The sequence below is a fragment of the Aeromonas sp. 604443 genome (assembly GCF_049170315.1).
Lineage (GTDB): Bacteria > Pseudomonadota > Gammaproteobacteria > Enterobacterales > Aeromonadaceae > Aeromonas > Aeromonas veronii_A.
Map to the genome: position 1 here is coordinate 115,343 of NZ_JAAKMI010000004.1, position 199,599 is coordinate 314,941.

The window sequence follows — 199,599 nt, forward strand, 5'->3', positions numbered from 1 at the left end:
CTCGCTATCGGCAAGACCGGCGCCAATCCGCCCCTTGGCACGATAGTGCAGCACCAGCCAGATGGGGGCCACCACCACCATGAAGACCACCATGGGAACCATCAATACGCCCAGCAGATCTTCCATCTGTTACTCCCCCTGTTTGCCTTCGCTTTTGCTGTCGCCCTGACCCAGCTTCTGGCGCATGGCTTCCAGCTCACGGCTTATCTGATCGTCCACTTCCAGCTCGGCAAACTGCTGCGCCAGCGCCTTGTCGGACTGACCCAGATCGGCGCGCGCTTCCATTTCGTCGATGCGACGCTCCATCCGCTCAAACTTGCTCACCACAGCCTGGCTCTCGCCACGGGCTACCTGGCTCTGCACATTGAGACGGCTGCTGGCCGCTTCGGTGCGAATGGCCATCGCCTTTTGACGGGCGCGGGCATCTTCCAGCTTGGCTTCGAGCTGGCGGATCTCCTCACCCAGCTTCTCGATACCGCTGTCGACCGCTTGCTGCTCGCGGTAGAGGGTCTCTGACAACTCGGTCTGTTTCTTCTTCTCGATAAGGGCGGCGCGGGCCAGATCTTCACGCCCTTTGGTCAGGGCCAGCTCGGCCTTGGCTTGCCACTCGTCGACCCGCTCCTGATGACGGGCGACCTGACGACCAATCTCTTTCTGGCTGGCGAGGAAGCGGGCCAGATTGGAACGTTCCTTGACCAGCTCGTCCTCCATCTCCTGGATGATCAGGCGCACCATTTTCTGGGGATCTTCTGCCTTGTCGAGCAGAGCCGTCAGGTTGGAATTGATGATGTCGGCCAGACGGGAAAAAATACTCATGATTGCACTCCTGTTATTGGCATGGCGTTGTTTCTCCATTGACAATGGCAACTTGTGTGCCAATCTGGAACAAAATTTAACTTGTTGATTTATATGGGGCAGAATAGCCGAATTGCAAGATGCCTCGCGCAAGAGATGATTAAAATCACCAACTTTTGGTAAGATTGACCAGCTTTTACAACTGACAGGGATCACTATGACCACGGCCACGGAAAGCCTGCTGGGGGAATCCAACGCATTTCTCGAGATCATTGAGCAGGCCTCACGGCTCGCCCCGCTGCGCAAACCCGTGCTGATCATCGGTGAGCGGGGGACGGGCAAGGAGCTGATCGCCCACCGCCTACATTATCTCTCGGCGCGCTGGGATCAAAGCTTTGTCACCATCAACTGCGCCACCCTGAGCGAGAGCCTGCTGGAGACCGAGCTGTTCGGTCACGAAGCGGGATCGTTTACCGGCGCCGCCAAGCGCCACCAAGGCCGCTTCGAGCGGGCCGATGGCGGCACCCTGTTCCTTGACGAGCTGGCCACCACCAGCGCCCGGGTGCAGGAGAAGCTGCTGCGAGTCATCGAGTATGGCGAGTTCGAGCGGGTGGGTGGGGCCAAGCCCCTCAAGGTGGATGTGCGACTGGTCTGCGCCACCAACGAGGATCTCCCTGCGCTGGCCGACAAGGGGCAGTTTCGCCACGATCTGCTCGACCGGCTCGCGTTTGATGTGATCACCCTCCCCCCCTTGCGGGAGCGGCGGGAAGATATCCTGATGCTGGCGGAGCACTTCGCCCACACCATGACCCGGGAGCTGGGCTATCCGCTGTTTGCCGGTTTCTCGCGCAAGGCAACCCAGCTGCTGCTGGATTACCACTGGCCGGGCAACGTGCGGGAGCTGAAGAACGTGGTGGAGCGAAGTATCTATCGTCAGGGCAATCCCCAGCTGCCGCTCTCGACCCTGGTGCTCAACCCGTTTGATTCCCCCTGGCGACCACAGGTCACGCAACCTGCGCAAGAGGCCCGAAGCGAGGTACAATCTGCATCCCCCCTCGCCTTACCGCTCGATCTCAAGCAGGCGGTGGCGGAGTACGAGATTAATTTACTCAAGCAAGCAATGCAGCAATCCCAGTATAATCAGCGCAAAGCCGCTCAACTGCTGGCCTTAAGCTATCACCAGTTCCGTGGCATGCTACGCAAATATCAGCTGCTGGATGGCGATAACGATGCAGAACAAGAGTGAAGGAGCGCGGTTGATGCCGACTCCAGCAACACGCCAGCCTTCGCGCTGGCACATTTGTATCAAAACGTGCGTACAAAACCCCTATAAGAACATGGTTCAACAATGAGAATGCTCACACCCTTGCTGCTGGGTATGCTGGTGCTGGTCACCGGCTGCCAGAAGCAACCCGAGGCCTCCAAAACCGGACTCATCTATTGTGCTGAGGGATCCCCCCTCTCCTTCAATCCCCATGTTTCCAACTCCGGGGTGACACTGGATGCCAGTGCCCGTCCGCTCTACGACCGCCTGCTGGAGGTGAACCCCAACACCCTGGCGCTGGAGCCGGCGCTCGCCACCAACTGGCATGTCAGCGAGGATGGCCTCACCTATACCCTGACCCTGCGCAAGGGGGTGACGTTTCACCATACCCCCTGGTTCAAGCCCACCCGCACTTTCAATGCCGATGACGTGGTCTTCACCTATGCCCGCCAGCTGGACGAGCAGCACCCCTATCATCAGGTTTCCGGCGGCGATTACCCCTACTTCTACAGCTTGGGGCAAGATCTGCTGATCAAGCGGGTGAGCAAGAAGGGGCCGCAGACGGTAGTGTTCGAGCTGAACCAGCCAAACGCCTCCTTCCTCGCCACCCTGGCCAGCGACTATGCGGTGATCCTCTCCGCCGAATACGCCGAGCAGATGTTGCAGGCGGGCACGCCAGCCCTGCTGGATAGCCGCCCCATCGGCACCGGGCCGTTCAGCTTCAAGGAGTATCGCCACAACGAGTTCATTCGCTATCTGCGCCACCCCGGCTACTGGGGCGGCGATGCCAAGATTGAACAGCTGGTCTACGACATCACCCCCAAATCCGCCAAACGGCTGGCCAAGCTGCTGACCGGCGAGTGCGACGTGATGAGCACCCCTTCCGCCAGCCAGCTCTCGGTGATCAAGCAAAATCCGGCGCTGAGCCTCTCGGTCCAGTCGGGGATGAACGTGGCCTTTTTGGCCCTCAATACCCGCAAGCCGCCATTCAACAACGTCAAGGTGCGTCAGGCCATTGCCAGCGCCATCAACATCGACAACCTGTTGCAGGCGGTCTATTTCGATACCGGCCTGCCCGCCAACAGCCTGCTGCCGACCCTCTCATGGGGGTACAACCCCAGCCTGCCCGAGCGCAAACCCGACCTGAAACGGGCGCGCCAGCTGCTCAAGGAGGCGGGTCTGGAGAAAGGGTTCGAGATGCAGGTGCTGGTACAGCCAGACGCCCGCCCCTACAACCCGGATGCGGTCAAGACCGCCCAGCTGATCCGCAGCGATCTGGCCAAGGTCGGGATCAAGCTCAAGATCGTGCAACGGGAGTGGCCGGTGATCGAAGGCCGCCTCACCAAGGGGCAGTACGACAGCCTGCTCTCCGGATGGATTGCCGACAACGCCGATCCGGACAACTTCTTCCGCCAGCTGCTGAGCTGCTCGGCAGTGGAGCGCGGCAACAACTACAGCCGCTGGTGTAGCCCGGCCTTCGATCAGCTGCTGGATGATGCGGTCACCACGCCCCAGCTCTCGTTCCGGCTGCGTAACTACTACTATGCCCAGACCCTGCTTAACGAACAGCTGCCGCTGATCCCGCTGGCACACGCCTTGCGTACCCAGGTCAGCCGCAGCGACATCGAGGGGCTGACGCTGATGCCCTTTGGCGGCACCTCCTTCAACCAGGCTCACAGGGAGTAAGCATGCTTCTATACACCTTGCGCCGCATCAACCTGCTGCTCATCACCCTGCTGGCGCTGACCTTTGTCGCCTATCTGCTGGACTATCGGCTGATCGGCAATCAGCTCAGCTTCTGGAGCGGCTATCCCGACTTCCTGCGCCGCATTTTCGCAGGTGACCTGGGGCTCTCCAGCGTCTCCGGGCTACCGGTGCTGGACGAGATCCGCCACTACTTCCCGGCGACCCTGATCCTCTGTCTGGCGGCGTTCGCCATCTCATTGCTGGTGGGCATTCCTCTCGGCACCCTGGCGGCCCTGTCCCAGGGCAAGACGCTGGATCTCTCCATCATGGCTGCCGGTCTTATCGGCTATGCGGTGCCGGTGTTCTGGCTGGCGCTGCTGGTGGTAATGCTCTTTTCGCTGGATCTCGGCTGGTTGCCAGCCTCCGGGCAGATCAGCCTGCTCTACGACGTGCCCCCCATCACGGGCATCGCGGTGATCGATGTGCTGCTCAGCAACGAACCCTGGCGGCAAGCGGCGCTGCACGATGCCCTGCGCCACCTCATTCTCCCATCACTGGTGCTGGCGGTGGTGCCCACCACCGAGGTGATCCGCCATGTGCGCAGCTCCCTCATCGACGTGATGAAGCAGAACTACATCAAGGCGGCGGCGAGCCGGGGCCTTTCCAAGGCGCAGATCGTCTGGCGCCATGGTCTGAAGAACGCCCTGCCGCCGGTACTGCCGCTGCTGGGTCTGCAACTGGGTAGCGTGCTCACCTCCGCCATGATCACCGAGGTGGTGTTCGAGTGGCACGGGATCGGCCGCTGGCTCATCAGCAGCATCGCCCTGCAGGATTACGCCGCCATTCGCGGCGCGACTCTGGTGGTGGCCAGTTTCGTGATCCTGACCAGCGTCAGCACCGAGTTGCTGACCACCCTTATCTATCCGGCACGGCGCAAAGAGTTGTATGCCAAACAAGATTGAACGCGCTCATGGCGTGACCAGGAGCCAGGTATCCTATGCAAGATAAATCGAACATCTATCCCGAGCTCAAGATCCTCTCGCCCCTTGAGCAGACGTGGGCCTCCTACAGCCGCAATCCGTTGGCGATGGCGGGGCTCTGGTGCTTTTTGCTGTTGCTGCTCATCACGCTGGTGGGGCCGCTGGTCGTCCCCTACGGCATCGATGAACAGCACACCGACAAGCTGCTGCTCGCCCCCTCGTGGGCGGCGACCGGCAACATCGACTACTTCCTCGGCACCGATGATTTGGGGCGCGACATGCTCTCCCGGCTGGTGGTGGGGGCACGTCTCACCTTCGGCTGTGCCCTTGTCGTGGTGGTGATCGCCATGGTGGTGGGCTCCGCCATCGGCATACTCGGCGGCATGAGCAAGGGGCTGAAATCGAGCGTGCTGCACCACCTGCTCGATACCCTGCTCTCCATCCCCTCCCTGCTGATGGCCATCATCATGGTTGCCATTCTGGGGCCGGGCCTTGGCAATACCCTGATCGCCATTACCCTGGCATTGATCCCCCCCTTTATCCGGGCCACCTACAACGCGGTGCATGCCGAGATGCAGAAGGAGTACATCATTGCCAGTCGGCTCGATGGCTCGCCCCCCTTCAGGATCATGCGGCTGGCTATTTTGCCCAATATCGTCGAGACCCTGGTGGCCCAGACCACCCGCACCTTGTCGGCGGCCATTCTCGATATCTCGGCGGTCGGGTTTCTCGGTCTCGGCGCCCAGTCTCCCCAACCTGAGTGGGGCACCATGCTGGCCGATTCGAGCGATCTTATCTATCTCGCACCCTGGACCGTCACTTTGCCGGGCATGGCTATCCTGTTCAGCGTGCTGGCCACCAACCTGGTTGGTGAAGGCATCCGCGAAGCACTCAAAGAGGGGAATGACTGATGCCGCTGCTCGATATTCGCAATCTCACCATCGAGATCGACACACCGCAAGGCAAGGTCAAGGCGGTGGACAAGGTGAGCCTGACCCTGACCGAGGGGGAGATCCGCGGTCTGGTGGGTGAATCCGGCTCAGGTAAAAGTCTGATCGCCAAGGTGATCGTCGGCATCGAGAAGGACAACTGGACGGTACGTGCCGACCGGATGCGCTTCAACGACATGGATCTGCTGAGCATGCCTCCCAAGGAGCGCCGTCGCATCATGGGTCGCGAGATCGCCATGATCTTCCAGGACCCCATCAGCTGTCTCGACCCCTCCGAGGAGATCGGCACCCAGCTGGAAGAGGCAATCCCGACCGATTCGTTCGAGGGGCAATTCTGGCAACGCTTCCAGTGGCGCAAGAAGAAGGCCATCGCCCTGCTGCACCGGGTCGGCGTCAAGGATCACCGCAAGGTGATGCGCGCCTATCCCCATGAGCTGTCGGATGGCATGTGCCAGAAGGTGATGATCGCCATGGCCATTGCCAACCAGCCGCGTCTGCTGGTAGCCGACGAGCCCACCAGCGCCATGGAGTCCACCACCCACTCCCAGATCCTGCGACTCCTGGACAAGATGAACAAGCTGGGCAATACCACCATCCTGATCATCAGTAACGACATCGCCGCCATCGCCAACCTGACCGATACCATCAACGTGATGTACTGCGGCCAGATGGTGGAAGTGGGCACCCGGGAGCAGATCCTTGAGACCCCGCATCACCCCTATACCGATGCCCTGCTCAAATCGATCCCCGACTTTGACAAGCTGGTGCGCCACAAGTCGCGCCTCGAGACCCTGCCCGGCGTCATCCCGCCACTGCAACACCTGCCCATCGGCTGCCGTCTGGGGCCGCGCTGCCCCTACGCCCAGAAGCAGTGCGTGCAGACTCCTTTGATGAACAAGATCAAGGGCCATCAGTTCAGCTGTCACTTCCCGCTGAACATGGAGGAGCCCAAAAAATGATGACCGTTAATGCCCCCATGAAGGAGCCCCGCTTGTGATCGAGCCATCCCTGTTGCAGGTCAGAGGCCTTAGCAAAACCTACCAGAACCGTACCGGTCTGTTTCGTCGTCAGGCAGTAGAGGCGATCAAGCCCCTCTCGTTCGATCTCGAAGTGGGCCAGACCCTCGCCATCGTCGGCGAAGCTGGCTCCGGCAAGAGTACCCTCGCCCGCATTCTAGCCGGCATGATCGAACCCACCAGCGGCGACATCGCCATCGACGGCCAACTGATGGTGCATGGCGATTACCAGACTCGCTGCAAACTGCTGCGGATGATTTTTCAGGATCCCAACACCTCGCTGAACCGCAAGATCCGGGTCGGCCAGATCCTGGAAACCCCGCTGCGTCTCAACACCGAGATGACCGAGGAGGAGCGCCGTGAGAAGGTGGTGCAAACCCTGCGCATGGTGGGGATGCTGCCGGACCACGCCCTGTTCTATCCGCAGATGCTCTCCTCCGGTCAGCAACAGCGGGTGGCGCTGGCACGCGCGCTGATCCTCAACCCCAAGATAGTGGTGGCCGATGAGGCGCTCTCCACCCTGGATATCTCGGTACGCTCCCAGATCATCAATCTGCTGCTGGATATGCAGGAGACCATGGGACTGAGTTATGTGCTGGTAGCCAACGATCTGGGCATCGTCAGCCATATCAGCGACGAGGTGCTGGTAATGCACGAAGGTCGGGTGGTGGAGCGCGGCAAGACTCTCAAGGTGTTTGCCGATCCCCAGCATGAGGTGACTCGCCGTCTCATCCAGAACTACAACAACGAATACCGCAAATAGAGAGGCGCTGGCCGCTCCCTTGCCGCTGTGTTTCGCCGAGCTCACTCGGCGAGATCAAAAAAGCCCACTGCATGCAGTGGGCTTTCTGTTACCGGCGTTGCTGCTTAGGCTTGCAGCAGCAGACGGTTGATACGGGAGACGAAGCTCGCCGGATCGTTCAGCCCGCCCTGCTCGGCCAGCTGGGCCTGTTCGTGCAGCAGGGTGACCCACTCACCGAACAGAGCCTCGTCTTCAATGGTGTCGAGTTTCTTCACCAGCGCATGGTCAGGGTTGAGCTCCAGAATGTACTTCTGCTCCGGTACCGGCTGGCCGGCCGCACGCATGAGCTTGATCATCTGGGTGCTCATACCGTAGGCGTCAGTGACGATGCAAGAGGGTGAATCGGTCAGACGGTGAGTGACACGCACCTCTTTCACTGCATCGCCCAGGCTCTTCTTGACCCGCTCCACCAGACCGGCGTTAGCTTTTTCGGCCTCTTCCTGCGCCTGCTTGGAGGCTTCATCTTCCAGATCGCCGAGATCCAGTTCGCCACGGGTGACGGAGATGAGCTGCTTGCCGTCGAACTCGGTCAGGTGGCTCATCAGCCACTCGTCCACTCGCTCCCACATCAGCAGCACTTCGACACCCTTCTTGCGGAAGATCTCGAGATGCGGGCTGTTCTTGGCAGCGGCATAGGAGTCGGCGGTGATGTAGTAAATCTTCTGCTGACCTTCCTTCATGCGGCCAACGTAATCCTCGAGAGAGACTGTCTGGGCTTCGCCCTCGCCAGCGGTGCTGGCAAAGCGCAGGAGCTTCGCGATCTCTTCGCGGTTGGCGTAATCCTCGGCCGGGCCCTCTTTGAGCACGTTACCGAACTCTTTCCAGAACTTGGCGTACTTCTCGGCATCGTCTTTCGCCAGCTTGGAGAGCATGGTCAGGACGCGCTTGGAGCAAGCCTTGCGCAGGGAGGCGGTCACCTTGTTGTCCTGCAGGATTTCACGGCTAACGTTGAGCGGCAGATCGTTGGAGTCCAGCACCCCTTTGACAAAGCGCAGGTAGGTCGGCATAAACTGCTCGGCGTCGTCCATGATAAAGACGCGCTGTACGTAGAGCTTCAGACCGTGCTTCTGCTCGCGGTTATAGAGGTCAAACGGTGCGCGGGCCGGTACGTAGAGCAGGCTGGTATACTCCTGCGCCCCTTCCACCCGGTTGTGACCCCACAGAAGCGGGTCTTCAAAGTCGTGGGCGACGTGCTTGTAGAACTCCTGATACTCCTCGTCCTTGATATCTTTCGGGTTACGGGTCCACAGTGCAGTCGCGCGGTTGACCTGCTCCCACTCGCCCGGGGTGCCGACGATGGTCTCACCATCCTCTTCCCGATCCGGGGTACCCTCTTTGTACATTTCCACCGGCACGCTGATGTGGTCGGAGTATTTGCTCACCACGGAGCGCAGACGCCAGTCGTCGAGGAACTCGTCCTCTTCGGCACGCAGGTGCAGGATAACATCGGTACCGCGACCCTCTTTGGTCACGTCAGCCACGGTGAAGGAGCCTTCCCCTTCCGATTCCCACTGTACGCCCTGCTCCGGCGCGGTGCCGGCGGCGCGGGAGACCACGGTCACCTTGTCGGCCACGATAAAGGCGGAGTAGAAACCGACCCCGAACTGACCGATCAGCTGGGAATCCTTACCCTGATCGCCGGAGAGGTTTTTGAAGAATTCGGCGGTGCCGGACTTGGCGATGGTACCCAGATGCTCGATCACCTGATCACGGGTCATACCGATCCCGTTATCGGAGATGGTCAGGGTACGCTTCTCTTTGTCCACCACCAGGCGCACACGCAACTGGCCGTCGTTTTCAAACAAAGAGGCATCGGAAAGCGCCTTGAAGCGCAGCTTGTCCGCCGCATCGGATGCGTTGGAGATCAGCTCGCGCAGGAATACTTCTTTGTTGGAGTAGAGGCTGTGAGCCATCAGGCTCAGCAGTTGTTTGACTTCAGTCTGAAAGCCGTGGGTTTCGGCATGAACACTTTGGGTCATGGACCAATCCTCAGAAACATCGGGTTGAACATATGCCCAACCTAGATGGGGACGGCCAATCAAATATCAAGGGGGCGAATGTGCAATCCTGCTCATTCGCCCCCTTTTTCCATTCAACTGCCGATTTTCTGATCAAGCCGCAATGATACAGCCCTATCCCGCCCCTTATTTGAGGCGCTGACGCCCCATCAGGGAGTGGGAGAGCGTGGTGCCATCCACCAGCTCCAGCTCTCCGCCCACCGGCACACCGTGGGCGATGCGGCTCACCTCTACCCCGGCAGCACGGGCCATATCAGCGATATACCAGGCGGTAGCATCCCCCTCGATGGTGGGATTAGTAGCGAGGATCAGCTCACTGATGTGCTCTTCCTTCAGACGGCGCTCGAGAATATCGAGCCCCAGCTCCTCCGGGCCGATGCCGTCCAGCGGCGACAGATGGCCCATCAGCACAAAGTAACGACCGGAAAACTGACCGGTCTGCTCGATGGCCGCCACGTCCGCCGGGCTCTCCACCACGCAGAGCAGGCCATTCTCTTCCCGCTTGGGATTGGCGCAGATATCGCAGCGGTCGTTCTCGGTAAAGGTGCGACAGTGGCTGCAGTGACCAATCTCGGTCAGGGCGCGAGAGAGCAGCTGGGCCAGACGCAAACCGCCGCTGCGCTCACGCTCGAGCAGGGTAAAAGCCATCCGCTGGGCAGACTTGGGCCCCACCCCCGGCAATACCTGCAGGGCTTTCATCATCTCATCGAGCAGGGGACTGAACTTCATAACACTCCTTACACGGGCCTGCCCCTCGCCACCACCAGGGCCACGACGGGTCAGCAAAACAGGATAACGCCAATGGCGCAGGACTATACCCGAGCCGGCCCATGACTGCCATTTGCTTTGCTGGCCAGCGCAAAAACGCGGCGCTTATACTTGGTCAAAGACAAACGGGTGGTGTAATAAAAGATCGCTCCCCTCATCAGGACAAGGAGGTTAAATGGAGACACAACATATAAAGCCTCTGGTCCGCCGAAACGGACTAACCCTGATCTGGGCCGGGGGGCTCATCACCAGCCTGATGCTATTACTACTCTGGTTGCTTGTGGAAGGCCCGGTGCTCCCGGCCTATATATTGTTGCTACTGAGTGGCATGATGATAACCTTGATAGGCTGGTTCAAGCTCAATGAGCCCCCGATCAGCCTATCCCTATGCCAGCACTCCCTCCACTATCACCACAAATATGGCGGCTGGGCACTGAAGTGGCACAACATCCAGCGTATCGATCAACCCAGAATCCATGTTGGTTGGGATCTCCAGCCCCTGCCCTATATCGGTTTCAAGATAAAACAGTATGACGAGTTTCTGACACTGATCACTCCCAGACTGGCCGTGCATCTGTTGACAGAGCAGCGCCCTGTGTTGCTGCATGCCCTGCATAATGAGCAGCTCCATGGGCAGCCAGTGCATACAAATGACCCCTTACAAGGCATCGACTGGCTGGAGGAGAGTCACTTTTGCTCCCCGCAAGGGCTGCACTACGATGGCGCATTGGCCATGCTGGCTCAACGGATGATTCGCATGCGCCACTTGCTCGGTTATGACCTGTTGATCCCGGTAGGCAGCCTGGATCGGGAACCGGATGATTTCCTCAAACTGCTGCGCCAATACAGGCAGGAGGCGATCGTCTCTCCACTACCTTCATCAGAGCCACACGCTCAATAACCCCCCTGCCAAGTGGTTGTCGCTACGTCCCAGGCACTGAACGGTGAGCTATCCAACGCGGTTGTAACACCCATTAGACGATTGCAGAGAGTGCTGATGAGAACTACCGATTCCCATAACACTAAATACTCATACCCTGAAGTAACCACCCTTCACCATGTGGTGCGGTGTTTATTTGAACAGTTAACTGCCATGGGTCATGGCAGTTAAAGAGGCTCATTTTTCGACATTGGATGCCAAAACGCTCAAGCGCTCTTGGCAACACGTTTTTATTTGTAATGGCTAACCAAAATCTAATTACCATACAAGTAACCCGAATTGCCGACGCACCTCCTACAGCGAATCATCACTTTTATTTAAGCCTTATTTTTTATACACTTAAATACATGTCGGGAGATTATTGGATGGCTTTTCCCTCAGATAACGAAGGATGTCGAGCCGAGTAAAACCAATCAGGAAGCAGAACACGTGTCCTCGAGAAGCAAACAAACCGTCAAGCTTGATGATGTCGCGGCCCTGGCCAAGGTGTCCCCCTCGACAGTCTCACTTTATGTACGTCATCCAGACAAGGTAAAAGCCAATACCGGCCATAAAATTCAGCGTGCCATTGATGAATTGGGTTATGTGCACAACAAAATTGCCAGTCAGTTTACTGCCGGGCGAAGCTCGGCAATGGCAATTATCGTTCCTTCCATTTCCAATATTACCTTTAGTACCTTTGTCCAGCAGATTGAACATATCGTGAGTGATGCAGGTTTTCAGCTCTATATCGCATCTCATGATCACTCAATGGAAAAAGAGGAGCAGCAGATCCGCTCCATTTTACAATGGTCTCCTGCCGCCATAACCCTCACTGGCGCGAAGCACAGTGATACTACGATTCGTATGCTGGAGCACAGTGCGGTGCCTGTGGTTCAAGCATGGCAAATCGGTGAAGCCAGTCCGTTTGTCGCGCAGGTCGGTATAGATCATTTTCAGGTGGGTTACGATGCCGCATCTTACCTGATACGCTCCGGCTGCCATAAAATTGCCTATTTCACGACCCGTTTTAACGATGACGTGCGTGCGCAGAGCCGCTACAGCGGCTTTTGCCAGGCACTTGAGACGGCGGGTATGGATCCCTTGTTGGTCGAAATCCCTTACAGCGACAATATTTACCCCGCCACACGCGAACTACTCATCAAGACACTGCTCAAAGAGCGCAAACTCGACGGCATTTTTGCATCAAACGATACCATTGGTACTGCATTGCTGATGGAGGCGATTGCACGCAATATCCCGGTACCAGAGCAACTATCTATCATCGGGTTTGGCGATTTTCCAGGCAGCGGCTATCTGGCCCCCGTGACCTTGTCCAGTATCAATATCAATATTCACTCTGTTGCCAGCCAAGCTTCATCTATGATGTTGCGGATGGCTCGCGATCCCGATTATAAAGGCGAGATCATTGATGCCGGATTTGACTTGATCCCCAGACAGAGTACCCGGTTTGTTTTGTGACCAAGCCAATATAGTCACACCATGAACCATCACAAAACCATGGCCTTGATAAATAGCCCATAAAGATAAATGCCCCCCATGTATCTACCAGAACACTATCCATTGCGTCAGATATTTTTAAGCAGGGCACCAGTCACTGCCAGCGCTACAAGATTTTGGTTAAGTAATATCGCTGATGAAACACCGGGCACTTTTCCAACGTCATCACGACGGAATAACCCCTCGCTTGGTAAAAAGGCTTTGCTTGAAAACTAAAAGTATCGAGCTGTGAAAAACGGCAGCCGCGCTCTAGGGCAGCCTGCTCCATTGCTGCCAATAACCGGCCTCCTACACCGCGCCCCCGCAGGCTACTGGCCACCCACAGATACTCGATATAGAGCCAGTTACCGTAGGTATGGCCACTGCATCCTCCGGCACGACGCATCTGCTCATCCTGATAGAAGATGGCAAGTGGGCGACGTATCTGTTCACCGACAAACTCACGATTGGTTTTGATCAGGTTGTCTCGTAAAAAATCGATGTCGTCCTGGCTGGGGTTTTGCACAACGTCAAGAGTGTCAATCATGCTGCTCTGCTCCTCTGGTGAAACATAATGGCCGTGAACATTGTCACGGCCATGGGTTATCTGGGTCGCATCCTCTATGGCGAACGCCGGTGCGATTTACGCCAGATCCTTTAGCTCGGCAAACAGCGAAGCCCAGGGACTTTTGGCACGATAGAACACCGGGGGCTGGCCAATCGGTGCAGGCAGAGTGACCCGCTGGCCCCCTGTAAAGCGCTGGCCGCTCCAGACATGCGTCCACTGCTCACCTGCAGGCAGGTAAGTTGTCCACTCACGCACATCCCCTTGGTGAACCGGTGCCACCAGCAACTCTGACCCATAGAGGTATTGATCCTGTATGACGTAGGTCTCGGGATCATGTTCAAAATGCAGCATCAGGGCACGTTGAACCGGATACCCTTTCTCGGCCGCTTCATCCACCAGGCTACGCAAGTAAGGAGTCAGGTGGCAATAAACTCGGGTCATCCGGGCAAAATGCGCCAACGTGCTGCCATCCTGGTCAAACTGGAAATTCTCATCAGGGCGGTTACCTTCGTGGGTACGCATGACTGGGGTAAAGGCAGCCATTTCAACCCAGCGGTCAAACAGCTCCTTGGTTCGACGGTTGCCAAACAGTGAGGTGTAGCCACCGATATCCGAGTGGTGATACGCGTTCCCCAACATACCGGAGGAGAGCGCCCCCGAGATCACCGTGACCAGACCGTCGTGACGGCTGAAATCGACACATTGATCGCCTGCCCACAGTAGCGGGCAGTATTGCTGCACCCCGGTGTAACCGGCTCGCATAAAGAAAAGGGCATCACCGGTTTGGCCGTTCATCGCGATCGCTTCTGCGTTGCACTGTGCCCACAGAGTCGGCCAGGCATTGTGCATCAGCTTGGCATCGACACCGTTGTGCAGGTAGATGTTATCGGTCGGCAGGTACTCGCCAAAGTCAGCCATCCACCCCTTGATCCCCATGTCCAGCATGTTTTTACGCAGCACGGTATCACGGAACCAGGCCATGGCGTCTGGATTGGTAAAGTCGACACAGCCGCAATAGAATTCGCCAAAGTCGACCAGCGCAACTTGACCATCCTTGTCCAGCGCCATATAGCCGAACTCTTTGGCGATTGGAAACAGCTTGCCATCTTCACACAGGTAGGGGTTGACGTAGGCCATGAACTCGATGCCCTGGTCATTGAGCGCCTTGATCCTGGCGGGCAGATTGGGGTAGCGATCCTGATGGTGCTGCCAATCCCAGTCCCAGAACAGGCGCTTGCCAAACGAGGTGACCCGCAAGCCGCACCAGTCTTCACTCCACAGACCCGAAACCTTGATACCATGGTCAAGGGCGTTTTCCAGACGACTGAAGGTATTGACCTCCCCCCCCTTCAGACCAAGGATCGCCCCCTTGTAAACCCACTCAGGCAACCTGGGCTGGCGGCCAAACCGGGCAGACAGTTTTTCGATAATGCCCAGATAGCTCTCTGCGGTGCGCAACTCGATGGCCTGCGGGATCGCCCACACTTGCAGCTCATGAAACCCTTCGTGACGAAAATCGAAATCGGCATAAGCGGTGGTGTCGATATGGCAGCTGTATTTACGAGAGGAGACAAACGTGGGTTGCGGATAGTTGGTGTGGTAGTAATCCCCACCGGCTTTGCCCATCACATCGGCTTTCCATTTGATCTCGCTGTGGGGATGGCGACCAACACCGGGCTCTGAGGTCCACAACGGAAAGTGACGGCCACGCAAATCAAAATAGGACATCTGCTCGCCACAACCCCAGACATGCTCTTTACGTTCGGCCGGCAATCTGACCCAAAAGCGGTTATATGCCTCGTTCAGTATGGTCGGATAAAGCATCACATCATCGCCATCACACACCACAGCCACCTGTAACAAAGCCGGGGTCAAGGCATTCGGGGCAAAAACAAACAGGTTGTTGTCAACCTGTTCGATATGAGTCAATGCGACGCGAGACTCGATATAGTCTTCGATATCAAAATTGCCGCGATAAATTTCCATTTTTTCCCGGCCCTTACCTATATAAAACGCCGGGGCATCCGCTTGATGAGAAAATAACAACTGCTGCTGGTGCTGAATCGTTAACGCCTGTGACGAAAATTCGAGTTGCATTGCATAAGCTCCTGTTTAGTCGGGCCATCCCCGCTTGCTCGCAAACACAATAATAGCGCTACGATTTCATTTCAATCGCGTAAAACCCAAACAGCGATCTCGATCACCAATCAACATCCGCCACATGAAAACGCTTGGCCCATTTGTAAACACCATTTTTAAGAGAATCCTTAACCACCAGCGCAATCTCTCGATCTGGATCCCACTTTTCAACAATCACCCTTGCGCCAACAATCGCATCGCTACGATTATTGGCAGGCCGGATGGGTTCCACACTATGGAGAATAAAATGGTTGTTCAGGCGCATATCGAAAGCAGACTGCCTTTTAGGGAAAAACTTGCCTATGGCGTCGGCGATTTTGGTTACAACTTTGTATTGAATATCACCACCCTCTATCTGCTTAAATTTCTGACCGATGTAGCAGGTATCAATGCGGCGTGGGCAGGCGTCATCTTTTTGGTGGCGAAAGTGTTCACCGGCTTCACCGACCTGGGCACCGGCATTTTCCTCGACACCCGCAAGAGCTTCGGACCTCGCGGCAAGTTTCGTCCGATGCTGCTCTGGACCATAGTGCCCCTGTTTGTCTGCAACATGTTGCTGTTTTGCAATTTTGAGCTCGACAGCGAGACCAAGACCACCCTGTTCATTGTCTGCTTCATGGCCTTTGGCCTGTTTTTTAGCCTGGGCAATGCCAGCTATGGCGCCATGGTGCCCTCTATGACCAAAAACGTTCAGGATCGCGCAGAGCTGGCAGCCTGGCGTCAGGGCGGAGCCAACACTGGCTTGTTGCTGGCCACCGTCGGTTTCATGCCCATCGCCATGTTGTTTGAATCCCAGGAGACCGGCTACATGGTGGCAGCCCTGGCCTACACCTCGGTCGGCTTGGCGGCGGTGCTCTTTTGCTACCTCAACGTCAAAGAACACCACACCATCATAGGTAATGACCCTGACCAGATAGTCGAGAAGCCCACCATCAAGGAGGGGCTCAAGGCGGTACTCAAGAACAACCAGTTGCTGGTGCTGGCAGTAGCCAACCTGCTGACCCTCTCCGCATTCAACGTCAAACTCACCGTGCAGGTCTTCTACGCCCAGTACATTCTGGGTGATGTCTCCATGGTCTCTTACATGAGCTTTGTCAGCATGGGGTGCATCTACCTCGGGGTGTTGTCTGTGCCTGCGCTGGTACGCCGCTTTGGCAAAAAACCTGTCTATCTGGCCGGATTGTGCCTGTGGATCTCCGGCGACATTGCCAACTACCTGTTCGGTGGCACCGTCATGAGTTACGTGCTGTTCACCTCGCTGGCGTTCTTTGGCACCTCTTTCGTCAACAGCCTTAACTGGGCGTTTGTCTCAGATACCGTTGAGTACGGTGAGTGGAAAACCGGTACCCGTACCGAAGGCTTGGTCTACTGCGGCATGACCTTCTTTAGAAAGTGTTCGCAAGCTATCGCAGGGTTCGTCCCCGGGTTTGCTCTGGCACTGGTTGGCTACATGCCCAATGTGGAGCAAACCGATGCCGCCAAAGCCGGGATCACCGGACTGATTTTCATCTACCCGGCAAGCCTGGCCATCGTAACGGCACTGGTGATGGCCCTCTTCTACACCCTCAACGAGCAGCGCTATCAAGAGATCATCGCCAGCCTTGGTGCCCGCCGTGTGGCGACCACCCAAAGCTGACTCTCATGCAACTGGCAGCGGCGTGCTGGCCACGCTGTTGCTCTCTTCAAGGATGTGATCCCATGACATATCGCAATGTGGCAAGTGACCGTCTGGCATGGCAGGAAAAGATGGCCTACGGAGTGGGTGATCTCGGCTATAACTTCCTGCTCAACTGCACAACTCTCTATTTGCTGATCTTCCTGACCGATGTGGCAGCCATTCCGGCAGCATGGGCCGGAGCAATCTTTCTGGTTTCGAAGTTCTTTACCGCCTGCACCGATCTGGTGACCGGCAGCGTGCTGGATAATCGTTCCGAGCTCGGCCCCAGAGGTAAATTTCGCCCCTTCCTGCTCTGGACCATAGTGCCACTGGCTCTTATCAACACCGCCCTGTTTACCAGCGTTGAGCTCCCGGTCATCGCTAAAACAGTACTGTTTACCCTGCTGTTCATGATGTTTGGTGCCTTTTACAGTTTTGGCAATGCCTCCTATGGCGCCATGGTCCCGGCCCTCACCAAGCGACTCCAGGACCGAGCCGAGCTCGCCGCCTGGCGCCAGGGCGGAGCCAATACCGGATTACTGCTCTGCTCGGTGGGGTTCATGCCGCTGGTATTGCTGTTTGACAAACCACAGGTCGGCTATAGCGTTGCGGTACTGATTTATTCGGTCATGGGGGCTGCAGCAGTACTCTTTTGCTACAGCAGAGTTCGTGAACGCCATGTGCTGCCATCGGTTGTCAACGAATCGGGGTTTTCGGCAGTACAAACCAACGCACGGGCCGTGCTGGCAAACCGTCCGCTGGGCATCCTGGCGCTGGCCAATCTGCTGACGCTAGCAGCGTTCAACACCAAGCTGATTGTTCAGGTTTTTTACGCCCAATATGTGATTGGCGACGTATCGATGATCGCCTACATGAGCTTCATCAGCATAGGGTGTATCTACCTGGGGGTATTGCTGGTCCCCTTTGCCGTGCACCGTTTTGGCAAACTGCCTGTCTATCTGGCCGGCATTGGCGTGTGGATATGCGGTGACCTGCTCAACTACCTCTACAGCGAGAGTGCTCTCGATTACATCCTCTTCACCTCCCTGGCCCTGTGGGGATCAGCTTTCGTCAACAGTCTCAACTGGGCGTTCATCTCTGACACCGTCGAGTATGGGGAATGGAAAACCGGCATCCGCACAGAAGGGCTGGTCTACTGCAGTCTGACCTTCTGCCGCAAATGTTCGGCCGCGCTTGCGGGCCTCATTCCCGGGCTGGTGCTGGCATGGTCAGACTATGTTCCCAACGCGACGCAAAGCACCGAGACCCAAAGCAGCATCGCCAATCTGATGTTTCTCTACCCGATCTGTGCCCTGATTTGCGCTGCTGCCTTGATGTTGCTGTTCTACCCGCTCACTGATGCTCGCTATCAACAGATCGTCCGGGAGCTGGCACAACGCCATGCCCTTGCTTCTCCCCGGAAACCCCATCACCGAATGAGTGAACAATCTACTCCATCGCCTGACACCCCCCCTCTTCGTGCGGGTCAGAATGGCTGAATTTAACATGCTGTTTTTATTGAATTAATCCTTAACCAAATCAGACAAAGAGAGCGCTATTCCTATGTCATTCAACAGTGAAAACCTGGCCAAGCTCGATATCTCGGCGCTGCGTAGCCAACGCTGGTATGCCCCCGACACCATCCGAGCCTTCGCCCATCGTCAACGCAGTCAGCAAAGTGGCTTGAACCGCGACGAATTCATGGGCAAGCCAGTGATCGGGATCATCAATACCTGGAGTGAAATGAGCCCCTGCCATAGCCACCTGCGTGAGCGCGCCGAGGCCGTCAAGCGAGCCGTCTGGGCCGCGGGAGGCTACCCCGTTGAATTGCCCGCGCTGTCGGTCGGGGAAGTATTGGTCAAGCCGACCACCATGCTCTATCGCAACTTTCTGGCGATGGAGGCAGAAGAGCTGCTGCGCCAGCATCCTATCGATGGGGCCGTGCTGCTCGGCGGTTGCGACAAATCCACGCCAGCCCTGCTGATGGGTGCCATTTCGATGGACTTGCCAGTGATCTTCTGCCCCGCCGGCCCCATGTCGAGCGGCAAATGGCGCGGTCATGTCACCGGTGCCGGTACCCATACCAAGAAGTTCTGGGATCAATTGCGCTTGGGGGCCATTACCCAGCATGACTGGATCGAGCTGGAGGGGGCGATGACTCGCTCCATCGGCACCTGCAATACCATGGGCACAGCATCCACCATGACCTCCATCGCCGATGCCATGGGCTTTATGTTGCCGGGGGCCAGCTCCATCCCCGCCGCTGACTCGCGACACGTCCAGATGGCAGCCCAATGCGGCCAAATCATCGTCGACATGGTGTGGCATGATCACAAACCTTCCCGCTGGCTGACCCGAGCCAACTTCCTCAATGGCGTAGTGGCCTACATGGCGCTCGGCGGCTCCACCAATGCCGCGATCCACATGATTGCGATGGCCAACCGGGCGGGCATCAACCTCACTCTGGAAGACATGGAGTCGGTGGCACGGGAAGTCCCTGTGCTGGCCAATCTGTTTCCCTCTGGTGATCAGTTGATGGAGGAGTTCTTCTTCGCCGGCGGTCTGATGGCCCAGCTGAAAAAGGTGGAGTCATTCCTCCACCTCGATGCGATCGGGGTCACCAATCGTCCCGTTGCACAGTGGATTGCCAACGCGACCTGTTATGACGACAACGTGATCCGCTCGCTAGATAACCCTGTGGTACCGCTCTCCCGTGGATGTGCATTGACAGTATTGCGCGGCAATCTGTGCCCCAACGGGGCTGTGATGAAATCATCTGCCGCCAAACCCGAACTGCGCCACCACAAGGGCCCTGCCATCGTCTTCGACAGCCATCAAGAGCTCTCGGATCGCATCGATGACCCCGCCCTGGAGGTAACCAAGGAATCAGTGATTATCCTGCGCAATGCCGGCCCGGTCGGCGCGCCGGGCATGCCGGAGTGGGGCAACCTGCCGATCCCGAAAAAGCTGCTGCAACAAGGCGTCACCGACATGGTGCGGATTAGCGATGCCCGCATGTCCGGTACTCACTATGGCACCTGTATCCTGCACGTTGCCCCTGAAGCGGCCATTGGTGGCCCACTGGCACTGGTACGTACCGGTGACCTCATCGAGCTCGATATCGCCAATGGCCGCCTCAACATGCTGGTCAGTGATGAAGAGCTGGCCGAGCGCCGCCGCACGCTCAAACCGGTACACAAAGTTTATGAACGCTCTTATGCCGCACTCTATCAACAACATGTGACCCAGGCCGATCAGGGCTGTGACTTCGATTTCCTCCAGGCTGGCAGCAAAGTGCCCGAGCCCCCGATTTTCTAAAGGAGCAAACAATGAATCCGTTCAAACTTGCGATTACTCAAGGTCCACGCCCACTGGGCACCTGGATGATGACTGGCAGCGATACGGTGGCGGAAGCCATGGCGACTGTCGGTTTCGATTTCTTGGTGCTGGACCAGGAACATGTGCCGGTCGATAGCCTGGATGCGATCCGTATCGATCGCGCCATTCGTGCCAGCAACCCGGCCACCACCCCACTCTACCGCCTGGCCTGGAACGACACTGTGTTGATCAAACGGGCGCTTGATGGCGGTGCAACGTCGCTGATGGTGCCGTTTGTCAACAGTGCAGCAGAAGCCCGCAAAGCGGTAGAGGCGGCCTACTACCCTCCCCTAGGCAAACGCGGCTTTGCCGCGGTGCATCGTGCGTCCGGTTACGGTGCCGAACCCGAATTCGTGCGTAAAGCCCGGGAAGAGCTCTGCCTTATCCTGCAAATTGAGACCCCTGACGCCATTGATGCCATGGAAGAGATGGCCATTGAAGGAGTGACCGGCTTCTTTATCGGCCCCGGCGATATGAGCGCAGCCATGGGCCATATTGGCAATCCCTCTCACCCCGAGGTGCAAGCCAAGATCCGTGAAGGGCTGGAGAAGTGCCAGCGCTTGGGATTGCCTTGCGGGATCGTCGGTGGCAACCCCGAGCTGGTGAACAAATATCAAGAGATGGGTTTTAGCTTTGTGGCGCTCGGCTCCGACATGAGTTACCTGCTGGCTCGCGCCCGTGAACAGCTCGCCGCGATCCGGGGGGAACGTCTGAGCATATCCGGTGGCGAGGTTTACTGATGAAGAGGCTTCACCGCCAAAGCGGCCCGCTTGATCTGGAGCTCATCCCCGAGCTTGGTGGCGCTATCGGCAAACTGACCTGGCATGGCAGGGAGATCTTGCGCTCCCTGCCCGATGGTCAGAACGTCACAGTCAACCAGGGGGGCTGTTTTCCCCTGGTACCTTACTCCAACCGTATTGCTCATGGACGGTTTCACTTCGCCGGATATGATTACGCCCTGCTGCGTAACTTTGGCGATCATCCCCACTCAATTCATGGCAACGGCTGGCAGCAGCCATGGCAAGAAGGGGATGCAGATGATGACTCTGTCGTGCTGACCCTGCACCATGACGCACAGGGAGCATCCGCGGCGCAATGGCCCTGGCCTTATCGGGCAACTCAGCGCTTCACCCTGCAAGAGAATGCGCTTCATATCATACTCACTTACCACAATCTGGCCGATCACGCTGTCCCGGCTGGGCTGGGCTTTCACCCCTATTTTCCCCGTGCGGCGCACGCCGAGATCCAGTTCGACGCAGGCGGTGTGGTACTCAACGACCACAAGTCCCTGCCCACTGGTCTCGCGCCACTACCGACCCAATGGAACTATCGCACTTGGCGCAAACCTGAACCCGCCAGTGTCGATAACTGCTTCCATCACTGGAGTGGCTGTGCACGGGTGCGCTGGCCAGATGAGAAGCTGATGGTGACCCTGAGCTCACCCGATGCGCCTCACGCCATCCTGTTTCTGCCGCCCGCCGATCGTGACTTCATCGCCATCGAGCCGGTTTCTCATATCAATGATGCCATCAACAACGGTGGCTTTGGTGACCCTGCGCTGGCCATGGCCACTGTGCCAGCCAATGGGCAGTTGCAGATCTCCATGCTGCTTGAGGTTTCTCACTATGCCTAATCCTGCTCTGCTACTTGCCGACTACCGCGGCCATCTGCCCGAGTGCCCGACCTGGAGCACTGATGAACAGGCGCTCTACTGGACCGATATTCTCGAGCGTTGCCTGCACCGCTATCACCCCGAAAGCGGCGCCATGACGACAATCCCCTTCCCCGAAGAAGTGGGCTGTTTTGCCCTGCGCGAACAGGGTGGCTTTATCGCAGCGATGCGCACCGGGATCTATCTGTGTGATCAACACGGGCAAATTGAGCGTAAAGTCGCCGATAACCCCAATAACCCAGCGCTGGCCCGTTTTAATGATGGCGGTACCGATCAGGCGGGTCGTTTCTATGCGGGCACTTACTGGAGCCCACGAGATTACAACGGCGCCCTGCTATGCCGGGTTGATGCCGAGCTGCAGATGTCGGTGATCCAGTGCGACATTCTGGGAGCCAATGGCTTGGCATTCAGCCCAGACATGCGCTGGATGTACACCACTGATACCCCCAACCGCCGCCTTTATCGCACTCCGTTGGCCCGCGACGGTTCACTCGGTCAACGGCAACTGCTGCGCGAGTTTGCAGCCCGCGCCGACGAAGGGCGCCCGGATGGGGCTGCAATCGATGTCGAAGGATGCTACTGGAGCGCCCTGTTTGATGGCCATCGTATCGCCCGCTTCTCTGCAGAGGGGGTATTGCTGGCCGAATATCCCTTGCCGGTACGTTGCCCCACCATGGTCTGTTTTGGTGGTGAAGACATGAAGACCCTCTTCATCACCACTACTCGCGAAAATATGGACGCCGCCGAACTGGCAGCACGTCCGCTCTCAGGTGCGCTGTTCAGCATGCGTGTTGACATCGCCGGTCTTGCTAAACCCACATTTAAGGAAAACAACAGATGAAAACTATTGGCTTTATCGGTCTTGGTCTGATGGGCGAAGCGATGTCAAAGAACATCGTCAAAAAATTTGATGGCAATGTGTTGGTATTCGATATCAATCAGGAGGCTGTCGCCCGGGTGGTCGATGCAGGCGCCATCGCCTCCCCTTCCATTGCCAGGTTGGCAGCCGATGCGGATGTGATCATCTCCATGGTACCGCGCTCCGAACACGTCAAAGCGGTCTATACCGAACTGCTGCCACACCTTGGCCCCGGCAAGATCACCATCGACATGTCCACCATTGACCCGGCAGTGTCAATCGCCTTATCCCGCCAGGTAGCAGAAACCGGTGCCGTGATGCTCGATGCGCCTGTGGTCAAATCCGTCCCTGCCGCCGTGGCTGCCGAGCTCGGGATCTACATAGGTGGCGACCTGTCCGCCTACAAAAAGGTCAAGCCATTGCTAGCCATGATGGGCAGCAACCAGATCCACCTGGGGGGCAACGGCCGTGGTTTGATCATGAAGGTGCTGCACAACACCTTGGTCGCCCAAATTCAGAACAGTGTCAACGAAATGCTGGCCACCGCCGATCATTTCGGCATCGATAAAGAGAGCTTCAACACCGCCGTCTCTTACGGTGGCGGCAGCAACTTCTATCTGACCAGCAAGATAGGTGCCCTGATCGCCGAGAACTACAACACTGTCTTCTCGCTGGAGAACATGGCCAAAGATATCGGCATTATGAAGAACCTCATGGGAGAAGAAGCGCTGACCCTGCCCGGAGTCGAATTGGTGAATAACATTTACCAGCAAGGCCTGAATAACGGTTTGGGCCGTGAGGATTTCTGTGCCACTTATAAGTTGGTAAAGCAAAACATTCAATAGCTGGCTGATAAAAACCATCGCATGAGGTAATTAATTTACCTCATGCCAATCGCTGTACGATTTAATATCAACTTACCATTGGCGAGTCAATCACTATGCGTATCCACCCCAAAATATGCTTAATCCCTCTTATATGCTGCAACGCAGCTTTCGCGGGCGGTTATTTTGAAAGCCGTGAGGCATTTAACTTTGCTACCGACCAACATGAGTTATTGTTGCGACTCGGCTATAACTGGGAATCTGGTGCGGGTATTATGGCCAGCAATGCGTATAATACCGATAAACTAGACAAGCTAAAGCACAGTTATAACGAAATTGAAGGGTGGTATCCGCTATTAAATTTAACCACCAAACTCTCGGTCAATGCCGGTGGTTTGGTTAACTCCTCTAGCTCTGGCTCTGGTGGCTCTGCGTATCTGGATGGAAAGTACAACTTTACCGATAACTTTTCCGTTATTGCACGATACCGTTACAATCATCAAAATTATCTAACTACGGATCTTGATGGTTATGGCGATAATAACGATACCAATGAATACGCACTGTATATTGTCAATAAAATAACGCCAGCTTTGACCCATACTTTTGAATCGCACTATTTTTCTCGCGTTAATAATTTCAACAGTGCTAATGGGAAAGATCATCACTGGGAGCTAACCAGTCAAACCCGCTATCGAATCAATCCACAATGGATGCCTTATCTGGAATTACAGTGGTACGATAGAAATATTGCCTATGATGCAGAGGCATACCGGATCCGTATTGGTGTTAAATACTTTTTCTAATGTTGCCAGATGAATTCAATCTATGACTCACGGAGAGCAGTTATGAACTATTCCCAGCAAGTACAATATCACTCTATTGCCGGCAAGGTCGCCGTTATCACAGGTGGCGCCAGTGGCATTGGCGAAGAGTTGGTGCGCGCCTTTGTCAGCCAAGGTGCCAAAGTCGCCTTCCTCGATTTTGATAAATCTGCAGGCGAAGCACTCGCGCATGAGCTCGACTGCCTGTTTCTGTTTTGCGATGTCACCGACCTGACTCTGCTCAAAGCGTGTTTTACGACCATTGAACAACAGCTGGGCAGTGTCGATATCCTGATCAACAACGCGGGCAGCGATGATCACCATAAAATTGAGGATCTGACCGAGGAGTATTTCGAAAACCGCATCAATATCAATCTGCGTCACCAGTTGTTTGCGATCCAAGCCGTGCTGCCAGGCATGGAGCAAAAAGGGAGCGGCAGCATCATCAATATGGGATCCATCAACTGGATGCGGGGCCGCCCCGGGAGAGTCTGCTACTCCCTGTCAAAAGCCGCCATCCATGGTTTTACCCGTACCCTAGCGCAGGAGTTGGGCGCAAGAGGCATTCGGGTTAACAGCCTGGTACCAGGCGCAATCCGTACCCCCAAACAGGATGCGATGTGGGCGCAACTCGACCCTGCCGCGGTGAACCAGTTTGTCGAACTGCAAGCACTCAAATTCCGTCTCGATGGCTCACATTGTGCTCGCATGGCACTCTTCCTCGGTTCTGAAGAGTCCAATGGCTGTACTGGCCAGGATTTCATTGTTGATGCAGGGCTTACTCTGAACTAGGGCTCTGTCCCAAGGCTGTCTGCTTGAAATGATGAGGTTTGAGCAATATCTGGCTGGCATGGCATTCAACCATGCCGGGCAATCCAGAAGAGGCAAATGCTGCAGATATTGCTTGTTTTTATAGATACGCGCTTGGCTAGATGGGAAAGGTCTCGATGCAAATGGGGAAAACGCCATTAATCCGAGCAAGAGTGGTCTCCATGACCCTCTCTTACATCTGAGGGTACCGGAAGAAGATCCCACCATCTTCAGAATGATGCGATCAACTGATATGCAAACCACCAACAGTTGAGATAGTCGGGGCGCATAATAAATCATGCATAAAGAAAAACCCCTGCTCTAAAGCAGGGGTTTACTGTTTGGCGGTGAGGGAGGGATTCGAACCCTCGATACGTTGCCGTATACACACTTTCCAGGCGTGCTCCTTCAGCCACTCGGACACCTCACCAAATTTTGGTCTGTGGTTTAACGTGTTCAGCCAACACGGTATTCGCTGCGCTGTTGCGCTGGAACGGGGCGTAATGTAAGGGATACGATGGCTTTTGGTCAATGCAATTTTTTACTTTTTGCGTTCGTTTGCTCAATATCCGAACCAAGTGACCAAAAATATGCCGTTTCGTATCCCTTTCAATCAATTTACTGCCGCTTCGTGCAAATGTTCACCTTTGAGCGCCTCTTCCAGCGAACCGTAGAATTCCAGCTTGCCGGGCTGCGGCCGCACCTTGGCACGGGCCAGGGTCTTGAGCGGTTGGAACTGCAACTCGGCCACCCGCAACTCGACCCCGGCTTTGGCCATCTGCTTGCCAAAGTGGAGGAAGGCAGACAGGCCGCCCGCATCGAGGATGGAAACCGCCTCCATCTGCAACACCAGCACCTGGTGCCCTTTCACTTGCGCTTCCAGCTCGGCAAAGACCCGTTCGGCCGCGGCAAAGAAGAGCGGGCCGTTGATCTTGTAGAGCAGGCCGTTGTCCGGCACCTCGTGGGCATAGCGCTTGTGCTCGGCCAAATCGTGCAGTTTGGTCATCTTGGCGATTTCACGCATAAAGAGCAGGGAGGCCAGGATCACCCCGAAGGTGATGGCGATGACCATGTCGAAAATGACGGTGAGTGACAGGCAGACCAGCAGCACCAGCACATCGGATTTGGGCGCGCGACGGATCAGCTCCACCACCTTGTGCGCTTCACTCATGTTCCAGGCCACGATGAGCAGCAAGGCAGCCATGGCCGAGAGCGGCAACCAGGAGAGCCAGGGGGCCAGCACCAGAATGGCGGCCAGCACCACCAGCGCATGGACGATCCCCGAGATGGGGGACGTAGCACCGGCACGCACGTTGGCGGCAGAGCGAGCGATAGCGGCGGTAGCGGTAATGCCGCCAAAGAAGGGGGCGAAGATGTTGCCAAGCCCCTGCCCCACCAGCTCGGCGTTGGAGCTGTGTTTGCGACCGGTCATGCCATCGAGCACCACGGCGCAGAGCAGCGACTCGATCGCCCCCAGCATTGCCATGGAGAAGGCGGCAGGCAGCAGCCGCTCAACAGCCGCCAGGTTCCATTCAACTGGCAAACCATCCGGTCCGGGCAAGGCCCAGGGCATCACCAGGGTCGGCGCGATGGGCGGGATCCCCATCCCCTGGGTGCCATCGGCCAGGGTATAGCTGAACTTGCTGCCGATAGTGGCCACATCCACCCCAAAGTAATGGAGGCCAAAACCCAGACCTACCCCGACCAGCACCGCGGGCAAGTGGCCGGGCACCGGCAGACGCAGGCGTGGCCAGAGCAGCAGCACGGCCAGTGTTGCGACCCCCACCAGGGTATCGCCCCACTGCCAGCTTGGCAGGGCGGCGGCCAGCGCTTCGACCTTGCCCAGATAGGTTTCCGGCATCTCAGGCACGCTTAGGCCAAAGAAGTCCTTGATCTGCAAGGTGGCGATCACGATGGCGATACCACCGGTAAAGCCCAGCGTCACTGACGGGGGAATGTACTCGATAAGGCGGCCAAGACGGGCCATCCCCATCGCCACCAGAAAGAGGCCGGAGATGAGCGTCGCCATCAACAGACCGCCAACCCCGAACTGCTGGGCGACCGGGTAGAGGATCACTACAAAGGCAGCGGTCGGGCCTGAGATGGAGTAACGGGAACCACCGGTCACGGCGATCACGATACCGGCAATGATGGCGGTATAGAGACCGTGTTGCGGCGGTACACCGCTGGCGATGGCCAGCGCCATGGCGAGCGGGATGGCGATGATGCCCACCGTCACACCGGCGATAAGATCACGGCCGAAGCGGGCCATGCTATAGGGTTCATCAATACAGGACTGGCGTAAGGCTATGGCGAGCTTCACGCTATTTAAAGAGGCTTGCTTGTGCATGTATATCGTAATACCAGAAGAGGGAGATAAAGGCCGGAGAGATCCGGCGCCCGATCATCATCAAGGGCCGGCAGGGCTGTCGACGCGGCGATGGTATCCTGCGTAACCTTACTCCAGACGGGCCATTTTTTCGATGGGCAGGATCAATGAAACGCGCACTCACCCATTATTTGGCCTATTTGCCGCCAAATCGCCGATCTTGGCTCCTGCTCTCCCCCTTTTTGCCACAAAGATCACCATTTGAGCCTCACTGTGTTACCAGCACGTTCGCGACATCATACTGGCATCATCAGGTTGATGCGAACCGAGCCAATAACCCCTTGGGCCGGTTGGGGGCAGTGATGGCAAGAGACTGATTGTGCTGAAAATAAACCGCAAAGCACAACTTTTGGGCAAACAATCCGAAAATCCGGTTTTCGGGAAATTCGCGGGTTGACACCCGCCGCCCTGGTCATTAATATTCGCCCCGTCTTAACGAGACAGGCAATTCCTCCTTAGTTCAGTCGGTAGAACGGCGGACTGTTAATCCGTATGTCACTGGTTCAAGTCCAGTAGGAGGAGCCACTTTTCCCTCGTAGTTCAGTCGGTAGAACGGCGGACTGTTAATCCGTATGTCACAGGTTCAAGTCCTGTCGAGGGAGCCAAATTCTAAAGCCCAGCCTTTTGGCTGGGCTTTTTCGTATCTGCCTCAGAAGAGTCTAGAGAAGCCTGGATTACTCATCCCCATACTGAGGGCTGTCACGTCCACAAACAGGTCAATACCACGCCACAACCGAGCATGCTCACGGAGTGCTTGCTGATAGGCCCAAGTAGCGATGGCAGTAGAACGCTCGGCATCGACGCTGACCAGAGGGGCCAGCTCGTCCGTGAGGTACGCCCCATGGGTCAGGATATTCTGCTCGTACCAAGCATCCCTGTGCTCGGGAGCGGCAAGAAAATCCCGTTTGCTCCGGTTACAGTTGGCGTGTGCCAGTACGAAGTTGTGGCCCAAATCGATTGGATAACGACGCCAGGGGATGAAATGGTCTACCTCACCACTCCCGTGTATCGCCTTGTTACAGTAAAAACAGGTTCCCCCCTGCAAGTCCCTCAATACCTCTCCTACTCGCCCCAGCGCCTGACGGCTTGAACCAAATAGAAAATTCTCCAACCCCACACTGGGGCCAATCAGTGGCTGATTACCCTTGATGTCGCAGATAAGCTGTAACCAATGCTGTCGGGAGAGGGAGACCACCAGATCGTAAAAGCGGTGGAGACAGTAGAGAATGCCGGGATTAAGGCAGATATGATCCGCGCCCCTTTGGTGCGGATAAAGGTGGCACTCCTCTCGCCCACCCAGGATCTGCAGACGCCACAAGGGTCCCTCAACAAGGATGCGCCGAACTCGGGCAAGAAGAGGCCGCCAGGCGTCGTGCCGACGCAGTGCAGTTACCGAGCGGACCCCCTCTGCACGCAGCCGGGACAACTCCGTCAGCATGATGGCCTGACGACCGCTGCTCTGTTTGAGCAAGGTAGCCGTTTCTCCCGTCGCCGAGTAGGGCAGACTGTGCTGCCAATAAAGCTCCACAAACTTGGTGGCCAGTTCGTCCAGCGTAATAGTGCGCGCCGCGGTCAGATCATGGGTCTCGGTACTGCGCTCAATCGCGATATCTGCAATCCCGTGGAGCAAGGCGCACTTGTAAGTGGCCACAAAATCGCCTTCGGTAAAGATGCGTTGCAGATAGGCAATAAAAGCGAGTTGTTGCTCAGGGGAGGCGTGCATGTTCACCCCCAAGGATCAGACTCTGCCAACTCAAGCCGCTACGCGCCAAGACATCCTCCTGTGGTCCTGACACATGGAGCAGTGTCATCCCCTCCTCCAATGCAAGCCGCTCCACCTCATCGACAGCTACCGGATACATGGCTCGCTCCCGCATCTCCTGCTCCGAGATAACCAGACGAAGACTCAGTACCAGATAACCATCTGGTGAGAGCAGCTCATGAAGACGTGCCAGCGCCAAGGGACGAGACTCCGGGGGTAGATGCATCCAGACAGCACTGAGCAAAATCAGATCAAAAGTACCGGTCACGCGAGAGAGAGCCGGCATAGCGTCATTGACCCAATCCACTGCAACATCCCGGGTATGGCACTGTCCCAGCGAAGCGAGTGCCTGACTGGGTTCGACAGCGACCACACTGTGGCCCTGATGGAGCCCGGCCAAAAACGCGGCATCCCGACCACTGCCAGCCCCTACATCGAGCAACCGGCGCGGCGCCGCCACGAGCCAAGGCTCCAGCAGAGTGAGCCAGTCGCAATGAACAGTGCGCGAAGATACCTGTTGGTAACGGGCCGCCAATTCGGTGGCGTGGCGCTGGTAGTAGTCGAGGGACACAGTGCGTTCCAATCGGAAAATAAAGGGAAATAGTCTCACAAGATCAGTGGGTTGACTATGACAAGGACGACACTTTACAGACATGAACGATTAAGGGAGCAGAGGCATTTACAAAAACGGGATGCCAGCCAAAAGAAGCGCGGCCAGAGGGCTCTGAATGATGCCACCGCTCAACATTTCGGGTAATATTCGTCCAACTCACTGATCTGTTAGCACTTATTATCGCCATGATAGGTCAACGCCAGATGGAGATGGCTATTGATGAACCCAGCTGATGTCGTGGCCCTGTTTGGGGATGACAAGATTCTTTCTTTTGACCTTGAGCTGACCAGGGATGAAAAGCTGCGCCATCTGGGTGCACTCCTGGCTGATCGTGAGCTCAATCTCAAAGGCCCGCAGGATCTTTCCATCAAGGCGTTAAATGCTCTGGCACAGGGGGCTGAGGTAATCCTTGGCCATAATATTCTCGATTTTGATCTCCCCTGGTTGGCCAAACAGGCTGTACGTCCCCAGTTGCTTCTCGAAAAGCCGGTAATAGATACCCTCTATCTATCTCCCCTTGCCTTTCCCAAAAACCCCTATCACCGCTTGGTCAAGGATTACAAACTGGTTCGGGATACCCTCAATGATCCGGTCGCGGATGCAAGGCTCGCATTGCAGATCTTCTCGGAACAGTTGATAGCCCTGCAAGCCTTACCCCTGTCCCAATTGCAGCTTTATCAATATCTGTTCGACCAGGGAGTCATGGCGCAATTTAACACTCAGGGTCTGTCACTGGTGTTTGCCAGACTGACAGGCCGCCCGCCAGTGCGGGTCTCGGAGCTACCCACTCTCATCAAGAGCATTGCCCATGAGAAAGCGTGCCCCAAACAGCTCAACCGGGTGATTGGTGATGCCCTGCGTCAACCCATGCTGTTGTTACCATTGGCTTATGCCTGCGCCTGGTTGCCCGTGTCCGGCGGGAACTCCGTGTTGCCCCCCTGGATTTGGCGCCGCTTCCCCCAGACCGCAGAAATCATTCACACAATTCGTGAACGTCACTGCGGTCATGCTGACTGCAGCTATTGTCAGGAGAACCACGATGCACGCCGCCATCTGCAGCGAATCTTCGAGCTCGACAACTTTCATGGTGTCCGGGATGATTAGACCACTACATTGCTTATTGGCGGGTGACCCGGATCTGCAGGGTCTGGCGCTCGCTCTGGCTGCCTCGCCCTCCCTGTAGTTGGGTGCCGAGCCTGCTCCCCTGATCTGCCGAGCTGGTCGAGAGCTCCCCCACCGTCAGCCACTGGCCTGGGGCCCCGCTCACCTCGGTGGCACTCTGCCCACGATTGATGGTGCCCTGATCCAGCCTCGCCTGTTCGCTGCTCAGCGCAATCTGCACCCGATCGCCAATCAAGGTGGCCGTGGCATAGAGGCCGTTCACCAACGGCATCATCCCCACCACGGCGCCCCCGTTCCATTGGTAGAAAGTCACCGGCTGATAGGAGCCCATCTGCAGCAGCACGGGACGGCCCGAAAGCCCGCGCACCTGCCAGCTGTCGTTTTGGCTGCGCTGGTACTGCTGGGAGTTGCCATCGAGCAACCACTGCCGCTTGACCTCGTCGCGACTGATTGAGCCTCCCAGTTGCTGACCGCTGGCGGCACCATCGACCCGCCACTCGATAAGCAGGCTTTGCGGTGGCTGGTTGATCTGCGCCAGCGTGGCTTCGGCCTCCTGCAGCTGGGCTGGCGTCCCGCTCAGCACCAGCTGATTACCCATGGCACTCACCCCAAGCTGGGGATAGATCTCCTTGAGGGTCTGCACCGCGGCCTGCGCCTCGAATACCGGGATCACTTTCACCTCGGCCCACAGCGATGGGCTCCAGAGTCCCATCATGCAGCCAAGCCACAGCAGCGCCCTGCAGCCAACCTTGCCCATCCGAACCATTACGCTCTCCTCGTTCTCTTTGCTCTTCTCGCTCTCTGTGCTCTTCTCTCTGCTTAAGGCGTAGACCTACGCCCGCAGCCAACAGCTCAGCCCTATTCCGCTCACTCGTCGATGATGAACCCGGCGGTTGCCAAAAAACAATCGGGAATGCAGCAACTCCGTGATTTCCCACGGTATGAGGCTCTCATTCCACGCCCGTTATCGCGTAAGATAGCGCCATCATAGTTGCCCAAGCGGAATCCATCATGTTGAAACAGTTGTTGTTACTCCCCCTCGCCCTGCTGCTGGGGGCCTGCTCCCTGACCCAGTACAATGTCAGCGAGGCCGAAATCAACCAGTACCTCAAAGATCAGGTCTCTTTTGAAAAACAGCTGGGGATCCCCGGCATCATGTCGAGCAAGATCCGTCTGGATGAGATGCAGAGCCGTATCGGCCGCAAACAAGCGGATCGCATCGAGCTGGATGCCGCTGGCGACCTGCAGGTGAGCAGCCCCCTTGGCAGCCAGCAGATGAAGATCCGCTTTGCCCTGAGTGCCCGCCCCGACTATGTGGCCGATCAGGGCGCCATCTATCTGCGCGACCTTGAACTGATCTCGGTCAAGACCGAGCCGGCCGATATCGGGGCCGCCCTCACCCCACTGCTGCCCACCTTCAATCAGTCGCTCTCCCTGTTCCTGTCGCAGACCCCGGTCTACCGCCTCGACAGCAGCCGCAAGAACGAAGCCAGGATCAAGGACAAGGTTGAAGCCCTCAAGGTAGAGCCGGGCCGTCTGGTCATCCCGTTCAAGCTGCTCTGATCACCGCCGCACTGGCACTTTCATCGCAATAAACAGATAACCGCCCTCTTCGACAACGCACATCCGGTTTAACGTGCAGCCGAATGGGGCGGTTTTTTACTTCTCAAGTCCCCTCCAACACAGCATAATGCAGACCATTCTCATTTAGATTCGTCATGAGAAGCGTCAATAATAAAACCAACCAATGGTGAGAAGGGACATGAGAAAAACCGTACTGGTTCAGGCGATCGCCTGCGCACTGATCAGCGGCGCCGCACACGCTGCCGTCAAGGTCGAAGACAAGACATTCAATACCGCCGCCAACATGCTGGCCTATACCGAATTCGAGCTCTCTGGCGAGCCGCTAGCCGAAGCACTGGGGCTGGATCTGGATGTGCTGGATGCCAACCGTGCCGATGAACCAACTCCGTTCGACTTCGCTGCCGGCATCGAATCCTACGAATACTCCGAAGAGGCGATGTACGCCCTCAACTACCAATCCGGCATGGGCCCACATCTGGTGAACGGGCCGCAAAACCTGGCCCGTGGTGGCACCATGGCCTCTCTGGGGCAACGGGTGCTGGCCATGGCCGATGCGGTCGGCTTCCCGGCCGATGAAGTGCCGCAAGGCATGTATCCCCTCTCCCTGCCCTACGCCTCCGCCAATCCAGAGTTTGCCCAGGCCGTCAACGCCACTCCGGTCAATGGCGATCAGATCACCATCAAGACCGCCAAAGGGACCGAGAAAACCGTCAAGACCCAGGTGCCCGCCTACTTCCGCGACTACAGCACCCTGCGCTGGAGCGGCAGCGACAACCTGCTGGTGCCCGCAGCGGTGGGCGGCATCCTGCTCAAAGAGGTGATGTGGTCCCAGGACTTCCTCGGCGGCATGCACGTAGCCGAAACCGATGAAGAGGTAGAAGCCGCCTCCGCCACCATGGATCAGGATGGCAAGCACAAGCTGGGCGTCTCTGCCGCCGATGGCTTCAATGGCATGATGCTGACCGAGCAGTCCATCGACAAGCTGGCCATCATGCAGAACCAGCTTGGCTTCGATGGCAAGCAACTGGGCGCCAGGATCACCCCGCAGTACGATCCGGCCAAGGGCGTTGTCTACTTCCCCCATCAGGTGAAAGTGACCGAAACCAGCAACAACGATGCCGGGGCCATCGGCAAGCTGGAGGTGGTGGATGGCTCCGCCCAGCTGCGCGATGCCTGGATGATGCTGTGGCCGCTCTCCGAGTTCTATGCTTTCAGCGATCAGCGCAGCGCCAACACCAACCAGAACCCAGCCTTCCACGCCGTGTTTGACGGCGCACCGTTTGCCGCCGCACCGGCTGCCAACAAGGCCAATGACCTGGGCAAAGCCGTTGCGGGCAGCGATGCCTTCTCGCTGGCGATCAATCTCTCAAACCTCACCTTCAAGAACCTGGCGGCCCTGCACTTTGATGCCAAGGCTGGCACCCTGGTCGACAGCTGGCAGGCAGGCAAACAGGGCAAGCACGTCACCACCTTTGACGCCGCTTACGCACTGGTCGCCCTGCAGATCTTCCAGCGCGCTCAGGACGCGCTGCCGGTCGGTTACGCCGCCGGTGACAATGGCGAGCTGAACCTCAAGACCAAGCAGGGTCAAGAGGCGCTCGACTTGATCCGCAAGCAGGCCGATTTCATCCTTGCCAACCTCAAGGGCAAAAATGGTCTGGTGCATGACGGCATAACCCTGGGTGGCAAGCTCGATGCCGGCTACTCCATCGATGCGCAGTTCGCCGCTATCCGCGGTCTGACGGCCGCCTTCCTCGCTACCTCCGATGCCAAGTACCGCACCGCCGCCCGCGAGCTGTTTGTCGCTGCCGACAAGGCCTACTTCAATGCCAAGGCGGGCACCTGGCTGGCGGGTAAACAGGGTGAATACACTCCCTGGACCCAGGCGGCCATCTCTGGCGCCCTGCGCTCTGCCATGCTGAACCTGCGCAACGAAGGTGCCGAGAAGGCGCCCGAGCTGGAGCTGGCCAAACTGACCGGTCAGTACGTCAGCTGGTTCCGTGGCACCGTCAATGGTGGCATGCAGATGGCCGAGTGGATCGGCGACTCCGGCGAGAACATCATCGAAGGTGCCGGCAGCGATACCGATGAAGATGGCGTACCGCAAGTGACCGCCGCCGGTGGCAAGCACGGCACCGCCATGGTGATGGCCGCCAAAGCGGTGGTTAGCGAATAATCTTCGCCATTCACCAGCATGAAAAAGGGAGCCAAATTGGCTCCCTTTGCATTACAGCGTCTGATACAATTTCAAGGGCTTTCCTCAAACCAGCTTGTCCAGCATCTCTTTGGTCACCAGCACAATTCCCTGTTCGGAGCGGTAGAAGCGGCGGCTATCCTCATCGGCGTTTTCACCCACCACCAACCCATCTGGCAGCACACATCCCTTGTCCACCACCACCCGGCGCAGACGGCAACCGGCGCCGATCTCGACCCCGGGGAAGATGATGGCCTGATCCAGGGTACAGAAAGAGTGCACCCGCACATTGGTAAAGAGCACCGAGTTGAGCACGAACGACCCGCTGACAATGGTCCCGCCCGCAAACATGGAGTTGATGGTCATGCCGTGCTGGCCATTGCGGTCCTGCACAAACTTGGCCGGAGGCGTCAGGGTCTGGCTGGTCCAGATAGGCCAGTTCTGATCGTAGATATCGAGCTCGGGCAGCACGGAGGCGAGATCCATGTTCGCTTCCCAGAACGAGTCCAGCGTACCCACGTCACGCCAGTAGGGCTTTTGCCCCTCGCGCGCGCCGACACAGGACATGTTGAAGGGGTGAGCAAATGCCAGCCCCTCCTCCACGATGCGGGGAATCACATCCATCCCGAAGTCGTGTTTGGAGTCCTGATTGTGAATGTCCTCCTCCAGCAGTTGGTAGAGGTACTCCGCCTCGAAGATATAGATCCCCATGGAGGCCAGCGAGCGATCTTCGCAACCCGGCATGGCGGGCGGATTGGCCGGTTTTTCGACGAAGGCGCGGATCTTGCGCTGCTCGTCAATATCCATGATGCCGAAAGCAGAGGCCTCGGCCCGCGGCACTTCGATGCAGGCTACCGTCACCTTGGCGCCAAGGCGCACATGGTCGAGCAGCATGGCGGCGTAATCCATCTTGTAGATGTGATCCCCTGCCAGCACCACCAGGTATTTGGGGCCATAGTCACGGATGATATCGACGTTCTGATAGATGGCATCGGCGGTACCGCGATACCAGTGCACCTCGTCCACCCGTTGCTGGGCAGGGAGCAGGTCGATGAATTCGTTCATCTGGTAACGCAGGAAGGACCAGCCCGATTGCAGGTGACGCAGCAGGCTGTGAGATTTGTATTGGGTGACTACACCAACCCGGCGGATCCCCGAGTTGATACAGTTGGAGAGCACAAAGTCGATGATCCGGAATTTGCCACCGAAATGGACGGCAGGCTTGGCTCGGTTGTCAGTCAACTGCTTTAGGCGACTGCCACGTCCACCTGCCAGCACCAGTGCCATACTCTGGTTCAACAATTGTCGTGCTTTGGCACTATTTTCTGGCTCTAACAACATGATTTACCTCTGCCTTGTTTGATCTGTTTTCAACTCATCTTCGCCTGTTTCGGTACCTGTGAAAGTGGTTTCACTCACATTTAACCGATTTCAATTGACCCTTTTCACCGAGTTGCGAGGAATAGCATGCTTTGCACCGCAAGCTTGGTTAAAATTCCCTCATAAAGCAGCCACTTCAAGGATAAAAAGATGGTTCACAAGCTTGGACGCCCCCTCTTCATGATCGCCACCATAGTGACCATACCCCTGCTGCTCCTGCAAGCAGTTTGGTTGGCCCTTCAGAGCACACCGCTCACTCTGACAGTTATTCTGGCCACCACACTGCTCGGCATGATCCTGTTGTTAATGCTGGCCATGCGCACCATGGACGGCATGGTCCAGCATCAGGAGCTCACCTGGGTCAAGGCCATCAGGAGCCGGGATCCCTCACTGCTTGATGAGCCCGCCTCCCGGGAAGTGCTGCAACAGCTGCTGGAGCAGTTCGAGAGTGCCGAACAGAGTGCCCATCGTCAGCTGACCGAACTGAGCAATCTGGCCACCACCGACGAGCTGACTCAACTACTCAACCGCCACGCCTTTCGCCGCGACATGACCGAGTTGCTGCAGCGGGATCAGGACACCCAGACCGCAAGTCTGGTGCTGATCCGCGCCACCGAGCTTGGCAAGATCAACGCCCAGCGCGGCTTCCAGTCTGGTGATGCCTACATCAAGGACATGGCGGCCCTTATCAAGCGGGTGGTGAGCCGCTTCCCGGGCAATCAGGTCTATCGCATTTCGGGGGCTGATTTCGCCGTGCTGGTGCAACCGGTGGCCAATATTCCCCCCCATCTGCTGGGACAGGATTTGAAAGTGGCTTTCGATCACTATCAGGCTCAACACGAGCTGGAGAGCACAGGTTACTCGGGGTTGACCAAGCTCAGCAGCGGCCAGAAAATCGAAGCCGTGCTGGCCAGGGCGGATTTGGCGCTGGCACGCGCCCAGACCGAAACCATCAATGGCTGGGCCATCCAGCAGGATGACAACGTCTCCGATCTGCAGGGACAGCATCACTGGCGCGAGGTGCTGACTGAAGTGCTGGCACAGGAGCGACTCAGCTTCACCTATCAGCCAATCCAGCCCCTGCACCGCAGCATGCTGGCCTACAACGAAATCTACACCCGTTTCAGCGGCAGCGATGGTACCGCCCTGCCCACCGACACCCTGTTTGCCATGGCCCAGCGGCTCGATATGGTGATGCGGCTGGAGCAACTGGTGATTGTTCATATAATGCGTCAATACCGGGCTTTTGGTGCCAATCAGAGTCGCTGGGGAGTCAATCTCTCCCCCAACCTGCTGCAAAACAGCGCCTTCCTGATCTGGCTTGACCGCCAGTTGCTCAAAGATCCCAATACCAGCGCCAATCTGGTGTTCGAGCTGGATGAAGAGCATCTGGAACGCAATCTGACCGGTGCCAAGCGGGTATTTGAACTGCTGCGCCGCAACGGCAGCCGCTCGGCGATCGCCAATTTCGGCAAGGGGATCGGCTCCTTTACCCTGTTTCGCGAGCTCAAGCCCGACTACATCAAGCTGGACCCTGCCCTTATTACCGGGCTGGAGCAGGATCAGACCAACCAGCAGTTTGTGCGGATGATCGTCGATGTATCACATCGGATGGGATGTCAGGTGATTGCTGAGGGGGTAGAACAGCTTGGCCAGAAACAGCTGCTGCAGGGGATGTACGTGGATGGCTTGCAGGGCTATCTGATCGCCCGGCCGCAACCGCTGCGACCGGATATCAGCCAGCTGGGGCTCTTTACTGAGGATGCTTCAGCTTCAACAGGGTCAGAATGATGTCATTGAGCTGGCGGTAACGCTCCAACTCCTTCTGATCGTAACGGGTCGCCAGTGTAGTAGGATTGTGGCGGTTTTTGAGGTAACGGTTGATCTGCAACCGGTTGAACCCCGCCACCTGATAGACCAGGCCAAGCAGGCTATTGAGCTCATCGTGCTCCAGACCGGCTCTGGCCAGATAGTCCCCATCGGCGGGACTCTCGGTCTGGTGGCTCCACTTGCCAATGCGACCACTCTCCTGCAGATAGCTGAGCCACTGCTCGATATAGAGCGGTTTGCACCCCGCCAACAGGTTGAAAAAGCCCACCGCATCGCAACGACAACCGCTCAGGAGCACGACCGCCAGCTGATCATCATCGCACTGGAAGGTCACTGGTCCGGCTTGCGCCCAATCCAGCGCCTGCACCCGAATGCTGGCCTTCTCACCCGCAGCTCCCGTTACGTCGAATACAAACATGGCGCTCCTCCCTTGGCAAAAGGTTGATGATGGACCATCCCCCTGACAGGTGCAAAGGCAAATCGGCTTTTAACTCATCAATCGGGCCATTCGACCATAAAAAAGACCGGCACCTTCGCGGATGCCGGTCTTTGTCCCGATGGCCTGTGCGTTCATGCCATCAATGGAGGCGCTTTCAGGCGTCCAGTTCAACCAGTGCCTTGGCCAGCTCGATGGGTTCGAGCTCCTGACCTTCCAGGTCGGCGTTCCAGTTCGGGCCAACCAGTACATCATCTTCATCCAGATCGTTGATCCAGATATCGAGAAACTCTTCCAGATCGATCACTTCCGGCTCGTAATCGGCCCACTCGTCAACACAGTGCAGACGAGCGTCCTCTTCGGCAGACCAGAGCGGCATCACGTCGGCATCTTCAAATTCGGCTGAGCGGCAGACAACCCAGTCTTCCCCATAGCGCAGTCCCCACACCTGACCCGACTCGCGGACTTGTTCGATAAACAGTTGGAAATTGGCGTCAAGATTGTCGTTAAGCATGCTCATGGGGTTCTCTCTTTCTTTCGGGTGCTGCGGCATTGTCGGGCGACAATACGATGGCCAAATGGTGTCGCAAAAGTGACATGGACTCAAGCATATTGGGGTTATTCCGGCAAAAAAGCCGGGATAACCCCCATTAGCCTGCAAAAACGCCTCCCGATGGAGGCGCCTTGCAGATTAGGAGATCAACGCTCCCAGTAAACCTCTTCCAGGCTGTCCTCTTTCTCCGGCAAACCGCGGGAGAGACGGGGACTGCTCTGGGCCAACACCTCGTAGCTGACGCGGTTGGCGTATTTGCACACCTGGGCCAGTGAGGAGTAAGTCAGGAACTCGGAGATGTGTTTGGCGGAGTTGGGCACATTCATCCGGTGATAGGAGTTGGCCACCATGTCGTGCAGCACGGCGGAAAGCGCGCCATCCCCTGCCCCGTTGGTGTTCTTGATCTTCTCCGGGCCACCCATGTACGGGGAGATGTGGGAGTAGATCCGGGTCGGTTTGCGGCACTTGGCGCGGGCCATCGGACGGCTGAACTCATACATGTTGAACTCGGGGATGACGCCCGGCAACAGGGTATGAGTGGTCTCGCGCTTGTAGTCCTCGTCGGTGTAGCTCGCCATGTAAAGACCGATGGGGCCTGCGGTACAGAGCACCATGTCGGCCCAATCGAGCGCCTTGTCGGCCGCACCGAGCGGATCTGCGATGCCGGTCAGGGCTTCACCTTCGTCTTCGTTCATCGCCAGCACAGTCACGTTCTCGGCAATGAAGTCGCGCCACCACTGGGGGTTTTCGTCGATGACGAAACGGGTGCCCAGGGTCAGCACCACGGGAATACCAGCCTCGCGGGCATAACGCACCGCGGTCATGGCCGCCTCTTTCATCGGATCACCATCGTCACCACGCACCAGATAGGCGGTGATCACCAGGGCAGATGCCCCTTTGATCACATCCTCCGGGATGTGCTGCACATCCAGCTGGTTCATCTTGCCGGCGTTGATGCCGAAGCTGCGCTCGCCGCACTCGGTGATGAAGGTGAAGCAACGACCGATGGGGCCATCCACCGGCTGCAGATAGTCCAGATTGACGCGGGAAGAGGTGTTGCACAGATAACGGTAGGCGTAGCAGCCGATGCGAATATCCTGACTCATCACACCCAGCAGGATGGAGTGGGAGTCGGCCAGTACCGAGTAGTTGTGTACCGTGTTGCCAATGGTGCCACCGGCAAACTCGCTCACTACCATGTTGTTGGCCTTGAGCTCGTCATAAATCCGTTCGGCTACATCGTCATTGATGACAACGGAGTGCCCCTTGCTCAGACCATAACGGGTCAGAAAGTCTTCATCCACATGGGCTTCAATATCAACCAGGGTCTGATCAATCCCGACCACGTAGGCTTTGCCCAGTTCGGTTAACAGGGGATTTTGCGGCACCAGGGGATCGCGTCTGTCGACAGGGAAGTAGTGTTTGGACTTGCGCTGACCGGGAAATTTCATGGCAATGTTCTGTGCTCTGGGGGAAAGAGGGGCGGGATTTTAACACAATCCGCCGCCCCGAAAAGTCGCCCTGTTTAAATAATGGAGTCAGTATAGACAAGGCTTGCAAGGAAAAACGTTTGCCTTTTCACCATAAAAAAACCACCCTGCCCGGGGTGGTTCCATAGCATGCAAAAGCGTCGGTTTTCAGGTGGCCGCCATGCCCTGCAACAGAGCCAGCAGCGAGAAGAGGCCGAGGGCGAGCCAGAACAGCAAGGTGCCCAGAAAACGGGGCACATTGGGGGCTTTGGGGATCTGGATGCCGATGGCATGCAGGAGGCGGCCAACCAACAGCATGGCGCCACCGGCATGCAGCCAGAGCGCACCGGCACCGGAGAGCTCGCACAGCGCCATCAGCAGCAGGGTCAGCGGCACATACTCGGCAAAATTACCGTGGGCCCGGATCGCCGCCAGCAGCTCGGGGGCCTCCCCCTGTCCTATCATCACCCCGAACTGGGCGCGGCGTTTGACCACCCAGAAGGAGAGCCCTAGAAACAGCAGCCCAAGCAGGCCTGCGTAGATCAGCGTGATATGTACCATGACTCGACTCCTTGTTTGACTGACTGTCGGTCACTCATGCCAATTCGCGGCAGATGAGCGAGACCATCATCCTGATGTGGGCCTGATCGCTGTTGAGGGCCGGAATATATTCAAACCGCTCGCCACCGGCCTCCATGAAGATCTCCCGATTCTGTACCTGAATTTCCTCAAGGGTTTCGAGGCAGTCGGCAGCAAAGGCAGGACAAATTACATCGAGCCGCTTGATGCCCGCTGCAGGCATACCGGCGATGGTCACGTCTGTGTAGGGCTTGAGCCACTCCTCCTTGCCAAAGCGGGACTGGAAGCTGGCCGTCCACTGCCCGGCCTCCAGCCCGAGCACCTCGGCCAGCAAGCTGGCGGTATGGCGACACTGGTGACCATAGGGGTCCCCTTCGTTCTCGTAGCGCTCGGGAATACCGTGGAACGACATCAGCAGGTGATCACCCTGACCGTGCTGCTCCCAGTGACGGCGCACGCTCATGGCCAGCGCCTGAATGTATTCGGGATGGGCGTGATAATCACGAATAAGCCGCACCACCGGCAGATTGCGTTCTCTCTTCATCGCCTTGCCCCAGGCATCGAAGACCGAGGCGGTGGTACTGACCGAATATTGCGGATAGAGCGGCAACAGGATCACCCGGTTGACCCCTTTGGCCTTGAGCGCCTGCCAGCCATCATTCACTGACGGGGAACCATAGGTCATCGCCAGCTCCACCGGCACCTCAACCCCCTCCCGCTTGAGCTCCTGCTCCAGTGCGGCGCGCTGCTGCTTGCTTATCACCATCAGCGGCGAGCCCTGCTCGGTCCAGACCTGCTGATAGAGCTTGGCCACTTTGGGCGAGCGCGTCGGCAAGATGATGAAGTGGAGCAGCGGGCACCAGAGGTAGCGGGGCAGGTCAACCACACGGGGATCGTGGAGGAACTGGCTGAGGAACGCTTTGACGGCAGCGGTGGTCGGTGCGGCTGGGGTACCCAGATTGACCAGCAATATTCCGGTTTTCGTGGTCACGTTAGCTTCCTGTCTATCTGTCATTATGCAAAAAGGGCCCGACAGGACCCTTCTCTTTATTTATCTGATGGCACGGGAAACAGTGCCGGCAGCAAAGATCAGCCCAGAATGGTGGCAAGCTGCTTGCTGACCAGATCAACCGGCTGGGTGCCGTCGATCTTGACGTAACGGGTGTGGCCCGCTTCCGCCTCTTTGCCGTAGAAACCGATCAGCGGCGCGGTCTGCTGATGATATACATCCAGACGCTTGCGTACTGTGGTCTCTTCGTCGTCGGCGCGGATCACCAGATCTTCACCGGTCACGTCATCCTTGCCTTCCACTTTCGGCGGATTGAACACCACGTGGTAGGTACGGCCGGAGCCGGAGTGAACGCGACGGCCGCTCATGCGCTTGACGATCTCTTCGTCCGGCACATCGAACTCCAGTACGAAATCAACCACGACACCGGCGTCCTTCATGGCTTGCGCCTGGGGAATGGTGCGCGGGAAACCGTCCAACAGGAAGCCTTTGGCGCAGTCCGGCTGAGCGATGCGCTCTTTGACCAGACCGATGATGATGTCGTCAGAGACCAGCTGACCTGCGTCCATCACAGCTTTGGCTTTCAGACCGAGCTCGGTGCCCGCTTTGATCGCCGCACGCAGCATGTCGCCGGTGGAGATCTGGGGAATACCGTGTTTTTCCATGATGAACTGAGCCTGGGTACCTTTGCCGGCGCCCGGAGCCCCCAACAGAACAATGCGCATACACGCTCCTATTGATTGGTTATTCAAATCTTGCGAAGGCAAAAAAGTACACGGTTTCGCCCGTTTCTACAAGGGTGAGCCACCTGAATGAGCACTTTATCACCACAATAACCGGCTGTTCGAACAGGATTTCATCGCAAGGGGAAGACGCAAAAATAGCCAGGGATTCAGCATAGAGCGCCAAAAGCAGGAAGGAGGTACGACAGAAAAAAAGATCCCGGCTCAGGGCCGGGAATTGCGCTCAAAAGTAACTACTTGTCGCTCGTAGTAGGAACAGGGCAATAGTAGTTTGCCCCCTGTGCGTCAACAACTGTCAGATGTGACAGGCAGGCCGCTATGAAACCGGAACTGGGGATCCGGCGAGCAGATTAGCTCGGCTTCCAGCTTGCCAAAGAAGGCCACCCGCTCGCTGATATCCTCCCCTGCGTACTGTTCGGCCAGGCTCAGGTAATCCTGATAGTGACGCGCTTCGGAGCGCAGCAAAGAGACATAGAAGCGGCTCAGCTCTTCGTCCAGATGGGGCGCCAGCTTGGCAAACCGCTCGCAGGAGCGGGCCTCGATATAGGCACCGATGATCATCTTGTCGACTATGGTGGCCGGTTCATGGGTGCGCACATGCTGCATCAACTGACGGGCATAGCGGGAGGCCGTCACCGGCCCGTATTCGATGCCGCGGGCCTGCATGATCTCCAGCACCTGCTCGAAGTGGTGCAGCTCCTCCTGAATGAGTCGCACCATGGGAAACAGCAGTGGATTGCGCTCCAGCTCGGCAAAGACGGTGCGATCAGACTCCCCCATGCTGCGTTTGCCCAGGATCTCGGCCTTCTCCGGAATGGCATCCAGCTCGCGATAGAACTCCAGCTTGGGCAGCAGATGGCGCTTGCCCTTGGGCAGGCAGTAGCGGCGCACCAGACTGTGGGCAGTGAGTGCGGCCTTGGTCTCGCAGTTGGCGTGATCGATGAGCAGGGTCGGCAAACGGGCCGGATCTCGCGCCATCTCCACCCACTCATCCGGGGTCTCGCACTGCAAAAACTGGCGCACTGGGGCTAGCAGATCATCCATCTGAACTCTCGTCTCTTAAAAGCGTATCGGTCATATATGTTGCCGCCTATGCTAGCGGATCCTGCTGGCCATGCCCATATCCGGCAAGATAAGCGGATGTTTTTCAAACAGATATCTCCTCCCCCTTCTGCCTGTGTGAGGCAAAAACGACAATGGGGGCAACAGGCCCCCATCTCGCTATCCCATCCGGCAAAACCGCAAACGTTTAACTTCCTTCGTTAAAAATTTCCAGATTGCTGGTGCCTTCCTGCCACTCACGCACCGCTTTGGTGTCATCGTTGCGCAGGGCATTGAGGTGATCCAGATAGGACTGATCCACGTCGGAGGTGACGTAGTGGCCATTGAACACCGAGGTCTCGAAGTGACGCAGATCCGGGTTGATCTCCCGTACGGCAGCTTCCAGATCTTCCAAATCCTGGAAAATCAGACCGTCAGCGCCAATCAGCTTGCACACCTCTTCCACTTCACGGCCGTGGGCGATCAGCTCGTTGGCGGTGGGCATATCGATGCCATAGACGTTGGGGAAGCGAATTTCCGGCGCCGCCGAGGCGAAGTAGACCTTGGCTGCCCCCGCTTCACGGGCCATCTGGATGATCTGCTCGGACGTGGTACCACGCACGATGGAATCATCCACCAGCAACACCTTCTTGCCCTTGAATTCGGAGCTGATGGCGTTGAGTTTGCGGCGCACTGACTTCTTGCGCTGGGTCTGGCCCGGCATGATGAAGGTACGGCCGATGTAGCGGTTCTTCACGAAGCCCTGACGGTATGGCAGATCCAGGGTGTGAGCGATCTCCAGCGCCACGTCACAGGAGGTTTCGGGGATGGGGATAACCACATCGACGTCGAGATCTTCCCACTCGCGGGCAATCTTCTGACCCAGCTTGCGACCCATGTTGAGGCGGGCGGCGTAGACCGAGACCTTGTCGATGCACGAATCGGGACGAGCGAAGTAGACATATTCGAAGATGCAGGAGCTCATCTGCGGGTTTTCCGCACACTGCTCGGAGAAGAGCTGGCCCTGCTCGGTGATGTAGATGGCTTCACCCGGCGCAATATCCCGCACCGTCTCGAAACCGATGGCGTCGAGCGCCACGCTCTCGGAGGCGAGCATGTACTCCACCTGGCCCTGCTCGTCCTGACGACGACCGAGGATCAGCGGGCGAATGCCGTTGGGATCGCGAAAACCGATGAGACCATGGCCAATCACCAGCGAGACCACCGCATAAGCACCGCGGATCTGCTGATGGGTTCTGCGCACCGCAGCGAAGATATCTTCGGGACGCAGGGCCATCTTGTCACAGCGATCCAGCTCGTGGGCCAGCACGTTCAGCAACACTTCCGAATCGGAGGTGGTGTTGATGTGACGACGGGCGACCTTGAACTGCTGCTCCTTGAGCTCCTTGGCGTTGGTGAGGTTGCCGTTATGGGCCAGCACCATGCCGTAGGGAGAGTTCACATAAAAAGGTTGGGCTTCAGCGGCACTTGAGCTGCCTGCGGTGGGATATCTGACATGACCTATGCCGATGTTCCCTTGCAAACGCTGCATGTGGCGCACTTCAAACACGTCCTTCACCAGGCCATTGGCCTTGCGTTGCCGGAAGTTTCCACTATCAATGGTCACGATCCCGGCGGCATCCTGTCCCCTGTGCTGCAACACCGTCAAGGCGTCGTAGAGGGCCTGATTGACGGGGGTGGTGCCAACTATACCGACAATACCACACATGTCTTTGCTACCTCGAAGTCACTATACCTGTTTAAGAAAACTGGATGAGTTCAACATGAACCCGAAAAACCACTGGATCACCGGCTTGAACTCCGGCACCAGCTTGGACGCCACCCACCAGTCGCTCTGGGAGAGGCTGGTGAAGGTATCCATGAAAAAAAGCAGGGCACTGACGATCAGCACCCCGCGAATTGCACCGAAGCAGACCCCCAGCACCCGATCGGTACCGGAGAGACCCGTCTTGTCCACCAACAGGCCCACCACATAGTTGACCACGCTGCCGAGGATCAGGGTCGCCACAAACAGGGCTGCGATGGCCAGACCGTTGCGAACCAGCGCATCGGAGAAGGAGGTGAAATAGACGGCGAGATCAGGATAGAAATGGCTGGCAATAAAGAAGGCGACGAACCAGGTGACAAGAGACATGGCCTCCTTGACGAAGCCGCGCACCAGACTGATGAGAGCAGAGAAACCGACGATGCCGATGATGGCGTAATCAATCCAGACCATAGAAAAAGATGTCCTGCGAAATTGCGGCGCAGTCTAACAAAAACGATTGCGCATTGCTTGATAAAAATGTGTTAACTGTTCAAAGCGGCGCCGAAAAGCTGCATTTTTTTCAGCACTAAAACGATTGTTCGGCGCCAGAATGCACAACGCCATGGCAATGCCATGGCGTTGTGGTCAGCTGCGTGAGCTTACCCGATGTGGGTCAGGCCACCCATGTAGGATTGCAGCGCGGCCGGAATGGCGATACGACCATCTGCCTGCTGGTAGTTCTCAAGCACAGCGACCAAGGTACGACCCACAGCCAGACCTGAGCCATTCAAGGTGTGAATGAGCTGCGGCTTGCCATCGACACGCACGCGAGCCTGCATGCGGCGCGCCTGGAAGTCGGTGCAGTTGGAGACAGAGGAGATCTCGCGGTAGGTGTTCTGGGCCGGCAGCCACACTTCCAGATCGTAGGTCTTGGCCGCGCAGAAGCCCATGTCACCGGTAGAGAGCGCCATCACGCGATACGGCAACTCCAGCAGTTGCAGCACCTTCTCGGCGTGACCCACCATCTCTTCCAGCGCTTCCCAGGATTTCTCCGGGTGAACCAGCTGTACCATCTCGACCTTGTCGAACTGGTGCATACGAATGAGACCACGGGTATCACGACCGTAGGAGCCCGCTTCGGAGCGGAAGCAGGGGCTGTGAGCGGTCATCTTGATCGGCAGCTCCTGCTCATCGAAGATCTCGTCGCGCGCCATGTTGGTAAGCGGCACTTCGGAAGTCGGGATCAGGGAGAACTTGCGCACCTTGCCCTCTTCTTCCCCTTCGCCGTCAATACCGGTATTGAACAGATCCTGGGAGAACTTCGGCAGCTGGCCGGTACCGTACAGGCTGTCCGGGTTGACCAGATAGGGCACGTAGCACTCGGTGTAACCGTGCTGCAGAGTGTGCAGATCCAGCATGAACTGGGCCAGGGCGCGGTGCAGACGGGCAATCTGGCCCTTCATCACCACGAAACGGGAACCGGAGAGCTTGACGCCGTTCTTGAAATCAACGCCCTTGGCCGCTTCGCCCAGATCGATGTGATCCCGTACCGGGAAGTCGAAGTGACGCGGGGTACCCCAACGGCGCACTTCCACGTTGTCGTTCTCGTCACGACCCACCGGGGTGGTTTCGCTCGGCAGGTTGGGGATGGCGTCGGCAATGGTTTTCAGCTCGGTCAGCAGCGCATCCAGCTCGACTTTGCTGGTTTCCAGCTCGTCATTGATCTTGGTCACCTCGGCCTTGAGCGGGCCAACATCTTCACCGCGACGGGCAGCCTCACCGATGGACTTGGAGCGGGCATTGCGCTCGGCCTGCAGCTCCTGGGTACGGGACTGCAGATCCTTGCGCTTCTCTTCCAGAGCATTGACAGCCGCTACGTCCAGAACGTAGCCACGTGTCGCCAGACGAGCGGCAGCTTCATCGATGTCGCTGCGCAGATATTTGGGATCCAGCATGGGTTACCTACTTTTTTAATAAGGGATCTGGGCCTGAGTCATCATGACGGGCTAAAAAACAGATCCGGAAGTTAACATCGGTTGGCCCCCGTCGCCTTGAGAGTCAGGCCTTCGAAATCAAGAAGATGGTATCAGGCCGAAACCAACGGGGTCAGAGGGGCAGTGTAGCAGACCGCCCCCCTGCCCGAACAGGGACTATTTGGGTCGTTTTTGCCGACTTGTGCGGTCAAACACCCCAATTATTCCGGTACTTGACCAATTTTCATTCTGCTGACAAACAAGCGGGGCTATCGGCCCCGTTTTTGCGAGCTCTGTCGATCCAGCTCGTGGAGATAATCGAGCTTCTGGCCGATCTGCTTTTCAAGGCCACGATCGGTAGGCTGATAGTACTGCTTGCCGGCAAGCTCGGGGGGGAAATACTCCTCCCCCGCAGCATAGGCGCCCGGCTCGTCATGGGCATAGCGATACTCGGCGCCATAGCCCAGATCGCTCATCAGCCGGGTCGGCGCATTGCGCAGGTGCACCGGCACCTCGAAGTCAGGGAGGTTTTTGGCATCATTGAGCGCTGCCTTCCAGGCGGTGTAGACCGCATTGCTCTTGGGGGCACAGGCGAGATAGACGATCGCCTGGGCGATAGCCCGCTCCCCTTCCGCCGGCCCGATCCGGTGGAAACAATCCCAGGCAGATAGAGCCACCTGCATGGCACGGGGATCGGCATTGCCCACATCTTCCGAGGCGATGGCCAGCAAGCGGCGGGCAATGTAGAGCGGATCGCAGCCGGCACTCACCATGCGGGCATACCAGTAGAGTGCCGCATCCGGTGCCGAGCCGCGGATAGATTTATGCACCGCCGAGATGAGGTCGTAGAAGTGATCCCCCCCCTTGTCGAAGCGGGCCACATGTTCCCCCGCTACGGCGGCAAGCAGCGCGCTGTCGATCACCCTCGCCCCTGTGCTGTCGGTTTCGGCCATGTCGGCCAACAGCTCCAAATAGTTGAGGGATTTACGCCCGTCCCCATCCACCGCCTTGGCCAGCGCCTCCTTCACCCCGGGGGCAAAGGTGAGCACCGGATCATTGAGACCACGGGGATCGGTCATCGCCTGATCGAGCATGGCGAGGATGTCGCTCTCCTCAAGTCGCTTGAGCAGATAGACCCGAGCACGGGAGAGCAGCGCGTTGTTGAGTTCGAACGAGGGGTTTTCGGTGGTGGCACCGATAAAGGTGATGGTGCCATCTTCGATATGAGGCAGGAACACATCCTGCTGACTCTTGTTGAAGCGGTGCACTTCATCCACGAAGAGGATGGTGCGCACCCCGCGCCAGCTGTTCTCTTTGGCCTTGTCGATGGCGGCGCGGATCTCCTTGATGCCTGAGGTCACTGCCGAGAGTCGCTCCACTTCCGCCTGACAGTAGTGAGCCACCAGCTCCGCCAGCGTGGTTTTACCGGTACCGGGTGGCCCCCACAGGATCATGGAGTGGCAGTGACCCGCCAGGATCGCTTTGCGCAGGGGCTTGTCAGCCCCCAGGATATGCTGCTGACCGATATACTGGTCGAGGTTTTGCGGCCGCATCCGGGCCGCCAGCGGACGAAAGTCCGAGGAGAAATCCAGCGACAGATTGCTCATCAGCGCTGATCATCCAGCTCGACCCCCTTCGGGATCTTGAAGACAAATTCGTTACCCTTGAGCACCGGCTTGCGGTTGAAGTTATTGAGGGTAAATTCGGTCCACTGCCCCTGCGCCTCTTTCACATCGAAGCGGCTGATGTTGTTGTCGCGATCGAAGGTTACACGGAAGGAGGCGATAAGCTCGCTCGGATCACGGCTGGTGACTGTGTAGACATCACCCTGCTGAGTCACGTCGTACTGCTTCCACAGTTTTTCGTCATTGCCGGTGATAAGCACGAAGGGGGTATTGAGCACCGCATCCTTCATTTTAAGGGCGGTGACCTGCTCGACGAAGGGATCATACACCCAGACATCCTTGCCATCAGCCACGATCAGGCTCTCGTCAGGCGCAGTGGTATGCCAATTGAAATGGTTTGGGCGCTGCACCAGCAGATCGCCGCTGGCGCGCTGCAGCTCCTTGCCCTTGCTGTCGTAGACAGTCTGGGAGAACTTGGCGGAGAAGAGGCTGACACTGGCCAGCTTCTGCTTGAGATCGCTGGCCGCGTCGGCCCACACCTGGCTGCTGGCAACCAGCAGCATGGATCCGATCAACAGCTGTTTTTTCATCATGCTTTTCATAACGACCATCTCGATAAAAGGCCACGCCCGTGAGGGGCATGGCCAGGATAACAGTAAAAGGGTGGGCCTTAGTCCCGCACCGGCGGCGGAGCCAGCACATCGCGCTGACCGTTGCCACCCGGGGCGCTCACAATGCCCTGATTTTCCATCTGCTCGATGAGACGAGCAGCCCGGTTGTAACCAATCTTGAACTTGCGCTGCACGCTGGAGGTCGAGCCACGGCGGGACTCCACCACGAAGGCAACCGCTTCGTCAAACAGGGGGTCGAGCTCTTCGTCGTCACTACCGCCATATTCGCCGCTGCCACCTTCACCACCAGATTCGCCCGAAAGAATCTCATCGATGTAGTTCGGCTCGCCGCGCAGTTTCCAGTCCGCCACCACCTTGTGTACCTCGTGGTCATCGACAAAGGCGCCGTGCACCCGGGTCGGGTTGGAAGTACCAGCCGGCATGTAGAGCATGTCACCCATGCCGAGCAGAGATTCGGCGCCGCCCTGATCGATGATGGTCCGGGAGTCAATCTTGCTCGACACCTGGAACGAAATCCGGGTCGGGATGTTGGCCTTGATAAGACCGGTAATGACATCCACCGACGGACGCTGGGTCGCCAGAATGAGGTGAATACCGGCGGCCCGTGCCTTCTGGGCGATACGGGCAATCAGCTCTTCCACCTTCTTGCCGACGATCATCATCATGTCGGCAAATTCGTCCACCACCACCACGATGTGGGGCAGTTTCTCCAGCTCCGGCGGCATCTGATCCATGGAGTCACCCGGGCGCCACAACGGATCCAGCAGGGGTTCCCCCTCCTCGATGGCAGCCAGCACCTTGTCGTTGTAGCCCTTGAGGTTGCGCACCCCGACTGCCGACATCAGCTTGTAACGGCGTTCCATCTCGCCCACACACCAGCGCAGGGCGTTGGCGGCATCCTTCATGTCGGTCACCACCTCGGTCAGCAGGTGCGGGATCCCTTCGTAGACCGAGAGTTCCAGCATCTTGGGGTCGATCATGATGAAGCGCAGATCATCGGGGGATGACTTGTAGAGCATCGAGATGATCATGGTGTTGACCCCCACCGACTTACCGGAACCTGTGGTACCGGCCACCAGCAGGTGCGGCATCTTGGCCAGGTTCACCACCACCGGCTCCCCTGCGATGTCCTGACCCAGGCCCATGGTGAGCGGGTTGCGGCTATCGCGGAACGCATCGCAGTCGAGGGTTTCGCGCAGGTAAACGGTCTGGCGCACCCGGTTGGGCAGCTCGATACCTACATAAGTCTTGCCGGGGATCACCTCAACCACTCGCACACTGCTGGCAGACAAGGAGCGGGCCAGATCGCGCGAGAGGTTGGTGATCTTGCTCGCCTTCATACCCGGCGCCAGATCCAGCTCGAAACGGGTAATGACCGGGCCCGGATAGACACCGACCACCTTGGCCTGCACGTTGTAGTCGGCAAGCTTGGCCTCCACCAGACGCCCCATGCGATCCAGCTCATCCTTGCTCATCATCTGGGTCTTGGCGGGTGGACGGTCGAGCAGCTCGATGCTAGGCAACGGCGGCATTGTTGACTGCGGACGACGCTTGGGCTTGGTCGGTGCAACGGCTACCGGCGCGGCAACCTCGTCGTCCCCTTCGGCCCAGGGCAGATCCAGATCGTCCTCATCATCGTCATCGGCCACAGCCAGTACCGGCTGGCGGCGACCATTGGCAGCCGCCACCGCACGTTTAGGCTTGGCAGCCGGAGCCGGCTCATCATCTTCATCATCAAACTGGGGATCGAACTCGAAGGTATCGTCGTCGAGTTCCGGCAGCCACTCTTCGGTGGCAGCCTTCTGATTTTTGGCCTTGGGCTTGCGCGTCCAGCTGGTGTGTGGCTCATCTTCCTCATCATCAAACGCGATGGCCCCTACCCCGCCTTCCAGCAAGGGATCCGGCCCCTCGTTGCGGGGTTGACGCCAGCCACCGGTCAGCCAGCGGCCGAGGGTGGTCGGGAAGTGGTAAACAGCGCTGACCGAACCGGTGCAGGCCGCGCCGATCTGCTCGACGATGGTGAGCCAGGACCAGCCGGTAAACAGGGTGATGCCGGTTGCCACGAAGCAGAGCAGCATCAGGTTGGCCCCGACGCCGCCAAACAGCGGCACCACTGCAGAAGCGATCACATCCCCCACCAGACCACCGGCGGAGAAGTTTTGCATATCGTTGAAGTTCATGCTGGCAATGGCCGACATACCGAGCACAGTCAGGATAAAGCCGATGATCCGCACCCCCAGGGTGAGGTAATCCACATCGAGCAGACGGCTCGGGCGCCAGAAGAGACTCCAGCCCAGCAGCACCACCAGCGGCGGCACCAGATAGGAGAAGGCACCAAAGGTAAACATGGTGATATCGGCGAGCCAGGCACCGGCACTACCGGCGAGGTTCTTCACCTCCCCTTGCCAGGAGGTCTGGGACCAGCCGGGATCAGCGGGATGATAGGACAACAGGGCAAGCAGAAGATAAGCAGCCATCAGGGTGATGGCGATCAAGACGGCTTCGAAGATCCGTTGTGTACCTGATAAAGGAGTAAACAGCTTTTTATCGGCCAAACTCCGGCTCCTTTCTGAAAACATGTAATGCAGGAAATAAGGGGGCCTAGTATCCCCGAAAAGCCCATCGATTGTCAGCCAGAGCCTGATGGGACGGGGCCATATTTGCAATTATCTTTACAAGAAGAAACGAGCGGACCGGCCGCTCGTTTCTGACTGTCATGGTGTCTCATATGGAAAAGATACCACGGCATAACCTGCTTTATCGGGTGCTGATCACCAGACGGCTGCTCTGCTTGACCTCTTCCATCACCACATAGGTGCGGGTGTCATTGACACCGGGCAGACGCAGCAGGGTTTCCCCCAACAGACGGCGGTAAGCCGACATGTCGCTGACTCGGGTCTTGAGCAGATAGTCGAAGTCACCGGAAACCAGATGACACTCCTGGATCTCTTCGAGTACCTGAACAGCCTTGTTGAACTGTTCAAACACATCAGGCGCCCCGCGATTGAGGGTTATCTCTACAAACACCAGCAGAGATGCGTCCAGATAATGAGGGTTCAGAATAGCGGCATATCCTTCGATATAACCTTGTCGCTCGAGGCGACGAACCCGTTCCAGACACGGTGTAGGACTCAGGCCAACTCGCTTGGACAACTCAACATTCGAAATCCTGCCATCCTTTTGCAGTTCATTAAGAATGTTGCGGTCAATCCTGTCCAAATCCTTTAGCCGACTCTTAGCTTCCATCATTTTATTCCATCCTTTGGCTATTTTTTGGTAAGAATCACCAGTCATTTTATAATTATGGTCACAAATCCTGTCAATACCTGAATATACTAGGCGCAAATGTTGGTTAACATTTTGGCAACATGAAACACCAATCTATAGACGAGGGATAGCATGATTATCGGTGTACCTAAAGAGATAAAAAACCATGAATACCGCGTAGGCATGGTTCCGGCCAGTGTACGTGAACTGACAGCACGAAACCATACTGTTTTCGTCCAAAGCGGTGCCGGAAACGGCATTGGCTTCAGCGATGCAGATTATATCGCTGTTGGAGCCGAAATTTTGGCCTCTGCAGCAGAGGTTTTCGCCAAAGCCGAGATGATCGTCAAGGTCAAGGAACCTCAGCCTGTCGAATGTGCCATGCTGCGTCCGGGTCAAACCCTGTTCACCTATCTGCATCTGGCGCCAGACTTGCCCCAGACCGAAGCCCTGCTGAAAAGCGGCGCCATCTGTATCGCCTATGAAACCGTCACCGACGGCCGTGGCGGCCTGCCCCTGCTGGCCCCCATGTCGGAAGTCGCAGGTCGCATGTCTATTCAGGCAGGTGCCCAGGCGCTGGAAAAATCGCGCGGTGGTAGCGGTGTGCTGCTCGGCGGCGTACCCGGTGTCGAACCGGCCAAGGTGGTGATCATCGGTGGCGGCGTGGTCGGCTCCAATGCAGCCCGCATGGCCATTGGCCTGCGCGCGGATGTGACCATCCTCGACAACAACGTCGATACCCTTCGCCGTCTCGATAACGAGTTCCAGGGAGCGGCCAAAGTGGTCTATTCCAACAGCGAGACCCTGGAACGCCATCTGCTGGCGGCCGATCTGGTCATCGGCGGTGTGCTGGTGCCGGGTGCCACTGCGCCAAAACTTGTCCGCCGTGACCACATTGCGCGCATGAAGCCGGGTTCTGCCATCGTCGATGTGGCCATCGATCAGGGCGGCTGTGTGGAAACCTCCCACGCCACCACCCACCAGGATCCGACCTATATCGTCGATGAGGTGGTGCACTACTGTGTCGCCAACATGCCAGGGGCGGTGGCCCGCACCTCGACCGTGGCGCTCAACAATGCCACCCTCCCCTTTATTATCAAGCTGGCCCAGCAAGGGTATCGTCAGGCACTGCTGAACGATCCCAACCTGCTGCACGGGCTCAACGTGATGGAGGGCAAGCTCACCTGCAAGGAAGTGGCCGTGGCGCATGGCCTTGCCTACACGGATCCCCTGACCCTGCTGAACTGATCTGCTCTGGCCTGCGCCAGTTGGAGATGAGTGAAAATCCGCCCGCGATGGGCGGTTTTTTTATCTCTTTTTCATGCCCGACCGGACTGCGCAGTGATGCAGGAAGCCGATTGAAACAATCGACTCACTGGCCTTTGACCCCGGATCACGAATTACCTACAATCGCGCAAAATCATCACGTCTCGGAAATCACATCATGAGCCAAGTCACTCACAGCAAATTGCTGATCCTGGGGTCAGGCCCGGCCGGTTACACCGCGGCCGTCTATGCCGCCCGCGCCAACCTCAATCCCCTGCTCATCACCGGCATGCAGCAAGGGGGTCAGCTGACCACCACCACCGAAGTGGAAAACTGGCCAGGTGATCCGGAAGGCCTGACCGGCCCGGCCCTGATGGAACGCATGAAAGAGCATGCGGAGAAGTTCGATACCCGCATCCTGTTTGATCACATCAACAGTGTCGAACTGACTCAGCGCCCGTTCCGCCTCAAAGGGGACAACGGCGAATACACCTGCGATGCCCTGATCATTGCGACCGGCGCCTCCGCCAAGTATCTGGGCCTGCCCTCCGAAGAGGCCTTCAAAGGGCGCGGCGTCTCTGCCTGTGCCACCTGTGACGGTTTCTTCTACCGCAATCAGGAAGTGGCGGTGATCGGCGGTGGCAACACCGCAGTTGAAGAAGCCTTGTATCTGGCCAACATCGCCAAGAAGGTGCACCTGATCCACCGCCGCGACGAATTCCGTGCCGAGAAGATCCTGATCAAGCGTCTGCACGACAAGGTTGCGAGCGGCAACATCGTGCTGCACACCCACCAGACCCTGGACGAAGTGCTGGGTGATCAGATGGGGGTCACCGGTGTGCGCCTGCGCAACACTCAGGACAACAGCACCAGCGAGCTACCGCTGATGGGCGTCTTCATCGCCATCGGCCACCAGCCCAATACCCAGATCTTCGATGACCAGCTTGAGATGCAAAACGGCTATCTGAAGGTACGTGGCGGCCTCGACGGTTTTGCCACCCAGACCAGCATTGAAGGAGTCTTCGCTGCCGGCGACGTGGCCGATCACAACTACCGTCAGGCGATCACCTCTGCCGGTACCGGCTGCATGGCAGCCCTCGATGCCGAACGCTACCTCGACGCGCAATAAACAAGCGCAGTTGTGATATAAGGCATACCAGTCGGTATGCCTTTTTTATTTAAAGGAGTCTAATGAAACAGAAGATATTGATTGTCGAAGATAGCCTGACCATCCGCCGTATGCTGACTCAGGCCATTGCCCAGCAGACAGGCCTCGAGATCGATGCCTTCGATACCCTCGAAGGCGCCCGTCACTGTCGGGGCGAGGAGTATGTGGTCGCGCTGGTGGACTTAACCTTGCCGGATGCGCCCCGTGGCGAAGCGGTCAACGAGCTGCTGGCTCGAGGTTTGCCGGTGGTGATCCTCACTGCCGACATCAGCGAGGATAAACGTGCCGCCTGGCTGGAAACCGGCGTGTTGGACTATGTGATGAAGGATTCCCGCCACTCGCTGCAATATGCAGTCAGTCTGGTGCACCGCCTCTATCTCAACCAGTCGATCGAAGTGCTGGTAGTCGACGACTCACGCACCTCCCGTCACCGCACCATGGCCCAGTTGCGCAAGCAGTTGTTGCAGGTGCATGAGGCCAGTCATGCCCGTGAAGCGATGGCGATGCTGGAGCAACACCCGGACATCCGGCTGGCACTGGTCGACTACTATATGCCGGATATCGATGGCATCAGTCTGGTGCGGATGCTGAGAGAGCGTTACAGCAAGCAGCAGCTCGCGATTATCGGGATCTCGGTCTCGGACAAGCGCGGTCTCTCTGCTCGCTACCTCAAGCAAGGCGCCAACGACTTTCTCAACCAGCCGTTCGAGCCGGAAGAGCTGCAGTGTCGGGTCAGCCACAATCTGGAAGCGCTCGAGCAGTTCAACAGCATTCAGGAGTCAGCCAATCGTGATTACCTGACCGGTCTCTACAACCGGCGCTACTGGTTCAACGAAGGGCAAAAATGGTTTGAAGAGCATCAGCGCCAACAGACGCCTCTTGCACTCTGTGTGCTCGATGTGGATCACTTCAAGCAGGTCAACGATCACTGGGGCCATGCCATCGGCGATCAACTGCTCTGCCATCTGACCCGGCTACTGACCCAGTTCTTCCCCGATGCCATGATCGCCCGGTTTGGCGGAGAGGAGTTTGCCATGATGGTGCCTCACTGTACCGTCCCCGTGTTGATCAAGCGTCTTGAAGGGCTGCGTCAGCAGCTGCGCCAGCAACCCTTGTCACCGGAAACCCCGCTCTTTGTTCGCGCCAGTTACGGCGTGATCAGCGTCGGGCGGATATCCATGGACGAGGCGCTGAGCGTAGCGGATCGGCTGCTCTATCAGGCAAAGAACACCGGTCGCGATAAGATAGTCTCTCAAGAGACAGCTATCTGAATCCTCAGGGCATCAGTCCCGTGTATTACCGCCCGACAGACTTTCCGACAGGAGAGTCTGCGGGTTCCTTCCCTGCCACAGTCTCCCCATCACCATGACTATCGAAAGTCAGTAAGTCTTGTCGACTCGCACCCCATCATCGAAGTAGAGAATGCGCACCTTGTCCCCATTGGCAAAGACCATGGCGGGATCATAATCCTGGATCACGTTGATAAGGGCATTTTGCTCGTTGCGGATCAGCAGCTCCACCAACTTGTTTTCCACCACGGTTCCCCCGGACTGGTATTGCTGCGCAGCCGCAGCACCTGCGAGCGCGCCGACGGCGGTGGCGATTTCACGGCCATGACCGCCACCAAACTGGTTCCCCAGCAGGCCGCCCAACACAGCCCCCCCCAGCGTCTTCCAGCCAGAGTGCTCTGACTCCAGGATCTGGCGCTGGGTAATATTGCGCACCGTTTCGACCTGACCAAACACCACCTGATTGACCGGCCGCGCGGTATTGCGCTGGTAGACCTCCGCCCCGGCGGGCGCCGTGACAAAGCAGAGCAAGCTGGATACTATCAGGATAATGGCCTTCATCTATGAACCTCGTTGCCTTATGTCTCGCTATCTTACCCAACTGGATGATGAGCTTTGCTGGTTTCCCGACCCCAGCCATGCGCTGGAAGAGCCCAACGGCTTGCTGGCGATCGGCGGAGATCTCTCCCCTGCCAGATTGCTGGCAGCTTACCACAAGGGGATCTTCCCGTGGAATGAACCCCACCAGCCGACCCTGTGGTGGTCACCGGACCCCCGCGGAGTGATCCGCCCAGACCAACTCCATGTGGGACGGACACTGCAGAAGATTATCCGCCGTACCCCATTCGATATTTCCGTCAATCGCGCCTTTAATGAAGTCATTACCGCCTGCGCCGCCCCTCGTCGCACTGCCGATGGCACCTGGATCAGCCAACCCATGATCGAGGCCTACCAGCAGTTGCACCGGCTGGGTCATGCCCACTCTATCGAGATCTGGCAGGAGGGAGAGCTGCAAGCGGGACTGTATGGCCTCTCTATCGGCCGACTGTTTTGCGGTGAATCCATGTTCAGCCGGATTGATAACGGCGCCAAACTTGCCATGGTGGCACTCTGTCGCCACTTCGCCCGCCATCACGGCGCCCTCATCGATTGCCAGATGCAGAACCCGTTTCTGGCGACCCTGGGTATCGAGGAGTGGCCAAGGGCCCGTTTTCTGGCAGAGCTGGCGCGCCTTGGCCATCAACCACTGTTGGCTTCCTGCTGGCAAGAGGGGGAGATCAGCTTATGACTGAAGAAGTGATCCTCAAAGTAGGGCTGACTCCCAAGCATCCCTGCAGTTATCTGGATCATGAACAGGAGCAGTTGCTGGTGCTCATGGATCACAATCTGCTCAACGCCAACGGTTACGAGCGATTGTTGACTGCCGGTTTTCGCCGCAGTGGCAACGACATCTATCGCCCCCACTGCCCGGCGTGCCATGCCTGCCAGTCCCTTCGTATTCACAGCGAACGCTTTCGTCCCAGCCGCGGCCAGAAGCGGATCCGCCAGCTCAACAGGGATATCGAGATCGTCCTGAGCTACGATGACAAGCCCGAGTATTACCTGCTCTACGAACGCTATATCCGCGAACGCCATCACGATGGCAGCATGTATCCCCCCAACCGCAGCCAGTATCGCGGGTTTCTCCATTGTGACTGGATGCCGCCGCTCTACCTGGAGATGCGCAAAGATGGCCACCTGATCGGTGTCGCCACCACAGACCTGCTGCCCCACTCCTTGAGCGCTATGTACACCTTCTTCGATCCGGATTATGCCGATCGCTCCCTGGGCACCTTTGCCATCCTCTGCCAGCTCGATCTGGCCAGGAGAACCGGGCGAAGCTGGCTCTATCTTGGCTATCTGGTAGAGGCGTGTCGCAAGATGAATTACAAACGCAATTACCTCCCTCACGAGCTGTTAATTCAGGGGGAATGGAAAAATATCGACACCAAGCCCGAGTAAACTTTACACATAGCCTTAAATCCGGCATGATCCAGCGGTTTTTTGTTGTGGCTTATCAAGAGGATTCAATGGCTAAAGAAGACAGTATTGAGATGCAGGGCACTATTCTCGAAACCCTGCCCAATACCATGTTCCGTGTGGAACTGGAGAATGGTCACGTGGTTATCGCTCATATTTCAGGCAAGATGCGCAAAAACTACATTCGTATCCTGACTGGAGACAAAGTAACGGTAGCACTGACTCCCTACGATCTCTCCAAGGGACGTATTGTTTTCCGCTCTCGCTAAGCCAGGAATTCAGCAAAAAACCCCAACCTTTCGGTTGGGGTTTTTTGTCGTTTTCTGATCACTGACGCTTAGTGGGAAACAGCTTCAACATTGACCTGAAAATCAAAGCTGAGGCTGTCATTTACCAACTCAACCTTCACAATTCCCCCGTCAACCAGTGAACCGAACAGGATCTCGTTGGCCAGGGGTTTCTTGAGGTGCTCCTGGATCACCCGCCCCATCGGTCTGGCGCCCATGGCTCTGTCATATCCCTTCTCTGCCAACCAGTGGCGGGCACGCTCGGACACCTCGAGAGAAACTCCCTTCGCATCCAGTTGAACCTGCAATTCGACAATGAACTTGTCGACCACCTGATGGATCACCGTCATATCGAGATGGTTGAACCAGATGGTGTGATCAAGCCGGTTACGAAACTCCGGACTGAAGGTCTTGTTGATCACCGCCATGGCATCGTGGCTCAAATCCTGTTGCTGGAAGCCAATCGATTTGCGCTGGGTCTCCTGCACACCGGCGTTGGTGGTCATTACCAAGATCACATTACGGAAATCTGCCTTGCGCCCGTTGTTATCGGTCAGGGTTCCGTTGTCCATCACCTGCAACAACAGGTTGAACACATCCGGGTGAGCTTTCTCAATTTCGTCAAGCAACACAACGGAATGAGGATGCTTGATCACCGCATCAGTCAGCAACCCACCCTGCTCAAAACCAACATAGCCGGGAGGAGCACCAATCAGACGGGAGACGGTGTGACGCTCCATGTACTCGGACATATCAAAGCGCAGCATCTCGACACCCAATGCCTTGCCCAACTGCTGGGTCACCTCTGTTTTACCGACACCGGTAGGACCGGCAAAGAGGAAGCAACCAACCGGACGACGCTCGTTACCCAAACCTGAACGAGAGAGGCGAATTGCATCCGTCAGCACCTCGATGGCTTTATCCTGACCAAAGACCACCATCTTCAGATTGCGTTCCAGGTTCTTCAGTACTTCTTTATCTGAAGAGGAGACTGATTTTTCCGGAATGCGGGCGATCTTGGCCACAATGGACTCAATTTCCTGCACATTGATCACTTTCTTGCGCTTGCTCGCAGGCAGCAACCGTTGACCGGCGCCCGCCTCGTCGATCACATCGATCGCCTTGTCGGGTAGGTGACGATCATTGATGTACTTGGCAGAGAGCTCGGCAGCTGCACGGATCGCCTTGGCGGTATAGCGTACGCCGTGGTGAGCTTCATAGCGACTCTTGAGCCCCATCAGGATGCGAGTGGTGTCATCGATAGTCGGCTCGACAATATCGATCTTCTGGAAGCGACGAGCCAGCGCACGGTCTTTCTCGAAGATCTGGGCATACTCCTGATAAGTGGTGGATCCTACACAGCGGAGCAAACCATTGGAGAGTAGCGGCTTGATCAGGTTGGCTGCATCCAGCTGGCCACCGGATGCCGCACCGGCACCGATGATGGTATGGATCTCGTCGATAAAGAGGATGGCCCCTTCCTGACGCTCAATCTGCTTGAGCAGTACCTTGAGGCGCTTCTCGAAATCACCACGGTATTTGGTGCCCGCCAGCAGAGAACCCATATCCAGCGAATAGATGGTACTGCCCGCAATCACCTCGGGGACATCCCCCTTGACGATGCGATAGGCCAAGCCTTCGGCAATAGCGGTTTTGCCCACACCCGCTTCACCCACCAGCAGCGGGTTGTTCTTGCGACGGCGGCAGAGCACCTGAATGGTACGGTTGAGCTCCTGATCACGGCCAATCAGCGGATCGATGCGCCCTTCCAGCACCAGCTGGTTCAGGTTGGTGGCAAAGCTTTCAATCTGGGCGGCCGAGACATCATCATCAGACTCGGGATTATTATTGCTGCCGAGATCAGGCTTGCTGTCCTTGCGCACCCCGTGGGAGAGGAAATTGACGACGTCAAGACGGCTGATCTCGGCTTTTTTCAGGAAATAGGCAGCTTGTGACTCCTGCTCACTGAAGATAGCGACCAGCACGTTGGCGCCGCTGACTTCGGTATTGCCGGAGGATTGCACATGGAAGACGGCACGCTGCAACACGCGCTGGAAGCCCAGTGTCGGCTGGGTTTCACGATCTTCATCGTCGCGCGGTATGAGCGGAGTAGTTTGGGTGATGAATGCGCGGATCTCCTTGCGCATCTGCTCGACATCGGCACCACAGGAGCTCAGCGCCTCATGGGCTGAACTGTTATCCAGAAGGGCTAACAACAGGTGCTCGACGGTCATGAATTCGTGGCGCTCGTCACGGGCCAGTTTGAAAGCCTCGTTCAGCGTCTTTTCTAGATCTTTATTCAACATAGGCACCTCCCCTAGTACAGCTACAATGTGGTGTCACACTCGCCATCAAGTCATCAGATTCAAGCCTTTTCCATAGTACAGAGCAGTGGATGTTCGTTGTTACGTGCATAGGTGTTGACCTGGACAACCTTGGTTTCGGCGATCTCTGCGGTAAACATGCCGCAGACACCCTTACCACTATAATGCACACTCAGCATGACCTGAGTCGCCTTGTCCAAATCCATACCAAAGAACTTTTGCAGCACCTCCACCACAAACTCCATGGGCGTGTAGTCATCGTTGTTCAACACAACCTTATACATGGGTGGCGGCTGCAGCTTTGTTTTCTCTGCTTCTGCAATCTCTTCATTAGCAAAGAGTTCTTTCTGCTTGCTCATAATCGCGCTTTGGTACCTCTAGATTACTACCGTCTAACACAAGGTTGTCAATAGACTTGTTAACCAGATCACATCAGCTGTTAACAACTTCTTGACTCGCTCAAAAGTTAGACTAGATTGGTTACTTGCTAATCTGTGCCCGTCTGCTATGGGCCCATGTCCCTAGTTATAAAGGGCTGGCGCAGGTTACTCAACGACTTCTGGGTAATCAATAAAAGGATGTAGAAGTATGGCAACCGGCACAGTTAAGTGGTTTAACAACGCAAAAGGATTTGGGTTTATCTGTCCGGAAGGGGGCGGTGAGGATATCTTCGCTCACTACTCCACGATTCAAATGGAGGGCTACAAGACCCTGAAAGCGGGTCAGGCTGTCAATTTTGAACTGCAACAGGGGCCGAAAGGAAATCACGCCTCTGTGATTGTGCCAAACGAAGCACAAAATATGTAAATAACACCCGTTGGATAAATAAAAAACCGGTTCCTCTCTGAGCAACCGGTTTTTTATTGTCAGATTTCTGGCGAATCCTGCCTCCTCACGGGATCACAGGGTTATCACCAGCCATGATCAGTCGTGATATTCACTGCAGGCGATCAGGGTATTTTCCATCAGGCTGGCGACCGTCATCGGGCCCACACCACCGGGTACCGGAGTAATGAAGGAGGCATGGCTGCGCGCCGTTTCAAACTCTACATCCCCGACCAGCGAGCCATCAGCTAGGCGATTGATGCCCACATCGATCACCAGTGCCCCCGGTTTGATCCACTCCCCAGGGATGAAATTGGGCTTGCCGACTGCAACAACCAGCAGATCGGCACGGCGAACCTGCTCTTCCAGATCCCGGGTAAAGCGGTGACAGGTCGTGGTTGTGCAGCCAGCCAGCAACAATTCGAGGGTCATGGGACGCCCGACGATGTTGGACGCTCCCACCACGACCGCATGCAGACCATGTGTCTTCACGCCGGTGGTCTCGATCAGTGTCATGATCCCTTTCGGAGTGCAGGGGCGCAGCGCCGGAATACGTTGGGCCAGACGGCCGACGTTATACGGGTGAAATCCATCTACATCCTTGTCAGGCTGGATCCGCTCCAGCACCTGAGTTGTATCAAAGTGATCCGGCAACGGCAGCTGAACCAGAATGCCATCTACGTGGCTATCCGAATTCAGCTGGTCGATCAGCGCCAGCAGCTCTTCCTGACTGGCAGTGGCACTCAGGTCATAGGAGCGGGAGAGAAACCCCACCTCCTCACATGCCCGGCGTTTGCTGCCGACATAGACCTGAGAGGCGGGATCCGCCCCCACCAGAATGACTGCCAGCCCTGGAGCCCGTTTCCCTGCCGCCAACCGCTGTTGGACTTGCGCCGCGACCTGGCTGCGAATCGTTTGCGCAACCTGTTTTCCATCTATGATTTTGGCAGACATCGTTCTCCACTCACCATGCGTTCAACTGCCGCGCATTGTCGCATTTTTTTAGCCGGGATGTTAGCGGCAGACGCACGCCATACCTGTAGCGGGCAATAAGTAGGCACTTGAATTTACTGGGGGAAAAAGTCGTTGACGCTGGCCCTTACGCTTGGCTATGATGCCCGCCCGTTGCCCAGTACGACTCATGTCGATATGCTGGTCAGGGATTTTCGGTGATTAGCGCAGTCCGGTAGCGCATCTGGTTTGGGACCAGAGGGTCAAAGGTTCGAATCCTTTATCACCGACCATGTTCATCGATTCGTCCTTAAGACGTGTTGATACAAAGCGCCCTTAGCTCAGTTGGATAGAGCAACGGCCTTCTAAGCCGTGGGTCGCAGGTTCGAATCCTGCAGGGCGCGCCATTGATACTCTCCTTTTCTTCTAGATTGGCGAGTGTTGATGAAGATTTTAGTGGTGGCTGTAGCTCAGTTGGTAGAGTCCCGGATTGTGATTCCGGTTGTCGTGGGTTCGAGCCCCATCAGCCACCCCATTATTCTGTCGATAATCGCCGCAAGGTGATGTCCATCGACTTGGTGCAGTGACCTTCTGGTCTGCTCCGCGAAAAACCGGCCAAGGCCGGTTTTTTGTTTTGCACTCGACAGCGCCATGCCTTGTCGGCAAGGCATCCTCCAGCTCGATAAACGCGGCTCTGCCCATTTGTCACGATTCGCGCTCCCCGTCGATACACAGCCACACTCCCCCGCACATCAGTCTGCTCGGTTCTTTTTCTGTATTTCCCAAGCGCCATTGATATGCTGATCGCTCTTCCTCTCTCCTGCTTTCCGTTGGAGCTTTTCTATGCAACGCATTCTTTTTGTCGAAGATGATCCCGAGATTGGCCAGCTCATCAGCAGTTGGCTCGGTCGCCACGATATGGACGTGATCCTCGAGCCCAGAGGGGATATGGCGCTGGCTCGGGTCGAGGCCGAACAGCCCGATCTGGTGCTGCTCGATATCATGTTGCCGGGGCAGGATGGCATGTCCCTCTGTCGGGATCTGCGGCCGCGCTTCGACGGCCCCATCGTAATGCTCACCTCGCTGGATAGCGACATGAACCAGATCCTGAGTCTGGAGCTGGGCGCCAACGACTACATCCTTAAAACCACCCCGCCCCCCGTGCTACTGGCCAGACTGAGGGTGCAATTTCGCCAGCACCAGCAAGCATCAACCCAACCGGCAGCCACCAGCAGCGTTCCCCAGCAACTGCAATTTGGTCTGCTGCGGGTGGATGGCCCGGGGCGAGATGTGCGCCTCGATGGCGAGAGCATTGCTCTCTCGACCGCCGACTTTGATCTGCTGTGGGAGCTCGCCTGCCACGCGGGCCAAATCTTGAGTCGGGAAGCCCTCTTTCGCAGCTTGCGCGGCCGGGAGTACGACGGCCAGGATCGCAGCATGGATGTGGCCATCTCCCGCCTGCGCCGCAAACTGGGTGATAACCCCGACAACCCGACCCGGATCAAGACGGTGCGCCAGAAAGGCTACCTATTCGTCACCCACGCCTGGGAATAACCCTCTTTCGGGAGCACCGCCATGCGCCGTCTCTTTATCCAGTTCTATCTGTTGCTGATCGGCTGCTTCACCCTTGCCATCCTGCTGGTTGGCGTGGTCTATCAGGTGACCGCCGAACGGGCGGGTGATCGCTATCTCGAACGCATGATGCAAGGCTCCCTTGGCCTGTTGACCGGCGAGTTGGCAAGAACCCCGCCAGAGCGCTGGCCCGATCGGCTGGCCGAGCAGAGCAGTCAGTTTACCCTCCCCCTCAAGATCGGCGAGCTGGTGCGCCAGCCCCTGGCCAGCGAGGATCAGGCCTTTCTGGCCGCTGGCAATATTGTCATCGTCGAGGAGGATGACACCTTCCTGCAGCGCATCCCCGATACCGACCGGGTGCTGATTGTCGGCCCGGTTCCCTACCTCTCCTACCTGCACGAGCTGCACTGGGTCGATGTGGGGCTGCTGCTGATGATCGGCCTCTCTCTCGGCCTGCCCATCCTTCTGTGGCTGCGTCCCCACTGGCGCGGCTTGCAACAGTTGGAGCAGACCGCACGTCGCGTAGGCGATGGGGATCTCTCCTGCCGAACCAATCTGCCACTGGGCAGCAGTCTGGCCCGGGTGGGACGCACCTTCGATCAAATGGCGACCCAATTGCAGGCCATGATTGCCAGCCGCAAGCAGCTGACCGATGCCATCGCCCACGAGTTGCGCACCCCGCTGGTCCGGTTGCGCTATCGGCTTGCCATGCTCGATCCTGCCCCTGCCGAGCAGGAGCAGCAGGCGCTGGAGCGAGATCTGGGAGCGCTGGACACTCTGATCGAAGAGATGCTCACCTACGCCAAGCTGGATAGACCCGAGTTGCCGTTGCAACAGGACGAGCTTGAGCTCAGCCACTGGGCACAAGCGCATCTCGGCGACTGGCAAGCGCTGGCCCCCAAAAAGAAGCTCACCCTCGATCTGCCGCCACGTCACATGCCCTGGTGCGGCGATCAGCGTCTGCTGACCCGCGCGGTGGAGAACCTGATCGGCAATGCTCTGCGCTACGCCAAGAGCGAGGTTACCCTCTCCATCTCGCGGCTACAGGAGAACTATCTGCTGGAGGTGAGCGACGATGGACCGGGGATCGATCCGGCGCTGACGCCCCAGATCTTCGAGCCGTTCGTACGCCTTGATCAGAGCCGGGATCGTCGCACCGGCGGCACTGGTTTGGGGTTGGCCATCGTGCGCAGCATTGCCCGTCATCACGGGGGGGATGTGGCGTTGCTGGCCAGTGACCACGGCGCCCGCTTCTGCCTGACCCTGCCTGTACATTTGGATACAAACCGTCACCAACCGCTCACTGAAGGGCCGCCGCAACCGTCATAGGATGACTGTCATGGAGAACGCTCCATAACATCAACCCGAATAAGGAAATGGAACATGAAAAAGATCATTACCCTGACCCTAGCTGCCGTCTTCGCCCTCACCTCCGGTTTCACCATGGCGGCCACCCCGACCAAGACAGCCACACCGCAGGCGACCCAGACCAAGGTGGTGAAAAAACACCATAAAGCCACCCACGCCAAGACCCCTACCGTCAAAGTCGCGCCGAAAACCAAGTGATCCAGCTGGTCACTTGATAGCACAGAGGGAGGCTGACGCCTCCCTTTCCATCTCTTCCCGAAATTTTCCTGACGAGCGCCTCCCTCGTCCAAACCGGATCCACGACCCGGCTCCCTTTGCGGGAAACGGTCAATGACCACAGGAACATGGCATGTGGCGTCATCTGCTTAAATGGCTCGGCCCCTTGTGCAGCTTGCTGCTGCTCGGCACCGCACTGACCGTGCTGTATCACCTGACTCAGGCATGGCACTGGCACGATATTCGTGTGGCCATCTGGTCCCAACCCCTGCAGAGACTGGCGGGCGCCCTGTTGCTGACCCTGCTCAGTTATGGTTGCCTCTGCAGCTATGACATGCTGGCGCTCCATGCGCTGGGCAAACGCCTTCCCTGGCAACAGGTCAGCATCACCTCCTTTATCGCCTACACCTTCTCCAACACCCTGGGATTTGCCCTGCTGACCGGCACCTCGGTACGCTATCGCCTCTACTCTGCACTGGGGCTCGCCACCGGAGAAGTGGCCCGCGTGGTGCTGTTCTGCTCCATCACCTTTTTCCTCGGCCTGTTGGCGTGGGGGGGTGGCGCCCTACTGACCTGCGATGTATCACAGTTGCTGCCTGACTGGCCGCAATGGGCAGATACCCTGCTCAGGCTAGCGGGCGTCATGGCGCTGCTGTTGGTGGCCTGCTACCTCTGCTGGCCCGCCCCACGTCTCTCCTGGCGAATACACACCCTGACCCTGCCGGGCTTTCGGATACGTCTGTTGCAACTGTTGGCCGCGCTGGCCGACTGGATGGCCGCCGCAGCAGTGCTGTTTGTGCTGTTGCCTGCCGATAGCGTCCCCTACCCTGTGCTGCTCAGTGCCTTCGTGCTGGCCAGCTTCCTCGGGGTACTGGCCCACGTGCCGGGCGGGATCGGGGTGTTCGAAGCGAGCATGAGCCTGCTGCTGGCTCACTACCTGCCAACCGACAAGCTGCTCGCCTCGCTGCTGCTCTACCGCTGCATCTATTATCTGCTTCCCTTTCTCTGTGCCCTGCTGCTCTTTACCAGTCAGGAGATGCTGCAACAAAAAGCGCGCTGGCAGCGGCTACAGGGGCTGATGAGCGCAGTGCGCGAATTTCTTCCCGCCCTTATCAGCATGGGCACCTTCGCCGCCGGCAGCCTGCTGCTCTGCTCGGGGATGATCCCGACCATGCGCAGCCACATCGAAGTGTGGCTGCAGGTGTTGCCGCTCCACCTGCTCGAGCTCTCCCACGTGCTCGGCAGCGTAAGCGGTGTCCTCCTGATCCTGCTGGCGCGCAGTCTCTACCGCCGTCACGACGCCGCGTTTCGCATCACCCAGCTGCTGCTGGCTCTGGGGATCACCTTCTCCCTGCTCAAGGGGGGGGACTGGGAGTCCGCCCTGCTGCTCGGCAGCTTCCTGCTCATCATGACTCCCTGCCGCTCTCTTTTCTATCGCAAGGGGTCGCTGCTCTATCCCCAGTACACCCCGGGCTGGCTCATCTCGGTCGGCGCCGTGCTGCTGGGAGCACTGTGGCTGCTGCTCTTCTCCTATCGTCAGGTGGAGTATGACCACGCCCTCTGGTTCCACTTCTCGCCCCACGGCGGGGCTGCCCGCGGCCTGCGCGCCATGGGGAGCGTGGTGGCAGTGCTGGCCGTGGCCGGGGCTGCCCAGCTGCTTGCGCCGCTGCGCGTGGTCGGTGAAAAACCGGACAAGGAGACGCTGGCGCGCGCTCACGAGCTGGTGGTTCGCGAAGGGGGGATCCACGGTTATCTGGCCCAGCTGCAGGACAAGTCCCTGCTATTCCACCCCGCCGGCGACGCCTTCCTGATGTATGGCATCGAGGGCAACAGCTGGATTGTGATGGGGGATCCCGTCGGTCGCCCCGAGCAGATCGAAGAGCTGCTCTGGCAATTTCGCGAGCGATGCGACGAGCACGACGCCAATCCGGTCTTTTATCAGGTCTCGGCCCGCTATCTTCCGCTCTATCTGGAGCTGGGGCTGATCCCCTTCAAGCTCGGTGAAGAGGCGATGGTCGATCTGGCCACCTTCGATCTGGCTGGCAGCCGGCTGCGCAACCTGCGCCAGAGCCACGCCAAGGGCAAACGGGAAGGGTTGACCTTCGAGGTGGTCGAGGCAAGCGCCGTGGCCCCCCTGCTGCCTAGGTTGCAGACCGTCTCCGATACCTGGCTGCAGAGCAAAATGGGCAAGGAGAAGGGTTTCTCGGTCGGCCGTTTCGAGCCTGACTACCTGACCTTGAGCCCGGCTGCGCTGGTGTGGCACGAGGGGCAGAACGTCGGCTTTGCCAACCTCTGGGTGAGCGATAACAAGGAGATGCTCTCCATCGATCTGATGCGCTACAGCCTGGATACCGGCACCGCCCCCATCATGGATTTTCTCTTTGTCGAACTGCTGCTGTGGGGCAAGGCGCAAGGGTACGCCAGCTTCAATCTGGGGATGGCCCCCATGTCCGGCTTCAACGATCACCCGCTCAACAGCTACTGGGCCCGCCTTGGCAATACCCTGTTTGTGCGTGGCAGCCGTTTTTACAACTTTCAGGGGCTCAGACGCTACAAGGAGAAATTTTCGCCCCGCTGGGAACCCCGCTACCTGCTCTGCAGCAGCAAGCTGGTACTGCCCAGAACCCTGACTCACCTGATCACCCTGATTAGCCGCGGCCCGCTGGGGCTGATCAAGAAATAGGAGCATAGCCAATGAGAGCCTTGATATTGCTGTTACTCAGTCTCGTACTGCCCGTTTCATCTTTTGCGGCGCACGCCGCCCCGGTCAAGGATGACCTGAGCCTGATTGAGCTGCCGGTCAAGCAGCCATCCGACGCCCCCATGGTGCTCTTTCTCAGCGGCGATGGCGGCTGGGCGGCCCTCGACAAGGGGTTGAGCGCCCAGTTTCAGCTGCACGGCATGCCGGTGGTGGGCTGGAGCTCCCTCACCTACTACTGGAAGAAGAAAACCCCGGAGCAGGTGACCGCCGATCTGGAGCGGATCCTCGATGATTATCAGGCGCGCTGGCAGCGCCCCCGCTGGCTGCTGGTAGGCTTCTCGTTTGGTGCCGAGATTGTCCCCTTCGTCATCAACCGGTTGCCGGAGCACTATCGTCAGGGGCTGGTCGGGGCCGTGATGCTCTCCCCCTCCACCAGCTCGGATTTCGAGATCCACGTCAGCGATATGCTGACCCACAAGACACGTAGCTACCCAACCGAGCCGCAGGTGAAGACCATCCGCGATCTGCCGATGCTCTGCCTGCAAGGCGCCGATGACGATGACGACGACCGCCTCTGCCCCCGTCTCAACCAACCCAACGTCACCAGCATCACCCTGCCGGGAGGACATCATTTTGACGATAACTACCCCCAGATCTATCAAGCCATCACCAAGCATCTGAACCTGCCCCCAGATCCGCTGACTGTGGAGCATTAACCCGTATCACCACGGAATGCCTTTTAAGTACCGAGCAGGGCAAATCAGCGAGCAATGAAAAGGGCCTCTCTTGCGAGAGGCCCTTGTACTGAATCGGGTGGAAACTTTAAAAGGATCGACCAATGGATTGGCCGTGGCGTCAAAGTCACCGAGGCTTTTCACTGCGATTGCCCAAGCGGTTCAGCCAGATGCGCTATCAAGAACGAAGATTTGCATTCCTATGCTGGCAACCACTCGGGATTGCGCCATAAAACAAAAGCCCTGATGTTTCCATCAGGGCTTTGCAATGTGGCGGTGAGGGAGGGATTCGAACCCTCGATACGTTGCCGTATACACACTTTCCAGGCGTGCTCCTTCAGCCACTCGGACACCTCACCAAATTTTTGTCTGTGGGTTTAACGTGTTCAGCCAACACGGTGCTCACTGCGCTGTTGCGCTGGAACGGGGCGTAATTTAGGGGAAAGCCCCGCCCGCGTCAATGGCTTTTTTCACATGACGAACCGTTCGAACACTTAATGCACAGATTCCGGTGCGACCTGGATTTCCGGCAGGTTGAGGAAGCCGGAACGTTCGCATTCGGCAACCAGTTCGTGGGTTGCGGCGATGGTGCTTTGCACGAACAGCAGGAACTGCTCGACGCTGAGTCCGGCCTTGGTAAAGACGGTGTGGCCGACCACCAGCCGCGGCAGGTTGTCATCGATGATATCGAGGAACACCTTGAGGGAGGGGTACTGCATATTGAGTCGGCCCAGTTCGGCAACCAGCGGCAGCATTGCGGAGGGGCGCACTTCCAGCTCGGAGGAGAACAGCAGGCCTTCCTCTTCCACGAAGATCCGGCTCTCCTGAATACCATCGACCGACTGCAAAGAGACAATGTGGATACCGTGACACTGGTCGCAGACATAGTGCTCGATACGAGCCTGTTGCAACCAACGCATTATCATTTCGGAGCTGGGGATATTCATCATTTCCACGACAAGATTGGGATCAAGGGGCGCAGTCTAAACCAATTTGCTATCAACAAAAAGCACGCCAACCCGATAACCCTGTGGCTCGCTTCTTTTTGGCAAGCGCTATGCATATACTCAGCCAAATCCACGATGACGCTTGCCCCACAGGGGGCCCCATGACTATCCAAGAAAAGTATCGCCTTCATCTGAAATCACTCTCGGATGAGCTGCTCACCCTGCAAAAACCCATCCGCATTCTGGATGCCATCAAATGGCCACGCCATCTGCAGGATCGCTTTCTGGCAAGCGGTGGCAGGGAGCTGCCCGCTATCGACAGGCACTTCTATGATGCCCTCCCCCTCGGCTTCGATCCGCGCAACAAGTATCTGGAGCTCAAGGAGCTGCGGGACAGGATCCGCAGAAAGTTGGGGCTACAGGACGATCTTGGCCGGATCCTGCAAGAGACGGTCGATCAGTACATGGTGGTGATCGAGATGCTGCGCCAGCGCGGCCAACCCGATTTTCAGCGTTACAGCCAGCTGCTTTATGGCTCTGCCAGCGATCACCTGCGTGGGGATCGCAAGACCCTCAAGGAGCTGGGCGCCCGCCTGTGCGATATATTCTCCCTGCCCGGCGCGCGCCATCTGGTGCGCCCCTACCCCAAGGAGTTCGAAGGAGAAGCCGCGGTCGCCAAACTGCAGGGCAAGCTGTCGAGCTACTTCAGTGACGGCACTGTGCAGGTGAAGCTGAGCGATGGCATCGTCTCCGATGCCGCTGCCGGTGGCGACTACATCAAGCTCAACTCCCACGCCCGTTTTTCCGAGCTGGACTTGCAAGTGCTGGAGGTACACGAGGGGTGGGTCCATGTCGGCACCACCCTCAACGGTCGCCAGCAGCCTTATGCCACCTGGCTGAGCGCCGGTTCACCGCGGATCACCGCCTGTCAGGAGGGGCTGGCTGTCCTGATAGAGACCCTCACCTTCAGCTCCTTTCCGGATCGGGCCAAGCGTATCTCCGATCGGGTGATGGCCATCGACATGGCCGAGCGCGGCGCCGATTTTATCGAGGTGTTTCAGCACTTCGTACAGCAGGGCACCAGCGAGCACGACGCCTACAAGATCACCCAGCGGGTCTTTCGTGGCGGCATGGTGGGCGGCGGAGCCTGCTTTACCAAGGATCTCTCTTACGTGCGTGGCTATGTGGAGACGGTCAACTTCATCCGCAGCGCCGTACTGGAAGGGGTGCCCGAAATCCTGCCGATGCTGTTTGTCGGCAAGGTGACACTGGATGACATTCCGGTGCTCTATCAGCACTATCTGGAGGGGCTGATTGCCGCACCCCGCTATTTGCCGCCGATGTTTCGCGATCTCACCGGCCTCTATGTCTGGTTCGGTTTTGCCTCCGGCATGTCGCTAGTGGATATCGGTCGGGTACAGCACCATTTTCGCCAGCTGTTTCAACGCCTGCCGGTGGCCGACCCCATCATTGCGCCGGTGGATATCGAGATCGACTGAACCACAGCGATAGAAGTTGGGGAAAATAAAAAGGGCGCCAGATTGGCGCCCTGCTCAACGATTCAAATATCGCAGCCGAATTACTTGTAAGCCCGACCTTCGAGATAGTGTTTGCGACAGAGCGACACATAGCGATCGTTGCCACCGATCTCCACCTGTTCGCCATCACGCATCACCTGCCCCGCTTCATTGACCCGGGAGTTCATGTGAGCCTTGTTGCCACACCAACAGATGCTCTTCAGCTCTTCAAACTTGTCGGCCAGACAGAGCAGATGGTAGGAGCCCGGGAACAGCTCGCCGCGAAAATCGGTCTTGAGGCCATAGGCCATCACCGGAATATCCTGCTCATCGACGATGCGGGCCAGCTGGTAGACCTGCTCACGGGTCAGGAACTGGGCCTCGTCCACGATGAAAACATCGATATGTTTCTTCGCATGGCGCGCTTTCACCATTTCAAACAGATCACAGCTGTCGCTGAACACGTCCACCTTCAGTTCAAGGCCTACTCGGGCACTGATCACCCCGACCCCGAAACGGTCATCGATGGCTGGCGTCATCGCCAGAGGATGCATGCCCCGCTCCAGATAGTTGAAGTGCGCCTGAATGAGCTGGGTGGATTTGCCTGAATTCATGGTGGCAAATTTGTAGTGCAGTGAAGCCATGATACTGTTCCGAAACTGAATTTATGGGGCGCATGCTAACCAAAGCCCCTGACAAAACCAAGGGGCCCGCGGGCCCCTTGCTCTATAAATGTTACGCGGTGGCCAGCACTGGCCGCGCTTTGGCCTTTTTCAGGTGATAGCCGGTAAAGAGCACGAACCAGAGGGCACTGACACTGAAACCGGCCAGGCTGGAGTGCATCAAGCCCATCGCCAGGTAACCGATGGCCGCACCGAAGGCAATGGCCAGTGCATAGGGCAGCTGGGTCATCACGTGATCGATGTGATGGCAACCGGCACCGGTAGCAGAGAGGATACTGGTGCTGGAGATGGGTGAGCTGTGATCCCCGAACACCGAGCCAGCCAGTACCGCCGCCAGCATCGGCAGCATCAGGCTGATGTCGCTGGCGGCGGCCATGTCACCGGCCAGCGGCAGCATGATGCCGAAGGTACCCCAGCTGGTGCCGGTGGCAAACGCCATGGCACAGGAGAGGATAAAGACCACAGCAGGCAGCACTTCGATCGGCAGGTTGCCGTTAGCCAGCGAAGCCAGATACTTGCCGGTCTCAACGTCACGCACCACGGCACCTATGGTCCAGGCAAACAGCAGGATGTTGATGGCTGGCAGCATGGCCATGACGCCCTGCGGCGCGGCCTTGATCCAGTTCTTGGCACCCAGCTTCAGGCGCATCGCCAGACCGATGGAGACCACCAGACTGCACAGGGCACCGTAGACCAGCGAAGAGCCGACGTTGGTGTTTTCGAACGAGCCGAGCACGCTAAACGGCAGCCCTTTCTCGCTCAGCACCGCAGCACCGGAATCAATCATGAAATAGATGGTGGCGGCGGTCAGGGTCAGGATCGGCAGTACCATGTCGATCATGCCGCCGTTGCTCTCTTCCGGGCTCTCCATATCCAGACCGATGGGGCGGCCCTTGGACTCATCCCACAGCTTGCCTTCCAGCGCCCACGATTCGTGTTGACGCATCGGGCCGATATCCAGCTGACAGGCGATCACCACCAACACCATGATCAGGGTGAAGACGGCGTAGAGGTTCATCGGGATCATCTCGACAAACGCCGCGATGGGGCTCTGCTCGGTCAGACCGTGGGCCGCCATGATGCCGCCAACCAGGGCGATGATATAAGCCCCCCAGGAGGAGATGGGCATCAGCACGCAGACCGGCGCCGCGGTGGAGTCCAGCAGATAGGCCAATTTGGCACGGGAGATCTGGAAGCGGTCGGTCACCGGACGGCAGATAGCCCCCACCGACAGGCTGTGGAAGAAGTCATCGATAAAGAAGGCAAACACCATCATGCCAGTCAGCGCTTTGGCGCCCTTGCGGGTCTTGGCACGACGCTCGGCCCACTCGGCAAAGGCACGGGTCGCCCCGGAGACGCTCATCAGGCTGATGAGGCCACCCAGCAGCAGCATAAACAGGATCATGTTGACGTTGTCACGATTGAGCGCGCCATCGACCCAGAAGATCTTGAGCACGGTATTCAACATGTAATGCAGGGATTCGAGGGGTGAAAACTGATTGAGCAGCAAACTGCCGGTGACGATGCCCACACCAAGGGACAGAAGCACGCGGCGGGTCATGATCGCCAGCGCGACAGCCAACAGGGGGGGAAGAACGGACCAACCGGAGTCGGCGAAATGACTAATGTCCATGATCTCTTTGCACCTAAAGATTACAGGTGGAGATCTACCGAGAGGATCTAAAGAAACAAAACCTATGGGGAGGTCATACTCCTCAGCCCCTTCAGGTAGCGCTCCATAGTGGATGACTATGGCAGTCCTGCACCTATTAGATGCAGAACCAGCAGCCCGGTATGATGGCCTGGCCACTTCGGCGCTGACTCCTTTCCTTGTGCATCACAGGCATCACCCTCCGCACAAATACTCATAGGCAGCGCGCCTCTACTTAAAGGTATTCGCCGCACATTTTATCGAGATGGCGGCTTATAGCAAGTTTTTTGATTAAATAGTCATGATAAACAGATCAAGGTCGGAAAATGGTAGTCAAATGATGCAACAACGCCAGCTTTGACGCTATTTTCACCTGCTGCGGTTTCATTGGCATCCAATCACCAAGCCTATTGCTGGCCATATTAAATATCTGTATTGATGTTCCCCACGGATATAATATTTAACCCAGCTTGACTTATTTAAATCGCCAAGCAAGAATCTGCTGGAACATATTATTTTTCTCTGACTCGACGTGGTAACTCCTATGAATGAATTTTTAAAGGTACTGCTTAATATCCGCAGTCTGCGTGCGACCTGCCGCGAGCTTTCTCTGGAACAACTGGAAGAGGCACTGGAAAAACTCTCTACTATCGTTGCCGAACGTCAGCAGGATGAAGCTGCCGAGCGTCAGGCCCGTGAAGAGCATCTGCAGAAAATTAACGAATATAGCGAAATGCTGAAAGCCGCCGGTATTGACCCGGCAGAATTGGTAAGCGCTGTCGCTACCAACCCCGGCAAATCAGAAAAAGCCAAGCGGGCGCCACGTCCGGCCAAATATCGCTATCAGGATAATGGCGTAGAGAAAACCTGGACCGGCCAGGGCCGTATGCCTTCGGTCATTGCCAGCGCAGTGGCAGCAGGCAAATCACTGGAAGATTTTGCTATCTGACAGCTTTTGCGTTGCGAATAAAAAAACCTCGCCTTGGCGAGGTTTTTTTATTGCAGCTTAAACGTGAAATATCAGATAGCCGATTGCGGGCGATCTGCTGCCTTAACCCACAGCACTTCACGATCCCCTGCTACGCAGATGAGATAGCGGGCAACGGTAAAGAACCAGTCACTCATCCGGTTCAGATAGGGCAGCACCTCGGGATTGACCCGCTCTTCCCGGCTCAATGTCAGCAGCAAGCGCTCGCAATGACGCACCAGAGTACGCACCACATGTGCTTGCGCCGCGGCACGGGAACCACCGGGCAATATAAATTGGCGCAGCGGTGGCAATGGCTCACTATAACGATCTATCTGCTGTTCAAGGCGATTGGTCCAGGCGGCATTAACCTGCCAAATCGATTCATTCTGGGCGTCGCTGGAGAATGCCAACTCCCCCCCCAGATCAAACAACTCCTGTTGCAACAGCTGTAAATCAGCCAATAAACCGATCTCTTGCGACGGCACGTCACAAATCAGCAAGCCAATATGGGAGTTGAGCTCATCGATATAACCGTAGGTCTCGACTCGCAAATGATCCTTTGGCAATGGGATACCATCGGCCAGCCGGGTCATGCCCTTGTCGCCCTGCCTCGTATATATTCTCATACCGACATCCTGTTAATAATGGGAATAATCATGGATTCGAGTCCATTGAGTTTGATTTCGTAAGCCAACGCCAGCGTCTGGCCCAATTTACCCGCCGGAAAACCGCTGCGCGCCATCCACACCAGATAGGGCTCGGGAATATCGATGATACGCCGCCCCTGATATTTACCGTAAGGCATCTTGTTGGTCAGGGTCAGCAGCACCTGCTCGTCAGATAGCCAATCCATATTAATCGATATCCAGATATTTATGAGTCTGGATTGAGAGTCGCCAGTTACGCGCGATACAGGTATCCATCGCCAATTGGGTGGCCCTTGGCTTCTGGCTGATCGGCTGCAAGGCAATGACCACATCAGGGCGCAGAGTAGCGGTAGCGAGCAGCGTATCCAGCTCTTCAATATGGTGCTCGGTGGCCACCGGATGCTTGATTTCGTTGGCCCGCTCCAGCGCCGAGACCAGCACAGGCAGCCCCCCTTTCATACCGATCTTGGGGGAGACTGTCACCCAGGTCTGCTCATGAGTCTTGACCTCGCTGGTGCCACTGGTTTCAATCTGCACCTGATAACCCGCCGCCAGCAGGGCTGACGAGAGTTCGTGCAGATCGTAGAGGCAGGGTTCCCCACCGGTGATCACCACATGGCGCGCCTGATAACCCAGATCGCCAAAGCTCTTGATAATCTGCGCGGTGCTGAGTTGGCTCCAGCAATCGGATTCGTTGGAGCGATCCAGCACCGCCGCCTTGCCCACTTCACGAGCCGGATCAACAACCCAGGTATGACGGGTATCGCACCAGGGGCAGCCCACCGGGCAACCCTGCAGGCGAACAAAGATGGCGGGCAGGCCGGTAAAGATGCCCTCCCCCTGGATGGTCTGGAAAATCTCGTTGATTGGGTAGTGCATCTCGATCACGGCTTGTTGCAAAAGTCGCGGATTATACCTCAAGCCACGGCAAGACGCAGGCTCACTCTGCGCTTTTCTCGCCCAGCCCGGTTTTCTCAAACAGTCTGGCCATGATGCCCGCCTTGTCGGCCAGATAGTTGTTCAGACCGCGACTGCGCAGTTCACACGCAGGACACGTGCCGCAACCGTCACCGGCAATGCCGTTGTAGCAGGTCAGGGTCTGCTGGCGCACCGTGTCGAGGTGACCATAGTGATCCGCCAGTGCCCAGGTTTCGGCCTTGTCGAGCCACATCAAGGGAGTTTCAAAACGGATGCCGCGATCCAGCCCCAGCGACACCGCCTGATTGAGGGCCTTGACGAACTCGTCACGGCAATCGGGATAGCCGGAGAAGTCGGTCTCGCAGACACCGGTGATCACCGCTTCGGCGCCCACCTGATAGGCATAGATGGAAGCCAGGGTCAGGAACAGGATATTGCGACCCGGCACGAAGGTGTTGGGTAGGCCATTATCCTGCAGCTCGCAGCTGACCGAGATGTCGTCACGGGTCAGGGCAGAGACCGCCAGCTCATTGAGCAGCGTCACATCCATCACCTTGTGGGCGGCGATCCCCAGAGCACTGCCCAGACGACGCGCGGTGTCGATCTCTTCCCGATGGCGCTGGCCATAGTCGAAGGTGATGGCGTGCACTTCATCATACCGGGCCAATGCCTGTACCAGACAGGTGGTGCTGTCCTGACCGCCACTGAAAACCACGACTGCTTTTTTCATCTTGATAACTCCTTGAATTGTCACGCGCGGCGGCCTTCGGCAAAGTCCTGCCACTGGGTATTCAACCGGTTAAACAGGGTCAGCAAGGGCGCATAGTGCTCCGGCCTCCCCTCCCACCGGGACAAGAGGTGATAGCCCGCCTCTATGGTAGAGAGGGCATCGGGAAAGGGTTTCTTTCGAATGGCATATTGACCGGCAATGGCACCAATGCCGATGCGGGGCAAGCGGGCCAGTGCCGGGTTGCTCTGCAACATGCGATAGGCTTTGCGCCAGGTGCCGTCAAGCAAGATAAAGGCGACGGATGCGGAGCCAGAGGATTCACTCTCCCACTGTTGGCGAAGATCGGTCAGCGAAATGGCATCCTCATCCGGCCAGAGCAAATAATAACGACGGGATTGGTCAGCCAGCAGCACATTGAGCCACTCATCGCGGGAAAAGTCCTCCCCCACATGGATCTCGCACTGTTGCAAAGAGGCCGCCAGCAGCGCGGCAGTCCCCTTGGGATGTGCCACCTCGTTGGGGTGCTGCAAGATGTAGAGGGGCGTGTGATTGTCAACCGGCACAATATAATCGCACAGGCAGGCTTTGAGGGCTCGGGTGCAACGTGTACAGTATCGACTGTTCTTGTCGTTGGACTGTTTCATGTTGTCAGACAAATCTGGATTGCTCTGGGTTATCACGCTCTCTCTCACCAGCTTGCTACTCTTCTTTACCGTTCCCAATCTTCAGCTCTCCTTCGATCGGCCCTTGATCGCCGGGGGCGAAGGGTGGCGGATCATAACAGGCAATCTGGCTCATACCAATCTGTGGCACCTGCTGCTCAATCTGGGCGGCCTCGCCATCCTCTATAGCCTGTTTCGCGACTATCTGGGTGGGGCTCACCTGCCGCTGCTGATGTTGCTGCTCTGGTTGGCAGTGGGCTTGGGGATCTGGTGGTGGTGCCCGCAGACCCAATGGTACATGGGGCTATCCGGCTCGCTGCATGGCCTGTTTGTCTGGGGGGCAATGCAGGATATTCGCCACGGACGCCGCACATCGGGCTGGCTACTGTTGGCAGGGATGGGACTCAAGCTGGCGATGGACTTCTACAACGCAGGAGAGAGCCCGATATCCACCCTGATCAATGCCAGGGTACACATCGGCTCTCATCTTATCGGGGCCGGTGCAGGCCTGTTGCTCGGCCTGCACCGCGTATCACTGAGTGAGCCTGTTACGCACCAGCCAGCTCGGCATTGATGCTGGCCAGCATGGCGGCCGGATCGGCAGCCTGCGTAATGGGGCGACCGATAACCAGATAATCGGACCCCGCCTCGACCGCCGCTTTCGGTGTCATCACCCGGCGCTGATCCCCGGCCGCTGAACCGGTCGGGCGAATACCCGGGGTCACCAGCTTGAAATCTTCGCCCAGCAAGGCTTTAAGCTCATGGGCCTCGTTGGCAGAGCAGACAACTCCATCCAAGCCGGATGTCTTGGTCAAGGTAGCCAGCCGGATCACCTGCTCGGCAGGGCTCACATCCAGACCAAGAGGGATCATGTCGGACTGCTCCATGCTGGTCAGTACGGTCACCCCGATCAACAATGGCGCCTTGTCGCCATAAGGCAGCAGCGCCTCTTTGGCGGCACGCATCATCCGCTCACCACCACTGGCATGCACGTTGACCATCCAGACACCGAGCTCGGCACTGGCTGCCACGGCTTTGGCAACGGTATTGGGAATATCGTGAAACTTCAGATCCAGAAAGACATCAAATCCCTTGGCCACCAGCTGGCGTACAAATTGCGGGCCAAACAGGGTAAACATCTCCTTGCCTACCTTGAGACGGCACTGGGCCGGAGAGATACGTTCAACGAACGCTAAGGCATCTGCCTCGTGCTGATAATCCAGCGCTACCAGTACTTTGGGATCTTGCATCTCACATCCTATTGCTTGTTATTCACCGTCCAGACCACGGATCGGCTTGATGGAACCCCACTGGCGACAAGACGGGCACTGCCAGAACAGCGAGTGAGTGGCAAAGCCGCACTGCCGACACTTGTGGGTTGACTTGATTTTGATCTGCTCGCCGACCAGCTGTTGCAGCAGTTCGAGGCTCTCCTTGGCAGGCCCCTCTTCCGCACTGGCCAGCTGAAAACCCACCAGCTGGTAAAAACCTTTCATCGACGGATGACGACGCAGCTGACGCAACACCAGCGAACGGGCCTGGCTCAGGCCATCACGCTCTTCAACCAGCTTGGCAAGGGCCAGGGTCACGCTGACACCGGCGTGATCTTCCACAGCCTTCTCAAGCAGCGGGATCAACGCAGGCGTGCGCCCCAACTGCTGATAGCACTCGAGCAATTTGGGCATTGCCTCGGAGGCAAAGTCGATATCCTGCTCGAACACCCGCAGCAGCTCCTTGCTGGCCTGCTCATACTCCCCCTCTGCCATGGCGAGCTCAGCGAGGCGCAAACTGGCTCGGGCACATGCCGGATTGATACTGAGCGCCCGTTTGAGCTTGGCTAGCCCCTCCCCTTTATTGCCCTCACGCAGCGCGATCTCGGCTTGCTCGCAATAGAAATGGGAGATGGGGTCGGCCAGCTTCTTGCCCTGGAATTTTTGCAGACGAACCGCCACATCGATGGCCTTATCCCAGTCCCGCAACTGCTGATGGATGATCAACAGCTGTGCCAGCGCCGTCTCTTCATAGTCGCTGTCATCACACAGCTCATTCCAGAGCGCTTCCGCCCGGTCCAGCAGACCAGCAGCCAAAAAGTCGCGCGCAAGCTCCTGCAGAGCAAGCTGGCGCTGCTCCCGGGTCAGCTGGCGGGTTACCAGGTTCTGGTGGATCTTGATGGCACGATCTACCTCCCCACGCTGGCGAAACAGGTTGCCGAGGGAGAGGTGTGTTTCGATGGTTTCACTGTCCACCTCAAGCAGCTGGATAAAGAGATCCACCGCCTTGTCGGATTCATCGGACAGCAAATAGTTGAGGCCCGCCACATACTGGCGGGAAAACTGGTTACTCTGTTTTTGGGTGTCCTGGCGAACACTCCTGCGACCCATGTACCAGCCATAACCGGCGGCGATGGGCAACAGCAGGAAAAGCAGTTCAAGCATTGAGGAACATTATTCCTTACCCGGTGACCGGGCCAGCTCCAACTCGCGGGATTGACGACGCATGGTACGGTTGAGAGTGCGGTTTTGCATTTTCAGGCGCAGGAACAGCAGGCCGAATACCAGCCAGCCCAGCAAAAAACCGCCAGCGAAAAAGAAGCCCAACAGCATGGCAAGCGAAAACTCACCCTGAGCGATCAGGTAATTGAACTGAACCAGCTGGCCATTTTGTGAGCCCAGCGCCAGGGTCAGAACAAACACCAACACCAGCGGAATGAGGGCCAAAATACGCTTCATAAGAGCTCCCTGTCAGTATCTAATGAGAGGCTGATTATCCTTAAAATCGCAGGCAGACTCTAGAGTGAATGGGAAAAGAGTTTAAGAAACAAGATGATTGGCACAGGAATCGGTGCCAAAAAGAAAAAAGGCATACCCGAGGTATGCCCATTTCTGCATTATTCAATGATGTTGACGCGCTCGCGCAACTCTTTACCAGGTTTGAAGTGCGGGACATATTTCCCGGTCAGTTCAACCTTGTCCCCAGTCTTGGGGTTGCGGCCCACACGGGGCGCACGATAGTGCAGTGAAAAACTGCCAAATCCGCGGATTTCAATCCGGTCGCCGTTTTGCAAGGTCGACGCCATCTGCTCAAGGATCTCCTTGATGGCGGCTTCGACATCCTTGGCCGGCATATGCATGCGGCTGGCTGCCAGTTGTTCGATGAGATCTGATTTGGTCATAACGTTAAATCTCCTTCCCCGATCACATGCAATATTCATTTTGCCAGGATAAAAAAGGGCGGCGCAATGCCGCCCTTTTCTTGCATCAAGGATTACTCACCCTTGGCGGCTTTGAACGCTTCCATCATAGCATTGCTGAACACAACTTCTTCTTGCTGGTTCAGGTTATCGATAGCAACACGCTCATCAGCCTCGTCCTTGGCACGGACAGACAGGCTTACGGTGCGGTTCTTACGATCAACGCCCATGAATTTAGCTTCAACTTCGTCACCAACAGACAGCACCAGAGTGGCGTCTTCTACACGGTCACGAGCAGCGTCGGAGGCACGCAGGTAGCCTTCTACGCCATCAGCCAGTTCGATAACGGCACCTTTGGCATCAACCTCGGTAACCTTACCCTTCACGATAGCACCTTTCTTGTTGTCAGCCAGGTACTTGTTGAACGGGTCTTCTTCGATCTGCTTGACACCCAGGGAGATGCGCTCACGCTCCGGATCCACTTGCAGAACAACGGCTTCGATCTCGTCGCCTTTCTTGAATTCACGCACGGCTTCTTCGCCCTGGTTGTTCCAGGAGATGTCAGACAGGTGAACCAGGCCGTCGATGCCGCCATCCAGACCGATGAAGATACCGAAGTCAGTGATGGACTTGATCTTGCCGGAAACACGGTCGCCTTTGGCGTGAGTTTCGGCAAACAGCTGCCACGGGTTGGATTTGCACTGCTTCAGACCCAGGGAGATACGACGACGCTCTTCGTCGATGTCCAGAACCATCACGTCAACCACGTCGCCAACGTTAACAACTTTGGACGGGTGGATGTTCTTGTTGGTCCAATCCATCTCGGATACGTGTACCAGGCCTTCAACGCCTTCTTCGATTTCAACGAAGCAGCCGTAGTCGGTCAGGTTGGTCACGCGGCCAGACAGACGGGTGGTCTCCGGGTAACGCTTGGCGATAGCAACCCAGGGATCTTCGCCCAGCTGCTTCAGACCCAGGGATACACGGGTACGCTCGCGGTCGAACTTCAGAACCTTGACAGCGATCTCGTCGCCAACGTTGACGATTTCGGAAGGATGCTTAACGCGCTTCCACGCCATGTCGGTGATGTGCAGCAGGCCGTCAACACCGCCCAGATCTACGAATGCACCGTAGTCGGTCAGGTTCTTGACGATACCCTTAACTTCTTGACCTTCTTGCAGGTTAGCCAGCAGGCTTTCGCGCTCGGAGGTGTTCTCGGTCTCGATCACGGCACGACGGGAAACAACAACGTTGTTGCGCTTCTGGTCCAGCTTGATGACTTTGAACTCGAGTTCTTTGTTTTCCAGGTGAGCGGTGTCACGGATCGGACGCACGTCAACCAGAGAACCCGGCAGGAAGGCACGGATGCCGTTCAGTTCAACGGTGAAACCACCCTTGACCTTGCCGTTGATGATACCGATAACGGTAGCTTGCTCTTCGTAAGCCTTCTCAAGCTGCAGCCAGGCTTCGTGGCGCTTGGCTTTTTCGCGGGACAGCTTGGTTTCGCCGAAACCATCTTCGATAGAGTCCAGAGCCACGTCAACGGTGTCGCCGACGTTGATTTCCAGCTCGCCCATGGCGTTCTTGAATTCTTCAGCCGGGATAGCGGACTCGGATTTCAGACCGGCGTCAACCAGTACGAAACCGTTCTCGATAGCAACGACAGTACCCTTGACGATGGAACCTTGACGGGTTTCAACGGCGTTCAGGGACTCTTCAAAGAGTTGAGCAAAAGATTCGATCATTGTTTATGTCACAAATGAAACATCCACTTGCAATCCTGCACAAGCGGGGCTGTTTTAAATAATCTGCGCCATCCTTGGTGCAGACGACCGGATGTCAGCTTGCGCTGGCATCACCAAGTTGTTGCTCTGCATAGGCGAGTACTGTTGCCAGCACTTCATCTATGGTCATGGCGGTAGAGTCTACCACCAGAGCATCTTCTGCCGGTTTCAGGGGTGCAGTAGCGCGATTTCTGTCGCGATCGTCACGTTCCCGAATCTCGGTTAAAAGACGCTCAAAGTTAACATCAAAGCCCTTATCTTGCAACTGCTTATAGCGACGCTGGGCCCGTTCTTCGGCACTGGCGTCGAGGAAAATCTTCACCTCGGCCTCGGGGAAAACAACTGTACCCATGTCACGACCATCGGCAATCAGACCCGGGGCCTGACGAAATGCACGCTGACGGCGCAGCAAGGCTTCGCGCACACGGGGGAAGGCGGCGATTTTACTGGCAGCATTACCCACTTCTTCGGTGCGGATGGTGCGGGAGACATCTTCCCCTTCCAGGATCACCTTGACCAGATCGCCCTCAACCTGAAATTGCACATCCAGATTGGCGGCCAGCGGCACCAGTGAGGCTTCACTGTCCAGCTCTACATCGTGATGCAGGGCGGCCAGGGACAACACCCGATAGATGGCGCCCGAGTCCAGCAAGTGCCAACCCAGCTTCTCAGCAAGCAGCTGACACAAGGTGCCTTTACCTGCACCACTGGGGCCATCAATTGTCATTACGGGGGCCATCTGAGGCATAACTTCTCTCCTGCACTGTGTTGCTCCCATCCCGAAGGGGTGGGTTAATGGGCGCCGATTATACCCGAATGTGGTGAGCCTGGCAGTCATCAATCCGCACAAAGGGCCAAAACCCCGGCAGGCGACTGTGCTTGTATCTCATTTGGAGATTTCATTAAGCAATGCAGGGACTTGTTCTTATGGTCGTTCCTGACAAGGCGCGCTAAACTGGCCCCCCTTTTTTGAGCCGTTAGTAGTAAGGAGCAACCTATGAGCAGCGTTACCCTAGTGGCGAAATCGAAATTGCCAACCCCTTGGGGCACCTTCACGCTGGTAGGTTTTCAGGAAACCGGTACAGGCAAGGATCACGCAGCACTGGTGATGGGCGACATAACCGGTGAAGAGCCCGTGCTGGGCCGGATCCACTCAGAGTGCCTGACCGGCGACGCCCTGTTCAGCCTGCGTTGTGACTGCGGTTTCCAGTTGCAGGCGGCCATGGAGAATATCGCCAAAGCCGGTCGTGGCGTGTTGCTGTATGTGCGTCAAGAGGGCCGTGGCATCGGCTTGCTCAACAAGATCCGCGCCTATCACCTGCAGGATCAGGGGGCCGATACCGTGGAGGCCAACGTAGCCCTTGGTTTCGCCGCCGATATGCGCGACTACACCATCTGCGCCGATATGCTCAAGCAGCTTGAGGTCAAGTCTCTCAAACTGATGACCAACAACCCGCGCAAGATGAAAGCGATGGAATCCTTCGGTATTCCGGTGGCCGAACGGGTTCCGTTGCAGGAAGGGCGCAATCCCCACAACGAGTTCTATCTGTCGACCAAGGCCAACAAGCTTGATCATATGCTGAAGAAGTGAGCCTGCATTGACGAATGCCAGATAGTCAAACGCCTCCCATTGGGAGGCGTTTTTCTTGGATCGACCACAGATCAACCCTGGCTATCTAAGTGGCACGGTCAGATTGGCCAGCAGAGCTTCAAGCTCTTCGCCAGTGCGGGCAGCACAGTATTGGTCGACCCGCTCGCGTGTCAATTGCGGCGCGAGACGTTCAATCAGATCGTAGAGATAGCCGCATAAAAATGCCCCTCTGCGCAACCCGATAGCGGCCACACCGCCTGGTAGCCAGGGCGCCGTCTTGAGCACCAGATCGCCATCGCGCTGGGGCTCCCAAGCAAAAGTTGCCATCACCCCGATGCCCATTCCTTGTCTGACATAGGTCTTGAGCACATCGCTGTCGCTCGCACAGCAGGAGATCCGGCTCTCGGCATGAGCGCAATCAGTGCCATGAGCTGTGGAGAGAGCCCTTCCATCGGTCACCAATGCAAACTCCACCAGCTCAGCCGGGGTCAGCGATGGTGCTCTGGCCAACGGATGCTCCTTGGGTAGCACCAAGCCCCGTTGCCACTGAAAAGAGGGGAGCATGAGCAGATCGCTCCCCTCCTCCGGTTCATCCGCCAGCAGCAGATCGGCAGCGCCATCATGCACGGCTGCGCGGCACTGCGCCGCACTCCCTTGCATCACAGTTACGGCAACTTTGGGGAAGCGGGCCATGAATCCCTTGAGGATGGCGGGCAGAATATAACGGGCTTGCAGATGAGTAGCGGCAATGGTGAGGGTTCCCTGCTCCGGATGCACATGCTGCCTGGCCATCACCTTGATGGTGGCCACCTTGTCCAGCACCTCCGCGGCCACTTTGATCACATCCCGACCGATGGGGGTGATCTGGGTCAGGTGTTTGCCGCTACGCTCGAAGATCTGGATCCCCAGCTCATCCTCCAGCATCCGCACCTGTTTGCTGATCCCGGGCTGGGAGGTAAAGAGGCTCTCGGCGGTGGCCGACAAATTCAGCCTGTGGTTGGCCACCTCGACGATATAGCGCAATTGCTGCAATTTCATGGTGTAGCCCTCAAGCGAACCCACCGTTAATAGTAACAAACTTTCAGCAATGGCCCGCCGCCATCAGGCCGGGCGATCCTTGAGTAGAAAATCGCGCAAGGCACGGTTGGCCATGGAGAGCGGATCGCCACGCCGCCACGCCACGCAGAGATCGAGATAGATAGGCGGGTCGAAGGGCACGCCACTCAGATCCGGCTCCTCTTCCAGCACCATCCGCAAGAAGGTGGTCACCGCAAAGCCTTGCCGCACCACCGCCTTGAGCAGAGGGATAAGATTGCTCTCGAAGGCGATATCGGGTTCGACGCCCAGGCTCTGGGCCAGCGCCTCCATATGCTCCCGGTGGTAGAAACCACGGCGAAACAGCGCCAGCTCCTGAGCGAAAAACTGAGAGAGGGTGACGGCCGATGCGCCACGCAAGGGGTGATCGTCCCCCACCACCATCAACATCTCTTCACTCAGCAGATGTGCCCCCTCGATGGCGGGGGGGAGATCACTGGTAATGAGAATGGCCAGATCGAGGGAGCCATCCACCATCCGGCTGAGCAGCTCACGGGTGCCGGCCTCTTCGACCCGGATCTTGAGGCCGGGATAGCGATGCTTGAAGGCCATCAGACGAGGGGGGAAATAGTAGGAGCCCATCATATAGGGGATCCCGATCCGCACTTCCCCCCGCTCCAGCCCCTTGAGCTCGGCCATCTCGGCCTCGGCCTGATGCATCTGCAACAACAAGCGCTCGGCATGGCGACAGAGCACCTCTCCCTCCGGGGTGAGCCGTACCGCCCGGTCCTGTCGATCAAACAGCCGCAATTCGAGCTGCTGCTCCAGCTTGGCGATGGCCATGCTGATGGCCGGCTGTGCCACATGCAGACTGTTGGCTGCCTTGGTAAATGAGCTGGCATCCCTGACCGCCAGCAGATAGGTGAGCTGTTTCAGATCCATGTATCAATTCATCTTATGAGATGGATAACTTAAATATATTATATTTATAACTGCAAGGACTCTACCCTGACCAAAAGTAGTCAGGACAATACGCAATGATTGAAGTCGGAAGTCGCGAGTGGATACGTGCAACCCTGGCCCTCAGCCTGGGCTCTTTTCTGGTGTTTCTGAACCTCTACCAGACCCACCCCCTGTTACCCCTGATTGCCGAGGTCTTCTCGGTCAACTCCCTCTCGGCCAGCTGGACCCTGGCAGGATGCACAGCAGGCCTTGCCGCCTCCTTGCTGATCTGCGCCAGACTGGCGGATCGCCATGGCCGTCGGCAGGTCATGCTGGGTACACTCACCCTGGCGATCCTGCTCTCACTGTTGATCCCCCTGGTTGAGCAGTTTGGTTCACTGCTGTTGCTACGCATCCTGCAGGGCGCGCTGCTGGCCGGGTTACCAGCCACTGCGATTGCCTATATGGGGGAAGAGTTCAGTAAACGGGCGCTGCTCTCGGCGGTGGGGGTCTATATTGCCGCCAACTCCCTCGGTGGCATTGCCGGTCGGGTGGTCGGCGGCCTGCTGGCGGGCTGGTTTGGCGACTGGCAACATACCTTTCTGGGGATCGGTGTGATCAGCCTGTCACTGCTGCCGCTGGTCTTCTGGCTGCTGCCCCATCAGACCCGCTTTGTGGCGAGCGCCCCCGTTCGCGGCCAATTTGCTCGCGCCTTGCAGCAGCACCTGACCAATCCCTTGCTGGTAGGGGCTTACCTTATCGGGGGACTCAACTTTATGGTGTTTCTGAACCAGTTCAGTTATCTCACCTTCCTGCTGGCAAAGCCCCCATTCTCCTTGCCCACCCAGTGGCTCGGCATGCTGTTTCTCACCTATCTCTCGGGGACGGTGGCCTCCTCACTGAGCGGCCGCTTTGCCAACCGCTGGGGGGCACAACGCATGCTGCTGGTCGGGATCGCCCTGATGGCCCTCGGCAGTCTATGGCTGCTGCAAGCTAGCCTGCTCGGGATCCTGAGTGGCTTGCTGATCTCCAGCTTCGGCTTTTTCCTGGCACACGCCTGCGCTAGTGCCTGGGTTGGTCATCATGTCGAACACAACCGCGCCCTCGCCTCCTCTCTCTATCTGGTAGCCTACTATCTGGGAGCCAGTCTGGGGGGACTTTACCTACACCCCTTCTGGGAGCAGGGCGAGCTGGGCGGTCTGGTCATGGGTATTGAACTGGTCCTCATCTTGACGGCCGGCTTGAGCCTCTGGCTCGGCCGTCTCAAGCAGCGAAGCCAATCGCCACTGCCCGCCCAGCAACCCCACCGACACGGGTAACAGGCTCAGCGCAAACAGGGTCACCCACGAGCAGATAGCGCTCTCGCAACCCAGCACCGCCAGATAGCAAAAGGGGTCACACCGGTGACCCCTTTTGCTGCGTTATTCAAGAGCCTGTCAGGCTCGCACCGCATTGAGCGCAGGATCACTCCTGATCGAAATAATCCGCAGGCACCGCGACCACAGCACCGGTCGCCACCTCTTCGGCGATCACCTCAGCCAGCGAGCGTAAGTGAAACTTGATCTGACCGGAGGGCAACATCAGGCCGATATCGGGGTTGCGGGTATCCTGCATATTGCCGGTTTTGAATGGCTGCTCGGGATAGCGCGCTACCAGATCCTGCAGTGAAGCGACCACCAGCTCGATATGTTCCAGTCCTGCCTGATGGATGCGCCCCGGTTTCGGCGCCGCCAGCTCGATACAGGGTACCTGCACCTCACCAGCCAGCAGTGGCTGATGCAACTGATAAGTGGCAATCGGGCGACCGCCGATCATCCCCTCCACCAGCAAGGAGCCCGCTTCAGCCAATACAGCACACAGCGCGCGGTACTCCTGCAAGGTCGCCGCCCGATAACAGAGGTGATCGACCGTTGGCTGGGAAAATGTGACGCCAGCAGCGGCCAGTTCGGTCAACAGCTGAGAAACAAATGGGGCCATTGGCCCCAGTGTGGAATCGAGTGGGTGGGACATGCTTACCATTTCTTCTTGGGTTGAAACAGGACATCGAGCTCGTCGGCTTCCTTGTCCTTGATGTTTTGCAGATCCTGCGCGCTGTTTTGCTGCTGCAGCTCTTCAAGCTCCTTGAGCCCCTGACGCATATCCTCTTCACGAGCCAACAGATAGGGATCCTTGTCGCCAATGCTGGCCATTGCCGACAACCCCTTGGTATAGAGCTGGCGGCAAGTACCATATTGGCCCTGAATGCGGGCATCCATCGCCCGCTTGACCAGATTCGAGATGTTGATTTTGAGCTGCATCAGCTCGAGACGACGATCTTCCTGAGCAAACCCCTGCGGATCAATTTTGCCCTTGTTGTGCTCGACACGCAGTACGGCACGTAGCTTTTTTACCAGCTGCAACATCTGGATCGCCTGACGATCAGACTCGGGGGTTTTGAAGTGCCCCTCATCCTGCGCACTGTAATTTTCCTGCACGTTCTTGATCTGGATCTGCACATCGGCGATGCGCTGCTTGATCTGGTTGTTGGGCATCACCTGAGCGATGGCGCGATAGGCATCAAGGATCCGGTGCTGCAACAGCAACACCATGTTTTTGGAGAAAGGCACCAGATTGACGTTCAGCAGTACCTCTTCGGTCTCGTCGGCTACCGTCTTGTGTCTGGCAACGGCGTGACGCTTTTCAGCCTCCGCCTTCTGCTTATATTGCTGTACCACGTTATAGGCGATAACCAAAAACAGGAGCGCGCCGATAGACAGCAATACCAAAGTTAAAATCATAGGATGTCCAAACCCCTGTCCCAATCCAATTGCGTGATCCTACAACAGCTTATCTACTTAAGGTAGCCTGTAGATCCCCCCTTGCCCACGATTTGTCGCCAAGCTGTATACCCGGTCTCAGGGAAAGATTTCAGGATCACGGGAAAATGACCATGGTGGTCATCACTCCCATAGTATCGCCCATCAGCGCCATTACTTGAGGTTAAAGCCCCGCGATTGCAGGAATCCCAGCATGAAAGGGCGGGACTCCTTGCCCAGAATGGCGCGGATCTGGCTACTCCAGGTCTGCTGTTTGTTGTTGCTGCTGCGGGCCTGATAGTAGTCCGCGATCTGCTGATCGTACCGGGCCAGCAGGTCGCGATCCAGCTCGTGCAGGTAGCGCTCCTGATGCACCACCAATCCCCTGGGCAGGCGGGGTTTCTGCTCCGGCTGCTGGGCAGGGTGGCCAAGGCAGAGGCCAAACAGCGGGATCACCTGATGGGGCAAGCCCAGTAGCTCGCTCACCTCGGCAGGATGGTTGCGAATGCCGCCGATATAGACCCCGCCCAGTCCCAACGACTGCGCCGCCAGCAGGGCATTTTGCGCCATCAGGGCGCCGTCAATGGCACCGATCAACAACTGCTCCGCATAACCGGTCTGGGCCTCGGGCACGATCTGGCTGTGACGATGGTAATCGGTGCAGAACACCAGAAACTCGGCCGCCTGCACCACATAGGGTTGATTGCCCGCCAGCATGGCCAGCTGCTGACGCGCCTCGGGTTCACTGACTCGCACAATACTGGTCACCTGCAAAAAGCTCGAGGTCGAGGCGGACTGGGCGGCGGCGAGAATGACATCCAGCTGCTGCGGGGCGATCGGCTCGGCAGTGAACTGACGAATGGAGCGATGGGAAAGGATAAGATCGATGGTCTGATTCATGGCACCTCCAAAATGAGGTAACACCATAGCGAAAAAAACGAGGGAGCCCAAGGCTCCCTCGCACACCCAGCTTAAGGGGCCGGATAGACGTAAGGGGCTTGCAACCCGAGCGGGAAGCCGAGCGCCCAGTAGAGCAGCAGGAAAATCGTCCAGCTCACCAGGAAGGCCAGCGAGTAGGGCAGCATCATGGAGACCAGAGTACCGATCCCGGTGCTCTTCACATACTGCTGGCAATAGACCACCACCAGCGGGAAGAAGACCATCAGCGGGGTGATGATATTGGAAGCAGAATCCCCGACCCGATAGGCCGCCTGGGTCAGCTCGGGGGAGATCCCCACCGCCATCAACATGGGCACTAGGATCGGGCTGATCAGCGCCCACTTGGCGGAGGCCGAGCCGACTACCAGATTGACGCTGGCTGTGAGCAGGATCATCCCGACGATAGTCACCTCACCGGGCAGCGCCAGCGCATGGAGCACTTCGGCACCGGAAAGGGCCAGCAGGGTGCCCAGATTGGAGTCACCAAACGCCTTGATGAAGAGCGCGCAGAAGAAAGCCATCACCATGTAGGAGCCCATCTTGTTCATGGTGGCCGACATGGCATCGATCACATCCTTGCCGCTCTTGAAGCTGCCTGCGACAAAGCCGTAGACAATCCCGGGCAGGATAAAGAGCAGGAAGATGAGCGGCACTATGGACTTCATCACGGGGGCAGCGAAGGTGGTCAGGGAGCCATCGGCAGCACGCAGCGGTGAATCGCTCGGGGAGAGCGCCAGCGCCAGCAGCACGATAGCCGCCAGCATGGCAAACCCGGCCCAGTTGAAGGCCCGGCTCTCTTGCGCGCTGTAGCGCCCCATCTCGTCGGCACTCTCCAGATCCTCGTTGAGCGCCACGTGCTTGAGGCGCGGCTCCACCACCTTTTCGGTGATGAACCAGCCGACGCAGATGATCAGCAACGAAGAGGCACCGGTAAAGATGATGTTGCATAGGGTGTTGACCATGTAGTCAGGATCGAGCAACTGAGCGGCGGACTGGGTAAAACCCTGCAGCAGCGCATCCCCGCCGGAGGGCAGGAAGTTGGCGGCAAAACCGCCGGAAACGCCGGCAAAGGCAGCTGCGATCCCCGCCAGCGGATGGCGTCCGGCAGCGTGGAAGATGATGCCACCGATGGGGATCACCAGCACATAGCCCGCATCTGCAGCGGTGTGGCTGACGATCGCTACCAGGATCAGCATGGGAGTGAGAAAACGGGCAGGCGTCACTTTGAGCAACTTTTTCAGACCGGTATTGATAAAACCGGACTGCTCGGCCACCCCGACCCCGAGCATGGCCACCAGCACGATGCCCAGCGGGGCAAAGCCGGTGAAAGTGGTCACCATGGTGGAGAGAAACTCGGCCAGACCGACACCGGTCAGCAGGTTGTTGACCACTACCGCCTCCCCGGTACGGGGGTTGACCAGATCAAACTGGAATTGTGACAACACCCAGGAGCCGACCCAGACGATCAGCAAGGCATAGAGGAACAGCATGGCGGGGTCGGGTAATTTGTTCCCGGCTTTCTCGACGCCATTGAGGAAACGGTTCAGCCACCCCTTGGGAGGGCTGGCCGGACGGTCATTGACAGCAGCATGACTCATTATTGCAATACTCCTTTCCCTAGAAATGAGGTCGCATGCTAGCAACTCCAGCCAATCCGTCTCATGACCGATCGCAAAATAATGATTAATTTTGATTAAATATTACGGAATAAAATCCCAAGTTGTGGTCTAACGCACACTTGTTACTCTGCCATTACGGCATCTAGCAGTGGATAACGCCCAACCTGACACTCCACCACGAAACCACTCGCCTCGACTTGTGCCACCGTCAGCGGCTTGCTGAACAGATATCCCTGGAACACATGGCACCCCTGGGTCTGCAGTGCGGCCAGTTCGTGAGGCTCCTCCACCCCTTCCGCCATGATCCCCAACCCCAGATTGGTGGCCATGGCCGCAGTCGCCCGGATCACCGGCAGGTTGAGGCCGACCACGAAAGAGCGATCCAGCTTGATCGTATCGATGGGCAGGCGATTGAGATAGGCAAGGGATGAGTAGCCGGTACCAAAATCGTCGATGGCAATCTTGATCCCCAGTTCACTCAAGTCATCGAGAATATCGAGGCACCCCTTCATATCCAGCATAAGCACGGTTTCGGTCAGTTCCAGCGTCAACAGGGAAGCATCCACTCCGTGCAGAGCCAGCTGCTGGCGCACTTGCCCGGGCAGTGCCGACGAGAGCTGGAAACCGGAGAGGTTGACGGAGACTGGCACCCGGTGATGGAGGCACTTCTTCCAACTGGCCATCTGGGCAAGTGCGGTAGAGAGCACCCAGCTGCCGATCTCGCGGATCAGCCCCATCTCTTCGGCCAATGGGATAAATTCCACTGGCGAGACATGGCCAAGCACCGGGTTATACCAACGCAGCAGCGCCTCGTAACCGATCAGACGCCGTTTGGCGACATCGACCTGTGGCTGGTAACAGAGGCTCAGCTCCTGACGACCGATAGCCTTGGCCAGAAACTGCTTGAGATTGAGCTTGCGCTGCAGGGTCTGCTGCATGCTGGGGGTAAAACGCTGCCAGCGCAGCCGCCCCATCTGCTTGGCCTGATACATGGCCATATCGGCGCGGGTGATGAGGTTATCACCATCGTCCGCATCATCGGGATAGATGGCAATGCCGATACTGCCGCCGATGGTTACCTCCGGCAGACCGCTCAGTTGCAGCGGCTTGGTCATCTGGGAGAGCATCTGATCGGCCACATCCTGGGCGCGTTCGCTCTGGTTTCCCAAGGGAACCAACGCGGTAAACTCGTCCCCGCCAAGACGGGCCAGCTCAACATCGCGGGGGCAAATCTGTTTGAGGCGACCGGCAACCCGCTCCAGCAGGCGGTCTCCCGCCTTATGGCCGTAGTTGTCGTTGACCAGCTTGAAGTTGTCCAGATCCATGAATACCAGCGCGAAACGCTCCCCCAACCCGCAATAGGCCTCGAGAGATTTCATCAAGCCATAACGGTTGAGCAGGCCGGTCAGGGAGTCATGCCAAGCGAGGTGGCGATGCTCCAGCTCCTCGAGTTTACGATCTGTAATATCGCGCATGGTAAGCAGGATCCGTGCTCCTTGCTGGATATAGCGGAACTGATACTGGAACCAGCGCATCCCCTTGAGGGTTCGGCACTCCCCTTCGGTCACTACTTCATCGAGTCGGGAGAGCTTCTGGTAAAAACTGTCGTCACTACCGGAAAAAACCTGGGAGAGCGTGGCGATCCGGTGACCGAAACACATCTCGAAGTGATAGTTGCCGCTTTCGAACGCGCCATTGCTATCGAACAGGCAGGCCAGGGTATCACCGGTTGCCAGCGAGGACTCCTGATAGAGGGTATCGGAGTCGAGCACCGCCTCGGTCATCATCATCAGACGGCCAGCCAGCTGAATCCCGGAGAGGCGTAGATAGATCTGCTTCTTGACCCCCTTTGGGGAGATAGTCCACCACTCGTTGTAACTTCGCCCCTGCTGAAAATCACCGAGGTAGCGTTGCAACAACAGCGCTATGGCTGTGGCCATATCAGCCGAAAAATCCCTGGAACAGAGCTCGTCCAGGGAGGTGGCCTCCCAGAGGGGAAGTGCTGCGCGGTTTGCCCAGAAAATATGGTGATGTTCGATGTCATAGACCCAGATAGGGGTATGTAGAACATCCATTGTCTTCAGTAACCGTTCGTCAAGCGTATTCATCTGGTCAAAGTCATTCATGCTGGATGGTCACTGGTGAACCGGAAAACAAATGGGCAAACCGCCGTATGCAGAATGCAAGGTGAAAACACCTCTCGGCCACTATTTCTCGCGATGGCCAAAAGCAGATAACTGATTTCAGAAATCAACAACAGGAGAGCCAATCCAGCCACAGAAAAAAGGACTCAGCCAATACTCCTGTCAATCAGAACAAATCCCTCGTTCGTTTTTAACTTTTTTTCCCAGCAAAAACAAGCACTAAGAATTGCACTCTGGATACTTCAAAAAACATTTTTACTATTCACAACAAACACTTATTTACTGACAAAAAAGTCAACTAAAAAAGTGCCGGCATTTCCCTCGTAAAACTTTCATTTATTAACCAGTGCGTTGAATAAACAGACAAAAAAGAGCAAAACCGGCCCCAAATAGCGACTTAACAAGGAACTTAAATACCTCAAAACCGAATATCTACCTTCACCAGACCGGCATGATGAATATGCGACTGTCATCACATTCACATCGCCGAAAAAAAGAACTGCTCTTGACCAGCGCGATCCTCTTTTTTCCTGAGGATGGGTCGTATTGTAGTCATACCATGTCGCCTCTCTCTCTTGAGCTAACGGGTGACATCTCGCAACAATGACTGTGGCGCAGAAAATAATCCTCATTCGAGAACAATTGAAAATTTAAACTGGTATCAGTAGAAATCGAATCCAGATCAATTAAACGCTGAATTACCCTTGCCAAGCGATAAGGCTCTTTTTATGGTTGCCCCCTTGTTACACCCAGAACAGCGTTTATGAAGCACATCGAAGAGTTCTACCTGTTCGTCAAGGTGGTGCAAGAGGGAGGATTCTCCCATGCTGCAGCCGCACTGGGCATGCCAACAGGCACCATCAGTCGACGCATTTCCCAGCTGGAAGAGCAACTGGGTTGCTCCCTGCTACATCGCTCTACCCGTAAACTCCGTCTTACCGATGAAGGGCTCAGATACTACGAGCGTCTCTGCACACCGCTTGCACAAATCGAGCAGGCCACCAGCGAGATCCGGGGTAAAGAAGCAGACATCACCGGGCTTATCCGGATAGCCGCGCCGATCGCGCTCTCCAACACCATCCTCATCGATATGCTGGCCGAATTCGGGCTGCACTATCCCGAGGTACAGTTCGATATCACCCAGACCAATGATCACCAGCACCTGTTCGACAATGATCGGGATCTGGTGTTCTTCAACGGTGAGCTGCCCCAGTCGCTGCCCAATGCGATCTGTCTCGGTCATATCGAGTACGGCCTGTTTGCCTCGCCACTCTATCTGACCAAGAAGGGAACCCCCTCCCACCCCAGCCAGCTGGAAGAACATGATCTCATCTACTGCTGGCCACACCAGCACTGGCAACTGACCGACAAGGATGGCCAGAACATCTGCATCAAACGCAGCGCCAAACTGACCGTCAACCAGACTCAGGCCGCCGTGCGCGCAGCCCGGCGTCATCTGGGGATAGTCAACGCCCCGCTGCACTATCTGAGCAGCTTCCTCCATGACGAGCAGCTGGTACCGGTACTGACCGACTGGCAGACCGGCAATCGCCCCTTCTACATGTTGTGTTGCCAGCACCAGTTCGCCCCGTTGCGTGTTAAGATGTTCGCTGAATTTGTTGAGAAATACTCCGCACGCTATCGTAACCGGCAATGGGATAACCAATTTTCACAGGGTGACAACCTCCCACATTGCATCTGACTGTTAGCGGGCCACACTTATAGCAATCCTTGTCAACAGAGCCTGCCTAACGCCATGAATGTATTGATATGTGATGACTCCGGGTTCGCCCGCAAACAGCTGGCACGAGCGCTACCGGCTGACTGGAAAGTCGATTTGCACTATGCGGCGAATGGCCTTGAAGGGATCGAACAGGTGCTGATGGGCCATGGGGATCTCATCTTTCTCGATCTGACCATGCCGGAAATGGACGGTTACGGCGTGCTGGAGACCCTCCAACGGGAGGGTCTACGCAACAAGGTGATCGTGGTCTCCGGGGATATCCAACCAGAGGCCTATCAACGGGTCATGGGGCTAGGGGCGCTCGATTTCATCAAGAAACCTGCCGCCCCAGAAACCCTGCTCGCCCTGCTCAAAAAGCATGATTTCTGGAGTGCCACCCCGAGCGGTCAACCAAGCGCCCCCGAGCAGCAGCCAAACGGAGTGGTAGCCGATGCAGGCGTCAAGATCACCCCCGAAATCCGCGATGTCTATCAGGAGCTGGCCAACGTCTCCATGGGTCAGGCCGCCGACTTGCTGGCTCGTCTGCTCAACGCCTTCGTGGTACTGCCCATCCCCAACGTCAACGTGCTGGAAGTATCAGAGTTGCATATGGCCCTCTCGGCCGCTGCGGATTCAGATACCCTCTCCGCCGTCTGTCAGGGGTTTATCGGAGCTGGGATCGCCGGTGAAGCGCTGATCCTGTTCCATGACTCCAGCTTCAAAGATTTGGCCAAGCTGATGAACCATCAGGGGACGCTGGATCGCACCGCCGAACTGGAGCTGTTGATGGATACCGCCAACGTGCTGATCGGCGCCTTCCTGCGCGGCTACGCCAACCAGCTCGACACTCCCTTTAGTCAGGGGCACCCGGTGGTGCTCGGCCAGCACAGACCCATCAACGAGCTGATCAACACCAACAAGAGTCGCTGGCGCCGCACGCTCGCCATCGAGATCAACTACCGGATCCAGGATTACGCGGTGCAGTGTGATCTGCTGCTGCTGTTTACCGAAGATTCCATCGCCACCATGAACAACAAAATCATGCACATGCTCTAGGAGTGACTATGGAAATCCGTGAATTTCATTGGCTGATGAACATAGTCCAGAACCTGGACGTAGGCCTGGTAGTGCTCGACAAGGAGTACAAGGTACAAGTGTGGAACGGCTTTATGGAGAGCCACAGCGGCCGACTGGCCAGTGACGTGCGCGATGGCGTACTGTTCGAGCTCTTCCCCGATGTGGACAGAGCCTGGTTCGAGCGCAAGGCCAACATGGTCTTCAAGCTCAACAACCGCGCCTTCAGTACCTGGGAGCAGAAGCCCTATCTGCTACGTTTCTCCAACTACCGCCCCATTACCGGCTCGGCCCCCCATATGTTCCAGAACCTGACGCTGGTACCACTGGCCGATTTCGGCGGTCAGGTGACCCACATCGCGGTGATGATCTACGATGCCACCGATGAGGCCATGCTGATGAGCGGCCAGCGGCAGGCTTGAGCTTGCAGCAAATAACAGAGGGCGCCGCGGCGCCCTCTGTTATTTCGGTATGAACAGGTCTTGGTATAACCTCTACCTGACCAGCCGTCTCAACGCGCCCCGAGATACTCGGTGAAGGCGTCGATCACCTCTTCAATATCGTCATCGTTGATCTGCAGATGAGTCACCAGCCGCAGCTCGCCGTAACCGGAGAAGAGGATCCCCCGCTCCTTCATAAAAGCGAGCAGAGGGGCCGATGCCCCCTCACGGAGCCGCAGGAACACCATGTTGCTCTGCACCAGCGAGAGGTCGAGCTCGATGCCCGGCAGTGCAGCCAACCCTTCGGCCAGCCGTTTGGCACGGCGGTGATCATCGGCCAGACGGGTCACGTGCTGCTCGAGGGCAAACAGACCGGCTTGCGCCAGAATGCCCGCCTGGCGCATGCCGCCCCCCAGCATCTTGCGCAGTCGGCGCGCACGGGCGATGAAGTCGTGACTGCCCACCAGCAGCGAGCCCACCGGTGCGCCCAACCCCTTGGAGAGACAAATCGAGATGCTGTCAAATGGCGCGGCGATCACCTCGACCGGGGTCTCGCTGGCCACGGCGGCGTTAAAAAGCCGTGCGCCATCAAGATGAAGCTTCAAGCCACGTTCAGCAACGAATGCTCCCATCTCTTGCAGATAGGGGAGCGGCAGCACCTTGCCATTGTGGGTGTTCTCAAGACAGATGAGGCGAGTCTGGACGAAGTGGGCATCATCAGGGGCCAGCGCAGCCTTGATATCATCGAATGCCAGCGTGCCATCGCGCTGCATCGGCAAGGGTTGCAGGGCTACGGAGCCCAGCACGGCACTCCCCTGCGCTTCATAGCGATAGATGTGAGCGGCGTTGCCGAGGATGGCCCCCTCACCGCGCTGACAGTGGCTCATCACCGCCAGCAGGTTGGACATGGTGCCGGACGGCACAAACAGCGCCGCCTGTTTGCCCAGCAATCTGGCCCCATGGGCCTCCAGCGCGTTGACGCCCGGATCTTCACCATAGACATCGTCACCCACTTCGGCGTGGAGCATGGCTTGACGCATGGCGTCAGTAGGCTGGGTGACGGTGTCACTTCGTAAATCGATATAGCGCATGAGATCCCTCCTGAAACAGGAGAGTGACGTTAGCCATGCGCCCCTCGCTTGGCAAGGGGCGCATGAGCAGAATGTGAAGCCAATAGACGTCCGTAGAACCCGCAGGCGGGATTTACCAGGGCAGCGGCTGACCGTTGAGATCCAGTAGCTGACCCGATTGGGTCAACGATAACCCCTTGATGAGATTGAGCAGTTTCACCGCCACCTCGGCAGGCTCCTGCAATTGCTCCGCAGGCAACTCGCTCAGAAAGGGAGCGTTCATCGGGGAGTCCATCAGGCCGGGCACTACTGCCACCACCCCTGCTTGCGGGAAACGCTGCGCCCACTCAAGGGCCAGAGTTTTCACCCCCATATCGAGGGCTGCCTTGCTCATCCGGTAGCTGTAACGTCCCCCCTCCAGATTGGCGGTGATGGAGCCCGCCAGATCGGAGATGGCACAGAGCCACAGCGGATGGTCATTGCCCATCAACCGACTGAAACGGGCAGCCAGCGCCAGTGTTGGCCAGGCATTGGCCAGCAGGCTGTCGCACAGCCACTTGGGGTGCACCTCTTCGACCCGCCGCTCCGGCATAAAGCTGACATCGTGCAACACGCCGATGGTATTGATCACAACGGTGGGAAGCGGATCGCTATCGTAGAGGGTAAACAAGGCATCGAACGAGATGGCATCGACATCTGGCAGCGGGAAGAAGTCCTCCATCTCGATCCCTTTGGGATAGTTGCGCCCGGCCAGCAGGAATGACTCCCCCCTTGCTATCAGCTCTCTTGCCAGCGCCGAGCCCAGCGCACCACTTCCGAGGATCAAGTAGCTCATCGCCCATTCCATGGAGACTTATCTTGCTTAGAGCGTATCAGAATAATCAACCGGCCGTGACACGACCAAAGGGTAATATGCTCCTCATCACGCTTCCCCCAGATGGCGGCCAAACTCCCGCGCCAGCGCCAAGTCGAGAAAACCGTCCGCTTTCTTGTGGGTGCGCAAAAACTGGTAGTAGGCGAGCAGGGTGACCAGCGCCTCCTCATCGGGCAGCCCCACCCCGGGTTGCTGCTCGCCCAGCAGTAGCTGCGCCGCTGCCAGCGCCTCCCTGTCTACCACTTCCGCCTGACGGTAGAGATAACCGCAGCCGGTCGCCAGCCACTCCAGCGAGCAGTTGGCCCCCATGGCAATCTGGTTGGCCCGCGCCAGACCAGGCTCGGCTCCCTTCAAATATTTGCGGATCAGCGCTTCACTGAGCCCTACCTTGCGGGCAAAGGCGCTCACGCTCATCTCCCCGATCAGGCTCTGCAAGCGCTCGGCAAATCCTTCCATCCAACTCTCTCTCCTACTCTGCGATCAGAACCAAAGTTCGAATCATGCCACTGCCCATTATTGCTTTGCCAGCCACATGAGGCCAAGATGCCCGCAGTCATCCATGTTGCACATCGTTTTCGCATCGTGTTTTTCAAGGAGTCAACCATGTCTGTATCCCGTGTCGCCCTGCATCCGCAAGGTCCCACCTTCTCTCGCCTCATCATGGGTTACTGGCGCCTGATGGAGTGGCAGCTCTCTCCGGCCGCTCTGCTCGATCTGATGAAATATCATCTGGATCTGGGGGTCACCACCATCGATCACGCCGATATCTATGGTGGCTACCAGTGCGAAGAGGCCTTTGGTCACGCCCTGCGCCTCGAGCCTTCCCTGCGCAGCCGGATGGAGATCGTCACCAAGTGCGGTATCGCCCTCACCGCCAAGCCGGAGCATGCTCTCAACCACTACAACACCGGCAAGGACCATATCATCGCCAGCGCCGAAGCCTCGCTGCGCAAGCTCGGCACCGACCATCTGGATCTGCTGCTGATCCACCGCCCGGATCCCCTGATGAACGCAGATGAAGTGGCCGACGCCTTTATCACCCTGAAACAGGCGGGCAAGATCAAGCACGCCGGGGTATCCAACTTCACCGCCCGTCAGTTCGAGCTGCTGCAATCGCGCCTCCCCTTCCCGCTGGTCACCAACCAGCTGGAGATCTCGCCGCTTCATCAGGAAGGGACCCTCGATGGTACCCTGGATCAGTGCCAGCAGCTTGGCATCAAGCCGATGGCCTGGTCATGTCTCGGTGGCGGCCGACTGTTCAGCGATGACGCCTATGCCCCGCTGCGTGCCGAACTGGAGCAGATCCGTCAGGAAGTGGGCGCCCAGACTATCGAGCAGGTGGTCTACGCCTGGGTAATGATGCTGCCAAGCCAGCCGCTGCCATTGATTGGCTCCGGCAAACGGGAGCGGATTGCTGCCGCCGTGGCCACCGAATCCATCGTCCTCAATCGCCAGCAGTGGTTCCGCATCCGCAAGGCGGCGCTCGGTTACGACGTCCCCTGATAACAGCAAAACGTCCAGAAACAAAAACGGCATGGGGGAAACCCATGCCGTTTTTTTATTGCCGAGGTACCTTAGCGGTGGCGCTGTTGCGGGCGACCACGGGGAGCATCTGTCTTCGGTTTGGCCTGGTTGACGGTGATGGTACGGCCACCGACTTCTGTACCATGCAGACCAGCGATGGCCTTCTCGGCATCACCATTGACCGGCATTTCAATAAAACCAAACCCCTTTGACTGGCCGGTATCGCGGTCGATGATGATATCAACCTTGTCGACCTGTCCAAACTGGCTGAACAGGGTTTTCAGTTCGTCGGCCGTCATCCGGTACGACAGATTTCCTACGTAAATCTTCATGCCATCCACTCTCGATTCAAGGTGCCTTCTCTATGCAATTCCCAGCATAACGGTAAGGGCACAACCCCTATGCCGGACCTGCCATGGCTTCATGCCGTGGCCTTCTCCACACTGTCGTCAAGTGATTGATCTCTTGGGTTAACAGTGCAGACAAGATCAATTCGAGTCACTGGCAGTATCTGAGCTTTGCCGGGAATTGTCGAGAAAATAGTCGACTCAGGCCGATTGCAGATCTGACAACCGTTGCGCCAGCATCCGGCGACCGTGCCAGGCCCGTTTAAAGCCGAAGCGATAGACAGACGGGCTCACCAGATGCAGCTCCCCCGCCTTGAGATCCAGCAAGGCCATGGCCGCCGCCAGCTCCTTTTCACTCAGTTGCAGATCGAGGCTGAAGTCGAGCCACTGGCCGTCGTGACCCACTCGCCGCTCCCGCTCGAGCGCCACCAGCTGGCTGCGGGGCAGCGCCAGCGCTTCATCCTTGTTGCCATTGAGCAGATAGATATGCTGTTCATCCCACCCCAGCTCCGCCAGGCGCCAGGGCTGCCAGCTGCGGGGCAGCGACACCATGATCCCGGTAATGCCACCAAAGACCACGCCCACCCAGTTGAGCAGCGCCATGGCGCCCCAGCCATCCCACAAGGAGGCCACCACCACGCCCCAACTCACCAGCAACAGCAGAAAAATGACGCAGCGATAGCGAACCGCTGGCGGCATCAACAGCTGCACCTGCGAACCGGCAAGCAAGGATGTAATACGCATGAAAAGCTCCTGTCATCACGAAATGGCGCCATTGTGAATAGCCATCAGGATGCTGACAAGGGGGTTTTCTTTGTCATCCCCCTATAAAATCAATACCATGGCGTAAATGATTCTCAGTGGAACCCGCTTCTTGACCAGCTCGCAACCCTGTGTGCGCTTTTGTGGCGTCGACAAATTCTATGGCGATTTTCAGGCTCTTCATCACATCGATCTCACCATTGAACGGGGAGAGAAATGGGTCATCTGTGGCCCGTCAGGCTCGGGAAAATCGACCCTGATCCGCACCATCAACGGGCTGGAGGGGATCGACGGCGGCCAGCTGTTCCTGTTTGGCGAGCCGGTAACCCCCACCTACTTGCGTCGCCTGCAAGGTCGGGTCGGCATGGTGTTTCAGCAGTTCAATCTCTTCCCCCATATGACGGTGCTGGAGAACCTGATGGTGGCACCGGTGCATACCCTGGGGATGCGCCCCCAGGAGGCCAAAGCCCGAGCGCTCGGGCTGCTCGAGCGGGTGCGCATTCAGGCACAGGCCGACAAGTACCCCCACCAGCTCTCCGGCGGCCAGCAGCAGCGGGTCGCCATCGCCCGCTCCCTCTGCATGCAACCCGAGCTGATGCTGTTTGACGAGCCCACCTCCGCCCTCGACCCCGAGATGATCCGCGAAGTGCTCGATGTGATCCGCGAGCTGGCTGACGAGGGGATGACCCTGATCTGCGTCACCCACGAGATGGGCTTTGCCCGTCAGGTGGCGGATCGGGTGCTCTTTATGGATGAGGGGAAGATCATCGAGTCAGCCCCGCCCGCCCAGCTGTTCAACGCCCCCCGGCACCCGCGAACCCGGGCCTTCCTCGAACAGGTGCTTAGCTATCATGGCTAGGCTCAATCGCCCCCGCCTGCTTGGCTGGCTGTCGGGCACTGTGATGCTCTGTGCGCTACTGGGCTGGGCGCTCTATAGCGGCGCTCGCCAGATGGGCTATGACTGGCAGTGGCCGCGGGTGTTGCCCTTTCTCGGCGAGTGGGATGAGGGAACCTTTTATGCCGGCCCCTTGCTAAACGGCCTGCTGGTCACTTTGCAGGTGGCGCTGCTCAGCCTGTTGGGCACTCTGGCGGTCGGGGTGTGCGTGGTCAGCCTGCGGCTGCTCCCCTCCCGGCTCGGCCCATGGCTCGCCATCGCTTATCTGGCGCTGGTGCGCACCACGCCCCAGCTGGTGCAGCTCTATATTCTCTATTTCTTGCTGGGCCCCATGCTGGGATTGGCCCCCCTTGCCTGCGCCGTGTTGAGCCTCTCCCTCTATCAGGGCGCTTTCACCGCCGAAGTACTGCGTGCAGGCGTACAGGCCATTCCCAAAGGACAGTGGGAGGCAGCCCAGTCGCTTGGCTTGTCGCGAACCATCACCCTGCGCAAGGTGATCCTGCCCCAGCTGGTGCGCATCACCTTGCCGCCGCTCACCAACGAGCTGGTCTCCCTTATCAAACATTCGGCGCTGGTGAGTGTGATCGCCATCTTCGATCTGACCAACGAAGGGCGTACTCTGGTTGCCGATACGTTTCTGACCTTTGAGGTGTGGTTTACCGTAGCTGCCCTCTATTTGCTGTTAACCCTGACGCTGTCAGCCTGTTCGCGGGCACTGGCCCGTCACCTGAATCCGGATCAACAAGGACGCTAACCATGAATCTGTCATTCAAGACCACCCTGTCGGGCGCAGCCCTGCTGCTGGCAAGCCTGCTCACTCCGGCACTGGCAGAAACTGCCCCCTCCGACACCCAGGCGCAGATCGAGCAGAGCGGTACCCTGCGGGTCGGCATGTCCACCTTCGCCCCCTGGGCGATGCGCGACAAGCAGGGGGCCCTGATCGGTTTCGAGATTGACGTGGCCCGTCGCCTCGCCACAGATAACGGCTGGCAGGTAGAGTTCGTGCCTACCGCCTGGGATGGCATCATCCCCTCCCTGTTGGCGAAAAAGTATGACGTCATCATCGGCGGCCTCACCATCACCCCCGAGCGGGAGAAGAGCGTGCGCTTCACCCAGGCCTACTCCCATTCGGGGGTGCAGCTGGCCGCCTCCAGCACCATGGCCAAAGAGAAGAAAACCGTGGCGGACTTCAACCAGCGCGGGGTGATCCTGGCGGTACGTCGTGGCGCCTCACCGGTACAGGTGGCAAAAGAACACTTCCCCAAGGCCACCCTGCGCCAGTTCGATGACGAGTCACAGGTATTTCAGGAGGTGCTGAACGGCCGCGCCCACGGCGCCCTCTCCTCTTCCCCGAAACCCGAGCAAGAGGCGCTGCGCCACCCGGATGCCCTCTTTATGCCGTTTGCCGAGCCGTTGGCAAAAGGCGATGAAGGCTTTGCCCTGCGCAAGGGGGATGATGCCCTGGCTGAGCAGTTCAACGAGTGGATCGCCGCCCGTCAGGCCGATGGCTGGCTCAAGGCGCGCCATGACTACTGGTTCAAGTCGCTGGCGTGGGAAGCGCAGGTCGCCAATCCCTGATGCTGATGGCCCTCAAACAGACCATCCGGCGCATCGTCCGGAAGCCATGTCGGAACATCAACTGGCTGGATGGGGCGATCGCCCTGATCCTGCTGCTGGCTGGCCTCTGGCTGGCCAGCCGCTTGCACATCGGGGTGGCCTATCAGTGGCGCTGGCATGAGGCCTTCGATCTGCTGTTCACCCCAGGCCCTCACGGCGAGTTGCCCTACTTTTTCAGCGGTCTGCTCACTACCTTGCGCATCGCCCTGCTCGGCATGGTGCTGGCGCTGCTGCTCGGCACTGCGCTGGGGGTAGCCGCCTTCAGCCGCCGCACCTGGCTGGTGATGCCCGCGACCCTGTTTATCCAGCTGATCCGCAATTTGCCACCGCTGGTCTTTATCTTCATCTTCTACTTCTTTATCGCCAACCAGCTGCTGCCTGCAAGCGGCCTCTCCCGCTGGCTCGGCACCGTATCACTCTCCCCGTGGCAAGAGGCGCTGTTTGGCCCACCTGCCCGCTGGGAGAACCTCATCTCAGGCACCCTCTGCGTTGGCATGATCAGCGCAGCCTTCGTCGCCGAGATCGTCCGCGCCGGGCTGGCCGCCATCCCCCGTGGCCAGCGGGAGGCGGCGCAGAGCCTCGGGCTCTCCCCCTGGGTGCGGCTGCGCCATGTGATCCTGCCGCAGGTCATGCTGCTGATGTTGCCCCCCCTCACCGGTCAGCTCATCGCGCTGGTGAAGGATACCGCCATTGTTTCCCTTATCTCGGTGCAGGAGCTCACCTTCGTCGGTACCGAGATGGCCAACTCCAGCGGACTGGTCTACGAGATCTGGCTGCTGGTGGCCGCGGCCTATTTATTTATATGTTTGAGTCTGTTCGTACTGCTGAGCAGACTCGAAGCAAGACAAGGAGCACGCACATGCTGACGTCCCTGTTGCTGGCGACTGTATTGCAAGCGGAAGCCATCGGTGGTTATGCCGCCGGTTGCCTGAAAAACGGCGTATCCCTGCCCCTCGAAGGGCCGGGTTATCAGGTGATCCGCACCAAACGGCTGCGCTACTACGGCCACCCCGACCTCATCCACTATCTGCAAGCGCTGGCCAACCAGACCCGCATGGCCGGGCTGCCGGATCTCTATATCGCCGATCTGGCGATGGCCCGTGGCGGCCCCTTTACCTCCGGCCATCGCAGCCACCAGACTGGCCTTGATGCCGATATCTGGTTTCGCATGGCCAACCGCCCCATCAGCAAGTGGGAGCAGGATGCCCCCAAGGAGTGGGCACTGATCGACGAACCCAGCTACAAAATGTTACCGGGCCGCTTTGGCCCACAGCAGCTCACCTTGCTGCGGCTTGCGGCCAGCAAACCCGAGGTGGCCCGCATCTTCGTCAATCCGGTGATCAAATCCGCGGTCTGCCAACAAGCTGGTAACGAACCCTGGGTCGCCAAGCTGCGCCCCTGGGTGGGCCACTTCAGCCACTTCCACGTGCGGCTGCGCTGCCCGGTGGGCAGCCCAGATTGCGAGCCCCAGGCTCCCATTCCGCCCGGCAATGGCTGCGGGGAAGAGCTGGCCTCCTGGCTCAAAGACAAGCCCCAACTGCCCAAGGTCTCCGGCATCAACAAGCGACCCGAACTACCTGCGCGTTGTGGCAACTGACCCCAAGCTGGTATGGTGGTGCACTCTTGGTCGTACACCATCCATGGCGCACTATCGACTCGAAATACTAAAGGAGAACAACAAGATGGCCACATCACTCTGGCGCAGAACCACGCAGAGCCTGTTGACCCTGACCCTGCTGCTCGGCCTGACCGGCTGCGGCATGAACAACATTCCGACCCTGGATGAGCAGGTTAAAGCAAGCTGGGGGCAGGTGGAGAACCAGTATCAGCGCCGTGCCGATCTCATTCCCAATCTGGTCGCCACCGTCAAGGGCTACGCCAGCCATGAGCAGGAGACCCTAAAGGCGGTCACCGATGCCCGTGCCCGGGTCGGCAGCGTGCAGGTGAGCGATCCTGCCCAGCTCAAGGAGTTTGAAGCGGCGCAGAACCAGCTCTCCAGCGCCCTCTCTCGCCTGATGGTGGTGGTAGAGCGCTACCCCGAGCTGAAAGCGGATCAGCAGTTCCTTGCCCTGCAGGCCCAACTGGAAGGAACCGAGAACCGCATCTCGGTGGCTCGCCGCGACTATATCGAGGCGGTGCGCCAGTTCAATACCGAGATCCGCACTTTCCCCGGCGTTATCTGGTCCAAGCTGCTCTACTCGGATCTGGAGGCCAAACCCAGTTTCAGTGCCAAACCCGGTGCCGATGAGGCGCCCAAGGTCAGCTTCCAATGAAGATGATGCTGCGCTGGTTTCTTCCCTGTCTGCTGCTCTGGGCCACTGCCCTGCAAGCGGCACCCGACTTCCCGACGCTGAGCGGACGGGTGGTGGATGAAGCCAGTCTGATGTCCCGCAAACAGGCCCATCAACTGACCCAACAGCTGGCCGCCTTTGAAAAGCGCAGCGGCATCCAGCTGGTGGTGGTCTCCGTCGACAGCCTCGATGGGGAGACCATCGAGGAGTACGGCTACCAGCTCGGTCGCCACTGGGGGATCGGCCAGAAAGGCAAAAACAATGGCGTGTTGTTGCTGATCGCCCAGGATGAGCGCAAGGTGCGGATCGAGGTGGGATATGGGCTGGAAGGCGCCCTGCCCGACGCCATCGCCGCCAACATCATCCATGGCCGCATCCTGCCCGCCTTCAAGCGCGGCGATATGGTGGCCGGGATCATGGCGGGCAGCCAGAGCATCATGAAGGCACTCGCCGGAGAATATCAGCCGGTCGAGCAGCCAAAGAGTGACAAGGGTGGCGGCCCCTGGCTGTTTATTCTGGTGGTGATTGCGATGATCGTGCTCCACAACCTGCGCGGCGGTGGTGGCGGTGGGCCAGGAGGACGACGTCGGTCGACCTACATGGCCGGTGGATTGGGTGCCGGCTCCTTTGGTGGTCGCTCTGGCGGCGGATTCAGCGGTGGCGGCGGCAGTTTTGGCGGCGGCGGAGCCTCCGGTGGCTGGTAACAGGAGTAAAGAGACAAATCATGATTTCTAAACAGTTCTTCCACACGCTTCAGGCCAAGGTGCGCGAAGCGGAGCTAGAGACTGATGCTGAACTGGTCACCGTGCTGGCCCCGGCCAGCGATGGCTATCGCTACATTCCCACCCTCTGGGCGGCGCTGCTGGCGATGCTCACGCCGCTGCTGGTGTTCCAGCTCGGCTTCTGGCTCGGCTGGTACGAAATCCTGCTGGTACAGTGGTCGGTCTGGCTGCTGCTGAGCCTGCTGTTCCACTGGACCCCAATAAAAATGCGGCTCATCCCGAAGAAGGTTCGCCAGCACCGGGCGGCCCTGATGGCACGCCTGCAATTTGTCGAACAGGGGCTGCACCGCACCCGCGACCGGCTCGGGGTGCTGATCTTCGTCTCTGCCGCCGAGCACTATGTAGAAATACTGGTGGATGACGGCATCGCCCAGCATATCGACAATGGCCAGTGGCAGGAGATCATCGACGACTTCGTGGCGCGAGTGCGCAACAAGGAGATCGAACAGGGTTTTCTGGAGTGCGTGGAGCGCGTCAGCGCCATTCTGACCGACGCCTTCCCGGCCACCCGGGATCAAAACGAGCTACCGGACAGTCTGATCATCCTCGACAAGCCCTGATCCGGTTTAAAAAACCGGCATTCTGCGCAAGGGTTAGGCATTCGGAAAAGATTATGAAAAATAAGGGGAAAAGAGGTTGACCCACACAGCCCTTTCCCCTAAATTACGCCCCGTTCCAGCGCAACAGCGCAGTGAACGAAAATTTGGTGAGGTGTCCGAGTGGCTGAAGGAGCACGCCTGGAAAGTGTGTATACGGCAACGTATCGAGGGTTCGAATCCCTCCCTCACCGCCAAATTAAAAAAACCGACCTCAGGGTCGGTTTTTTGCTTTCCGGAAAACACAAACATCGGTGCCGACAACGGCAACAACGACAAAAACAGGTGAGCACTCTCGCCAGACCATCGCCTGTATGAGCAACACCTCCCCGGCACTTCCCATGGAGCAGCTGGTTGGGCATGGGCTTGCTCATCGCCGTTGTGTCATTAGCCGGCATGCCCCCCTTTTCTAACGCTCAGCGACGGGTACCCAGCAAACCACCCTCAGGGCGATGGTGAGGCATGCCACGTCGGCGTCATCTATCTCCTCAGCATGACAGCTTTATGGCAGCCTGAGCGCTCACCACAAGGTTCTGAGCACAGTTTTCCTGTTATCCTCGGCGCACCAGCACCTTACCGCCTCGCGAGAGGCTGGCACAAAAAAAGGCCGCTCAATGAGCGGCCTTCTTCATAACGGGATCAGCAATCAGCTTTCGCGGCGCTTGCCACCGAATTTGCGATCTTTGTTGAAACCACCTTCGCGGCGATCCTTGTTGAACGGACGGTCACCCTGCGGACGGCGATCCTTGTTGAAAGGACGGTCGCCACGGAACGGACGATCACCGCGCGGCGGACGGCTGCTGGTGTTGCCACCGGCCGGCACCTCGGTGTAGCGAGTGATCTGCAGCGGACGCTGGCAAACACGGGCTTTCTTGATCACTTCCAGCACATCGGCGCTAATGCCCTTGGGCAGGTCAACGGTGGAGAAGTCGTCAGCGATGTCGATGTTGCCGATGAAGCGGCTCTCGATATTCGCTTCGTTGGCGATGGCGCCCACGATCTGGCCCGGCTTGACGCCGTGATGGGCACCCACGTCGACACGGTAGCGCTCCATCTCCACGTCCGGGTTGTCTTTCAGCGGACGCGGCTCCAGGGACGGCATGCGACGGGCCGGACGATCGCCACGGTCACCGAAGTCACGACCGCCGCGATCGTTGAAGTCACGACGCTCGAAGCCACCACGATCGTTGCTGTTGTTGAACAGCGGATCCGGGATGGAGTCATCCAGCAGCAGCGGTTGGTCGCCCTGTACCAGCTTGGCCAGTGCGGCAGCCAGCTCCAGCGGATCGGCAGAATCTTCTTCGATCAGCTCGTTTACCAGGTTGTGGTAGATCTCGAGCTCTTCGCCCATCATGGTTTCGCGGATGCGCTCTTTGAACTTGGCCAGACGATGCTGGTTGATGTCCTCGGTGCTCGGCATCTTCATCGGCTCGATGGCCTGACGGGTTGCGTGCTCGATGGCGCGCAGCATGCGGCGCTCGCGCGGAGCCACGAACAGGATGGCCTCGCCCTTGCGACCGGCACGACCGGTACGGCCGATACGGTGAACGTAGGATTCGGTGTCGTACGGAATGTCGTAGTTCACTACGTGGGTGATACGCTCAACGTCCAGACCACGGGCAACCACGTCGGTGGCGATCAGGATGTCCAGCTGGCCCTGACGCAGCTTGTCAACGGTACGCTCACGCAGCTTCTGCGGGATGTCACCGTGCAGCGCTTCACAGGCGTGGCCACGTGCGGCCAGCTTGCCAGCCAGCTCTTCGGCAGCGTTCTTGGTACGTACGAATACCAGCAGGGCTTCGTAGGATTCCACTTCCAGCAGGCGGGTCATGGCGTCCAGCTTGTGCAGACCGGTTACCTGCCAGTAACGCTGGCGAATAGTGGTAGCGGTAGCAGTCTTGGAGGCGATCTTGATCTCTTTGGGCTGCTTCAGGTGCTTCTGGGCCACGCGACGGATCTGCTCCGGCATGGTGGCAGAGAACAGAGCAACCTGACGAGAGCTCGGGCACTGCTCCATGATCCAGTCCACGTCGTCGATGAAGCCCATACGCAGCATTTCATCAGCTTCGTCCAGTACCAGAGCTTTCAGGCCGGAGAGATCCAAGTTCTTGCGACGGATCAGATCCATCACGCGGCCCGGAGTACCGACGACAACCTGGGCACCACGACGCAGGGCGCGGGTCTGGGTTTCGTAGGAGGCACCACCGTAGATCGGCAGCACGTGGAAATCAGGCATGTGGTGTGCATAGCGTTGGCACGCTTCAGCCACCTGCAGCGCCAGTTCGCGGGTAGGCGCCAGCACCAGGATCTGGGTGTTGCGGTTACCAGCTTCCAGACGAGACAACAGAGGCAAGGCAAAAGCAGCGGTCTTCCCTGTACCGGTTTGCGCCTGCCCCAGCAGATCGTGTCCCGCCATCAGGTGGGGAATTGCTGCGGCCTGGATCGGTGACGGGCGCTCATAGCCCACGTCCTGCAGCGCTTTCAATACAGGCGCGGCCAGTCCAAGCTCACTAAAAAGGGGCAGTTGTTCGGTATCAGACATAGATTCTTCCAGATTAAGGCAGGCGGCTAACACCGCGGAATAGCAAAAAGGCGGCGATTATAGCGCCACTTTGTTCTGCTGTCTTGAAAAATGTGATAAGCCTCTCAAGACGTTGGCAATTATAGAGGGATCTGGCGAGTATGGCTTGCTTATTTTGCACTCATAGTGCGTTATTGCAGATCACTCCTCGCTGGAGTCCTTGCCCCGCTTGTGTTTGAGCACCGCCATGGTCAGTCGGCTGGTGCACAATAAACGCTCACGTTCGTCCCGAATTTCAATCTGCCACACCTGAGTTGTTGCTCCCAGATGGAGCGGCGCGCAACGCCCGGTCACCACCCCTTCCCGTTTGGCCCGCAGATGGTTGGCATTCACCTCCAACCCCACACAGTAGCTATCTGGCCCCACAGCCATATTGGCGGCAATCGATCCCAAGGTTTCCGCCAGCACCACGGATGCGCCGCCATGCAGCATGCCAAGGGGCTGGTGCGTACGGTGATCCACCGGCATGATCGCTTCCAGCCAATCGGAGCCAAAAGCCGTGTAGACGATATCGAGATGGGCCATCAGGGTGTTGCGAGAGGTGGCGTTGAGCCCCTCCAGACTCATGGGTTTACGCCAGATGGGCGCAATATCGTGACTCATTGCGAGCAGACTCCTTATGTAAGCGATGAATGCGTACCGATATGAGTGAAACGCCCTCCATCGACAAAATGGTTCGGTTATATGAGTTGTTGGTTACCGGGTGACATGTTAACAACGCAGCCCCGACTCGGAACTGCGTGTTACACAATCATGCCCTTAAGCGGGATGTCACCAGGGGTAGGTAACGCCGGGCCACTCAGCCCAGGGCACTTCTCGCCCCGGCAAGCGGGGGTCTGGCCACTGCCAAACGTTGGCGAGCCAGTCGCGCAGCTGAATCTCCAGCTCCTCATCCGTGATTGGCGCCTCGGCCACCTTCCAGAAGAAGAGCTCCACCGCTACCTCAGGCAACACCGAGGGGTAGAGATAAACCCCGCCCCAGAATTGCGGCTCCCGATCCGGGCTCCAGAGGCCATAGGCAAAGGAGCGCTTGGCCAGAAACTCCGACTGCTGCCACTCCAGATCCCCTTCGTGCTGGCTCAGGCTGAAGTTGGCGGAGGGCCAGATATCATTCGGGCGAAACAGCTGATGGAGCTGCTCACGCTCGCGCAGGATGGCGACAAACTCCACCACCGCCTGAGCGGGGGTGGCGGGTAATAGCAAGAAACGCGGGTGCCGATAGGCCTTCGGCACCCGAAACCGCTTGGGAAACGTCAGCATCAGAGCAGCTCCAGCAGGGCTTGCAATGGATGTTTGAGCTTTTCCCCCTCCATCCGCTTGACCTGACTGCGGCACGAATAGCCGGTCGCCAGACAGCGCGCTTTGGGTAGACGGGCTAGCGGGTCAGCCCAGCTCAACCCATAAATGCCCTTGGAGTTCTCCACCTGTTTGACGTCGTGACCATAGGTGCCCGCCATACCGCAGCAACCCACAGAGACTGGCTGCAAGCTGGCCCCGAAGCGGCCAAACAGGGTGCTCCAGTCGCCGTGAGTGGAGGGCTTGGCGGTCTTCTCGGTGCAGTGGGCAAAGAGATACCAGGGCTCGCCCCCCTCCTCGCTCTTGGTCTTGTCAGTGCGAGCAGGCAGTTGATCTGCTGGCAGCGAGAGCAGCCACTCCTGCGGCAACAACACCTGAAAATCACCGCGGGCCGACCCCAGCGCCTTGGCATACTCGTCGCGATAGCAGAGCACCATGGCCGGATCCACCCCCACCATGGGAATGCCAAGCGCCGCCACCTTGTTGAGGAACTGGGCGCTGTTGGCCGCTGTACGGGCAAAGGCGCGCAGGAACCCCTTGATATGCTGGGGTTTACCGTTGGGTTTAAAGGGCAGCAAGTAGGGCTGGAAGCCGAGCTTGCTGGCGAGTTTCACCAGGTCGCGCACCACAGGGGCGTCGTAATAACTGGTGAAGGGATCCTGCACGATGAGCACCACCTGCTTGCGCTGCTCGACGCTCATCCGCTCCAGTCCCGGCAGATCAAAATAGCGGGCACGGTTATCGTGCAGGCTCTCGGCAAGGGTCGGCACTGAGAGCAGCGGCACATCCACCATGCCGATGCTCTTCTCGGTCGCCTTCTGGGCCCACTCTTTTTCGAGGAAAAAGTTGACCAGCTTCGGCGCCTTGGCAAGCAACGGCGCATAGCTCTCCACCGTGCCGACGAAGTAATCCTTGGGGGCGCGCAGGTAGCGGCCATGATAAAGCTGCATAAAGCGGGCGCGAAAATCGGGCACATCCACCTTGATCGGGCACTGGCTGGTGCACGCCTTGCAGGCCAGACAGCCAGCCATCGCCTCCATCACCTCGTGGGAGAAGTCATACTCGCCGCGCTGTTTGGCCCAGCTGTTGCGCACCTTGTCCACCAGCTGTTTAAAGCGCACACCACCGGATTGCAGCGCCACCTCTTCCGCCAACGGGTCGAAGCCCTGCTCTGCCAGCTGACGCAACCATTCACGCATCAGGCCCGCCCGCCCCTTGGGGGAGTGGCGACGATCACGGCTGATCTTGACCGAGGGGCACATGGGGGAGTCGGTCTCGAAGGTGAAGCAGAGACCGTTGCCGTTGCAATCCATGGCGCGGGTGTAGCTGGTGCGCACCGCGAGCGGGATCTGGCGATCATACTTGCCGCGTTTGGGGCCATCCACCGACACCAGCTCGGCGCCGCTACCATAGGGGATACAGATCTTGCCCGGGTTGATGCGGTTGCCCGGGTCGAATACCCCCTTGACCCGCTGCAGCTCTTCCCACAGTTCGCCAAAGAAGGCGGGGCTGTATTCGGAGCGAAAGCCCTTGCCGTGCTCGCCCCACATCAAGCCGCCATATTTGGCAGTGAGCGCTACCACCTGATCGGAGATGCGGCGCAGCAGCACCTCCTGCTCGGGATCGCACAAATCGAGCGCCGGGCGCACGTGCAGCACACCGGCATCAACGTGGCCAAACATGCCGTAGTCGAGGCCGTGGGCATCCAGCAGAGCGCGAAACTCCATGATGAAATCGGCCAGTGACTCTGGCGGCACGGCGGTATCTTCGGTGAAGGCCACCGGCTTCTTGCGTCCTTCGGCGTTGCCCAGCAGCCCCACCGACTTCTTGCGCATGGTGTAGATGGTCTCGATGCTCGGCAGGTGGTCACACACCTGATAGCCGATGATCCCCGCCTCCCCCTTGGCGAGCAGATTGTCGATACGGCGGCAGAGCTCCGCCACCTTGGCCTTGTGTTCTGCCTCATCGGTGTCGGCAAACTCGACAATGTTGAGTCCCTGCAGATCCTTGCCGGGCACATCCTGAATAAGTTCTTTCACCGAATGCCAGATGATGTCGGCGCGGGCCAGCCCGAGCACCCGGGAGTCCACCGTCTCCACCGAGAGAGCCTGCGCCTGCACCATAAAGGGGGCATTGCGCAGGGCGGAGGGGAAGCTGTCGTACTTGACGTTGACCAGGGTGCGGTAGCGCGGGATGGGGGTGATATTGAGTTTGGCTTCGGTGATAAAGCCCAAGGATCCTTCCGAGCCGCACAGCACCCGACTCACATCCAGCGTATCGGTATCGGGTTGATAGAGGTGCTTGAGATCGTAGCCGGTCAGAAAGCGGTTGAGCTTGGGGAAGGTCGCCTCGATGTCGGCGCGGCGCTCCTTGCCGATACGATAGAGGGTGCGATAGATCTCCCCTTCCCGATTCTCCAGCGCCAGCTTGTCGGCCAGTCGCTCACCGGTCAGCGGCTCGGTCGCCATGATGTCGCCATTCTCCAGCACGGCTTTGAGGCCCAGCACGTGATCCGAGGTTTTGCCGTAGACCAGAGACCCCTGCCCCGAGGCATCGGTGTTGATCATGCCCCCTAAGGTGGCGCGATTGGAGGTGGAGAGATCCGGCGAGAAAAAGTAACCGTGGGGCTTGAGATAGGCGTTGAGCTGGTCTTTCACCACCCCGGCCTGGGCACGCACCCACCCCTCCTCCAGATTAATTTCCATGATCTGGTTCATATAACGGGAGAGATCGACGATAATGCCGCCGCCCAATGACTGGCCATTGGTGCCGGTACCGCCACCGCGAGGGAAAAAACTCAAGGAGGCGAACGCCGGCTCTGCGGCCAGCTTGAGCATTGCTGCTATGTCGTCCGCACTGCGCGGATAGAGAACCGCCTGAGGTACTACCTGATAGACGCTGTTATCCGTCGCCATCGCCAACCGGCTTGCATAAGACTTTTCGATATCACCACGAAAGGCGCTGCGCCCTAGCAACTCTAGGAACGACAGGGTTGTGGGTGACAAACTGTCCTGGTAATCGAGTCTCGGGATCATGAATCCTTGTTCCCTTATTTTGCTTGATGCCGGCACCCCGGCGACTACGACTGGCCAGCCGCCTGTCAATGGCAATCAGGCCAGTCCGCTCACATGTGAGCGGGCAGTATATCAGCTAGAAAACCGCTTGCGCTTGGCAATATTCACCATTTGAAAGGAGGACTTTTATGGCTCACCACAGCCATGTTATCAGTACGCTGGTCACCACCGAAAAACAGGCGCTTACCCTGTCGCTGTTCGGTTGTATCACCTTTGCCATCTTCGGCATCGGCTACGGCCTCTTCGTCGGTTCCAACGCCATCATGCTCGATGGTATCTTCACCCTGTTCAGCATGGGCATGACAGGCCTCGGTCTGGTCACTGCCTATCTCGTTACCCGCCCTTCCGATGCGCGCTTCCAGTACGGCTACGCCCACTTCGAGCCCATCACCAACGTCATCAATGGCGCCATTATCTTGCTGCTCTGCCTTGGCGCTCTCTATAGCGGCATCACCACCCTGCTGGATGGCGGACGGGAGATCGATCTCGGCCACGCCCTTATATATGCCGCCGTCTCCACCTTCTTCTGCGCCATCATCTATCGCATCGAAGCCCAGGTTGCCGAACAGGTAGACTCCGAGCTGGTGCGGGTCGACTCCAAGGAGTGGCTGGTGGATACCCTGCTCAGCGCCACCCTGCTTATCGGTTTCGTAGTCGCCATTGGCCTTGATGCCATCGGCTACGGCCAATACAACCGCTACATAGACCCGGTGCTGGTCTCGCTGCTGGCCCTCTGTGCCACCCTCATTCCCATCAAGGTGCTCGGTCGCAACCTGCGGGAAGTGTTGAAGATCGCCCCCAAGGGAGATGTGCCACGGCAAGTCGAGCAGGAGATCGAGGCGCTGCGCCAGCGCCATGGCATCGAGTGCTACAGCCATCTGGCCAAAAGCGGTCGCCGCTTCGATCTGGAATTGAACATTCTGGTGGCGCCGGGTCAGGAGTGGCCCGTCGAACGTCAGGATGCCCTGCGTCAGGAGCTCTGGTCTCGCCTTGGCGATACCCTTGGGGATGCCTGGCTGTCGGTCTGTTTCACCCGCGAAAAGCGCTGGTTGTAACGACCGCACGGGGGAGCGTGGCACCGCCGCCTCCCCCTGTCGCATCACAACCCCATCACGCCCCACTGACACTGCTCTTGCCAAATTGGCGCCAGCCGCTATCATCAGGGCTCATTTTTCACCCGAGGTTTTATTGCCCATCATGGACAATCCCCGAAGTTGCCCTTCGTCTCTCTCTGTCAAAGCCTATCTTTTTCTGCTTAATCAGCGCCTCTAAATAACACCTTTGCCTTGCTGTTACTGCGGCCATCGCGCGCCGTGATTACTCTCTGCTCTGTCTGTTTTTATTGAGGTCATACAATGGAATTGCTGCTGGATCCCCATATCTGGATTGGTCTGTTTACCCTGATCATTCTGGAAATCGTGCTGGGGATCGACAACCTGGTCTTTATCGCCATTCTGGTGAAAAAACTGCCCCCCGCCCAACGGGACAAGGCGCGCATCATCGGCCTGTCGCTGGCCCTGCTGATGCGACTTGGGCTCTTGAGTGTCATGTCATGGCTGGTCACCCTCACCACCCCGATTTTGCACCTGTGGGATCACCCCTTCTCCGGTCGGGACCTGATCCTGATGGGGGGCGGCCTGTTCCTGCTGTTCAAGGCCACCTCCGAGCTACATGAGCGGCTGGAAGCCAAACCCCACGATGACGGCCCGGTCGGCGCCTACGCCAGCTTCGGCGTGGTGATCGCCCAAATTCTGGTGCTGGATGCGGTCTTCTCGCTCGACTCCATCATCACCGCCGTCGGCATGGTAGATCATCTGGGCGTCATGATGGCCGCCGTGACCATCGCCATGGTGGTGATGGTGCTCGCCTCCAAGCCGCTGACCCGCTTCGTCAACGCCCACCCGACCGTGGTGGTGCTCTGTCTGAGTTTCCTGCTGATGATCGGCTTCAGCCTGGTGGCGGAAGGGTTCGGTTTTCATATTCCGAAAGGCTACCTCTACGCAGCCATCGGCTTCTCGGTGCTGATCGAGTTTTTCAACCAGCTGGCCCAACGCAGCGCCATGCGTCACGAATCCAAACAGCCCCTGCGCGAGCGCACCACCGCCGCCATCTTCAAGCTGATGGGCAGCAAGGCCTATCAGGACAGACCGGATGACGATCTGGATGCCGCACCTGCCGAGCCGCTCAGCTTTGGCGAGGAGGAGCGCTATATGGTGACCGGGGTGCTGTCGCTGGCCGAGCGCTCCATTCGCACCATCATGACCCCGCGCTCGGAGATGGCCTGGATTGATATCAACGACTCCAGCGACGAGATCCGCGCCCTGCTGCAGCGCGAACCCCACAGCCTGTTCCCCATCTGTGACGGGGATCTGGACGAGGTGATCGGAGTGGTCAAGGCGCGCGATCTGCTGTTTGCCTTGAACGAAGGGCAATCCTTGAGCGAACTGGCCAAGCAGAACGATCCCATTATCGTGCCGCAGACCATCAACGTGATCCGTCTGCTGGCGGAGCTGCGCAAAGCCAAGGGGAGCCTTATTCTGGTCTCCGACGAGTTTGGCGTGATCCAGGGGCTGGTCACCACCCACGATCTGCTGGAGGCCATCGTCGGCGAGCTGCCGGACGAGGACGAAACCCCGGATATCGTGCGCGATGGCGAAGGGTGGCTGATCAACGGCAGCACCAACATCCACCATGTGGAGCAGGTGCTGGAGCACGAGGGGCTGGTGAGCGAGAGCGATGAATACGTGACCCTGGCGGGCATGCTGCTCTCCCACTTCGGCACTCTGCCCACCCCGGGTCAGCAGTTGCAACTGCAGCAGCTCAACTTCGAGGTGATCGAGGTGAGCGAGCGGCGCATCGAGCGGGTGAAAGTGATGCCCGCCGCGGCTTGAGCCTGCCACCAGCAGAATACAGAAGAGGGCCAGACGGCCCTCTTTTTTATGCTTCAACTTTATGCCTCAACGCCTTCTTTCCCGGCGGTTTGTGCTGATTGCTGCATCAAGCACAATTCTCTTGTGCAATTACCCCTCTTTTTCACAACAAGATGGCGGCATAAAGTGGCCTAACTTCCACCATGAGGAACTCAAGATGAGCCACGATCACCTGTTCTGCCCCCTGCGCCTTGGCCAGCTGCACCTTGCCAACCGCATCGTCATGCCCCCCATGACCCGCTCCCGTGCCAGTCAGCCCGGTGATGTGGCCAACGCCATGATGGCGAGCTACTACGCCCAGCGCGCCGAGGCGGGCCTGATCATCAGCGAAGGCACCCAAATCGACCCCATGGGCAAGGGCTACGCCTGGACGCCTGGCATCTACAGCGCAGAGCAGATCGCTGGCTGGAAACTGGTGACCGATGCCGTGCACGCCAAGGGGGGCACCATCTTCGCCCAGCTCTGGCACGTGGGCCGGGTCACCCATCCGGACAACATCGGCGGCGCCCAGCCCATCTCCGCTTCAGCCCTGCCCGCAGTGGGAGTCAAGGTGTTCGTCGATAACGGCAGCGATGCCCCCGGCTTTGTCGAGACCGTCACTCCGCGCGCCATGACTCAAGCCGATATCGATGCGGTGGTGGGCCAGTTCCGTCAGGCGGCCCGCAACGCCATCAGCGCCGGTTTTGACGGCATCGAGCTGCACGCCGCCAACGGTTATCTGATCAACCAGTTCCTCGACTCCGAATCCAACGCCCGCACCGACAGTTATGGCGGATCGCTGGAAAACCGGCTGCGCTTTCTCAAAGAGGTGACAGAGGCGGTCAGTAGTGAAATCGGGGTCGAACGTGTCGGGGTGCGTCTTGCGCCGCTCACCACCCTCAACGGCACAGTCGATGCCAATCCGCAGGAGACCTATCTGGCGGCCGCCCGCCTGCTGGGCCAGCTCAACGTGGTCTACCTGCACATTGCCGAGGCGGACTGGGACGATGCCCCCCTGATGCCGGAGAACTTCAAGCTGGGTCTGCGCGATGCCTTCCCCAACACCCTGATCTACGCCGGTAAATATGATGGTGATCGCGCACGCGCCGCCCTCGACGCGGGCTGGGCCGACATGATTGGCTTTGGCCGCCCCTTCGTTGCCAACCCGGATCTGCCGAACCGGCTGCGCCACGGCTATCCGCTGGCCCCCCACGATCCGGCCACCCTGTTCGGCGGCGGCGAGGAAGGGCTGACCGACTACCCCGTCTATCAGGCTGATGACGCAACCGTCAACCACTGATTGCCGATGACTAATCGGCCACGTGAAGCAGGCCCCACAGGTAGGGGCCTGCCGTATTGTTGCCCATTAGCAACAGTGATATGACTGACCGAATCACTGTTGCAATGATCTCGTTGTTCTCTCCCCTCGCTTTCACAAGGAGTCATCATGAATCACACCCAAGCCTGGTGCTGGCATGCCCCCGGTGAACCGACCCAGCTTACCCTCGCCGATCTGCCCCTGGCACCGCTCGCCCCTGACGAGGTACTGGTAGCCAACCGGGTTATCGCTTTCAACCCGGTGGACTGGAAGCTGATCGAATATGGCCACTCCAACTGGCAGGAGGGTCAGGTGCCCGGCGTCGATGGCATGGGCACTATCGTGGCCCTCGGCGCCAACGTCAGCCATCTGCGCCTCGGTGCCCGGGTCGCCTATCACACCGACCTGCGCCACCACGGCAGCTTTGCCCGCCACACCCGGGTACCAGCCCGCGCCCTGCTGCCAGTGCCCGATGCCCTGAGTGACGAGGCGGTCGCCGCCCTGCCCTGTCCCGGCCTCACTGCGTGGCAGGCGCTGGCCAAGCTGCCGCGCCTGCACGGGGAAGCGCTGCTCATCACCGGCGCCGGCAGCAGTGTCGGCCGCTTTGCGGTGCAGCTCGCCCTCCAGCAAGGAGCGCGAGTCTTTGCCAGCGCCAGCCCACGCCACCATCACTGGCTCAAACAGATCGGCGTGCAGGGGGTGGCCGATTATCGGGATCCCGAGTGGCTGGCCACTTTGCAGGCGGCCAACGGCAACGAGCCGTTCGAGGGGATCATCGATCTGGTCTCCAGCCAACAGGCAGAGAGCTTGCTGCCCGCGCTGGGCTACTACGGCCATATGGTGACTGTGCTGGGGCGCATCCCGCACAATCCGCTGCCCGCCTTTGCCCATTGCCACTCGTTACACGAGATTGCACTGGGTGCCCAGCACGCCTTTGGCTCGGACAAACAGTGGAGCCGACTGGTCGCCGCCGGGGTCGCCATGATGGAGCAGATAGCGAGCGGCGAGCTGACCCTGCCGCCGCTGGTGGTCGGCGACTTTGAGTCACTGCCTACCCTGCTCGAGCGCTTCAAGCGCGAAGGACAGGGCGAGAAGTTTCTGGTGCGAGTGGCATAACGCTGACCTTCCCTAATAACCACACCGACCATTGAAACGAAAGAGGCCCGCCAGTGATGGCGGGCCTCTCTTTATATCTAGTGCATCTCATCTCGACTTCATTGGCGCCTGACTCAGTGCAGGATCACCCCGTGAGTCTCGGCATAACTGCGGATCTCCCGAGTCAGGCGCGCCTTGTCGGCCACAGAGAGCCAGCTCGCCTCCACCGCATTGAGCGACAAGCGACAGAGCTGACTCATGGTCGCGCCAAGGCCATCGGCCAGCGCCACAAAGTTGGCATTCATATAGCCGCCAAAGTAGGCGGGATCGTCCGAGTTGATGGTGACGCAGAGCCCCTGCTCCAGCAGTCGCAACACATTGTGCTGGGCCATATTGCCGAACACCTTGAGCCGGGTGTTGGAGAGGGGGCAGACGGTGAGCGGCAAGCGGGTATCCGCCAGATAGCGCAGCAGCTCGGGATCATCGGCCGAGCGCACCCCGTGATCGATACGGCACACCTGCAGCTCGTTGATCGCCTGCCAGATGTAGTCGGCAGGCCCCTCTTCGCCCGCATGGGCCACCACCGGCAGCCCCAGCTCGCGGCATTTGGCAAAAATCCGGGCAAACTTGGTTGGCGGATTGCCCTTCTCCCCCGAGTCGAGGCCGATGCCGTGGATCCGTGACAGGAAGGGCATGGCCTCTGCCAACGTAGCGAACGCCTCCTCCTCGCTCAGGTGGCGCAAAAAGCTCATGATAAGGCGCCAGCTGATGCCAAACTCCTGCTCCCCGCGCTGCAGCGCCCGCTCGATGCCACCTAGCACGGTAGCAAAGGGGATACCGCGGGCAGTGTGGGTCTGCGGGTCAAAGAAGATCTCCACATGCACCACCTTGTCGGCGGCGCAACGCTCAAGATAGGCCCAGGTGAGGTCGAAGAAGTCCTGCTCGGTCACCAGCACGCTGGCGCCGCGATAGTAGAGGTCAAGAAAGGATTGCAGGCAGTCAAAGTCATAGGCGGCGCGCACGCTGGCCACATCGGGCCAGGGCAGTGGCACATTATTGCGGCGGCCCAGCTCAAACATCAGCTCGGGTTCGAGGCTGCCCTCGATATGCAGGTGCAGCTCCAGCTTCGGCAGTCCGGCGATAAATTGCGCGGCGGTGAGGTGTTCGGGGGTGACTGGCTTGGGAATCGGGGTGTCCATAGCGACGGCTCCATCAGCAAAGTGATCCGGCGTCAGCCCCTCCACCAGACTGACCCGACGGCAGCTTTATTGTGCACCGAAGTGACGAGACAGGGGAGACTTGTCATCAAACAGACTTATAATGGCGTCACAAAAATCATAAATGATTGAACATCTTAACGATTGGCGACTCGCCTGCGCCCTGACAAGGAGTTTTCATGAAGAAGAACGTCATCTGCGATATCGACGGTGTTATCCTGCACAACAACGATCTCATCCCCGGTGCCGACCGTTTCGTCCATCGCCTGCTGGAGCAGGGCAGCAAGCTCTTGTTCCTCACCAACTACCCGGCCCAGACCCAGAAAGATCTGCAAAACCGCTTCCGCTCCGCCGGGATCGAAGTGCCCGAAGAGTGCTTCTATACCTCCGCCATGGGCACCGCCGACTTTCTCAAGCGTCAGGATGGCAAGAAGGCGTATGTGATCGGTGAAGGGGCCCTGACCCACGAGCTCTACAAGGCCGGTTTCACTATCACCGATATCGACCCGGACTTCGTGGTAGTGGGCGAGACCCGCAACTACAACTGGACCATGATGCAACAGGGGGCCAAGTTCGTCGATCAGGGGGCCCGCTTTATCGCCACCAACCCCGATACCCACGGCCCCATGATGCACCCGGCCTGCGGCGCCCTGTGCGCCCCCATCGAACGGATGACCGGCAAGAAGCCGTTTTATGTTGGCAAACCGAGCGCCTGGATCATCCGTGCGGCGCTCAACCGGATGGAGGCCCACTCCGACGACACCATCATCATCGGCGACAACCTGCGCACCGACATTCTGGCGGGCTTTCAGGCCGGTCTCGAGACTGTGCTGGTGCTCTCCGGGGTGAGCAAGGTCGCCGATATCGACCGCATGCCATTTCGGCCGAACCATATTTTCGACTCCGTGGTCGACATCGATATCGTCTAATCACCACCCAAGCGTTAAACAGGGCAGGTCTCTCCTGCCCTTGCAGGATCTGTTATGGAACCCATTCTGATCGCCGTGGCTTTTGGTTGCGGCATGGTAGTCAATCTGATTGGCCTGCCCCCCCTGCTCGGCTTTCTGGCCGCCGGTTTTATCCTCAACGGCATGGGATATGAAAATACCCCCGCCCTGAGCGAGGTGGCCGATCTCGGCGTCACCCTGCTGCTGTTCACCATCGGTCTCAAGCTCAATATCAAGACCCTGATGCGGCGCGATGTGTGGGGCACCACCAGCCTGCACCTGCTGCTCTCCACCCTGCTCTTTACCGTGGTACTGCTGGTCTGCAAGGGACTGGGGCTTGAACTTGCCCTCTCGCTGGACTGGAAACTGGCGCTGCTGCTGGGCTTTGCCCTCTCCTTCTCCAGCACTGTCTTTGCGGTCAAGGTGCTGGAAGATCGCAGCGACATGAATGCCCTCTACGCCCGCATCGCCATCGGGGTGCTGGTCATGCAAGACGTGTTCGCCGTAGCATTTCTGGCCTTTTCCAGCGGTAAGTGGCCCAGCATCTGGGCGCTCTGGGTGCTGGGATTGCCGCTGCTGCGCCCGCTGCTGTTCAAGCTGCTGGAGCGGGCCGGTCACGGCGAGCTGCAGGTGCTGTTCGGAGTCTTTCTGGCACTGGTGGTCGGGGCCGCCGGTTTTGAAGTGGTCGGCCTCAAACCGGATCTGGGGGCCCTCATCATCGGCATGCTGCTCGCCTCTCATCCGGCGGCGGCGGGATTGGCCAAGGCGCTCTTCAACCTCAAAGACCTCTTTCTGGTCTGCTTCTTTCTCACCATCGGCCTCAACGGCCTGCCGACCCACGACACCATGTTGCTGGCGCTGGCGCTGGTGCTGGCCCTGCCGCTCAAAAGCGCGCTCTACTATCTGGTCTACAGCGGCGCACACCTGCGGGTGCGTACCGCCCTGCTCTCGACCCTGGCGCTCACCAACTTCTCGGAGTTTGGCCTGATCGTCGCCGCCATCGCCGCCAAGGCGGGCTGGCTCTCCCACGAGTGGCTGGTGGCAGTCTCGCTGGCACTGGCGGCCAGCTTTATGATCTCTGCCCCGCTCAATGCCCAGAGCGAGCGCATTTATCACCGCATCGGCCACTGGCTGCGAGGATTGCAAGCGAGCAACCTCCATCCGGAAGACAGGCCCATAGAGCTTGGTGATGCCGAGGTGATCATCCTCGGTATGGGGCGGATCGGTCAGGGGGCCTACTTCGAGCTGGAGAACAAGTACGGCAACGTCATCCTCGGGGTGGAGAACGACAGCGAGAAGCTACCCACCCTGCGCGCCCAGGGGATGAACGTCATCGAGGGGGATGCCACCGATACCGACTTCTGGGACAAGGTGCTGCTCTCCAATCAGGTCAATCTGGTGCTGCTGGCGATGCCCCACCACTCGGGTAACCTCTACGCCATCGAGAAGCTGCGCAGCCATGGATTCAACGGCAAGATCGCCGCCATCGTCCGCTTCGAGGATGATATCGCCTCCCTGCAGGAGCAGGGGGTGGATGCGGTGTTCAACGTCTACAACGAGGCGGGCAGCGGCTTTGCCCGCCATGTGATCCGCCGCTTGCAGCCGCTCTGAGTCGTCGACCAGCGGCCCTTGGCAAGTGAGGATGCATCGTTTAAGTTATGCATAACCTCGTTTAATAAAACGAACAAACGCGGGGCCGGGATGGCCCCGCTTTCCTATCTGACGAAGCCAAGGAGGCACCATGAAGACCCTCAACGACTGGATTTTGCTCGACCGCCACGAGGCGGCCCCTACCCCGCTGATGCCAGCCCCCGAACGCATTAAAGCGGGCAACCCGAGTCAGACGGTGTGGAACCACTACTCCGATCCCAGCCAGCAGTTTCACATCGGCTTCTGGGCTTGCGAGCCTGGCCGCTGGGCCATCCACTACACCGAGCACGAATATTGCCAACTGCTGGAGGGGGATGTGGTGATCCACGACAATCTGGGCGGCCAGCTGGCCCTCAAACCCGGCGATCAATTCGTGATTCCGGCAGGTTTTGTCGGAGAGTGGGAGACCCTTACCCCCTGTCGCAAGGTCTATGTGATCTTCGAACCCGCCTCAGCTTGACGTTCACGTCACCCGGCCCCGTTGCAGCAACCCTTATCCTGTTGATCTGCTTGACGCTTACGGCATGATTTTCTGCGGTTTTCCCGCTTGCAAAAGGTTTTTCCGCTAGGCATTGTGTCTGACGAGGAATGTAAATGGAATTTCGAGCCCAAACGTGGGGGGCTCATATAAAAATCAAGAGGATTACCGCCAATGTGTTCAATTTTCGGCATTCTGGATATCAAGTCCGATGCAGTAGCCCTGCGCAAATCGGCGCTGGAGATGTCCAAGCGACTGCGTCACCGCGGGCCTGACTGGTCCGGCGTCTACAGCTCCGACAAAGCCATCCTGGTGCACGAGCGCCTGGCCATCGTCGACCCGGGCAATGGCGCCCAGCCGCTCTACAACCCCGAGCGCACCCATGTGCTGGCGGTCAACGGCGAGATCTACAACCACAAGGAGCTGGAGAAAACCCTCAAGGTCGACTTCCAGTTCCAGACCAAATCCGACTGTGAAGTGCTGCTGGCCCTTTACAAGGAGAAGGGCCCGGCGTTTCTCGACGATCTCAACGGCATCTTTGCCTTCATTCTTTATGACGCCGAACAGGATGCCTACCTGATTGGTCGCGACCACATGGGGATCATCCCCCTCTATACCGGTCGTGACGAGCACGGCAACTTCTATGTCGCTTCCGAAATGAAGGCGCTGGTGCCGGTCTGCAAGAGCGTCGAAACCTTCCCGCCGGGACACTATCTGTGGAGCAAGGATGGCGAGCTCAAACAGTGGTACAAGCGCGACTGGATGGAATACAGCGCGGTCGAGCACAACGTCAGCGACAAGGCCGAGCTGAAAGCGGCGCTGGAAGCGGCGGTCAAACGCCAGCTGATGTGTGACGTGCCCTATGGCGTGCTGCTCTCCGGCGGGCTGGACTCCTCCGTTATCTCCGCCATCACCAAGCTCTATGCGGCACGCCGCATCGAGGACGATGGCAAGAGTGAAGCCTGGTGGCCGCAACTGCACTCCTTCGCCGTAGGGCTGGAAGGGTCGCCGGATCTCGCCGCCGCCCGCAAGGTGGCTGATCACCTCGGCACCATCCACCACCAGATCCACTTCACCGTGCAGGAGGGGCTGGATGCCCTGCGCGATGTCATCTATCACCTCGAGACCTATGACGTCACCACCATCCGCGCCTCCACGCCGATGTATCTGATGGCACGCTACATCAAGGCGATGGGGATCAAGATGGTGCTCTCCGGCGAAGGCTCCGACGAGCTGTTCGGCGGCTACCTCTACTTCCACAAGGCGCCCAACGCCCGCGAATTTCACGAAGAGAACGTGCGTAAGCTCGCCTCTTTGCACCTCTATGACTGCCTGCGCGCCAACAAGTCGATGGCAGCCTGGGGTGTGGAGGGTCGCGTGCCCTTCCTCGACAAGGAGTTCATGGACGTGGCGATGCGCCTGCAACCTGCCGACAAGATGTGTGGCAAAGGCAAGATCGAGAAGCACATCCTGCGCGAAGCGTTTGAAGATCTGCTGCCCCACGAAGTGGCATGGCGCCAGAAGGAACAGTTCTCCGACGGCGTAGGTTATTCGTGGATCGACAGCCTGAAAGCCATGGTGGAACAGGAAGTGACGGATCAGATGTTCGAAGCGGCTGCATTCCGCTTCCCCATCAACACCCCTCTCACCAAGGAAGCCTACTTCTACCGCGCCATCTTCGACGAGCACTTCCCGCTGGAAGCCGCCGCCCGTACCGTGCCCTACGGCAAGTCGGTCGCCTGCTCCACCCCCACCGCGCTGGAGTGGGATGCCAAGTTCAAGGAGATGGCCGACCCGTCCGGCCGCGCCGTGATGGACGTGCACCAGCAGGGCTACTAAGCCAGAGCGGGGCGACCCCATCGGCTAACGTCAGATAGCAAAAAGCCCTTCACCATGGTGAAGGGCTTTTTATTTTTAAATGTTCCAGATGCAATCAATATTGATAAATGAATATGCCACTTAGCTCATCTTGAAATAAATCCACAATAATTGTTGCTCAGATAAAATGGGGCACCATTTTATGACTCACAAGTCAAAATCTGGCCTGAAATATATTTCACACAGCTTGCCAGATTATATCCACCACAAATGTGTATTAAAAAAACGTGGCAAAATGACAAAGTACAATGCGTAATAGCGATCATATTTCGCTAATATTACAGCGTCCATCGCAATGAGAAGGTGGTGACCGCGACATGGTCTCCCCCAGGTACCCAATCAACCTTGGGTGCATAACCGACTTCCAATGCAACTGACTTGTAACCCAGTATCACTATCGGCAAAGCGGCAAAACCATCAATACCCGAACCGTTGAGATAACCAGCCTGCGCCCCTACCCCAGCAAAAACATGTTCGGTGAGATACCACTCTTTCCGATAAGAGAAACCCGCATAACCAGCTGTATTTTCTAGAGAATCCCGATAAAGCCCGCCGCGCAGCGCAAGTTTTCCCGTGTCGTTGTCACCCAAGAACACCCACGCCAATCCCAATCCCGGGTTAAAACCATTAAAGTCACAGGTTTTGCTTTTTTTTCCTGTTCCCTGCGAACAATCACTGTGTATTGATGCCCCGTGAATAATAAGTGAAAGATCATGTTCAGCTGCCATGGAAAAAGTCGGCAACCCCAAGAGTCCAATGGATAACAAGCAACCGTGAATGTTCATGTTAACCTTCCTGGTTTTATTTACCTCTCACTAACACACTAAATCAAAAATAGGCAGACATCAAACGAGTAACATCAGAGCGGTTGAACCGATAGATGTAAACGGGTCACTAATACCATCGAGAGTGGCCAGCCAGGGTAATGTAAGGCACATGGTATTATTCACCCTCATACGGCGTTCCGGCGATACAAGCTCATCACGCATATTCGGCGCTGAAAGCTTCATTTTTTCCATGACCGCCAGCGCACTCATTTTCAGATGACGGTAAAAACTGGCATTGAGCTGGGTCAGATGGAGCAAGGAGTGGCGCACCCGTTTGAATGTCTCGGCACATACCGGGCTCTGCGAGTGCCAGAAGGAGGCCAGCGAACCTTTGGTGGTCAGACCGTCAATATCATAGAGTGCCCGCCCCATGCAGAAGGTGGGTACATCATGGAGCAAAGCAGAGAGACCGACCGTGCTGTTGATGGTGATCACCCCTTTGAGCAAGGGATACAGGGTTGGCAGCGGCAGTTCATAACCGTAAAAGACCCTCCCCTCCAGGCCAAGCACCGCAATGAGTCTGTTTATCTGGGCACGATAACTGACATAGCCCCGATCCATGGGGTGGTGCTTGAACAGCAACACATCTTCGGGTTTGGCATGCTCCGCAAAGGAGTTGATCACCTGCGCAACCATCTCCTCCACCCCGCTCAGGTCAGAGTGCTCCCGGATCTGAAAATCCTCGGTCACTTGCAGTGGCACAAAGAAGATCCGCCCTGCGTACTGCGGCAACGCCTTGAGCAGGGCGCGATCCTGGCGCAAGTTGCCGTATTTCACCATGGCGCCACAGACCCACCCCATCGCCTCCTGCACCAGACTCCAGGGACGGTGATTCACAAAGTGTGGATAACGCCAACGGAACAGCGACTTGTTGATGTGGTAGCGACTGGCATACCAGGCGCGCACCGCAAAGGTCTTGCCCACCTTGAGCGAGCTGTCATAAGGCACAGGCCAATCCAGTTGGGCAAGTTGATCGCGCCGCTCATACCAGGGGCTGAAGGCATTGACCCCCCCCTGTTCCAGCGTGACGAAATCGGGTCTGAGATAGCCCTCCTCCATCGCCCAGAATGGCACTCGCTTCAACTTGCAGATACGGCCAGCCTCCAGATGGTAATAACGGCAGTCCCCGTAACAGATCACCGTATCGATACCCTGCTGCTTGAGCACCCGGCGGAAAAAGGCGTTCCAGCTCTCCGGTTTCCCGCGAAAACGCAGATTTTTTCCGGCACAGGGCCAGCACTCATCCCCGCCATTGAAATGGATCTTCACCACCTGATGTCCCGCCTCGGTCAACTGGCGACTCAGGGTCTGAAAGAAAGGGCCAAGCGGGCCTTGCAGTAACAAAATCTTCATTGACGACTTATCTCAAAAACGGGGAGAGAGAGGGGCGCTGCATGAGCGTCTGGAACAAGTAACCGAGCTTGAGCTGCCAGCGTTGCCAGCGGCTCGCTTTTTGGGCCGATGAGTGTCCCTGCTTCGCCAGTTGGTGGATCAACTGCTCCGGACTTATCCAGAGCCCGGTCTGCCAATCGAGATAGAGCGGATAGGCAACCAGCGTCAGATAGACCAGCGCAGCCAGCGGCAGACTACGTTGACGACGAGCAGGCGGATTGGCATCCGTGGTCAACCCCCAGCCACTGTAGAAGGGTTGGCCCCAGGTCGTCACCTTGACCCCCTGCACCAGCGCCTCGAAGCCACTGAGCGAGGTCATGGTATGCAGCTCATCCACATGGGGATAGAGGCTGGTGAGCCCAATATCCAGCACCTGGCTATCGACACACTCCGCCAGACAGGCCGCAGAAATCGCCCCACCACGATTGCCCGCCACCACATCAGGGTGTGGCTTGTAGAGAATATGAGCATCGGGTTTGGCCGCTCGCACCGCCCACAGCAACTGCTCATTGCTGCGAATATGGGGGCTCCCGGTCTGAATGGAGGCATCGCCATCTACCTGACCCACCACCAGCACCAGCTCACGACCATCATCGGGCCTGGTGTAGTGCTGCGGCTCGCCCACATTGTATTTGCTGACCCTGTGTTCCCGTAGCAAGGCGAGCAGCGCATCCCCGCGCTTGACCTCCACCTCTGTCAACTCCTGATAGTTGAGCAACTGTTCCAGCCCGCTGGGAGTGCGACTATCGAAATAGATCCCGACCGGGTCCAGTGACAAGGAGGAGGGACGACAGAGATTGGAGCCCAGCCCCCTCGAGCGAATAAAACCATCCTCGACCCGGATTGCAGAGGCGAGATCAGGGTGGCGGCTACCCCACACCAATATCTGCTCGTCACCGGTCAACCGCTTGGGTGGCTTGCGCACAAAGCGCAACTCATCGGCCAAATGCTGGCAAAACGCCTGCATAAATGCCCGCTTCCACAGCGAGAAACCGACCAGATAAAGCCTGCGCCAGCGCGGCGCGGGGCGGCGCTGATTGGCAATAATGGCGATCACCTCCTCTACCTCGCAACGCTGGCCCAGCACAGGGTCGAGATAGCGGGGATAGCGGATCAAGGCTGCCGCGACCAGCTGGGCGAGCGACACTTTTACGTTGCGCCGTTCACACTGCTTGCTGTCATGGGTCAGCCCCCAACCCGCATAAAACGGCATACCGAAGCAATAGACCGGCTTGCCAAGCAACAGGCCCTCAAAACCAAGCTGGGATGACACCGTATAGACAGCATCCACCACATTGAGCAGCGCATGGGGATGGCAGTGATCGGCCACAATCTCCACATCATCCAGGTTCAGACGGGCCAACACCCCGCGCTTCTTGCCAAGGCGAGTATCGGGATGGGTGCGCAGCAGCAGGCGCGCATCGGGATGATTGCGGCGCGCCGCCTCCACCATCGCCACAAAATCAGCTTCACTGGCCAGCGCCCCCGGAATGGAGAGATCCCCCGCCACCTGATCGACCAGCAGGACCCTGGGTTTGGCGCTCTGCTGCAGACGTGTGGCAAGCCCTGATGGCAAGCCGCCATAGTCCCCGACAGCAGAGAGGGCGGTCACGCTGCCGCTGGCAATCGACTGACCGGGGGCAGTGGCATAACAGTTGTATTTGGTGACCCCGAGGCGTACCAGCTCACCGATCAATCGTTCGGCCCGTGCCAACATCTGTGGCTCGCACGGGGTGGCAATCAATTGCTCAAGCTGGCTGGGCTGGCGGGCATCGTAATAGATCCCCACCGGATCGGCGATCAGCGAGACCGCCTTGCCCCCCCTGGCGGGATGGCCGATATAACCGATAAAACCATCTTCAAGCTGCCAATAGGGCAAACTCAGGGTCTTGGCCTGCTCCTTGATCTGGTGGGTATTAGCCTTCTGGCCCCAGCCGATCAGCACATCACCCGACTTTACGGCATCAGGGGAAGCAAAGCGCGCCAATGGCTGTCCCAGACAGGCGCTGATTTGAGTGCTGCGGGCCAGTATGCCGCTGGATTGTGTCCATAAAGTCATGCAAATTGCTCAGAAGATTATGTTAGAAACCACATGAGAGTTATTTTTTGTGTGCAAAAACTATCGCAATATAATTTTCATATTATAGGTTTTGAATATACCATAAGCAGAAAACTCTAATTTCCACTGCTGTATGAAGATAGAGTTTTCACTTAGAATTTATTATCTAATTTAGTTTAGAGTACACACTGACAAAATACCTTACTGTAAAATTTGCCTCTCAATAACTTATATTGTAGCTTCTGGGATGAAAAATCTATCCTTTTTATTAAAGCAACTAATAGTAGATATTATATACCCAAGTTTTTCCTTTGCATTAACCAAAGAGATAAAATCACAATCAATATTATCAAACGACTTTGTTTCTCCATCCTTGAAATTAAAAATATATGCATCAGTATCTTTCTCATTAAATTTTTCAGTTTCGACACTAGTCCAATTGTGAACGCAATCCTCCGTATAAAAAACATTATCCCTAACCATTTTTGCTGGATTACCAGCCCAACTAGAGTTTGAGTGAACCGTCTTGTTTGATAAAACAGCACTTGCCCCAACAATACTCCCAGACCCTATTTTCGTTCCCTTGAGAAGGAGAGCATCCTGCCCAATCCAAACATGATCTCCAACATAAACACTTTTACTATGATTGATTCTTTTCTTAGTCGTGGCGTCAAAAATAAGATGAGGATCCGCTAATCTAATACTAATACCAAAAGACAATAAGCACCGACTGCCGAAAAAAACATTTTTTCCTTCAGAAAGAGTAAGGCTCATTATTTGTCCGTGCGGATTAAAATAATTATCCTCGCCAAAGAATAGGACTGAGCCATTAAAAATATTTGCAGAAAATGTATATGGATGTCTGCTCCGCGATAAAAACACAACTGAATTGCTTCCCAAAAACCTTAGAGTTACATTTTTCAATGTAACACCTTCTTGACAGTAAAGTATATTATTCTCACCATCCAAGATAATTTCAGAGTTAATCATTTCAGGGTAATGGCCATGAAAAAAACTAGACCCTACCTTTAATATACCCTCTCTATTTTTTATTCTTTCCATTACTCTCTCACATATTTAAAATATAGTAGCCAGCAGACACCAATTAATGTTTGGCGCCACTGAAAATTTAGACTAAGCCTCAATCAAATCAACAATTCTTTTCGAATTCTTGTTATCTCTATATGTAAAGAACTTATTGGCAACTTTCTCATACTTCTTATCCATATTAATGTTATTGGAGATAATCCCTTTGAGTTCTTCAATAAGATTTTTTTCTGATGTAACAACTGGCCCAGGAATACCAGTACGAGGACACACAAGAGGCCCACCACGAGTAGAGAAGAACTTTTGTGCATCAAACCAATAGTAAAGGACAGGTTTTCGCTGATAAAGCATATCAAATGACGCAGATGAGTAATCAGTAATCATTATATCTGCCGATACAATAAGTGATTGAACATCAATGTCGTTCATACTATGGATAGTAATTTTATTGGAGCAAGGTAAAGCTTTTAAGTGCGCGTGCATTTTATGATGCAAACATACGTCAGCAGACATATTATGCTCTGCTAACATTTTGTTAAAACTATCAGATGAAATTAACTCATTTATCTTCTTGTAGTATTGAGAGTTAATAAACTGTTTCTCATTGACATTTGAAAGCCAATCTCTCCATGTTGGCAGAATCAATATTCTACTCGAGCGCTTACTTTGTTGCTTCGGTAGCTTATCAAAACGGGAAAGACCTGTAACTGAAACTTCGCTCTTATCAAAACCGAACTGCTTGCATATTAGTTGCTTTTCAAAATCAGAGCTGACAATAAATTTATCCGGCAACTCATGCCGTTTTTCCATAGAGTTCTTGTCATAGTATCCCGTCGCTCTGTTAAGAGCGAAAATGCCGTGTTGCAGGAAAATTTTTCTCTTATGCTTGTGCTCCTCAGCAACACGCTGCCACTGGTGGAATACATCCCTCATGCTATCGCTGAATACATAAGTAGATGCTCTGTTAAAAATAATAAAGTGTTTTAAACTACCATATTTTATTACATTGGGAAAACCATCAAGATTTTCTTTTGTTTTAGCTTTACCATCTATAACATAATAATACTCTTTATTCCCTTTATATTTTTTAGCATCTTGAACATGGCAAAAAACATGGTAACTAGAATCATTTGCAGTTTTACCTAATCGTTCACCTACAAGAACAATATTATCACTGTCTTTATATAGTGCTGCACTGACTACTTTTGATATACCATATTTGGCTTTCCATGCCGTATTGATGCATGATGACTTTACTTTATTTTTTATTTTTCTTATCTTTGCTTTTAACTTTTTATTTTTCAAGCTGTGGTAGTCTTGAATAATATCATTGTCGCTCTTTTCAATTCCCTTATTAAGACATGACTTTTTAAATACGCCATTCATGACTCTATGTGCTTCTGAATAGAAGCCATGGTAGATGAGCAATAATGGTAGCCGTCTCGGTGGTGTAAAAACTCTCAATGGTTTATCACCAATATGAGAATTTAGAAAGTGTCTAAGATGTTTATATACGGGTTTTACTTCATCAATGGTGCAATCAGCCGAATACTTGGTTAGACGGTATAGCAACCCCCGTAACACAAACAGTTTTGCAAGATACGTCTGGCGATCCGGTAATCCAAATTGCAATGTCAGTTCGTATACTTTAGTTAGATCATAGAATACTTTTTCGTTGACAATTTGTGTGCAGGACGGATTATCCTCATCATCTCGTCCACGATAGAGATAGCTTATATGTGGAGTCGTTGATATATGATTAGCCTTATACATAGCTTTCATCACAAATATCCAGTCCTCAGCCAGTTTGATACCAACGGGAAACTCGATATTATTTCTTAACAGCAGATTTCTTTTATATAACTTGGCCCACGGTGCCGGTGTTTTTACTAAAATAGAGTGATGGAAGAATTTCACTTTTCTAAGCGCTGCGCTAGCAACTTCAGCATGATCCTCAATAAACCAGCTTCTTCTAGAGTTAAATGCTTTACTATGTGAAACGATAACCTCAGAATCTGTTTCCTTTGCCAACTTGTACAATGGAGAGAGCGCATCTGGTGGCAATAGATCATCAGAGTCCAAGAAAAATACATACTCTCCAGAAGCGATCTTGATCGCATTGTTTCTGGCAACTGACTGACCAGCATTTTCTTGCTGTATGAGATATATATTCTTATAGGTATTCTGATATTCTCTGATTATTTCAACTGAATTGTCAGGCGAGCCATCATCGATAAAAATAACCTCAACGGACTCCTCAAAACTGAAACCTGCAACGACTTGGATTGTTAATGAGTCAATGCAGTCTCGAATATATTTTTCTACATTGTAGACAGGAATAATTACCGATATTAACTTGTTCACTTGTTTATCCCGAAATCCCAGTGAAATAATTAGAAAGCAATAGCTGAGCATTGCTTTTTTGCTTTATATTTTTCGTATTAAAGTCATTGGCACAAAATGAGTGGGGTAATGTTCCCTTATTTTTTGCTATCTGAAGAGCGTTGAAATACGTAGCTGCAGCAGGTGACCTGATATTAAAATAGTAACAAATGTCCCTAGAAGGCACAGACACGCCTCGAATATATGAGAGCCAAGGAACGAAAAATGTTGCCAAATTCAAGTCATCATTTGTTCTGAATTTATTCGACAAAAATTTCCTCAACTCTGCTCTATATAATCGCCAGCATTCCTCAAACATGCTTTTCCGCAGAGGAACGTAGGTATGTACCAATGGATGATCAATGAGAAAACTGAAGTCATGATTCAAGATAGCTGCAGATTTTAATGATGCAGACAAGGTAGGTGTATCAGCCCCCTTCCCTTGCATAATGGCCAAGCTTTTCTTGGACATAAAGAGGGAGGCAATACCATTGCTTCTGAAAAAATGTCCCGCTGGTAGTGGTCTGGCGACAAAGACATCGTCATTGAAATAGATAAAGTGCTCCGCCAGTCCAGGTATCTTGTGCAGGTGGGCTTCAATCACATGGGAATTGAACGTAGGCAGGTATTGTGACTCGATAATGTCCGAGTGGTCGACAATCCGGACCCGATCAGAGGGAGTCAACCATTTCGGACACTGTTTATCAGTCACAATATATATACGTCGAACCCAGGGCAAAAACTTCAGTACGCTGCCCAGTGAATATTTCAGCTCATCATGGTTGCTAAACCTTGCAGGATCAGTGGCATGTTGCCCAACATTACCTTCATTGACTAACTGCTTGTAATGTTGATAACGTGTTTGCCAAGCGGGATCAGAATCATCGACCCATGTAAATACCACATCGATTGGAAAATCGATTTCTATTTGACTCTCCAGAGCCAAGTCATGGCGCATCAGAATATCTTCTTCATTCTCTGCACAAGCAATCTCGTTTCGAATGACCGGATATTTTTTATTCAAATGATCACGAATAAAAATTCCCGGGCTTTTGAAAAATTTCTTCAGTTTTCTCATCTTGTTTCGATACTAACGTGGATGTGTTATACGCGGATGAGTCAAATAGAATGGTAGTTACAACGCCAGTGACCCGATAAATGCTTTAAAGCTATGCTGATAATCTTTATGGCGGAGGCCATACTCAACAAACGCTTTCATATATCCCAGTTTATCACCGCAATCATGAGATTTTCCTTGCATGCAAAATGCATCGACCTCACCAGATTTCAACAATTCTGAAATCGCATCGGTCAACTGGATTTCATCACCAGCTCCGGGTTGTGTGGTTCGCAGGTGTGGCCATATCTCAGGTGTCAACACGTAACGACCAACAATGGCAAGATTGGATGGCGCCTCATCTTGCTCAGGCTTCTCAACAACATCAAATATGGTGGCAGACTCTCCCGCATCCACATCAATGGAGTGGCAGTCCACGATACCGTATTTTGACACGTCTTTGATATCGACAGGTTCCACCATAATCTGGGAGTGACCTGACTCTTTATAATTACGAACCATTTTTGCCAGATTGTCCTTTTTCAGATCGCTTGCTGCGTCGTCGATAATCACATCTGGCAATACCACGACAAAGGGGTTGTCACCGACAAGCGGATATGCGGAAAGCACGGCATGACCCAGCCCTTTTGCCTCCCCCTGACGGACATGCATGATGGTCACATCCTTGGGGCATATCGACTGGATCTCTTCCAGTAATTGTCGTTTAACCCTGCTCTCTAATGTGGCTTCCAGCTCAAAAGATTTATCGAAGTGATTCTCGATAGCGTTCTTCGATGAGTGGGTTACCAGAATGATCTCTTTGATTCCTGCCGCAATGCATTCATTGACCACATACTGGATCAATGGTTTATCTACAATTGGCAACATCTCTTTCGGTATTGCTTTTGTGGCTGGCAACATACGAGTACCTAGACCAGCAACTGGAATTACAGCTTTCATTTTATCCCCTAGCATTGGTTATATACTTATTTTTTATTTAGGTCGTTTCGAGAGGTGAGCCCTCATCTGCTTTCAGCAAAATACATCATCGACCAGTTGATATATTTTGCCATGAAACATTTGGCAGTTAATATGATTATACGGCTGAATATAAAACCTATAAGTTTAATTTAAATGTATTTTACAAATGAATAAAATAACTGTGATAACTGAAGGATGGATAAAAACCATTGTTTAATCCTGATGTTCACGCAGCGTGGCCAATCCCATTATCACCAAACCATAAAACAGGCAGAGTAATACTCCAACTGTGGTCAGGTTATAGATACGGCGTGGATATTCAGCCTCTTCCGCCAATGTCGGACGCGTGACAACTAATAAGTGTTTAAGTTTGCGATAGGCTTCTACACGGGTTTGCTCCAGGCTGATCAACCCGGTCTTGTAGAGATCGGCAGCCAGAGTAGCCTGGGTTTGCAAATCCATATATTGGGCGGTGATTTCGTTCATCGCCTCAGGCGTCACCTGATTGCCAGCACCGGCATCATGGGTGGTCAATTTCGCCTTTTCCTGTTTTAGTTGCTTGCTTAACGCATCAACACGACTTTGCACCGATACCACCCCTGGGGCACTCTCTTTCATATAACTGCGCAATTGCTTAAGTTCTGCCTGCTGGCGCACCAGTTCAGCTTCAATTTCACTGACTACACCAAGGCGTGCAGTGCTGGTCGATTCCGGGCTAATTAGCTGATGGCTATTTTGAAACGCCAGCACCTTGGCTTTCTCTGCCTGCAAGCGTTGATGAGAACGGTTAACCTCTTGTTCGACAAACGCGAGCTGGTCCATGGCGACCTGATGGCCCAGCTTGTTGATAAAGCCTTCCGCTTCTTTCAGCATCAAGCTGACTACCTTCTGGCCATATGCAGGATCGAATGCCTGCAGTTCGATGGTTAATACCCCGGAGAGTTCATCAAGACGCAAGGTCAGGTGGTCACGGTAATATTCCAGAAACTCTTCGCGGGTGGCACTGCTCGACAAGCGTGAGAAAAAATCAGCATTACTGCCTTGGTAGTGCGCCTTCAACGCCAGTTCCCGATCCAGTTTTGCCAGCAGATCCCAAGAGCGCAGATAGTCTTGTACCAGCAGTACATCCTGATGATTGCTGCCACCCAGCCCCAGCATAGACAGGGCATCGGGCAACATTTTGATTTGATCTGCCTGCTTTATGATGATTTCGCTGCGGCTGACATAACGGTCTGAAGCAATCCCGCCAAAATAGAGTGATGCGACAACAAAACTGACCACCACCCATAAAAAACTGCCCAGTTTCAGGCTTTGCTGCCATGAACGATGAGCGAGTTTGTAACCACTGGAGTCAATAAAAAATCGTTTGGGCTGATTGCGCAATTTGCGCAGCAGACGGAGAGGTTTGTTCGCAGGAATAGGATGAGTCATGGTTAGGCTTGCTTGTTACAAAGTTTGATAAATACGGATGGCGTCGTCGATATTGTCGAACACTTCCAGCTGGCCATTGCGCAATAACATGCCCATATCACACTGCTGGCGCAGGTTTTTCATATCGTGTGATACCATGATAAGGCTGGCGGTTTCACGCTTTTTGTTAAAGACGTCGATGCACTTCTGTTTAAAACGGGCATCCCCCACCGAGGTGATCTCGTCGGTCAGATAGATATCGAAATCGAAAGCCATGCTGACGGCAAAAGAGAACTTTGATTTCATGCCGCTGGAGTAGGTTTTGATCGGCAGTTCAAAATGCTGACCAATCTCGGAAAACTCCTTGACCCACTCCTCAACAGCTGCCGTCTCGCGCACCCCATGAATGCGGCAGACAAAACGGGTATTTTCACGCCCCGTCATGCTGCCCTGAAAGCCCCCCCCCAATGCCAGTGGCCAGGATACCCGGCAATATCGGCTCACCTTGCCACGGTTGGGCATATCCATGCCCCCGAGCAGTCGTAGCAGGGTCGATTTGCCCGCCCCGTTGACCCCCAGAATGCCGATATTGCGGTCCCGAGGCAGGGTGAGCGATACATCGCGCAGCACATAGTTACGACCAAATTTGGTCGGGTAGTACTTGGTAACAGAGTCAAGAACGATCATCAGGTTTCACTTTAACTGGCGATAAGGCGGCGATGGCTTAACCGATAGCAACTCATGGCGAAGGTGAGCAGTATCAGGGTGACAGCAGCCAGATAGCTCGAGCTGACATAGGGGCTACTGTAGCCGGCAATCCAGCCACTGCGAATAAGCTCTAGAGCATGCACCAGCGGATTCCATAAAAACCAGTGCCGATATTGGGCCGGGATGGTGGCGAGCGAGAACATGACGCATGAGATAAACATCAATGGCATCATCAGCAGGTTGAGGAATTTGTCGGCCTCTTGCACCAAATTGCAGATCACGCAAAAGACAATTCCGAGAGAAAACGAGAATACCATCAACAGCAGATAGACAAGGATCACCTGCAGCGGATCGGCAGGAATGGCATCAAAGCCAAACCAGATTAGTCCCAATATTAATACCCCCCCCACCAGCATCCCGACCATGGTTTCGAGCATAAAACGGGCAATAAACGTTGAGAACGGAGTGACCTGGCGGTAACAGAACAGCCCCATATTGGCGCTGACTGCAGATTGCAGCTTGCTGACCACATTTTTAAAAAAAATAAAAGGCAGATACCCTGCGGTGATAAATAGTGGTGCTGGCGCTCCGCCAAATCCGCTATGACCGCGCAAGCCAAAAATCAGGCTAAAGGCACCGATCATCAGCAGTGGATCCAGTAGTGCCCAAGCATACCCCAAGCGATAGCTGCCAAAACGGGTTTTAAGCTCGCGAATAAGCAGGCCAAAGACAACATCTCGCAATACCTGTAAGGAGGTACGCGGCGTTTGATTAAGAATCGGTTTATTCATTAAGTCGCTCTACCGTATAACAGACTCGCCGGGGGCGAGTCTGTTTTACGCCGCAATCAGCGGCTTAGTTAATTGCTACGTTAGCAGCCACGGCGATCTGATAGATAATTTGAGTAATATCCTTGACCGATTGCATGGTTTTGCTGTCAACCTTGGGCAACACCAGGATCTGATCACCGGGCTGGACACTCCCCTTATTTTTAAACTCCACCAACCCGTTGGCATGAACCACGGCAATCCGTTGGTCATTCGCACGCTCGGTGAATCCGCCAGCCCATGCCACATAGTCATCGAGAGTCGCATTGGCGTTGTAGACGACGGCCTGTGGCATCAATACTTCCCCACCGACCTGAATCAGGTCCGTTCTGTTCGGTATGACAATCTGGTCACCCTGTTCCAACTGAATGTTCGCAACAATCCCCTTGTCTGCGACCACCACCTTGCCAAGTGGCTGGATTTTTCTGGCCTTTTCGACAAAGCGCATCACCAGTTCTGCCTCTTTGGCACGGATCGCCGCTTCACCATCCGAGCTGGCAGGAGCAGTAAACACACTGCGTTCCAACCGGTTGAGCGACTCTTCCAACATCTCTTTTTGCCGCGCAGCGACACTCTTGCGCATAAGGTAGATGGATTGGTAATCGGCAAGCTGTGGGTCAATGGGAATATGGTTGAGCAGCTCATGCAGTTTGGTCTGCTTGCGCACTGTAAAATATGAGGGTCCCATATAGCTACCAGCGACCTGCACATCATAAACCTGAGCATGCATGTCATCGTTGAACAAGACTTTGTCACCATCCTTAAGCTGGAGGCTGGCAAAATCCTTGTAAGGTAAATAGATGGAGAATGGACCACTTGGACGGTCACCTATCACCCCGACATGACTCACCTTGGCAAGCGGCAGAGCATAGTTGACCAACTCCGAGCCTAGCGTATTGCGCTGAGTCAATTCGAAACGGAATGGGTTACGCACCTTGCCCGCGACATTTATCATCGGGCCCTGTGGCTCTACCAGGATGACATCCTGATCTTTAAAAGAGAGCTTGGGCATTTTGCCTTGCTGCATGAATTCATACAGATCGATTTTTTGGATGACCTGGTTCTGGCGTAATACCTTAATTTGACGATAGCTGCCGCGCTCCGAGTCTATCCCCCCTGCCCGCTTGAGAAAATAGAGCACACTGTCAGAGGATTGACCCGCATACTGGCCTGGCCGTATTACCGGGCCTGTAACAAACACACTCACGGGAGTTGTTGTCAGCAGGTTGACGTAGATATTGACATTATTCGTAAAAACATCACCAATCCTGCTGGTCACCAGATTATTGACCTGGCTGGCAGGTACATTCTTGACATTTATCGGGCCGACATCAGGAATGAAAATATTGCCTTGATTATCTACCGTCACTACATTGGAAAAATTGACGGCCCCCCAGATCCAGATATTAAGTTTGTCCCCTGGCGCAATCAGATAATTGTCATTCAGGCCATCGCTGCGTTCGGTCTCATAGCCACCGGCAAACAGATTGGCGCCATAAGGAGGAGGTAATCCAACCTCTGCCTGGGGCAGTAATTTACGTACATCTGCCTCACCGGGTAACAACATTCCTTGACGATTCTGTTGAGTAAAACTCCCGGTCGTTGAACTTGTGTTGGCCTGCCCACTCAGTGCTGCTTGACCACCAAGCTGGGGGCCGGTGTTTTCAGCAGCCTTTCCTGAAAGGGTGTAACCAAATGATGATCCATTTGCTTGCGCTAAATCCGGGGCGGCAACGGCCATGGTTGCGCAGGATGTACTGATGAGAAACAGAAGTGTGCTGAGCTGATAAATTTTCATTTTGTTCAAAACATGTGCCTTCATTTTATTGCTCAGCAAGAAGGTTGCTGACAGAGGTCTGTTCCAGTTGAGGTATCAGATACCATTGTTCTTCAGTCTTGCATGCCGCACGTCTTTGCGAATGGCCTTGCATGCTGTTAAACAACAGCTCAACGCACTCAAGACCCAGAGCCGAAACATAGCGTTGCCCCAGGGTATAGGTAACATTGTTTCTACTGAATGCAGCGCCTTGTGGCAGTGTATTCAGCGCCTGCTGCAGGTCAGGAGGCATGGCATACAATTCGGTAGCAACAGACGGGTTGACGAGAGGACGAGACGCTTCTACCTGCTTTGGCTCATATGCACAGCCACCAACTTGTATGGCTAACGATATGGCCAATAACCGGGTTGCAAAATTCATGTGTCAATTTTTCCCATGGAGTCAAGTGTTGATCTGTTAAAACCAGGTCGCCTTATGGTCTGGCAACGCTATTGCCGATCGACTCATTATCTTTCATGACCAAAAAACGAACTGACATGTGGCTGTTCATCCCCAGCCCTGCAACTGCAAAAGCGGGTTTTGAGTTCCTCATCAACAGACAATCTGCCGAGACTGCGAAGCGATACCAGGCAGTCTGAACAAGAGCAGTTTGCTCAAAAAATTACCATTTACAGCACGCATTTCAGAATGTTCTGAGTGAATCGAGCAAGACACGATATATGATGGATCTCAGACAGAACAGCAATAGTCTCATCAGGAGTAGGCATGAGCCCTAAAATGAGCAATGCTGCTCAATTGCTGTAAAGATGTAGCGATGTTGATCGCGAAATACTGTTTTTTTGCCATAGCTACCGCACGGCAATGACATCTTCCCGGACAAAAAACAGACAATTTGGTTGTAAAATAAAAACAGGAAGGAAAATAGCGAAGCATGCCAGCTCAAAAAGCCAGCAAGAATTGATTGCGATGTAAGCACCCATCCCGTTCATGAAAACGTCACAATGTGACGTATATCATGTTTATTCTCATTTTTTTCGAATGCTATCAATTAGCCACAATTGGGTCAACACTCAAAAAACTCACCTGCATTCTTCACACGACAAGGAGGGACACAAGACTCTGTTTTTAAAAGATTTACGCTCAAAGCAGCATTGGTAATAAATGTATTCGCACGGTGTAAATATTTTTGACGACAAGCAAGATTAATTTAGAAATTTCTTAATTATCCCTCGCCCCTCCAAAAAGAAATTAATTTTTTGTGAGTCACATCAATTGAACTTTCAATCAAAATATGGTTGGCAAGATTTTGTTCGAGTTCGGCAACCTCTCTGATATCCCCATCAATCCACTCAGCCATTGCCTGAAAAGTGACCACTATTAACATCACACATAACAGACTGTTCAAATAACGTTCAGCCAGACTCCGTTTTTCCCCCGTTATTGAGAACATAAAAGCGATAGACCATTTATTCGCCAACATGGTTTTTTTTAGTTTTTCTGGCCGTGATTGACAGGGTTATTGCCTGTTGACTATGCCTGATATGTGTCCGATTGAATCGGCACCACAGGGTCTCAACGACATTGGAGGGGGCATGGACGCTAACACTCTATCAAGGATTGGCCTGCTGGTTTCACTGCTCACCAGCACAGGGGCCGTGGCCAATGACAATATTCTTGCCCTGCAGTTGGGCAAGGCGTTCAGCAATGAAAAGCTTGACATCAAGATCGCCGATGCCAAGTTTCACCATATGTTCTGGCGCTGGGGAGACTCGGCCTGTCAATTTGGATTGGGAGTGCGTGGCGGTACCCTCAAGGTAGAAGATGAAGAGACAGCAAGACTGGGAGGCGGTGCCCGTATCGAATGCCAATGGGGTAACTGGGTGACCTGGATCCCCGGCGAAATGGTCTGGCTCGATCAGTATCAATTTGGCACCCGCGGCCACGGCTACAAGGATTACGGCGGTCCCTTGCAGTTCGCTCTGGGTATCGGCCTCGGTTACGCCATCACCAAGAATTGGCTGATCGGCTATCAGTATGAGCACATGTCCAACGCCTATATGTATGACAAGAACCCGGGGCTGGACAGCCATACCCTCCATATCGAGTACCGTTTTTAGCCAGACAGGCTTCGTCATGCTCATCTGAACACTCTGCAAAAAAGCCTTCACTCCCGTGAAGGCTTTTCGTTATGTCGTCTTCTGATAACAAAGGTGACAGTGAGAAGATCACCATACTCAAGACATGGATGACGACACGCTCTGCCGCCTCACCACATCATGGGGGCAATCAGTCCTTTTTCGCCTTGTTGGCGAAGAAGATATCGGTCTGAATATCCTGGGTGATCACAGTGAAGATCTGGTTGGTGAGATCTTCGGTCAGCGTTTCCGCCTCCTTCATCACCCGCAGATTGAAGTCGTTGAGCATGCTGTTGGCGGCGGCCTTGTCGGTTTTGACCGTTTTCAGGTAGCTGGCTTCCATCTCTTTCTGCTCTTTGGCGATCTTCGCCTCCCAGCTCTGGTACGCCTGCTTCACCATGGGGGCCAATTTGGGGTAGTCGGTCATTACCAGGGTCTGCAGCTTGCGATATTTCCAGTAGATGGAGTCGCTGTCGGCCTTGCCGCTACCCATGGCATAGTGGGCCGGATAGGCTTCCAGACCGCTGTAGTAGGGAACGAAGGCGGTCAGATCCGCCATGCCGAGGCCCACATAGGTCACCTCCCCCACCTCACGCGGCATCCAGGGGCGTACCTGCATCACATGGGACTCGTAGGTGCGAAACACGCTGACGGGGCGCCACGGCTCCTGACCGTTCAACCCCTTGCTGTAGGGATCGTGTTCGGTGCCGTCATAGTGATTGCGCAGCACCGCCTTGACCTCCTCCAGCGTCATCTTCTTCTCGGGGGAGAGGGTGACCGGGAACTGGCGACCGGAATCCACCGCCTGCTTGAGCGAGGGGTTGAACATCTGCTGGATGGTCCAGACCCGCGGATCGTTATAGGTACGGTCCCGCTCGTCATCGCGGGTATAGGCTTTCGAGAAGTTGAACGCCCCCTCCTTTTGCGGATGGTAGAGCCCCTTCTCGGTGGCAAATTCGATCAGATTTTTCGATCCCATCATATCGGCACTGGCGGGATCGTACTGCTGCAGGCGGCCCTGATTGCCGGTGGCAAAGTAGTGATTTTTCGGCAGACGCTGCGCCATCCAGTGATGGCCGGTGGCAGTCTCCAGATACCAGAGCTCGTTATCATCCACCACGGCGACACCAAATCCCTCTCCCGCGCCTATGGTCTCGATGATGTTGCCAAGCAACGAGATCGCCTCGCGGGCCGATGTGGACCGGGAGAGCAACACATCGGGAATGTCATCCTCGGTGATCCCCTTATCTTCCACATAGGGGTCAAAGGCGAGCGCGTCGGATGAGGCAAAAATGGACTCGGTGCCGCTCACCCCGACTCCCTTCTCGTTGAACCCGGTGGCGCCATGCAGCTGGGTCTTCCAGTTCGGTACCGTGGTATAGCGCAGGGAGTTTTTCGGCAAGGGGTAGCTGAAATCATTGGCGCCATTGTGAGCCTTGGAGCTGTGCATACCGCTCTGCCCCTGCTTGGCCGGATGGATCACGAAATGCTGGGCTTTCAGGGCATCGCTGTCGGCGCTGCGGGCCACCATCATGGAGCCATCGGCGCTGGCTTCACTGCCGACCAGCAAGGTGGTACAGGCGAACGCCGACGAGAAGAGAGCAAGGTTGATGGAGAGTGCGACGACGCACTTTTTGAAGGAATACATGAGATCTCCTTGTTGCACAGAGTGGTTGCAAATAAGCGGTGGCGCGCCAGTCAACCTGCCGCTGTCACAAGGGATCTGCGCGGTGACACGGGCCGGACAGTGCGGGCCATCAAACCGTAAACACGAAAAAGAGCAGTGCGAATAAACCATGGAAACCAGGGAGGTAGCCAAGGCCCCCTGATAGGCGACCTGTACGCATTTCTGCTTTCAGCTGTTCCGCTGGCGTGGCGATACTAGGCCCAATCAACTGACTTGAGTGTGACTGACAGCCCAAAACACCAACAATAAAGACTAAGTCAATGCAAAATGTTGATAAGTGTGACAAAAGAAGGATTATTGGCGACATTCAGCCGTCAACACGAAGAACACAAAGCGCACAGAGAGGGGAATAAAGAGATGAGGAGATGTGACGCGTGGGATGGCGTGTTGATGCCATCCCGCGATGTTCGTTAAGTCAGGTTGTCACTGCGCGTCCGACTGGTTTGCGGGGGCGGCCTTGATAAAGGCTTGCAACTGTTCGCAGTTGGCGACGATGCGGCGGATAGTGGGGTAATCGTCCAGGGTCATGTCGTAGCGGCGGGCGTTGTAGACCTGGGGCACCAGCATGCAGTCGGCCAGGGTCACTTCGTTGCCGACGCAGTAGACACCGGCGGTGGTCATCAACAGCTGTTCGAGGGCGGTGAAGGTCTCGTCAATCCAGTGGCGATACCAGCAAGCCTCCTGCTCGTTGTTGGCCCTGAAGTGCTCTTCCAGATAGTTGAGCACCCGCAGATTGTTGAGCGGGTGGATATCGCAGGCGATCATGTTGACGATCTGGCGCACTCGGGCCCGCGCGTCGGGGGAAGAGGGCATCAGGGAGTAGGCGGGATAGGTCTCGTCAAGGTACTCCATGATGGCGACCGACTGACCGAGCTGCACATCGCCATCCACCAGAAACGGCACCAGCCCTTGCGGATTGATCCGGCGATAGGCCTTCTCGCACTGCTCGCCTTGCCGCAAATTGATGGGATGCTGCTCGTAGGCGAGCCCCTTGAGCTGCAACACGATCCGTACCCGAAAACTTGCCGACGAACGCCAATAGCCAAACAACTGCAACATAATCTGTCCCTGCATCTTATCTGGGCCCGAAGCCCGGCAGGTGCTCGCCACCTGCCTCCTTGTGTACCCGGCACCGGTTGAGGGCTCGTCGTGATCCGGACATATCCCGAATAGGTTTGCCGCCACCGGCGCTGGCCATCAACCTCCCTGACCGCTCGCTGGCACCACCTGTTGAGAGATGGTGCCAAACAGGTTTTGGCCAGAGCGATCTTCCATCGCGATCGACACTCTATCACCAAACTGCAAATAGGGGGTTATAGCTTGATCACAATCAAGAATTTCCAGCATGCGGCGCTCGGCGATGCAGGATGAACCGGCGCTGCGATCGTAGTTGGAGACGGTGCCCGAGCCGATGATGCAACCGGCACCAAGGGGACGGGTCTTGGCCGCATGGGCAATCAGTTCGAAGAAGCTGAAGGTCATGTCCACCCCGGCATCCGGTGCGCCAAACAGGGCGCCGTTCAGATGGGTGCGCAGGGGCAGCATCACCTTGCCATCGTGCCAGTCATCGCCCAGCTCATCCGGGGTGATGGCCACCGGCGAGAAGGCGCTGGACGGTTTGGACTGGAAGAAACCAAAGCCCTTGGCCAGCTCGCCCGGAATGAGGTTGCGCAGGCTCACATCGTTGACCAGCATCAGCAGCTTGACGTGGCTAACGGCCCCCTGCGGGCTCACCCCCATCGGCACGTCGTCGGTGATGATGGCGACTTCCGACTCGAAATCGATCCCCCACTCCTCCGATCCCATGACAATCGGCCCGCGGGGAGCCAAAAAGCTGTCGGAGCCCCCCTGATACATCAGCGGATCGTGCCAGAAGCTTTCCGGCATCTCGGCGCCGCGCGCCTTGCGCACCAGCTCCACGTGGTTGACGTAGGCACTGCCATCGGCCCACTGATAGGCACGCGGCAGCGGAGAGAGGCAAGACGCTTCGTCAAAGGGGAACGCCTCGGCCACACGGCCCTCGTTAAGCTGCTGATAAACAACCTCCAGCCTGGGGGCAACCTCGGCCCACTCGTCGAGAGCGGCCTGCAAAGTCGGGGCAATCTCGCTCACCCGTACCGCCCGGGTCAGATCCCGGCTCACCACCACCAAAGCGCCATCGCGCTTGCCATTGTTCAATGTTGCCAATTTCATAAGCGATTCCTTATTTGCCGGCAGCAGCGTCCGGGCGCTGCCAGCTGGAGACATACCGGGTGTTCTCGATCCCTTCGCACAGACTGCCAACGTTCAGCGCATCGCGGGTGTCTAGCATGACCGCCACCTCGTCGGTGAACTTCTTGGCATAGGCCTGCCCTGCCGCAAACGCCTTGGGATGGGGGCCGTGGGTGAAACCGGCGGGATGGAAGGTGACCATGCCCCGCTCGATATTGTCCCGGCTAAAGAAGTCCCCGGCGTGGTAAAAGAGCACCTCGTCATAATCGTCATTGCTGTGATAGAAGGGCACCTTGAGGGCGCCGGGATCGCTCTCGATGGGGCGCGGCACGAAGGTACAAATCACGAAGCGGCTCGCCACAAAGGTCGAATGAGCTGACGGCGGCAGATGGTAGCGGTGGCTCATCAGCGGGCGGATATCCCGCCAGTTGAGGCGCACCACGCACAAATCCCCGTGCCACCCCTGCGCATCCAGCGGGTTGAAGGGCCAGGTGATGACCGATACCTGATCGTGGCGTTTCACCTGCAGCGACCAGGGATTCTCATCCTGCTGGGCCAAAAAGCGCTCGTTGATGGCGGGCACATCCAGCGCCGCCGGGTCGAAGATGGCGTGATTGCCCACCAGCCCCTTGTCCGGCAGCTGATAGCTGTCGTTGGTCGCCTCGATCATCAGGATGAACAGGGGCGCTGTCGGCTCGATGCGCCACATGGTGCCACGGGGGATCACCACATAGTCGCCGTCCCGCAGGCTCAGGTGGCCGTAGTCGCAGAAGAACTCGCCGCTCCCCTCGTGGATAAAGAGCAGCTCGTCGCCGTCGGCGTTGCGCACCAGAAACGGCATCGCCTCGGATAGCCGCCAGACTCGGTAGCGGCAGTGAGGGTTGCTGAGAATGTCGGGAGCCACCCAGGGGGAGAGTGAGCTCACCTCCTCTTGCAGGGCATTGAGGTCAAACAGCCGTGGCCGCAGCGGTCCCTCCCAACTGCTCCAGTCGGTGGGAGCATGCTTGTGATGCATGTGGGTAGCCGGGCCGAAAAAGCCGCTGCGCCCCAGTTCGCGCTCATAAATGGCCTGTTCCGGCAGGTCGGCATGGGCCTGCCGAGAGTGAGTCCCCTCCCGATGGGGGAAGTTAATCCAGTTACGCATTGTTCGCTCCCTCTTTACGTGCCCCCTTCTCATCCTCGCCGCCATCCAGCACGCCGCGGCGGATCTGGTCCAGCTCGATCGATTCAAACAGCGCCTTGAAATTGCCCTCGCCAAACCCTTCGTTGCCCTTGCGCTGGATGATCTCGAAGAAGACCGGGCCAATCACGGTATCGGTGAAGATCTGCAGCAGGATGCCATCCTTGGTGGGGGAGCCGTCGATGAGGATGCGCAGCTCTTTGAGGGCCGCCAGATTCTCCTGATGCCCCTCGACACGACTGTTCACCTTCTCGTAGTAGGTATCGGGCGTCGGCATAAAGCCGGTACCGCGGCTGCGCAGGGTGCGGATGGTGTGGTAGATATCGCTGGAGGCCATGGCGATGTGCTGGATCCCCTCCCCCTTGTACTGACGCAGGTACTCCTCGATCTGCGACTTGTCATCCGCCGACTCGTTGATGGGGATGCGGATCTTGCCGCAGGGAGCGGTCATGGCGCGTGAATGCAGCCCGGTCAGCTTGCCCTCGATATCGAAGTAGCGAATTTCGCGGAAGTTGCCGATCCGCTCGTAGAAATTGGACCAGACATCCATATTGCCGCGATGGACGTTATGGGTCAGGTGATCGATCTCCATAAGACCGGCATCCACCTCCGCCATCCGGGCCTGCCAGTCGGGGTAGAAAACAAAATCCACGTCGTAGATGGAGCCCTTGTCGCCGTAGCGGTCGACAAAGGAGAGCGTGCTCTCGCCGATACCGTAGATGGCGGGAATATTGAGCTCCATCGGGCCAATCTTGCCGACAAAAGGCTTGGCCCCCTTGGCGATGGCGTACTGCTGGGCTTTGCCCGCATCGCTCACCCGAAATGCCATGCCGCAAACGCTCGGCCCGTGCAGGCTGGCAAACTGCTCCGCCTGGGAGTGAGGCTCGGCATTGACCACGAAGTTGATATCCCCCTGCCGGTAGAGCCAGCACTGCTTGTGTTTGTGCTTGGCGACCTCGGCAAACCCGAGCGAAACGAACAGGCTCTTGAGGGCGGCAATCCCCTTGGCATCGGGGGCTGTGTACTCGACAAACTCGAAACCGTCTGTGCCTAACGGATTGATGGTGTGGGTAGTGGAAGAGGTGGCATTCATCGGGCGCTCCTTGCTCTTGATTCGGTTAAAACGGATTGCAGCACCCAGCGGCGCAGCAAGTGTTAACAACTTGTTTCATTAGAAGCAGGGCGTAGCAGGAAGAGAAGAGGCGGGTTGCAGATAGTTTTTCGCAGCTGGCAGCAGAAGATGTAAATGGATTGTGACATTCAAGCCACAGCCTTGCGGATCAAACGGTGACGACCCGCAGGACTGTCAGCTTTGGCTTACAGTTGCCAGTTTTTGACCAGCAGATGGGGCAAGCGGGCCCGGGCTTTTTGCAGTCGCACAGGCGTCGGATTGATCAGCCACGCCTCTTTCCCCAACCCCAGCAGCGGCAGATCGTGCAGGCTGTCGCTCAAGGCCAGCTCGGCATCGAGGGCGCAAATCTCCGGCAGCAGCTTGTGATGGCCGTGGCAATAGAAGCGCGGCATCAGGCCGCCAAAACGGTAGTGCATCTGCGAGCCAATGATCCGGTGGGGCAACTGGCCGGGCAGTTGCTGATAGAGCTGGGCGCGCACCAGCGCGCAGGGACTGGCGGAGATCACCCAGCAGCGCGCCCCCTCGCTTTGCAGCAGCTCGCGAGCCTGACGAAACAGTCCCGGCCTGATGCGGCAATAGGCGCGCACCAGCTTGCGCCAACCGAGGGGAGAGAGCCCCAGAGTGATGGCCCACCAGATAAGGGAAATACCGCGCCGCCGCTGGCTGGGCACCAGATAGACCAAACCACCGAGCGCAATCACTGGCAACAGCAGCAGCGGCCAGATCCGGCGGCGCAGGATATAGCGCAGCAGACCGGCGTGGCTGTCGCCGGGGGCCAGGGTGTCGTCAAAGTCGGCCAGGATCCAGCGCGGTGCACGTCCGTCAGGATCACGCGCTTTCGCTGAATGGATCATGGTGTCAGACGCTGGGCGCATAAGCATCAGGGCGCAAGGGCTGCGATGGCTGCCGTGAGCTCGGGGGTGACAAATTCACTCCCCACATCGGGCGGACATACAAAGTCGAACGGCTCGCCCGCCAGGGTGAAACTGAGCCGCCAGGCGTGCAGATAGCCGCGATCGGCTGGCGTACCGCCATAGCGCTCATCCCCGAGAATGGGGGCGCCGATACTTTTGAGGGCAACCCGGATCTGGTGGGTTTTGCCGGTCTGGGGCTTGATGCGATAGAGCCGCAGCCCCTCGCGCACCGATACCGAATCAAACCTGCTGATGGCAGGATTATCCAGAGTACGCGCCAGCATCCAGCTGCCGCCGCGCCCCTTTTGCATATCCCCCTTCACCCAGCCCTGCTTCTTCTTGGGTTTGCGATCGGAGAGCGCCAGATACTGTTTGCTCACCTCGCGGGCCGCAAAAGCCATGCTCAGCTCGCGATTCGCCTCCGTGGTGCGGGCCAGCAGCACCAGCCCAGAGGTCATCTTGTCGAGCCGGTGCACCGGATAGAGGGTGAGCCCGGTATCGGCCTTCACGCGATTGACCAGCCCCGGATTGACCGACTCACCGTCGCCCTTCTCGTCGTGCATGCCGATGCCGGGCTGCTTGTCGATAACCAGGAAAGCGGGATGCTCAAACAATATCCGGTACATAAAACCTCGGGAACTGGGGAATAAGGCTCACAGCCAACGACTGGCGGCGCTCGGGAGTGCTGCATTCTCCCTGCTCGTCCGCCATTTGGCAAACCGGACAGGCGGAGGATAAAGATAAAAAATGGCCCCGCCTGCAACAGGCGGGGCCATTTTCGCTCATCTTGGCAGATCACACCTTACACATTGCGCGGGCGCAGGTGGGCGTGCCAGCGCGCTTCCCACTTTTTGAACAGCCAGACGATGACAAAGGTGAGCAGCATATAGAGCAGCCCTGCGGTCAAAAAGGCCTCGAACGGACTGTAGTAGCGAGAGTTGATGATCCGCGCCGCGCCGGTCAGATCGACGATGGTGATGATGCCCGCCACCGCCGAGCCTTGCAGCATGAAGATCACCTCGTTGCTGTAAGCCGGCAGTGCCCGACGAAACGAGTTGGGCAAAATGATCCGGGTCAGGGTCTGCCAGCGGGTCATGCCAAAGGCGTTGGCAGCCTCAATCTGGCCGCGCGGCATATTGTGTACCGCCCCGCGCACGATCTCGGCGGTATAGGCGGCGGTATTGAGGGTGAAAGCCAGCAGCGCACAGAACCAGGCTTCGGAGAAGAGCGACCAGGCGGCACTGTTCTTCAGCCACTCCCACTGGGCGGCGCCGTAGTAGATGATAAAGAGCTGCACCAGCAGCGGGGTGCCGCGAAAGAAGTAGATATAGGCCCAGATCGGCCCCTTGATCAGCCAGTTGCGGCTATTGCGCAGGATGCCCATGGGCACCGCCAGCATCAACCCAAGGATCAGAGAGAGGGCCACCAGCCAGACGGTGGTATAGAGCCCCTCCCAGTAGGTGGGCCACTCTTTGAGAATGATTGAGAAATCCATGGCTTACCTCGTCTTGATGGCATAGTGACGCTCGGCCCACTTGAGTGCCGAGGTGGAGACTGCGGTGAAGATCAGGAAGATCAACGCCACCGCCATGTAGAAGGTGAAGGGTTGCTGGGTCGAGCCCGCCGCCAGCGAGGCTTTGCGCACCATGTCATCAAGGCCGATGATGGAGACCAGCGCGGTGGTTTTCAGCAGCACCAGCCAGTTGTTGCCAAACCCGGGCAGAGCGTGGCGCATCATCTGGGGGAAGAGGATCCGCACAAACACCTGGGTTGCCCGCATGCCAAAGGCCCGTGCTGCCTCCAGCTCGCCTTTGTCCACCGCCAGAATGGCGCCGCGAAAGGTCTCGGTCATGTAAGCGCCGAAGATAAAACCGATGGTCGCGACACCGGCCACAAAGGGGCTGATGTCGATATAGTCCGGGAGCAGGGAGACCCACTCCTGATTGGGATTACTCTCCAGTAGCCAGCTGTTGTAAGTCTCGTTGACCCAGGTGCAGATGCCGTTGATCAGCACCTGGCCGCCAAAGAAGAGCAGCATCATCAGCACCAGATCGGGGATGCCGCGAATGATGGTGGTGTAGCCAGTGGCGATGGCCCTGGCCCACTTGTAGGGAGAGAGTTTGGCCAGCGCCCCCAGCATCCCCAGCAGCAACGCCAGCAGCAGGGAGGCCAGCGCCACTTCCAGGGTGACCCAGGCGCCCTCCAGCAGCGAGGCTTCGTATCCTTTCAAATCAAACATATGCAGCTCCATCGCCACTGAATCTTCACGCACCTGCTAACCAGAAGGCTCCATAGCAGTCCGAATGAAATATGTGCAGCTCCATTGCAATCAATGCGGGCCCGTAAACTCCCTCAGGGAGGTGACGGGCCCGATGACTACTGACGGGATCAACCTGTCGTTACTTGCCGTAGACGTTTTTGGAATTACTCGCCGTAAACGTCTCTTTGTTTTACTCTCCGTAAACGTCGAACTCGAAGTACTTGTCGTTGATTTCCTTGTACTTGCCGTTGGCACGCAGCGCCAGAATGGCGGCGTTGAATTTCTCTTTCAGATCCTTGTCAGCCTTGCGCACCGCAATACCGGCACCCTCGCCAAACCACTTGGGATCGGTCAGTTTCGGGCCGACGAATTCGAAGGCATCACCGCCCTCTTTCTTCAGCAGACCGTCGGTGATGGCGGCAGAGTCGGCCAGCACATAGTCCACACGACCGGATTTCAGATCGAGATAGGCTTCATCGGCGGTGCCGTAACGCTTGATGGTGGCGTTGGGGAAGTTGTCGGTAATAAAGGTATCCATGGAGGTCGCACGCTGCACCGCGACGGACTTGCCTTCCATAAAGGCTTTGTCGAGCTGCACATCAGTGCCCTTCTTGGCGGCAAAGCGGGCCGGAATGTGCTGGTACTTCTGGGTGAAGTCCACCTTCTTCTTGCGCTCTTCTGTGATGTCCATGGTAGCGATGATGGCGTCAAACTTGCGCGACAGCAGCGCCGGAATGATGCCGTCCCAGTCCTGCTTGACCAGGGTGCACTTCACTTTCATCTCTTCGCACAGGGCGTTGGCGATGTCGATATCAAAACCTTTCACCTCGCCACTGGGCTCGGTCCAGGAGAAGGGGGGATAGGCACCCTCAACCCCGATCCGGACCTCTTTCCACTCCTTGGCCATCAGGCTACCGGACGCGAGGGCAGTAACTACGGCTGTCGCCAGCATCAGCTTGTTCATGTATCTCTCCTTGATAAAACAGTTGATTGGGTAACCAGGCATCCCGCCATCAGTAGATGGAGGAGATGAATTGCTTGAACCGCTCGGATTTGGGATGGGCGAAAATCTCCTTGGGGTTGCCCTCCTCTTCCACCCGCCCCTGATGCAGAAACATCACCTTGTTCGATACATCCCGGGCAAACGACATCTCGTGGGTCACCACCAGCATGGTGCGCCCCTCTTCAGCCAGCTCGCGCATCAGGCCGAGCACCTCCCCCACCAGCTCGGGATCCAGCGCCGAGGTGGGTTCGTCAAACAACATCACCTCGGGCTCTACCGCCAGCGCACGGGCGATGGCGGCCCGCTGCTGCTGACCACCGGAGAGGTGGCCGGGATAATAGTCACGCCGCTCCCAGAGTCCAACCCGGTTGAGCAGTTGCTCTGCCTTGGCCAGTGCTTCGGCGCGAGGCACCTTGAGCACCTGGATTGGCACTTCGATGATGTTCTGCATGATGGTCATGTGTGACCAGAGATTGAAACTTTGAAACACCATGGCCAGTCGGCTGCGGATCCGCTCAACCTGACGCATATCTTCCGGCAACCGCTCGCCGGCGCGGCTGGTTTTCATCCGGATCAGCTCGCCATGGAGCGAGACGGTGCCGGATGAGGGGGTTTCGAGCAGATTGATACAGCGAAGAAAGGTCGACTTCCCCGAACCGGAGGAGCCGATAAGGGAGATCACATCACCCTTGTGGGCGGTCATGTCGATGCCCTTGAGCACTTCGTGGGTGCCAAAATATTTGTGCAGATCACGTACTTCCAGTGCGGCAACGTCGCTCATCCATTACAACCTTGTCTGTCCCTAGACGCCGCAGGGGGCGTGACTCAACCATCGTCCATTTAACAAAAAGTTAACCGATGGCAACCTTCAGCGAAAATATCACCAGGATAGTGAAAAAACAATACAGAACGAGGGTCTTCAGGGGATTCGCTCTATTTTTATTCGCTCTTTTCGTATTTTTCAGCACTTTGTTTGCATAAACAGCCGTTTCAATGGCTATTCCGATACCGCCTTTTTATACCCCAATCATATCAGTGGCAAGAGAAAAGCGTGATGTGTGCCAAACCGGCACCAAAATGGCTTTATGCACCCCCTTGCCGAGCGAAATATCGGCCACCCGATCGGATCAACTTGATTTCATTGGTGCACTCGGGCTCGCACAGAACCTTATCAAACAGAGAGGTTGTGGCAAAAAAGTAACAATCTGCCCCCAAAAGGGCTGTTTTCGGCCATGAAAGCGAGAGATATGTGACACAGAGCCAATAAGTAATGATAAGGTGGTGTTTTTATCAGTTTTTGTGATCGAGGCCTCGATGCTGCTCAATGTGTTGCTGATCCTGTTGCCACTGGCAATCGGCTATCTGGTTCCCCTCTCCTCTGCCCGACTGATCAAGCTGGTCAACCAGAGTCTGGGCAAGATGGTCTACCTCATTCTGTTTCTGATGGGGCTCGGGCTTGCCTATGTGGAGAACCTGGGCAGCAATCTTGCGGTGATCTTCAAGGTCGCCGGGGTGATGCTCACCGCGATCACGGTCTGCAACCTGCTGGCCCTCTGGTGGCTCGACAAGCGCACGCCGCCGACCCACGAGGCGAGCGATGCCAAGATGCCGGGCAAGTTGCACCTGCTGTGGGAATCCCTGCAGCTCTGCTTTGTGGTGCTCGGCGGTGTGCTGCTGGGTCTACTGGTGGATCTGCGCGCCCTGCCCATCGACAAGTGGAGCGAGTGGGCCCTGATGCTGCTGCTGTTTCTCATCGGGGTGCAGATGCGCAACTCCGGCATGCGGCTGCGCCAGATCCTGCTCAACCCCTGGGGAATGAAAATCGCCGCCACCGTCATCCTCAGCAGCTGGCTGGGCAGCCTGCTGGCGGCCCAGTTGCTGGGGATGCCCTTTGCCCATGGTCTGGCGATGAGCTCGAGCTTCGGCTGGTATTCGCTCTCCGGTATTCTGGTGGCCGACAAACTGGGGCCGGTGCTCGGTTCTGCTGCCTTTATCAACGATCTTGGGCGTGAGCTTATCGCCATCCTGATCATCCCGGTCCTGATGCGTCGCCACCCCTCGGCGGCCATTGGTTACGGCGGCGCCACAGCGCTGGACTTCACCCTGCCGGTCATCCAGAAATCAGGGGGTATTCAGGTGGTGCCGGTGGCCATTGTCTCCGGCTTTATCCTGAGCCTGCTCGGCCCCATCCTGATCCTCGGGTTTCTGGCGCTCTAAGCCTGATTCCCACATTGCAGATAAAAAAGCCCGACCTTGTTGTCGGGCTTTTGCTGTTTGGAGCAACCACGCACTCGCACTGGCTGCGATATTGCCCGCAGCCTTATTCGCGCCACTGGCCGCCACTCATCACTCGCTCGATAGCAAACGTCCGGTCGTGCACCAGCAGCAGATCCGCATCCTGCCCAACCCCGATACGCCCCTTGCTGCCAAGCCCCAGCGCCTGCGCCGGATTGCTCGTCACCACGGCCAATGCCTTCTCCAGCGAGACACCGAGCCGGGTCGCGCGCACGCACTGCTGCCACAGGCTGGCAATCTGGCCGCAGCGCATCTCGATTAGCCGCCCTTCGCCATCAAAGCGCGGCAGGCTGGCGTTGGCATCCGAGCTGAAGGTGATGCGCTCGGCAGGCACATTGGCGGCCAGCAGCTCGACGAGCGCATCGGCGGCAAGCCGCTCGCCATCCTCCAGCAGATCGGGAAAGCTCGAGGTGGTGAGGTCGACCCAACCTCCTGCCTTGCCCCACTCGATGGCCTCGGCAAAGAGCCAGGGATTGCGGTTGCAGTGGGTGGGATAGAGCTGGCGCAGCGGAATATCGGTCTCATCGCGCAGGGCCCGAAGGAGGGCCAATGCCCCCTTGCCATCCCCGACATGGAAGAAGCTGACCCCGCTCTTGCCCGCAAGCAGCCCGGCCACCCGCGCCTCGCTGGCAAGCCTGGCCAGCTCGTCGTGGGTCGGCGCACTGGATCTGTGGTCACTGATGGCCACCTCCCCCACCCCCAATACCTCTGGGATCAGGATGATGTCCGACTCCACCGTGCCGGTCAGGGTCTTGACCGGCAGATGGTAGGAGCCGGTATACATAAAGGCGCTCACCCCGGCGGCGCGAAACTCGCGCACCTTGCCGAGCACCTGCGCGGGAGTGCGGGTCAGGCTGTCGGTGCCAAGCGCCGCCACCAGGGTGGTGACGCCGGCCTTGAGCGCCTCGCTCGCCGCCAGTTCAGGGGTGCGAAAGGCAAAGCCCCCCTCACCGCCGCCGCCCGTGATATGGGCCAGCGGATCCACCAACCCGGGTACCAGATAGCGGCCACGACCATCGACCCGATGCAGCGGCCAGTTTGCAGGCACCGTCAACCCCTTGCCCATCCAGGCGATACGGCCATCAGCCACCAGCAGATCCTGCTGGCCAAGGTGGGTGGGGCTGAAGATCTCGGCCCCCTCGATCAGGGTCAACATGGCGATCCTCCTTGCACGATAGTCGCTTGCCCAATGAAAAGAGAGGGAGCAAGCTCCCTCCCCCCGTCAACCACCATATATATCGTACTTGAAGTACTTCTGGTTGATCTGCTGATAGGTGCCATTGGCACGCAGGGCCTTGATCGCCTCGTCCAGCTTGCCCTTGAGCTCCTTATCGCTCTTGCGCACGGCGATCCCCATGCCATCACCAAACCACTGGCGATCGGTCAGGGCGGGCCCTACATAATCGAACTTGTCGCCCCCCTCTTTGCCAAGGAGCCCCTGCTCAATGGCAGAGGCATCGGCCAGCAGGGCCAGCACCCGACCCGCTTTCAGATCGAGATAGGCCTCATCGGCATTGCCGTAGCGGACTATGGTGACATTCGAGCCAAAATTGTCGGTCAGGTACTTGTCGTGGGTGGTGGCCCGCTGCACCCCGATGCGCTTGCCCGCCATGCCTTCCGGGGTCAGCGTCAGCTCGGTCCCCTTGGCCGCCACAAAGCGATTGGGAATATGGGCATATTTCTCGGTGAAATCGACCTTCTGGCGCCGCTCGTCGGTGATCGACATGGCGGCGATGATGGCATCGTATTTGCGCGACAGCAGGGCCGGGATCATGCCGTCCCAATCCTGCGCCACCAACTCGCACTTGACCGCCATCTGCTGACAAAGGGCGTTGGCGAGATCGATATCAAACCCCTTGATCTCGCCCGACGCATCGGTCCAGGAGAAGGGCGGGTAGGCCCCCTCCACCCCGAAACGCACGGTTTTCCACTCCTTGGCCATGGCGGGGGTGGCCAGCAGGCTGGCAACAAACAGGGCTGAGAGGGTCAGTCTGATCTTCATCTTGAGTACTCCATTACATAAAAAGCGCACAGGCGCGAACAAGGCACCGCAGGCGAATGCATGCGATGACCAAAAGCGGCAGAATCTGGATGAGCGAGATCACGCCCGAGCGGGCGTCAGTGAACTGCTCCAGGGGTTCGATCTATTCGTCGAACCACTCGGAGAGATAGAAAGGCTTGAAGTAGAAGGCCAGAAAAAAGCCTCTGGCTTTGCGCATCATGGTGGTTTGTCGCGTCCTGTGACAAAGATGGCATCACCTTAGCACGCCCGAATTTTGCCCGGCAAGAGGCAGCCGCAGGACAGTAGCAAAATCCCGATCATGGTCAAGGCGGGCGGGATCCGTTAGGCTCGAAGCACCTTGCCATCCCATAACAGACCCACAGCTACCGATGAATTTTCTGGCCCATCTCCATCTGGCTGCCCACACCCGAAGCTCCCTCACCGGCAATCTGCTCGGCGATTTCGTCAAAGGCACGCTGCCCACGGGGCTTGCCGCCCACTTCGATGAGGGGATCTGGCTGCACCGCAAAATTGACGCCTTCACCGACGGCCACCCCGAGCACAAGGCGGCCGTCGCCTGTTTCGAGGCCCCCTGGCGCCGCTTTGGCGGCATAGTGGTGGATATGATCTACGACCACTGGCTGAGCCTGCACTGGGGACTGTTCAGCACCGAGCCCCTGCCCCGCTTCCTGCAACGCAGTTATGAGCAGCTATTGGCGGATCACCCACGCCTGCCGGACGGACTGCCACTCCCCCTCAAACGGATGGCCGAGCAGAACTGGATCGCCTCCTACCGCCACAGGGAGGGGCTGGGGCAAGCGCTGAACGGCATAGGTCGCCGACTGCGCCGCCCGGTACAACTGGGAGAGGCGCTGCTGACCCTCGATGAGTCGCAGTGGCAAACATGCGAGGCGGGATTTCTGCGCTTCTATCCCCAGCTGATGGACTTTAGCCAGCAACAGCTGGCCCAATATCGGGCAGCGCAAGGGGCACAGTGATCCCTCTGGATAGCCCTGCGTCCCCATAAAAAACGCCCCTTGCGGGGCGTTTGTCATCAGTTGGCTTCGTCTTTCTTTTTGCGAATGCTTAAGCCCAGCTCCCGACCACGCAGTCGGGCGTAATAGATGGTGCCGACAAAAGCGAGAGTGGTGAAGACCAGCTCCACCACCGCCAGCCACCGCTCCCCCTCATCCGTGGTGATCAGGGTGAGGGCGTGCAGGAAATAGGGCATCAACACGAAGTTGCCCCAGGCGTGGGTGTAGGGGTTGCCCTGCACTATCCCCTTGAGAGGGAAGAGCAGCGGGACCGTCCAGACCACCGGCAGCAGCCAGGGGTTGAGGTCCGGATGGGGTGATAGCCACAGATGCCAGAGGATGACCCAGCCCAGCAGACCAAAGAAGCCGACCAGAGTCAGCAGACGGGCAAAGCGGGTGCTCACTTGAGGATCTCCAGCACCTGCTCCGGCGGGCGACCAATGCGGGCCTGACCATTCTTGATGACAATGGGGCGCTCGATCAGCTTGGGATGCTGGTGCATGGCGCTAATAAGGGCATCACTGCTGACATCGGCCAATCCCAGCTCCTTATAGAGATCCTCCTTGGTGCGCATCAGCTGGCGCGGATCGTTAAAGCCGAGCAGAGAGAGCAGGTTGCGGATCTCATCTTCGCTCGGGGCCTGCTCCAGATAGAGCACCACATCAGGGGCGATCCCGTGCTGTTCCAGCAGAGCCAGGGTTTCGCGACTCTTGGAGCAGCGCGGATTGTGGTAGATTTGGGTCTCGCTCATGGTAACTCCCTGATTAATCGCAAGATGGGACTAGAAACGGCGCTATTGTAGGGGAAAGTGATGGTCAGGGTAAGCGGCAGTGGAAAGGAATTGAAACGAATTTGTTGGCTGATTGTGGCTGGCCTGCTGGGCGCATGCACACCTGCCCCCGAATTTACCGATGCAACAGGGCAGTCGGTCAGCCTGCGCCACTTTGCTGGCAAGCCGCTGCTGGTCAACTACTTCGCCCCCTGGTGCGCCCCCTGCCTGCGGGAGATGCCGCGCCTCAACAGGCTGGCAGCGGAGGGCCAGATCACAGTGGTGGCCATCAACTACGACCCGACCACCCCAGCAGAGCTGAACGAACTGGCTGCGCAGTACCACATCAAGGTGCCCCACCTTATTGCCAATGAAGATGCCAGGCTTACCTTCCCTCGACCAAGCGGCTTGCCCACCAGCTATCTGCTTGATAGCGAGGGCAAGCTCAAGCAGACGCTGGTCGGCGAGCTCGACCAGCAGCAGATCGAGATGCTCAAGGCGACCGCCAGCAGCATGAGTCACTAGCCCATCGCTGCTATCACCGTCCCCCACATCAACGCCACCGCCATAAACAACAAGGGCGCACCATAGTGCGCCCTTGTTTGATAGGTTTCGTTAGCCCTTGAGGCTGTCGAGATCCTTCTTGGCCCGCTCCAGCTCGGTGATGCGCGCCTCCAGACGAGCCAGGGTCATCCGATCGCTGGTGGTACCGCGTGCCACGATCAGCTCGTCGATGGCCGCCTGATAATCCCCGCGCAGTGCGAGCATCTCGGCCCGTGCCATATGCAGCTCGGTCATTCTGCCCGCCTTGCGATAGGCATCGGCCAGCAGGTTCCAGGCCAGATTGTTCTCCTCATGCGCACGGGCATAGGGGTCGAGGATGGCGATGGACTTCTTGTAGTTGCCGCTCTCGAGATAGGCGTTGCCGAGGTTGACCACCACCACTTCGTTGTCCGGCATCCGGCTGCGGAACTTCTCGAGGCGCGCGATGGCCTGGGCACTGCGCCCCTTGGCCAGATCGATGTCGGTCTGGGCATCGACGATAAAGAGATCTTCCGGATGACGGGCCGCCAGCTCCTGCATCAGGGTATCAGCCTCGTCGGTGCGCTTGAGCTGGATCAGCGCCAGCGCCTTGCCATAGATGGCGGCATCCTTGAGCGGGTAATCCCCCTTCTGGATCCGGCTATCGAAGTAGCTCAGCAGCCCCTGCGGGGTATCGGTACCAAAACGCACCTGAATCCGCACCTTGGCCAGCCAGAAGTCGAGACTGGGCGGCAAGTCGCGGCGACCATAGCTGCCCGCCCGAGCGCGGGCCTCGCTGATCCGGGTCTCCGGCAGCGGGTGAGTGAGCAGCATTTCCGGCGGCTTGCTGGCGTAACGGTATTCGGCAGCCAGTTTCTGGAAGAAGTTGGCCATCCCCATGGGATCGAAACCGGCATCATAGAGGGTCTTCATGCCGATGCGATCCGCTTCATATTCGTTGTCGCGGGTGTAGTTGATGGCCGACTGCATGGAGAGGCCCAGCGTGGTCTGCAGCGCGGCGATACCGGCAGTCGGGTTGATCACCGCCAGTGCGATGGAGCCCACCAGACCGGCCAGGGTCACCGCCGAGCTGCTCGCCTGCGCTTCCATATAACGGGCGATATGGCGCTGGGTCACGTGGGTGATTTCGTGGGCCAGTACCGAGGCCAGCTCGCTCTCGCTGTCGGCGTAGAGGAAGAGGCCGGTGTGCACCTTGACTCGCCCGCCGAGGAAGGCGGCCGCGTTGATGCTGGGATCATTGATGAGGAAGAAGGTAAACGGGAAACGTACCCCATCGGCGTTGGTCAGCAATCGCTGACCCAGATCGTCAATGTACTGGCTCAACACGGGATCATCGATGATCGGCAGACCCGCACGGGCAAAGCGCATAAAAGCGTTGCCGTAACGCACTTCCTGCTCGATGGGCAGGGCAGCAACCCCGGCCGTGCCGATGTCGGGAAGCTGATTGTTGGCCTCGGCATGAAACGTGGCGCCCATCAGGGAAGCCAGCAGGGGAAGCGATGCCATCAGGGGGGAAAAACGTGCCACGTTATCTCTATCTCCATCAGAAAGGGCCTCGGCAGAATACCCTTGCCCATCAAGGGCTACAAGCGTTGTTTCATGCTCTTATCACGGCCATAATAGCGGCCACCTGCCTGATGGAGCCCCCATGGAAGTTCTCGACCTGACCCCCTGGCGTTGCCCCGAGCCGCTCATCCGGCTCAAGCTCTGGTTAAGGGAGGCCAAAAGCGGTCAAACCGTCACCATACGGCTGGCCGATGCGGGCTCCCGGCAGGATATTCCGGCCTATCTGCACCGTCAGGGCCACCATGTCGAGGTGCAGCAAGAAGCGGACAAAACCCTCTCTTTGCAGTTGGTTGTCGGGGCGAAACAACCATCTTGAGCCCCAGTGATGTAAGGATGCCGTCATGTTAGAAGTATTGAAGCGCTGGTATCAGACCCGTTTTTCCGATCCCGATGCCGTTACCCTTTTCCTGTTGCTGGTGTTCTGCTTCACCATCATCTGGCTGTTTGGCGATCTGCTGGCTCCCCTGCTGGTGGCGCTGGTAATGGCCTATCTGCTGGAGTGGCCGGTAGCCCGGCTGCAAAAAGCGGGGCTGTCGCGCACCCTGGCCACCAGCGTCATTCTGATCCTCTTTATTGCGGTAGCAGTCGCCTCCTTGCTGGGTCTTATCCCGACGCTGGTCAGTCAGGGGATCAATCTGGCCAAAGAGGCGCCGGCCATGCTGACCCACGCTCAGGATTATGTGCGCACCCTGCCGGACAAATACCCCGAGCTCATCGACGTCAGTCTGGTGGAGACCGTCATCGACAATATTCGCCAGCGCATCCTCAGTGGCGGCGAGCATCTGGTAAGCGCCTCCCTCAGTTCGCTGGTCAACGTGGTCGCCATCATGATCTACCTCATTCTGGTGCCGCTGATGGTCTTCTTTATGCTCAAGGACAAGCGGGTCTTGATGGGCAGCCTGCGCCGCTTTCTGCCGCGCAACCGCACCCTGGTCAACCGGGTGTGGGTCGAGATGAACAACCAGATCATCAACTACATCCGCGGCAAGGTGATCGAGATCCTCATCGTCGGCATCGCCACCTATGTTCCCTTCGCCCTGATGGGACTGCGCTACTCGGTGCTGCTGGCGGTCGCGGTCGGCTTCTCGGTGCTGATCCCCTATATCGGCGCCGCCGTGGTGACCGTGCCGGTGGCCATGGTGGCATTATTCCAATGGGGGCTCACCGCGGATTTTGCCTGGCTGATGGTGGCCTATCTGGTCATTCAGGCCCTCGATGGCAACCTGCTGGTGCCGGTGCTTTTCTCGGAAGCGGTCAACCTCCATCCGGTGGCCATCATCATCGCCGTGCTGGTCTTCGGCGGCTTGTGGGGATTCTGGGGAGTCTTCTTCGCCATTCCCCTCGCCACCCTGGTCAAAGCGGTGATCAATGCCTGGCCAAAACGTGAAGAGATGCCCGGTGCCGCAAAATAACCAACTTCCCCTGCAATCGTGACAACGGAGTGTCCATGACCTTTTTTCGTCAAATCAGAGCGGCAGGGCTGACGGCCCTGCTCCTCGCTGCAACCCTCCCAGCGCGTGCCGATATCGATCTTGGCGCCATGGATCTGCTCACCAGCGACAGCCCTACCAGCCCGGTGCCACAGGGCTTTGTCGCCGGAGCTGCGCTCATCGGGGGACAAGCCCGCTATGAAGCGCAGGACAACGCCCTCTACGCCATCCCCGGCTTTATCTACTTCGGCGACGACTTTATGTTTCTGGGGGATCGGGCCCGCTACTACTTCCACAAGGATGAGAAGATCGCCCTGTACGGCTATGGCCGGGTCCGTTTTGGCAATCTGGATCCCGAGGATTCGCCCGCCTTCAGCGGCATGGAGCAACGAAAATGGCAGCTGGAAGGCGGGATCGGTGGCAACATCATCACCCCCTATGCCCTGCTGACCGTGCGGGCCAACAGCGATGTCACCGGCCGCAGCAAGGGGCAGGAGCTGCTGCTGTGGGCCGACTTCCCCATCCTGCGCGACAACCTGCTGATCATGCCGGGGATGGGGCTGATGCTGCGCAGCGACAAGATGGCCAACTACTACTTCGGCGGCATCTCCGAGAGCGAGGCGACTGCCCAGCGGCCCGCTTGGGATACCGGTACCACCCTATCCCCGATGGCGGCCCTCATCACCAGCTACCGCTTCAGCCCCAACTGGATTGGCATGTTTGCCATGAACTACGAATGGTATGATCGGGACATCAAAAACAGCCCCATCGTCCAGCACGATGGCGAGCTCTATGCGGGTTTTGCGCTGGGCTATATCTGGTAACGGTTATGAGTCTTGAACCGTGAGACACGACCAAACAAAAGGGAGCCCTCGGCTCCCTTTTTCACGACCATCAGGCTGGTAGTACAGCCTACTCAGGCCACCAATTCAGGCTTACAGCGCCGCCAGAAACTCGGTCAGCTGCTGATTGACGAAGGCCGGATTTTCCAGCGACGAGATATGGCCAGCCATCGGGATCTCCCTGAACGGGCAACCCAGCATCTCGGCCATCAGATAGCCCTCCAGCACCGGACGGGCCTTGTCCTCACAGCCTGTCATCACCAGTGCGGGAGTAGTGATCTCCTCCAGCCACTCGATACGATCTTCGCGGGTCACAAAGCTGCGGCCCACCGCCACCATGGCGGCAATCTTATCCTTTGGCCAGGCAGCGAGGCGCGCCTTGAAGCCACTCATCAGCGCCTCATCAGGCTGGCTGGCAAAGAAGATAGGCGCCACCTGTTCAATGATGGGTGCAGGAATTGAACCAAGCTGCTCGATCGCAGCGAGCATGCCGAGGTAGCGCTCGCAGGTGATCTGCGGCTCGAGGCCAACGAAGCTGTCCATCAGCACCAGACCCTTGAGGCGGTTTGGCACCATGCGCGCCAGCTCCACACCCCACATGCCGCCGATGGAGAGGCCCACCAGTACGAACTCGTCAACCCCGAGGGCATCGAGCAGAGCCAGGTGATCCCGCGCCAGCGTCGCCAGGGTGCAGCCACCTTCGGGGAGCAGGTCGGAATCACCGTGGCCCCACAGCTCGGGAACGATGCAGCGATAGCTGCCCTTGAGCGCCTCGATTTGCGGCGCCCACATGGCGCTATCCCACAGATAGCTGTGGCCAAACAGCAGTACCGGCCCTTGCCCTTCATCCAGATAGGCCATCCGGCGGCCCGCTATCTCCATAAAATGCTTCATGTTATCTCCTGTTGCCAGCGATGGGCGGGCAGTGTATCACGTCCCCCTTGGCAGGTGACGCCTCCCTGGTGCAAGCTGACAGTGACTCAAAGAAGTCACCCATGAAAGGATGCCAAAAGGAGAAGCCCATGGCGAAGGAGAAGAGCAAGAAGCGGCCGCGTCTGGACAAGAAGTGCTACGAGCACCACCTTGCCCATCTGCAGGAGGAGCTGGTCAAGCTGCAGGAGTGGGTCAAGCAGGAGGGACTGAAGGTGGTGGTGCTGTTCGAGGGACGGGACGCCGCCGGTAAAGGGGGCGTCATCAAGGCGATCACCGAGCCGCTCAACCCCCGGGTCTGCCGGGTCACGGCGCTGCCCGCCCCCTCCGATCGTGAGCGCTCTCAGTGGTACTTTCAGCGTTATGTGGCCCACCTGCCCGCCGCTGGCGAGATGGTGCTGTTTGACCGCTCCTGGTACAACCGGGCCGGAGTCGAGCGGGTGATGGGATTTTGCAGCGACGCCGAGTATCGCGAGTTTCTGCGCGCCTGCCCCGAGTTCGAGCGGATGCTGATCCGCTCCGGCATCACCTTGATCAAATACTGGTTCTCGGTCAGTGACGAGGAGCAGGAGAAGCGCTTTAAGGAGCGGATAAATACGCCCATCAAGCGCTGGAAGTTCAGCCCGATGGATTTGCAGTCCCGCTCGCGCTGGGTGGAGTACTCCCGTGCCAAGGATGACATGTTCACCTACACCGACACCGAGGATTGCCCCTGGTTCGTGGTGGAGGCGGACGACAAACGCCGTGCCCGGCTCAACTGCATCGCCCATCTGCTGAGCAAGGTGCCCTACGAGGCGATCCACTACGAGCCCATCAAGCTCCCCCCCATCAAGACCGAAGGGTATGAGCGCCCGCCACTGGCCAGCCAAACCTTTGTGCCCGATATTACCGCCGAACTCGAGGCTTGAACCGGGTTACCTTGCCTATCTGCATGTTCAAATCGCAGGCAATAAAAAGCCGGTCTGACGACCGGCAAAAAGGCATTGATTATTAAGAAAGGAAAACCGGCACAACAAAAAATCAGGTACGGATATATTTGGCGGTACGGGGGAACGCCTGCTCCTTGGCATCGAACAGATAGCAGGCTTCGGCCGGGATACCCACGCTGTAGGTCTGACCGGTCGCCACATCCACATCCGAGGTGGCCTTGACGGTAAAATCGTGACCATCCACATCCATATAAACGAAGGACTCGGCCCCCAGGTGCTCGGCCACCTGCACGATCCCGCTCACCTTGCTGTGCGCATGGGGGTGATCCAGCGGCATCAGGTGCTCGGGGCGAATGCCCAGCTCCACCTTGTCACCCACAGCGCCACTGCGGGCATCGACCCGGGCACGCACGGTATCGCCAGAGGTCAACTTGACCAGGCACTCCTGCTCGCCAATCTCCAGCAACTCGCCCGCCAGGAAGTTCATCTTGGGAGAGCCGATAAAGCCCGCCACGAACTTGTTGTCCGGGTTGTGGTAGAGATCCAGCGGTGAACCGAACTGTTCCAGGTTGGTGGCAGCTTCGGCCTTGAGCGGGCTCAGCACCACAATCTTGTCGGCCAGGGTCATCGCTTCCACCTGATCGTGAGTCACGTAGATGATGGTGGAGTTAAGCTCTTTGTGCAGCTTGGCGATCTCGATCCGCATCTTGACCCGCAGCGCGGCATCCAGGTTGGAGAGCGGCTCGTCAAACAGGAACACCTGCGGCTGCTGCACGATGGAGCGACCGATGGCGACACGCTGACGCTGACCACCGGAGAGCGCCTTGGGCTTTCTGTCCAGCAGCGGCTCGAGACCCAGGATCTCGGCGGCGCGCATCACCCGCTTGTGGATGTTCTCTTTGTCCATCTTCTTGAGCTTCAGACCAAAGGCCATGTTCTCGTAGATGTTCATGTGCGGATAGAGGGCGTAGGACTGGAACACCATGCCGACGTTGCGCTCTACCGGCGGCACGTCGTTCATGTAGCGACCGCCGATGGTCAGCTCACCGCTGGTGATGTCTTCCAGACCCGCGATCATCCGCAGCAGGGTGGATTTGCCACAGCCGGACGGGCCGACGAAGACAATGAACTCCCCTTCCTTGATGGAGAGGTTGATGTTGCGCAGGGTGTCCTTGTGAACAGCCGGATCGTAATTTTTGCGAACGTTGTTGAGTACTACTTCAGCCATGACGAGCTCCGCTCTTGAATCTTTGCAAATCGTGATAGCGGGGGGAGTCAACTCCCCCGGCCATAAACTTAACCTTTCACACCACCAGCAGTCAGACCGCCAACCAACCAGCGCTGTGCCAACAGGAAGACCACAGTGATGGGGAAACCGGAGAGCACTGCGGCCGCCGCGAAATCACCCCACAGATAGTTCTGCGGATAGAGGTACTGCTGAGCCCCGACCGCCAGGGTCAGATTGTTCACATCCTGCAGCAGGATGGAGGCCATGGGCACCTCGGTAATGGAACCGATAAAGGCCAGAATAAACACTACCGCCAGGATGGGCACCGACAGGGGCAACAGGATCAGACGGAATGCCTGCCACGGGGTTGCACCGTCGATGGCCGCCGCCTCCTCCAGGGAGGAGTCGATGGTCTCGAAGTAGCCCTTGATGGTCCAGACGTGCAGGGCAATCCCCCCCATGTACGCCAGGATCAGGCCACCGTGGGTGTTGAGACCGAGCCAGGGGATGTAGTCACCAATCTTGTTAAAGAGCGCGTAGATGGCTACCAGTGCCAGCACCGCCGGGAACATCTGGAAAATCAGCATGCCCTGCAGGATGGTGGACTTGCCACGAAAACGCAGGCGGGCAAAGGCGTAAGCACAGGTGGTGGAGAGCGTCACGATCATCAGGGCAGTGATGCCGGCGATCTTGATGGAGTTCCACAACCAGGTCAGCACCGGGAACGGCGGCGGCGTGATGCTGCCGTCGGCGTTGGTGATGGACATGCCCAGCGCCAGCTTCCAGTGATCCAGCGTCGGATTGGAGGGGATGATCTCCCCTACCGCGAAGTTACCGTTACGGAACGAGATGGCGATAACCATGATCAACGGGAAGATGATCAACGCCAGGAAGCCCCACATGACCAGGTGGGTTGCCCACACCCGGTATTTGACTGATTTGGGTTGTACGATTGCCATGTTGAAGCCTCCTTACAGCTGCTTGTCGGCTTTGGACAATTTCAGGTTGAGCAGCGCCAGCGCACCTACGATGAGGAAGATGGCTGTGGCGATGGCACTGGCCAGACCGTAGTCCTGACCACCCGATCCCTGGAACGCAATCCGGTAGGTATAACTCACCAGCAAGTCGGTGGTACCGGCCGGGGTGCTGGCGCCGATGATGTCGGGCGCACCGTTGGTCAACAACTGGATAAGCACGAAGTTGTTGAAGTTGAATGCGAACGAGGCAATCAACAGCGGTGTCAGCGGCTTCATCAGCAGCGGCACGGTGATCTTGAAGAAGTTCTGCACCGGACCGGCACCGTCCATGGCGGACGCTTCATAGAGATCTTCCGGGATGGCTTTGAGCAGGCCCATGCAGAGGATCATCATGTAGGGGTAGCCGAGCCAGGTGTTGACAATCAGGATCATCACCTTGGCCAGGAAGGGGTTGGTATACCAGTCCGGTTTGATGCCAAACGCCGCTTCCAGGAACATGTTGATCTCACCGAAGTTCTGGTTGAACAACCCCTTGAACACCAGGATGGAGATAAACGCCGGGATCGCATAGGGCAGGATCAACATGACCCGATAGAAACCGCGCCCCTTGAGCTCTTCCCACTGCACCAGACAGGCCAGCACCATGCCGATAGCCAGGGTGAAAGCGACGGAGCAGGTTGAGAAGATCACGGTCCAGATGAAGATCTGCAGGAAGGGTGACTGGATGCCCGGATCGGTGACGATGCGCGCGAAGTTCTTCCAACCGACGCTCACCACAAAGCCCGGAGCAATACCCTTGCCGACAAACTGACCCTGTTCGTCGATGTACTGATAGAAGCCGGTCTCGCCATTGGGCAGCATCAGCTCGCCATTCTGGGTATCACGCAGCAGGTTGCTGTCTTTGATCACCACGCCGGACTTGAGCACGGCACCATCCATCAGACGGGTGTAGTGCTGCTTCTGGGCGGCAAACTTGCGCAGGCTGCTCAGGGTCAGGTGGGTACCGCCATCCGGCAGCACCAGATCAAGGTCACTCAGGTGAGTACGATGCTCAACAATGGCGCGGATCGGTGCGGCCTTGCTGGCCGCTTCGCCGGTGAAGGGCTGCAGCTCGACCACTTGCTGGGTGTTCTGCACACGGCCCTCGCGGGACGCCAGCTCACGGGCCTTGTTGGTCATCAGGGAAACAGGTTGGCTGATAAAGGATTGATCATCCTGTGTCAGCAGCAGCTGGAACTGGCCGTTGTCGCCACCCAGCAGGGTAAAATCGAATTCACCGCCCGCCACCTTGTAGGTTTTCTTCAGGTGGTAGTCCCGCGCCTGCTCCACGGAGAGCAAGTTGGACCCCGAATAGTTGGTGAAGGCAATGCCAATGGTGTAGGCAAGAGGGAAGATGATAAACACAACCATGCCCGCAACACCCGGAAAGATGTAGCGATGGGCATAGGTCTTCTTGTTCATGAAGACATACAGACCGACGGAAACCACCACCAGATCCAGCAGCGCGAATACCCACTCGCCACTGGCGTACATCATCACGGCTGCGTAGCCGTTGAGGATGGCAACCAGGGCCGCTATGGTCCACTTAAGCCAGGTGTGCTTATCCTTCGGACCGGCATAGGACTCAACAGAAGGTACTACTTCCATGCCAATTAACCTTTATAACGCCAAGAGAGATTTGAGAGAGTGGGAGGCCATGACGGCCTCCCGGGTAGTGCGTGCTTACTGAACGATACGCTTGGCAGCGGTATCCAGAGCTTCGTCAACACCCTGACGACCGGAGGTCACGTTCTTGAGGGCAGTTTCGAAGGAAGACCAGAAACGGCTCATCTCGGGAACGGATGGCATCGGCTCGCCAGCCTGGGCGTTCAGCATGGTGGCCTTGATGTGCGGATCGGATTCCAGGGTCTTCTGGAAGGATTTCAGCGCAACGGCACCCAGCGGCTTGTCGGCGTTAACCGGCGCCAGACCGGCATCGGTCAGCAGGTAGTTTTCCAGGAACTCGATAGCCAGATCCTTGTTCGGGCTGGCAGCGTTGATGGTGGCACCCAGTACGCCAACGAAGGCTTTGGCCGGCTTGCCGTTCAGGGTCGGCAGCGGCGCTACACCGTACTTGATGCCGCTCTTGTCCAGGTTGCTCCAGGCCCAGGGACCATTGATCATCATGGCCACTTCGCCCTTGTTGAACTTGGCGTCCATCACACCGTAGTCGATGCCTTTTTCCAGGTGACCGGACTTGATCATCTCGGAGATGTAGCCCACGCCCATCTTGGCACCTGCGTTGTTCACGCCGGTATCTTTGACGTCATAACCGGTAGCGGTTTTCTTGAAGGCGTAACCACCGTTGGCAGCCACCAGCGGATAGCTGAAGTACGGGGTGTCATAAGCCCACATGATGGCGCGCTTGCCGTTTTTCTTCAGAGTCTCGTCAATCTTGGCGATCTCTTCGAAGGTTTTCGGCGGCTCGGGCAGCAGGTCCTTGTTATAAATCAGGCTGACCGCTTCCATGGCAACCGGGTAGCCATAGGTTTTGCCATCAACAGTCATGGCATCCCATGCCAGCTGTTCAAATTTGCCTTTGGTGGCAGCGTTCGGCGTTACCGGAACCAGCAAACCGGCTTTGACCCACTCACCGTAACGGTCGTGAGCCCAGAAGAAGATGTCCGGGCCGTTGCCAGTGGCGGCGGCTTGCTGGAATTTCACTTCAACCTGATCCGGGTGAGCCACAGTAACCTTGATGCCGGTTTCTGCTTCAAACTTCTTACCCACTTCAGCCAGACCGTTGTATCCCTTGTCACCGTTGATCCAGATGGTCAGCTGGCCTTCATCGATGGCAGCAGTAGCAGAGCAAGCGACGCCAAGAGTGGCCAGACCGATCAGGGATGACAGCAATTTCTTTTTCATGAGCCTTTCCTTGTATTAGTTCCGCGCTGTAAGAGCATTGTGTGCGAGATGAATATTATCCCAAGCGGCAAACGGCTCACATGACGCAACTCGCATTTTTGAAATGCAATTACGTATTTCCTTCCAGAAAGTTTTGAAAACATTTTCTTATTTCAGGGGGTTAGCGCCATTTATTGGCATATTTCTCGCCAACACAAGAAATTAAATTACCAAATAGAAATAAAAAGACATGAATGAAAGGGTTTTCACCTCATTGAAAACCCTTTCACATGGATAATTCTGTTTAATTTGTTAACAAAGCACCGAGTTGCTTTCGCTACCCCCTGCCCCATTAAATAAAAAGACACCGCAGCGAACTGCGGTGTCTTTTTGCCAAAAATGAAGGCCGGATCACATTATGACTGGCGCAGCAGCTGATCCTTGAGATTGGGCGGCACCCCCTTGATGGTCAGGGTATCGGTCTGCGGGTCATAAAACACCCGGCTGTTCAACAGTTTCTGCTCAAAGCTCAAAGTCAGGCCGCCGCCGGAGCCGACAAACTTGGTCAAGCCGCGCAGGGTAGAGCGATCAGCCGGGAAACGCTCTTCCAGCTCATACTCCTGACCGATAAAGCTGTAAAAATCGAGATCGCCATCGCCGGGCAATTCCGCTGACAGCTCCTTGATTTCGATCTCTTCACCGGCGCTCGCCTGCTCGGTGCAATATTTGAAGACCTGCTTTTTATAGTCATTGCGCTCGGTCGGTTCGAGCTGGCGACTGTCGCAATAATCTTCTACCGCCTGCAGCAAGCCTTTATTTTGCACCTTGGCATCCATCCCCTCGCGGGCCCCCAGCAGATCCATAAAGAAGTCGCCCAGTTTGCGGCCAATGCGCCCCTTGCTGAAGGTGATATAGCGGCGCGAATCAGGTTGGGTTTTCCATTCGGTCAAATCGATGCGGGCCACCAGATTGAGTTTGCCGATATCCAGATACTGGATATGGCGCAATTCCAGCGCTTCGCTGACGGTGACGCTCTCCTTGCCTTCCAGCAGAGCGATCATCAGGTAATCAACCCCCACATAGTTGTACTTGGCAAACAGCAGTACCCCCTGCTCGTCGAGGGCATGTTCCACCAGTTGCCTGACCAGCAGCTGGGTCATCTCCACCGAGAAGGGGACAAATTCGAGCTGCTCGTCGAGCAGTTTTTCCAGCGCAATGCGAAACAGGGGAGAAGGCTGTTTGGGGGCCTCTTCACCGTCCGCCAGCTCGGCGACAGCGGCCTCGGGGTCTGCAAAAAAGCCAAAGCCCTTGCCCCCCTTGCCATTGTAAATGCGGTGCAGCTCCGCCATCAGCCCCTGTACTGCCTCGTCAGCAGGCAGAAGCTGGCTGCGGGTATCGGCGTGAGGTTGACCATCGCCGCCCTGGCGCAAGGAGTGAAGAATGATCTTGTCGATATCGAGACTCATGTCACAAAGCCATAGTGTTAGCCGAAAGGGTGAAGTATTATAAGGCGCTTTGAACCGAGATGAACTGAAGATTATGCCTATCGTATCAAAGTACAATAACGAGCAATTTGACGCCCTGATGAACGACCTGATCACCGCGCTGGAAAAGCATAAAGCGCCGGTGGATCTCAGCCTTATGGTGCTTGGCAATCTGACCACCAATATCATCAACGGTATGGCACCGGCCCAGCGCCAGGCCATCACTGAAAAGTTTGTCCAGGCCCTGACCGCATCGGTCGATAATCGCCACGACGCACACTGAGTCCCCGACTCTGTTGATTTGACGTTTCTCAACGCAGATGGATCACTATGGTCGAAACCGGTAACCCCTATCGTGATAATGTCTCTCGCCTGATCACCTGGGGGCATTGGTTCTCCTTCTTCAACATTATTCTGGCCATGCTCATCGCCACCCGTTATCTGGGTGCCATCAGCTGGCCATCGACCACGCTTGGCGTGATCTATCTCGTTGTAAGCTGGATTGGCCACTTCTCGTTTCTGAGTTTTGTCACCTACCTGTTGACGATCTTCCCGCTCAGCTTCGTGCTGCCCAAAGAGAAACCGCTGCGGTTCATCTCGGCCATCATCGCCACCCTGGCGCTGGTGCTGCTGCTAATCGACACCCAGGTATTCCGGCTGTTCAAGTTCCACCTCAACAGTCAGGTATGGCAGTTGCTGCTGGATCAGGCGCAAACCGAAGAGGGCTCAATCTGGAGCATCATCTTCGTTGCCGTGCCCACCATCTTCCTGCTGCAACTGCTGCTGTCGGCCTATGTCTGGCGCAAGATCAACAAGCGCAAGCGCCGCCAGTACGGCAATCAGGTGGGACTGGCCCTGCTGATCTGCTTTATTCTGACCCACGTGGTCAACAGCTGGGCCGATGCGACCCTCTATCAGCCGATCACCATGCAGAGAGCCAACTTCCCCCTCTCCTACCCTATGACGGCCCGCTCCTTCCTGGCCAAACATGGCTGGCTGGATCTGGATCAGTACGAGAAGCAGGCTGCTTCCCAGGGGGATAAAAGCGACAGCCGGATGCACTATCCGCTGCGCCCGCTCAACGTCAACGCCCCCCTGACTCACAACAATCTGCTTATTGTGGTGGTCGACTCATTGCGTTTTGACATGCTCAACAACATCAACATGCCCAATCTGCAGCGCTATGCGGATCAGCATCTGACGTTCCGCAATCACCTGAGTGGTGGCAACGATGATCTGATGGGCATGTTCAGCCTCTTCTACGGGTTGCCCGGCCACTACTACAAGGACATCAGCAGCGACAAGCGTCCGCCGGTGCTGTTCGACGAGATGCTGCGCCAGGATTACCAGTTCGGGCTGTTCGGCGCGATGGAAGATGCCCAGAAGTATCGCAAGAGCATCCTCGCCGGTCTGCGCAAACAGGTGTTTGTCTCCGAGCAGAGTGACGATGGCAAGCTGCTGACCGACTGGCAGCAGTGGCTGGAGAAGCGCTCTCCCGAGCGTCCCTGGTTCTCGCTGGTCTATCTCTCGAGCCCCGGCGACTACCAGTTGCCCGCCACCATGAAGGGGCCGTTCCAACCGGAGCTCGCCAACTTCAATCCGGCGACCGCCTATCGGGCGGAGAACCTGCAAAAACTGGAGAACCGCTACAAGAACTCGGTCTTCTATACCGACCAGTTGCTTGAGCAGATGCTGACCAAATTGCAGTCCCAGGGGATGGACAGCAACACCATCGTCGTCATCACCTCCAACCACGGTCAGGAGTTCAACGACACCCGCAGCAACAGCTGGGGCGCAGGCAGCAACTACTCACCCTATCAGGTGCAGGTACCGCTGGTACTGGCCTGGCCGGGGCGCGGCAGTGACGTTCGGGAGCAACCAAGCAGCCATTTCGATCTGGCGCCGACCCTGATGCAGGGGATGCTGGGCGTGCGCAATCCGGCGCGCGATTATAGCGTTGGCCGCTCGCTGTTTGATACCAGCCCGCGCAACTGGCTGCTGGCCGGGGATCAGAACGACTTCGCCATCTATGAAGGGGAGACCATCACCCACTTCAACAAGCAGGGTGACTTCGAACTGCTGGAGCGCAACAGCTATCGCCCGATCAAGCACGGCACCCCGGATATGGGCGCCATGATCCAGGTGATGAACGAGCTGAACCGCTTCTATCGCAACCAGTGAAGCGCCCTTTGATGGCTTGATACCATAAAAAACGCCCCGAATTCGGGGCGTTTTTCGTTGTATAGCCGGGCCACGTTCACGACAGTTAGCCACCCCACCCTTGCGGGTACTTGTAGCCGACGAAACGCTTGGCTGCATAGGCTTTGAAAGCCGCCGAGTTGTAGGCCGCCGCCACATCTTTGGCAAAAGGCTGGTCCGCATCTGCGCTTTTCACCACCACCCAGTTGATAAAATCGTAGCTGCGCTCCAGAAACAGTCCTTCACTGAACGGGATTCCGCTGGAGGCGGCAAAATTACCGTTGATCACCGAGAAGTCCACATCCTCCCGCGAGCGGGGCAACTGCGCGGCTTCCAGCAGTACCAGCTTGAGATTGTGCGGATTGTTCACCACATCAAACTCGCTCGCCTTGAGCGGGTTTATCCCCTCCTTGAGAGTGAGCCAACCAAGATCCTGCAGCATCAACAGCGCCCGCGCCTGATTGGTGGGATCGTTGGGGATGGCCACCGTGCTCCCCTCTTTCACCTTGTCGAGTGCTGCCAGCTTGCCAGAATAGAGTCCCATCGGACCGGTTGGCACCTGGGTAATGGGCGCCAGCGACAAGCCGCGATCTTTGGCAAAACTCTCCAGATAGGGTTTGTGCTGGAAGCAGTTCACATCCAGTGATCCGTCAGCCAGAGCAATATTGGGCGTCACATAGTCGGTGAACTCCACCAGCTTGACCTTATACCCCTTGGCCTCCAGCTGCGGCTTGATGGAGTCGGTCACCATGTCGGCAAAATCCCCCACAGTGGTACCAATCACGATCTCCTGTTTGGCCGGCAAGGACGCATCGGCGGCAACCGCGGAAAAAGAGAGGCTCCCGACCGCCATCGCGGCAATAAAGGTGCTGGCGCCAGCTGTGGCGCGCAAGGAAACAGTCAAAGGAGAAGATAAGAAGGAACGAAACGGCATAGGGACTCCCTGTCAGGTACGCATCAAGCTATGGGACTGCGGCGGGGTGACTCTCATAGATTAGGCCCCTCAAACCGCAGCAATCTAGCCATCCAAACGGCCATTTCAATTACCATAACAGAGCCATCCACCGCCGCCAAGCAATAAACCGCTGGTCCCACCTCATCACCCTTGCTGTCACCCCCGAATGCATAGCTGTATCACATTGGCACATACAACAATGCCACTCACGTTCAAGAGCGCACGAGCTCCCCTCGGGATTGCCCCGAATCGAGATGGCTGCGGCGAAGGAGAGTCGCGAGAGGAGTGAATTACAGATAAAAAGATCAGTAGTGGGCGGTGAGAACCATTCTCAATAAAACACATAACCAGCGTCATTGGAATACCTACCATAAACCAGATCGGATTTCTTTGAACCTCATTGCGTTTTTTGAAAATGGCTCTTTTTGAACCCCCTCCACCCGTGTATAGATTTCCGTCGCACTCAGGATGGTGCGATCCAAGATGGAGTTAAAAAAATAATGAAGCAAACATCGTTAGCACTGGCGATCACAGCACTGCTGTCGACCCTGCCCAGTGCGCTCGTTCAGGCAAATGAAGGTTGTGCGCCGCTCACCGGCAAGGAGAGCGGCATGGATATCGGACGCAGCAGCACCGAGCGCTGCCTGCCAGGCGCCAATCCCCTGCAGGAGCAACAGTGGTATCTGCTCAACAGCGGCCAGGATGGATTCAGTGCCAGGGCAGGAATGGCAGGCAATGACCTCAACCTCTGGTGGGCACACCGTACCGGCGTGCTGGGACAGGGTATAAATATCGCGGTAGTGGATGATGGCTTGGCCATCGGCCACCCGGATTTGGCGGACAACGTGCGTCCGGGTTCAAAAAATGTGGTAACCGGCAGCGATGACCCGACCCCGACCAATCCGGATACCGCCCATGGCACCTCGGTGGCGGGCATTATCGCCGCGGTGGACAACACCATAGGCACCAAGGGGATCGCCCCCCGCGCCCAGTTGCAGGGATTCAATCTGCTTGATGACGAGAGTGAACAGCTGCAGCAGGATTGGCTCTACGCCCTTGGCGACAGCGAGGCCAGCCGCGACAATCGGGTCTTCAACCAGAGCTACGGCATGAGCCTGGTGGATCCCCGTCCGGCCAACGATCTCGATCAGGTGCAACTCGATCGTCTGTTCGAACAACAGACCCTCAAGCGGCAAGGGGCGGCCTATATCAAGGCTGCCGGCAACGGCTTCAACAGAATAGCGGCAGGTGGCTATGTGCTGAACCGCACCGGCAGCGGCCCCAAATTGCCGTTTGAAAACAGCAATATCGACCCCTCGAACAGTAACTTCTGGAACCTGGTGGTAAGTGCGCTCAACGCAGATGGTGTCAGATCCTCCTACTCCAGCGTCGGCAGCAACGTCTTCCTGAGCGCCACCGGTGGCGAATATGGCACCGACTCCCCCGCCATGGTCACCACGGATCTACCCGGTTGTGACATGGGCTACAACCGTACCGATGATCCCAGTAGCAACCGGCTGCACGGCAACCTGCAACTGGATGCCAGCTGTGACTACAACGGTGTGATGAACGGCACCTCTTCGGCGACCCCGAGCACCGCTGGCGCCATGGCGCTGCTAATGTCTGCCTATCCCGATCTGTCGGTGCGGGACCAACGGGATCTGCTGGCACGCAGTGCTACCCGGGTTGATGCTGCGCACCCTCCGGTCATGGTGAGCTACACCAGCAGCACCGGAAAACGCCGTGAGGTCAAGGGACTGGAAGGGTGGGAGCGCAATGCCGCCGGCATGTGGTTCAGTCCCACCTATGGCTTTGGCCTGATCGATGTCAACAAGGCTCTCGCGCTGGCGGCCACTCACCAGCCACTGCCGCCACTGGTTCAGTTGCCATGGCTGAAGGTCAAACCGGTGGATCGCGCCTCCTCTGCCATTGCCGATGTGGGCAATAGCCCGACCAGTTCGACCGCCACAGTCGCAACCCCGCTGACCGTCGAAGCGGTACAGATCACGGTCAGCCTGGATCACCAGCGTCTGCCCGATCTGCTGATCGAACTGGTTTCCCCCGCCGGTACCCGCAGCATACTGCTGAACCCGTTCAACAGCCTGGTTGGCCAGTCGCTCGATCTGCAAAAAATGGGCTATGTGCGCACCAAGGGCTTGCGTGACATGCGCCTGCTCTCCCACAAGTTTTATGGTGAACCGGCACAAGGAGCTTGGCGACTGGAAGTAACCGACGTTGCCAACGGTAATCGCGAGGTCTCTCTGCTCAGTCTCCAGACCCGTGAGCGCACCACCCTGACCGAGCGCAACAACCGCCAGCCAGGCAAGCTGATCGAGTGGTCCTTGCGGATCCTGGGTCACGACGCCAACCACAGCTAACAAGCGAGGAGTTTTATCATGAACAAACCGGTTACCTTACTGCTGGCCAGCCTGTTGGCCCCCCTCGTGCTTAATGCTGTGGCGGCAGAAGCCGTGACTCTGGAGGGCAAGCAGTACCGCACTATAGAGGTAAATGGCCAGACTTACCTCATCCCCGACCATGGCAGCAAGTCGCGAACCACCCGCAGTCTCGATGGCAAGGAACCGCTGCAGACCCTGCACCGTGGCGATGTGCTGATGCAGGGGGCCGCCAGCCCCGAGCTCACCGTCAGCGGCACCCTGCTGGTGGAAGCCGATGACGACCAGGCCAGCGCACTGGCCAGCCGTCACGGCCTGCGCTTCAAGCAGAGCAGCGGCGGCATCGCCCTGCTGGAAGCCAAGCCGGGTACCGATCTGAACGCCGTCGCCACGGCGCTCAAGCAGGAGGGGGTCAAGGTGCAGATTGAACTCGCCGGGGCCCTCAAACAGCCCAAGTGAGCCGTCCCGGGCCATTGCCCGGGCATATCAGCTGATCTTCGAGGGGGCCGCCGGCCCCCTCGCGTGTTGCCCGCGGTCATCTTCATTGGCCATCAGGCCACCCGTTTTTTCCGCATCTCCCCTGCCCTTCTCCCCTCTTGTCACTTTCAGCCCCTGGTTTGGCACCGCCTTTCGATGCGACCTCGCTCACAACTCGGCACCCTTGCTCCCGCCGGCACATTTCTCGCTCCCCCGGGGCAAGGCGGCCCTCGCCCGGCTTGTTAACCTGCCTGCAGCCAAACGCCGGCCCACGGGCCCGTTCGGCCTTCCTTGCGATATCCAATGGCAGCCGCCAGCAGAGCGGCCCAGCCCGGGCGGATGCCTTCCACCCGGTGTCGATATCTCCTTTTTATTTTTATTCAGACAGTTACGAGGACGTCTTCATGCCTATCACCACAAAATTGAAAGCGGTTTCACTGGGTGTCAGCCTGGCGCTGGCCGGCCTGCTGGTCGGTTGCAACCAGAATGACTCGGATCCCCTGGTCAAGGACGATGCCTATTACCGCGACCAAGCCGAGGCCATGGTGGCCAAGCTGACCCTGAGCGAGAAGCTGGACCTGCTCTCCGGCCCCGGTTACGGCAGTGCCAACGGCGCCATCAACGTCAAGCAGGACGTGCCCGGCGTGGCGGGTTACATCAACGGCGTGCTGCGCAGCGCGGACGGCATCGACATTCCGGCCCTCAAACTGGCGGACGGGCCGGCCGGGGTGCGGATCAACGCCAACCGCGACGGTGACAGCGCCAGCTACTACGCTACCGCCTGGCCCATCGGCTCGCTGCTCGCCTCCAGCTGGGACGTCAAGCTGGTCAAGGCCGTCGGCGAAGCCATGGGGGACGAGGTGCGCCAGTACGGGGTCGACATCCTGCTGGCCCCGGGCATGAACATCCAGCGCAACCCCCTCAATGGCCGCAACTTCGAGTACTACTCGGAAGACCCCCTGCTCACCGGCAAAATCGGCGCCGCCATGGTCAACGGGGTGGAGAGCAACGGGGTAGGCACCACCATCAAGCACTACTTCGGCAACAACTCCGAGACCAACCGCAACCAGATCAACGACATCGGCGAACCGAGAACCTTCCGCGAGATCTATCTGCGCGGCTTCCAGATAGCGGTGGACGAGGCCCAGCCCTGGGCGGTGATGACCTCCTACAACAAGGTCAACGGCACCTATGTGAACGAGCGCAAGGATGCGGTGACCGACCTGCTGCGCGGCGAGTGGAAGTTCGACGGCCTGGTGATGTCCGACTGGTTTGCCGGCGACGTGGCCAACAACGCCTACAAGCAGGTGCTGGCGGGACAGGATTTGATCGAGCCGGGCAACGTCAAGGAGCAGTTGCAGCAATCCATCGAGCAGGGCCAGCTCGACGAAGCCAAGGTAAACGAGGCCGCCATCCACATCCTGACCCAGGTAATGAAGAGCCCCTCCTACAACCAGCTGGCCATCAGCAACAGCCCGGACCTGACCGCCCACGCCAAACTGGCCCGTCAGGCCGGTGCCGAGAGCATGGTGCTGCTGCGCAACCACGCCGCGGCCCTGCCGCTGGCGGCAAGCAGCACGCTGGCCAGTTTTGGCATCAACCAGATCAACACCTACAAGGGCGGCACCGGCAGCGGGGATGTGAACGCCGCCAGCACCACCACCATCGCGCAGGGACTGGCGGCACGCTTCCCGGTCAACGAGGCGTTGCAGAGTTACTACCGCGATTTTTACGAGAACAACAAGGTCTATCACGAGGGGCAATTTGGCGCCAAGGGCTACTACACCTGCGCCGAGGCGCCAATCAGCGGCGATCTGGCGGCCCTGATCGCCAGTGCGGCCGCTACCCAGCAAGCCGCCGTCATCAGCATCGGCCGCCAGGCCGGGGAAGGGGCGGATCGCAGCAGCGGCAAGGGGGACTATCTGCTCGGTGATGACGAGCGCGCCCTCATCGACGCGGTGAGCAGCGCCTTCCACGCCCAGGGCAAGAAGGTGGTGGTGGTGCTCAACGTCAACGGCGTCATCGACACCGCCCAGTGGAGCGACAAGGTGGATGGCATCCTGCTGGCCTACATGGCCGGCCAGGAGACCGGTCACGCGGTGGCGGACGTGCTCTCCGGCGCGGTCAACCCGAGCGGCAAACTGGCCCAGAGCTTCCCGCACAGCTACGCCAGCGTACCCTCCGCCGGCACCTTCCCGGGCGAGGACACCGACGGGGACGGCGAACCGGACGATCTCTACTACAACGAAGGGATCTACGTGGGCTATCGCTACTACAGCACCTTCGAGCAGGCGGTCTCCTACCCGTTCGGCTTCGGTCTCTCCTACACCAGCTTCAGCTACACCAGCCCCGCCATCGCCAGCAATACCCTAGCGGACGGCAGCGCCGGCAACCTGGTGCTGACCGCCACCATCACCAACACCGGCGCCGTGGCAGGCAAGGAGGCGGCCCAGGTCTATGTGACCGCCCCCGAGGTCAAGCTGAAGAAACCGCTCATCGAGCTCAAGGCCTTTGCCAAGACGGCGCAACTGGCACCGGGGGCCAGCGAACAGCTGAGCTTCACCATTCCGGCCAGCATCCTCGCCAGCTTCGATGAGGCCAGCAACCAGTGGATCGTGGAGCCGGGCCGCTACAGCGCCTACATCAGCCCCTCGTCGGATGTCTCCGCCAGCACGCCGGTCAGCTTCACGGTTAGCAAAGAGATCGTGGTGAGCAACACCACGCCAGGGGCACTGGCACTGCCGACCGGGGTGGATCCCGCCAGCGTCACCACCATCACCCGCTAACAAAGGCAGGCACGGCCGGGCCCCCAGCCCGGCCTTGCCCGAACATTGCCCAGCAATGACCCGCCCACGGGACCGGCCTTGCACCGGTCCCGTTTTTATTGGCGGGCGTTGCGATAGGCTAGCGGCGTCATCCGGGTGTTGGCCTTGAAGAAGCGGTTGAAGGCGCTCTGGGACGAGAAGCCGACCCGATCGCTGATGTTCTGTAGCGGTTGATCACCCTCCCCCAGCAAGCGGCAGGCTTCGCTCACCCTCGCCTCCCTGAGCAGGGTTGAGAAGCTGCGTCCCTCCCCCTGCAATTTGCGATTGAGGGTCCAGCGGCTGACATTCATGGCGGCGCACACCTCCTTGAGCAGGCTCTCGTCGCTCTCCAGCCCCCCTTCCCGGATCTTGTGGCGGATCCGCTCCCCCACCAGACAGGCAAAGGGGGCCCGCTCGGCGATGTCGGCGCAGATCTGCGCCAGCTGGGCCAGTTGCAGACGACCCAGCGGCTCGTTGTAGCAGTGGCTGGGGCAGTCGAGTTGGGCATTGTCGATGGTCAGGGTGTTTTCCCCCTGCTCCCAGCGGCAGCTAGTGGCGAAGAACTGGTCCAGCAGTTGATGGCGCGGTGGCGGCCGCCCCGTGAAGCCCACCGAGACCCGAGGATCCGCCAGATAGACCCGCAAAATCCGGTAGAGCATGATGAAGTTGGGGATGGCCTGACTCGCCCCCAGGCTGGCGGGCCCCTGATTGACATACAGGTATTGGCTGGCCTGCGCCCCCCGCCGCACCCGCAGCTCGTCACAACTGCCGATGATGGGGCGATAGGCCAGCAGCATCTCTAGCGCCGCCCGCGGTGATGGCTGGTTCAGGCACAGGCTGATGAGGGGTGGATAGTGCTGGTAGAGCTGGCCGATGTCGTAGGAGAGGATGGTTTCGTGAAAAATGGCCAGATAGGGCTGCATCAGTTGCAGCATCCGGTAGTGGCTGTGGGCCGGCAGCCGGCCCTGCTCCCGCTCGATGTCGAACGACGTGAGGCCGCCCGCCATCAAAATGGCATCGGGATCGCCCCCCTGCTGCTGGCAGGCTCCCAGCATTCGTCTGATCACCTGGTTTGATACGCTCTGTGACATCCGTCGTCCAGGCCTCCGTGCTGACAGGAAATTGCTCGTGATCTCCACTTTATCGACTACTGATCCACCTCCCATCGAACAGGGTTAGGAGACCAGGGACCATTATGGGGCGGTCACAGGACGAGCAGATGTAACGGAGTGTAAAAGCACGGGCCAGCACGCATATTTACTCCCTATCGTCAGCCTCACCCATTATGAGAGAGGCAGTCCGGCAGGAATCGGACAAGAGCAGCGATAGTCAACCAGTCGCCCACCGCGATAGGGAAGAGAATCACCCATATCAGGAGGCATACGACGAGCCGACCGGGTTTCACACGGAGTCGGCCCCATCCATCTGTTGAGCTGCATGGATCAGATGTGCCCGTTCATTATTCAGAGGCGGGCGGCAGAGTTGGAAAAACTGGCGGGGTTGTGTGGATTAGCGACACGAAGCTCACTGTGACATGGAGCCAAGCCACGGGAGTGGGTGTGAAAAAGCAGATAAAAACAATGCCAGTCAGGCTTTACTGACTGGCATTAGCCTCATATCGAGGTTTTTTATCACCGGGTAATCGCCATCTCCATTCAGGAGGGCTGTTCGCCTTTGCTCTGGGCACCCGGCGGCAAGGGTTTGCGCGCCATCAACTCCAGTTCGAGCAGAGCATAGCGGTGCTCGATGAAGTCATAGACGTTGTTGGAGAGCGCCAGCTTGAAGTAGCTGATGGCTTCCTTGCGGTTGCCTTTGCCCAACTCGAACTTGCCCAGATAGAAATAGGTTTCACACAGGCGCTCGGCCAGCTCCCGGTTATCCTTCACCCCTTTCACCACGTTGCCCATCAGCTGGGACGCGTTGATCTCGCCGGTATAGAGGCGAACCAGATCCCAGTTCCAGGCGTCGTCATCGTACTTGTTGAGGCGCTCGCGCATCCGGCTCATGGCCGCAGCGGGATTGAGCTTCTGCTCGGCCAGATAGAGCCAGATCACCCGATAAGGGTCTTCCGGCTGCGCTTCGTAGAAACGCTTCATATCGGCCGCTGCCAGCTCGGGACGATTACCGTAATAGAGGGCAATACCGCGGTTAAGGTAGGCATAGTCATAATCGGGTGCCAGCTCGAGGGCTGAGTCGAATGCCTCATAGGCTTCGTCGTAGTTCTGCTGCTGTACCAGATAGACACCGATGAAGTTGTAGGCTTCAGCGAAATCCGGTTTCTCCCGCAGGGCCCTGTTGAAATCGAGACGGGCAAGGGAACGCAAGCCGACGCGATCAAACACCACGGCACGTTCATAGAACAACTCGGCCCGTTGCTCCGTGGTCAACTCCATTTCACTCAGCATCTGCCCGAGTCGGGCGAGCGCCAACTCGCTTTGGTAGGAGACCTGCAGGGGGGTCGCCAATACCAGTGAAGCAGGCTGCGCCTTGGGAACCTTAGGGGTGTTGACATGACTGCTACTGCTGCAACCCCACATGGGTAGCAGCAACAGGATACCAAGGAGGTATCCAATCCCTTTCCTGACGTTCAATGAACACTCCGACGCTTACGCTTGACCCCGCATATGGTAAAGGTCAGCCGCCACTTTGTCATGTAGCTGAGCCCCTCTCCATCAAATAAATCAGGATTCGACAGGGTATCCGGCCTCCAGCCAGCCGCGAAAACCGCCGTCAACACTGATTACGTTGCGATAACCCATCTGTTGCAAATTGTCGGCCGCCAGTACGGAGCGAAAACCGCCACCACAATAGAGATAGAGCGTGGTCTCGGGATCCGGGAACAGGGTCTCGATATCCCGCTCAATCACTCCACGACCCAGATATTGGGCTCCGGGCAGATGGCCTTTGGCCCACTCGCTCTCTTCCCGCACGTCGATCAGGTGAAACGTGCGCCCTTCGTCCTGCCAGCGCTTGATCTGGTGAACATCGGTTTCGGTGATGCGGGAGCGGATCCCGTCAACCAGCGCCAAAAAACGGGGATTGTGTTGCATGGCAAGCTCCTTTTGTTGAAATCATCTGCGTCAGCAAACGACACGCAGAGATAAGAAAAGAGCGCCATGAGGCGCTCTTCACTGTTACGGCAGGATTTCCTGTTGGTCCGCACCCTCTTTCTCTACCTGGGTGGGCAGCATGTGCTCGCGCTTGACGCCGAGGAACATGGCAAACGCACTCGCCACATAGATGGAGGAGTAGGTACCGAACGCCACACCGATCACCATGGCCACGGCAAAACCGTGGATCAGCGCGCCGCCCTTGAGCAGCAGCGCCAGCACCACCACGAAGGTGAGCCCGGAGGTGATGATGGTACGGCTCAGGGTCTCGGTCATGGAGAGATCGAGAATGTAGTCGGTATCCCCTTTGCGCACCTTGCGGAAGTTCTCCCGCAAGCGGTCGAACACCACTATGGTATCGTTCAGGGAGTAACCCACTAGGGTCATCAATGCCGCCAGCACGGTCAGGTCGAACTCGTACTGGAAGTAGGCAAAGACGCCCAAGGTGATCACCACGTCATGCACCAGCGAGAGGATGCCGCCCATGGCCAGACGCCATTCAAAGCGCACCGCCACGTAGATCAGGATACAGATGATGGAGGCCAGCATCGCCAACGCCCCGTCAGTAGCCAGCTCGTCACCGACTGAAGGGCCGACGAATTCGACGCGTTTGAGTACAGCGCCCTCATCGAGCAGCTTGGCCGCTGCCAGCACCTCGTTACCCTGCTGCTCGACCTTGACCCCCTCTTTCGGCGCCAAACGGAACAGCACGTCACGGCTGGAGCCAAAGTGTTGCAGGGTGGCCCCTTCAATCTTCTGCTCTTCCAGAACGTCGTGGATCTTGTCCAGGCTCACCGACTGCTGGAATCCCACCTCGATGGTGGTACCACCAGTAAAGTCCAGACCCCAGTTCAGCCCCCGATCAAACAGGAAGAACAGGGCTACCACCATCAGCACGGAAGAGAAAACCACACCCGGCTTGGCATAGCGCATAAACGGGATCGGTTTTTCAAAATGTAGAATCTGAAACATTTCTCTATCCTCAGATGGGCAGCTTGTCGATACGCCGTCCACCCCAAGCCAGGTTGATAATGGCACGGGAAACTGTGATGGCAGTAAACATGGAGGCGGTCAGACCAATGCCCAGCGTCAGGGCAAAGCCCTTGATGGCGCCAGTACCGATACCGAACAGGATCACGCAAGTGATCAGCGAGGTCACGTTGGAGTCGGCGATGGTGGAGAATGCCCGATCAAAGCCCAGATGGATGGCTTGCTGAACACCGCGACCGTTGCGGATCTCTTCACGAATACGCTCGTAGATCAGTACGTTGGCATCCACCGCCATACCCAGCGTCAAGACGATACCGGCGATACCCGGCAATGTCATGGTGGCCCCAGGGATCATCGACATGATGCCGACAATCAACACCAGGTTCATGCAGAGCGCCAGGTTGGCGACCCAGCCGAACGCGCGGTAGTAGATCCCCATGAACAGCACGATCACCAGCATGGCCCAGCCGATGGCTTCCATACCGCTGTCGATGTTCTGTTGACCCAGGCTCGGGCCAATGGTGCGTTCTTCCACGATCTGGATCGGGGCGATCAGGGCACCGGCACGCAGCAGCAGCGCCAGGTTGTGGGCTTCGTTGGCGTTGTCGATCCCAGTAATACGGAACTGGCTGCCAAGACGCGACTGGATGGTGGCGACGTTGATCACCTCCTCCTGCTTGCGGAACTTGCGCTTGCCATCCGGACCCGGTTGACCGACCGGCTTGTACTCGATGAAGACGGTCGCCATCCCTTTACCCACGTTGTCCTTGGTAAAGTTGGCCATCTTGTTACCACCCTGGCCATCCAGCTTGATGTTGACCTGGGGACGGCTGTACTCGTCGAAACCGGACTGGGCACCCACGATGTGGTCACCGGTCAGGATCACTCGCTTGTGCAGTACCACCGGACGACCATTGCGATCGGTATAGACCTTGGAGCCGGGGGGAACTCGCCCTTCAGCAGCCGCCTGAATATCAGCCGCCTCATCCACCATGTGGAACTCCAGGGTCGCGGTCGCACCGAGGATCTCCTTGGCACGAGCGGTATCCTGAATACCGGGCAGTTCAACGACAATGCGTTCGGCGCCCTGCTGTTGTACCAGCGGCTCGGCCACACCCAGTTCGTTGACCCGGTTACGGATGATGGTGATGTTCTGCTCGAGGGCGTACTTCTTCACTTCCTTGATCTTGGCTTCGCTCAGACCCGCCAGCAGGATAAACTCATCCCCTTTCTGCTCGGTAGTGAAGGTCAAATCAGGGTTCTGACGACGCAGATGAGAAACGGCGCGTTCCTGATCGGCTTCGTCACGGAAGATCACCTGCACCTGATCACCGACTCGGCGCACGCCGGAGTAACGGATCTTCTGGGTGCGCAGCTCGGAGCGGAAATCCTGCACCATCTGCTCTTGCTGCTTGGTCAGTGCTTCGGCCATGTCCACTTCCATCAGGAAGTGCACACCACCGCGCAGATCAAGACCCAGCTTCAGAGGCGCCGCACCGATGGCTTCGAGCCAGGCGGGAGTGGAAGGTGCCAGGTTGAGTGCGGTAATGAAGTTGTCGCCCAGCTTGTTGGCAACGATATCGCGCGCTTTCAGCTGGTCTTCGGTGTTCTTGAAGCGGATCAGGATAAAACCGTGCTCGAATGCAGCATGTTTGACCGGGATCTTGGCCGCTTCAAGGGTCTCTTTCACCAGATCAAGAGTATCTAGCTTGACTTCGGCACCACGGCTGGCAGAAACCTGCAAAGCCGGATCTTCGCCGTAAAGATTGGGGGCTGCATATAGAAAACCGATGGCGATCACCAGGATCACCATCAGGTATTTCCACAGCGGATAGCGATTCAACACGCTGTGCTCCTTGGGAGATTAAAGGGACTGGATAGAACCCTTGGGCAGAACGGCAGAGACGAAGTCCTTTTTGATGGTGACTTGAGTCTGGTCGTTCAGGGCGATCACCAGGTAATCGCTGTCTGCAGCCACTTTGGCAATTTTGCCAACCAGGCCACCGGAAGTGAGCACTTCATCACCCTTGGACAAGGAGCTCATCAGATTGCGATGATCCTTGGCACGCTTGGCCTGGGGACGATAGATCATGAAGTAGAAGATCAGGCCGAATACGGCCAGCATGATGATCATTTCCATACCACCACCCTGTGCACCCGGTGCTGCGCCTTCTGCATACGCCTTGGAGATAATGCTCATTTAACAACCTCTTATTGATGTAGATTTAAAAAAAAATTATATGTTGTTGTTATTTAACGTCATTTTCAGCTAACGGAGGCACAGGCTTCCCTTGCCGACGGTAAAACTCTGTTACAAAGTCGTCTAATTTACCCTGCTCGATCGCGTCCCGCAAACCCTGCATCACACGCTGGTAGTAACGCAGGTTATGAATCGTATTCAGACGGGCACCGAGGATCTCGTTGCACTTGTCCAGATGGTGCAGGTAGCTGCGGCTGTAGTTCTTGCAGGTGTAGCAATCGCATTCGGCATCCAGGGTGCTGGTGTCGTTGCGGTGCTGGGCATTGCGGATCTTCACTACGCCATCGGTGGTGAACAGGTGGCCGTTGCGGGCGTTGCGAGTCGGCATGACGCAGTCGAACATGTCGATACCACGGCGCACCCCTTCCACCAGATCTTCCGGCTTGCCGACACCCATCAGGTAGCGCGGCTTGTCAGCCGGAATTTTCGGGCAGACGTGCTCGAGGATGCGGTGCATGTCCTCTTTGGGTTCACCCACCGCCAGACCGCCGACCGCATAACCGTCGAAACCGATCTCCAGCAGCCCTTTGAGGGAGACATCACGCAGATCTTCGTAGACCGAGCCCTGGATGATGCCGAACAGGGCGTTCTTGTTGCCCAGCGCATCAAACTTGTCGCGGGAGCGCTTGCCCCAGCGCAGGGACATCTCCATGGACTTGCGCGCTTCTTCATAAGTGGCCGGGTACGGAGTGCACTCGTCGAAGATCATCACGATGTCGGAGCCCAGATCGTACTGGATCTCCATGGACTTCTCGGGGTCGAGGAAGATCTTCTCGCCATTGATGGGGTGACGGAAGTGGACGCCCGCTTCGGTGATCTTGCGAATATGGCCCAGGCTGAACACCTGGAAACCACCGGAGTCGGTCAGGATCGGGCCCTGCCAGTTCATGAAGTCATGCAGATCGCCGTGGGCACGCATCACTTCCTGACCCGGACGCAGCCAGAGGTGGAAGGTGTTACCCAGCAGGATCTGGGCGCCGGTTTCACGCACTTCTTCCGGGGTCATCCCCTTGACGGTGCCGTAAGTTCCGACCGGCATAAAGGCCGGCGTTTGTACCACACCACGTTCGAAGACCAGTTGACCGCGACGGGCACGGCCGTCGGTGGTTTTCAGTTCAAATTTCATTGCTACCTCGGCTGCGTCAGATAAACAGTCTGACAATAGGAGGGCCGCTCACGGCCCGGTAAATAAGCTGAAGCTTATGCTTCAACCTGGCGACGGGTGACGAACATGGCGTCCCCGTAGCTGAAGAAACGGTACTGCCCGGCCACGGCTGCCTGATAGGCCGCCATCACGTTGTCATAACCGGCGAAGGCGCTGACCAGCATGATCAGGGTCGACTCCGGCAGATGGAAGTTGGTGACCATGGCATCGACAATCTGGAACTGATAGCCAGGGAAGATGAAGATATCGGTGTCACTAAAGAAGGGCGCCAGCGGTTTGCCCTGCGCCAGGGTGACCTTGGCCGCGCTCTCCAGCGAACGCACCGACGTGGTCCCCACCGCGATCACCCGACCACCACGGGCACGGGTGGCCGCGATGGCATCCACCACCTCTTGCGGCACTTCCGCATACTCGGAGTGCATGTGGTGATCTTCAATCTTCTCTACCCGCACCGGCTGGAAGGTCCCCGCCCCTACATGCAGGGTGACGAAGGCCGTTTCAACCCCTTTGGCCCGAATTTTCTCAAGCAGCGGCTCATCAAAGTGCAGACCGGCGGTCGGCGCGGCAACGGCGCCCGGCTTTTGATTGTAAACGGTCTGGTAGCGCTCCTTGTCGGCATCCTCGTCGGGACGGTCGATATAGGGGGGCAGCGGCATGTGGCCGATGGCCTCCAAAATCTCCAGCACCGGACGCGGGTCTAGGAAGTGGATCTCGAACAGGGCGTCGTGGCGGGCGCGCATCTCTGCCTCCACACCACCATCCATGATCATCCGGGTGCCGGGCTTGGGCGCCTTGGAGGCACGGACATGGGCCAGCACGCTGTGCTCGTCCAGAATGCGCTCGACCAGTACCTCCAGCTTGCCGCCGCTGGCCTTCTGGCCAAACATGCGCGCCGGAATGACACGGGTGTTATTGAATACCAGCAGGTCACCCGGATTGAGCTGATCCAGCACATCCACAAATTGACCGTGGCGCAGGGCGCCAGTTTGACCATCGAGCTGCAACAGGCGGCTGGCGGTACGCTCTGCCATCGGATAGCGGGCAATCAGCTCGTCTGGCAGATCAAAATGAAAATCGGATACTTGCATCTTTCACCTCGGGGGGAATCGGCGGCTAGTCTAGTTATCCCCATCTTCCAAGGCAACCCAAAAGACCAAAAACCCAAGAGAGACAAGGGGTAGCGAGCAATATTGAGACACACATCCGGTTAATGATTCTTTAATGTTCTGTATTGACCCTGATCATGTTTTGCCAATGGGCGCTGGGCTAGGGTGAAAGCAGATACACAAGGAGGCCCACCATGATGACCCTATCCGAAATCATGACCGAACACCCCTTCACTCTGGGTCCGTCAAACAGTGTCAAACAGGCGATGGACCTGATGCAGCAGGAGCGAATCCGCCACATTCCCATCGTCGACGAGCAGCATCACCTGCTGGGGTTGGTAACTCTCACCGATATCCTGGCCACCCGGGAATCCAAGCTGCTGCTCATCAGCCCGGAGCGGGAAGCCGAATTTACCGACAGCGTGCAACTCGACGAGATCATGACACGGCAAGTGGCGAGCGTAGATCCTCACGCCGGCATCAAGGAGGCAGCACTTTACCTGCAGCGCCACAGATATGGCTGCCTGCCGGTACTCAAAGGACGCAAGCTAATCGGCATTGTCACCGAGTCGGACTTTATTGCCGTGGCCATCAACCTGCTGGAATTGATGGAAGAGCAGGAACCACCTACCGACTTTTGATAGATTAAGTTGTAATTAAATTACAATAAAAGCGTTTTCAGCCGTCTAAATAAGCTGAAATGATGAAACACTTTCATTTTGGTTGAAAAATTACAACAAACACTTGCCTTGTGATCTGCGTCACACTATTATCCCTCCCATGCAATAGTTGCCGAGGGGAAGACGAGGGATTGTGCACCCATTATCTTCCTCTCATATGTCTGCAAGTTTGCACACCCCGTAGTTAGTCTTTGCTGTAAAGCATTTGTTTATATAGCCATTCCTTGTTTGATGACCCGGCCCTGTCGTTGCGATAGCGCCGGGATTTTTTTATCCGCGTTTTCTGCTCTCCCCCTTGTCAGCACATCCCCCATCGCTGCGAGGAACGGTCTCAACCTCCTCGCCACCTGTTTGCTCTATATGTTTGCACCACCGTTTATCTCATCGCGTTATCGTGGCTCTGCACACCTCTTCCCATGCCTTGAAAAGGCGATGTAGCGCACAGATATTGAACCACGACAAGGAGTTATCTCAGTAGGCCTGAGATATTCATGTTAGGTACAGCCATAGTGAGTTATCTAATAAGTAGATTTAAGCGATTCAAAATTGCGGCTTTTCTCGATTAGTGGAAGCCCCTATGATGAATCCATCGAAAGTTAAGCGCCTCGTCTGGCAGACTCTTCAACACCAGACCGGCATATGTACATCACCAAGGAGCAATTACATGTCTACCTACATCAACACTGAAATCAAGCCGTTCAATGCTACCGCCTACCACAATGGTAAATTCGTTCAGGTGTCTGACGCTGACCTGAAAGGCAAGTGGTCCGTGGTCTTCTTCTACCCGGCTGACTTCACCTTCGTTTGCCCGACCGAGCTGGGCGACCTGGCTGACAACTACGCTGAATTCCAGAAGCTGGGCGTTGAGATCTACTCTGTCTCTACCGATACCCACTTCACTCACAAAGCATGGCACGACACTTCTGACACCATTCAGAAGATCCAGTACCCGATGATTGGTGACCCGACTGGTACCATCACCCGCAACTTCGGCGTGATGATCGAAGAAGCTGGTCTGGCTGACCGCGGTACCTTCGTGATTGACCCGCAGGGCATCATCCAGATCGTCGAGATCAACGCTGGCGGCATCGGCCGTGACGCACTGGAACTGCTGCGCAAAGTCAAAGCAGCCCAGTACGTTGCTTCCCACCCGGGTGAAGTGTGCCCGGCTAAATGGAAAGAAGGCGAAGCCACTCTGGCCCCGTCCCTGGATCTGGTAGGCAAGATCTAAGCCTCCCGCTTCCAAGACCGGCCCGCATAAGGGCCGGTCTGCTTTCCGGCATTGCCAAATAGGCCTGAAAGCAGACCGACTCACATTTAATGCCAACTCGCCATTACAAGAAGGAATTCGACCATGTTGGATACCAACCTCAAACAACAGCTGAACACCTATCTGCAGTACATCGTCAATCCCATCGAGATCAGCGTGTCCGGCAACGACAGCGACAAATCTGCAGAGCTGCTGGCACTGGCCAGCGAGATCGCCGAGATGTCCCCCAAGATCACCCAGACCTCTGGCACTGCCGTTCGCAAGCCTTCCATGAGCGTCGCGCCCCAGGGCCAAGCACCGCGTGTTCACTTTGCCGGCATCCCCATGGGTCATGAATTTACCTCTCTGGTACTCGCCCTGCTGCAAAGCGGCGGCCACCCCTCCAAGGCCGATGCGGCAGTGCAGGAGCAGATCCGCAATCTCAAAGGTGAGTTCCACTTCGAGACCTATATCTCCCTCTCCTGCCACAACTGCCCGGACGTAGTACAGGCCCTCAACCTGATGGCGACCCTGAACCCCGGCATCACTCACACCATGATCGACGGCGCCCTGTTCCAGGAAGAGGTCGCCGAGCGTCAAATCATGGCGGTACCGAATGTTTACCTGAACGGTCAACCGTTCAGCCAGGGCCGGATATCGCTGGAAGAGATCGTCGCCAAACTCGACACCGGCGCCGCCGAGCGCAAGGCTGCCGAGCTGAATGAGAAAGATCCCTACGACGTACTGGTGGTGGGCGGTGGCCCGGCTGGCGCCGCAGCGGCCATCTATGCCGCCCGTAAAGGCATTCGCACCGCCATCGTTGCCGAGCGTTTCGGTGGTCAGGTGATGGACACCGTCGGTATCGAGAACTTTATCTCCGTGCCCTACACCGAAGGCCCCAAACTGGCCGCCAGCCTGGAGCAGCACGTCAAACAGTACGGCGTGGAAGTGATAACCGAACAGCGCGCCGCCGCCATCAGCAAAGATGGATATGTGAACGTGGATCTCGCCTCTGGTGCCACCTTGAAGAGCCGCGCCGTGATCCTGGCTACCGGTGCCCGCTGGCGTGATCTGAACGTACCGGGCGAGCTTGAGTACCGCACCAAGGGCGTGGCCTACTGCCCGCACTGCGATGGCCCCTTCTTCAAGGGCAAGCGAGTAGCTGTGATTGGTGGCGGTAACTCCGGTATCGAGGCGGCCATCGATCTGGCTGGCATCGTCGAGCATGTGACTGTGGTGGAGTTCGCCGACACCCTGCGTGCCGATGAAGTGCTGCAGAAGAAGGCTCGCTCCATGGGCAATATCGACATCATCATGAGCGCTCGCACCACCGAAGTGATCGGTGATGGCAGCAAGGTGGTCGGCATGGATTACGAAGATCGCACCACAGGTGAGATCAAGCACCTGGCGGTAGCGGGCATCTTCGTCCAGATCGGCCTGGTACCGAACACTGAGTTCCTCAAAGGGAGCGAGATTGCCATGACCCGCTTTGGCGAGATCGAGATCGATACCAAAGGGGCGACCTCCCTGCCCGGCGTCTACGCCGCTGGCGATGCCACCACGGTACCGTTCAAGCAGATCATCATCTCCATGGGTGCTGGCGCCACCGCCGCACTGGGTGCGTTTGATTACCTCATCCGCAACCCGGCGCCGGAAGCGACCAAGGCTGATGCTGTGACCGCCTGATAAACCCAGCGCAACAAAAAGCCGATGCTCGATTTAGTAAACACGAGCGTCGGCTTTTTTATATCTGCATCGATGCGCAATAGAAACCCCGCCGCAAATGGCGGGGGTGTTCATGACTGGACTTAAACGACGGGCATCACTCCAGCAAGAAAACAGCCTCGATATTATCACTTACCGTGATCTGCTGTTGTTGATAGCTGTTGTCCGCCATATCCGCCGCAGGTGCAGCCATCGCCATGGCCTGCACTACCTTCAGGTTGCGGCTGTAGGCGGTAATGGGCGAAGCATTGCGGTACTCCACACTGTAGACCTTGCCAAGCTTCATCCCGAAGGCCTTGGCCAGAGATTCAGCCTTGGTTTTGGCATCCTCAACGGCATTCAAACGGGCCTGCTCCTTGATGACCTGCGGCGATTTCAACCCGTACTCAATCTGGGATACGGACTCCAGCCCGGCTTTGAGTGCGGTATCCATCAGGGGGCTCAACTTGTCGAGCTGATAGAGCTTCACCGCCAATTGTCGCTGAGCACGGTATCCCAACAATACCGGCTTCTTGTTCTCGCCATACTGATATTCCGGAGAGACCATCAGGTTGCCAGCCTCAACATCGCTGCGCTTGATCCCCAGCCCTTCCAGTTGGCTGAAAAAGGCTGCGACCTTGGTATCGACCTGCTGCTTGGCCTTGAGGCCCTGCTTATCCAGTGCACTCACCGCCACATTGAGGGTGAGCATATCGGGTTCGGTCTTCTGCTCGGCATAACCACTCACCACCAGATGGGGCGCTTGCGGCACTTCAATCGCCAGCAGCGGAGCACTGACAACCAGAGCGGAAAGAGTAAGAAGGGGACGCCACATAGAAAAAAACCTCAATCGAAAAGATTGAGGCCATTATGCCCGTGCAGCTACGGGATTCATATATCATGCGAGGGGGGGAACTGATCCAGTATCTGATTGGTCAGATCGAGACTGATGGTGACCACGCTGCAGACATCTGGGCTCTGCTCTACCTTATCTTGTGACGATGTCGCACCGCAGACCTGCACCTCATCATCGAAATGGAACGAGTCCCACGACAGAACATGTCCTTGCACCGCCTGTCCGAGATCGGTGCCACCAATTGCCTCCTCCATCGCAGACCAAGGGATGGTATCAGACGGCCCAAGCAAATTTTGCAACAACGGAGGGTGAAAACTGACCAGTGGATACTCCTGCTGACCCTGCTCATGGCCAACCAGAATCATGTTATGGGCAGACTCGGTATCCAAAACAGGCACATAGGTGATAGAGGCTGCAGCAAAGTCAACATAGAGCGAGCCCGCGACATCACCGGCCTCATTCTCTATCTCCATCCCATCCAGCCGATCACCGGCGATCGAGGCCTGATAGCCAAACTGACCTGCGCAGGTAATGTTGCCCTGTCCATCCCAGCTATAACGGATGCCATCAATGTCGACCCAGTTGAATGACTGCATGATTACCCTCTCTTCTACGGCCGCTATCTTATCCATCCACCTAAAGAAAAAACAGGGGCCAGGCAAGCCCGGCCCCGAGAGAGGGTTACGGATCAACCTTCAAGTTACCGTCATCCAGCAAGTGCTTGATGATCTCCTGATTGGAGCCCAGTGAGGCGAGGTCGAGTGAGTTCTGGAACTGGATGGTCAGTTCCGGGCTCCCACCGGCCCCGGCAGGATCTATCGTCAACGTCTTGGTCGTCGTGTTGAACTGCAGATAGTTGTCCAGCACGGCTGCCAGATCCTCGTTGTTCCCCACTGCAGGTACGCCGACCAGCAGATCCGAGAGATCCAGTACATCTCCACCATTGTTGGTATCACCTAAAGTGAAATCAGTAATGGTATCGATACTGCCGTCCGCATCCCCCGCCAGCCACTTGAAGGTGTCACTCTCCCCACCACCGGTCATGGTATCGCTGCCAAGGCCGCCGATCAGAATGTCCTTACCAAGGTCGCCCGTGAGTATATCGCTACCAGAACCACCATCCAGATAATCATCACCGACACCTCCAACAAGGGTGTCGTTCCCTTCCTGGCCAAAAAGGATATCGTTGCCACTGCCACCATATAGGGTGTCATTACCACCACTGCGGCTACTCTCCCCACTCAGCTCAGTAATATGGGTCCGGATGTAATCCACCGTCTGTTCACGTGTCCACCCATGACTGGACTCCAGCGTTTCAAATACCAGCCAACCAGAACCTTGGGGCAGATCCAGTCCCAACTCGCTGGCCAGCGTATCGGTATTGAGTACATCGCCAAACAGGATGTCATTGCCAACACCACCATCGGCCACGTCATTGCCGGCCCCCAGCAACACAGTAATCTGATCCCCCTCGGTCAGGGCTGCCGTCAACTGCTCGGCACTGGTCACAATCTGGGCATCGCCGATCGGGGCATTGAAACCCTGCTCGATCCGGATATTGTCTATCCGTACCTCAGCATTCCGGTCATTGGAGCTGTCGAGCAGTTCGAACACAAACCCGTATTGCCCGACAGGCAGTCCATCGGTTGTGATAGTGCTGTAAGCCGTCAAAACAGATGAACTAACGCCAGTAATGGTGCCCGTTTGCACTGGATTGAGCATATCCCAGACGCCACCCTCGAGTTTCACCAACTTCCAGGTGAAGCTGTCGCTGCTATTAACACCATTCAAGGCATACTGGAACTGCAGACTTGCTCCGGCTTGTGCCGCAGAAACCTGGATGGCATTGGCCACGGCGAGCGCCAATATTGTCCTGTCAGAATCAGAACCGGTTCGATCATCCCGGATCCGCAAGCTTCCATTTGTAACAGTATGCGATCCCTGAGCATCACCACTGAGCACCCATCCCGAGGCGGCATTTATGCCGCTACCACTACCAAATGTGGCCAAGTCAAGGAAGCTGCCTGCCGAGTAAAACTGATCTGCCGTTTCAGTCGTGTTATCAAAGAACTTCAACAAATCCTTGTTAACATCATTGGTCACCCCGATTGCATTGACCTGGCTGATGGCACTGAGTGAAACAAAAGCATCCACCGACTCCTTGATCACCTCAAATGTGGTGCTGTTGCCTGGTCCGGCGACCTGATTGCTGTCATTGAGGTAGTAAGTCGGGTTACCATCCGTGACAAAGAATGTCAGGTTCTGGTAACCGGGAGCAGCCTTGCTACCATCATTGAACCACTGCACGGCCTGATTGAACGCGGCTTCATAGTTGGTGCCACCATTGGCAACCAGTGCATCAATGGCATTGGTCAGGTTGCTCACATTACTGGCATCAAGCCCTACTATTGTCACACTCTCGCTGGCATTCGCCGCAAAACCAATCAAGGTGACATTGATCTCACCATCATGATCTTTCAACTGGTTGGCCAAATGGGTCAGGGAGGCCTTGAGCATATTCAGTCGTGCTCCAGCCATACTTCCAGACACATCGACCACCAGGGCAATATTGTAATTCTCACCCGGGATGAAATTGGTACTGGTGCCGCCGATGTCCCCCACCACAATATCGTGACCAGCACCGCCTGCAACCAGACCATCCACACTACCGTTGGAGTTGGGCACCTTGTGATCATCATCCGTGCCGGGGGTCCCGGTAGTGTCGGGGGTATCCGAGGTGTTGCTGCCCACAACCAGAATATTGGACGCGACGGGAGGCTCATTGCTCTTGACCGATACAGTAAAGTTGGCGCTGGCTTTATCTCCATCGGCATCAGTCAAGGTAGCACTGAAATCAAGGTCAATATCAGGAGGCGTGATCTTGTCGATCACTCCGAAATTCTCGATCCTCACCGAGTCATTGCCATTCAGCACAAAGCGGACATAAAGCTGGCTGAACTCCCCATCGGGTTCTATGCTGGCCAACTGCATCGACCCTTTGAGTCCTGACAGAACAAGCTCTCCGGAATCGACGACGGTCACGCCATCGGCAGCATAAGCCACCCACTGTATGGTGCTGGTATTGGTGTTGCCAACCCCGTAGACGTTGAAAGAGAGCCCATCAACGGCTGCAGTCGTGGATACCTTGAACCCTTCGTTATTGTCCAGGTTGCCGTTCTTAATCCCGAAACCATTGTTGTTCGGGTTGAGATTATCTGCATCACTCCCCGGCAGATCCTGAGGATTATTGACGCTGCCATTGAACAGCAGACCATCGAACAGTACACCAATCCCGCCAGCAGTAACTCCGATCGTCTCAACAGGCCCGCCAGCACCGAACTGTGCCCCGATCGAGAAAGTTTGGGTTGGCTGGGGAGTAACCAGTTCAAAGCTGTAAGTATTGTCGTCATTGAGTGTCAATGTATAGAACACTTTAGGTGGCTGCCCACTACCATCAATGGTTGCTACCAGAGTCTTGCCATCAGTCGACAAGGTTTCGGTGATCCCTGCCAAATCAGGCCATCCAGTCAGTTTCAGTCCACCAGTACCCAGAGGGCCATCAGCACCAAAAGAGACGCCAAACAATCCACCGGTAGTGATGTCGGCTACATTCATCACTCCCAGACTTTCGATGCCTGTGATCACGGGCATATCGTCTTCAATAACAACACTGACCTGCTTGGTATCACTCAAGTCACCATCACTGGCTGACAGGTTGAAGGTAAATGTCTTCAGTCCTTCCTTATTGTCTCCAAATTCATGATCGATGGGCCCCAGCAAGGTGACGGTATATTTACCAACCGGATCTACAGATACTTGTATGACTGGGATCCCTCCCGCTGAACCCACCAGTGTCGCAGACCCTATACCACTCCACACAACTGGTACCCCTCCAGAGCTCAGGCCAGATGGAGCAGAAAGAGTGAACGTAAAGGTATTGCTGTCGATATCTGTCACACTTGCCGTCGCATGGGTCGAGGTGCTATCGGTAATATCGCCGGGATTGGGTGAATTGTCTGGATTGGATCCCGGTAATCCCTCCTCGGATATGCGCAGATCCGAGACAGTCAGCATGGGAGCATCATTAGTTGCAGTGACGGTCACGGTGAAGGGCTTGCTGTCTGCCCCACCCTCGTCCGTGGTCCCCGCCACATTGCCATTCACGACCCCGCTCCAGTCCGCCGGCAAGCTAAAGCCAGGTACGCCCGCTGTGCTCGCACCGCTCCAGCTGTAGCTGCCCGCCACCGCGCCAGCCACCCAGCCTGCCCCCATCAACGCACCTGCCGGCACACCGCTCAGGGTCACCGTCACACCGGTCACCTGCTCCGAACCATCCGCGTCGGTCGCAATGACACCCAGCTGCGCCGCCAGCGATACCGCCACCGGTGCATCCGTTTCTGCCAGCACCAGGTTGGTGGCGCTGACA

182 protein-coding genes, 8 tRNA genes and 1 riboswitch (1 of these 191 running past the window's edge) are annotated in these 199,599 nt (G+C 57.2%); of the genes, 80 read left to right on the plus strand and 110 right to left on the minus strand.

The genetic code is table 11. The features are described from left to right. Both pspB and pspA read right to left on the minus strand, forming a co-directional pair. On the minus strand, positions 1-126 hold the 5' portion of the coding sequence (pspB, locus tag G5380_RS08080) for an envelope stress response membrane protein PspB (RefSeq protein WP_005333672.1). 111 nt of this gene lie to the left of the window's left edge; the window shows 126 of its 237 coding nt (coding positions 1-126); the start codon lies at positions 124-126; its stop codon lies off the left edge, out of view. 3 nt (positions 127-129) lie between these two features. After that, positions 130-816: a phage shock protein PspA gene (gene pspA, locus G5380_RS08085; protein ID WP_005361184.1), complete on the minus strand. Its 687-nt coding sequence runs from the start codon at positions 814-816 to the stop codon at positions 130-132. A 196-nt stretch (positions 817-1,012) separates the two neighbouring features. On the opposite strand from pspA, the gene pspF reads away from it, so the two are divergent. The 6 genes from pspF to G5380_RS08115 all read left to right on the plus strand — a co-directional run bounded on the left by pspF (position 1,013) and on the right by G5380_RS08115 (position 7,454). Next, positions 1,013-2,041 carry a phage shock protein operon transcriptional activator gene (gene pspF / locus G5380_RS08090; protein WP_201939609.1) on the plus strand — a complete coding sequence of 343 codons (1,029 nt, stop codon included), beginning with the start codon at positions 1,013-1,015 and terminating at the stop codon, positions 2,039-2,041. Positions 2,042-2,149: 108 nt separating this feature from the next. Next, positions 2,150-3,745: an ABC transporter substrate-binding protein SapA gene (gene sapA, locus G5380_RS08095; RefSeq protein ID WP_421209290.1), complete on the plus strand. Its 1,596-nt coding sequence runs from the start codon at positions 2,150-2,152 to the stop codon at positions 3,743-3,745. 2 nt (positions 3,746-3,747) lie between these two features. After that, the gene (locus G5380_RS08100; RefSeq protein WP_158109240.1) at positions 3,748-4,707 is read left to right on the plus strand and encodes an ABC transporter permease; all 960 of its coding nucleotides are present in this window, start codon (positions 3,748-3,750) and stop codon (positions 4,705-4,707) included. Between the two features lie 35 nt (positions 4,708-4,742). Further along, positions 4,743-5,636 (plus strand): ABC transporter permease subunit, encoded by an 894-nt coding sequence (locus G5380_RS08105; RefSeq protein ID WP_216953434.1) that lies wholly within the window; start codon positions 4,743-4,745, stop codon positions 5,634-5,636. Beyond that, positions 5,636-6,634 (plus strand): oligopeptide/dipeptide ABC transporter ATP-binding protein, encoded by a 999-nt coding sequence (locus G5380_RS08110; protein WP_227342654.1) that lies wholly within the window; start codon positions 5,636-5,638, stop codon positions 6,632-6,634. Before G5380_RS08105 ends, G5380_RS08110 begins: the two co-directional genes overlap by 1 nt. A gap of 34 nt (positions 6,635-6,668) precedes the next feature. Then, positions 6,669-7,454 (plus strand): ATP-binding cassette domain-containing protein, encoded by a 786-nt coding sequence (locus tag G5380_RS08115; protein WP_421209248.1) that lies wholly within the window; start codon positions 6,669-6,671, stop codon positions 7,452-7,454. A 104-nt stretch (positions 7,455-7,558) separates the two neighbouring features. Here the strand turns inward: G5380_RS08115 and htpG are convergent, their stop codons facing one another. Together htpG and recR are read right to left on the minus strand one after the other, a co-directional pair. Then, complete coding sequence (htpG, locus tag G5380_RS08120) at positions 7,559-9,472, minus strand: molecular chaperone HtpG (RefSeq protein WP_139746660.1); 1,914 nt, start codon at positions 9,470-9,472, stop codon at positions 7,559-7,561. A gap of 165 nt (positions 9,473-9,637) precedes the next feature. Further along, positions 9,638-10,240 carry a recombination mediator RecR gene (gene recR / locus G5380_RS08125; protein ID WP_019444931.1) on the minus strand — a complete coding sequence of 201 codons (603 nt, stop codon included), beginning with the start codon at positions 10,238-10,240 and terminating at the stop codon, positions 9,638-9,640. Positions 10,241-10,454: 214 nt separating this feature from the next. Here recR and G5380_RS08130 point away from each other — a divergent pair, with 214 nt between their 5' ends. Further along, a complete protein-coding gene (locus tag G5380_RS08130) occupies positions 10,455-11,180 on the plus strand; it encodes a DUF2982 domain-containing protein (protein ID WP_266134807.1) in 726 nt (241 codons plus the stop codon). A 468-nt stretch (positions 11,181-11,648) separates the two neighbouring features. Beyond that, positions 11,649-12,680 carry a LacI family DNA-binding transcriptional regulator gene (locus G5380_RS08135; RefSeq protein ID WP_421352632.1) on the plus strand — a complete coding sequence of 344 codons (1,032 nt, stop codon included), beginning with the start codon at positions 11,649-11,651 and terminating at the stop codon, positions 12,678-12,680. 145 nt (positions 12,681-12,825) lie between these two features. Here G5380_RS08135 and G5380_RS08140 read toward each other — a convergent pair whose 3' ends face one another. The 3 genes from G5380_RS08140 to G5380_RS08150 all read right to left on the minus strand — a co-directional run bounded on the left by G5380_RS08140 (position 12,826) and on the right by G5380_RS08150 (position 15,670). Next, complete coding sequence (locus G5380_RS08140) at positions 12,826-13,245, minus strand: GNAT family N-acetyltransferase (protein WP_421207032.1); 420 nt, start codon at positions 13,243-13,245, stop codon at positions 12,826-12,828. A gap of 96 nt (positions 13,246-13,341) precedes the next feature. Continuing rightward, complete coding sequence (locus tag G5380_RS08145; protein ID WP_421352633.1) at positions 13,342-15,363, minus strand: alpha-glucosidase; 2,022 nt, start codon at positions 15,361-15,363, stop codon at positions 13,342-13,344. 103 nt (positions 15,364-15,466) lie between these two features. Next, entirely contained in the window at positions 15,467-15,670 is a 204-nt protein-coding gene (locus tag G5380_RS08150; protein ID WP_421236286.1) for a hypothetical protein, read from the minus strand. Here G5380_RS08150 and G5380_RS08155 point away from each other — a divergent pair. From G5380_RS08155 to G5380_RS08195, 9 genes are all read left to right on the plus strand, one after another. Then, positions 15,653-17,041: a glycoside-pentoside-hexuronide (GPH):cation symporter gene (locus G5380_RS08155; protein ID WP_041234289.1), complete on the plus strand. Its 1,389-nt coding sequence runs from the start codon at positions 15,653-15,655 to the stop codon at positions 17,039-17,041. The genes G5380_RS08150 and G5380_RS08155 overlap by 18 nt on opposite strands. A gap of 62 nt (positions 17,042-17,103) precedes the next feature. After that, on the plus strand, positions 17,104-18,561 hold the full coding sequence (locus tag G5380_RS08160; protein ID WP_412782181.1) for a glycoside-pentoside-hexuronide (GPH):cation symporter: 1,458 nt from the start codon (positions 17,104-17,106) through the stop codon (positions 18,559-18,561). Positions 18,562-18,625: 64 nt separating this feature from the next. Then, the gene (araD, locus tag G5380_RS08165; RefSeq protein WP_216978944.1) at positions 18,626-20,380 is read left to right on the plus strand and encodes an L-arabinonate dehydratase; all 1,755 of its coding nucleotides are present in this window, start codon (positions 18,626-18,628) and stop codon (positions 20,378-20,380) included. Between the two features lie 11 nt (positions 20,381-20,391). Then, positions 20,392-21,180, plus strand: a complete 789-nt coding sequence (locus G5380_RS08170) for an HpcH/HpaI aldolase family protein (RefSeq protein ID WP_216978945.1) — start codon at positions 20,392-20,394, stop codon at positions 21,178-21,180. Continuing rightward, entirely contained in the window at positions 21,180-22,073 is an 894-nt protein-coding gene (locus G5380_RS08175) for an aldose 1-epimerase (protein WP_216978946.1), read from the plus strand. Before G5380_RS08170 ends, G5380_RS08175 begins: the two co-directional genes overlap by 1 nt. Then, on the plus strand, positions 22,066-22,953 hold the full coding sequence (locus tag G5380_RS08180; protein ID WP_216978947.1) for an SMP-30/gluconolactonase/LRE family protein: 888 nt from the start codon (positions 22,066-22,068) through the stop codon (positions 22,951-22,953). The genes G5380_RS08175 and G5380_RS08180 overlap by 8 nt, the downstream gene beginning before the upstream one ends. Beyond that, positions 22,950-23,816, plus strand: a complete 867-nt coding sequence (locus G5380_RS08185) for an NAD(P)-dependent oxidoreductase (protein WP_069556391.1) — start codon at positions 22,950-22,952, stop codon at positions 23,814-23,816. The genes G5380_RS08180 and G5380_RS08185 overlap by 4 nt, the downstream gene beginning before the upstream one ends. Before the next feature lie 95 nt (positions 23,817-23,911). Further along, a complete protein-coding gene (gene ompL, locus G5380_RS08190) occupies positions 23,912-24,601 on the plus strand; it encodes a porin OmpL (RefSeq protein ID WP_216953422.1) in 690 nt (229 codons plus the stop codon). 42 nt (positions 24,602-24,643) lie between these two features. Then, complete coding sequence (locus tag G5380_RS08195) at positions 24,644-25,411, plus strand: SDR family NAD(P)-dependent oxidoreductase (RefSeq protein ID WP_421352634.1); 768 nt, start codon at positions 24,644-24,646, stop codon at positions 25,409-25,411. A gap of 360 nt (positions 25,412-25,771) precedes the next feature. Here the strand turns inward: G5380_RS08195 and G5380_RS08200 are convergent. Further along, a tRNA-Ser gene (locus G5380_RS08200) sits at positions 25,772-25,859 on the minus strand. 183 nt (positions 25,860-26,042) lie between these two features. After that, positions 26,043-27,779: a C4-dicarboxylic acid transporter DauA gene (gene dauA / locus G5380_RS08205; protein ID WP_069528347.1), complete on the minus strand. Its 1,737-nt coding sequence runs from the start codon at positions 27,777-27,779 to the stop codon at positions 26,043-26,045. A 488-nt stretch (positions 27,780-28,267) separates the two neighbouring features. Here dauA and G5380_RS08210 point away from each other — a divergent pair. Next, a tRNA-Asn gene (locus tag G5380_RS08210) sits at positions 28,268-28,343 on the plus strand. 4 nt (positions 28,344-28,347) lie between these two features. Continuing rightward, positions 28,348-28,423, plus strand: a tRNA-Asn gene (locus tag G5380_RS08215). Between the two features lie 44 nt (positions 28,424-28,467). On the opposite strand, the gene G5380_RS08220 is transcribed toward G5380_RS08215, so the two are convergent. Together G5380_RS08220 and G5380_RS08225 are read right to left on the minus strand one after the other, a co-directional pair. Next, the gene (locus G5380_RS08220) at positions 28,468-29,541 is read right to left on the minus strand and encodes an HNH endonuclease (RefSeq protein ID WP_201936379.1); all 1,074 of its coding nucleotides are present in this window, start codon (positions 29,539-29,541) and stop codon (positions 28,468-28,470) included. Continuing rightward, positions 29,525-30,151, minus strand: coding sequence for a class I SAM-dependent methyltransferase (locus tag G5380_RS08225; RefSeq protein ID WP_421172587.1), 627 nt, complete (start codon positions 30,149-30,151; stop codon positions 29,525-29,527). Before G5380_RS08225 ends, G5380_RS08220 begins: the two co-directional genes overlap by 17 nt. A 261-nt stretch (positions 30,152-30,412) precedes the next feature. Here G5380_RS08225 and G5380_RS08230 point away from each other — a divergent pair, with 261 nt between their 5' ends. Beyond that, positions 30,413-31,297 (plus strand): hypothetical protein, encoded by an 885-nt coding sequence (locus tag G5380_RS08230; protein WP_421172588.1) that lies wholly within the window; start codon positions 30,413-30,415, stop codon positions 31,295-31,297. 13 nt (positions 31,298-31,310) lie between these two features. Here G5380_RS08230 and G5380_RS08235 read toward each other — a convergent pair whose 3' ends face one another. Beyond that, positions 31,311-32,030 carry a hypothetical protein gene (locus G5380_RS08235; RefSeq protein WP_421312744.1) on the minus strand — a complete coding sequence of 240 codons (720 nt, stop codon included), beginning with the start codon at positions 32,028-32,030 and terminating at the stop codon, positions 31,311-31,313. 296 nt (positions 32,031-32,326) lie between these two features. Between G5380_RS08235 and G5380_RS08240 the strand changes: the two genes are divergently transcribed. Both G5380_RS08240 and G5380_RS08245 read left to right on the plus strand, forming a co-directional pair. Continuing rightward, a complete protein-coding gene (locus G5380_RS08240; RefSeq protein WP_216953405.1) occupies positions 32,327-32,878 on the plus strand; it encodes a lipoprotein in 552 nt (183 codons plus the stop codon). Between the two features lie 199 nt (positions 32,879-33,077). Beyond that, positions 33,078-35,075, plus strand: a complete 1,998-nt coding sequence (locus G5380_RS08245; protein WP_421258177.1) for a hypothetical protein — start codon at positions 33,078-33,080, stop codon at positions 35,073-35,075. A gap of 84 nt (positions 35,076-35,159) precedes the next feature. Here G5380_RS08245 and glgC read toward each other — a convergent pair whose 3' ends face one another. Beyond that, positions 35,160-36,434, minus strand: coding sequence for a glucose-1-phosphate adenylyltransferase (gene glgC, locus G5380_RS08250; RefSeq protein WP_227342601.1), 1,275 nt, complete (start codon positions 36,432-36,434; stop codon positions 35,160-35,162). 189 nt (positions 36,435-36,623) lie between these two features. Here glgC and G5380_RS08255 point away from each other — a divergent pair, with 189 nt between their 5' ends. Then, the gene (locus tag G5380_RS08255; protein ID WP_421209174.1) at positions 36,624-38,264 is read left to right on the plus strand and encodes an EAL domain-containing protein; all 1,641 of its coding nucleotides are present in this window, start codon (positions 36,624-36,626) and stop codon (positions 38,262-38,264) included. Here the strand turns inward: G5380_RS08255 and G5380_RS08260 are convergent. The 14 genes from G5380_RS08260 to lrp form a co-directional block, all read right to left on the minus strand. Further along, positions 38,227-38,721, minus strand: coding sequence for a hypothetical protein (locus G5380_RS08260; protein WP_265783649.1), 495 nt, complete (start codon positions 38,719-38,721; stop codon positions 38,227-38,229). The genes G5380_RS08255 and G5380_RS08260 overlap by 38 nt on opposite strands. Before the next feature lie 175 nt (positions 38,722-38,896). After that, a complete protein-coding gene (locus tag G5380_RS08265; RefSeq protein WP_005337077.1) occupies positions 38,897-39,259 on the minus strand; it encodes a DUF2750 domain-containing protein in 363 nt (120 codons plus the stop codon). A gap of 179 nt (positions 39,260-39,438) precedes the next feature. Continuing rightward, positions 39,439-40,743, minus strand: coding sequence for an inosine/guanosine kinase (locus tag G5380_RS08270; protein ID WP_216953402.1), 1,305 nt, complete (start codon positions 40,741-40,743; stop codon positions 39,439-39,441). 186 nt (positions 40,744-40,929) lie between these two features. Next, positions 40,930-41,322: an MAPEG family protein gene (locus G5380_RS08275; RefSeq protein WP_421312692.1), complete on the minus strand. Its 393-nt coding sequence runs from the start codon at positions 41,320-41,322 to the stop codon at positions 40,930-40,932. A 34-nt stretch (positions 41,323-41,356) separates the two neighbouring features. Beyond that, positions 41,357-42,331 (minus strand): ferrochelatase, encoded by a 975-nt coding sequence (gene hemH / locus G5380_RS08280; protein ID WP_421352635.1) that lies wholly within the window; start codon positions 42,329-42,331, stop codon positions 41,357-41,359. Between the two features lie 98 nt (positions 42,332-42,429). Then, the gene (adk, locus tag G5380_RS08285; RefSeq protein WP_005337083.1) at positions 42,430-43,074 is read right to left on the minus strand and encodes an adenylate kinase; all 645 of its coding nucleotides are present in this window, start codon (positions 43,072-43,074) and stop codon (positions 42,430-42,432) included. 303 nt (positions 43,075-43,377) lie between these two features. Then, entirely contained in the window at positions 43,378-44,136 is a 759-nt protein-coding gene (gene miaE / locus G5380_RS08290) for a tRNA isopentenyl-2-thiomethyl-A-37 hydroxylase MiaE (RefSeq protein ID WP_005346385.1), read from the minus strand. Positions 44,137-44,341: 205 nt separating this feature from the next. Further along, on the minus strand, positions 44,342-45,862 hold the full coding sequence (purF, locus tag G5380_RS08295; RefSeq protein ID WP_005351229.1) for an amidophosphoribosyltransferase: 1,521 nt from the start codon (positions 45,860-45,862) through the stop codon (positions 44,342-44,344). 21 nt (positions 45,863-45,883) lie between these two features. Further along, the gene (locus tag G5380_RS08300; RefSeq protein ID WP_005337086.1) at positions 45,884-46,372 is read right to left on the minus strand and encodes a CvpA family protein; all 489 of its coding nucleotides are present in this window, start codon (positions 46,370-46,372) and stop codon (positions 45,884-45,886) included. Between the two features lie 188 nt (positions 46,373-46,560). After that, positions 46,561-47,856 (minus strand): serine--tRNA ligase, encoded by a 1,296-nt coding sequence (gene serS / locus G5380_RS08305; protein WP_421209171.1) that lies wholly within the window; start codon positions 47,854-47,856, stop codon positions 46,561-46,563. A gap of 287 nt (positions 47,857-48,143) precedes the next feature. After that, positions 48,144-49,481 carry a replication-associated recombination protein A gene (locus tag G5380_RS08310; protein ID WP_421249486.1) on the minus strand — a complete coding sequence of 446 codons (1,338 nt, stop codon included), beginning with the start codon at positions 49,479-49,481 and terminating at the stop codon, positions 48,144-48,146. Further along, positions 49,481-50,089 carry an outer membrane lipoprotein chaperone LolA gene (gene lolA, locus G5380_RS08315; RefSeq protein WP_421209180.1) on the minus strand — a complete coding sequence of 203 codons (609 nt, stop codon included), beginning with the start codon at positions 50,087-50,089 and terminating at the stop codon, positions 49,481-49,483. Before lolA ends, G5380_RS08310 begins: the two co-directional genes overlap by 1 nt. Positions 50,090-50,169: 80 nt before the next feature. Further along, positions 50,170-52,686, minus strand: a complete 2,517-nt coding sequence (locus tag G5380_RS08320; protein ID WP_421352636.1) for a DNA translocase FtsK 4TM domain-containing protein — start codon at positions 52,684-52,686, stop codon at positions 50,170-50,172. Positions 52,687-52,888: 202 nt separating this feature from the next. Beyond that, complete coding sequence (gene lrp, locus G5380_RS08325) at positions 52,889-53,380, minus strand: leucine-responsive transcriptional regulator Lrp (protein WP_005300047.1); 492 nt, start codon at positions 53,378-53,380, stop codon at positions 52,889-52,891. Positions 53,381-53,530: 150 nt separating this feature from the next. On the opposite strand from lrp, the gene ald reads away from it, so the two are divergent. The 3 genes from ald to G5380_RS08340 all read left to right on the plus strand — a co-directional run bounded on the left by ald (position 53,531) and on the right by G5380_RS08340 (position 57,103). Further along, positions 53,531-54,646, plus strand: a complete 1,116-nt coding sequence (gene ald / locus G5380_RS08330; RefSeq protein ID WP_005351212.1) for an alanine dehydrogenase — start codon at positions 53,531-53,533, stop codon at positions 54,644-54,646. A 196-nt stretch (positions 54,647-54,842) separates the two neighbouring features. Further along, on the plus strand, positions 54,843-55,793 hold the full coding sequence (gene trxB / locus G5380_RS08335) for a thioredoxin-disulfide reductase (RefSeq protein WP_421209168.1): 951 nt from the start codon (positions 54,843-54,845) through the stop codon (positions 55,791-55,793). A gap of 62 nt (positions 55,794-55,855) precedes the next feature. Further along, the gene (locus G5380_RS08340) at positions 55,856-57,103 is read left to right on the plus strand and encodes a diguanylate cyclase (RefSeq protein ID WP_005351207.1); all 1,248 of its coding nucleotides are present in this window, start codon (positions 55,856-55,858) and stop codon (positions 57,101-57,103) included. Positions 57,104-57,211: 108 nt separating this feature from the next. On the opposite strand, the gene G5380_RS08345 is transcribed toward G5380_RS08340, so the two are convergent. After that, on the minus strand, positions 57,212-57,682 hold the full coding sequence (locus G5380_RS08345) for a glycine zipper 2TM domain-containing protein (protein WP_005337104.1): 471 nt from the start codon (positions 57,680-57,682) through the stop codon (positions 57,212-57,214). Between the two features lie 19 nt (positions 57,683-57,701). Here G5380_RS08345 and aat point away from each other — a divergent pair, with 19 nt between their 5' ends. The 3 genes from aat to infA all read left to right on the plus strand — a co-directional run bounded on the left by aat (position 57,702) and on the right by infA (position 59,409). Next, complete coding sequence (gene aat, locus G5380_RS08350; RefSeq protein WP_042080501.1) at positions 57,702-58,409, plus strand: leucyl/phenylalanyl-tRNA--protein transferase; 708 nt, start codon at positions 57,702-57,704, stop codon at positions 58,407-58,409. Then, a complete protein-coding gene (locus G5380_RS08355; RefSeq protein WP_227342588.1) occupies positions 58,406-59,122 on the plus strand; it encodes an arginyltransferase in 717 nt (238 codons plus the stop codon). The genes aat and G5380_RS08355 overlap by 4 nt, the downstream gene beginning before the upstream one ends. A gap of 68 nt (positions 59,123-59,190) precedes the next feature. Further along, positions 59,191-59,409 (plus strand): translation initiation factor IF-1, encoded by a 219-nt coding sequence (gene infA, locus G5380_RS08360; protein WP_005300033.1) that lies wholly within the window; start codon positions 59,191-59,193, stop codon positions 59,407-59,409. 68 nt (positions 59,410-59,477) lie between these two features. Here infA and clpA read toward each other — a convergent pair whose 3' ends face one another. Both clpA and clpS read right to left on the minus strand, forming a co-directional pair. Continuing rightward, positions 59,478-61,733: an ATP-dependent Clp protease ATP-binding subunit ClpA gene (gene clpA / locus G5380_RS08365; protein WP_005337110.1), complete on the minus strand. Its 2,256-nt coding sequence runs from the start codon at positions 61,731-61,733 to the stop codon at positions 59,478-59,480. Between the two features lie 59 nt (positions 61,734-61,792). Further along, on the minus strand, positions 61,793-62,110 hold the full coding sequence (clpS, locus tag G5380_RS08370) for an ATP-dependent Clp protease adapter ClpS (RefSeq protein WP_005337111.1): 318 nt from the start codon (positions 62,108-62,110) through the stop codon (positions 61,793-61,795). A 229-nt stretch (positions 62,111-62,339) separates the two neighbouring features. Between clpS and cspD the strand changes: the two genes are divergently transcribed. Further along, complete coding sequence (gene cspD, locus G5380_RS08375; protein WP_005300025.1) at positions 62,340-62,558, plus strand: cold shock-like protein CspD; 219 nt, start codon at positions 62,340-62,342, stop codon at positions 62,556-62,558. 117 nt (positions 62,559-62,675) lie between these two features. Here the strand turns inward: cspD and folD are convergent, their stop codons facing one another. Further along, positions 62,676-63,530, minus strand: a complete 855-nt coding sequence (gene folD, locus G5380_RS08380; RefSeq protein WP_108613922.1) for a bifunctional methylenetetrahydrofolate dehydrogenase/methenyltetrahydrofolate cyclohydrolase FolD — start codon at positions 63,528-63,530, stop codon at positions 62,676-62,678. A gap of 213 nt (positions 63,531-63,743) precedes the next feature. Between folD and G5380_RS08385 the strand changes: the two genes are divergently transcribed. The 8 genes from G5380_RS08385 to G5380_RS08420 all read left to right on the plus strand — a co-directional run bounded on the left by G5380_RS08385 (position 63,744) and on the right by G5380_RS08420 (position 70,100). Then, a tRNA-Pro gene (locus G5380_RS08385) sits at positions 63,744-63,820 on the plus strand. 37 nt (positions 63,821-63,857) lie between these two features. Continuing rightward, positions 63,858-63,934, plus strand: a tRNA-Arg gene (locus G5380_RS08390). A 52-nt stretch (positions 63,935-63,986) separates the two neighbouring features. Next, positions 63,987-64,062 (plus strand) — tRNA-His (locus tag G5380_RS08395). A gap of 308 nt (positions 64,063-64,370) precedes the next feature. Next, a complete protein-coding gene (gene rstA / locus G5380_RS08400; protein ID WP_421352637.1) occupies positions 64,371-65,081 on the plus strand; it encodes a two-component system response regulator RstA in 711 nt (236 codons plus the stop codon). 21 nt (positions 65,082-65,102) lie between these two features. After that, the gene (gene rstB / locus G5380_RS08405) at positions 65,103-66,428 is read left to right on the plus strand and encodes a two-component system sensor histidine kinase RstB (RefSeq protein ID WP_421352638.1); all 1,326 of its coding nucleotides are present in this window, start codon (positions 65,103-65,105) and stop codon (positions 66,426-66,428) included. Between the two features lie 54 nt (positions 66,429-66,482). Beyond that, entirely contained in the window at positions 66,483-66,665 is a 183-nt protein-coding gene (locus G5380_RS08410) for a hypothetical protein (protein ID WP_421352639.1), read from the plus strand. 151 nt (positions 66,666-66,816) lie between these two features. Then, a complete protein-coding gene (gene mprF, locus G5380_RS08415) occupies positions 66,817-69,366 on the plus strand; it encodes a bifunctional lysylphosphatidylglycerol flippase/synthetase MprF (protein WP_421352640.1) in 2,550 nt (849 codons plus the stop codon). A gap of 11 nt (positions 69,367-69,377) precedes the next feature. After that, a complete protein-coding gene (locus G5380_RS08420; RefSeq protein ID WP_421352641.1) occupies positions 69,378-70,100 on the plus strand; it encodes an AcvB/VirJ family lysyl-phosphatidylglycerol hydrolase in 723 nt (240 codons plus the stop codon). A gap of 289 nt (positions 70,101-70,389) precedes the next feature. Here the strand turns inward: G5380_RS08420 and G5380_RS08425 are convergent. Further along, positions 70,390-70,477, minus strand: a tRNA-Ser gene (locus G5380_RS08425). A gap of 135 nt (positions 70,478-70,612) precedes the next feature. Then, on the minus strand, positions 70,613-71,068 hold the full coding sequence (locus G5380_RS08430; RefSeq protein ID WP_005337119.1) for a YbjN domain-containing protein: 456 nt from the start codon (positions 71,066-71,068) through the stop codon (positions 70,613-70,615). A gap of 158 nt (positions 71,069-71,226) precedes the next feature. Between G5380_RS08430 and G5380_RS08435 the strand changes: the two genes are divergently transcribed. Then, complete coding sequence (locus tag G5380_RS08435) at positions 71,227-72,564, plus strand: flavohemoglobin expression-modulating QEGLA motif protein (RefSeq protein WP_157160961.1); 1,338 nt, start codon at positions 71,227-71,229, stop codon at positions 72,562-72,564. Positions 72,565-72,644: 80 nt separating this feature from the next. On the opposite strand, the gene G5380_RS08440 is transcribed toward G5380_RS08435, so the two are convergent. Both G5380_RS08440 and G5380_RS08445 read right to left on the minus strand, forming a co-directional pair. Then, positions 72,645-73,226 carry a thymidine kinase gene (locus G5380_RS08440; protein ID WP_005351181.1) on the minus strand — a complete coding sequence of 194 codons (582 nt, stop codon included), beginning with the start codon at positions 73,224-73,226 and terminating at the stop codon, positions 72,645-72,647. 91 nt (positions 73,227-73,317) lie between these two features. After that, a complete protein-coding gene (locus tag G5380_RS08445; protein WP_216953394.1) occupies positions 73,318-74,898 on the minus strand; it encodes a Na+/H+ antiporter NhaC family protein in 1,581 nt (526 codons plus the stop codon). 88 nt (positions 74,899-74,986) lie between these two features. Next, positions 74,987-75,158, minus strand: a riboswitch (Lysine riboswitch). Positions 75,159-75,460: 302 nt separating this feature from the next. Here G5380_RS08445 and G5380_RS08450 point away from each other — a divergent pair. Further along, entirely contained in the window at positions 75,461-75,865 is a 405-nt protein-coding gene (locus G5380_RS08450; RefSeq protein ID WP_421352642.1) for an H-NS family nucleoid-associated regulatory protein, read from the plus strand. Positions 75,866-75,936: 71 nt separating this feature from the next. Here G5380_RS08450 and G5380_RS08455 read toward each other — a convergent pair whose 3' ends face one another. From G5380_RS08455 to G5380_RS08475, 5 genes are all read right to left on the minus strand, one after another. Next, positions 75,937-76,512, minus strand: a complete 576-nt coding sequence (locus G5380_RS08455) for a cob(I)yrinic acid a,c-diamide adenosyltransferase (RefSeq protein WP_216953393.1) — start codon at positions 76,510-76,512, stop codon at positions 75,937-75,939. After that, positions 76,509-76,739 carry a DUF3820 family protein gene (locus G5380_RS08460; RefSeq protein ID WP_005337126.1) on the minus strand — a complete coding sequence of 77 codons (231 nt, stop codon included), beginning with the start codon at positions 76,737-76,739 and terminating at the stop codon, positions 76,509-76,511. Before G5380_RS08460 ends, G5380_RS08455 begins: the two co-directional genes overlap by 4 nt. Before the next feature lies 1 nt (position 76,740). Then, complete coding sequence (gene queE / locus G5380_RS08465; RefSeq protein ID WP_216953392.1) at positions 76,741-77,412, minus strand: 7-carboxy-7-deazaguanine synthase QueE; 672 nt, start codon at positions 77,410-77,412, stop codon at positions 76,741-76,743. 61 nt (positions 77,413-77,473) lie between these two features. Next, a complete protein-coding gene (gene queC, locus G5380_RS08470; protein WP_421209164.1) occupies positions 77,474-78,181 on the minus strand; it encodes a 7-cyano-7-deazaguanine synthase QueC in 708 nt (235 codons plus the stop codon). 20 nt (positions 78,182-78,201) lie between these two features. Continuing rightward, positions 78,202-78,825, minus strand: a complete 624-nt coding sequence (locus tag G5380_RS08475; RefSeq protein WP_421206541.1) for a tRNA-uridine aminocarboxypropyltransferase — start codon at positions 78,823-78,825, stop codon at positions 78,202-78,204. Here G5380_RS08475 and rrtA point away from each other — a divergent pair. Further along, complete coding sequence (gene rrtA / locus G5380_RS08480) at positions 78,824-79,417, plus strand: rhombosortase (protein ID WP_270657478.1); 594 nt, start codon at positions 78,824-78,826, stop codon at positions 79,415-79,417. The genes G5380_RS08475 and rrtA overlap by 2 nt on opposite strands. Here the strand turns inward: rrtA and pyrF are convergent. From pyrF to cmk, 6 genes are all read right to left on the minus strand, one after another. Next, entirely contained in the window at positions 79,392-80,093 is a 702-nt protein-coding gene (gene pyrF, locus G5380_RS08485; protein ID WP_042083286.1) for an orotidine-5'-phosphate decarboxylase, read from the minus strand. The genes rrtA and pyrF overlap by 26 nt on opposite strands. 18 nt (positions 80,094-80,111) lie before the next feature. Continuing rightward, positions 80,112-81,278: a lipopolysaccharide assembly protein LapB gene (gene lapB / locus G5380_RS08490; protein WP_005346478.1), complete on the minus strand. Its 1,167-nt coding sequence runs from the start codon at positions 81,276-81,278 to the stop codon at positions 80,112-80,114. 9 nt (positions 81,279-81,287) lie between these two features. After that, positions 81,288-81,572, minus strand: a complete 285-nt coding sequence (locus G5380_RS08495; protein ID WP_005337143.1) for a LapA family protein — start codon at positions 81,570-81,572, stop codon at positions 81,288-81,290. Positions 81,573-81,730: 158 nt separating this feature from the next. Continuing rightward, positions 81,731-82,015: an integration host factor subunit beta gene (gene ihfB, locus G5380_RS08500; RefSeq protein ID WP_005299934.1), complete on the minus strand. Its 285-nt coding sequence runs from the start codon at positions 82,013-82,015 to the stop codon at positions 81,731-81,733. Positions 82,016-82,107: 92 nt separating this feature from the next. After that, positions 82,108-83,778, minus strand: a complete 1,671-nt coding sequence (gene rpsA / locus G5380_RS08505; RefSeq protein ID WP_005337148.1) for a 30S ribosomal protein S1 — start codon at positions 83,776-83,778, stop codon at positions 82,108-82,110. 94 nt (positions 83,779-83,872) lie between these two features. Further along, positions 83,873-84,565, minus strand: a complete 693-nt coding sequence (gene cmk, locus G5380_RS08510; RefSeq protein ID WP_019444698.1) for a (d)CMP kinase — start codon at positions 84,563-84,565, stop codon at positions 83,873-83,875. A 249-nt stretch (positions 84,566-84,814) separates the two neighbouring features. Between cmk and ribA the strand changes: the two genes are divergently transcribed. Further along, a complete protein-coding gene (gene ribA / locus G5380_RS08515) occupies positions 84,815-85,408 on the plus strand; it encodes a GTP cyclohydrolase II (RefSeq protein ID WP_005337152.1) in 594 nt (197 codons plus the stop codon). Between the two features lie 81 nt (positions 85,409-85,489). On the opposite strand, the gene G5380_RS08520 is transcribed toward ribA, so the two are convergent. After that, positions 85,490-86,446 (minus strand): LysR substrate-binding domain-containing protein, encoded by a 957-nt coding sequence (locus G5380_RS08520; RefSeq protein ID WP_201938060.1) that lies wholly within the window; start codon positions 86,444-86,446, stop codon positions 85,490-85,492. 63 nt (positions 86,447-86,509) lie between these two features. Beyond that, entirely contained in the window at positions 86,510-87,385 is an 876-nt protein-coding gene (locus G5380_RS08525; RefSeq protein ID WP_266135531.1) for a LysR family transcriptional regulator, read from the minus strand. 95 nt (positions 87,386-87,480) lie between these two features. On the opposite strand from G5380_RS08525, the gene G5380_RS08530 reads away from it, so the two are divergent. Then, a complete protein-coding gene (locus G5380_RS08530) occupies positions 87,481-88,704 on the plus strand; it encodes an MFS transporter (protein ID WP_021231402.1) in 1,224 nt (407 codons plus the stop codon). A 145-nt stretch (positions 88,705-88,849) separates the two neighbouring features. Here G5380_RS08530 and G5380_RS08535 read toward each other — a convergent pair whose 3' ends face one another. The 5 genes from G5380_RS08535 to G5380_RS08555 form a co-directional block, all read right to left on the minus strand. After that, complete coding sequence (locus tag G5380_RS08535; RefSeq protein WP_421352643.1) at positions 88,850-89,404, minus strand: VOC family protein; 555 nt, start codon at positions 89,402-89,404, stop codon at positions 88,850-88,852. Beyond that, positions 89,398-90,162 carry a DNA repair protein gene (locus G5380_RS08540; protein ID WP_216953387.1) on the minus strand — a complete coding sequence of 255 codons (765 nt, stop codon included), beginning with the start codon at positions 90,160-90,162 and terminating at the stop codon, positions 89,398-89,400. Before G5380_RS08540 ends, G5380_RS08535 begins: the two co-directional genes overlap by 7 nt. Before the next feature lie 192 nt (positions 90,163-90,354). Beyond that, on the minus strand, positions 90,355-91,080 hold the full coding sequence (gene nfsA / locus G5380_RS08545; RefSeq protein WP_421352644.1) for an oxygen-insensitive NADPH nitroreductase: 726 nt from the start codon (positions 91,078-91,080) through the stop codon (positions 90,355-90,357). Positions 91,081-91,151: 71 nt separating this feature from the next. After that, the gene (locus G5380_RS08550) at positions 91,152-92,717 is read right to left on the minus strand and encodes an AbgT family transporter (protein ID WP_421352645.1); all 1,566 of its coding nucleotides are present in this window, start codon (positions 92,715-92,717) and stop codon (positions 91,152-91,154) included. Between the two features lie 143 nt (positions 92,718-92,860). Then, a complete protein-coding gene (locus tag G5380_RS08555) occupies positions 92,861-94,813 on the minus strand; it encodes a putative bifunctional diguanylate cyclase/phosphodiesterase (RefSeq protein WP_421352646.1) in 1,953 nt (650 codons plus the stop codon). 832 nt (positions 94,814-95,645) lie between these two features. Between G5380_RS08555 and G5380_RS08560 the strand changes: the two genes are divergently transcribed. Genes G5380_RS08560 through G5380_RS08570 form a run of 3 tightly spaced genes read left to right on the plus strand, consistent with a single transcriptional unit; the run spans position 95,646 to position 98,101 of the window. After that, complete coding sequence (locus tag G5380_RS08560; protein ID WP_216978986.1) at positions 95,646-96,584, plus strand: LysR family transcriptional regulator; 939 nt, start codon at positions 95,646-95,648, stop codon at positions 96,582-96,584. 54 nt (positions 96,585-96,638) lie between these two features. Next, positions 96,639-97,661: a response regulator gene (locus G5380_RS08565; protein WP_043823589.1), complete on the plus strand. Its 1,023-nt coding sequence runs from the start codon at positions 96,639-96,641 to the stop codon at positions 97,659-97,661. An 8-nt stretch (positions 97,662-97,669) separates the two neighbouring features. Beyond that, a complete protein-coding gene (locus G5380_RS08570) occupies positions 97,670-98,101 on the plus strand; it encodes a PAS domain-containing protein (RefSeq protein ID WP_005337175.1) in 432 nt (143 codons plus the stop codon). Positions 98,102-98,190: 89 nt separating this feature from the next. Here the strand turns inward: G5380_RS08570 and ltaE are convergent, their stop codons facing one another. From ltaE to G5380_RS08585, 3 genes are all read right to left on the minus strand, one after another. Continuing rightward, positions 98,191-99,210, minus strand: a complete 1,020-nt coding sequence (gene ltaE, locus G5380_RS08575; protein ID WP_421352647.1) for a low-specificity L-threonine aldolase — start codon at positions 99,208-99,210, stop codon at positions 98,191-98,193. 112 nt (positions 99,211-99,322) lie between these two features. Further along, positions 99,323-100,024 carry a short-chain dehydrogenase gene (locus G5380_RS08580; protein WP_421352648.1) on the minus strand — a complete coding sequence of 234 codons (702 nt, stop codon included), beginning with the start codon at positions 100,022-100,024 and terminating at the stop codon, positions 99,323-99,325. Positions 100,025-100,111: 87 nt separating this feature from the next. Then, the gene (locus tag G5380_RS08585) at positions 100,112-100,519 is read right to left on the minus strand and encodes a helix-turn-helix domain-containing protein (protein ID WP_005351138.1); all 408 of its coding nucleotides are present in this window, start codon (positions 100,517-100,519) and stop codon (positions 100,112-100,114) included. Positions 100,520-100,666: 147 nt separating this feature from the next. Here G5380_RS08585 and G5380_RS08590 point away from each other — a divergent pair, with 147 nt between their 5' ends. Further along, positions 100,667-101,566 (plus strand): aldo/keto reductase, encoded by a 900-nt coding sequence (locus tag G5380_RS08590; RefSeq protein WP_026034846.1) that lies wholly within the window; start codon positions 100,667-100,669, stop codon positions 101,564-101,566. A gap of 71 nt (positions 101,567-101,637) precedes the next feature. Here the strand turns inward: G5380_RS08590 and G5380_RS08595 are convergent, their stop codons facing one another. Then, positions 101,638-101,919 (minus strand): RNA recognition motif domain-containing protein, encoded by a 282-nt coding sequence (locus tag G5380_RS08595; RefSeq protein ID WP_005337180.1) that lies wholly within the window; start codon positions 101,917-101,919, stop codon positions 101,638-101,640. A gap of 216 nt (positions 101,920-102,135) precedes the next feature. Then, the gene (locus tag G5380_RS08600) at positions 102,136-102,678 is read right to left on the minus strand and encodes a hypothetical protein (protein ID WP_042055608.1); all 543 of its coding nucleotides are present in this window, start codon (positions 102,676-102,678) and stop codon (positions 102,136-102,138) included. Between the two features lie 106 nt (positions 102,679-102,784). On the opposite strand from G5380_RS08600, the gene G5380_RS08605 reads away from it, so the two are divergent. The 9 genes from G5380_RS08605 (at position 102,785) to G5380_RS08645 (ending at position 109,074) form a co-directional block, all read left to right on the plus strand. After that, the gene (locus G5380_RS08605; protein WP_421275125.1) at positions 102,785-103,555 is read left to right on the plus strand and encodes an amino acid ABC transporter ATP-binding protein; all 771 of its coding nucleotides are present in this window, start codon (positions 102,785-102,787) and stop codon (positions 103,553-103,555) included. After that, the gene (locus G5380_RS08610; protein ID WP_421352649.1) at positions 103,548-104,345 is read left to right on the plus strand and encodes an amino acid ABC transporter permease; all 798 of its coding nucleotides are present in this window, start codon (positions 103,548-103,550) and stop codon (positions 104,343-104,345) included. Before G5380_RS08605 ends, G5380_RS08610 begins: the two co-directional genes overlap by 8 nt. A 2-nt stretch (positions 104,346-104,347) precedes the next feature. Further along, a complete protein-coding gene (locus G5380_RS08615) occupies positions 104,348-105,169 on the plus strand; it encodes a transporter substrate-binding domain-containing protein (protein ID WP_421352650.1) in 822 nt (273 codons plus the stop codon). Continuing rightward, positions 105,169-106,074 (plus strand): amino acid ABC transporter permease, encoded by a 906-nt coding sequence (locus tag G5380_RS08620; RefSeq protein WP_421352663.1) that lies wholly within the window; start codon positions 105,169-105,171, stop codon positions 106,072-106,074. Before G5380_RS08615 ends, G5380_RS08620 begins: the two co-directional genes overlap by 1 nt. Further along, positions 106,068-106,805: a penicillin-insensitive murein endopeptidase gene (gene mepA, locus G5380_RS08625; protein ID WP_005359850.1), complete on the plus strand. Its 738-nt coding sequence runs from the start codon at positions 106,068-106,070 to the stop codon at positions 106,803-106,805. The genes G5380_RS08620 and mepA overlap by 7 nt, the downstream gene beginning before the upstream one ends. Before the next feature lie 85 nt (positions 106,806-106,890). Next, positions 106,891-107,481 carry a LemA family protein gene (locus G5380_RS08630; protein WP_005346564.1) on the plus strand — a complete coding sequence of 197 codons (591 nt, stop codon included), beginning with the start codon at positions 106,891-106,893 and terminating at the stop codon, positions 107,479-107,481. Next, positions 107,478-108,203 carry a TPM domain-containing protein gene (locus tag G5380_RS08635; RefSeq protein ID WP_421352651.1) on the plus strand — a complete coding sequence of 242 codons (726 nt, stop codon included), beginning with the start codon at positions 107,478-107,480 and terminating at the stop codon, positions 108,201-108,203. The genes G5380_RS08630 and G5380_RS08635 overlap by 4 nt, the downstream gene beginning before the upstream one ends. Before the next feature lie 20 nt (positions 108,204-108,223). Beyond that, positions 108,224-108,841 (plus strand): TPM domain-containing protein, encoded by a 618-nt coding sequence (locus tag G5380_RS08640; RefSeq protein ID WP_005337196.1) that lies wholly within the window; start codon positions 108,224-108,226, stop codon positions 108,839-108,841. A 145-nt stretch (positions 108,842-108,986) separates the two neighbouring features. Then, a tRNA-Ser gene (locus G5380_RS08645) sits at positions 108,987-109,074 on the plus strand. A 449-nt stretch (positions 109,075-109,523) separates the two neighbouring features. Here the strand turns inward: G5380_RS08645 and G5380_RS08650 are convergent. From G5380_RS08650 to G5380_RS08665, 4 genes are all read right to left on the minus strand, one after another. Then, complete coding sequence (locus tag G5380_RS08650; RefSeq protein ID WP_199258754.1) at positions 109,524-111,419, minus strand: DEAD/DEAH box helicase; 1,896 nt, start codon at positions 111,417-111,419, stop codon at positions 109,524-109,526. Positions 111,420-111,599: 180 nt separating this feature from the next. Beyond that, entirely contained in the window at positions 111,600-112,061 is a 462-nt protein-coding gene (locus G5380_RS08655) for a hotdog fold thioesterase (RefSeq protein ID WP_216953377.1), read from the minus strand. A gap of 168 nt (positions 112,062-112,229) precedes the next feature. Next, positions 112,230-112,718, minus strand: coding sequence for a hypothetical protein (locus tag G5380_RS08660; protein ID WP_421209153.1), 489 nt, complete (start codon positions 112,716-112,718; stop codon positions 112,230-112,232). Next, positions 112,718-115,789 carry an FAD-binding and (Fe-S)-binding domain-containing protein gene (locus G5380_RS08665; RefSeq protein WP_421209152.1) on the minus strand — a complete coding sequence of 1,024 codons (3,072 nt, stop codon included), beginning with the start codon at positions 115,787-115,789 and terminating at the stop codon, positions 112,718-112,720. The genes G5380_RS08660 and G5380_RS08665 overlap by 1 nt, the downstream gene beginning before the upstream one ends. Before the next feature lie 167 nt (positions 115,790-115,956). Here G5380_RS08665 and G5380_RS08670 point away from each other — a divergent pair, with 167 nt between their 5' ends. From G5380_RS08670 to G5380_RS08685, 4 genes are all read left to right on the plus strand, one after another. Beyond that, positions 115,957-116,883, plus strand: coding sequence for a cation diffusion facilitator family transporter (locus G5380_RS08670; RefSeq protein ID WP_005352774.1), 927 nt, complete (start codon positions 115,957-115,959; stop codon positions 116,881-116,883). Positions 116,884-117,183: 300 nt separating this feature from the next. Next, positions 117,184-118,719, plus strand: a complete 1,536-nt coding sequence (locus G5380_RS08675) for a TerC family protein (protein WP_216953374.1) — start codon at positions 117,184-117,186, stop codon at positions 118,717-118,719. 196 nt (positions 118,720-118,915) lie between these two features. After that, entirely contained in the window at positions 118,916-120,037 is a 1,122-nt protein-coding gene (locus G5380_RS08680; protein WP_263083987.1) for an alkene reductase, read from the plus strand. A gap of 147 nt (positions 120,038-120,184) precedes the next feature. Next, the gene (locus tag G5380_RS08685) at positions 120,185-121,171 is read left to right on the plus strand and encodes a zinc-binding dehydrogenase (RefSeq protein WP_100645594.1); all 987 of its coding nucleotides are present in this window, start codon (positions 120,185-120,187) and stop codon (positions 121,169-121,171) included. Positions 121,172-121,284: 113 nt separating this feature from the next. Here G5380_RS08685 and G5380_RS08690 read toward each other — a convergent pair whose 3' ends face one another. Continuing rightward, the gene (locus G5380_RS08690; protein ID WP_263083988.1) at positions 121,285-122,349 is read right to left on the minus strand and encodes an adenosine deaminase; all 1,065 of its coding nucleotides are present in this window, start codon (positions 122,347-122,349) and stop codon (positions 121,285-121,287) included. Between the two features lie 197 nt (positions 122,350-122,546). Here G5380_RS08690 and G5380_RS08695 point away from each other — a divergent pair, with 197 nt between their 5' ends. The 4 genes from G5380_RS08695 to asnB all read left to right on the plus strand — a co-directional run bounded on the left by G5380_RS08695 (position 122,547) and on the right by asnB (position 127,281). Continuing rightward, positions 122,547-123,296 (plus strand): HAD-IIA family hydrolase, encoded by a 750-nt coding sequence (locus G5380_RS08695; protein ID WP_005337281.1) that lies wholly within the window; start codon positions 122,547-122,549, stop codon positions 123,294-123,296. Positions 123,297-123,350: 54 nt separating this feature from the next. Then, positions 123,351-124,925: a cation:proton antiporter family protein gene (locus G5380_RS08700; RefSeq protein WP_069555033.1), complete on the plus strand. Its 1,575-nt coding sequence runs from the start codon at positions 123,351-123,353 to the stop codon at positions 124,923-124,925. Between the two features lie 130 nt (positions 124,926-125,055). Further along, the gene (locus tag G5380_RS08705; protein WP_421352652.1) at positions 125,056-125,424 is read left to right on the plus strand and encodes a cupin domain-containing protein; all 369 of its coding nucleotides are present in this window, start codon (positions 125,056-125,058) and stop codon (positions 125,422-125,424) included. Positions 125,425-125,616: 192 nt separating this feature from the next. Further along, positions 125,617-127,281, plus strand: a complete 1,665-nt coding sequence (gene asnB / locus G5380_RS08710) for an asparagine synthase B (RefSeq protein ID WP_005361356.1) — start codon at positions 125,617-125,619, stop codon at positions 127,279-127,281. Positions 127,282-127,598: 317 nt separating this feature from the next. On the opposite strand, the gene G5380_RS08715 is transcribed toward asnB, so the two are convergent. The 13 genes from G5380_RS08715 to G5380_RS08775 form a co-directional block, all read right to left on the minus strand. Beyond that, positions 127,599-128,105, minus strand: coding sequence for a hypothetical protein (locus G5380_RS08715; RefSeq protein ID WP_227342501.1), 507 nt, complete (start codon positions 128,103-128,105; stop codon positions 127,599-127,601). Between the two features lie 60 nt (positions 128,106-128,165). Next, positions 128,166-129,500: a capsule biosynthesis protein gene (locus G5380_RS08720; RefSeq protein ID WP_421352653.1), complete on the minus strand. Its 1,335-nt coding sequence runs from the start codon at positions 129,498-129,500 to the stop codon at positions 128,166-128,168. Between the two features lie 7 nt (positions 129,501-129,507). After that, the gene (locus tag G5380_RS08725) at positions 129,508-131,598 is read right to left on the minus strand and encodes a capsular polysaccharide biosynthesis protein (protein WP_421352654.1); all 2,091 of its coding nucleotides are present in this window, start codon (positions 131,596-131,598) and stop codon (positions 129,508-129,510) included. A gap of 228 nt (positions 131,599-131,826) precedes the next feature. Continuing rightward, positions 131,827-132,660, minus strand: coding sequence for an acyltransferase (locus G5380_RS08730; RefSeq protein ID WP_421312720.1), 834 nt, complete (start codon positions 132,658-132,660; stop codon positions 131,827-131,829). Between the two features lie 72 nt (positions 132,661-132,732). Then, positions 132,733-135,009 (minus strand): bifunctional glycosyltransferase/CDP-glycerol:glycerophosphate glycerophosphotransferase, encoded by a 2,277-nt coding sequence (locus G5380_RS08735; RefSeq protein ID WP_421352655.1) that lies wholly within the window; start codon positions 135,007-135,009, stop codon positions 132,733-132,735. Between the two features lie 4 nt (positions 135,010-135,013). After that, a complete protein-coding gene (locus tag G5380_RS08740; protein WP_421312722.1) occupies positions 135,014-136,105 on the minus strand; it encodes a Stealth CR1 domain-containing protein in 1,092 nt (363 codons plus the stop codon). 57 nt (positions 136,106-136,162) lie between these two features. Further along, positions 136,163-137,044, minus strand: coding sequence for a UTP--glucose-1-phosphate uridylyltransferase GalU (gene galU / locus G5380_RS08745; RefSeq protein WP_421312723.1), 882 nt, complete (start codon positions 137,042-137,044; stop codon positions 136,163-136,165). 234 nt (positions 137,045-137,278) lie between these two features. Beyond that, entirely contained in the window at positions 137,279-138,496 is a 1,218-nt protein-coding gene (locus G5380_RS08750; protein ID WP_421236069.1) for a sugar transporter, read from the minus strand. Between the two features lie 15 nt (positions 138,497-138,511). After that, a complete protein-coding gene (locus tag G5380_RS08755) occupies positions 138,512-139,162 on the minus strand; it encodes an ABC transporter ATP-binding protein (protein WP_421236070.1) in 651 nt (216 codons plus the stop codon). Positions 139,163-139,173: 11 nt separating this feature from the next. Further along, complete coding sequence (locus G5380_RS08760) at positions 139,174-139,974, minus strand: ABC transporter permease (protein WP_421236071.1); 801 nt, start codon at positions 139,972-139,974, stop codon at positions 139,174-139,176. Between the two features lie 64 nt (positions 139,975-140,038). Further along, positions 140,039-141,808 carry a polysaccharide biosynthesis/export family protein gene (locus G5380_RS08765; protein ID WP_421352664.1) on the minus strand — a complete coding sequence of 590 codons (1,770 nt, stop codon included), beginning with the start codon at positions 141,806-141,808 and terminating at the stop codon, positions 140,039-140,041. Positions 141,809-141,833: 25 nt separating this feature from the next. Next, positions 141,834-142,208, minus strand: coding sequence for a hypothetical protein (locus tag G5380_RS08770; protein WP_201996467.1), 375 nt, complete (start codon positions 142,206-142,208; stop codon positions 141,834-141,836). 802 nt (positions 142,209-143,010) lie between these two features. After that, a complete protein-coding gene (locus G5380_RS08775) occupies positions 143,011-143,268 on the minus strand; it encodes a hypothetical protein (RefSeq protein WP_421221619.1) in 258 nt (85 codons plus the stop codon). A 112-nt stretch (positions 143,269-143,380) separates the two neighbouring features. Between G5380_RS08775 and G5380_RS08780 the strand changes: the two genes are divergently transcribed. Then, a complete protein-coding gene (locus tag G5380_RS08780) occupies positions 143,381-143,905 on the plus strand; it encodes an acyloxyacyl hydrolase (protein WP_216953357.1) in 525 nt (174 codons plus the stop codon). A 169-nt stretch (positions 143,906-144,074) separates the two neighbouring features. On the opposite strand, the gene G5380_RS08785 is transcribed toward G5380_RS08780, so the two are convergent. The 11 genes from G5380_RS08785 to G5380_RS08835 all read right to left on the minus strand — a co-directional run bounded on the left by G5380_RS08785 (position 144,075) and on the right by G5380_RS08835 (position 155,091). Next, positions 144,075-145,571, minus strand: a complete 1,497-nt coding sequence (locus G5380_RS08785; protein ID WP_421352656.1) for a C69 family dipeptidase — start codon at positions 145,569-145,571, stop codon at positions 144,075-144,077. A gap of 462 nt (positions 145,572-146,033) precedes the next feature. After that, positions 146,034-146,669 carry a maleylacetoacetate isomerase gene (gene maiA / locus G5380_RS08790; protein WP_421254616.1) on the minus strand — a complete coding sequence of 212 codons (636 nt, stop codon included), beginning with the start codon at positions 146,667-146,669 and terminating at the stop codon, positions 146,034-146,036. Positions 146,670-146,807: 138 nt separating this feature from the next. Then, the gene (locus G5380_RS08795) at positions 146,808-147,803 is read right to left on the minus strand and encodes a fumarylacetoacetate hydrolase family protein (RefSeq protein ID WP_245132399.1); all 996 of its coding nucleotides are present in this window, start codon (positions 147,801-147,803) and stop codon (positions 146,808-146,810) included. A gap of 10 nt (positions 147,804-147,813) precedes the next feature. Then, positions 147,814-148,965 (minus strand): homogentisate 1,2-dioxygenase, encoded by a 1,152-nt coding sequence (locus G5380_RS08800; RefSeq protein WP_270817075.1) that lies wholly within the window; start codon positions 148,963-148,965, stop codon positions 147,814-147,816. Beyond that, positions 148,958-150,094: a 4-hydroxyphenylpyruvate dioxygenase gene (gene hppD / locus G5380_RS08805; protein ID WP_421352657.1), complete on the minus strand. Its 1,137-nt coding sequence runs from the start codon at positions 150,092-150,094 to the stop codon at positions 148,958-148,960. Before hppD ends, G5380_RS08800 begins: the two co-directional genes overlap by 8 nt. A 224-nt stretch (positions 150,095-150,318) precedes the next feature. Further along, positions 150,319-150,987 carry an HAD family hydrolase gene (locus G5380_RS08810; protein WP_421352658.1) on the minus strand — a complete coding sequence of 223 codons (669 nt, stop codon included), beginning with the start codon at positions 150,985-150,987 and terminating at the stop codon, positions 150,319-150,321. A gap of 26 nt (positions 150,988-151,013) precedes the next feature. Further along, positions 151,014-151,673: a TIGR01621 family pseudouridine synthase gene (locus tag G5380_RS08815; RefSeq protein WP_421352659.1), complete on the minus strand. Its 660-nt coding sequence runs from the start codon at positions 151,671-151,673 to the stop codon at positions 151,014-151,016. A gap of 176 nt (positions 151,674-151,849) precedes the next feature. After that, the gene (locus G5380_RS08820; protein ID WP_005337302.1) at positions 151,850-152,542 is read right to left on the minus strand and encodes an ABC transporter permease; all 693 of its coding nucleotides are present in this window, start codon (positions 152,540-152,542) and stop codon (positions 151,850-151,852) included. Between the two features lie 3 nt (positions 152,543-152,545). Next, positions 152,546-153,286, minus strand: a complete 741-nt coding sequence (locus tag G5380_RS08825; protein ID WP_005352911.1) for an ABC transporter permease — start codon at positions 153,284-153,286, stop codon at positions 152,546-152,548. Between the two features lie 211 nt (positions 153,287-153,497). Further along, positions 153,498-154,271, minus strand: a complete 774-nt coding sequence (locus G5380_RS08830) for an ABC transporter substrate-binding protein (RefSeq protein ID WP_005337307.1) — start codon at positions 154,269-154,271, stop codon at positions 153,498-153,500. Between the two features lie 49 nt (positions 154,272-154,320). Next, positions 154,321-155,091: an ABC transporter ATP-binding protein gene (locus G5380_RS08835; RefSeq protein ID WP_005337310.1), complete on the minus strand. Its 771-nt coding sequence runs from the start codon at positions 155,089-155,091 to the stop codon at positions 154,321-154,323. A gap of 533 nt (positions 155,092-155,624) precedes the next feature. On the opposite strand from G5380_RS08835, the gene G5380_RS08840 reads away from it, so the two are divergent. After that, positions 155,625-156,527: a lysine exporter LysO family protein gene (locus G5380_RS08840; protein ID WP_227343036.1), complete on the plus strand. Its 903-nt coding sequence runs from the start codon at positions 155,625-155,627 to the stop codon at positions 156,525-156,527. Positions 156,528-156,630: 103 nt separating this feature from the next. Here the strand turns inward: G5380_RS08840 and iadA are convergent, their stop codons facing one another. Together iadA and G5380_RS08850 are read right to left on the minus strand one after the other, a co-directional pair. Further along, positions 156,631-157,761 carry a beta-aspartyl-peptidase gene (gene iadA, locus G5380_RS08845; protein WP_421209129.1) on the minus strand — a complete coding sequence of 377 codons (1,131 nt, stop codon included), beginning with the start codon at positions 157,759-157,761 and terminating at the stop codon, positions 156,631-156,633. 66 nt (positions 157,762-157,827) lie between these two features. After that, positions 157,828-158,607, minus strand: a complete 780-nt coding sequence (locus tag G5380_RS08850) for an ABC transporter substrate-binding protein (protein ID WP_026034932.1) — start codon at positions 158,605-158,607, stop codon at positions 157,828-157,830. A 389-nt stretch (positions 158,608-158,996) separates the two neighbouring features. On the opposite strand from G5380_RS08850, the gene G5380_RS08855 reads away from it, so the two are divergent. After that, a complete protein-coding gene (locus G5380_RS08855) occupies positions 158,997-159,605 on the plus strand; it encodes an ACP phosphodiesterase (protein ID WP_019445363.1) in 609 nt (202 codons plus the stop codon). 56 nt (positions 159,606-159,661) lie between these two features. Here G5380_RS08855 and G5380_RS08860 read toward each other — a convergent pair whose 3' ends face one another. Both G5380_RS08860 and arsC read right to left on the minus strand, forming a co-directional pair. Then, positions 159,662-160,045 carry a DUF2069 domain-containing protein gene (locus G5380_RS08860; RefSeq protein ID WP_421209128.1) on the minus strand — a complete coding sequence of 128 codons (384 nt, stop codon included), beginning with the start codon at positions 160,043-160,045 and terminating at the stop codon, positions 159,662-159,664. Next, positions 160,042-160,392: an arsenate reductase (glutaredoxin) gene (gene arsC, locus G5380_RS08865; protein WP_304520777.1), complete on the minus strand. Its 351-nt coding sequence runs from the start codon at positions 160,390-160,392 to the stop codon at positions 160,042-160,044. The genes G5380_RS08860 and arsC overlap by 4 nt, the downstream gene beginning before the upstream one ends. A gap of 60 nt (positions 160,393-160,452) precedes the next feature. Between arsC and G5380_RS08870 the strand changes: the two genes are divergently transcribed. After that, positions 160,453-160,935: a TlpA family protein disulfide reductase gene (locus G5380_RS08870; protein ID WP_421209127.1), complete on the plus strand. Its 483-nt coding sequence runs from the start codon at positions 160,453-160,455 to the stop codon at positions 160,933-160,935. A gap of 90 nt (positions 160,936-161,025) precedes the next feature. On the opposite strand, the gene G5380_RS08875 is transcribed toward G5380_RS08870, so the two are convergent. Then, entirely contained in the window at positions 161,026-162,480 is a 1,455-nt protein-coding gene (locus G5380_RS08875; RefSeq protein WP_005333848.1) for a M48 family metalloprotease, read from the minus strand. Positions 162,481-162,601: 121 nt separating this feature from the next. Here G5380_RS08875 and G5380_RS08880 point away from each other — a divergent pair, with 121 nt between their 5' ends. The 3 genes from G5380_RS08880 to G5380_RS08890 are packed head-to-tail and all read left to right on the plus strand — an operon-like array spanning position 162,602 to position 164,773. Next, positions 162,602-162,835, plus strand: a complete 234-nt coding sequence (locus G5380_RS08880) for a sulfurtransferase TusA family protein (protein ID WP_101529959.1) — start codon at positions 162,602-162,604, stop codon at positions 162,833-162,835. Between the two features lie 25 nt (positions 162,836-162,860). After that, complete coding sequence (locus tag G5380_RS08885) at positions 162,861-163,931, plus strand: AI-2E family transporter (protein WP_421209126.1); 1,071 nt, start codon at positions 162,861-162,863, stop codon at positions 163,929-163,931. A gap of 35 nt (positions 163,932-163,966) precedes the next feature. After that, a complete protein-coding gene (locus G5380_RS08890; protein ID WP_421209125.1) occupies positions 163,967-164,773 on the plus strand; it encodes a MipA/OmpV family protein in 807 nt (268 codons plus the stop codon). Between the two features lie 111 nt (positions 164,774-164,884). Here G5380_RS08890 and G5380_RS08895 read toward each other — a convergent pair whose 3' ends face one another. After that, complete coding sequence (locus tag G5380_RS08895; protein WP_421249506.1) at positions 164,885-165,685, minus strand: alpha/beta fold hydrolase; 801 nt, start codon at positions 165,683-165,685, stop codon at positions 164,885-164,887. A gap of 128 nt (positions 165,686-165,813) precedes the next feature. On the opposite strand from G5380_RS08895, the gene ppk2 reads away from it, so the two are divergent. Further along, on the plus strand, positions 165,814-166,629 hold the full coding sequence (ppk2, locus tag G5380_RS08900; RefSeq protein WP_005361444.1) for a polyphosphate kinase 2: 816 nt from the start codon (positions 165,814-165,816) through the stop codon (positions 166,627-166,629). A 112-nt stretch (positions 166,630-166,741) separates the two neighbouring features. Here ppk2 and G5380_RS08905 read toward each other — a convergent pair whose 3' ends face one another. From G5380_RS08905 to yejK, 5 genes are all read right to left on the minus strand, one after another. Beyond that, the gene (locus G5380_RS08905; protein ID WP_005333867.1) at positions 166,742-167,878 is read right to left on the minus strand and encodes an ABC transporter ATP-binding protein; all 1,137 of its coding nucleotides are present in this window, start codon (positions 167,876-167,878) and stop codon (positions 166,742-166,744) included. A 68-nt stretch (positions 167,879-167,946) separates the two neighbouring features. Beyond that, complete coding sequence (gene malG, locus G5380_RS08910) at positions 167,947-168,837, minus strand: maltose ABC transporter permease MalG (protein WP_005333868.1); 891 nt, start codon at positions 168,835-168,837, stop codon at positions 167,947-167,949. Positions 168,838-168,849: 12 nt separating this feature from the next. Further along, positions 168,850-170,502, minus strand: a complete 1,653-nt coding sequence (gene malF / locus G5380_RS08915) for a maltose ABC transporter permease MalF (protein ID WP_005333870.1) — start codon at positions 170,500-170,502, stop codon at positions 168,850-168,852. A gap of 75 nt (positions 170,503-170,577) precedes the next feature. Further along, entirely contained in the window at positions 170,578-171,759 is a 1,182-nt protein-coding gene (gene malE / locus G5380_RS08920; protein ID WP_005333871.1) for a maltose/maltodextrin ABC transporter substrate-binding protein MalE, read from the minus strand. Positions 171,760-172,154: 395 nt separating this feature from the next. Then, the gene (gene yejK / locus G5380_RS08925; protein ID WP_227342459.1) at positions 172,155-173,204 is read right to left on the minus strand and encodes a nucleoid-associated protein YejK; all 1,050 of its coding nucleotides are present in this window, start codon (positions 173,202-173,204) and stop codon (positions 172,155-172,157) included. 73 nt (positions 173,205-173,277) lie between these two features. Between yejK and G5380_RS08930 the strand changes: the two genes are divergently transcribed. Then, a complete protein-coding gene (locus tag G5380_RS08930) occupies positions 173,278-173,505 on the plus strand; it encodes a YejL family protein (RefSeq protein WP_005333874.1) in 228 nt (75 codons plus the stop codon). A gap of 47 nt (positions 173,506-173,552) precedes the next feature. Then, the gene (locus tag G5380_RS08935; RefSeq protein ID WP_421352660.1) at positions 173,553-175,403 is read left to right on the plus strand and encodes a DUF3413 domain-containing protein; all 1,851 of its coding nucleotides are present in this window, start codon (positions 173,553-173,555) and stop codon (positions 175,401-175,403) included. Positions 175,404-175,488: 85 nt separating this feature from the next. Here G5380_RS08935 and G5380_RS08940 read toward each other — a convergent pair whose 3' ends face one another. Then, positions 175,489-176,274: a MetQ/NlpA family ABC transporter substrate-binding protein gene (locus G5380_RS08940; protein WP_064342023.1), complete on the minus strand. Its 786-nt coding sequence runs from the start codon at positions 176,272-176,274 to the stop codon at positions 175,489-175,491. Positions 176,275-176,876: 602 nt separating this feature from the next. Here G5380_RS08940 and G5380_RS08945 point away from each other — a divergent pair. From G5380_RS08945 to G5380_RS08955, 3 genes are all read left to right on the plus strand, one after another. After that, entirely contained in the window at positions 176,877-178,754 is a 1,878-nt protein-coding gene (locus G5380_RS08945; RefSeq protein WP_421209122.1) for a S8 family serine peptidase, read from the plus strand. A gap of 15 nt (positions 178,755-178,769) precedes the next feature. Beyond that, positions 178,770-179,231 (plus strand): serine protease chaperone, encoded by a 462-nt coding sequence (locus tag G5380_RS08950; RefSeq protein WP_421209178.1) that lies wholly within the window; start codon positions 178,770-178,772, stop codon positions 179,229-179,231. Between the two features lie 422 nt (positions 179,232-179,653). After that, positions 179,654-182,035, plus strand: a complete 2,382-nt coding sequence (locus G5380_RS08955; protein ID WP_421209121.1) for a beta-glucosidase — start codon at positions 179,654-179,656, stop codon at positions 182,033-182,035. Between the two features lie 95 nt (positions 182,036-182,130). Here G5380_RS08955 and G5380_RS08960 read toward each other — a convergent pair whose 3' ends face one another. The 8 genes from G5380_RS08960 to queA all read right to left on the minus strand — a co-directional run bounded on the left by G5380_RS08960 (position 182,131) and on the right by queA (position 190,666). Beyond that, complete coding sequence (locus G5380_RS08960) at positions 182,131-183,108, minus strand: helix-turn-helix domain-containing protein (RefSeq protein WP_421352665.1); 978 nt, start codon at positions 183,106-183,108, stop codon at positions 182,131-182,133. Positions 183,109-183,708: 600 nt separating this feature from the next. Beyond that, complete coding sequence (gene nlpI, locus G5380_RS08965; protein WP_005344691.1) at positions 183,709-184,644, minus strand: lipoprotein NlpI; 936 nt, start codon at positions 184,642-184,644, stop codon at positions 183,709-183,711. 90 nt (positions 184,645-184,734) lie between these two features. Continuing rightward, a complete protein-coding gene (locus G5380_RS08970) occupies positions 184,735-185,103 on the minus strand; it encodes a rhodanese-like domain-containing protein (RefSeq protein ID WP_005344690.1) in 369 nt (122 codons plus the stop codon). 84 nt (positions 185,104-185,187) lie between these two features. Next, positions 185,188-186,135 carry a protein translocase subunit SecF gene (secF, locus tag G5380_RS08975; protein ID WP_421173000.1) on the minus strand — a complete coding sequence of 316 codons (948 nt, stop codon included), beginning with the start codon at positions 186,133-186,135 and terminating at the stop codon, positions 185,188-185,190. A gap of 10 nt (positions 186,136-186,145) precedes the next feature. After that, positions 186,146-187,999, minus strand: a complete 1,854-nt coding sequence (gene secD / locus G5380_RS08980; protein ID WP_421352661.1) for a protein translocase subunit SecD — start codon at positions 187,997-187,999, stop codon at positions 186,146-186,148. 18 nt (positions 188,000-188,017) lie between these two features. Further along, entirely contained in the window at positions 188,018-188,353 is a 336-nt protein-coding gene (gene yajC, locus G5380_RS08985) for a preprotein translocase subunit YajC (RefSeq protein WP_005337327.1), read from the minus strand. A gap of 49 nt (positions 188,354-188,402) precedes the next feature. Next, entirely contained in the window at positions 188,403-189,539 is a 1,137-nt protein-coding gene (gene tgt / locus G5380_RS08990; protein WP_005337329.1) for a tRNA guanosine(34) transglycosylase Tgt, read from the minus strand. Positions 189,540-189,613: 74 nt separating this feature from the next. After that, positions 189,614-190,666, minus strand: coding sequence for a tRNA preQ1(34) S-adenosylmethionine ribosyltransferase-isomerase QueA (gene queA / locus G5380_RS08995; RefSeq protein ID WP_005344678.1), 1,053 nt, complete (start codon positions 190,664-190,666; stop codon positions 189,614-189,616). 212 nt (positions 190,667-190,878) lie between these two features. On the opposite strand from queA, the gene G5380_RS09000 reads away from it, so the two are divergent. The 3 genes from G5380_RS09000 to ahpF all read left to right on the plus strand — a co-directional run bounded on the left by G5380_RS09000 (position 190,879) and on the right by ahpF (position 194,299). Continuing rightward, positions 190,879-191,325 carry a CBS domain-containing protein gene (locus G5380_RS09000; protein ID WP_013723842.1) on the plus strand — a complete coding sequence of 149 codons (447 nt, stop codon included), beginning with the start codon at positions 190,879-190,881 and terminating at the stop codon, positions 191,323-191,325. A gap of 703 nt (positions 191,326-192,028) precedes the next feature. Next, a complete protein-coding gene (gene ahpC / locus G5380_RS09005; protein ID WP_005337335.1) occupies positions 192,029-192,595 on the plus strand; it encodes an alkyl hydroperoxide reductase subunit C in 567 nt (188 codons plus the stop codon). A 123-nt stretch (positions 192,596-192,718) separates the two neighbouring features. Then, the gene (ahpF, locus tag G5380_RS09010) at positions 192,719-194,299 is read left to right on the plus strand and encodes an alkyl hydroperoxide reductase subunit F (protein WP_421206635.1); all 1,581 of its coding nucleotides are present in this window, start codon (positions 192,719-192,721) and stop codon (positions 194,297-194,299) included. 136 nt (positions 194,300-194,435) lie between these two features. On the opposite strand, the gene G5380_RS09015 is transcribed toward ahpF, so the two are convergent. The 3 genes from G5380_RS09015 to G5380_RS09025 form a co-directional block, all read right to left on the minus strand. Beyond that, positions 194,436-195,152 carry an SIMPL domain-containing protein gene (locus G5380_RS09015; protein WP_005337338.1) on the minus strand — a complete coding sequence of 239 codons (717 nt, stop codon included), beginning with the start codon at positions 195,150-195,152 and terminating at the stop codon, positions 194,436-194,438. A gap of 56 nt (positions 195,153-195,208) precedes the next feature. After that, a complete protein-coding gene (locus G5380_RS09020; protein WP_042056172.1) occupies positions 195,209-195,769 on the minus strand; it encodes a hypothetical protein in 561 nt (186 codons plus the stop codon). An 85-nt stretch (positions 195,770-195,854) separates the two neighbouring features. Next, positions 195,855-199,556: a VWA domain-containing protein gene (locus tag G5380_RS09025; protein WP_421352662.1), complete on the minus strand. Its 3,702-nt coding sequence runs from the start codon at positions 199,554-199,556 to the stop codon at positions 195,855-195,857. Between the last annotated feature and the right edge of the window lie 43 nt (positions 199,557-199,599).

What these genes read in the sequence shown, in the direction of transcription:
- G5380_RS08530 (WP_021231402.1), top strand. Translation starts at nt 87,481, where the DNA reads ATGATTGAAGTCGGAAGTCGCGAGTGGATACGTGCAACCCTGGCCCTC.
- G5380_RS08780 (WP_216953357.1), top strand. Translation starts at nt 143,381, where the DNA reads ATGGACGCTAACACTCTATCAAGGATTGGCCTGCTGGTTTCACTGCTC.
- G5380_RS08160 (WP_412782181.1), top strand. Translation starts at nt 17,104, where the DNA reads ATGACATATCGCAATGTGGCAAGTGACCGTCTGGCATGGCAGGAAAAG.
- G5380_RS08560 (WP_216978986.1), top strand. Translation starts at nt 95,646, where the DNA reads ATGAAGCACATCGAAGAGTTCTACCTGTTCGTCAAGGTGGTGCAAGAG.
- rpsA (WP_005337148.1), bottom strand. Translation starts at nt 83,778, where the DNA reads ATGATCGAATCTTTTGCTCAACTCTTTGAAGAGTCCCTGAACGCCGTT.
- G5380_RS08890 (WP_421209125.1), top strand. Translation starts at nt 163,967, where the DNA reads ATGACCTTTTTTCGTCAAATCAGAGCGGCAGGGCTGACGGCCCTGCTC.
- G5380_RS08155 (WP_041234289.1), top strand. Translation starts at nt 15,653, where the DNA reads ATGGTTGTTCAGGCGCATATCGAAAGCAGACTGCCTTTTAGGGAAAAA.
- glgC (WP_227342601.1), bottom strand. Translation starts at nt 36,434, where the DNA reads ATGTTGTTAGAGCCAGAAAATAGTGCCAAAGCACGACAATTGTTGAAC.
- G5380_RS08765 (WP_421352664.1), bottom strand. Translation starts at nt 141,808, where the DNA reads ATGAAAATTTATCAGCTCAGCACACTTCTGTTTCTCATCAGTACATCC.
- G5380_RS08820 (WP_005337302.1), bottom strand. Translation starts at nt 152,542, where the DNA reads ATGGATTTCTCAATCATTCTCAAAGAGTGGCCCACCTACTGGGAGGGG.
- ihfB (WP_005299934.1), bottom strand. Translation starts at nt 82,015, where the DNA reads ATGACCAAATCAGATCTCATCGAACAACTGGCAGCCAGCCGCATGCAT.
- G5380_RS08850 (WP_026034932.1), bottom strand. Translation starts at nt 158,607, where the DNA reads ATGAAGATCAGACTGACCCTCTCAGCCCTGTTTGTTGCCAGCCTGCTG.
- ppk2 (WP_005361444.1), top strand. Translation starts at nt 165,814, where the DNA reads ATGGCGAAGGAGAAGAGCAAGAAGCGGCCGCGTCTGGACAAGAAGTGC.
- G5380_RS08130 (WP_266134807.1), top strand. Translation starts at nt 10,455, where the DNA reads ATGGAGACACAACATATAAAGCCTCTGGTCCGCCGAAACGGACTAACC.
- G5380_RS08600 (WP_042055608.1), bottom strand. Translation starts at nt 102,678, where the DNA reads ATGCGTATTACATCCTTGCTTGCCGGTTCGCAGGTGCAGCTGTTGATG.
- sapA (WP_421209290.1), top strand. Translation starts at nt 2,150, where the DNA reads ATGCTCACACCCTTGCTGCTGGGTATGCTGGTGCTGGTCACCGGCTGC.
- pspF (WP_201939609.1), top strand. Translation starts at nt 1,013, where the DNA reads ATGACCACGGCCACGGAAAGCCTGCTGGGGGAATCCAACGCATTTCTC.
- G5380_RS08695 (WP_005337281.1), top strand. Translation starts at nt 122,547, where the DNA reads ATGAAGAAGAACGTCATCTGCGATATCGACGGTGTTATCCTGCACAAC.
- G5380_RS08810 (WP_421352658.1), bottom strand. Translation starts at nt 150,987, where the DNA reads ATGATCCATTCAGCGAAAGCGCGTGATCCTGACGGACGTGCACCGCGC.
- G5380_RS08535 (WP_421352643.1), bottom strand. Translation starts at nt 89,404, where the DNA reads ATGGTAAGCATGTCCCACCCACTCGATTCCACACTGGGGCCAATGGCC.
- G5380_RS08450 (WP_421352642.1), top strand. Translation starts at nt 75,461, where the DNA reads ATGAATGAATTTTTAAAGGTACTGCTTAATATCCGCAGTCTGCGTGCG.
- G5380_RS08670 (WP_005352774.1), top strand. Translation starts at nt 115,957, where the DNA reads ATGGCTCACCACAGCCATGTTATCAGTACGCTGGTCACCACCGAAAAA.
- recR (WP_019444931.1), bottom strand. Translation starts at nt 10,240, where the DNA reads ATGAAGTTCAGTCCCCTGCTCGATGAGATGATGAAAGCCCTGCAGGTA.
- lapB (WP_005346478.1), bottom strand. Translation starts at nt 81,278, where the DNA reads ATGCTTGAACTGCTTTTCCTGCTGTTGCCCATCGCCGCCGGTTATGGC.
- G5380_RS08885 (WP_421209126.1), top strand. Translation starts at nt 162,861, where the DNA reads ATGTTAGAAGTATTGAAGCGCTGGTATCAGACCCGTTTTTCCGATCCC.
- G5380_RS08715 (WP_227342501.1), bottom strand. Translation starts at nt 128,105, where the DNA reads ATGAACATTCACGGTTGCTTGTTATCCATTGGACTCTTGGGGTTGCCG.
- G5380_RS08195 (WP_421352634.1), top strand. Translation starts at nt 24,644, where the DNA reads ATGAACTATTCCCAGCAAGTACAATATCACTCTATTGCCGGCAAGGTC.
- pspA (WP_005361184.1), bottom strand. Translation starts at nt 816, where the DNA reads ATGAGTATTTTTTCCCGTCTGGCCGACATCATCAATTCCAACCTGACG.
- G5380_RS08825 (WP_005352911.1), bottom strand. Translation starts at nt 153,286, where the DNA reads ATGTTTGATTTGAAAGGATACGAAGCCTCGCTGCTGGAGGGCGCCTGG.
- G5380_RS08725 (WP_421352654.1), bottom strand. Translation starts at nt 131,598, where the DNA reads ATGACTTTATGGACACAATCCAGCGGCATACTGGCCCGCAGCACTCAA.
- G5380_RS08760 (WP_421236071.1), bottom strand. Translation starts at nt 139,974, where the DNA reads ATGAATAAACCGATTCTTAATCAAACGCCGCGTACCTCCTTACAGGTA.
- arsC (WP_304520777.1), bottom strand. Translation starts at nt 160,392, where the DNA reads ATGAGCGAGACCCAAATCTACCACAATCCGCGCTGCTCCAAGAGTCGC.
- cspD (WP_005300025.1), top strand. Translation starts at nt 62,340, where the DNA reads ATGGCAACCGGCACAGTTAAGTGGTTTAACAACGCAAAAGGATTTGGG.
- G5380_RS08880 (WP_101529959.1), top strand. Translation starts at nt 162,602, where the DNA reads ATGGAAGTTCTCGACCTGACCCCCTGGCGTTGCCCCGAGCCGCTCATC.
- G5380_RS08700 (WP_069555033.1), top strand. Translation starts at nt 123,351, where the DNA reads ATGGAACCCATTCTGATCGCCGTGGCTTTTGGTTGCGGCATGGTAGTC.
- G5380_RS08595 (WP_005337180.1), bottom strand. Translation starts at nt 101,919, where the DNA reads ATGAAGATTTACGTAGGAAATCTGTCGTACCGGATGACGGCCGACGAA.
- G5380_RS08220 (WP_201936379.1), bottom strand. Translation starts at nt 29,541, where the DNA reads ATGCACGCCTCCCCTGAGCAACAACTCGCTTTTATTGCCTATCTGCAA.
- G5380_RS08140 (WP_421207032.1), bottom strand. Translation starts at nt 13,245, where the DNA reads ATGATTGACACTCTTGACGTTGTGCAAAACCCCAGCCAGGACGACATC.
- G5380_RS08720 (WP_421352653.1), bottom strand. Translation starts at nt 129,500, where the DNA reads ATGAAGATTTTGTTACTGCAAGGCCCGCTTGGCCCTTTCTTTCAGACC.
- G5380_RS08445 (WP_216953394.1), bottom strand. Translation starts at nt 74,898, where the DNA reads ATGGACATTAGTCATTTCGCCGACTCCGGTTGGTCCGTTCTTCCCCCC.
- queC (WP_421209164.1), bottom strand. Translation starts at nt 78,181, where the DNA reads ATGAAAAAAGCAGTCGTGGTTTTCAGTGGCGGTCAGGACAGCACCACC.
- G5380_RS08605 (WP_421275125.1), top strand. Translation starts at nt 102,785, where the DNA reads ATGATTCTCAGTGGAACCCGCTTCTTGACCAGCTCGCAACCCTGTGTG.
- clpA (WP_005337110.1), bottom strand. Translation starts at nt 61,733, where the DNA reads ATGTTGAATAAAGATCTAGAAAAGACGCTGAACGAGGCTTTCAAACTG.
- G5380_RS08635 (WP_421352651.1), top strand. Translation starts at nt 107,478, where the DNA reads ATGAAGATGATGCTGCGCTGGTTTCTTCCCTGTCTGCTGCTCTGGGCC.
- G5380_RS08255 (WP_421209174.1), top strand. Translation starts at nt 36,624, where the DNA reads ATGGTTCACAAGCTTGGACGCCCCCTCTTCATGATCGCCACCATAGTG.
- hppD (WP_421352657.1), bottom strand. Translation starts at nt 150,094, where the DNA reads ATGAATGCCACCTCTTCCACTACCCACACCATCAATCCGTTAGGCACA.
- G5380_RS08960 (WP_421352665.1), bottom strand. Translation starts at nt 183,108, where the DNA reads ATGCTGGGAGCCTGCCAGCAGCAGGGGGGCGATCCCGATGCCATTTTG.
- G5380_RS08145 (WP_421352633.1), bottom strand. Translation starts at nt 15,363, where the DNA reads ATGCAACTCGAATTTTCGTCACAGGCGTTAACGATTCAGCACCAGCAG.
- tgt (WP_005337329.1), bottom strand. Translation starts at nt 189,539, where the DNA reads ATGAAATTTGAACTGAAAACCACCGACGGCCGTGCCCGTCGCGGTCAA.
- nfsA (WP_421352644.1), bottom strand. Translation starts at nt 91,080, where the DNA reads ATGAATCAGACCATCGATCTTATCCTTTCCCATCGCTCCATTCGTCAG.
- trxB (WP_421209168.1), top strand. Translation starts at nt 54,843, where the DNA reads ATGAGCCAAGTCACTCACAGCAAATTGCTGATCCTGGGGTCAGGCCCG.
- G5380_RS08230 (WP_421172588.1), top strand. Translation starts at nt 30,413, where the DNA reads ATGAACCCAGCTGATGTCGTGGCCCTGTTTGGGGATGACAAGATTCTT.
- infA (WP_005300033.1), top strand. Translation starts at nt 59,191, where the DNA reads ATGGCTAAAGAAGACAGTATTGAGATGCAGGGCACTATTCTCGAAACC.
- ahpC (WP_005337335.1), top strand. Translation starts at nt 192,029, where the DNA reads ATGTCTACCTACATCAACACTGAAATCAAGCCGTTCAATGCTACCGCC.
- ald (WP_005351212.1), top strand. Translation starts at nt 53,531, where the DNA reads ATGATTATCGGTGTACCTAAAGAGATAAAAAACCATGAATACCGCGTA.
- G5380_RS08275 (WP_421312692.1), bottom strand. Translation starts at nt 41,322, where the DNA reads ATGGTACATATCACGCTGATCTACGCAGGCCTGCTTGGGCTGCTGTTT.
- G5380_RS09015 (WP_005337338.1), bottom strand. Translation starts at nt 195,152, where the DNA reads ATGTGGCGTCCCCTTCTTACTCTTTCCGCTCTGGTTGTCAGTGCTCCG.
- pyrF (WP_042083286.1), bottom strand. Translation starts at nt 80,093, where the DNA reads ATGCAAGATCCCAAAGTACTGGTAGCGCTGGATTATCAGCACGAGGCA.
- G5380_RS08665 (WP_421209152.1), bottom strand. Translation starts at nt 115,789, where the DNA reads ATGATCCCGAGACTCGATTACCAGGACAGTTTGTCACCCACAACCCTG.
- G5380_RS08260 (WP_265783649.1), bottom strand. Translation starts at nt 38,721, where the DNA reads ATGTTTGTATTCGACGTAACGGGAGCTGCGGGTGAGAAGGCCAGCATT.
- G5380_RS08430 (WP_005337119.1), bottom strand. Translation starts at nt 71,068, where the DNA reads ATGATGAATATCCCCAGCTCCGAAATGATAATGCGTTGGTTGCAACAG.
- G5380_RS08755 (WP_421236070.1), bottom strand. Translation starts at nt 139,162, where the DNA reads ATGATCGTTCTTGACTCTGTTACCAAGTACTACCCGACCAAATTTGGT.
- rrtA (WP_270657478.1), top strand. Translation starts at nt 78,824, where the DNA reads ATGTTGTCAGACAAATCTGGATTGCTCTGGGTTATCACGCTCTCTCTC.
- G5380_RS08935 (WP_421352660.1), top strand. Translation starts at nt 173,553, where the DNA reads ATGGTCGAAACCGGTAACCCCTATCGTGATAATGTCTCTCGCCTGATC.
- G5380_RS08795 (WP_245132399.1), bottom strand. Translation starts at nt 147,803, where the DNA reads ATGAAATTGGCAACATTGAACAATGGCAAGCGCGATGGCGCTTTGGTG.
- ribA (WP_005337152.1), top strand. Translation starts at nt 84,815, where the DNA reads ATGAGCAGCGTTACCCTAGTGGCGAAATCGAAATTGCCAACCCCTTGG.
- yejK (WP_227342459.1), bottom strand. Translation starts at nt 173,204, where the DNA reads ATGAGTCTCGATATCGACAAGATCATTCTTCACTCCTTGCGCCAGGGC.
- G5380_RS08705 (WP_421352652.1), top strand. Translation starts at nt 125,056, where the DNA reads ATGAAGACCCTCAACGACTGGATTTTGCTCGACCGCCACGAGGCGGCC.
- G5380_RS09020 (WP_042056172.1), bottom strand. Translation starts at nt 195,769, where the DNA reads ATGCAGTCATTCAACTGGGTCGACATTGATGGCATCCGTTATAGCTGG.
- G5380_RS08240 (WP_216953405.1), top strand. Translation starts at nt 32,327, where the DNA reads ATGTTGAAACAGTTGTTGTTACTCCCCCTCGCCCTGCTGCTGGGGGCC.
- G5380_RS08520 (WP_201938060.1), bottom strand. Translation starts at nt 86,446, where the DNA reads ATGAAATTGCAGCAATTGCGCTATATCGTCGAGGTGGCCAACCACAGG.
- G5380_RS08970 (WP_005344690.1), bottom strand. Translation starts at nt 185,103, where the DNA reads ATGCAACACAATCCCCGTTTTTTGGCGCTGGTTGACGGGATCCGCTCC.
- G5380_RS08105 (WP_216953434.1), top strand. Translation starts at nt 4,743, where the DNA reads ATGCAAGATAAATCGAACATCTATCCCGAGCTCAAGATCCTCTCGCCC.
- mprF (WP_421352640.1), top strand. Translation starts at nt 66,817, where the DNA reads ATGTGGCGTCATCTGCTTAAATGGCTCGGCCCCTTGTGCAGCTTGCTG.
- mepA (WP_005359850.1), top strand. Translation starts at nt 106,068, where the DNA reads ATGCTGACGTCCCTGTTGCTGGCGACTGTATTGCAAGCGGAAGCCATC.
- G5380_RS08420 (WP_421352641.1), top strand. Translation starts at nt 69,378, where the DNA reads ATGAGAGCCTTGATATTGCTGTTACTCAGTCTCGTACTGCCCGTTTCA.
- G5380_RS08440 (WP_005351181.1), bottom strand. Translation starts at nt 73,226, where the DNA reads ATGGCTTCACTGCACTACAAATTTGCCACCATGAATTCAGGCAAATCC.
- purF (WP_005351229.1), bottom strand. Translation starts at nt 45,862, where the DNA reads ATGTGTGGTATTGTCGGTATAGTTGGCACCACCCCCGTCAATCAGGCC.
- G5380_RS08855 (WP_019445363.1), top strand. Translation starts at nt 158,997, where the DNA reads ATGAATTTTCTGGCCCATCTCCATCTGGCTGCCCACACCCGAAGCTCC.
- G5380_RS08830 (WP_005337307.1), bottom strand. Translation starts at nt 154,271, where the DNA reads ATGAACAAGCTGATGCTGGCGACAGCCGTAGTTACTGCCCTCGCGTCC.
- G5380_RS08180 (WP_216978947.1), top strand. Translation starts at nt 22,066, where the DNA reads ATGCCTAATCCTGCTCTGCTACTTGCCGACTACCGCGGCCATCTGCCC.
- rstA (WP_421352637.1), top strand. Translation starts at nt 64,371, where the DNA reads ATGCAACGCATTCTTTTTGTCGAAGATGATCCCGAGATTGGCCAGCTC.
- ahpF (WP_421206635.1), top strand. Translation starts at nt 192,719, where the DNA reads ATGTTGGATACCAACCTCAAACAACAGCTGAACACCTATCTGCAGTAC.
- miaE (WP_005346385.1), bottom strand. Translation starts at nt 44,136, where the DNA reads ATGGATGATCTGCTAGCCCCAGTGCGCCAGTTTTTGCAGTGCGAGACC.
- G5380_RS08565 (WP_043823589.1), top strand. Translation starts at nt 96,639, where the DNA reads ATGAATGTATTGATATGTGATGACTCCGGGTTCGCCCGCAAACAGCTG.
- G5380_RS08640 (WP_005337196.1), top strand. Translation starts at nt 108,224, where the DNA reads ATGATTTCTAAACAGTTCTTCCACACGCTTCAGGCCAAGGTGCGCGAA.
- G5380_RS08175 (WP_216978946.1), top strand. Translation starts at nt 21,180, where the DNA reads ATGAAGAGGCTTCACCGCCAAAGCGGCCCGCTTGATCTGGAGCTCATC.
- secF (WP_421173000.1), bottom strand. Translation starts at nt 186,135, where the DNA reads ATGTTTCAGATTCTACATTTTGAAAAACCGATCCCGTTTATGCGCTAT.
- G5380_RS08840 (WP_227343036.1), top strand. Translation starts at nt 155,625, where the DNA reads ATGCTGCTCAATGTGTTGCTGATCCTGTTGCCACTGGCAATCGGCTAT.
- G5380_RS08800 (WP_270817075.1), bottom strand. Translation starts at nt 148,965, where the DNA reads ATGCGTAACTGGATTAACTTCCCCCATCGGGAGGGGACTCACTCTCGG.
- G5380_RS08955 (WP_421209121.1), top strand. Translation starts at nt 179,654, where the DNA reads ATGCCTATCACCACAAAATTGAAAGCGGTTTCACTGGGTGTCAGCCTG.
- G5380_RS08355 (WP_227342588.1), top strand. Translation starts at nt 58,406, where the DNA reads ATGACTGAAGAAGTGATCCTCAAAGTAGGGCTGACTCCCAAGCATCCC.
- G5380_RS08410 (WP_421352639.1), top strand. Translation starts at nt 66,483, where the DNA reads ATGAAAAAGATCATTACCCTGACCCTAGCTGCCGTCTTCGCCCTCACC.
- dauA (WP_069528347.1), bottom strand. Translation starts at nt 27,779, where the DNA reads ATGCACAAGCAAGCCTCTTTAAATAGCGTGAAGCTCGCCATAGCCTTA.
- G5380_RS08905 (WP_005333867.1), bottom strand. Translation starts at nt 167,878, where the DNA reads ATGGCTGAAGTAGTACTCAACAACGTTCGCAAAAATTACGATCCGGCT.
- G5380_RS08680 (WP_263083987.1), top strand. Translation starts at nt 118,916, where the DNA reads ATGAGCCACGATCACCTGTTCTGCCCCCTGCGCCTTGGCCAGCTGCAC.
- G5380_RS08475 (WP_421206541.1), bottom strand. Translation starts at nt 78,825, where the DNA reads ATGAAACAGTCCAACGACAAGAACAGTCGATACTGTACACGTTGCACC.
- G5380_RS08660 (WP_421209153.1), bottom strand. Translation starts at nt 112,718, where the DNA reads ATGCTGACGTTTCCCAAGCGGTTTCGGGTGCCGAAGGCCTATCGGCAC.
- G5380_RS08585 (WP_005351138.1), bottom strand. Translation starts at nt 100,519, where the DNA reads ATGGAAGGATTTGCCGAGCGCTTGCAGAGCCTGATCGGGGAGATGAGC.
- clpS (WP_005337111.1), bottom strand. Translation starts at nt 62,110, where the DNA reads ATGAGCAAGCAGAAAGAACTCTTTGCTAATGAAGAGATTGCAGAAGCA.
- G5380_RS08270 (WP_216953402.1), bottom strand. Translation starts at nt 40,743, where the DNA reads ATGAAATTTCCCGGTCAGCGCAAGTCCAAACACTACTTCCCTGTCGAC.
- G5380_RS08100 (WP_158109240.1), top strand. Translation starts at nt 3,748, where the DNA reads ATGCTTCTATACACCTTGCGCCGCATCAACCTGCTGCTCATCACCCTG.
- G5380_RS08110 (WP_227342654.1), top strand. Translation starts at nt 5,636, where the DNA reads ATGCCGCTGCTCGATATTCGCAATCTCACCATCGAGATCGACACACCG.
- G5380_RS08345 (WP_005337104.1), bottom strand. Translation starts at nt 57,682, where the DNA reads ATGAAGGCCATTATCCTGATAGTATCCAGCTTGCTCTGCTTTGTCACG.
- G5380_RS08730 (WP_421312720.1), bottom strand. Translation starts at nt 132,660, where the DNA reads ATGGAAAGAATAAAAAATAGAGAGGGTATATTAAAGGTAGGGTCTAGT.
- G5380_RS08235 (WP_421312744.1), bottom strand. Translation starts at nt 32,030, where the DNA reads ATGATGGGACTCTGGAGCCCATCGCTGTGGGCCGAGGTGAAAGTGATC.
- aat (WP_042080501.1), top strand. Translation starts at nt 57,702, where the DNA reads ATGTCTCGCTATCTTACCCAACTGGATGATGAGCTTTGCTGGTTTCCC.
- G5380_RS08540 (WP_216953387.1), bottom strand. Translation starts at nt 90,162, where the DNA reads ATGATTTTAACTTTGGTATTGCTGTCTATCGGCGCGCTCCTGTTTTTG.
- maiA (WP_421254616.1), bottom strand. Translation starts at nt 146,669, where the DNA reads ATGTTGCAGTTGTTTGGCTATTGGCGTTCGTCGGCAAGTTTTCGGGTA.
- G5380_RS08835 (WP_005337310.1), bottom strand. Translation starts at nt 155,091, where the DNA reads ATGAGCGACGTTGCCGCACTGGAAGTACGTGATCTGCACAAATATTTT.
- G5380_RS08630 (WP_005346564.1), top strand. Translation starts at nt 106,891, where the DNA reads ATGGCCACATCACTCTGGCGCAGAACCACGCAGAGCCTGTTGACCCTG.
- rstB (WP_421352638.1), top strand. Translation starts at nt 65,103, where the DNA reads ATGCGCCGTCTCTTTATCCAGTTCTATCTGTTGCTGATCGGCTGCTTC.
- araD (WP_216978944.1), top strand. Translation starts at nt 18,626, where the DNA reads ATGTCATTCAACAGTGAAAACCTGGCCAAGCTCGATATCTCGGCGCTG.
- G5380_RS08455 (WP_216953393.1), bottom strand. Translation starts at nt 76,512, where the DNA reads ATGAGAATATATACGAGGCAGGGCGACAAGGGCATGACCCGGCTGGCC.
- G5380_RS08185 (WP_069556391.1), top strand. Translation starts at nt 22,950, where the DNA reads ATGAAAACTATTGGCTTTATCGGTCTTGGTCTGATGGGCGAAGCGATG.
- cmk (WP_019444698.1), bottom strand. Translation starts at nt 84,565, where the DNA reads ATGCCTCAGATGGCCCCCGTAATGACAATTGATGGCCCCAGTGGTGCA.
- G5380_RS08685 (WP_100645594.1), top strand. Translation starts at nt 120,185, where the DNA reads ATGAATCACACCCAAGCCTGGTGCTGGCATGCCCCCGGTGAACCGACC.
- queA (WP_005344678.1), bottom strand. Translation starts at nt 190,666, where the DNA reads ATGCAAGTATCCGATTTTCATTTTGATCTGCCAGACGAGCTGATTGCC.
- G5380_RS08245 (WP_421258177.1), top strand. Translation starts at nt 33,078, where the DNA reads ATGAGAAAAACCGTACTGGTTCAGGCGATCGCCTGCGCACTGATCAGC.
- adk (WP_005337083.1), bottom strand. Translation starts at nt 43,074, where the DNA reads ATGCGCATTGTTCTGTTGGGGGCTCCGGGCGCCGGCAAAGGTACCCAG.
- G5380_RS08150 (WP_421236286.1), bottom strand. Translation starts at nt 15,670, where the DNA reads ATGCGCCTGAACAACCATTTTATTCTCCATAGTGTGGAACCCATCCGG.
- G5380_RS08495 (WP_005337143.1), bottom strand. Translation starts at nt 81,572, where the DNA reads ATGAAGCGTATTTTGGCCCTCATTCCGCTGGTGTTGGTGTTTGTTCTG.
- htpG (WP_139746660.1), bottom strand. Translation starts at nt 9,472, where the DNA reads ATGACCCAAAGTGTTCATGCCGAAACCCACGGCTTTCAGACTGAAGTC.
- asnB (WP_005361356.1), top strand. Translation starts at nt 125,617, where the DNA reads ATGTGTTCAATTTTCGGCATTCTGGATATCAAGTCCGATGCAGTAGCC.
- G5380_RS08655 (WP_216953377.1), bottom strand. Translation starts at nt 112,061, where the DNA reads ATGAGTCACGATATTGCGCCCATCTGGCGTAAACCCATGAGTCTGGAG.
- ltaE (WP_421352647.1), bottom strand. Translation starts at nt 99,210, where the DNA reads ATGCGCTATATCGATTTACGAAGTGACACCGTCACCCAGCCTACTGAC.
- G5380_RS08550 (WP_421352645.1), bottom strand. Translation starts at nt 92,717, where the DNA reads ATGAGTCATGCTGCTGTCAATGACCGTCCGGCCAGCCCTCCCAAGGGG.
- lrp (WP_005300047.1), bottom strand. Translation starts at nt 53,380, where the DNA reads ATGATGGAAGCTAAGAGTCGGCTAAAGGATTTGGACAGGATTGACCGC.
- G5380_RS08740 (WP_421312722.1), bottom strand. Translation starts at nt 136,105, where the DNA reads ATGAGAAAACTGAAGAAATTTTTCAAAAGCCCGGGAATTTTTATTCGT.
- G5380_RS08690 (WP_263083988.1), bottom strand. Translation starts at nt 122,349, where the DNA reads ATGGACACCCCGATTCCCAAGCCAGTCACCCCCGAACACCTCACCGCC.
- G5380_RS08590 (WP_026034846.1), top strand. Translation starts at nt 100,667, where the DNA reads ATGTCTGTATCCCGTGTCGCCCTGCATCCGCAAGGTCCCACCTTCTCT.
- G5380_RS08785 (WP_421352656.1), bottom strand. Translation starts at nt 145,571, where the DNA reads ATGTATTCCTTCAAAAAGTGCGTCGTCGCACTCTCCATCAACCTTGCT.
- G5380_RS08555 (WP_421352646.1), bottom strand. Translation starts at nt 94,813, where the DNA reads ATGGATGTTCTACATACCCCTATCTGGGTCTATGACATCGAACATCAC.
- iadA (WP_421209129.1), bottom strand. Translation starts at nt 157,761, where the DNA reads ATGTTGACCCTGATCGAGGGGGCCGAGATCTTCAGCCCCACCCACCTT.
- G5380_RS08610 (WP_421352649.1), top strand. Translation starts at nt 103,548, where the DNA reads ATGGCTAGGCTCAATCGCCCCCGCCTGCTTGGCTGGCTGTCGGGCACT.
- lolA (WP_421209180.1), bottom strand. Translation starts at nt 50,089, where the DNA reads ATGAAAAAACAGCTGTTGATCGGATCCATGCTGCTGGTTGCCAGCAGC.
- G5380_RS08580 (WP_421352648.1), bottom strand. Translation starts at nt 100,024, where the DNA reads ATGAGCTACTTGATCCTCGGAAGTGGTGCGCTGGGCTCGGCGCTGGCA.
- yajC (WP_005337327.1), bottom strand. Translation starts at nt 188,353, where the DNA reads ATGAGCATTATCTCCAAGGCGTATGCAGAAGGCGCAGCACCGGGTGCA.
- G5380_RS08265 (WP_005337077.1), bottom strand. Translation starts at nt 39,259, where the DNA reads ATGAGCATGCTTAACGACAATCTTGACGCCAATTTCCAACTGTTTATC.
- G5380_RS08770 (WP_201996467.1), bottom strand. Translation starts at nt 142,208, where the DNA reads ATGAATTTTGCAACCCGGTTATTGGCCATATCGTTAGCCATACAAGTT.
- G5380_RS08940 (WP_064342023.1), bottom strand. Translation starts at nt 176,274, where the DNA reads ATGGCGGTCGGGAGCCTCTCTTTTTCCGCGGTTGCCGCCGATGCGTCC.
- G5380_RS08945 (WP_421209122.1), top strand. Translation starts at nt 176,877, where the DNA reads ATGAAGCAAACATCGTTAGCACTGGCGATCACAGCACTGCTGTCGACC.
- galU (WP_421312723.1), bottom strand. Translation starts at nt 137,044, where the DNA reads ATGAAAGCTGTAATTCCAGTTGCTGGTCTAGGTACTCGTATGTTGCCA.
- G5380_RS08170 (WP_216978945.1), top strand. Translation starts at nt 20,392, where the DNA reads ATGAATCCGTTCAAACTTGCGATTACTCAAGGTCCACGCCCACTGGGC.
- G5380_RS08525 (WP_266135531.1), bottom strand. Translation starts at nt 87,385, where the DNA reads ATGGATCTGAAACAGCTCACCTATCTGCTGGCGGTCAGGGATGCCAGC.
- ompL (WP_216953422.1), top strand. Translation starts at nt 23,912, where the DNA reads ATGCGTATCCACCCCAAAATATGCTTAATCCCTCTTATATGCTGCAAC.
- G5380_RS09000 (WP_013723842.1), top strand. Translation starts at nt 190,879, where the DNA reads ATGATGACCCTATCCGAAATCATGACCGAACACCCCTTCACTCTGGGT.
- G5380_RS08435 (WP_157160961.1), top strand. Translation starts at nt 71,227, where the DNA reads ATGACTATCCAAGAAAAGTATCGCCTTCATCTGAAATCACTCTCGGAT.
- G5380_RS08650 (WP_199258754.1), bottom strand. Translation starts at nt 111,419, where the DNA reads ATGTCTGATACCGAACAACTGCCCCTTTTTAGTGAGCTTGGACTGGCC.
- G5380_RS08615 (WP_421352650.1), top strand. Translation starts at nt 104,348, where the DNA reads ATGAATCTGTCATTCAAGACCACCCTGTCGGGCGCAGCCCTGCTGCTG.
- serS (WP_421209171.1), bottom strand. Translation starts at nt 47,856, where the DNA reads ATGCTGGATCCCAAATATCTGCGCAGCGACATCGATGAAGCTGCCGCT.
- G5380_RS08775 (WP_421221619.1), bottom strand. Translation starts at nt 143,268, where the DNA reads ATGTTGGCGAATAAATGGTCTATCGCTTTTATGTTCTCAATAACGGGG.
- folD (WP_108613922.1), bottom strand. Translation starts at nt 63,530, where the DNA reads ATGTCTGCCAAAATCATAGATGGAAAACAGGTTGCGCAAACGATTCGC.
- G5380_RS08460 (WP_005337126.1), bottom strand. Translation starts at nt 76,739, where the DNA reads ATGGATTGGCTATCTGACGAGCAGGTGCTGCTGACCCTGACCAACAAG.
- G5380_RS08310 (WP_421249486.1), bottom strand. Translation starts at nt 49,481, where the DNA reads ATGAGCAATCTGTCGCTGGATTTCTCCTCGGACTTTCGTCCGCTGGCG.
- G5380_RS08620 (WP_421352663.1), top strand. Translation starts at nt 105,169, where the DNA reads ATGCTGATGGCCCTCAAACAGACCATCCGGCGCATCGTCCGGAAGCCA.
- malF (WP_005333870.1), bottom strand. Translation starts at nt 170,502, where the DNA reads ATGGAAGTAGTACCTTCTGTTGAGTCCTATGCCGGTCCGAAGGATAAG.
- malG (WP_005333868.1), bottom strand. Translation starts at nt 168,837, where the DNA reads ATGGCAATCGTACAACCCAAATCAGTCAAATACCGGGTGTGGGCAACC.
- malE (WP_005333871.1), bottom strand. Translation starts at nt 171,759, where the DNA reads ATGAAAAAGAAATTGCTGTCATCCCTGATCGGTCTGGCCACTCTTGGC.
- G5380_RS08340 (WP_005351207.1), top strand. Translation starts at nt 55,856, where the DNA reads ATGAAACAGAAGATATTGATTGTCGAAGATAGCCTGACCATCCGCCGT.
- G5380_RS08870 (WP_421209127.1), top strand. Translation starts at nt 160,453, where the DNA reads ATGGTCAGGGTAAGCGGCAGTGGAAAGGAATTGAAACGAATTTGTTGG.
- G5380_RS08675 (WP_216953374.1), top strand. Translation starts at nt 117,184, where the DNA reads ATGGAATTGCTGCTGGATCCCCATATCTGGATTGGTCTGTTTACCCTG.
- G5380_RS08930 (WP_005333874.1), top strand. Translation starts at nt 173,278, where the DNA reads ATGCCTATCGTATCAAAGTACAATAACGAGCAATTTGACGCCCTGATG.
- queE (WP_216953392.1), bottom strand. Translation starts at nt 77,412, where the DNA reads ATGCACTACCCAATCAACGAGATTTTCCAGACCATCCAGGGGGAGGGC.
- G5380_RS08300 (WP_005337086.1), bottom strand. Translation starts at nt 46,372, where the DNA reads ATGGTCTGGATTGATTACGCCATCATCGGCATCGTCGGTTTCTCTGCT.
- G5380_RS08895 (WP_421249506.1), bottom strand. Translation starts at nt 165,685, where the DNA reads ATGAAGCATTTTATGGAGATAGCGGGCCGCCGGATGGCCTATCTGGAT.
- G5380_RS08815 (WP_421352659.1), bottom strand. Translation starts at nt 151,673, where the DNA reads ATGTACCGGATATTGTTTGAGCATCCCGCTTTCCTGGTTATCGACAAG.
- G5380_RS08570 (WP_005337175.1), top strand. Translation starts at nt 97,670, where the DNA reads ATGGAAATCCGTGAATTTCATTGGCTGATGAACATAGTCCAGAACCTG.
- G5380_RS08750 (WP_421236069.1), bottom strand. Translation starts at nt 138,496, where the DNA reads ATGACTCATCCTATTCCTGCGAACAAACCTCTCCGTCTGCTGCGCAAA.